A 230,686-nucleotide genomic window follows, 5' to 3' on the forward strand; every position below is an offset into this window, starting at 1 on the left:
CCTGGAGAAATTGTGGGTCTTCTTGGCCTAAATGGTGCTGGAAAAACCACTACGATCCGCATGCTCTCTACTCTACTTGAACCGACTTCAGGTAATATAGAAGTAGATGGAATGGCCATGACGAAGAATAGACAAGTGATTCAACAAAAAGTAAATATGATTGCTGGTGGGGAACGAATGTTATATTGGCGGCTCACCGGTAGAGAAAATTTACAGTACTTCGGAAAACTATATGGGATGAGCACCTCTCACATCGAACGAGAATCGAATCGTTTACTAGAAGAAGTTGGACTAACTGAAGCGGCTGACCAGCCCGTTGAGCAATATTCTAAAGGGATGAAACAACGTCTGCAAATCGCCAGAGGACTTATTAACGATCCACAATATTTATTCCTTGATGAGCCTACACTCGGTCTAGATGCACCAATCGCTAGGCAGCTTCGCAGTACTGTGAGGAAACTTGCATCTGACAGTGGTAAAGGCATCCTACTCACCAGCCATTATTTGCAGGAGGTCGAAGAGCTGTGTGACCGTGTCTATGTACTAAATCGTGGAGAACTGCTGCTCTGTGACAAGCCGGAACATATTGTCCGTCAAGTCGCTGGTTCACAAACTGCACATTTGGATGTAACGGGTTGGAGTGAATCACTACGTCCCAAGCTTTTGAAGCATCTAAGAACGCTTGTACACCCTGCAGAGCTTATCAAAGCTGAAGCTGAAGGAGTAATAGCTCTACGTACAGATGAGCCACATCGAATCTCAGTAATGACTCCCTCCGCAGATCGCATGATTACTGAACTACTACCATGGACTACTGAGCACGGCTTAAGCATTACTGGATTCGCTACTGAGAAGCCTACATTGGAAGATGCTATCATCCTTCTTTCGGAAGGAAGGGTCTCATGAACTTAAGCAGTTTATGGCTAACTCTTAGCGCCGAGGTCACGAAGCAGCATCGAAACCGAGTTAAGGGGCATGCAGTATTTTTTTCACTCCTTCTCTGGCCGGCGCTTACCTTTCTGACCTCCTACTTTACGATGCAGCCCTTTAGAAACGGAGCAGGCTCCACGCTCTCCAGGGTAATTCCAGACGGGCGAATTCCGTTATTTCTGCTTAGTGGTTATCTCGTCTTCCAATTATATTGGACGGTTGTTCAGGCAGCCTGGCTATTCGAACAGGAACGCAAAGGCGGCACATTGGAGATGATATTCTTAACGCCTGCTTCCAAAATGGCATTTCTGTACGGGCGTTCCTTATACTCTCTTTTTCACGGTATATGGATGTTTGCAGCCTTCTCCTGCCTAACCTTCCTTTTTATAACGGATGTATCATCTATTCATTGGGGGGTCTTACTGCCTATATTAGCATTGATTATGATTTCTGCGGTCATTTGGGGAGCTTTGCTCTGTGCGATATCGCTATTTTCACGAGATTCGGGTCTGTTATATTACATCTTTCAAGCGCCTATGGAGTTGTTCGGCGGGGTTCGGATTCCTCCAGCGGTATTTCCAATATGGGCGACCGGTTTATCACTTCTCTTTCCGGTTACCTATAGCCTAGTTCTCGTGCGGGGAGCTTTGTACGATAATATAGGGTTCACCTGGTGGTTGGCTCTAGGAGCATTAATTGTGGGTAGTGTAGGGCTTGTTATTTGTACCCGCTATCTTTTGCTTAGGGCAGAACAACATGCTAGGGTTAAAGGAAACTGGAATTTGTTCTAACCTATCAAGTGACAGGAGAGTATGGATTATTCCAATCTCACAGCCTTTTTTGTTGTTTTCCATGCTAATAACTAAGTGCTCTGGAGTCCGATAACCACTTTGTACGCGCAAATACCCATTCATTAGACGTAATTTAGTGAAAAACCTCCATTTTTAAATGATCAAGGGATTTGTGGGTTATTTGTTTTCAACCGATCAAACTCAAAAATCTTCCGTAAATAGTAAGGACTAGTCGTATTCTCTCTTTCAAAAACACCCATGTATCCAACCTCATTAAAAACAACATATTCAAGAGTAACCAATGGATCGGGACGATTAATTTGCCAATAATAATTTAATTCTAAAGGAGCTTTATACCATAACCAATCTAAATCTTTAAGAGCTACATTTCTATGCTGGAGAACCCATATACTGAAGGCTACATGAGGGTCGTCTACAGGAATTTCTGAGTTTGGATTTTTATCTTTTAAATGATTTGCTGACGTCGAGAGTACATCATTAATATCTGATTCGACGGAAAATTGTGAGACGGATTTAATCTTATTAAATTGCTCAGTATATTTATTAGCCTTCGTTAGCTCATGGATTTCATTCAAACTAATCTTAGGGCCATAAAAAATAACACAAACACTAATCAAACCAAATAGTAGTGCTTTTGAGTAAAGAAATGTTTTCTTTTTATTCATAACAATCAATCCAATGATAAAACCAACAGGAATCAGTAACCCAAATAAATTGACGTAGAACTCACAAAGTAAAAACGCCCCTATTATGATCATCCAGTCTTTTAGCTTCAATGTCTTTCGCTGATCAACATAAGACAATAGTAATGAAACAAAAAAGCATATCCATAGAATCCAGCTCAATAGAATCATCCCTCCCTACTACCATTATATACAAATAACCCGGCAGACGAATCTGCCGGGTTATTTATCATTATCTCTTACAAATCAGGATGCTCATGTTTTGCTTTCAGACGATTCCAGCGACGCTCCACTTCTGCCTCAAAGCTGCGTAAAGCTGGTTCATTCTCAGGCTTCAGTAAATGACGGGTTTTACCCATTGTCTTCAACCAAGCTGAGAGCTCAACGCGTTTGCCTTTATCCTCTGGATTGTACGTAATATTCGTAGAACCGTGCTCCACTTCATATAGAGGGAAGAAACAAGATTCAACAGCCAACGAAACGATGTTGGTGCCTTCTTTATCTTCAGACATCCAGTTCAGCGGGCATGCGATCAATATTTTACCGTACACAAGTCCTTCGTTCTGAGCATACCATTGTGCTTTTGCCGCTTTCTTCACAAGATCCTGCGGGTAAGCTTCAGAACCTGTAAAGACATATGGAATGTTAGTAGCTGCCATGATTTGTGCAGTATCCTTATGCTGCGTAACTTTACCTTGCTGATTCTTACCTATGCTGGATGTAGAGGTACGGTGACCCAGTGGTGTGGAATAGGACTGCTGAGCACCTGTGTTCATGTAACCTTCGTTATCGTACTCTACGATAATCATTTTGTGACCGCGTAGTGCAGCCCCAATCGCCGGCCCCATTCCGATGTCCATACCGCCATCACCAGTTACCATTACAAAGGTAAAGTCGTCTTGAAGCCCCAGTCCGTCCAATTCACCACGGCGTTTGCGTTCCCAGAACATTTCTACGACACCGGATAAGGTAGCTGCACCGTTTTGGAACAGGTTATGAATAAAGGTAGATTTATGAGAAGAATATGGATAGCCCGTAGTCGTTACCATCGCACAACCTGTGTGATAAAGCGCTACGATATCCCCTTCAATGCCTTTGAAGAACGTCTCCAGACCTGAGAAAATCCCACAGCCCGGACATGCGCCATGACCTGGTGCCAGCCGCTTAGGTTTCTTCGTCAAGCTCCGCAGTGGGGGTATCCGCACACTTAATTTTCCTGTTGCTTCATCCTGTTTTACCGTAATTAATCCTGACTTCAGCGAATCAAAGTCCATCGGCTTCAATAGACGCTGTGGCGCTTTGTCCGGAGTACCTGGATTGTGACCATAGTAGTCAAACGGAACTTCAACACGGTCTGCAGCAACGGCATCCAAAGCCAATTGGAAGAACGCATGACCATCTTCTGCATAGAAGTCCTTACCGCCCAACCCGTAAATACGGCTAATAACCTTTGTAGTAGTGTTACCGTAGGTGAACAAGGCTGCCTTAATCTCATTTACCATATTACCGCCGTGACCGCCAACCGAATCCGCGCGATCGCCTACAGTGATTGCCTTAACATGCTTCAGCGCTTCAGCCATTTGCTTCTGGGGGAAAGGTCGAATCATATTCGGTGAGATTGCACCTGCTTTGATCCCTTGCAAGCGAAGCTGGTCTACCACATCTTTAATGATCTCTGACGCTGAGTTCATCAAGAACACGGCTACTTCTGCATCTTCCATCCGATACTCTTCGATCATTGGATAGTGGCGTCCGGTCAATTCAGCGAATTCTTTAGCAATTTCTTCGAAGACTTCACCCGCATTGTACATCGCTACCGACTGCTGATAACGGTTGTTGATATAATCAGGTTCGTTCATGTAAGGACCTACGGTAACCGGATTATTGCGGTCCAGTGTATCCGTAAAGCCTGCCGGAGGTTGTGGTCCGACAAATTTGTGAACATCCTCACGGTGAGTAAATGCTTGTACGCGGCGTTTCTGGTGAGAAGTAAAATATCCGTCTGATGCTACCATTACTGGAAGCCTCACTTTGGCGTGCTCAGCTAGCTTTAATGCCATCAGGTTCATATCATAAACAGATTGTGGATCACGGCACATTAGAATCGGCCAGCCCGTATTTAGCGCAAAATACAAATCAGAATGGTCACCGTGAATATTAAGCGGACCGGAAATCGAGCGGCAGATCAAATTCATAACCATAGGCATCCGTGTACCAGCTTGTACCGGCAATTGCTCTAGCATGAACATATAGCCTTGGGCGCTGGTTGCATTAAATACACGTCCACCAGCCGTCGAAGCTCCATAACAGATTCCTGCAGAGCTATGTTCACCATCTGATGGAATGAGCATAATATCATGCTGACCGTTCGCTTTCATCGTATCTAGAAATTGAGCCACTTCTGTCGATGGGGAGATCGGAAAATAACCCATGACATGATAATTTATTTGATGGGCAGCATAAGCCGCCATTTCATTGCCGGATTCATATAGGAATTTCTGCTCTACTTTCTTTGAGCCTACTTCTTTTTCATAATCTATAGCCACGTGTGTTCCACCTTTCCATCGTTAATTAGGCCTCGGTAACGAGATCAAAAATATGCCGGACAGTATGACTTTCTGCATAGCCATCTTCCTCGCGTTCGCCAGACAAAGCCGTTGTAGGACAAGCTTCTACGCATTTTAAACAGCCTTTACAGTATTGATAATCAATGCCTTGCAGGAACATTTGCGGACGCCCCTTCTTATCAGGCTGCTCCTCCCAAACAAAACATAAATCAGGGCATACCGTATCGCACTGTGCACAATGAATACAATCATCTAATTTAAAATGAGGTAATAAACCGGATCTTGAAATGCTGAGATTCTTTAAAAAGCTGCTGCCAGGATTCGTAATGGTACCGCCAATAGGCTGTGTCTCATAACCTAAGGCCGAAATATCGGACCGGACGAACTCAGGCATAACCGCACCTTCAGGCAAAGGGAAATGCATGAAAGTAACTTCATTAAATCCACGTTCGAAAGTAGTTAGTGCGGATTGAACAGCCTGCGGATATTTTTTGCCAAGAGATTTCTCGATAACACCCTTCATAATTTCAGGATCCAAGAAATCACACATCCGGAATAATGCGCCTAACATTGCCATGTTTACACGGTTCTTCTCATCTAATGCGATCGTTGTGGCATCAACAACAGCTATGGTTCCTGCCATCATATTTAAAGAAGCCTTCAAATCCTCCGGTGACTTGGCTGAGTTCACTAGCACTGTGCTATGATCATAAATTCCGCTAGTTACGTTGACGGTCTTTGCCAACGCTTCGTGGAATATACCTACGACATGAGGTCGTTCTACCGGTGAAGTGTCACGAATATGCGTATTCAAATCACAAAAACGGATATGCGCTTTTACCGCTGATCCCTTTTTCTCAGAACCATAGGATGAAAAGCTCACTCCATTCATTCCAGCACCGACAACGCCTGCTTCTGCAAGCATTTTACCAGCTAAGTTCGCGCCTAGCCCTCCAATTGATTCCAGACGAATCTCAAAAAAACCGAGTTCGTTCACTTTTGGTAACTGTACCACCGACATAGCCCCTTTCAGAATGTCATCAGTATAATATCCTTTTGACTTTTTCAACGATTGTATCTTGATTTTGCAAGTTGCGAAGTGACAAATCTTGCATTTTCCATGTGTTACCTAAGCATATTTAGCAATAAAATTAAAAATTAAGATGTTAAATTCATCACATTCCACATTTGAAACTATCAATAACCTCTTCCCGTTTATGGTAAAGGAAGTTTTCCTGAGTATCAAAAGAGCCGTTCAGAATTACAGGAAATATTCTAATGAAAAGATTCTCTCCCTTAAAACGGTGGATGGGATATAGTTTCCGGGTTAGGGTAAGTACATTCTTAAATAAGAAAAAGCCTCAGGATTACCCTGAGGCTTTACTATGTAAAAGCTCCTATAACATCAACTATTTCAACCCATTCCCAACCATCATCACTTGTTCTCAATTTAATCTGCTGTAATTTTTGATCTACTCGCATTACAATACCACGTATTTCTTTATCTTTAACTTGGTCAAATAGTGTGAGTGTTATCGGACTATGATCCTCCATTGATTGAGCTAGTACCTGAGATATCTCAGCTAACACTTGAGGATCTAGATTAAGTTCGCTACGAATCTCATTCCGCGAATCAGAAAGAATACACTGTTTATGCTCTGGTATAATCATTCGGCTCCCCTCCCTTAGTCCATTATCTTCGAGTTTTCCAGCCATGAAACTCCCCTATTTCATCGTCCAGTAATCAGTGCTACTGCCGTCCATGCCTCACTGTATCTAATATGTCACTGTCTGGACCCTTTTGAATCACGGGTTCAGCCTTTCCCTACCTTCAACTATAATCGCTGTCTCAGGAGTCTTCCGTGCCGTGTTACTGAGCATATTCAGCCTCCAGAATAAGAACATTCGTTTTCATTATAACCAAACATACGTTCTTAAATCAATGTAAAAAAAATCCGTCAGCAGTTTGGGCTGACGGATTAAACACCTCAGACTTCCGCTAACATCTTATAGCAGGATTGTCTTAGAAATAATTACAAGGAGGATAAACAATACTAAGATTGCACCAGTAGATGTAAAGGCACCTCCGATACCGCCTCCATATCCAACACCAGCAACATTTTCGCTCATTATAATTCCTCCTCTGCATTTGAGTACATCTTAGGATATGCAATCCCCCTATAGCGCTTGGGTAAATGGGTAACTAGATGTCTATCCACCAAAGGATCTAAATCAGACCTTTCATGCACCTCCTCCTTCTAAGGTTGACAGGACGCTTCTATCTCAGTCAACTCGGACGATTCTGGACTATCTCTCTATTGCTCACAAGATTTTCATCACCTACTTAATGCGTCTGTGGTTGATTTTTTAACAGCTCTTCCTCTGGTTCAACATGTATTAACACCTGAGCATGTTTGAAAGCTATTTTAATGGCATGTTCAATTTCATCGCATATTTTATGAGCCGTACTGATATCCATCGAGGAAGGGATGACAAGGTGGAAATCCACATATTCTTCCGGACCAGATCGACGGGTACGAAAATCATGAATTTCGATAAATCTTTCTTTAAATACTTCAATGATACGTAAGATCTCGATTTCCTCTTCATCAGTTAGTCGTGCGTCCAGCAAAGGCGGAAAGGATTCCTTGAGGAGCTTGTAGGCTTCACTCATAATATAACAAGCTAAAATAATTCCGATAATTGGGTCCAATATTGTCCATCCAGTAATGGTGACCAATAATAAACTAGCCGCTACGCCCAAAGATGTGAAAACATCAGTCAGGAGATGCAGGGCATTAGATTTCATTGCAACAGAATGGAGTTCATCTGCCTTCTTCTTAACCTTTCGGGAAACGACATAATTGAGTCCTGCCCCGACCACCATCACAATGATTCCCAAATAGGGAAGCTCGATGTCGGTTGGATTCAATATTTTATGGATGCACTCATAAATAATCCATATTCCTGCTACAAAAATAAGTAAGGTTTCAATCGTCCCTGAAATATTCTCCACCTTGCCGTGCCCATAAGGGTGTGTTTTATCCGCAGAACGGCTCGATATTCGGACCGAAAAGAATGCTATTAACGAGGCTACTAAATCTAAGGTAGAATGGATCGCTTCCGAAATAACTGCCACAGAACCTGTAACAATGCCTACAATGAGTTTTAGAAGAACGACAAATGTGTTGCTAAGTACAGATAGGAAAGCAACTTTCGAACCATTCAAGAGCTTCACAACCTTTTTTCTGATATAAATAATAACTTAGTAGACGGATATCGTGTGGGTCTACAGCAACCTTATTGCAAATCTACAAGATAGTATATCCTGCTTTAAAGTCTTTCCATAGTGCAAGAAAAAAACACTACCATCTACGAAATCTAAATTACGGAGTTCAATGTATAAACAAGAAGAAACCCGTCAGGCAAAAGCCCAGCGGGTTATTTTATGTATGCTTTATTTCAAACTAATTCCTGACGAACGAATCAGGTATGGTCACAGTTTTCATAAGTATAATTTACGGTCTCAAATAATTCATGGTAGTAATCAAAATATGGGTGATTCCAAAAATAGCACAAGGAACGAGGAGAACATAGTTTTTCATCCAAAGTCCGACGAAAAAGAAATACAAAGGCGGCATGCATGCAATTCCTAATATCAGTAACCATGGAGCAACCACCCCATTATAATAGAAAACCCAAGAAATATAATAAGCTGCCAAAAACATTATTGCCAGTCCGATGTAAAGGTTGCTGTTACTTCCTTCGCCTTTGTTTATCAGAACAATCATAAGAATAACCGTCAAGACTCCAAACATTCCTTCTATAATATTCAATATTTTATAGACGGAACTGTTTTCAGTAAGCACATTATTTGCTGGAGGCATTAACATCCAGATTATATTAGGAAGCAGCTGTAATGCGTACAATAAAAGGCCTTTCAACGAAAATTGAAATCCATAACTCATCATAATACCCTCCCAAATTATTAATTGGTTAAGTATATTTCAAGGTGAACAAGCACACCTCCGACACTAGTCTGGTTACTCATTGTATGTTCTCTATCATTCTCCAATACTTTGAATAACTACTCATGACTTCTCATTTTCTCTTCTTTCGATATTTCTGAATCAAATAAAGCAAAACAAATCCTAGTAGCAACAAGCCCAGTATTGTGATCCATAGAATTGCTGGATTCCCCACAGAAAAGTATGTATTTCTGTACTGATAGTTTTCATTATTCATGTGAATAGATTAATTCATTTGGAACATTATGTATATGTATTCTATAGCACACACGTTTCTCTATTAGCAGAAATCGGAGTTGACATAGAAATGATTCATAAACGTTTTGGACATAGCAATGCATTAGTAAAAAGGCTTATTTACACGTGACCATGAAAGGAAGAAAAGAAGCTTCAGAAAAAATCGATTTATTCATGAATGGATTAAATATGGGGTAAAGAGTGTAAAACTTAAAATTTCTTCTTATTTTATAACGAATATTTATCATATTCTACATGTTAAATATCACACTCGAGTGAAAAGTCACCCTTATGCAAAAAAATATGTGTTATTTTTACTTTTCAACTAGTCCGTTTCAGGATAAACTGATGCTTGGTGTAATTTTTCGAAGACAGCTTAGGAGGCATTAATTGTGAAGTCAAACGAAGCATCATTACAGAAGAAATTGCTTCCTCGGCATATCAGCTTTATGGCGATGGGCGGAGTAATCGGTACGGGGATTTTTAAAGGAAGTTCTGAGACCATAAGTATTGCTGGACCTGCGGTTATTCTTACTTATGTTTTAGCAGGTTTGCTACTTTTAGTGGTCATGGGGGCCATAGCGGAAATGGCTACGGTTTACCCGAATAGGAACATGAAGGACTTCATTCGTGAGGCTTTTGGAGAACGGCTCTCCTTTATCGTGGGCTGGTTATATTGCTTCATGTGGTTGACCGTCTGTGTGATTGAAGTGCTGGCAGCAGGCAGCTTCTTGCAATACTGGTTACCAGATGTTCCATTATGGCTGCTTAGTCTTGCAAGTGGAGCTTTGATTATCGGCATCAACATGATGAGTGTAGGTGGTTATGGAGAGACGGAGTTTTGGTTAGCCGGAATCAAAATCGCTATGATCATCATCTTCATTATCTTAGGAAGCTCATTAATTTTCGGACTGTTACCAATGTCTGAGGCTACTCCTTACTTACACAACTTTACGGATTATGGTGGATTTCTCCCAAGAGGCTGGGCCCCCATCTTCTCTGCCCTTCTTGTCGTTATGTTCTCATACGGCGGGTCTGAGTTAATCGGACTTACCCTGACGGAGACACAGGATGCAGAAAAGGTCTTACCTAAGGTTGTTAAAAGCTTCATTCTACGCGTTATTCTGTTCTATACATTACCGATTTTAGTCATCTGTGGCTTAATACCCTGGAATCAACTGAATGAGCATACAAGCCCGTTTGTTCAAGTGTTAGCCGCTACAGGACTTAAGGGTGCCGATCACGTCATGAACTTCATTCTGATTACAGCAGTGCTCTCTGCTGCCAATTCTGGTATCTATGGCGCCACCCGGATGCTACACTCTATGGCATCACAGGGCGAAGCACCACGCAGCTTAGCTAAAACCTCTGCAAAAGGTGTACCGATCAACAGTCTGAAGCTCTGTGCTGTTGTTCTTGTTATTGGATCCATGCTAGCGTACTTCGCGCAAGATGGCCTGTTCCGTTTACTAATGGCTGTTCCAGGCTTTGTGGTTATTCTCGTATGGATCAGCATTTGTATGTCACAACTTAAACTGAGAAAGTCCTATCCGAAAGAACCCACCTTTAAGGTATGGGGATTCCCTTATATAACCGTTCTAACACTTGCTTGTTTAGCGGTAATCGCGGTTTCCTTCCTCTTCGATGCTCAGAACCGTATCAGTATAGGTACGTGTCTGGCAGTCGTGTTGATGCTTACGATTTGGTCGTTCTTAAAATTCAAGAAAAAGAACTAAAATTTTTAACTCGGACTGATTTATCACAAAAAGGTGTATCCCTTCTCTTCACTAATGTGAAGATCAAGGGATACACCTTTTTATTGATGCCACTCTAGGGCAGTTATCCTTAATCATGGAAGATTAATTACTATTGCTGGGCGCACACCGTCACGAGCTACACTTACATTTGCATAGCTGCGAATACTGCAGCCAGGTCCGATAAAAAACGCACGTGAAGGTTTGTTTCCTTGTGTACGCAGCCACCACCAAGAACAGCCAACCTCCTCGCCGTCTTTGATTATATAGTTCTCTTTATCCGTTTTATCATACACGTATAAGCTGCATCCATCAGTTTTTTTCATTTTGGCAAAGTCCGTTCCAACGGCACGGCGCAGCTCTTTGCCGTGTATCTCAGAGTATGCCTTTATCTCATCCACACTAAGCAAAAAAACGTTATCCTCTGTATCCGGGGCACCCTCTCCATTGTCTGTACAACAGGTCGTCTTTATTAATTCCTTCTCAGCAGCATTGAATGCAGTGTGATAGAATTCATCATTCAGCCACTCACGCAAATCACAGTCGTGCCACGTAATATCCACGCAATCACGCCATTTAATATCTGCGCTCTTGCCTTGATATCTCTTGCAGTCCAAAATATATTCACTCAAAACAATCAGTTCACTACCAGAGTTATGGAGAACACGCCATTCAATCGGCAGTGCTTTACCATCCTTTGATTGTGAATACGTGCCGAAAGTAATGATTTGGCCTAGTTTAACGTTTCTGTTCAGCGCTAAAGCAAGCTTCCCCTTTTCCATTAAGTTCTCCTCCTTATTTACAAGCCTCTGAAAAAACAAAAAAAACGCGGGTATATCACTCTCCCGCGTTAACATTGTTGACAGAATTAATCCTGCAAAATCTATTCAATATCCGGTCGTATATGCTCAGCGATTAATTGCTGCTTGCTAGTCCAGACCTTTTCACTCAAATTGACCCGGTACACCTCAGGATTCAGCTTACGTTGATACTCCGGCCAGAATAGGTCCTTTTGCTCCCGATGATAACGTCGAACCTCATTCAAATCCGGCAAAGTATACACTTGGAATCCGTTAACGTATATCGGTTCTAGCATAGGCAATGCCTCGTAACGCTCGACATACTTATGCATGTATGGATGCAGCGGATTAAACAGCTTCAACCGCGCACCGTTACGTGGAGCTTCCTCTTCTGGAAAGCAGATATAATCCGCAAGCGCTTTGCCATTTTTACCGATAATCCGGAATACGTCCTTCTTGCCAGGCGTAGATACTTTCTCAGGATTGGAAGAAATCTTGATCGTCGGGATCATTTCTCCAGTAGCGGACTCAATTTCCACCAGCTTATAGACGCCACCCAGAGAGGGCTGGTCAGAGGCGGTGATTAGTTGTGTACCCACACCCCACGTATCAATCGCTGCGCCTTGCAGCTTCAGATCCATGATCGTGTTCTCATCCAAATCGTTGGAAGCGACTATCTTCACATAATCCAGGCCAGCATCATCCAACATCTTACGCGCTTGACGGGATAGATATGCCAAGTCACCGCTATCCAAACGGATACCGACCATCTTCTTACCTTGTGCCTCCAGCTTCTTGGCTGTATTGATTGCATTAGGCACCCCACTACGGAGTGTATCGAAGGTGTCGACCAATAGCGTAACTTCGTCCGGCATCACCTTAGCATAGGCATCAAAAGCCTCCTGCTCGCTGCCAAAGCTCTGAACCCAGGAATGTGCATGTGTTCCCTTAGTCGGAATACTAAACATTTTGCCTGCCAGCATGTTGGAAGTAGCATCAAAGCCGCCAATATAGGCCGCTCTAGCCCCCCACACCGCTGCATCGGCTTCTTGCGCACGCCGGGTACCGAACTCCAGCAAGATGTCATTCGGAGCCACCTGCTTAATTCGTGAAGCCTTAGTAGCGATCAACGTCTGGTAGTTCATGAAGTTCAGAATGGCTGTCTCCACCAGCTGAGCCTCCATAATTGTCCCTTCCACACGGATTAATGGCTCATCTGGAAAAATCAAAGCGCCTTCTTTCATCGAATGAACGGTTCCCTGAAAATGAAACTGCAACAGTTCCTCCAAAAAAGCGGGAGCATAGTTCTCTTCTTGCTCAGACAAATAACGGATATCATCTTCGGTAAACCGCAAGCCGCCGATATAACCAACAATACGCTCTAAACCTGCGAACACAGCATAGCCGTTACCGAAAGGTAGCTTACGGAAATAAGCCTCAAATACAGCCTTCCGTTTATGAGTTCCATTCACCCAGTGAGCGTACATCATATTGATCTGATATTTATCCGTATGTAGCGCAAGTTCTCTTCTCAAGTCCTCATCTCCTAATATCTACGCTGCTATATGTGTATGTTCTGTTCTAGTATTATGCCTTAACAACGTCTGCTCCTAAACTTCCCCGGAAATGTTCTAATGCCCAAGTATGTCCACCGGGATTAAAGCTGGCTACCGCATCCTCGTGCACTGTAATAGCAAACCCTTTGTTATAGGCATCCACTGCTGTGTGCAGTACACAAATATCTGTGCAGACCCCAATTAAATGAAGTTCAGTAATGCCTCGTTCCCGCAGCTTGATCTCCAGATCTGTTCCACTAAAGGCGCTATAGCGCGTTTTGTCCATCCAATAGATGGATTCGCGATTCTGCTCATATACCGACTTCAAGCTTCCGAACAACTCTCGTCCGTCACTCCCGCGTACATTATGAGGAGGGAATAGCTTGCTCTCCGGATGGTAAGTGTCATTCTCTTCATGCAAATCCACGGCCATAACAACATAATCGCCACTGTGTACAAACGCTGAAGTTAACTGGCTGATCCTAGGCTCGATATCTACGGCTGGCTGACCAACAGGTAGATTTCCATTAACAAAATCATTAGTAAAGTCGATCACTATTAGTGCTCTCATGAGATTAATCCCCTCTCCTGATTTAAGCCACTACGTATAAATGGATAACAAAGGCTCATGATCTGTGAACATATAGAGCTGAGCTGGACGCTGGGAGTATTGATTTGAACTAAGCGCATTTCCCTCTTCGTCTCTTACTTCTTTTAATATACCCTGACGACTACGTGTTGAAGTGATTTTACGGATAAAATTCGGTTCCTTAAATTCCGGCACTACCGTTTGTATCACCTGATAGAGCTCACTAAGGGTAAAATGCCTAGGTAAAAACTGTCTTGCAATCGTAGTTTGCAGCATTTGTTGTTGAATACGCAAATATGCATCCTTGATGATATCATGGTGGTCAAAAGCGAGCTCCAGCTCTTCAAGCGCTTCCTGCAACGTAAATAACCCTACCTCGCCAGCATCATCCGAAGCTTGTCTTTGCTCCAGCATCCATTCCTCCACCAAGGCGAAAAAGGCATGACTGATAATCCAACCGCGAGGGTCGCGACCAGGTGTACTGTAAACGCCCAGATATTCCAAATGACCGCCATCTACACCAGTCTCTTCTTTGAGCTCACGAGTAGCGGCAGCATAAATGGACTCATCCTCCTGACAGAAACCGCCAGGGAGAGCCCACATTCCAGCACATGGCCATTTCTTCCGTCGAATTAACATGACTTTAAGCTCACGTAAGGGAAGTGTCTTTGTGACCGTCTTACGTTCGCGTTTGGTCAGTGTAAACATTACGATGTCAGCCGGAACTCCGTCCGGTGTACGATATTTTTTGGCGTTATAGGTTTGTTCCCCATTTTCGCTCATATTTGCCCCATCCTTTTCCGAAGCTATAATTTTACTGATTCGTATCTTTAAATGTACCAAACCTTAACTTCTAAAATCAACAGCTGGACATAGAAAGATAAGGATTATGTATAGTGTGAAACTTAAGGGGGCGGATCTGCATCCGCCCCCTTAACTGAGTGTGGGTTATCCGCATGTGGTCGGAGGCGCTTCGGTGCCGGCTTCCACATTAATTTTTTCCGAAACAGTATCTCTAATCACGGAAATTACAAGCTGGAGTAGATAATTGATGTCACTCTGGCTCTGCTGAAATTCGTTCACGACTGGAATGCCGTCAATTTCATCCTGCAACACTTCAATTTCACGCTCGATCTTAGCTACCATATCTTTATTATTAAAGCTTTCGAAGGCAACAATCTCCTTCTGCTTTTTCTTAATCGTGGCGATCAGGCTTTGTACCCGCTCGTGGTTCAAGATTTTTTGTTCTGCCTGTTGAAAATGCTTTACCTCTTCACTAGTTGAAATTAATGTAGCAAGTTCTTTAGCTTTGCCCATAATATCCTCGCGTACAATTAAGTCACGGGTATTATAAGTCTTCATTCCATATTTATTCAAACGTTGTTCCTCTGTACTCACAAGCCATCTCCCCATTCGTATGTGATGATTAATGAACAGCTGCAGCTTCTGCCACAATATCCCCTTTAATGTACCATGTTTTGGTATCTGTAATTCTCACTTTTACAAATGTGCCAATAAGCTCCTTCGGACCTTCAAAATGAACCAGCTTGTTCGCACGGGAACGGCCGGAAAGGACTTCAGAGTTATTCTTACTCTCCCCTTCAACCAGCACCTCAACGAATTCACCTAACATACGGTCATTAATAATCCGGCTGTTCTCTTTAATGAGATCATTGAGTCTTTGTAGACGTTCGCTCTTCACCGACATAGGTACATTATCCTCCATAGCAGCTGCAGGAGTACCCTCACGAGGTGAATAAATGAACGTATATGCCATATCATACCCAACCTCGCGCACTAGCGAAAGAGTATCTTCAAATTGCTCATCCGTCTCTCCAGGGAAACCAACGATAATATCGGTACTCAACACTGCATTAGGCACACTTATCTTGATCTTGCGAACTAACTCCAGATAAGCTTCACGAGTATATTTGCGACTCATTTTCTTAAGTACAGCAGTGCTTCCCGATTGAACCGGTAGATGGATATGTTCCACCAGATTGCCGCCTTTGCCTAGTACTTCAATTAATTTATCGTCAAAATCACGCGGATGCGATGTCATAAAGCGAATGCGCGGAATATCAATCAAACGCATGTCATCCATCAGGTCACCGAAGGTGTAATCAATGTCTGTAAAATCCTTACCGTATGCGTTTACGTTCTGCCCCAGTAAAGTGACTTCCTTAAAGCCTTGACGCGCAAGCTCTCTTACTTCAGCAATGACGTCTTCCGGACGGCGACTGCGTTCTTTTCCCCGTGTAAAGGGTACGATACAGTACGTACAGAACTTATCACAGCCATACATAATATTTACCCAAGCCCGCATACCCTCGCGTTTCTTCGGTAAATTCTCAATAATATCGCCTTCCTTAGACCATACCTCCACCACAAGCTCTTTGCTGAATACAGCTTCTTTAATGAGGTGTGGCAGTCGGTGAATATTATGCGTACCGAAGATCATATCCACGAATCCATGCTTAGACATAATTCGATTGACTACGCCTTCCTCCTGCGACATGCAGCCACACACGCCCAGCAAAAGACCTGGCTTCTCAATCTTCAAGTTCTTAAGATGACCAAGCTCTCCAAATACCTTATCCTCGGCGTTCTCGCGAATCGCACAAGTATTTAAGAGAATGATATCCGCATCATTCCGGTCATCGACGCTTTTGTAGCCCATCTGTTCCAAAAGGCCCTTCATCGTTTCCGTGTCATGCTCATTCATTTGGCAGCCGTAAGTCGTTATATGATAATATTTGTCTACTCCGAAATTGTGCATTTCTTCTGGAATCTCGAAATCATAATGCACTTCTATTTCTTCCTTGCCACGCCGTTTTCCTTCTTTGTAATCAGGCTGACTATTAATTTGTACATTTCTTCCTTTAATCCGGTAAGTAATCTTACCTTCTTCTTCACTAATTACCTTCGCGTCACTAAAATCAAAATATTTCGAATAATCCTTCGAACCCTTGCCGGATTTTAAGTCCGGTGAGTTGTGGTTCCCCTTAGTCATGCTGTTTTCACGTCCTCTATTTAAAATGTAGCTCATTGATGTTTTAACCCAATATAAAATTATAGCACATCCTGTAACATTACTTCCATCTTAGATGTCAATCCCTATACGCACTGATCTAGGTTTATCAAGCAAAAACGCCTTTGGCCTCCCAAAAGAGACGGTACCGTTTATGCAAGAAATATAAGGATAATGTAAGCGTGAAGCTTAACTTTCCTATATTTTTGAAAAATCAGGTCTATTTTACCACAGGGAGAGTGCAGAGCATACTCTAAAAGAAAATTTCAAATAGGTCAAGTAATAGCTATCCTTATGACTCCCATAAAAAAATACCCTGCCGGCGAGCGACAGGGCCAAATTCTATTGTATAAAGGGGGGTATGATTCTATATACGCCACAAAAGCTGTAATGAAACACAGTTCTTGTCTGAAGAACACTTTTTATGAACTTGTAAAATGATATCTCCAGTTAAATTCCTTTCGTTCCAAGTTTCTTGGCTAATTCAGAAAGATCTTGTCCTTTTAGCGCACCTTCTACTAACTGTGGCAGCAATGCAGGTGTACACGCAAAACAAGGCGTTCCATCGCGAGTCAAGGATCTAGCCACATGCTCATCGTAGAAAGGCTTGCCTTCATCAGATAAAGCGAGTAAACACATCGTTCTGACACCTGATTCCTTCAGATGACGCATACGACGGATTAAACCCGCTTGGTTCCCGCCTTCGTACAGATCAGAGATGATAATAAATAAGGTCTTCTTCGGCTGCTCAATAAATTGTTCACAATAAGCAACAGATTTTTGTATATCTGTACCACCGCCTAGCTGAATCCCAAACAACATGTCAACAGGATCATTCGCACATTGCTCAGTCAGATCAACGACCTCTGTATCAAATACAACTACTCGAGTACTTAATGAAGGGATGCTTGCAAAGATCGAACCCACAACTGAAGCCCAAATAATAGATTCTGCCATAGAACCACTCTGATCGATATCCACAATGACTGTCCATTCCTTGTTGCGTCTAGCCCGATCATAATAGTAGAATTTCTCAGGGATAATCTGCCGCCGTTTTGCATCATAATGCTTCAGATTGCGTTTTATCGTCCGTGTCCAATCTATGCCACTAAGTGAAGGCAATGGAGAATGCTGTCTGCGATTCAGTGCACCCGTCACCGCCCGACGAAGGTCCTCCTTCATTCGCTTAACAAGATCATCTACAACTGCCTTCACTAACAGGCGAGCAGTGTCTTTTGTCTTCTCAGGAATCTTTCCTTTAAGGGAGAGGAGTGTACCTACTAACTGTATATCCGGTTTCACTGTTGCAAGAACTTCCGGTTCAAACAATAGCTGCTTCCAGCCCTTCCGTTCCATTGCATCATGTTGAATAACCGAGACGATATCCTCAGGGAAAAAATTGCGAACATCTCCTAACCATTTCGCCAACCGAGGTGCAGATTTACCTGATCCTGCTCCTCTTTGTCCGGAGGCAGCAGTGTTAGCAGTGCCGCTATTTCCAATCTCACTCGTCTCATCATATATAGCGGCCAGCGCCTGATCCATGATGAGTTCATCTTCGGACAGGTGAATACTTGTGTTTCCGCTAGAAACGGTCAACTGTTCTTCTGCGGATTGGCCAAGAATAAGCCGCCAGCGAGCTACAACACTTGAATCTACTGAAGTACTCATTGTCATATATCTCCAAAGTCAAAATCATTCAAATCCTCAATCATTTTTGCTTCGGCCTCCTTCAGCTCGCCCGTCAGAATCTCAGCAGCTTGCTCAGTGTTCACGCCCCACAATTCACCTAGCAACTCAGCGATCATAGTCTTTTCTCTTGGCTCAAAGGTACTGAAGGCTCGCCGCAAAAACACTAAAGCACGCACAAATTCATCATCATCCAAAGAATTAATATACTCGTTCAATTGTTCCCACAGACTTAATCGGGATAAAAGTACATATCGATTACGCATAGACATGCCTTCGAACCAGCCTGCTCCAAGATCTGCAGGAATACCCGGTGACAGTCGTCTCGATACTTCTTCTGAACATTGCTGTGCAGTTATCGCATTACGTTCTAACAGTATGGAACATGCTACTCCAGACAAGCGCGGATTGCAGTCATCTCTTTCCGATAAATGCTTCAGCTCTTGTATCCACAACAGCTCATCGACTTCCTCACTATGCTCCATAGCTGTCTGATTCAGTATGTTCATAGCTTTTAGCATCTCACCCGATGCTTCATCATTACATTGACTCGCATCCAGCAAGAACAGACACGCTCGTCTGTACAATTGTTCTAGCAGCGGAATAAGCGGCTTGGTATCTATCCGGCGAACGTCGCCATACTGAATCAGAAGGGATAACTCATGAATGGACGCAGCGATTTGCACTACATCTCTGGTATCAACAGCTAAGCGCTGAAGTGTTTGCCGTCCTGCTTCCATCTGGTTCAGCATCCCGCACTCATAAGCCGTTCGAATAAGTGCCGACGCTTCCGCAATTGTACTGCTGTGATCTAATTTTTGCTGCAATACATAGGCTGAAGCAATCTCAATCGTTTCTCCAAGCAGCGTAGATTCAACGACTTGAATCTCGACTTCAGGAGACCACCTCATGACCCAATGCTCTGCCCATGTTGCGCCAGTCTGACCACTTGCTCTTATGTTCACTAGATCGATTCCAAGTGTTCTGAGCCTATGAAAAAGAAAAGAACGGTTTAAATCCAGATAAGCCGCTTCCTCAGAAGACACTCTTCGATTCTCCCGGAGATCTAATTCAAGATCATTTGCTACAGGGGACTTATACTTCTCAAGCTTCAAGCGTTTTAATTGCCGATTCAGATCATCCTGAATTGGCGTCTGACTAATCCCCTCTGCCAGCTCACCAATAGCAGTACCGATATCTGTACGAGCAAGTGCTTCAGCGATTACGCTAAGCTCTCCACGCCCCAGCAAGGTCAGTGCCGCATCTCGCAAATCTCTTAACGTCGGCGCACTTCCACCGTGAAGGGCAGCTAATGACTCTGCTAAGCGCACAGCTTCAATAATTTCTGCTGTAGAGCGATGTGTCCCGCTATTGCGCAAGTATCTAGCTACAGTAGACAGATAGTGATGCGGTAAGTCATCAAGTGAACCGTTCATCATACGTTCCCACATCATTTGATAATAATGAGGTGCCAGGTTCCCTGCTCCATAGCCTGACAAGGAAGATAGTTTATAATACGTATAGGGCATAAGAGTTAGCTTGGTATTTAGTGAAGGAAGATCATCTATCTCCTCATCTGTCATACCGGTGCCCAGATCAGAAAGTGCCGCTGTATGGTAAGCTCCACATACAACAACGATCTTATGTGGTTGATGACCAGCTGTGATTGTATCCTGAATCTGACGACGCATATAAGCTTCACGAATCGTGTTGTGCGCATATTCTATTACGTTGTTATGTCTTTCATTCTCTTCTGACATCTGGCGCATTTGGGATGAGAAAGAAATGATCGCTTCCTGATATGCACCCTTGTTGGTGTTGTGTTCGAAATTGCGCTCCCAATACATATCATAATCTAGCTCGCCAGCCAGCTCTGCTATTCTTTCATAGAGAGAAACCTCCTCCGGAGCCTTCTCTTCTGAATCGTTAACTTCGGATCCCTCGCTCTGTTTAGCAGAAGCTCTGTTGCGGGTTCGTATATCCTGCAACGCGATAACTACTGAAGAGGGTAAATCTATAAAAGCTGTATGAGCTCCCTGCTGCTCCGCCCATTTCATCGCTTGATATTCGGGGGAATATACCGCAAGCGGCCATAAGGCTGTACGAACAGGAACTTCTTCCGTAAATGCTAAAATAGCTATCGGAGGTTTGGTTGTCGTGTTGAGGATATGGCGAATCTCAGTAGTAGCATCTGCTGGCCCTTCAATTAAAACAGCTGTGGGCTCTATCTCATCAAGGTAGCTTAATAGATGCTGCGCACCACCAGGAGACAAATGCCGCACCCCAAAAAAATGTACGCCAGCTCCAGTAGTTTCGCTCTCCACTAGTTCATCTCCTTACAAGCCGTATATAACCCCCGCCAATCTGCGCCACGTTTCTTCATTATATTGTCGAGATACTCTCTCCAGACAAGCTGATCCTTATCATCATCCTTCACAATGGCACCTTGCAGTCCGGCGGCCAGATCCTCGTCTGTCAGTTCTCCATTACCGAAGCTTGCGGCCAGCGCCATACTATTCGTTAAGAGTGAGATCGCTTCAGCTGTGGAAATTACCCCTGCTGGAGACTTCACCTTCTCCTTCTTATCCAAGGTCATCCCGCTGCGCAGCTCACGGAAGATCGTCACGACCTTATGTAAAGCCTCATCTGCAGGAAGTGCAGCTTGTAAATCGTAGGAGGAAGCAATTTCACGGACCCGTTTCTTCACAATCTCTACTTCAGTATACAAATCCGCAGGCGCTGGAAGGACAATAATATTAAACCGCCTCTTCAAGGCAGTTGACATATCATTGACACCACGGTCTCGTGTGTTAGCTGTTGCAATAATTGAGAAGCCTTTACGAGCGCTCATCTCCTTGCCTAGCTCAGGCACTGAAATCGTCTTCTCTGATAAGATAGAGATCAACGCATCTTGTACCTCCGATGCACACCGAGAAATTTCCTCGAAACGTGCGATGCCCCCATCCTCCATTGCTCGCATGATGGGACTTTTTACTAACGCTTCCGGAGTTGGGCCTTGTGCAAGCAGCATCGCGTAGTTCCAAGAATAACGGACCTGCTCTTCACTCGTACCCGCAGTACCTTGCACGACCAGTCCTGATTGTCCATAGATAGCTGCTGATAAATTCTCAGATAACCATGACTTGGCTGTACCCGGCTCACCAATTAATAACAATGCACGATCGGTTACCAGTGTTGCTATCGCCATCTCTATTAATCGCTTGTTACCAATGTACTTAGGTGTAATCTCGGTACTCCCTGCTTTACCGCCAACGATAAACTTCAGTACAGATTGGGGCGATATCTGCCATCCTGCTGGAACCTTACCTGTGTCCGCTTTACGAAGTGCTTCCAACTCATGCTCATACAATCTTTCTGCTGGAAGCCTCATAATATCTTGAAATAGTTCTTGACTCATCGGTAGCTACACCTCTTCTATTGGGTTTGATGGTCCTTGCATGAGACGAATGACATACTCAAGTTGTTCTTCTGCAACCTCACTAAATCGAGGTAGAACAGTTATTATTCGACTCGCAAAACTTGCTGGAAGCTGACATAGCTGCTCAAACGTATACGGTTCAATTAATCGACATTCTGTATTTCTGTCATCTTCCAAAGCTACTAGGAGAGCCTCTTGCAGGCGTTGTTTACTTATCCCCGAACGCTCTAAACCCATCAAGAGAATATTGGCAAACCGATGGCGAAATTCAGGATTATCAGTCAATTTACGAAGCAAATACTGCATTGCTTTAGGATGTCCCGGCCGTGCAAAGGCACTTACCAGCTCGTATTGATCCAGCTCTATAAAAAGATCAAGCCAGCGTGAATCCCATTGAATAGCCAGTACCTCAGACGACTGCATTTCGATCTTATACATATATTGAATCTGGTCTGCAGGTGAGTTCCAAACTGCATCATAGGTTCCATGATATCGCTGAACTGCAATTTCAGATATTGTGCGCAGCAATTGCTGCGCCATAGAAGAAGCATGGTTAGTTGAAGATGGCGCATAATGCTTTAAAACATCAACGTATTGTTCATACACTCGTTCCGGTGGAAAAAAGAGATAAGCGTCTTTGAAAACATCATTTACGTAACGTCTGTTGTTTTTAAAGTAGATAAGATTCCGCTCAAGTGTTCGTTGTAATGCACCTTTAGCTTCCTCAGAGTCAATCTGTCTTAAATAGGAGGTCGCCTCTTCGATCAATGCATTCCAGCTCAACTGGTTCATATATAATGGATACTGCTCAAGTACATTTAAATATAATTTTTCTAGTTCAGGACTATGTTTATAAGATAGTACCCTAATATAATGGACTACCCTGTTCCATAATCCATCTATTTTTTTCTTATCGTCCTTCATTTCCGGGACAGTTTGAAGCATATCTGAGACCTCTTCAACAAGTCGGTTCGTGAGCTCTTGGGCTTGACACTGCCTCAGTGCAGGGACGACCAGTTCACTATCTTTTCCGGTAAATGCCTCATATAGCCGATTAAGCACACTCGCCGAGTCACTCTTAGCCAGCGCATTATAGGCAGCTTCACGAATCTTTTTCTTCTTATCTTTACTCCAAGCTAGCAAATCTTCCTCGTATCGTTCCTTGCCCGCAAGCAGAGAAATAGCCATGGCCCGAACATCCTCTGATCCTGAATCTGCAGCTTGATAGACCAGATCCTGAACGCTATCACCACCTAATGTAGCAATTACGTACAGCTTTCTCGTCTCTACTATTCCTCCTGTTAGATCAAATTGATCCCTGAGGATAGGAATAATCTGAGGTCCATAGGCTGGCAGTATTTGCTTCATCACAAGCTCTGCAATCTCAACATATGGATCTTGGAGAGCTGCTATCGCGGGATGAATCATGCGGAGATCTTGAAATAGTCCAGCCTCATAAGCTTCCTTTATAATCTCATATCGTCCTCCGCCACGAGTACTTAGTGCCAACTGTACGGCTGACAACTTGCGATATGAGAACTGGGTAGGTAATCTTAATGGATGAACTTGTACTTCCAACAATTCGCCGTCAGGAGAAGTTACTCCCTGAGTATGCAGCACCGAGCTGAGTAGCACACTTAGGTCTTGCAGCTGCTGAGCCGATGAAGATCCTTCGGAAGGTTCCGATGCAATGACCAAAGCGATTCCCTCACCTAATCTTTTGAATATGGGAGCACGTTCGCCTAACTGTTGAAACTGTGGCAATAGCCGCTTTAAGCGGAAATCCTCAGCAGCGAGCTCACTTCCAGCGATATAAAGCCGCTTTACTTCTTGATAAAGCTCTTGTAGTAATGCTGTACTCATGGACATTCCCCCCATTATGTATAGCGCTAACCCTATTTTTTAATATAAGAGTCGAATCATTTCCTTCCCTTTGATAAGTGTTAAAGGCTGCGCTTTCAATCGTCCTGTATCCAGTTGGTGTTCAAACATAAGTAACATCGTCGTGTCCGATAATTGATCAGATGCAAAGTATTGAAGCAGCGGCAGTGTGTCCTGATCGAGTGCTGCTACTTGATCTAACACTAGATGCTGACCCGCTACGTCCGTAATAACGAACTGATCTTGCTGAGACTTACTTATTTTATTCACATGTAGCAACAACACTGGGTTCTTGTCTGCTAGCGGATTCTTTAACTGATTCTTAATTTGTTTGAAGCTTTCAGAAAAAGAACGAGATGCCGTAGCGGCAATCCATTCCAAATCCTGATTGCTTAACGGGCGCGTTGACATATTCTCAAATCGGACCCGTCGATTACGGTCACCGGGGTAATAATATAAGGAAGGAATGACTGCAACTTCGGTAAAACTATCCTCTTCATGAATATACTTAGCTGCTTTATAAGGACGATATTGGAGGGTACGATGTATATCACCCGTTGACTTTTCTATCCAAAAGCCTAAGTCTACATATTCCTGTCTGGCTGCATCATCATAGCTGACAAATGAAAGCTGGATCAACTCCGCATCCTGACTCATTAGACCAAATTCCTTAAGCTCTGTTAACTGCCAAGCATGTCCAAGCCATTCTTCTATCGTAGAGTCATAATTCAAAGCCATATCCGTGTCCTCAAGCTTCATCGTTAGATGTGCGCGACCTTTCTTGATAAACGCATGAATTCTTGTTAGTTGCTCAATAGCTAATGTATAGGTCTTCTCACGGTTGTCAGGAGAGGATAGTAATAAGGCTAATCGTCTTAACTCAATCTGTGCTCCGGTTAAGTAAAAGTTGCCCATCATCTTCACATGCTCCTGAATTTCTTTAACACGTTTAGTGTCTAGTGTTCCGAGACCTGCGCGTATAAGCGATAGAGTCAGTTTCTCAAGTACAGCTAAGCCCTCCAGTTGAGCTCCAATCTTCTTTTTGAGTGCGGACTTATTCACTTTCTTAGGCTTAGGAGTAGCTCCTTCTGCAACAAGTTCAGACTTACGTTCTTCACGCTTACTCATCTTCTCCCGTTTAGCGGCAAGCTCCTCAGGAATCATTGCAGATACGAAGGTCTCCTTGCCTACATAGGCATACAGCAATCCGAGAACATGCTTACATGGGATCTGCCTACTTGGACAAGTACAGCGCATTACCGGTTTGTCAGAAACAACAAAATCAGCAGATGGGAAATAGTTGCTGCTACCGCTGCCTCCGCATTCACCAAACAGAACCACTCCGTCTTCCGACTGATTCAATTGGACGAATCGTTTCTTTTTAACTAGCCCTTGCCCGTTCTTAATCGCAGCACTGTTAGGTGCTAGAGTATCAATGAAGACTTCTGTGATATCTATCAACCTATATCCTCCTAACCTATAATGCTTTTTAATATCTATGATCATATTAAGCCTTAATGAAAATTATTCTATAAAAAGGGCTGTACATAACAAGCATTATTCCGAACCTTTAAAAAGGATTATATTTTATTATTAGGCCGCCTCTTTTGCAATGTTTGTGTGACTCTAGTGATTTTATCAAAAGGGCGGCCTTTCTCCACTAACCATAATTAAAGGAAACCAATGTTTGTTAAATTTCTATCTTTAGAATAAAGTTTTTGTCGATTCTGCCGTAAATGGTATGATCTCATCTATAGCACCGCTTTGAACTTTGGCAAGCCAAGCTGGATCGCTTATCAGCGCCCTACCAACAGCAACTAAATCAAACTCTTCACGTCCCATTCTTTCCAGCAGTTCGTCTATATTATCTTCAGACTGCTGAGCTTTGTCTTCTGCGAAAAAATCACTATGAAGACCGATAGAACCCACCGTAATACACGGTTTTCCTGTGATCTTCTTAGTCCAGCCAGCAAGATTAAGCTCAGATCCTTCAAATTCAGGTTGGCTGAAGCGTCGAGTGGAGCAATGAAAGATATCTACACCTGCGTTACTTAGCGGTGTTAAGAAGCTTTCAAGCTCATCTGCATTCTTTGCCAGCTTCTCATCATATGCGCCCAATTTCCATTGAGAGAAGCGTAGCACGATCGGAAAATCTGGTCCAACCGCTTTACGGCACGCTTCAATAATCTCTACAGCAAATGTAGTTCTGCCTACCAAATCGCCACCGTAACGATCCGTCCGTTTGTTAGTTTTTTCCCAGAAGAACTGGTCAATCAGATAACCATGGGCGCCGTGAATCTCGATCCCGTCAAAACCCACTTTTTTGGCGTTCGTAGCCGCTTGTGCGAATGCTGAGACTAAGCTTTCTACTTCAGCTGTAGTCAGTGGCTCTGTTACAGGTTCTCCTGCTAAATCCAGACCTGAAGGACCTACAGGAAGGGCTTCAACATTTGGTCCTTCCCCTTTCGTACGTGTCATTCCCACATGCCATAATTGGGGAATGATCTTACCTCCAGCTGCATGAACCTCTTCTACAACCTGCTTCCAGCCCTCTAACGCTGCTTCTTCATGTAGATTGGGGATATTGGCGTGGCTGACTGCCGAAGGATGATTAATGGCTGTACCCTCGGTAACGATCAATCCTACTCCACCCTCTGCCCGTCTGCGGTAATATGCAGCAACATTACTTCCCGGTACACCATCCGGTGAGTACACGCGTGTCATTGGTGCCATGACGATTCGGTTCGCTAATGAAAGATTCCCCACTTGCAAAGATGTGAATAAAAGTTCAGTATTCATAAATTACCTCCATTTGATTAATTGATTACTTAAAGTAAGTTTAATTATGTACCCAAAAGATGGAAAACACAAATTTTAAAGTTCCTTATTTTCGTATAATCTGATAACTTTGTTCTGATATAACAGCAACTTCGCTTCAAACTCATATCGATTATTTTCAAAATCCTGTGTCCATTGATACATCTTTTTTAACATCCTAATATCCGGTTTATAATGACACTTCTCAATGCCCATTTTCTGCTTAAGAAACCGAACGAAAATTCTAATTTTACGCTTCCACAGCGGTGTATCAAGAAAAATTATTGTATCTGCCATTTCATATAGACATTGATAGGATTCCCGATCCGTGCCTTCAAAAATCCAAGCTCCATCCTGATCAATCTCCATAATCACCGCAACCTGTTCTTCTGGTGAGCGTTTTCTCCTTCCTTCCGGTGTCTGATGATGAACAATGGCATCCAATTCATACCAAGGAATATTTATTTGGTTAGATAATCGCTTTGCCAATGTGGTTTTACCACTAGCTACAATACCAATGATAAGAACTTTGTTCATATGATCTCCTTATTAAGCCTTGTGACAATTTGTACGATTAACGCTACTAAATTCTGTTCATAAATTCAATGCGTAATTTTAAGAAAAAATCATAAAAAACCGGACCTCGCAAAATCTGCGAATGCCCGGTTCTTATATCTATGAAATGCTTAAACCTCAAGAATACCAGCTTTAGGTGTTACTCCAAACGCCTTAGCTAAATCCCACAGCTGTTGGTCCGTGATCTTTTGTTTAATTTCTCTCCCGCCAATCAGGTTGTAGATCGTTGCGGCCTTTTCAACAGTCTCCACAAGACCGAAGGTAGCATCCATAGTGGAGCCAGTGCCGAAAATCCCGTGCTGCGGCCAGATCACTAAGCGGTGATCCTTCATTTTCTTAGCGGTTTCGCGGCCGATTTCACTGCTTCCAGGAACGATCCACGGAATAACACTGATGCCATCAGGGAAAACAACAAGGCACTCTGTACACATTTCCCACAGCGTCTTTGTAAACTTTAATTCGTCCAGATCATGGGTGAAAGTCATTGCGATAACATTCGTAGCATGTGTGTGCAATACGATGCGATGTGTAGGGTCCACCTTTAGTCGTTCAATATGACTCATGAAATGAGATGCCAATTCACTAGTAGGTACAGCTCCGTTCCGTAATCCCCATAACACTTCTACGCTTTCCCCATTAGCGCTAACACGAAGCACACCAAGATTCGCTTCCGGGTCTTTGATCACATTTCTGAAATATTTGCCTGAACCCGTCACAATGAAGTATTTGCCCGCTAATTCCTTTACCGGAAAAGTAAGCTTAATGGTACGAAGCGGCTCCAGCACGTTAATATATTTTGCAACCTCATTCTCATCCAGCAGATAGCTGACATTACCACCATTTAGCTCATCCCAGCCTAGCTCCCACATATGACGTGTAATCTCTGACATTTCCTGAATAAACGGAGCCTCACTGCTTGCAATATACCCTTTGGATTCTAATACGGATGTACTCATGTCAATCTCTCCTTTGTATATGTTGCTCTCATATCCACTCTAACGCTCTATCTTGTAAACAGAACTTCCTGTTCATAACTCTTCACTTCAGCCAGCCATTGCTCCCGAACGGGTGTATCTTGGGAAGCACAGTAGTAATCCCACACGGCTCCAAACGGATACGATTTGAATTCTTCCACCAAAGCTAGTCGTGAAGTGTAATCGCCAGACCACTCGATTCGCTTCAGTTCTTCCACAGGTTCGAGCATTGCGCGAAGTAACGCCTTAATGGTATTGCGTGTTCCAATCACCCAAGCAGCGATATGATTAATGCTCCCATCAAAGAAATCCAATCCTATATTCGTTCGGGAGAGTAAATCTCCTCGTACCAACTCACGGGCGATTTCCATCAACTCGTCGTCCATAGTTACAACGTGGTCACTGTCCCAACGGACGGGTCTGCTTACATGCAGCAGCAGCTGCTCACTAAACATAAGAATCGAAGATAGCTTATTTGAGATCATCTCAGTAGGATGGAAATGTCCGGCATCCAAACAGATAGCTTTGCCGCGAGTTAATCCATAGCCCATATAGAACTCATGTGATCCAACTACATAACTCTCAGATCCAATTCCGAACAATTTACTTTCTAAAGCATCGATATTATAAAGAGGATCTATTTCCTCACTAAAAATCTCATCCAGCGATTCCTTTAAACGCACTCTCGGAGCTAAACGATCGACTGGTGTATCTTTATATCCGTCTGGTACCCAAAAGTTAGTCACGCAAGGTTGACCCAGTTCCTTACCAAAATGCTCGGCAATCGTGCGAGAAGCCTTACAATGCTTAATCCAGAAGTTACGAATCTCATCGTCCGAGTGACTTAGCGTAAAACCATCTGCTGCTTTCGGATGCGAGAAACAAGTAGGATTAAAATCAAGACCCAGCCCCTGCTCCTTCGCCCAGTCTACCCAAGATTGAAAGTGGCGTGGTTCTAATTCGTCCAGGTCCACTTCTTCATCTGTATCCGCATAGATAGCGTGTAAATTCACTTTGTGCTTGCCAGGAATAAGAGTTAATGCCTTCTCTAAATCTTGACGAAGTTGATCTGGCGTGCCAGCACGGCCGGGATAACTACCCGTTACCGCTATTCCCCCGCCTAGTTCTTTATCTTTAAAAAGAAACCCTTGTACATCATCGCCCTGCCAGCAATGTATGGAAATCTTAATTTGCGCGAGCTGCTCCAGCACTTTCTCCACATCAATACCGTGGGCTGCGTATAGTTTTTTGGCTTCGTTATAACTAGTGATAATACTCTGGTCCATGCTGTAGTTCCTCCTAAAATCATATAACGTATGTTTAATTTAATTAGATTTGATATTGTATTGTGGACAACTGAAGCTCTTTCCACCGACTTAGAATGTCTTCAAGATGAGCGGTCGGGCGCGGTGTATACGACTTTATCTCAAAGGATTGACCGATAATTTCTCTTGCTTCATGAATATCCGAAATGCTTCCCGTGCTAATCATCTGCACCACTATATTTCCAAGCGCTGTGGATTCCGTTGGGCCAGCCTTCACTTCTCTGCCTATAACATCAGCAGTCAGTTGGCATAACAGACTGTTGTTAGCACCTCCCCCAACAATCTGCAGAACCTCGATACGGCTTTCTATCAGCTCTTCTAATCCTTCCAAGGAAGTAAAGTACGATAATGCTAAGCTATCAAAAATGCAGCGGGCCAACTGGGCCGGTGTTTCTGGAACTCGCTGCCCACTCTCTGAGCAAGCACTACGGATTTCATCTATCATATTTACCGGATTGAGAAATCTTGGATCATTACAAGAGATCAGGCTTTGGAAGCCTTCCTCTCCTTGTGCAAGTTCTGCTAGCTCCGCAAAACTGTAACGTCCGTCCATCAGCCTGCGAACCTCTTGGATGAGCCAAAGGCCCATAATATTTTTGAGGAAACGGTAGGAGCCGTAGGCGCCCCATTCATTGGTGTAGTTAGCCTGCATGGCCTTCATAGAATTAAGAGGCAGAGTTCGTTCTACTCCCAGTAAAGACCATGTACCGCTGCTAATATACGCGGAGTCCTTTTGGAGAGGCGCACCCAGCACTGCAGACGCTGTATCATGTGTGGCTACACAGATCAGTTGGCAATCTGGAAGATCATAAGTCTGTACTAGAGCTTCGTCGAGAGGACCAAGAACCACTCCCGGTTCAGTCAATGTAGCAAACTGTTCTCTCTTAATATTTAGAAATTTCAACAGATCATCGTCGAAATCTCGACTGTCCAGATTCAACAGCTGTGTTGTAGATGCATTAGTAACCTCATTGATTTTGCGACCGGTTAGTCTGTAATACAGATAATCAGGCACGAGTAGAATTTGATCTGCCTCAGCTAATTCTTCTTTACTATGAACATATAGCTGGTACAACGTATTGATAGATAATTTCTGGATTCCAGTCTTTTCATATATGGCTTGTGCTGAAATGTACTTTTCCACCTCATCCATAGCCAGATCGGTTCTACGATCACGATAAGCGAAAACTTCCTGAACACGGTTTCCCTCTGCATCCACAAGTACATAATCTACAGCCCAAGTATCTATACCCAGCGTACACGCTGTGATGCCTTGAGCCTTGGCTTTCTGAAGCCCTATAATGATCTGCTCGAATAAATAATCGATGTCCCAGAAACAGGAATCCTCCTGTTCTGTAAAACGATTGCTAAACCGATGAATTTCCTCTAAGGTGAGAACACCCTCTTGAAGTATTCCGCGTACTAGCCGCCCACTAGAGGCTCCAATATCGACGGCGATATGATTATTCATGAAAGAATCTCCTATAGTAAGGGATGATTTATAGTATTTTTTTGAAAAGTGCAATGACTTCTTCTTTCGTAGGAATAAAAGGATTACCTGGTGCACAAGCATCCTTCATGGAGTTCTCTGCTAAAAGATCAAGATCGACCTCTTCCACTCCAAGCTCGGATAGTTTAGATGGAATTCCAACTTCTGTAGACAACGCTTTGATCGACTCGATGACAAAGTCAGCGCACTGCTTATCGGTTTGATCCTCAACGTTTAATCCAATCGCTTTTGCAATAGCTCTGAATTTCTCGGGTACATATTTGGCATTCTCTTCTTCCACATAAGGAAGCAACATTGCGTTACATACGCCATGTGGCAGATCATATACACCGCCAAGCTGATGCGCCATCGCATGTACATATCCAAGACCTGCATTATTGAAAGCAAGACCGCCTAAGAAAATCGCATACACCATTTGCTCACGAGCCTTAATATCATGGCCATTCTTCACGGTACGGGCCAAGTTAGCGAAAATAATCTCCACTGCGGCTAGTGCCGTAGCGTCAGTTACCGGATATGCTCCTGGCGTTACTAATGCCTCAATTGCATGCGTCAAAGCGTCCATTCCTGTTGCTGCCGTAAGTGCAGCGGGTTTATCTACCATAAGCTCTGGATCATTAACTGAGATGGTAGCAATGCTGTTCTTATCTACCATTACCATCTTCACTTTACGTTCTTCGTCTGTAATTACATAGTTAATCGTTACTTCTGCTGAAGTGCCAGCGGTAGTATTAACTGCAACGATCGGCAACGACTTATGCTTCGACTTGTGTACGCCCTCATATTCTTTGATGTGACCGCCATTCGTGGCAATAATCCCAATCGCCTTGGCCGTATCCTGTGGCGAACCACCGCCGATGGAGATCAGATAGTCACAATTCTGTGCTTGGAGATAATCCACCCCGTTATGAACATTATTACAGGTCGGATTAGGTTTCACTTCATCATAGACGGCATATTCAATCCCCGCTTCATCCAATACTGCCAGCAACTTACCGGCAATGCCGCTCTTCATTAGGAATTTGTCTGTGACTACAAGTGCCTTCTTCAAATTCAGTTCTTGAATGTAAGGACCAATTTCCTGCAAGCATCCCTTGCCCATAATATTGATCGATGGAACGTAAAACACATGTGTGCTCATTTCATGACCAGCCTCCTAATGTGAATTCATCAACACCAAAGTGATTCACTTGCTCTGCAAGCTAGAGTATATTTTTTCGTCTTTAGCGCCTCTGGCTGACCCCTGAATCGTAACCCGGCCGGCTTTGGAATCTCCCTAACTCGACTACTCTTAAAGGATTTCTTTTCCTCTTTCATCGTATGCTCAGAAATCTTTGTTGTCAACAAATTAAATATTATTTATGTTGTTTTTGTTTGTTTTATATCTGTTTTGTGAATATTTTTGGCAAATACAGATATATATACGTTGTTTTTATTGCAAAACACAGATATTTAACGTTATGATTGTTAAATATAGCTTTGGAAAGGTGATTCCTATGCTTGCAGCCGAAAGACGTAAAAAAATAATCGATCTTGTCCATCAAGATAAACGAGTACTAGTCTCCGATCTAAGCAAAATGTTTGAGGTCACAGAAGAGACGATTCGCAGAGATTTAGAGAAGCTTGAGAAGGATGGCATCCTTAGTCGTACCTATGGCGGTGCTATGCTGAATCGTCATACGAATGAGGACTTACCTTTTGTGACACGTAATGCGCTGAATACAGATATTAAACGTGGGATTGCCCTGAAAGCGCTCGACTTAATCAATGATGGAGATACACTTATGGTAGATCCAAGCTCAACAGCTTTTGAATTTCTAAAATTACTCGGCAACAAAAACAATCTAACCATCATCACAAACTCCATTAATATTTTGCATGAGTTCTCGAATTCAGGGATGGATATTATCTCTACTGGCGGTTCACTTCGTTACCGTTCGTTGTCACTGGTAGGACCGGTAGCCCATGACACCATTCAAAGATACAATGTGGATACTGCGGTGATCAGTTGCAAAGGAATTGATATGGAGCGAGGGATCACAGATTCCAACGAACCTGAGTGCGAGCTCAAGAAGTACATGCTGCGGCAAGCCAATAAGGTCGTTCTCCTGGCGGATCACACCAAATTCGATAAGACGGCTTTTACAAAGCTGGTTGAGCTTGGCCATATTGATTTTTTAATCACAGACCGTAAGCCTTCTGAAGCTTGGCTGAAACGTCTGAACGAGGAAAATATTGAGGTTCTCTATTAACTGAGGGTAAGAACATACTTAGCCTAATTTAAAAATGCCGTTCCCTAGCGATTTATAGGTAACGGCATTTGTCGAATTCTCATCCTTATCTTTCTGTATAAACCTGGGGAACTGAAATTACATCCCTTGAAGAAGTAGTATGATCAGCCTGCTTTACTTGTGTAGAAGCCTTTTTCCTACAAATATATACAAGAGCCGGCGGGAAATTCAGCATCACCCATTTAACACTCACAATTTCAAAATGCTGCATTAATTCCTTCTTCATTTGAGGAAAATATTCAAACGTGATAAACCACCCGCCCTCTTTTAAAGAGGATGTAATTTGTTCAATGTAAAGCGTCCGATCTGAGGCTGAAAAATTTCGAAAAGACAAACTGCTTACAATGCAGTCTAACTTCTCCAACCTGCTATTATGAAGCGCAAGCCTTAATCGCAAACAATCATTATGGAAAATTCGGTCAGGGTAATCAAGTCGTAGTTGTTGACGAAAATCCGTATCCTTTTCAAACAGAAGCACGTTCATCTCGGTCTTTTCCCCGTTTGGAATAAACCTAGTGATCGCTCCAGTACCCGCACCCAGCTCAGCTATATTACTCATCTGTTGCCATGGAATGGCGTTGAGCATCGTTTTTGCCAGCCAGCGCGAACTGGGAGTAACGCTTCCTAATTGTCGGGGCGCATGCAGAAATTTATACAGAAAATGAAGTCTCTCATGAATTCCGCTTCGCATGTTCATTCCCCCTTGTATCATTAAATTCCCCATCTAATTCTAAAATATGTTATTAACATTAAAGTCGTACTCGATCTATTCTCTCCATTTATTAATTTTCGCAAAACAAAAGCCCAAATCTCACCGCAAAATCAATTGCGAGAAAATTCGGGCTAATGATTAACATTAGTTACTTCGTTTCAACGGCATGTCCGCCAAATTCATTCCGAAGAGCAGCCACTACTTTGCCAGTAAAGGTATCCGTCTCAAGAGAACGGTAGCGCATTAATAACGCCATCGCGATTACGGGCGTTGCAGCTTGCAAATCAAATGCAGTTTCGAGCGTCCATCTGCCTTCACCGGAGGAGTGCATAATCCCTTTGATCTCATCCAATTTAGCATCTTTCGAGAACGCACGTTCAACCAGTTCCATCAGCCAAGACCGGATGACGGAGCCATGATTCCATACCCGAGCGACTTCCTCAAAGTTGTAATCAAACTCACTCTTCTCCAATACCTCAAAGCCTTCACCTATGGCAGCCATCATGCCGTATTCGATACCGTTATGCACCATTTTTAGGAAATGGCCGCTACCAGCCTTACCGGCATATAAAAAGCCGCTTTCTACAGCCGTATCACGGAAAATGGGCTCCACAACCTCCCAAGCTTCTGGATCTCCGCCAACCATGTAACAAGCTCCGTTACGCGCACCTTCCATCCCTCCGGATGTACCTGCATCCATAAAGCTGATTCCGTATTCCTTCAATTGCTCATATCGGCGAATTGACTCTTTATAATGTGAATTCCCCGCTTCAATGACAATATCCCCTTTAGATAACAAAGGTGTAAGCTCAGCAATGACTGAATCCACAACCTGATGTGGAACCATGATCCAAATAATCCTAGGTGTTTCCAATTGTTGTACTAACTCAGGAAGCGTTACTGCCCCTTTAGCACCTTTAGCTTTCATTTCCTCCACAGCAGGTGCATTCAAATCAAATGCGACAACCTCATGTCCATGATCCAGCAAATTCTGGCCCAAATTGAAGCCCATTTTTCCTAATCCAACTAATCCTACTTTCATATAATTCCCCTCCGATATATAGATTCTTGTGATGTAAATTAGCTATTTTTCTCAAAAAAAACAGGCAGGGGCTTACGCCCCTGGCCGTATAGATTCCTGCGTTGCTGCAACTTCAGCCTGAGCTGTGAGTTCTTCTGACTGCTCAGCTGCCTCATCGAACCACCAGCGATCTTCACCTAATAGCTCCATAGCCGCATCTGGACCATAAGAACCTGAAGCATATGTGTGAAGTGGCATAAGCCCCTCTTCCATTGCCTCTTGGATAGGTGTAACCCATTGCCAAGACAGTTCAACTTCTCTCCAGTGCGCAAAGAAGGTAGCATCTCCACGAAGCGCATCGAAGATTAGATTCTCGTAGGCTTCCGGAACATCAGAGGTACCCGCTTCATAAGTAGCGCGGACAGGCTCAAGCTTTCCTTTTTGCAGCTGATCTTTCGTGTTAAGTTGTAGCGTAATGGCTTCATTCGGTCCAATCTCGATAATCAGTAAATTCGGTACGTCATTTCCTTTATTCAAGTTATTACTATCATTAAACGGTTCTTTAAACTCAATAACAATTCGTGTGGATTTCTCCTTCATTCTCTTCCCAGTACGAACGTAGAAGGGTACATCATTCCATAGCGGATCATCTATAAATAGACGCGCTGCGATAAATGTTTCATTTTGCGAGGATTGATTAATTCCCGGCTCATTCAGATAACCTGCCACAGCATTCCCTTTAATTTCACCTTCTGTATATTGTCCACGGACAACATGTTTATTAACCTCATCTTTGCTAATTGGAATGAGATGCTCCATGACGTAAATTTTCTTCCCGCGGATTTCTTCAGGTGTACTGCCCTTAGGAAGCTGCATCGCCATCATCATCATCAACTGCAGCATATGATTCTGGAACATATCACGAAGTGCGCCAGCTTTATCATAATAGCCTGCCCGTTCTTCAACACCGACAGTCTCACTCGCCGTAATTTGAACATTCGCAATATATCTATTTTTCCACAGCGCTCTTAGCACTGGATTAGAATACTTCAGGACTTCCAAGTTCTGAACCATCGGTTTACCTAGGAAGTGGTCAATCCGGAAGATTTCTTCTTCAGTAAATACAGCATTCAAGCTATCATTCAGCTCTCTAGCTGATTTCAAATCTGTACCAAAAGGCTTCTCAATGATCAGACGTTTCCAGCCTTTCGTAGAACCCAGACCACTTGAGTGAATATTAGCTGCGATTTCCTTGAAAAACTCAGGACCCACTGACAAATAGAACATCCGGTTCTCCGGAATATTGAATAGCCGCTCACGACGTTGTACATGCTCCAGCAGCTTCAAGTAATCTTCTGTATTCCCTACATCTAGAACGCTATATTCAAAAGCCTCCAAGAACACCTGCAATTGCGGTGAATCAACCGCTGGTTGTCTAGAAAACGTCTGTAAGGATTGCAGTACTTGCTTACGGAAGGCTTCGTTTGAAACTTCTCTTCTTCCTAATCCAATCACGGAAAGAGGACCTGAAATTTGACCATCTAAAAAGAGGTTATATAGTGCAGGATAGATTTTACGTTTTGCCAAATCTCCTGTAGCGCCGAATAGCACAAATGTTGATGATTCCACTTTCATTCCTCCTGTTGTTATATATTATTTATATACTTACTTTTAATTACTAACATACTCAGTAGAATCAATCATACGACTGATATTTTCATACGTCAACCTCATTTTGACATTTACGAAAAGTTATTATTTTCACAAAGCTAAGAAATGGTAATTATGATTTATGTCACAAAGAAAATCTTATTGGATTATTCGTATTAAATTACTCGGGTATTCTCATTCATTAAAGGAAAATCTTAAGCCCAACGCGGCTTTAGCGAATCTGAACTCACGCTTTACAATTTCAAAAACCATCACCACAGCCGCTTTGTAACAAGAATAAAATTTCCAGTCGCTACATTTACTCAATCTCCCTCGTATTTCCAAACTAACTTAAAGTATTTAATCATTTTGGGATGAATGACATCGTGAAAGGGAATTGCTATTTGTTCTCGATTTTGGGAAATGAGCATAAAAAGAGAACGTTTCGAGGAACATTATCAGAGAATGCTTCGAAGAGACTAGTGGATTAATGCAGATCGAAGTTTACCACGTTGGCGTCATCACATTTTCGAGTATCTGCTACTTTGTAAGCACTCTGAATGACCTTGGCGTAACATTATATTCCTTCATAGCCAACCCGAGATTGGATCGGACTCAGATGACCTTATTTCTATGATTGAGTCCAGCTCAAGTTAGAAGGTAACCACGCTGGCTCACTCGCCTCTTGTTTAGGGCCAGTATTTTAGGTGTTATAATTAAAAAGCATATGAATATCCATTCAGTTCACGAAAGGAAGGAGATTTTTTCATGAATATGAAGCAATGGGATCGAATTCGGACGGGACAGGGATTTATAGCTGCCTTGGACCAAAGTGGTGGAAGTACACCTAAAGCGCTGCTGCAATATGGCATTAAAGAGGACAGCTACTCCAATGAAGATCAAATGTATGCAATGGTTCACGAGATGCGAACGCGCATTATCAAGAGCCCAGCATTTGATTCAAAGTATATACTGGGTGCCATCTTATTTGAGAACACTATGGATCGTCTCATTGACGGGAAATATACTGCTGATTATCTGTGGGAGGAAAAAGGCATTGTTCCCTTTCTAAAAATCGATAAAGGACTTGCCGATCCAGAAAACGGGGTACAGCTCATGAAGCCAATTCCCGGCTTAAATGATCTTCTGAAGCGGGCCAACGAACGGAATATCTTTGGAACGAAAATGCGCTCGGTGATTAAAGAAGCCAATCCTTCCGGCATCAAAAAAGTGGTTGAACAGCAGTTTGAAGTCGCCAAGCAAATTTTAGAAGCGGGACTGGTTCCGATCATCGAGCCTGAGGTTGATATCCATTCTTCTGATAAAACAGCGTCGGAAAAGCTGTTAAAAGAAGAACTTTCAGCTCAATTGTCTAAACTGGGCAAAGACATAAAGGTCATGCTTAAGCTCTCTATACCCACAGAGAATAACTTTTACCGCGAGTTAATGGACGATCCTCACGTTTTAAGAATTGTCGCTTTGTCCGGCGGTTACACACAAGCTGAGGCCAACAATAAACTCGCTCACAATCAAGGATTAATCGCCAGCTTTTCGCGTGCTTTATCGCAAGGACTAACTGCCGGGCAGTCAGACGAAGAGTTTAACGCACTCCTCTCCAAATCTGTAGAAGCAATTTATGCTGCCTCTATTCAATAAGCAGCTCTTTCCCTCGTGAAGGCCTAAGACATAAAAAGGGCTGTTTCCCTGACAGGTAAATTACCTGCCGGGAAACAGCCTTTTTTTTAATTTGATTTACTTTTTTGAAGGGTATTTCTCGCAAATAGTTAGTTGCCCCTTCTGCTTAAGTCACAAGAAATAAAATGAACCGCATAATTACTGATTACATCATTTTATCTCACGTAAAAAAGGGCTTCACCACGCCTGCACGTGAGGTAAAACCCTAAATCCACTAACTTTTAGGTTATCTTAAGCCGAAACTACTAGTATTAAAGCGATGAATGCTGGAAGGCCTTGCATAAACAAGATAGATTTTTTCACTGTCAGTGCACCATAAATCGCAGCCACTATAACAGTGCAGAGGAAAAAGATTACAACTTGGTGGCCGAAATTCACATTCGGATGAACCAGTCCCCAAATTAGACCAGCAGCTAAAAATCCATTATACAACCCTTGATTCGCTGCTAGAGTTTTAGAAGCATCTGCAACTTCCTGCGTCATTCCAAAAACTCGAAGCCCTTTGGGCTTTGACCAAGCGAACATTTCCAAATAGACAATATAAATATGCATTAACGCAACGAGACCGACCATGATATTACCTGCTAGGATCATTTGATTAACTCCTCTTACTTTAGTTTGTACACAATTTAATTGTATCACATATTAATTAAAAATGTACATTCCATCATCATTTTCATATTAAAGGCACTCAAATCCCCTTCCTAGTAATGAACAAAAGAATGCAGAAATCAAGCTACTGATTTATGGAGTTTTTAAAGTCCTATTCGTCTGGTCAACTTATAGAATCTTAACTATAATTAAGTGTACGAGACGAAGAACGTCCCGATTCATTCCTTTTTGAATGGATCGGGACGTTCTTTCGTTGATTAAGGGGGAATGATTAAAGATGAACTTCGAAACGGCGCATGATTCATTTATTCAATACCATTTACAAAAAAGATCAGGGGAACGCAAAGGTCGCTTGGAACGTGGACACCGGGAAGCGGAGAAGCTATTTTGCCGCAACGTTTGGTGGTCTCTACGATTGAATTTTGACGGTCTACATCCAGAATTCGAAGTGCTCGATTGGCGGGGTCAATCCTATTTCTGTGACTTTGCATACATCACTCGGTATGTGAAGCTAGTCATCGAAATCAAAGGTTTTGGTCCACATGTTCGAGATATGGATAGAAATAAATACTGTAATGAACTGAACAGAGAAACCTTCTTATCTGCAATGGGATTTCAAGTTATTTCATTTGCATACGACGACGTCGCTAATCGTCCCGAGATTTGCATGACACTGTTGCGAATGCTGCTTAGCCGATATCAGTCAGAATCTTCTCCAGTTAGTCTGGAGAGTGTGGCGGAACGGGAAATCATCCGACTTGCCTATACGCTTGCTCGCCCATTACGCCCAATTGATGTAGAGATTCATTTAAATATCAATCATCGATCAGCCGTTCGAATGCTGCATTCCCTCTGCACCAAAGGGGTGCTCTCACCTGTAACCGGACCAGAAGGAAAACATGTTGTAAAGTATGAACTCCAGCCCAACACGATGAACCGCTTGTAGAAATCCTGCAATTTTACATCTTTTAAGTCCTTTATTCATCCACGGAGGAGTTTTCCTGCATACATACAGTTTTTCACTAATTTTATGATAACCAAGGTTAATTTAGAGTCATATTCCTGTATATTTGCAGCAATATCCCTAACCAACACCTAATTAACTGATAAAAATTGTACTTTTGCAGTTTTTTAGTCGAGTTCAGTTATAGATTTTGAATTTTGGATTCTGGGCTTCTGTTTATGTAATCTAACATGGCAACTTGTCTCCCGATAGCATCACTCAGTTCATTTTTATTGTATCGCTTCATCACCCTTAAAGTTATAAAGGAACATAAGAAAATGTTTGTATTTTGTCATCTTGGAGGGCTTATGAAGCAGCTATTCGAACCCGTTGTTTTTGAAGAACATCAGACCTTAGTGTGGGATTACATAATATATACAGACGACTATTACAAAGGTTATTATCACTGGCATCAATGCTGTGAAATCATGTTCTTGCATGGCGGTCAGGGAAATGTTGTTGTCAATCAGCAGATGTACGATATCCGCAGGGGGATGTTATTCTTTTTCCAGCCCTATCAGCTGCACCGGATCTATTCTGAGGTCTCTCCCGCTTGTCCCTTTGAAAGATCCATCTTCTATATTGATCCATATGTTGCGGAGAACCTGCTTGAAGGCTTTTCAAAAAGAAAAGCTACTATTATATTGAAGCTGTCGCAAAATTGAATGGCTGGAAACATCGGATCTTCTAACAGATAAACGATTAATTTAAAATAACAAAAAAGAAGCCTCTCTTTATTAAATGGAAGATCAATGCACCATTTAAAAAGAGATGCTTCTTTATACGCCTATAAGTTACTCCTCCATGATTGCCGCTGCACCCTCCAGCAGCATCAAGCCGCTGAGTTGAATGCTCAGTTGAACTGGAAGCCCCGGTTTCACTTCCCATGATGGACTACACAGACCCCGCTGTTTATCCAGACCTTTTTCCCACAACTGCAAAGCATTGGCCATGATTACCTCACGAATCCGGATTGCCTCAGGAACCACTCTACAAAGCTGAACCAGATAACGAACTAGAATACCTTTGAATAATCCAGTATCATCAATACCTTCATCAGGTAACATCAGATTAATCGGATTGCATAGACGATCGATACATGTATTAGCTGTCCGATTTGCATCTTCCAAGTAATGGACTTCACCCGTATTCTTATACAGCTCTAACCCCGCACCTAAAAAAACACCCTGACAATACGTAAATTCCCAATCGTAATCGATCTGGCCATCTCCAAGCCTGTTTATTCCATCCCATACAAAACCAGTCGCCGGATCTACTAGATACGTCTTGTTCCAATCATAGATACGGATTGCCCACTCCAGGTCCTCCTGCTTTTGAAACTGTTCATATAACCGAGCTGCTAGTATGGCAGCGGGTGCATTGGCAGGTGTGTTTTTATAATCGAGCTGATCCTTCTTCCAGGCCAAACCGCCTCCAAAATGATCATTCCAAGCCGATTTTATATCCTCCCATAGATCTAGCACAGCGTCTAAGTAACCTTCATATCCAGTAACCCGATAAGCACGTAGCAGCGCCAATGCCGTCCATTCCATATCATCATAGTAATTATGCCTGAAAGTCCCACCGTTATAAGCTTGGAGATGTTCACTCAATTCCTTGATTCTCAGTGAATATGCAGGATCTCCGCTACGCTCGTAGCCATCCACTAGAATATCAATGACATGAGCCTGCCACCAGTAATAAAAATTCTCACCAGCAACATTATACTCCCTGGGATACCATTGATTCATGATCCCCGTCTCCACATTATAATAATTACGTTCTAGACATTGTTGGAACCACTCCGACCTTTCCTGCCAGTTAAGCGCTTCTAGGGCTTCTTTTGCTTGTGTCATTAAAAGTTCACCTCAAATCTGATCCTTAGTTAATTCAGCCATCTTCTCCAATAACTTCATTGCACTAAGTTGGGAGCTGAGCTGAATTACACCAGTAGATGACAAAGTCCAATCTGTGCCAAACAAAGCTGCGTCCTCTGACTTTCCTTGCTCCCAGAGAGATTCAGCATTCCTACGCAGAAAATCGACAGCTTCAACAGCTGCGGCATCAGCTTTGACCCATTCTGCCGTATACCGAATCAGGATTCCTTTGAACAATCCAGCATCTCCATTTCCTTCGTCTGGAAGTACACCGCCCTTAGCCTCAGCAAGCTCATGAGCAGCAGCGGAAAAAGTTAATCGAGCATCCTCTAAATAGGATTGATTCTTAGTGATACGATAGAGTTCTACAGCTGCGCCAATATAGACACCTTGGTTATAGGAGTATTTCCATTCCTTATCAATCTGACCATCGCCAGTACGATTCATGCCATCCCATACAAAACCCGTCGTCGGGTCTACCAGATGTTCTTTTTGCCATCTATAAATTTTTTGTGCCCATTCTAGATTTTCAGCTTCTCCGAAGGCTTGATACAAACGAGCTGCCAGAATAGCCGCCGGTGCATTGGCAGGTGTATTTTTATAATCCAACTGTGACTTCTGCCAAGCGATCCCACCACCCATATGCTCGTTCCAGCCTGTCTGAATGTCTTCCCATAAAAGAAGGGCTGTATCTTTATAAACTTCCTCTCCTGTTGCTTGATAGGCACGGAGCCACGCGAGAGCCATCCATTCCATATCATCATACAACTCGTTGGGCCACACTCCCCCATTTCGTCGCAAAAGACCTTCATGAAGCGCGGAAAGCCTTTCGGCATACCATTCCTCTCTAGTTCGCTGTAATCCATCTACCAATACATCCACAGCATGAGCCATCCACCAATAATGAAAAATGGTATTACATTCTCCGTTCGGACAAGGTGTTTCTATATTGTACATTTTGATCGCGTCATTCCAGAATAATGAATCCAGCGCGGCTTGTGCTTGATTCGCCCGTTCCTCCCAAATTCCGATCTCCAATTGGTTCATATAAACTCTCTCCCTGATTCGATTTTTATAGAATTAACCTTTAATGCCACTGAATGCAATCCCCTGCACAAAATAACGCTGAAGCGCCAGAAAGAGCACCAATATTGGCAAAATCGCAACAAGCGCACCAGCCATCATTGGACCGTAATCCGTTTGGAAATTATAGGAGAAAGCTTGAAGTCCCATCTGGATCGTCGCTTTATCCGGGTCATTCAATACAATCATGGGCCATAGGAAGCTGTTCCAGCCCGCTTGAAAAGTAAAGATGCTTAAAGTCGCCAGCGCTGGTTTGGTCAGCGGCAAATAAATACGCCAAAATATCTTAAACTCTCCACAGCCTTCGATCCGGGCCATTTCCATCATGTCACTAGGTAGAGTAAGAAAGAATTGCCGCATAAAGAACACAGCAAAAGTTCCTGAAGCTCCCGGAAGAATAATCCCCCAGAAGGAGTTCATCAACCCGTTCCCCCCACTGCCAAAAATATCGTTGCCTCCGAAAAATGGAATATGACGCATGACATAAACTGTAGGGATCATCGTCACTATGCCCGGTATCATCATCGCCGCTAGCAGCACGCGGAATATTGGCTTATTGAGCTTAAAATTCAACTTTGCGAATGCGTAGCCACTGATCGAACCAAAAAACAGATTCGCCAGTACACCCGCTACAGCAAGCACAAGTGAATTCCAGAAAAAGAGGGCAAATGGAACCGTTGTAAATGCCTTACGATAATGCTCTAAGGTCAAATGTGAAGGAAACCACCGAATGGGCATGGCGAATATCTCTTCGTCAGGCTTCAAAGATGTAAGAACACTCCAATAGAAAGGTAGAAACATTACGATTGCAATAACAATGCACACTATATAATAAATAGATTTACTTAAGCTTCTTTTTAATAACGAACTTCCACTAGTATCCATACCTCTATCCCCTTTCTGCATGACAAGCCCGGCTTATACAATGGACTCCTCCGCCTTTGTGATCCGCATGTTTATAAGTGAGAATATGAGAATCGCCACAGCAAGCACAAAAGCTTGTGCAGACGCATACCCCATTTGCAATTGATTAAAGCCCTGCTGATAGATCAGATAGACCGGAGTTTTCGTCATATTCGCCGGACCACCCTGCGTCAGCACAAAAGCTTGGTCGAACAACTGTAGCGCGCCAATGATTGCCATCGTGCTGACTAGAAAGGTAGTTGGACGTAGTTGCGGCCAAGTAATATACCGGAAACAATCCAGTTTATTGGCACCATCCAGCCGTGCGGATTCATACAAATAATCAGGCACGCCTTGCAGACCTGCCAAGTAGATAATCATATTAGAACCTACCGATTGCCAGAGGGTAAGCATAATAATGGACAACATCGCCGTTCGGGTCTCGGATAACCAAGCTGGACCTGTAATCCCAACATAGGACAACAATCCATTAACCAAACCAAATTCAGGATGCAAAAGCCAGATCCATACGGTAGCAGCAGCAACGGCGGATGTAAGGGTTGGCAGATAATTCAGAGTGCGGAACAGCTTCACCCCACGCCAGCTTCGACTAAGTAAAATCGCGAGGAGCAGCGAAATCAGGATATTTAGCGGAACGAAAATGATCGAATAAAAAAATACATTTCGGAATGTTTTCCAAAGCAAACTGTCCTCTATCAAACGGCGATAGTTATCAAAACCGATCCAATCATTTCTACTAAGTACATCGTAATTGGTAAAGCTTAAATATAGCGCCATTACCACGGGGATGACCGTGAATACTGTAAATAGCAACACCGTGGGTGTAATAAACAGATAAGCCGTCCGCGCCTGATGTTTCTCTAGCTTTCTGATGGAAGCCATTTCAGCTACCCCCTCCTAAGCAAAAGGGAGGCAAAACCTCCCCTTTACTTCAAATGTCTTACTTATTACTTCACAACTTCATTATCCTTAAGCATTTTATCGCCTTCTTCTTGCGATTTCTTCAAGGTCTCATCAATACTCATCTTGTTTTGCTGGTTAAGCTGTAAATTAGGTGCCAAGGCGTCGGTTTCCATCACGGAATAACCAGGGTGGTTTGGACGAACCTTAGCGAACTCCAACGTTTCTAGAAACGGCTGCCACTTTGGATCATCCTTGAAGAATGGATCTTCCATTGATGGCTTATAACCTGGCAGATTAAGACTAGTCTTGGCCCAGAGCAAAGCGTTATCCTTGTTCGCCGTCCACCATTTGATGAACTCCCACGCCTCTTCCTTATGTTTGGAGCCTTCTGGAATCACTAGACCAAATCCACCCATTACACTGCCTTTATCCCCGCTTGGACCAGCTGGAGGAGGAACGATTCCATAATCCAGATCTTTACCATATTTGTTATAGGTGCTGAGCATCCACGGGCCGGAATACAGCATAGCAACTTTACCAGTAACAAAAGCATCTTGCCCTTCCCCAAGTCCAAGCTCGAACCCTACTTTATACACTTTATCCTTGTTCATCAGGCGATCCCAGAATTCTAGCACTTGCTTGCCTTGCTCATTATTAAAATTGGTCTTTCCATCCTCTGTAAGCATGGAGCCACCAGCTTGTTGGAGATACATATTAAAAAGCCCCAAGTCTCCCATTGAAAAACCTGCGATTTCTAATTTATTACCGTTCCATTTGGTTAGCTTAGTAGCTGCGGCCTCTAGCTCATCCCATGTTGTCGGAGGCTGAAGTCCCGCATCTGCGAGAAGCTTCTTATTATAGAAAAGAGCTCGGGCATCTACCGTAAGCGGCAGCCCATATAATTTATCATCATACGAAAGCTCCCTAAGGGACTCGCTGTAGAAATCATCTTTGGAAATGCCGTCACGCGTTAAGTATTCGTCAACCGGATGCAGTACGTTCTTCGGGGCATACAGTGAAGTTCTCCAACGATCCCAAAACAGTACATCTGGAGTACCGCCATTGGTCGCGGAAGTCAGGAATTTCGTGATCATATCCTGCTGCAGCACATACTTTACATGAATCTTATCCTGAGATTTATTAAAGGCATCGACCATGGTCTCAAATTGCTTCTGTCCCTCACCTCCCCAATCTCCCCAGAAGGTAAGCTCCGTCTTCTTCCCATCACCGCTTCCAGGTTTACTTGCAGTTCCGGACTCTTTACCGGCAGACCCATTATCGCCACCGCAGCCCGTAGCAAGTGAAGCTGTCATAACCAAAGCAAGTGTGGTAACCAGCCATTTTTTCATGTTCTCTATCCCCTTTAGAGTCGATTTATAAACCTTTTAGACGTCAGCTTCGCTTAACTTGCATCCCACAGTGCATAAGCAGCAGCTCACAGAACATCATATTTGCCCAAGAGAACCACGGACGTGTAAATTCATTCGGGTTATCCACATGGAACCCTTCATGCATAAATCCGGTGCCCGCATCCGTCTTCTCCAGCAGATTAAGCAAGGATTCCTGTTCTGCATTGCTAGTAGATGTCATTCCCTGAATCGCTAAAGCAATAGGCCAGATATAACGACTAGGCGTATGTGGACTTCCAATGCCAGCAGCCGCCTTTCCTGAGAAGAAATAAGGATTATCGCTGCTTAAAATAAGCGCACGGGTATTTTTGTAGATAGGATCATCGGCACTCACATAACCCAAATACGGGATAGAAAGCAGACTCGGCACATTTGCATCATCCATCAAATTCACCTGTCCACGGCCATCTACTTCATATGCATAGACTGGCCCAAACTCTGGGTGGTCTACGATTCCATATTGGCTTATCCCCTCATTAATCTGTTCAGAAAGTTTCCTGGCTTTCAATTCCAGTTCCTGATCCCTTAGTATCTCTCGGGCAATTTCACACACATACTCTAAAACAACCACAGCGAACATATTGGCAGGAACCAAATACCCGTATTCACAAGCATCATCACTAGGACGAAATCCAGACCATGTCATTCCGGTATAAGCCGTCAATGTCCCTTTGCCTCCGCGTGTTAATGTATCCGTAGGTGGACAGTTCATCCGCTGAAAAAGATACTTGGAATCGCTCTCATGATTCTGTTCGGTAGTCCATAATGCAATGATTCTTTCTACACCCTTTACAAATGAATTATTAAACTGACTAGTTCGGCCCGAATTCTTCCAGAGCAGATAACTCAGTTGGATCGGATAGCATAACGAATCAATTTCATATTTTCTTTCCCATACACCCGGGCTCATCTCCGTAAGATCCTCCTGATGGCCATTCCCATTCCCTTCTTCATTGAACGCGTTCGCATAAGGGTCAAGCTGAATGCAGGCGAATTGTCTTTGCACAAGTCCCTCAATCATGTCCGCAATTTCTTCATCCTCGGAGGCAAGGATCAGGAAAGGTCTAACCTGAGCAGCGGAGTCCCGCAGCCACATCGCTGGAATATCTCCGGTAATGACAAATGTGGTGCCGTTCGCCATTTGTTTTAAGGTTGTATTCCAGGTATTAGCCATACATTTCTCGAACATTTCGGCTAATTTTGGACGATCGTTCAGTTCTGCTTTTACATTAGATGCCAGTTTCTTCATCGACTCAGGGATTTCTCTGGTTGCTTTCAGTTATAATACCCCCTTTTTCTTTTTCCTTTGAAGCGCTTTCACAAATTAGTATATTGTCATGCGGTTAGTATGTCAATATGTTTATTTATCAATAATGATATATCAATATTTCTATAATGATAAACATCTATCTAAAACAAACAAAAAAACCCATCCCAAAAGATAGGTTTTTATATCAACTAATTTATGGATAATCGTTTTAAACTAATTGTTGAAAGCAAATAAAGTATTAGACTGGGGTCGTTGATTTGATGCGGTTTCAGAGTTAAAAAACTTCAGGTGTTTAAAAATAAGTTTTAGCTGATCGAGAAATTAAAGTCTTAGACTGCCGCTGCTTTGTTGAACTAACGTTCCCGTTAGTTCAATCGTGTTAGACTCCGTAGAACTCTTTTATCTTCAGCCAAGACTCATACCAAAATGTTTTCGATTTATATGGTATGGCAAACTCTATTTGTTTATCATTTTTTATTATAAAAACTGCATGATCTGTGGCTTTCAAACTATCTCCAAAACCAAAATATGCCCTTCCTATTTTCAGCCGAATTTTCCTGTTCACGATTGAGATATATGATGCATAATAGCACTGTGTAGAAAATCTGCTAAATCCTCATTGCTATATTGATTAAAGTAGTTATTGAATCGTGCATCGAATTTGTAAGTATCGGCAATGCAAGCCAGTAGCTCTGTATCACATGGCATGAATCGCATTAGATTTTTTTCCACTCCTCGATTAATCGCTGAACTTCATCGGAGGAAGGATGCTGATCGACACAAGACGCAATTTGCTTGAATACTTCCTCCTTCGATTGAAAACGTTCATCTTTTTCATCTTGTGATAGTTTATCCAACGTTTCATTAAACACATTATACGCTTCTGTTTCACCATAGATGAATCTCGCCTCATTTGCATATTGTTCTTTAATGGCAAAACGGAAGAATTGTTGAAAATTTGCAAATTACTAATATTATTCCCCGAAACGTATTCTTCGAGAGCAACCATGATGGTTTCTAGTCTTTGTTTTCTTGAAAATAAGGTTTGTCTCTGCTTCTTTAATATTTGATTCTGTTCTTACCTGGTCAGCTTTAAAATGTCCGCAATTTCTTTCAAGGAAAAATCCAATTCCTTTAAGAACAAAATCGTTTGAAGTTTTTCCAAACTGCTTCGATCATATAAGCGATACCCTTTTTCCGTCAGATGTGTCGGTTTAAATAAATCAATCCTATCGTAATAATGCAAGGTCCGGCTTGTAATACCTGTAATCTGAACAATATCTTTAACAGCTAATAATGGTTTCTTCATCCCAAAATCCTTTTACTTCGTCTAGTATTTAAGCAGCAGGTGTTATTGTGGCCTCAAAGATCGTTCTTCCTGTTTTTCTTAAATAATATTGGATTAAATAATATCCGCAAGCGTAGCCAGCACTATAAGGCATATTGACCGGTTCAAAGTTTTGAAGTTTGGCGATCTCGTCACCGTAAAGATACGGAGCAAATTTATCAAACCCTGTTAATTGCAATTGCTCTCTAAGGACAGGCTTTATGCGCCTGTTAAGTGTGTCTGCGTTTGTTTTCGTTACCCAAGGGACGAGCAATTCTTCGCCAAACATGAACGTAGCATAGTTTTCAGCTAATCCTTCACTTACAATGAGCTCGCCCAAATTAACGGTGAAAACACTAGCCCTCAACAGCGCGGTTTCTCTTAGGCCGCGTCTTTTGCATTTAATCCCTCCATAACAAACAACATAATATATTTTACCCGGGTAGAATTGACTTTTTATTTTTACCCGGGTAAAATTAGCGGAGCATTCAGAGGAGGATCTACAGGATGAGAAATGATCAAACGCGCTTTTGCTACACGGCATTTTTGGGTGCGGGAGTCGTCGCCAGTGGTTCGTTACAGCACGTTGTTTCTACAGTGAAGGATACTCTGGATGACAGAAACCTCACACAGTTGCTTATATTTGACGATACCACAGGGAAGCAAATAGATGTTGATTTTCGTGGGAAGACAGATGACGTGCTTAAACGATTAGGGGAGCAGTTTGGCGACTTGCCCGGTACGGAAATGAATCACCAGCCTTCACGGCGGGTCGGTCGACCCAAGCTGGGGGTTGTATCCGGTGAGGTTACATTATTGCCAAAAGATTGGGAATGGCTGAAGAGTCAACCTGGAGGAGCGTCGGTAACATTACGAGAACTCGTTGGTGATGCTCGCCGTGTTGGAGGAAAACAGAGCAAGATACGAGAGGCACAAGAAGTAACATATCACTTTATGACAGCTATGGCCGGGAACTTCCATCAATACGAAGAAGCTCTGCGGGCACTGTATGCTGGTGATTTGGATCGTTTTTACCACTGCATCGATGACTGGGCACCTGATATCAGAAACCATATCAAAAGATTAGCCGCTAATGCATTCCCTGAAGGGAACTAATGAACGAAAGAATGTGTATGCGTAAAGAATTTAGAATAAAAAAAGGAACAACGAAAGGAGCCACACTATGACAGAATTTGAATTTAATCGTTACATCGAACCATCGCAACGTGCTGGCATGAGGTTCATACAGCGTGGCATTGAGGGCAGCATCGTCATGTTGAACCTCATGCGTTTTCGTGATGTTGCCGATTACACAGCCAATCCTGAACTAACACCGGAGGTCCCAATCAGCGGTGCCGAAGCTTTCAACCGCTATATCGAGCACACCCTCCCATTTCTCCGTGAAAGCGGAGGTGAAATCATGTTTCTTGGCGATGGCGGAGAGTTCCTTATCGGACCCGAAGACGAAAGATGGGATCTTGTCATGATGATCCGCCAGAGCAGCGCGCAGTCGTTTCTTGCTTTTTCAAGTCATCAAGACTACATGGCCGGTATCGGGCATCGGACTGCAGCGATCGAAGATTCACGCCTTCTGCCTATGACAGAACTTACAATACCGAATTAATTGGAGGAGAACATAATCATGAACATTCTGAAAGTCAAAAGCGTCGAATTGGCCTATGACAGTTTTGGTAACGAAAATGACGAGGCTATTATCCTAATCGCCGGGCTTGGAACCCAGATGATCCGATGGACGGATTCGTTTTGTCGGATATTAGCAGCGCGGGGCTTTCGCGTAATCCGCTTTGACAATCGCGACGTAGGTTGCTCGACGCATTTTAGCCATTATCCGACGCTGGATTTTGACGCACTGGCGACTGCTCTCATGTCGGGAAAGCGACCGGACATCCCTTACACTCTCGATGACTTGTCCAACGACGCTATCGGACTACTCGATGCCCTTTCAATTGACCAGGCACATTTCGTTGGCAGGTCGATGGGCGGAATGATTGCCCAGATTGCTGCCAGTGAGTACCCTGAACGGGTTTTATCACTCACCTCCATTATGTCTAGTTCCGGTAATCCCACACTTCCGCAAACTTCCCCGGATGTGATGGCGATGATGACTAAACCAGCGCCGAACCCATTTGAGGATGAAGCAGGATTTTTGGCGCACAGCGTCTCTTTTGCCAAACGTATCGCCGGCACCGGCTATCCGTTTGAAGAGGATGCATATCGGGCGCTCATTCTGGAGGAAGTCCAGCGAGCCTACGACCCAGGCAGTGTTGGACGACAAATTGCTGCGATCGCTGTCTCCGGTGATCGTCGTCCGCTGCTGGCGACCATAAAAGTACCAACACTTGTCATTCATGGGGTGGACGATCCCCTGTTCGTCCCGGCGTGTGGCGAGGACACGACCTCTGCCATTCCGGGCGCTGAGCTAATGTTGGTTAAAGGCATGGGACACGACTTACCGCACCAACTGTACAAAGTAATCGCTGATGGCATAGAGCGAACGGCCCGTCGCAATTGACACGTGCTTCCTGAATAGCAACCAACTGGAGTCCCGCAGTGCCCAATAGAGCTGAGTAGGCCCAGGGGCGCAGCGCTTATTCATTGAACTAAACGGGACACGATAGTTAAAAATAAAGGGTTCTACATATTAGTTATGCATAATATGTAGAACCCTTTATTTTATTTGATTTCCTTAAGTTTAGGTTTTGATAATTTTCAGTCTAACACTTTATTTTCTTCTGACACTAATTAGATTTGGATGGTTTAGCAGGACCCGTAGATTCACCAGAAATCAACTCAGCTTCCAGCATTATCTTGTTCGATACAGTCTGGCCATTCATTATTTTCAATACATTTTCAACTGCGAGTCGCCCCATTTCTTCTTCATTCTGCCGCAAATGAGTGAACGCATAACCCGATCCGAGTGGAGTTGGTGGACTATCAAAGCAAATGATCGAAATATCCTCTGGAATCTGCAGCCCAAGTCGTTCAACCGCAGTTCTAGCCAGCAGCGCAATATTATATTCCACGGCAAAAAGCGCCGTTATTGTTGGATTCTCTTGTAAATGAGAAACTAGCCGTGAGATATCATGTTCAATATTCTCATCATTAAAGGAGTTAGGTAAAGTTGAGGTTAAATCACTAACCCACAACCCCTTGTCCACAGCTATCCCCCGCTCCGCATGCGCTTGTATAAATCCCTCCACCCGCTCCTCAAGAGCCGTCGTATCCGCTGGAGGTGGAGAGAGAAAAGAGATATGAGTATGCCCGAGATCAAATAAGTACTCCGTCCCTTTAAGCGCTGCCTGTATATTATCAGTGCCGATCGAAGCGGCTGCGACACCTTTCAAATGGCGATCTACCAGAACTAAAGGAAAACGCCCGATCACCAATTTCAGAATCTCAGCATTAAAAAATTCACCTTGAGCCGGAAAAACAATCAGACCATCCACACCCAAGCTGAGCAGCTTTTGAATAGACTTTTCTTCGTTCTCCGGTATGCCAAATGTTCTTCGTAGAACGAGAAAACAATCATTATCACGGGAAGCCTGTTCCATTCCATAAATCAACCCAGTGCCATAACTGTTGCCAAAGTCGGTAATAATCAGCCCTATTGTTTTTTCCTCGTGGTTAAAGGAGTTAAAAGCAATCCCATCGGAGGCTGTCTCAGAAGACATAGCTGATCCTATATAGTCAACTGCCGGATCTGCCACAAACGAACCTCTTCCCGGTTTTCTTACAATCAAATGCTCGGCGGCGAGCATTTCCAGAGCTTTTTTACTCGTAATCCGACTTACATTATAGGTTTCAGCCAGCTCTTTTTCTGAAGGAACCCGTTCCCCTTGCCCATAGGATTTATTAATAATAAGTTGCTTCACTTCATCAAATATTTTTTCATACATCGGTTTGGATGACATCGTCTCATTCATAACTTTCGTTATCTCCTGACTCTAATTATTTCATCTCTATACATAATAATATATCATGATATATTAAGTTTGTCGACATTTGTACTGGAGCAGTTGAAAAAAGAGGGAGGAAGGGTGCAGAGTGTAAAGCGAAAAAATTCTAATACTCGTATAGAAACAGAGATAAACCGTATTCTGAGAATACGGTTTAAGAGAGGCTAAGTAACAACGCTCTGAATAGACTCCTTTAATTCTCGAGCTCCCATTCTGGATTCCATGCGACTTCCCACAAATGCCCATCGGGGTCCATAAAGTGACCGGAATACCCTCCCCAAAAGGTATCATGTAAAGGATCAACGATCTTCGCACCAGCCTTTTGAGCTAGCTCCATAACCTGATCTGCTTCCTTTTTACTTCCTACATTGTGGCCAATCGTTATTTCTGTTGAACTGGCTGGGGATAATGGAACCTTTGCCTCATAGGCCATATCTTTCCGATTCCAAAGTGCCAGCTTCAAGCCTGCCTGCAAATCAAAAAAGGCAACCGCTCCATGTTCAAATTCTTTGCCAATGATCCCTTCGGTCGGGAATCCTAATCCATCCCTGTAAAAAACCAAAGCTCTCTCCAAATCATCCACGCCTAGTGTTATTACTGTAATTCGGGGTTTCATCTATATCAAGCCTCCTATTTTCGCTTCGTTAAATTGTACGAGTGCGCTCATTAATTGTGTTTAGTACTTCTTCCCAATACATCTTCATCTGCTCTCGAATATCTGGATGGACCATCTTCTCTTGATGAGATCTATTATATTCATAGATAATATCAAACCACATTTCACTTAACAAGTTTTTACACTTTTGTTCATTTGTTCTTTTTTCGACCATAAAAAGCTTACACAGGCCTATCGTAAATGGCTGTTCAGATTATATAATAGAGACTATCTGGTATAGAAAGGAAGTTGATTTTTTATGAAATTTGATGATTACCGCTATGAGCGACCGGATGTAGAGAAATTCAAGCAAGACTTTAACGCCCTGCTGAAAGATCTCAACGACACATCACCACTAGAGGTGCAAAAAGCTTCCGTCACTGCCATTAACAAGCTTCGCAATGAGTTTGACACGATGCAGACATTGGTTAGCGTTCGCCATTCTATCAACACGACGGATGAATTTTACAAAGCCGAACAAGAATTCATGGACGAAATCGGGCCTGTCGTTCAGGAATACATAACCGACTACTACAAAGCACTCGTACATTCCAAATATAGAGCCGAGTTTGAAAAGGAATGGGGTGCGCAGTTACTTCAGCTTGCTGAAGTTTCGCTGCGGACATTTAGTCCGGAAATCATTGAAGATTTACAATTGGAGAACAAACTTTCAACAGAATACTCCCAGCTTATCGCATCTGCCAAGATTCTTTTCGAAGGTGAAGAGCGTACACTGCCTCAACTCGCACCTTTCGAATTGTCTACAGACCGTGATATGCGTAAAAGTGCTTCTGAAGCTCGTTTTGGTTTTATGTCCGAACACGAGACTGAATTTGACCGCATCTATGATGAGCTCGTAAAGGTCCGTGACCGCATAGCTAATAAGCTTGGGTACAGTAACTTTGTTCAGCTAGGTTATGACCGTATGATGCGTACCGACTATAATGCTGAAATGGTTGCTAATTTCCGCAAACAAGTTCTTGAATATATCGTACCTGTCTCCCAGCAGTTAAAGAAGCGTCAGACTGAACGACTGGGTCTAGATGAATTGAAATATTACGACGAGAACTTTAGCTTTAAGACCGGGAACGCTACCCCTAAAGGGGATCCAGACTGGATTGTAGCTAACGGTAAGAAGATGTACAAAGAGCTCTCCCCTGAAACGGATGAATTCTTCACCTTCATGCTGGACAATAATCTGGTGGATTTAGTAAGCAAAAAAGGAAAACAAGGCGGCGGATATTGCACCTATTTCAGCCAATACCAAGCCCCATTTATTTTCTCGAATTTTAACGGAACCTCTGGGGATATTGATGTCTTAACTCACGAAGTGGGTCATGCGTTCCAGGTTTATGAAAGCCGCAATATTAATGTACCAGAGTATGCTTTTCCAACCTATGAAGCATGTGAGATTCATTCCATGAGTATGGAATTTTTCGCTTGGCCTTGGATGAATCTGTTCTTTGAAGAAGATGCAGATAAATACCGCTTCAATCACTTATCTGACAGCCTTCAGTTTATTCCTTACGGGGTATCTGTCGATGAATTCCAACATTTTGTTTATAGCAACCCTGAAGCAACCCCTGCTGAACGCAAGCAAGCTTGGAGAGACATCGAGAAGAAATACTTGCCACATCGTAATTATGAAGGTAACACTTATCTGGAACAAGGGGGCTTCTGGCATAAACAAGGCCACATCTTTGCCTCACCGTTCTACTACATTGACTACACACTAGCACAGCTATGTGCCTTCCAATTCTGGAAACGTTCGAACGAAGATTTCAAATCTGCTTGGAGCGATTATTTGGAGCTATGCCAAGCTGGTGGAAGCAAGTCCTTTATTAAACTGGTTGAACTAGCGGGTCTGACTTCACCATTTGAAGATGGCTGCATTAGCTCCGTTATTGGGGATATTGAAGGTTGGCTGAACAGCATTAATGATAAAGAGCTTTAATCCATTCTCTGATAAGCTCATCACAAAAAAAGCAATCCTTGCCTTATGGCTTGGATTGCTTTTTAAAATGGAATGATCTAACTTCACCCAGTTTACCGATAGCGAATCAACAAATCTATTGGATAACGTCCCGCATTGCGGCCATACAAGGCTAAGCCTCCACCCTCTGCTTGAAGTTCCAACCGGAACGTACGATTGCGATCTAGTTTAGCTGCTAACTGCCCCGGTACACTTACCTTACATAGATAGCCGTAAGAGCCAGCCTCATCCAACTTATTCGCTAATGGCTGATAATGCCAGGACAATACACCTCGGCTGTCGGCCGGATCATCCGGCAAATAGAAGGAGCCAATCCGTTGACCTTCTACCAGAACTTTCACACGTGAAGGATGACGTTCTTCGTCGGTCATATAGTACGTATTCGGATTATACTCCACCCTAGCGTCTGCACCATGCATGAGATCAAGTCCCATTTCATTTTGCTTTGCCCCTTCAAGATTCCGGGCCAACACTCGCTTTGCGCTAGCTTCAAACATAATTTCGATCTCGCCAATCATTTTTTTCTCCAAAGCATCTGGAAGAGCTACATCAAATGCATATTGGCCTTGACCGGCCCCATTGATTTTTGCGCATTGAATAGCTTCCCATTGTAGTTCAAAGCTGTGTTCTTTATAAGCATCCACAGGGATACTAATACAATCCGCTTCCCCCTCACACCTTACTTCCTGATCACCGCTTCTTACATCAAACGTAATGAAGTTGCGAGTGAGCGTCTCTCCCTTATTAGTTATCAAGGAAAGCGCCAGCACTGCAACTGCGTCCTGTTTAGGCATAGTAACATGCAGAGCGGGTAGAGCTGCTACTCCATATCCATCCCAATTCACTGACATATGATCACTTTGTGCAACAACTCGTGTTCCCAAATCGTCGTACCAAAGTTCCCACTTCACCTGTAAATGCTGTCCATGATATTTATCTGAGAAACTGGAACGAAGAAGCGGAACTTTAACTTCATCCTTTGCGTTTACTGTCTGGCATGGCGGTGCATCGATCACGATGAAGTCCGGAGAATGCAGATCAGAAATCGTCATCCCTGGAACAAAGGCATCATAACCAAAATCTTTATCGCTGCCGTCTAACCGATAATAACCATTGAACTCATTCGTAACATCGCGAAATTCGGTAAATACGAAACCACATAACTTATCATGCCGCCGGAATTCATTCATCATATAGCGGTAATGCCATGCTAAATCACTATCCCCTGCCCCGCCTTCGATCCCCCATACGTTTCCACATTCACTGTTCATCAGGGGAGCATCAGATTGTACATTACCTCCGATACAGTTAAAGTCTGAACCTGGGAAAGTTTTGTCTACAACCTCATTCAAATGAGCTCTAAGCTGATCATAACCATTAATGTAGAAATGCCACGTATTAATATCAGATTCCACATGATCATAGTTACAAGGTGAGTTGTCTTCAATGATTCTAGTTGGGTCAAGTCGTTTAGCCCAGCGATATTTTTCCCGAACCCATTCCTGTGTCTCCTTAAGATAACTAGACTGTTGTCCTACATCACTCGTTAGACTAGTGTCCTGAGCGTTCGTCTTCAACCCCCACGTCTCGTTAAACATCACCCATGAGAAAATAGATGGATGATTATAGTCTCTTTCGATAACCTCTAGGGCTTCAAGTTCATACGCAGCACGGGCTTTTTCATCCGGATTCCCCCAAAAGCAAGGCATGTCTTCCATCACCAGAATACCCAGTTTATCCGCCCAATATAGTTTGCGGGGTTCCTCTGGCTTGATATGAATACGCACAAAGTTCAGTCCCAAACGTTTCATTAGATAGATTTCATCCCGCATGTCTTCATCAGACGGATAAGTGAAATAGCCCGTTTTGTGATACGACTGGTCAAGGGTACCGTTTAAATAAATTGGCTTGCCATTAAGAGTAATCCATCGATAACCACGCTCATCGAAGCGAACAGTTTGGATTTCTCGAATTCCGAAATAAGTGCTGACAATGTCTGTGCCAACAGATCCGCTAAGCTGTAGTTCGCCTTCGTACAAATAAGGTGATTCTGGACTCCATAATTTCGGATCTGATATTTGAATAGAGAGCTTAAATTCATTCTCCCCTGCGATAAGATCTAATTTCTCAGTATGCAGTATGGAATCCTCTGCGAATTGCAGCGTGAAATCTGCTGAACCAGATTCTTGTGCAATGATTCTTGTAGTCACGTTCACTTGCCCATCCATAGTGGTCACAAACTTAGTATCACTCATATAAGTCTGGGGCCGAGATTCTAGCCATACTGGCTGCCAAATTCCGCGAATTTCTCCATAACCTTGTTTGCCACGTGCTTGGTAATCATGATCGAAGTCCTCTACTCTAACGACAATTATATTGTCCAAATCTTCAACCCAGTACGGAGTAACTTCAAACTCAAATGAACCGTATCCACCTTGGTGTGAACCAACATGTACTCCGTTTATCCAAACGTCACATGAATAATCCACTGCCCCGAATCGCAAAAATAGTCGTGTCTGTGAGTCGATAGGCTGCCATTTCAAAATCCGCCGATACCAACCTATCCCTTTACGATCGCTGCCAATACCGGATAATGGACTTACCCAAGAAAAAGGGACGGTAATCTTCGAACTGTAAGCGATTTCGGAATTCGAAAACCATTGATTGCTTATTCCTTCATTGCTCAGATCAAAGCTAAATGACCATTCCCCATTCAAATTCATCCATTCCTTGCGCTGCCAATGTGGATGCGGATGTTCGGGACGAGGAATCGGAAGACTCTCAACATTCAGTACGGAAGTTGTCATGATATGAGCACAGCCTTTCAAAATAAGAAGTTGAGCTCATTTTAGCACCAGTATATAAATTTCGCAATGTATATTATAATTTTACAATATACAATCTTCAGTGTACAATATCCTCAAACTATCTTAACGAAAAGGAATACAATCAATGAATGATATTTCGCAAGAAACGATCCGGTACCCTGCATCGCGTATCTTAGACGTTGCTAAAGCACTTTCTGGAGATGTCAGAGTCCGCATTCTTGAAGCCCTTGGTGACAAGCCCATGAGTGTCAGTCAATTGGCCGAGACACTTGGCGTAGCTCAACCTACAATCTCAATCAATGTGCAGACCCTTGAGCAAGTTAACTTAATCTCATCTACACAAGGAGCAAATCGTGAGAAAATATGCGCGGTGACCTGCCGATCCATCCATCTCGATCTTCCGTCGAAGCTAGGCGATGGTCTGCATCAAACGGAAGAAATACATATGCCCATCGGAATGTTCTCCCACTGTTCTGTACAACCATCCTGTGGTATGGCTGGAAAAGACGGCGGAGTCATCGGTTCTCAGGATGATCCGCGGGTATTCTACATGCCTGAACGAGTTGAAGCATCTCTCTTATGGTTCGCTGATTCTGGCTATGTCGAATACTATTTTGCCAATCCACTCCCCCCTGGTGTCGAGCTAGATGAGATTCGGATTTCGGCTGAGGTTTGTTCTGAAGCACCTGCATTCCGTGAAGATTGGGCAAGTGACATCACATTAACTATAAATGACCTACATGTCGGTACTTGGACTTGTCCATCAGATTTCGGTAACCGGAAAGGAAAGTTAACACCCGAACGTTGGAAGAGTGGTACAGAATATGGAATGCTGACAGAGTGGAGTATCTCAGAACAGGGTAGCAAAATAAATGGTGCTGCTTCTTCCCCTACTACAATTAGCTCACTGAAGCTGGCATTTAATGAGCCTATTCGAGTACGCTTTGAGATTCGCGAGGATGCCCTCAATAGACGAGGACTTAATCTATTCGGAAGTGGTTTCGGAGACTACTCACAGGATATTATCCTGTCGTTTGTGCGTCGATCAGTATCGAGTACACGATAACTTGTAAGAATTGCACACCTGAAACCAGAGTAGATCGAAAGCTTCAGGTGTGCCAGTGGACAAAGTTTTCTTTACACACCAATTACTTACGCTTATCTTCAGCTTTTTTGATATCCTCAGCCACTCTAAATTTCACGATCTTACTAATTAATTCATAGGGCATCGGCTGATTAAGAGGGAATTGAATGGAACCTTTTGCTCCTTTATAGACTGATAATTCTTCTCTAAAAGCATCAATCCCATTAGGCGTTGGATAAAATCCAATATGATTTTTGAAAGCCGCAAAATGCACCAGATTTCCATGCAGGGCAAAAGTAGGCATCTGATAACTAATCTTTTCTTTTGCATCAGGTGCCGCTTCTTTTATCACTTTTCTTATTTTACTAAGGATTTCCTGAATATCAGGTGAAAACGTAGAAATATAGTCATCGATTGTTTCATACGTGATTTTAGCCTCCACAATAATTCCCCTCTCTGTTTCAAGTTCACATTTAACTTTGATGAAGTGCTGCCAATGCCTCGTCTTCTGTACTCTTGAACAATATTTTATTCCCCTGATTACATTCGTAAATAAAATCATTCAGACTTTTACTATTATAGCCAGTAAATTCTCCTACAATCGCAACACGCATCTGATAGTTTGTATACTTTTGAAGAATCTCTCCGGCAAGCCCCGTCTTTAACTCAAAAAAATCATCCGTGATTTGCTCTTTTCTTAGAATCATTTTATCGCATTCTTGATATCTAACGTTTGCCATTAGATCCAAAGCATCATTTACATTATTAATTACAATACCCTCGCTGGAAATCAAAGCTACTGTTGAATTGTCTTTACGGTTTAATGTGATTTGCATTCTAAATTGCTCCTTTTTCAATAAGAAATTCTTTTACGTTGTGGTTTCCTTGTTGGATGGCCATAGCTAATACTGATTCACCACCTTCAATTTTAGCATGGATGTCAGCTCCGTGTTCGATTAATAAGCGTATCAGCTCCACATTATCCGAATGAAAAGCTGCAGAATGCAAGGCAGTATGCCCGTCGCTATCTAAAATATGTGTCTGAGCACCCTTGTTCAATAACAGTCGGATAACACCCATATCCCGCTCCCCAGCAATGGCAGCATGAAGTGCAGTATTAGAAGGAATAAAACTAATCTTAGAATGGGATACTGCATCAACTTCAGCACCATAGTCTATCAATACCTGCACCGCTGCTTCTTTACCGAAATGTGCCGCATATCCCAAAGGTATAAGACCCTCGTTATTTTCCGTATTTGCTAAAGCCGGATGGAATTCTAGAATTTCTTTTAGCCGTGCAGCATCACCTTGTTGTGCCGACTGAAAGACTTCATTAATGCTTTGCCGTAATTCCATTTAGATATCGCCTCTTTTCGATTGATCTTATAAACGATCTACTTTACTTTTTCTGGATAGTTAAACCATTCTCCTGCTTACAAGAAGAAGTGACGTTGTCGTCTCTCAAAGACGATAACCATTTCTCGTAAAATAACAAACATTAAAAACAATACAAATTTATAGTAAAACAATAAATTAAATACTAAAATCATGAAGTCCTGAAATTTCTCAAAATTATCCCTTAAATCTTTGAAGATCATAAAGAAATGCGCTTTCACAATTATGTTCCTCATTTTGTTAGGAATAGTAAGCTTAAGGGTGCTTGCTAAAGTTACAGCTAGTGATGATGCAGCGGGTCCTACATCATTATGTCTAATGGGTCTTTTAGTAACAAGTATCTTCGCAGCCATTGTGGACGCACTTCAAAAGCCATTAAAAAATGCCCCAGATATTAATCCAAAAAATGTATGATTAACAGTCAAATATCAACATTAGAATTTAATATAACCAAAAGAAAAGAGTATTCATTCGAAGGTTATCGAATGAATACTCTTTCTTTTCAACGTATCATATGAGTCAAGGTTTTAAATTAAATCTGACTTTTGAAGTAGCCGCTTAACGATCGCCGCAACCTCAGCTCTGGTCATATCATTTTTGGGAGCAAGCACATTACTGCTTCGTCCCATGATTACGCCTGCCTGTAAGCAGTCAGCAATTGCGCTAATCGCCCAGTCAGATGCTTTGCCGGCATCGGTATATAGTTTCAAGTATCCTTCAGCGGATTGATTTGGAAGTTTAGCCTTTAGTGCTGTGATTTTCATCGCTTTTGCGATAATTTGCATTGCTTGTTCACGGGTAATTTGGTCATCAGGGCGGAACATGCCGTCTTCAAAACCATTGATTAATTGATAAGCATATGCAGTATTAATCGCACTGTTATACCAATCCGTAGTTTTAACATCCGAAAATGGTGTTGCCGCTTGATCCAATTCAAGTCCAAGACCGCGAACGACAATCGCTGCAAACTCTGCACGGGTAATGGCTTGATCAGGAGAAAATTGACTATTACCTGTTCCTTCGACGACTAAACGGGAGCCCATATCATTCACTGCGTCTTTTGCCCAGTGGTTAGCAACATCGCTAAATTCAAGCGGATGCCAGATTACAGAGTAAGTACCGCCACTAAGACTGTTGATGGTAGCAAAATACTCGCCGCCAATTACAACTACTTTAGTGGGTACATGATGAACTGTTCCATCAGCATCAACATATACTCCAGTTGTAATCTTGTTCGGGTCCATCCCCTCAGGAATAGCAATGGTACGCTTCACATACGTATTGAATTGTGAAAGTTCAATGCTCTTATCTCCGTAAATCCCTCTAACCGTAAAAGTTACTGGCGCAGAGATTAATGAAAATGATCCTTTTTGTGCAGCAGCCTCTAAAGCACTTACAGCATCGGCTGTTGGTTTACTAACTTCAATCTGTATCTTAATATCCTGTAAAGCCACAGACTGTCCCACCTGCTTGGATAGGGCGTCCAAGTTAATCTGCCCTGCAAGCAAAGTAATAGTCGCATTACCAGTTTTGATTTCAAGTACGGCTTGATTACCCTGCATATTTTTAACCATTTGTCCGTTTAGCTCTCCTACCAGAACATCTGATTTGCTAGTAGCAGAGATAGAAATCACTGCACCTTTACCTTCCGCGGCGAGCTTGTCTTCCAGCTTCTTCTGGTCTAAAGCAATAGTGGTTAGCGTTTGATCATTCCGTTTACCATTCGTCGCGGTTCCCACGGTTTCCGCTTTACCATTGATTAGAATGGAAGCATCATTTGCTACAGGTGTCGGTGTAGCTGATGGAGTCGGTTGGGAAGGAACACTGGATGGAGCGCTAGGGATGACTGTATTGGATTCAGCAGATAACTCGCTAATACCAGCCTTATTGATGGCCTGTACCGTGAAGGTGTAGCTTGTACCATTCGTCAGACCACTGATTGTAAGCGGACTTCCATTACCTGTAACTGTCAACCCGCCCGGAGTAGCCGTTACAAGATAACCTGTAATTTCGCTTCCCCCATCAGACTCTGGCGCTGTAAAGGTGATGGTCGCTTGACCATTCTCTGCAGTTGCAGTTACAGCTGTTGGAATACCCGGTGCTGTAATTGGCTTAACAGGAGCCTTCACAGTAACGGTGGTTGAAGCCTTATAACTTCCATCTTTCGTAGTAACCGTAATGATGGCTGTTCCCTCACCGACTGGAGTTACTTCTCCATTCACAACCTTGGCTACAGTCTCATCGCTGGAGCTCCAGATCAGGCCTGGATCCGTTGCATTTGCAGGCTCTATTGTCGCTTTTAGGTTTACCTCAGTTTCACCAGCTGTTAAATCGAGCGTCTCCTGATCTAGTCTCACCCCAGTTACATTCACAACTGGTGGAATTGGTTCACTTACATGTACTGTCGTTGAAGCGGTATAACTTCCATCTTTGGTCGTAACCGTAATGGTGGCTGTTCCAACACCAACCGGGGTTACTACTCCATAAACAACCTTGGCTACAGTCTCATCGCTAGAGCTCCAGATGACACCCTTATTCGTTGCATCAGCAGGTGCCACTGTCGCTTGTAGCGTTTCGTCGCCTTCGCCCACTGTTAAATTAAGCGTAGTCTGGTCTAACGTTACTCCCGTTACGAGAACAATTGGTGGCTTAGGTGCTGCCACATTTACAGTCGTTGAAGCCGTAAAGCTTCCATCCTTAGTCGTTACAGTAATAATTGCTGTACCCTCACCAACTGGAGTCACAACTCCATTCACGACTGTTGCGATAGTGTCATCGCTGGAGCTCCAGATCACGTCTGTGTCCGTTGCATTTGCAGGTTCTATTGTTGCCTTTAGTAAGGCGTCCGCTTCACCAGCGGTTAAATCGAGGGTCTCCTGATCAAGCTTAACTCCGGTTACTTTCACAACTGGTGCACTAACTGTAACGGTTGATGACGCCGTATAACTTCCATCCGTTGTTGTTGCTGTGATCGTTGCCGTTCCAACGCCAACTGGTGTTACCACTCCATTAACAACTGTCGCGACAGTTACATCACTGGAGCTCCAAGTTACTGTTTTGTTCGTGGCATTGGCAGGTTCTATTACAGCATTTAGTGTATCTCCAGCTTCTCCCTCAGTTAAACTAAGTGATGTTTTATTCAAAGTCACTCCAGTTACTAGGATATCTCCCACATCGTTTACCTGCACATTGAAGGTGTATATACTACTTATAGTGCCATCATTTACAGTAACAGTAATCACACTGTTTCCGAAGGCATTCTTCGCTGGTGTTATTTCTATCGTCCGCACTTCTCCACTTCCACTTACTTTCAGTCCATTATTCGGAATTAGGGAAGTATTAGAAGAAGTAGCTGATACATTTAGGTCATCCCCATCCACATCAATGACCTTAAAAGAGCGTGATACAGATTTATTTTTTTCCGTTGTAGTACTTCCCATAAAGCCTGTGTCCTGCTTCCAGCTTGCTCCCGTAATGCTACCGTTCTTACCTGAACCAGCCGGTGTATTGACAGCAATATTACCATCATTGCTATTCGAAAATTTATAGTTCAAAGCCAGATTAGGCTCAGATCCATTCAAATCGACGTTCATTTCGCGAACAATTTCGCTCTGAGTTTTAGCTATACTCCAAAACCTAACGTCTCTCATCCCACCGCTATAATCTCCGTCCTGTCTCCAGGTGCTTTTACCAAGCCAGTTGTTCGGACGTGCCACATTTCCAACTGTACTTAAATCCATAGCTCCTTCTGCCTTAAGAACTCCATCCCAATAAATACGTCCTTTCTTCTGACTGTGATCGTAAACAATCGAGACATGTACCCACTTGGAGATCGGGAAATCGTCTGTGACATTAATATCTCCTTTATTGGTGTAAGCGATGAAATGCATTTTTTTGCCGTTAAAGCCCACAAAAATATTGTGGTTCTGCTCTGCGATCGAAGATTCGAAGAATCTCATCCAGGTATTAAAACCATTGACTTTTAAATTCCCTTCAATTGTAAAAGAATTCTTGTATAACAGTTGATCTGGGAACGTCACATAATCCCCATTCCCGTCAAAGCTAAGATAATCCCCACCATTCAATTCCGTTAGATACGGAGCATCGTTCACTGGGTTTACAGTCACAGTAGCTTTGCCCGAAACTGTGGTGAACGCGCCCGATGCTGTGGTATTCGCATTTTTTTGATAGTTTTGATAACCAACTGCTGTCGTATCCCATAGCTTATATTCAATTGAAGCTGTTCCGTTCCAGTCTTTAGCGGGTACAAAACGAATTTTCTCCGATTTCAGCAACAGGAAAGCATTAGTGTTCGACACCGGCTCGATGTTGTACCAGATGTTTCCTTGCGTATTGTAATATTGCCAGGCACCGTTGGTATTATCTAACGCTACCACAGCAATTCCCGTTGTCGCCGGTTCAGTAACCTTTCCTGACAAAAGATTAGAGACAACAACACCTGCATTAGAATAATCATCTTCATTGATAGACGGTATCACAGCTGGGCTATTCTCTAACCAATCGAAGCTCGATTTCGCACTAACGATTTGAGTCTGGATTGGGCCTACACCTTGCACCACAAGTCCAGTGGCTAACGAAATACTAATGCCTATTTTCATAAATGATGGCTTCAAACTCTTTTTCCCCCTCTAGCATAAATCATGTCATCATTTCGACAATAATCGAGAGTATTATACAAAATTATGATAAACGAAAAATAAACAAAAAAAGAGAACCTACGAAATCTAATCGATTCGTCGGTTCTCTTTTTCTTTATACTAGTTCATCATCTTCATAATCAACGCTTTGAGCTTAGGATCAGGTGAAGTTCCAAGCTCCTGTTGAAGGGTCTCTTCCAATTGCCCATATCGTCGATAAGCTTCATTCATTCGCCCTAGTTCAATATACAAATGGATGATTTCCTGATGGATATCTTCTCTCAAGGGATCCAATTTCAATATTCGCTCAAAGTAATGCAGCGATTGTTGACGCTCGTTCTGATCCATGTGCAATCTAGCCGCTAGTTCCAGCAGTCCAATAAAATCTTGTTCAAGTCGGCCTGTCTTCCCACTAGCCCAATCGTATGCTTTTCCTTTAAGAAAGGCCCCCGAATACAGTGTTTCTACTTGATTGAACCATTCTGAATGTTTTTTAGAGCCTTGTCTAATTTGCTTCAGTAAACGCTCAAACTCATACAAATCACAATAAATGCTTCGTTCCTCTATACTAATTTCGTTTCTACTGGTCTTAATAAAGCTAGTACCGATTGCTTTTCGAATATAATACAGGGTAGAGTTCAGATTCTTAAGTGCTTTTTCAGGCTCTAACCCACTCCATAAGGTGTCGATAATTTCTTCTCGGCTAACCGTTCCTTTACTAATCAAAAAGGCAAACAATTCCTCCGTTTTTGGGCTTCTTAGCTTGATAGGCACTCTGTCTTGTGTACGGCGGTATATCTTAAGTCCATTAAATAAAAGAACTTCTATGACAGGTTGAACCGTCACACCTTTATTCATTTTTTTGATCTTATCCACAGTTTTTGATAAACGCTGCGCAGTAACAGGCTTCAGCAGATAATCCACAGCGCTCAGTTCAAAGGCTTGCAGTGCGTATTCGTCATACCCTGTAACAAAAACTACATCTATCGATTCATCTAATGCATGCAAAAGGGCGGAGAGCTTCATCCCATTCGTGTCAGGCATAGAAATGTCCAAAAATGCTACATCTATCGAATTCCCCTTCACAAATTCATAAGCTTCCGTCGGATCCAGAAAAGTATCGTATACTTCAATCTCTCCACTCTGAGACAATATCCTTTTTAAACGCTTTAGTGATAATTCTTCATCATCTACGATAATGGCTCGCAGCATGCTTCAACCTCCTAGCCGGTTCAATTGCTGTTTGGGGATGTCAAAAGAAATCCTTGTACCTTTTCCTTCATCACTTTGAATACGAATGCTCTTTCCATAAAGAAGTTTGATGCGCTGACTAATATTCCACAGCCCCACACCTCTTTTATCTACATCAGATTTCATGATCTCTTCCAGCTTGTGTTCGCTCATTCCGCATCCATCATCTTCTACAACAAAGCTGACCATTGAAGGGTCTGACTCTTTGACAGATATAGTTACCTTTCCTCCCCGTAAATTGGACATCAGGCCATGTCTTATGGCATTTTCCACCAGAGGTTGAAGAATAAGCGGAGGAATCCGGCTATCCGTATTTGCGGTTATATCATACTGGACTTGCAATCTAGCACCAAAGCGCACTTTTTCAATATTAATATAAGCATTAACCAGTTCCAGCTCACTCTCCAGGGTCGTTAATGAATCCAATTGTTTGAAATCAAAGCTGCTTCTCAAATACTGCGACAGCTCCAGCGTTAATTCCTCTGCTTGCTCAGGCTCTTCCACACATAATGCAGCAATTGAATTCAGGGCATTGTACAAGAAATGAGGTTTAATCTGAGAACGTAAAAAGGCTATCTCAGCATCTTTAGCCTGCTTCACGGAAGCTCTTAATCGGGTCAGACTCTTCACTCTCGCCATTAGCTCCTCCGCTTCGAACGGCTTCCCCACATAATCATTTGCCCCATTATCCATGGACATTTTCATATCTGTAACTCTATTCTTCGCCGTCAGCATTAACACCGGGAGCTCAAAGGGGGTAAATCTTTCTCTGATCTTTTGCAGAACCTCATAACCAGAAATGTCCGGCATTGTAATGTCCAGCACAACGAGGAAGAAGTCTGAATTCTTCGATAACTCATCGAGTGCTAATTGCCCTCGGTTCACAACAACAATGGAATACCCCTCCAGCTTGAACAGGTTGATCATGGATTGAAGGTTGGCATAATCATCGTCCACGACCAAAATTGGCTCATTGATTTTACCTTTGATATAAACAGGATACTCCTGGCGCGGGAAGAGAACCTCTTTAAACGGAAGTGTCTTTTCCACAATTGGACCCGTAATTTGATTAGATATTCGATCCCACCGTGGAAGGGTGAAAATAAAAACCGAACCTTTGCCCGTAACAGATTCCACTCTAATGTTCCCGCCATGCAGCTCCACTAACTTCTTCGTAATGCTTAGACCGAGACCTGTGCCACCGTGACTATGAATTTCAGCTTCATCCACCTGCTCATAAGCCATAAAAATACGTTTCTGCATATCCGGTGCAATTCCGATTCCCGTGTCTGCTACACGAACTTCAACCCATTCATGAAGGATAGTTTTAGCACTAATATGTATTTCACCTTGCTCCGTAAATTTAATCGCATTATCTACCAAGTTGTGCAAAATTTGAATCAGACGATTGCCATCTGCATGTACAGGAGGGAAATCTGAAGCGACATTATTTATGAGAAAAATCGACTTTTCTCCGAGCAGGAACGAATGAATACCGATGACAGAATCAATAACAGCTTTCAGATCTAGGGTGCTTTTGTATAACGTGATATCCCCATGCTTCATTTTGGAATAATCGAGCAGTTCGTTCACCATATAAGTTAGTCTTCTTCCACTGCCCAATACGATTGCTAGGTTCTGCGCTTGCCTTTCGGTAACTGGACCCTCTACCCCATTAAGAAGTGTAGCGGTAATGTTCACTATGGCATTTAGCGGAGTTTTCAGCTCATGAGAGGTATTGGAAAGAAACTCATCTTTAATTTTGTCCAGCCCGATCAGCTGGTTTTTCATTTCGTCTATCGTATGATATGCCTCGAAAAAACGAAGAACAATCAGAACGATCATAATGATATTAAAGGCTACGATGTAAAACTGTCCGAGCCATAGATTTTCTTTCATCGAAAGTGCAAACAGGATTACGTCTATGGAGTACAGATTGATCGCAAGAATCGCTAAGAACAGCAGCAATGATTTGATCCGATTTACTTCTGCGCTTCTAATATACAGGATAGCCACTCTACACAGCATCCAAATTAACATCAATTCATATACAATGATCACGTACGGTGAGAAGACCGTGTAAGTACGAATAGGTAGAATCGCTACCAGAAATATAAAGCTGCCTAGTATGATCGTTACAACTTGCGTAAGCTTTAAAGAGATAATGCTTTTGTGCATTTGGTAGAAAAATATAGCCAGAACAATAAAACACGAGATGGAGCTAATGTCCTTCACTTTGTATAACACATTGAACGAGAGACTGGGAAAAAACAGTAACAGCGAACGTTCTCCAATCAAGCCATGATAGATCGCGAGCAGTAAACAAATAATTGCAAACACAAGCAGGGAGTAATCCTTCTTACGGTATAATGCAGCCGCCACAAAGCAGATGACAAAAATAAGGGATAATGTTCCCAAAATTGCAACGGTGCTAAATTCACGAGCCATACTCTTCTGCTGGGTCTCCATCATCGCGGCTTCCTCGCCAAAGGTCAGAGATACCGGAATGCCTGCATTTACATATTCATAGTTAGAAACTTGAATAATGATCTCTACGTCACCTTTTTCAGCTGAAAAAAGCCCGATTTGCGGAATATTCCCCGACTGGTAATCGGCTGTACTGATAGAAGGCTTACCGTCTTTAATGAGTAGATGTCCATTCACATATATCGCACTTGAAAAGCGTATATTCGTCTTTTTCAATGCAAATACACCGTCTACAGGTAAGTTTTTCAGCACCATGCGATAGGTAGCAGAACCAAATGCAGGTAATGGCTGACCATCAATCACTTTACCGTTCCATCGTGAGGGGACCACCATCCATGCTGTAGGGGCTGGTTTGTCAATGCTTGGATCTATAAAATGCTCAGGTGTGAGTAGCTGGTTCCAATAAAATTCCCACTCCCCGTCTAGCTTGATGATCTTTTGTTGCTTATAATTCCATGTCGAAAGATCCATGCTACCCTTCTGAACTTGCGGATGATTCTCATGCTGATCGTTATTTATAACAATGGATAGTGGAATTGTAGCTAACGAAAGGAAAGCTATTAAATAGATAAATAATGTCCTTTTGAGCATCGTAGGCCCCTTTTCTATGGAGTAGTAAAGCTGCAGCATACGCTTGGGGCATTGTGCAACACTTGAATTACATGAGATAGATGACGATAGATAATTCTATAAAATTTTCCGTTTTCCTTCATGATTCGACAAATTAATAAAACGACAGCTTAATCCAAGCTTGACCTTAGGTCAGACCTAAGGTTTATAGTTATTGCATTCAACAAATACCCAACAGATAGGAGCGACACCCTTGAATCAACACATAACGATTGGTGAACTTTCAAAACTTATGAATGTATCTGTGCACCAAATCCGATATTTTGAAGAAAAAGAGATTTTATTTCCAGCCTATACCGATAGCAATCAATACCGGATGTATGGGATTAATGAGATTTATCAGCTGGCCCAGATCTTATTGCTTCGCAAATTAGACATACCAGTCAGCACAATTAACAAAAGTATGAATAACTTCTCCACAACTGACTACCATCAGCTTTTGAAGCAATCTCAAAGTAAAATAAACTCTGAAATAAACCAGCTAATGTTGTTGCAGCAGTTTTTACAAAAGATACTTAACGAATACGAGCAATCCGACATTCTAGAAGACAAATATAGTATTAAGCAATTGGATACTCGTCATTTAAAAAAATGGATAGAACTTGACCAAGATAAGTCACTCACCGCTCGAAGTTTGTATGAAAAAAAGCCGCACCTATCACATTTATTCGAAACAGATCTGCATTATTTATACGAAAATGAACAAGTAACCTTATGTTATGAAAGCAATCAATCACCGGACATCATTCTAGAAAAAGGTAGCTACCTCTATAAAGCTTTTTTCGTGACGGATGATCAAGATATTGAACGTGAGATTGCGCAACTGGAACACTATTTAACACAGCATCATTATACAATTCAGGGACAACTGATCATTTTGGAAAAATCCTATTTATCCATGTTCAACAATGACAAGCTTCATTATGAAATTCAAATAAAAATCAAATATGATTCTGACGGTGTAGCATGATAAATCTGAACAAGATTGTAATAGCTGAATATCAAGAACAAGATCGTAGAGCAGTGTGCAGTCTTTTAGTGGACGCGTTCCATGGGAAGTTCCACTCCCTCATCCCACTGGACGACGATGATATTACTGACCTACTCTTCGGACTCTGGGCGCTTGAGCAACAATCCACATCATCACAACAAATCGTCGCCCAAGAAAATGGAGAAGTTGTCGGTACGCTCAGCATAAAGTGGAAGGACTGCCGGGCCCCAAAGAGAAGTAACCTTAAAACGCCACAACGTAATTCCCATTCACAAGTATTCAAGCAGTTTGGATATATAAATGTATGTAAGTTAATGGTCGGATTACGTTTTTTGAATTATCAGCCTCGGGCAAAAGAATGTTACATCGAGCATTTGGCCGTTCGATCTAGTCACCGCAATAAAGGAATCGGCAAGCAGCTGCTTAGTTGGGCTATAGAATTTGTAAACAGTCATTCAGACATGGACAAATTAACGCTACATGTTGCTGAAAATAATAAACAAGCTATTCAAATGTACCAACAGATGAACTTTGGTATCGTTCAATCTAACTATAGCGGGATTAAACACCTACTTTTTAAAGAGGCAAATTGGCTTTACATGACAAGGAGTTCACCACTACACCCTAGGAGTGCAGTAAATGAGATTAAATATTAAATTAACCGCATGGATAATTACTGGTTTATTGTTAGCTTTAGGCTTATTCGTGTTAAAACAGCATTCATATGAAATGATTGAGAAAAAGATAGAAATCGAAACCCCTCAGGGTAAACTAACAGGAACTTTAATTCTGCCCCAGAACTATTCTGGAAACGTAGGGCTGGTGGTTTTTGTACATGGTGATGGTCCCATAAATGACTCATACGATGATGGGTATAAACCCTTGTGGGAGAAATTCGCATCTGTAGGATATGCTTCGTTGTCTCTTAACAAGCCTGGTATTGGTGGTTCCTCCGGCAACTGGTTGGAGCAAAGTATGGAAGATCGTGCTCAGGAAACAATCGCAGCAATTAACTGGGCGAAAGCCTTGCCGATGATTGATACACAATCTATTGGTTTGTGGGGGGCAAGTCAAGCCGGATGGGTAATTCCTAAGATCGTAAGAGAAGTACCTGATCTCGCGTTCAGTATTCTTGTATCGCCTGCCGTGAACTGGATTTCTCAAGGTAAATACAATACAAGATTAGAAATGAAAAACGAAGGATTCTCGGAATATGAGATCCAAGCGAAAGAACACTATAACGCTCAAGTCTTACAACTACTTAACGAACGTGCCTCTTATGAAGATTACTTGCGAATTGCAAAATCCGAGAACTTGATTTCTAAGGAACGCTGGGGATTTATCGCCAAAAACTATCAGTCTGATGCCACCAAAGAACTTAGTTACTTCAATGCTCCTGTCCATCTAGTACTCGGCGGTCAAGATATCAATGTAGATATTGAGGAAACCGAACGTATTTACCGTGAAAAAATACCTGTTAGCTTGCTCTCTGTCTCTTATTTTCCCAACGCTGACCACTCTATGCTGTCAAAAAAGAATGCCGCATCCCCATTAAGGACTTATTTAACAGCTGTCTTCTTTCCTCGACAATTGGTGGATGATCAATATTTAAATGATCTTAGCCGATTTGTGAATACACAACTGTAAACCTATTTCCAGATAAGAAGTCTGGCTATTGACTTTATCCTTAGGGGAAGGTGCATAGTGGAAATGAACAAACCAACGAAATCAAAGTTTATTTATCATTTAATATCGAAGAAAGGGAGATGAGATAGTTGCTGTCCATAGGTGAATTCTCGAAGATATGCGAAGTGTCAACTAAAACACTACGGTATTATGATGAAATTGGGCTAATTCATCCTGATGAGATTAACCCTGAGAACGGTTATAGGTATTACTCCATCAAACAACTAACTAAAATGCTCTTTATTAACCGTTTGAAATCTTATCAGTTCTCTTTGGAAGAGATCAAAGACATTCTGGAATGGGAGCAGGATCAATTTGAAGAAAAGCTATGTGCAGCCCTAAATCTCAAAAAAAGAGAAATACAAGAGAAATTACGAGCTTATGAATACACCTTAAAGCAAATGAACAGTGATGTTTTAAATTTAGAGAAAGGGATATCTCTGATGTCCTACCTAAACAAGATAGAAGTACAGCTTATTGAAACCAAGCCTATGAATATCCTTTATTTACGTCAGATGTTGAGCAGTGATGATTATGCTCTTGGATATGGAAAGTATTTTAGCAAACTGTATGAAATCATTGCCACTGAAAAGCTGACCTTGCTTGGTACGCCAATAACAATTTATCACAGTGAGGAATTTAATCCTGCCGGGAATGATACAGAGTTTGCCCTACCTATTGAGGAGATCGTAAAGGAAACAAGAGAATTACCTGATGGGCTGTGTGCGAAGTCGGTTTATAGAGGCCCCTATTCAGAATTGACATCCGTTTATGCGAAGCTCACAGAATGGATTGAAAACGAAGGTTACGAATTGATTAACTCTCCCTATGAAATATACCTTACGGACCCCACACAAACTGCTGATCCTGAGGATCTTGTTACTGAGGTGTATTTTCCAGTTAAGAAAAGATCGCAGCCACACTGATATTCATAAAAAAATTTGAATATAAGGAGTTACCTAGATGCACAGAAACTACTGGCCTACAAAAGACTGGCAAACTTCAGATTCGGCTGCCTTAGGGATGGATACAGAAAAACTTTCAGAAATAGAAGCTAAGATTAAATCCGACTATAGTAATATAAACGGAATCGTAGTGGCGAGAAATGGATATATTGCCTATGAACAATACTATAATGGTTATGGTCCAGAAGATCTGCATCATGTGGCTTCTGTAACGAAAAGTATCGTATCCGCCCTCATTGGTATTGCCATTGATGCAGGATATATCAAGCATGTTGATCAGAAGGTGCTGGATTTTTTCCCCGAATATGATCCAGACGATGCTGCTGCCAATCTACAAAAACGACAAATCACTATACGCCATTTGCTCACCATGACAGCTCCCTATGCTTTTGAAGACTGGCACGAGCCACTGGAGCAACTCTGTAAATCGTCCGACTGGGTCAAATACACACTGGATATCCTTGGCCACAAAGGGAATGTTGGTGATTTTAAATATTCCACCGCAGGAGCTCACTTACTGTCAGCTATCATCACTCGTTGCACAGGAAAAAGTGCCCGTGAGTTCGCTAACGAGCATTTATTCAGTCGTATCGGAATGAAAGAAATTCCGGATTATGAGATGAAATCATTTGAGTTCGACGATTTGTTTGGGGTAAATGTGAAGGGCTGGGTGGAAGACCCCAATCGCATCACCACAGGAGGATGGGGACTTACGTTGTCTCCACGAGATATGGCGCGTTTTGGTTTATTATATTTGAACCGTGGAAAATGGGAGAATAATCAGATTATTTCGGAGACATGGATTGAGGAATCTATAGCGATGAACGCTAATCATTACGGTTATTTGTGGTGGCTACGCGAAGAAGACGGGGTTTACTCCTACTCAGCTTTAGGTGATGGTGGTAATGTCATTTGCTGCATTCCAAAAAAGAAACTTATCGTAGCCATCACCTCAGAGTTCACACTTCAACCTCGTGACCGGTGGCCTCTGATTAAGGATTATATAATTCCGTCCGTATTAGTGTAAAAAGGCAGAAACATGCTGGTTGCCACTACGTTAACATCTAGAAGAGCAACCAGCTGACACTCTAAATCATCTTGCTTCAAGGGAAAATGATCTCGCCTTCGTTACTGCTCACATCAAAAAATCCTACTTTGTGTTTTATAGCCAACTCTCGCATCGCCGTATATGCTTCCTCAGCTACGGAATAAGCGAAGGCTGCATAGATAACGGAGGAACCAAGCGAGTAGTCAGTTAGCCGGTTATCTGTTCCGGCTTCCTCCATCGCCTCAAAAATCTCATCCTCAACATTCATATTAGGAAATTGCTCGGACAACTCACTATAAAAGCGTTGCAGCGCGTCCGATAAAACTGAAGGATCATTATAGGCATGGTCTTCTGACCATTTCACTTGCTGCTCGTACCAATCCATAAACCCCGCTCTTTCTTGCGGTGCCTTAGACGTCTCAAACGCCATCAAATCATAACTCATTAGCAATCCTCCTCCTAACCACTTCCTACAAACCAACCAAATTCTCGATTTCACTTCAAGTGGTAATTTTATGAATCGACTATTGTCTTGATTATATATTAAAAATCATCAGATCAATACTACAGAATGATGGTCCCTACCCACACTTTAAATATCACATGAGCTCCGGTGCATCTACAAAAGTAACCACAGGCTCCATTACGCCATGTAGTTCAAACAAGATTAGTTCGTTTTCACCTTGGCGCAGGAGTGGAGCTGGTAAATACATCGTTTTTGTCGGCCCCTTCTCCCAGTAGCGACCTAAATTAAAACCATTTATAAAAGCTTGGCCTTTGGTCCATCCGTCCAGTCGCAAAAAAGTATCCTCCGGCTTATTGACTTGAAAGTTCCCCTGGTAGAAAGACGGCTGCTGACGTTGTTCGGAATCTATCGGAGTGAATGATAATCCTTTAAGGTCGTTTAACGGTAATGAACGAATAGTCCAATCATGCAGGAATTGATAGCCGAGTCTAACACCGCATGTGATACCTTTCGAATCACGAAGCAGCGGGCCATAATTTACGCGTCCCATATTCTCCACAAGAATATCGATTTGCAGTCCCTCCGTTGGAACCTCTAATGGAATGCCTCTCGGATCCCAGCGTTCAACTGTACCTACAAAAGCACCGTTCGCAAATACAAGCGCACGATCGCGTACTTCTTGCAGAACGAGCTCCATACCACTGCGCGGCCCACTGATCTTCGTAGAATATAAGATAAATCCATAATCCTGACCGAATTTCTCCATTGGTACAGGACATGCTCTACGTTCAGGGTGAGACAATACATCTAACTGAGTGAACAAAGGTACAGATTCTGTCATCAGCACTTTACCGTATGCTCGTGATTGAATTACGGGCGGTAATTCTAGTGGGGGCAACGCTACGTATTTCTCAATTATTTTTCGAGCTGCGTAGAATTTTGCAGTTGGCCTACCTGATTCGTCCAGTAACGTATCATAATCGTAGCTGGTTACGAGTGGTTCATATTTTTCAAAAAGATTTGCCCCGTTCATAAATCCCAAATTAGTCCCCCCATGGAACATATAAAAGTTTACAGAGGCATCTAAAGAAAGCATCTCGTCTAAAGCCTCCGCTACTTCAGACTCGGGGCGTGTATTATGCGGTTTCATCCAGTGGTCAAACCATCCATTCCAGAATTCCATACACATCAATGGCCCCGTAGGCTGATATTCACGTAGTTTAGCAAAGGCTTCCTTAGCCCGTGAACCGAAATTTACGGTGGCGAACACTCCGTCGATCATACCGCCTTGGAGCATATGATCTTCAGCTCCATCCGAAGTGAACAGCAGAACATCCATACCGCGGGCGATCATGCCTTCTTTTAGATAGTTCAGGTAAGTCTTGTCACTTCCAAAGCTTCCATATTCGTTTTCTACCTGAAGGGCGAGCACAGGCCCACCGTTAGTGCTTAACAAAGGTCGAAGACGCGGAAGCAACTCATCGAAGTAAGCATCCACCTTAGCTAAATAGACCTTATCATTACAACGCAGTCGTATGTTATCGTCCGCAAGTAACCAAGCTGGCAATCCACCGAATTCCCATTCCGCACAAATATAAGGACTTGGCCGCAAAATGACGTGCAAACCGAGCTCTCCAGCTAGCTTAACGAAAGCCTCGATGTCAGCAAAGCCTACGAAATTGAAGCAACCTTCCTCTGGTTCGTGTAAATTCCAAGGAATATAAGTTTCAACAGTATTCAATCCGCAAGCCTTCAGCTTCAGCAAACGATCCTGCCAATATTCCGGAATGATCCGGAAATAATGAAGCGCACCAGAAAGCAGCCGGACGGGTTGTTCGTCTAATATAAAATGATCCCCTGATATGGATAACTTTCGCATAAAATTTCTCCTCCAACATTGTGATAGACTATTCAATTATAGGTAATAAAAACATCACCCCATATGGACGATTCTAATGAATTATTATGGAGAATTCATTGGTTGCTAGAGGCTTTTGTGATGCTATACACTATATTCATAGGAGGTTTTTACGGATGTCAAAGAGAACTCATATTTGGTTAATTACCACAGATCAAATGCGTGCGGATGCGCTTGGAATCGAAAATGCTTCCGTATTAACACCTGAGCTTGATAGGCTTGCTTCGGAAGGCACGCTCTTCACTGGAGCTTACTGTGCTAGTCCTGTTTGCACACCCTCACGTTCCTCCATTTTTACAGGAAGGTACCCGCATGTTCACGGTGCTTGGAACATCGGTACCGCACTAAAAGAAGATGAACTTACTTTATGCGATCATCTCAAGCAAGCGAATTATAAAACCATCGGTGTAGGAAAGATGCATTTCCGTCCACAAATGAAGGGGGACTTTTCTCAGGAGTATGAAGAGCCTGCTTATCGTGATCGCGGAAGAGCCTCCGATGGAACATACTATGGTTTTGATGAGCATCATATTACTGAAGACAATTGCATCGGTGAATACATAGAGTGGCTTAAGGCGCGCAATCCTGAAGTAGCTGAACGTATCAGCAAGGACCATTACAAAGCCTCTGATGCTCAAAACGACGTGTGGGAGAGTGAAATTCCTCCGGAGCTGCATCAGACATACTGGATTGCTGAACGGAGCATCGAAGCTATCCTCTCCCACAAAACCGAGCAACCGCTATTCTTATGGTCCAGCTTCGTCGATCCACATCATCCCTTTGATCCTCCTAAGGCTTACGCAGATATGTACGCGGACACAGACATCTCAATACGAACCAGAGAAGCTGATAATGTGCATCTTCGTCCTCAACATCTACTGCGTCAGGGTCAGGGTGGCTATTGGCCAGGCGGCGGTGAGGAGCATTCTCTTGATGATGCGCTTATAAAACGGCTCACTCGAAATTATTATGCGATGATTACCTTCATTGATGAACAGATCGGACGAATTATAAAGGCTTGGCGTCAAAAAGAAATGTACGATGATGTAGTCGTCCTATTCACCAGCGACCATGGAGAGCTGCTCGGTGACCACGGACTAATTTACAAGGGACCGTGGTTTTATGAGGGTCTAACGCGGATCCCAATGATCGTACGCGGTCCTGGAATTGTTTCCGGGCAACGGGTTTCTGCTTTGATGGAGCATGTGGATATTGTACCCACACTGCTTGAAGCCGCAGGTCTTAATTGTCCCTACGGAGTTCAAGGCTTGTCACAGATGGAGGTGCTGGCTGGAAGGGAGCCTCATGTCCGTAATTCTGCCCTAACCGCTTATATTGCTCATGATCGAGGCATTAACGCTAAGTGTTTGCGTACAACACGTTATAAGCTGGTTATCTTTGCAGGAGAGACTTACGGTGAGTTATATGATCTGGAAGAGGATCCTCAAGAGAACTTCAATCGTTATGAAGATCCCGATTATAGTGAAATTCGCCTTTGGATGGTAGAATTGCTTGTTCATCGGATGATTCAGGATCAGGACCCTTTGCCAGAACGCCGGAGTAGCTGGTAAATCAAAACACATGCTAACACCTTAATATTTCCGTAACAGGTGAAGGGCAACCTGAATGTTCAGGTTGCCCTTCGTTTAGATCATTTCCCTATTCCGGAAGCCTTTAAAATATGAGAAATCGGACGTCCGGCAATCAATTCGCCGTTGTTTACAAACCCTTCCTCTCGTCCCTCCAGCTCGTGAATAAGACGCTCTCTCCATTCACGAATACGCTCGAAATTATCGGTGCATCCGATTGCATTAACCTTCTCTGAGGGGTCGGTCACTAGATTGAAGAACTGCTCTTCATCTGTCTGAGAATACCAAATGTATTTCTCTCTTCCGTCCGTTAAGAAGTGGTGGGACTTTTCGCCATAGGCATGCTCCCCATGAATATAAGAGCGCCACACTGTCTGATCTCCCCTACACAGTGGCAACACACTTTGCCCTTCAACTGTAACTGGGATTTGGATGCCAGCAACCTCAAAAAATGTTGGCATAATATCGCGAAGCTCTACGACGGAATCGAGCCGGGAACCTGCAAGAAGTCCCAGCGTTTCTCCCGGGTCATACACTAAGAAAGGAATCTTAGCACTCCCTTCATATGGAAGAGACTTACGGAAGTAATGGTGATCCCCCATCATCTCACCATGGTCAGAAGTGAATAAAATCAAAGTATCATTTAATACTCCATATTCCTGCAGCCCATTGATCAACCTCCCAATCTGGTCGTCAAGATGCGTAATTAGCGCATAATATGCGGCACGGGCATGATCCAATCTGCGCTTTGGCAAATGAGTGAACGAAGATGTTGGATCCTTAGCTCTGTTTAAAGCTGCATTCTCGTCCACCCAATCTCCAACTGGAGGATCGGGAAATCCCAAGTCCTTGTACATATCTAGATAACATTGCGGCGGATCCAAGGGGGAATGTGGACGAACGAAGGAGGACCATAGGAAAAATGGTTTTCCTGGGTCTCTTCTCCGTAAGAAGTCTAGCGACTCGGTTACGCACCAATTCGTTGGATGCATCGCTTCCGGTAAGTGCCAGGGACGAGCAACTGTTGAGGCATTGCAATCAAGTCCTAAGTCCGTGATATCCGAATTGGCATTGGTTTGTCTTCGCAGCCATTGTAAATAATCATCCACTTGATCATAGTGTTCATTATATATGGCTTGGCTCTTGTCCCGATTGTAGTGAAGATATCCATCATGAAGCACTACATTATGGAATCCACATAGATTACGTGCAGGATATACATGCATCTTGCCAACACACTGCGTATGATAACCCGCTTGAGCAAGCTCTCCGGCAATCGTATGGGCGTAATTCCATTCAACCTTATCCTGATACCCCACCCGCCCATGTGATCTTTGGCCCATTCCTGTCATGATAGCAGCCCTCGCGGGAATACAACTCGGGGTAGCTGAGTAAGCGTGTTCAAATAATATCCCTCTTGATGCAAGAGAATCCAGGTTAGGTGTCTCAACGACGGGATGTCCCATGATGCTCAGGCAATCAAAACGCATCTGATCCACTGTGATAAGCAAAAGGTTAGGCCGCTTTGTGCCATTATGATGGTCCAGATTAGTGTCAATCATAACCTCACTCCTTTCCTATACTCCTGCGATGACGGACGGTGTTGCGATCGTGTGCCACAAATTCGCACTTATCGCCCTTGGACCGTCATCGTCAACGAGACCGTCGAACGTCAGCAGTTCCTCTTCTAATTCAGCTATCTGTTCCACTTTCCCTTCAACATAACTATTGATTCGATGAATAGCCGTCTTAATCCTCTGAAGCATTCCTCCCATACGAAGATCAAAAACATCAAAACCAAACACCTTATTTTCCAGCTCCCATTGTACCCGATAGTCATCCATAAATCGCCCGGTCAAAATTGATAGCTCTGGCAAAATTACATTGGCAAAGTGAGCTAGTTCCTGTAAATTTCCCCGATGATAAGCATCGCGAATAGAAATCCCGATTTCACTCTTTATTTCTAGCAAGCGACAAAAACTGGCTTGTACAGAGAATAAGGATTGCCAAGGCGAATTACGCGTGATCGCCTGTTCGAGCATTTCCGCACTTTGCTGATAATGCTTCGAATACACGTTAGGAACAACATGTCGATCAAACAAGCCACACAACACATCTTGATAAAGCAAGTATTTAGCGGGATTGATGGAGCATCCCCCCGGTGCCGAATTGCCTGGAACCAGATTGGCCGCATCAAGCGCCATAAAGTCATCATAATTGCCTTGCACGCAGCTACTGAATCTTTCTTTGACATGGTTCTCCACGAAATGTCCTGTATAACACAGCTCGGCCCAAAGTTGAAGGGTAGGAAGAACCGAGATAACCGAAGCCTCAGCACCGTTATCTCCCCATGCAGTTATGAGCACTTCTTGAATTCCATGCTTAACACAGCTGTCATGTGCCAACAGACTGACTTGGCGACTGAATTCATTGTTCGGAGCGAACCCCATCCATTTCCACGCTCCACCTGCAAATCCGATATGATCATTCAGTTGCTTATGTTTGCGTAACATTCCGTCGTATTTCTCCTGCGTCTCCGAATAGTAATCCCAATAGATCAAGGTAGCATCTTCAGGGATCAGCTTAACAATATCGGGGCTGATTGGACTTTCAGCATCGTAATATTCCCCGGCACTGGCCAGACGGAAAAACATGTCACTCCACATCATCGTACGGAAACCATATTTTCTGGCGATTTCCATAACAGTGTTAAAGTGTTTTAACATAAGGGAGGATCGATCCTGGTACCCATGCTTATCAAGGTATTTACCAAGTCCCATCATATGAGCTTCATCCATCCCAATATTTATGCGGCGACTACTTACATGAGCAGACATAAAAGCGAACATTCGATCAATTAACTCGTAAGTTCTGGGATCATCAATAAGGAGAATATCCTGGAAATCCACAAGCGGTGCATGCGCCTGCCATTTCAAAGCTTGGCCGAGATGGGCCAGCGTCTGAATACAGGGAACCAGTTCTATACCAAATAACGCGGCATACTGGTCCATCTCCCGAATCTGATCCCCAGTATATCGGCCTCTCAAATAACCGAAATAAGGGTATCCCTCTAGTTCGTACGTGTCTTCCGTATACAATTGAACCGTTGAATATCCCATAAGTGCTAAACGCCGGATTAATTCCTTATATCCTTCATGATTAAGAACAGCATTTCGCGAACAGTCTACCATGAAGCCTAGCTGTTCATAAACCGGCGGTTCATTAATTTCAACTCTTTCTCCTCGGCGTATGTTCTCGAGGAATCGGCTGAGCGCCCGGATCAATTGATGCTCCTTTTCATATTCAATGATAACCTGAACCTCATCGAAAGATATTCGAATCCCCTTACCTTGGTGCTTACAATTCACCGGAATCCCTGACGGTTCCATTCGGATTCCCAATATTCCAGTTACTTCCGAAACGGATGAAAGCTGTTTCTCATTTAACCCTGTCAAGTGAACGCTAAAGTTCATAGACTATCCCCTCCCAATCTTTTAAGTATACGATCAGTAGCTCCGCACATTCCTGGTTCTGTACTAGTCATTAAACGGAAGATCCGAGCTACTTCAGCCCGGATCTTCTCTATCAACTAATTATTCAATACCTTGTTCCTTAGCCTTCGCATTTACTTCCTCTATCATTTTATCAAGGCCTTTAGCCTTATAATCGTTCACGATACTATTCCAGTAACTCTCCACCGGTTCTTTGGAAAGCATGATCTTGAGCAGATCATCATGGTCAAGCACAGTGAACTTATCCTTCGTCGGTGTGGACATATAAGTTAACCGAATGTCGTAATCCGGAACCTTCGTATTCTTCTGAATCCAATCAATATAATCGACAGCTTCTTTGCGGATTCCTTCGTTAGAAATTGTCGGGTTATCCATGGTGTAGCTGTCCGAAGTTTCATATGCCACCAAATTCTTAAGAAATCTGCTAGCCGGATACTTCTCATTTAAAGAACCCTTTTCAATGACAACTTTCTTCCCATTTTCAATCTTGTAATCCACACCCTCGATACCATAAGTCAACAAGTCCTTGCCTTCCGATGACAACACATAATCATAGAGTGCCATGATACGATCCATTTTTTTATCGTCAACCGTATTGCTGAAATAACTTTCCGACCAGTATGTTTTAAAAATGGCATGTGAACGTTCACCATCAGGGCCAATAAGCGGCTTGAGTGCCTTCACACTCTCCATGATATCCTTATCCGGATAAGCTGTTTTCCAGCGTTTTTCATACATATCGCTATTTAAATTTATAAAACCGCCACCGCTCAGGAGAGCCGCTGCTTTGCCTGCTACGAAATTGTCATAAGACTCTGCAGGCTTGACAAGCGCGATATCTGGATCGATTAATCCTTTTTCATACATATTCTTCATGTTTTGAAGCGCTGGCAGCGCATTTTTCGAAAATACAGCAGGGATAAACTTTCCGTCCTCTTTGATCCATTTAAAGTCACTGCCGCTTCCATCACTCGTGGCGACCGGGTTACCGTACAACCAGAAGAATCCGCCCAGCATCTTGGTAGTTGTCGTTGTAAGACCTGTAATATGTTTCCCTTCCGGATCCGACTTCACGATTGCCTCAAGCATGGCTTCAAACTCTTCCCATGTCTCTGGTTCTTTTGTAATTCCAGCTTTTTTAGCAAGATCCCATCGATAGAACACCATACGATCCAGTGCGCTCCAATCGACACTTGGGAACATCCGGCGAGGAACCGTATAATACTTTCCGTCTACACCCAAGCCTTTAATATCCGGAGATTCGAAGTATTTTGCAAGGTTAGGAAACTTAGAAAGGTCCGGAAGCGCTTTGACAACACCTTGTTCTACCCATTTGCGTTGATATTGCGTGCCGACGGCGTCGATTGCGAAGATATCAGGCAATTGGCCGGAAGCAGCCCACATTTGAATCTTCTGGGTATAGTCATCCCAAGTCATATTGACAGGCTTCAATGTAATATTGAATTTTTCCAATACTTGTTTGGCGATCGGGTCTTTTTCGATGTTAGCAATTTCAGCATCTGCATCCCAAAAACCAAGCGAAATCGTCATCGGATCCTTGTAAGGATTGTCAGTGGAATTAGAAGAATCCGTAGTCGCTTCACCGTTTGATCCCGCCTGCCCCTTTTCGTTATTGCCTCCACCGCAAGCCGTGAGCACCGAAGCTAATAAAGTTATACATAATGCCAGTGTCATCATTTTCTTTCTAAGCATGCTATAAACCTCCCTTTATACTATTTTAGGATAGAATCAATCTATTTAAAATCTTTCTTATCCTTTTATCGAACCAACCATAATGCCTTTATTAAAATGCTTCTGAAGGAACGGATAAACAACAATAATCGGAATACTCGAAACCACAATAGCTGCCATCTGAAGTGCCGGGGTGTAGACCTTCCCGGTCTGCTCTTGCTCGGCCATCGTCTGTGCCATTTGACTTAGCAAGGAATTCGAAGTGATGAGTGTCTCTCGTAAATAAATCTGAAGCGGAGCCTTAGAAGCGTCACTGATAAAGATCAACGCGTACCACCATTCATTCCATCTTTCCACAGCATAGAACAAAGCAAAGGTCGCCATGAATGGAGCAGAGATTGGAATAATGATTTTATAAAGGATGTACAGATCATTTGCCCCATCCAGCTTAGCTGATTCTTCCAGACTTTCTGGAATCGTGTTGAAATAGTTTTTCATAATGATTAGATAAAACGTATTGAGACCGGCGGGTATGATCATAACGAGTATATTGTTTACGAATCCTAGATCCTTTACGACTAGGTAAAAGGGAATTAAACCGCCATTGAAAAACATAGTGAACAAGATCAAGCTAAGCATTATGTTTCTTCCGGGCATTCCCCGCTTGGATAATGCGTATGCGCCCGCAACAGAGATCGTCATGCTGAACAACACGCCAACCACCGTTACGATGACAGAATTTAAAATTGAAGACCAAAACTTCATATCCTGTAGCAACAGCTTATAGGCCGACAAGTCAAACGAAAGTGGAAAAATATAAAAGTCGCTTTTACTAATCGCCTCGAACCTTGCAACAGAGATAATAAGAACATTATAGAAGGGAAAAAATGTTACTAGTGCTAGAAGCCCCAGAACCACGAATGCGACGATATCGAAGACACTCCACTTTTTTCTCTTTTTAACCGTTGTGTCGGTCACTTGCTTCTCCCCTTTTCATGCAAATTAATACAGTCCTTCCTCGCCCATCTTCTTAGCAAACGTGTTGGCCGCCCATAAGAGAATCAGACTGATAATGGACTTGACGACACCCACAGCGGTCATATAGCCAAAGTCGCTTCCTATCGTGAAAGAAGTCCGATAAATGTATGTATCGATCGTGTCGGCAACCGAATATACCGGTGAACTATACAGGTTAAAAATTTGCTCGAAGCTCGAACCTTGGGTTAGTAGTTGTCCAACTTGAAGGATTAGCAGGACTGCGACTGTACTCTTCAAGCCCGGCCATGCGATGTTAAGCAAACGGCGAAACCGGTTCGCTCCGTCCACTTCTGCCGCTTCAAACAACTCTGGATTGATCCCAGCAAGCGCCGCCAGGTAAATGATTGAATCCCAACCGATCTCTCGCCATACATGTGTGAGATACAGAACTGGCCTGAATGCACTTTCATCCACAAGCGGAGAATTCGGATCCCCGCCAAACAACATGATGATCTGGTTATAAATCCCGTCTTTGCTTAAAATATTGATGATAATCCCCGACAACACAACCCACGAAATAAAATGCGGGAACGTTAGGATCGTCTGAAAAAATCGCTTCATTTTGGTCCTGGAAAACTCATATAAAACAATCGCCAGGATAATGGGCATTGGAAAATGAATGATCAACTTCATCAAGCTGATAATGACCGTATTCCAAAATGCCCTGCGGAAATCGGGGTCGGTCAACAACGTTTGAAAATTCTCCAAGCCGATCCAGGGACTTCCCAGAATCCCCTTACTGTAATTAAATGACTTGAATGCTAACGTTACACCGTACATGGGAGCATAGCTGAAGAGGGCGTACCAGATTAACACCGGTAGAACCATGAGGTAAAAATACTTGTACTGTAAAATCGTTTTTCCTAAGCTCTGCTTAGGCGTACGAGTTTTTAAGCTTCGCTTAGGCGTACGAGCGGTTACAGAATCAGCCAATCTTCTCCCCACCTTTCTGTATGAGATTGTTTATGCGTGTAAGCGATTTATATGGTAAATTATATCGGGAGTGTAAATTCTCTTGTATAGAGAATACAACTCCGATCATGTGGATTTTTCACACTTTAGCGAGTGGCCTTCCGGTGACGCTTAATATCCGACATAGTGAGCGTAAGATAATCCATACCCCCCTTGGTCCACAATCGCTAGGATGAATTTAGGAGCACCATAGAGAAAGGGGGATTCACTTATGCGTTCAGTGATTATTGCAGATGATGAGAAGTGGATTGTAGAAGGAATTAAAGCAGGAGTGAATTGGAAGAAATACGGCTTTGAAGTGATCGACGATGCCGAAAACGGGCAAGAAGCCCTTCAATTAATTCAATCGCTTCGCCCCACCCTTGTTCTAACAGATATTAAGATGCCTGTAATGAATGGATTAGAGCTCATACAACGTGGCAAGGCTGTTGCGCCCGATACCATCTTTATCGTACTCAGCGGACATGCAGAGTTCGCTTATGCTCAGAAAGCGATGAATTATGGCACTTTCGGATACTGCCTGAAACCTTTTGAAATCGAAGAAATTGAAGGCATGCTTAACCGAATAGCCCAGCAACACGAATCGAAGGCAGTTAAAGAAAATCCTGTCCACGTCTTCGAACTGTATGAAGCGGTTTGTTCCGGAGATCTTGAACGGATTAGCTTATGGTTGGATGAGAAGAGAATACCTTTGTCAATCGATACGCCTCATATCCCTATTGTTATCCAAGGATTAAGTTCACCAGTAGAAGTCGGGCAGTTCTCTTCCCTGGTCTTCCCGATGAGCCGCCGTCGGTATGGCTATTTGTTAGAAGAGGGCCAATACGAAGTTTTCCTCCGGGGTCTTGAACAAACTGAGGTTGTACAAGAGTGCGGAGTCGGGATCGGTCCTCCTATTTCGGATATACACCAATTGGATGCGGCTTTAGAATCCGCTTCTCACGCTGCATTCAGTATGTTCGCGACGGGAATGCCTGGATGTTATCATGTGAATCAGCAACAAGAATGGCTGATCGACGAGAAGCTTAAAGAGATTTCCCGGATTATTCATAGTAAAGACCGGCTCGGATTTATAGCAGCCATGGAATCGATAAAGAAGTTATTCAAAGAGGGAACGTTCACCATTAAAGAAGCCTATTTGCTCTACACCTCGATCCTGTACTTATTTCCTCGGGAAGGGACTCGGGTTAACGGTCGTTTTTTTGAGGGGTATGAACAGCTCTATTATCGCTACGGCACGGCTGAAGCCATGATCGATGATCTGATTCTTATGACGCTTGATATTTTTATGAACAGAAACGAAACTGATATTTCACGAATTTCCAATAGCAAAGTCAAAGAAATTATGTTATATATCCGCAACCATTTTAATCAAGAAATTTCCATCCAGCATTTAGCCAATCAGTTTTTTTTAAGTCCAAATTACTTATGCCAATTATTCAAAAAAGAGGTCGGCGAGACCATCATCGAACATATTAGTCGTTTACGGATTGAATACGCTTGTAAAATGCTGGTTGAAACCGATCTTTCCATATACCAAATCGGTGAGAAATGCGGTTTCCAGGATTATTTCTACTTCACACGGATTTTTAAGCGGCATATCAAAATGACACCAACGCAATATAGGGAAGAAAACAATGAAGACATTTAAGCGACTCTCCATCCGTACTCAGGTTCTGTTATTCGGGCTGTTTATCGTTGCCATTATCCCAATCATCGTCTCAAAGGTTTATCAATTATCAAGCGAGACTATCATCAATCAGAATACGCAATATAATACAGAACTAGTTTCCCTCCTTAAGCAACGGATTTCTGCCAACTATGCCAACGTTTCATCTATGATGATGAATGTAGGGTACGACTCCACCGTCCAAAAGTTTCTCGTTGAGAATGATAAGCTCCGGGAGTACGACCTCTCACAAAAGGTAGAGGGACTATTGAGTATCGCCCGAAATATGAATACGGATATCCTGGATATTATTGTTATCGGACCTTCAAACACTCGTATTTCATTAGCGGGAAGAACGAAATATGCTGTTGATCTTATGAAGACTGCCGGGGAGGATGGAATCGTACATTATCGCGGATACAGTCCTCCTGACAAGGTTATCGACAAGAGAAAGTTACTATTCGGGATGAACATCTTCGCTTCAGGTGACACGTCTTTATATGGAGAAAAAATCGGCTATATCGCAGTTATTGTAGATATGAAAGCCATCCAAACAGAAATTTCAGAGTACCCTCGTTTGGTTGGAACCAGTTTTTTTATGATGGATGATAAAGGGATGATCTACTCTAATAGTGATGAGCCGGAAGATATGCTCCAGCAGTTTCAAAATCGGGCAACGGGAAGTGACGGAGAGTCCATCGTAGAAACAGTCAACGGAAAAAAATATGCTATTCAATCCTTTCGCCTGCCTGAGATCTCTGGAAAAATCATTACCGCCGTTCCTGTCCATAATTTAATGAAGGAACTGGAGAAATTAAAGAAGGTCAGCTACGCTTTTCTGGCATTAATCTTGTTGGTCGTTTCTATTCCCTACTCTGTGCTCATGATGAATCTCTTAAGACCATTATCTAGGCTTATGCGTTATATGAATCAATTAAAGGGCGGAAGTCTGGGAATATTAAACAATAAGGTGGATTTAAAGGGCTACGCTGAGATTGAAATCATCTCTAGACAGTTCAACGATATGACAACACGGATTCATGATTTGACGGACCAATTAATCGATGCGTCCACTCAGCTTTACCAGACTGATCTGGAAAAGCAACGAGCCGAATACTCGTATTTGCAAAGTCAAATTAATCCCCATTTCTTAAGCAATACTTTAGATACAATCAAAGGCGTTGCAATCGTAAAAGGAAATCGGGATATCTTCGAGATGACTACCGCCCTAAGCACAATGCTCAAGTACAGTATCAAAGGTAAAGCGGAGGTAACTCTTGGAGAGGAACTGAAGATCGCAGAATCTTGTGTAAGGATATATCAAGGCCGTTTCCCGGACAAATTCACATACAAGCTGTTCTGTCCACAGGAATGGTTACATATTCCCGTACCAAAAATGATCCTTCAACCCATTGTCGAAAATGCACTTGGTCATGGGCTTGAGGCTCAAGGTCAGGGCATCTTGCTGATCACAGTAGAGAAAAGTGCAGCGGGACTGCTTGAAATCGCTGTAGAAGATAATGGTGTAGGCATCGACCCTGCAAGATTGGAACAACTAACCGAGTTGCTGGCTGGTAAGAACATAGAATCCGGTGATCATATCGGGCTCCTAAACGTCAACAACCGTCTAAATCTAAAGTACGGTGATCCTTGTGGAGTTCTGCTGTTCAGTAAGGCAGGCAGTGGGACGAAGACCGTTTTGAGGCTTCCCGGATCTTTGATAGATCAACAAGAAGCCAGAACATAAATATGGAGGTTGCCCCTAGATGGGCAACCTCCATTTCATATGTTTTTAGTTCGCCGCTTTCACTAGGTTATCGCTAAGCATCCTGTGAAGATATGTTCACATACTCTTTCGCATGATAGGGTCCGCCTTCTTTAAGTACCGTCCATAATGGATCAATATCACAATCCATGGAACCCATCATGTTGTCATGCCATTCATTCAATAGATAGACGGCATTCATACAGATGTCTTTACGCACTTCAGCGAGATTATGTTGTTCGTAAGGATCGTCCTTCAAATCAAACAACATTTCTTTCGGGAATCCATGGTGTCCGTCATGATAGGTTCGTATATATAACCAATCCGCAAATCGGACGCTGCGTTGGCACACATGTGCACATTGTGAGATTACGAGATAGTCACGCCCTCCCAAATGTCCCTCCAGAATGGCACCTGCATAACTTTCTCCATCCCATGAAGGAGCCTTTTTCAAATTCAAAAGGCTTGCTAATGTGGGTCCAAGATCAAGGTGATAATGTAGCCCATCCTCCACGATTCCCTTCTTGCCCCCTGGCCAGCGAACTATCATCGGAATGCGGCAAGTCGCCTGATCTGCCGTGCCGTGCTCAGAGTAAATCCCTAACTCACCCAGGCTCTCACCGTGATCCGCAGAGATTATGATAGCCGTATCTTCCATCACGCCAAGTGCGCTCAGCTTGGAGAAGACTTTTCCGAGATGCTCATCCAGATACTTGACTCCAGCATCATAGTTGTCGAAGATAACACGGAGGTCCTCATGATTCACTATTTCCTGATTATGCCTGAAATGCTGATAATAATGCGATTTAGCGAGCGCATTCATATCTTCTATACTGTGCTGCCCTTTCTTATTTCGGTGAAGCTCAAACACATCTTCAGTGATCCAATCGGGTAAGGGCTCCTTCTCAAACGGATTACCGTAGCTCTCAGGTGTACGATAAGGCGTATGAGGATCCCAGAAATTCAGGTGCAGAAACCAATTTTCGGACTCCCCGTTATCCTCAAGCCATTTAAGTGCCACTGGAAGCACCTGCTCTGCCGTCTCATGCCCCCTTCCACCAACATTGAACACTTCTTGAAATCCGGCATTAAAGGTCCAGGCCGAGTGCCGTTCGGCGAAGGTGCTGATCGATGCGGTTTTCATGGCCGCTTGCCTTAATATAGCGGGAAGACTCTCCATTCCTAGTCGATCATTGAATTCACGTTTGGGCCCTTCTCTACGCATATCAGCAGCGGTTCCCCCATGTCCTACAATTCCATTATGAATGCCAAATCTCCCTGACATTAAAGCGGACCGAGACGGCAGACACGGAGCATCTGAACAATAATAGTTGGTAAAGGTAACCCCTTCTTTAGCGATTAAATCGATATTCGGGGAGGTATTCCGAGGATAGCCATAACATCCCAGATGGTCCGGGCGAAGCGAATCCAAATCCAAATATAAGATTCTCATGAGTATTTTCCCTACCTTTCCTGTTGCTCGAATGATTACGTTCGATTCGGGCAGCTTAGAATGATCTGCTCATGCTTATAAGAGTAAATGAATATGGAACACTCCGCTATGGAGTGGCGATGTTTGTTTTTGTAAATTCGATACTTTTTCGGTGCTCAGCCGGACCCTTGCCGTATTCGCCACGAAATACCTTGCTGAAGTGCGAGGCATCATAATAACCACATCTTTGGGAGATATGCTCGATGGTATAATTTGTATATTCCAACATTTGTTTAGCTTGCTGCAGCCGCAATTTTCGAAGCATTTGCATAGGTGTCAGTTTATATATTTTCTGAAATGCCCGGCTAAAATAAACCGGATTCATATGATAGAGCTTGGAAAGCTCCTCTCTACTAATCTCCTGATCAAGTCTCTCCTCCATATATTGCAACGCCTCGTTAAAGCGGTCCGTGACATAGGGGTCTCGAGATGAGCGGCGCCCGCCAAGCTTGGTGCTCTCCATAACTTCATAAAGGAGAAAAAATGCCAATGAACCGACCTGAACATTTCTGAAATCCTCTTCCTCCTGCAGCCACAAGCTTCGCAGCTCGTCAAACCTTCGCTCATATTCGCTTCGATCCCGGACCCGAATCACCTTGCCTAGAGGGAATAACTTAAAGAAATCATCTCCGTCTTTAACTTTAGCGTTAATATTAAACAGATAATGTACACCATCCGTTTTGGAGATCACATTAAAAGGTTCATTAGGACGGTGGATCATCACGTCTCCAGCAGAAGCAACATAATCACCCTCGGAGGATGTCGTCAATACCTCACCTTTTTGGATATAAGAGACGGTATAACAAGACTGGACGTAATCGAATAAGACCCGCTTCTGATATTGAATTTTTATGACGTCCAGCACGGTGATCTCAAACTGACTATGAATGATAGAGGACAAAGAAGTTCCTCCTTCTAATGTAGTAGTCTTTATGTATTCTCAACCTGTAAAATCAGCCGCACATCGAAAGCCAATATTCCCTGCTGAGCTGTCTGGTGTATTTTTGCTTCTGGCTGCCACCCGATAACGGTTACAATAAGATTTATGGCACAAATACGATCCTCCTCGCATCGACCTTGCTACACCGCTTACCGGGCCTCTCGGATTCACAGATTCGGAAGACAAATGATAGTCCGGCGTAAACCAATCCTCGCACCATTCCCACGCATTTCCTGACATATTATAAAGACCATATCCGTTAGGTTGATAGGACTTCACCGGTGCCGTACCTGCATAACCGTCGCTGGCATGATTTTTATCGGGGAACTTTCCTTGCCAAATATTGCAGCGATGCTCTCCACCCGGTTTTAATTCGTCACCCCAAGGATAACGTTTCTGAACCAGACCTCCTCTTGCGGCATACTCCCACTCCGCTTCCGTAGGAAGACGTTTGCCGGCCCAGCGACAATACGCATCCGCATCATTCCATGATATATGAATTGCAGGATGATCAAGGCGTTCGTCTACATGCGAATCCGGGCCTTCCGGATGGCTCCAATCCGCTCCGTCTACCACCCACCACCAGGGGGTTTGAGTCGCCACTTGGGTTACCTTTTCCCCTGTCTCTTTGGAAACAAAAGAATGAAACACGTAAGACCATCCAAAACGTTCCGCATCTGTAACGTAGTTTGTTTCCTTGATAAATAAAGCAAACTGTTTATTCGTAACTGCCGTTGCATCGATCAAAAAGGTAGATAAGGTAACATTCCTTGCTGGCCCTTCTCCATCTGCCGGAAAACCTTCTTTGTCATCCGTCCCCATAAGAAAAGTACCTCCTGGAATAAGGATCATGTCCGATAAATCTTTATCCTCTTCTAGTCCTTGGACCGTTGTGTACTCCTTACAAATATCGACGGACCCTTGTTTCTCAATTTGATTTCTACTAGCTGAACAGCAAGCCCGTATATTCTCTGACATGTACTTACCTCCAATCTGGGATTGTCGCGGCTCTATCTAAAAAAAGGCTACACCAACAATACCAGAGGCAACAATAATGGTGAGCGGATGCAGCTTATATTTCATTAAACCATAAAGTGCAGCGAATACAATGATCAACGTACCAATGGTCTGCCAACTAATAAAAGCATGTTCCACGCTATTTAAGCCAAACCGAATCGCAGCATAAGCAATCAAGCCTGTAATCACTGGACGTAAACCATAGAATAACGTTTTAATCCATTGACTGTCTCTCACCCGATAAAAGAAGATGGAAATAACAATGATGATGATTAATGAATGTAGAACCATGCCTAATGTGGATACAATCGCTCCTTCAATTCCAGCTACACGATATCCAATCAAGGTGGCACTGTTAGTTGCAACAGGGCCTGGTGACATCCCTGCGATGGAAACTACCTCTTGAAATTCCCTTTCGGATAACCAGCCGCCAGCCATAGCTTCATGCTGAATCATCGGAATGATGGCGTACCCTCCACCAAAGGAGAGCAGTCCAATTTTAATAAAAATAAAAAATAAATTCCAAATCACATCGCATCCCCCTAGATGTAATACTCCGGATAATTCGACTCTTCATCAGAATCATTCAAGGACTCCTTCTCCGTCCGAACCTGCAGCCCTAAGAGCTGTTTGATTGGTAAATAGACAAACCCGATAATTAATCCAATTGCGATCACGTAAATGGGATTGATTCCGAAAACTAATAAAACGACCGGTATAACTATCGCTGTAACAGCTGTAGTCTTGTCAAATATAGCGTTCTTGGCCATTCGATATGCAGCTACTAGGATCAAGGCAATAACAGCACCATGAATCCCCTTCATAGCGGCAATAACTTTTGGTTGATCGGCCAGTTGTGAGTATACAGCACTAAGCAAACAAACAATGATAAAGGTTGGAATCGTAATCCCTGCGATTGCAGCAATTGCACCTTTCACACCAGCAAGACGATAACCAATGAATGCCGCTGCATTTACACCTACACCACCTGGCGCAGCGCCAGCTAGAGATAGAATTTCATCCATCTCCTCTTCACCCAACCATTTCCGTTTAGCGGAAATTTCCCGTTCGATCATGGGGATCATTGCATAACCGCCCCCAAAAGTTACGGGACCGATTCGAACAAATACCCAAAACAACTGGAACAGTAAACTTACCCTGAGGTCTGTATTCGTCATCACATTTGTTTTCATAGTTGTTCTCATGAACTCCACCCTTATATATTCTGTAGTAATTTCATTATAACACTTTTTCCCAAAATGGAATTAAGTTTTTTGAACGGTAAAATACAATCTATGGTTTATGAGTTATACTATATTAATGTTAATAAATACAAACTTTATTAAAAACGATCTTACTAGTTCATCCTATATATAGCTTGGAGGTATATCGTGGAAAAGCGCTCGACACACATTCCATCCCCAAAGAAACTCCTATATGACCGAATCGCCGAACAAGGTACTGTTTCCAAGTTGGACCTTCTACAAACATTTTCACTGACCAAAAGCACAATGACTCGAATATTGGATGAAATGACGGAGGAAGGCTTGCTGATAGAATGCGGATTTGGGGAATCTAGCGGAGGAAGAAGACCTATTTTATACCAGATCAATCCTTCCTACGGTTACATTATCGGTTTAGAGATTTCCAGATTGTATTCTTCGCTTGGTTTATTTGATATGCAAATGAACCCAAAATCAATTGTTCATTGGAGAATGGATCAGGCATTCACACCTGAAAGATTTTTGGATCATGTAAGTAATCAAATACGCGCTTTCCTCAGGGATCATCAGTTAGTGGACAGTCAAATCATAGGGATAGGAATAGGGGCTGTGGGGCCACTTGACCGCGAAAATGGCTTGATCCTAAAACCGCTACACTTCCCTTCTCCAGGCTGGAACAATCTTCCGATTTGCAAGCTGGTAAAGGAACGGACAGGCTTCAAAGCTTTCTTGGACAACGGTGCCAATTCCGCACTGCTTGGGGAACGATGGTCAATTCGTCATACTAATATTCAACATATGCTTTATGTACATGCTGGAGCAGGACTCCGCTATGCGATGATGTCGCATGGAAGTATTGTTCATGGCACAATGGATATGGAAGATGCAATTGGTCAAATGATCATTCAGACTGACGGCCCCCGATTAAATAATGATGGGAACTACGGAGCTCTGGAAGCATTTGTATCCGTCCAGGCGCTGGAACAAAGTGCACGCTCGGAGGCGAGCATGGACAATGACCTGATCCTCCAAAGATATAAAGTTTCGCCAGAGAAGCTGACTTATGATGTTCTTGTACAAGCCTTTAGAGATGGTAATCCACACGCACGTGAATTATTTACGCAAGCCGCCATTCACTTCGGTATTGGCCTCGCTAATGTCATCAATTTATTTCATCCTGAGACCATCATTCTAGGTGGTGCGCTCATCCACTCTCACGATTTGTTCTTCCAAACGGCAGTGGAGGTAGCCCAGAGAAACACTTATCGTTATCCTGAATACCAACCTCAATTTTCTCTAGGTACATTAAAAGAAGAAGCTGTGGTGACCGGTGCGGCTATAATGGTGAGAAATCACATGGTTCTCTAGCAACATAAAAAGGCCGTCCCACAACCATTTGCATGATTGTTGGGATGGCCTTTTTGAATCTGACCTATAATGGCTGACAGCAATTTTTGAATTTTTTCCCGCTTCCGCAGAGACATGGTTCATTTCGACCCGGAAGTGATTTTGCATTTTTCCTGAACTCCATCAGCTGCTCCGATCTAAGTCGGTTCGCAAGCATCATCATGCGTTCATAAGTATGTGAATAGAACATTTTGTAGCTGTGGCAAAAATAATCAACCTCATTACGATCCTTAACATCAAGCCAATTTCGGTTGCGCGGGCATCCCCCATTGCAAAAGCTAAGGTACTCACACTTATGACATGATTCTTTCATATCGGGCTTCATTAACAAAAAGTCATCATATACTGGGCTGGCAAGCAGCACTTCTAGATCGGTTTGGCTGATATTTCCTAACCTGTGCTCTTCATCGATAAAGAAATCGCAAGGGTAGGCATCCCCGTTCGTTTCAAGTACCATCATCTTCGGACAACATGAGTTGTGAACGCATAACTCCGGCTCACGATTCATGAGTACAAGAAGCATATTCTCGAAAATGCGAATGGGAAGCTCTGGATACCCCTCGTTGTACCACAAGTCAAATGTACGGCATAAAAACACTCCGTATTGTTCAGGTGTAATTCGGAAGCGTCCATGCATATCACTATTTTGTGAAACAAAATCCATGCAAGGGATAAACTGAATATAAGGAAATTTATGTTCTTGGTAAAATGACATCAACTCATCTGGTCTCGTCACGTTATCCTCATGAATCACCGTCAAAATGCTATACTCCACACCCTCATTCTGTAAATGACGAATTCCACGCATAACTAAATCATAACTTCCTTTTCCCGATCCCGTTATACGATGAGAATCATGAATAGGCTCAGGACCGTCCAGACTTATCCCGACCAAAAAGTTATACCGTTTAAAAAATTTCGCCCATTTCTCATTAATAAGCGTTCCGTTGGTCTGCAGCGCATTACTTATCATCGTATGAGGTGGAGCGTACTTCGCCTGCAGTGAAATCACTTGTTCAAAATACGGAAGTCCGGCTAATAGCGGCTCCCCTCCCTGCCAAGAAAAAGTCGCTATCCCTGAAGATCTACTCATGTACTGAGCGATAAACCGCTCTAAAAGATTCGTATCCATCACTCGGATCGGTTGATGAGGATGTCCTCCTGCTTTGCTGTAATAGCAATAATCACAGGCTAAATTACAATCCTCTGAGACGGTTTTCCACATGACATGAAGCGTCTCAGGCTTCGAGGTCTGTATGTATGTTGTCATACGATTTTGCCACTCCTATGTATTTTTTGTTAAAGCGCTTACTTATTGCTTCAATTAAATCATAGGTACGTATGTCAACGATGAGCAAAACATCATAGTTTGTCGAATATCCGGAGATAAAAAAACTGCACTCCCTATTGTCTGTTGAGACAAAGTAATGGAGGTGCAGTTTCTTTGAGGATGAGTCTAACGGTAGTTAGACACTACGTCTTATTAATTACGAACGTATTCTTTATTTGCTGTTTCCAACATTGATTTCCAATCCGCAAACTTCGTCTCCCTCACCACATGACGATCAAAAAGTTCATCAGGTATGTCATCAACATCTTCTTCTGACTTTACTTGAAAGTTCCCTTTGATTAGAAACTCATCGAAGCTCTTGCAATTGGAATACTTACTCATAAACGCTTCATTAAACAACTTCTCAAAAGAGATGTGATTGGGATCTTCTTGATTCATTTTCTGACCTTGTAGCTCATTCATCAATTCTTCCATGGTCATTGGTTTTTGTCTTCTCAAATTACCACTCCTAATTTTCCAATATGGTTTCAGACTATCATGTTAATCCATAAATCACACGAATCCTAAGCTTAACATAATTTTCACTATTTTACCTTTCGATTTTCAATTTAATACGTCGAAAAAAAGTCTCTAATCACAGAATGAGAATATCAATCCTAACAAAAAGCCTCCCTTATACATATAAGGAAGGCTTTTTCACACTATTTCCTCTAGGACAATTTCACCAAGCTGTAGTTTTTCTTCCCTTTACGGATAATGATAAACCGGCCACCGATAGCTTCGCTAGCTGTAACTTCAAGTCCAACATCGCTAACTTTCTCACCATTCATGGAGATTGCTCCTTTGGTGATATCCTCACGCGCTTGACGCTTGGATGGCTCAATACCGAGATCAACTAGCCATTCCACGATATTCTTGGATTCCAAAGTCGTTTCGTAAGTCGGCATTTCCTTGAAGCCTTGCTCGATCTCATCAGCTGTTAGGGACTTGATATCTCCACTGAACAAAGCAGCAGTAATGCGTTTAGCTTGCTCTAGTAATTCTTCACCATGCACGAATCTTGTCATTTCTTCGGCAAGTGTTTTTTGCGCTTCACGTTTATGAGGTTCGGTCTGTACTTTTTCCGCAAGCGCATCAATTTGCTCTTTAGACAGGAATGTAAAGTACTTCAAGTATTTCACAACATCACGGTCATCAGTGTTCGCCCAGAACTGGTAGAACTCAAATGCTGTCGTTTTGTTCGGATCCAGCCAAATGGCTCCCCCAGCTGATTTACCGAATTTCGTACCATCGGCTTTCAACATCAGTGGGATAGTAAGTCCAAATGCTACAGCCTCAGAGCCTTCTTTTCTACGGATTAAATCTAGACCGCTTGTAATGTTCCCCCACTGATCCGAGCCACCAATTTGCAGCTGCACATCTTCATGTTTGTATAGATGCAGGTAATCTAGAGATTGCAGGATTTGGTAGGAGAATTCCGTAAAGGAAATTCCGCTGTCCAATCTGCTCGCTACAACATCTTTGGCAAGCATCGAATTGATGCTGAAGTTCTTCCCGTAGTCACGTAAAAATTCGATAACATTGATTTTATGCGTCCAATCGTAGTTGTTGACCATGCGGATTTGATTGTCGCCATCGGTCACGAACAGTTTTTTCATCTGAGCAGTAAGTGCATCAACATTCGCTTGCACTTGCTCCAATGTTTGCAAAGAGCGTTCAGACTGGCGTCCACTTGGATCACCGATCGTACCAGTAGCACCACCAATTAGAATTACTGGGCGGTGTCCCGCAAGTTGGAATCTCTTGAGTACCATGAACGGAATCAAGTGGCCAATATGCATACTGTCACCCGTTGGATCTACACCGCAGTACACTGAAACGGATTTCTGGTTGGTCAATTCTTTAAGCCCTTCGGCATCGGTTTGTTGATTGATGGCATCGCGCCATTCTAGTTCGTCGATAATATTCATTGCCTAACACCCCTTAAATTAGTAGATAACCTATTGATGAAGTGAAACATATAAATCCTTATATTTAAAAAACAAAAAATCGCCCCTTGTCTATTGTAGACATAGGGACGATTGAATAACCGTGTTACCACCCAGATTGCATCAATGAAACACTAAGCTAAAGTACAGCATTGATGCCACTCGTGACGAGATATCGTTCGCCATTCCGCTCGGGGTTAGCCGAGATACTCCAAAGTGTAATTCGTACTCTTAGTGTGTACCGGGTTTCATCGACCCCCGGCTTTCTGGAACAGGGACTAAGCTACTACTGGGCTTCTTCAACGTATATCGTTTATAAGATTACAGCCAGTATAGAGAAATAATTCTTCAATGTCAACTATCTTAAGCTGATAATCCTAAGACTCACTCCTGCTGTGATGCACTACTAGGCATTTCCATCTTTTTTCTGTTACAATTACGAAAAAAGAGGTGAACGAATCCGCATGCTTGATCCTATCGATAATCATATTTTGCAGCGGCTGGCCCAAAACAGCAGAATATCCTATACTGATCTGGCTAAAGAAGTTAATTTATCCAGTGTAGCGGTAAAAGACCGTATTGATCGGCTCGTCAATCAAGGAATCATTGAGCAATTTTCTATTGTCATTAGCGCGGAGAAGCTTGGCAAGAAAATTTCCGCTTATCTGGAACTTGAAGTAGAGCCTGCTCATTTAAATCATATTGTCGAAGTCCTGAAAGAAAACGAACGCGTTGCAGTACTTTATGAAATGACTGGTCCTTGCATTCTTCACATCCATATTCTGGTTGAGAATCTTGAAGAGATGGAACGGTTTATGCATGAATCAATCTACTGTCTGGATGGTCTAGTACGTGTAGAAAACCAAATTTTATTAAAGCGCCACAAAAATCAGGATGGTCTAAATATATAAAAAAAAGAACCGGCTAAATAAGACGGTTCTTTTTCTTAAATGGATACTGAAGGATATAATCGAATAATTGCTAATTAATTCACTCTACTCTGTTTTAGATAGCTTAGCTTTATAAAAATTCGCAAAATATTCGCTGACCTCAATCTTCTCTTTTACAACTTCTATTGGAGCAACGAGCTTAACGATTTCACCATTGTACACTCCTGTCGTCGCCCCGACTTTCATCTCAAGCACATTGTTATTGTAGCTTATAGTAACTGTCTGAGTAGTCGGTTTCCAACTCACCTTCGCACCAAAACCTTCAAAGCTGCTACGTAATCCCACAGCCTTACGCTCCGAATCACCGAATTGACCTTTATCGATCAAAGCATGCACTCCCCAGTTTCCGTCCACTACTTGTGTGATTCCGAAATCCGTTGACACAGACATCAGGGAGTACGCTTCATCCTCGCTCAAATTCATTCCGTCCATTAAAAAATCTTTTGTTTTATGAGCAGCATCTTTCATCGCTTTGTCGATGGATGAGTTTTTGAAGATATCTTTTTGTGCACTAGCTCCAAGTGCCTCCAAATAATTCGCGTAACTGAACCCATGTACGACCCATTCATTCTCGTTCTCTAGTAATGGGAAACTTAATCCATTCAGTTTTTTATTAAGCGTTGCTTTTTTATGAAGAACGACTTGAATATCACCCGTCACGGATGTCTCGATAGCAGTTCCGTTAATTTCGGCATCCCCTTGCCCCGCATGCGGATCACCAATCGACAGTAGCGCCCCTGGTACAGATACAGGATAATACATCGTTGCACCTTCAGTAATACGCCAATCATCTACGTTGCCACCATTGTAAGAAGGGGGTACTGAATCTACGATATCCGCTTCTTTAGGTGCGACACCCATTGTACCGAAGTGTAGACGTACCGGAATTTTCACACCTTTCAATACATCAAAGTTCTTATCAATCGTATTATGGTCTACAATTACGCCTGGGTAGTCGATTGTCGGGTGCACTTGACCATCCGGATCAGTCTGAACAGTCCATTTATAATTATAAACAGCTGTTGCATAATCTGTTCCACCCTCTGTATCCATCTCATAGATGGTGACCACTTCACGTTTTTTCGGCTCCTCCACCATATCTCCGTACAGATAACCCCAGTTCGCCGCGGCATTCACGCCATAGGTTTTGCCAGCGTATTTGTCATTGCCATTAGGTCTTAGCTTCATGTCCAGAATTTTCACTTCCAGAACATCCCCTGGTTCAGCACCTTCTACAGCAATAGGTCCCGTCATAATATGTACACCTGGCCCGCGAAGTGCTTCGTTCTTCTCCCCCTTTATCCAGTGAAAAATTTCTTCGACTCCCGCATACCCCTTAATCATTCGATCGTAATCATCACCGGAATGATGAGTAATGGCTTCAACCGTTACAATATCACCAGATTGTACCGTTAAAGCTGGATCACCCTTACCGATATTCCCCCACCGAACAGTCTCAGAATTTGCCTTCAGCACATGCGTTTTCGGTGTATTCTGACCTTTATTAGTGTCAGCATACATAACATTAAATGATGTTCCCGCTAGTAAAACCGCTGATAAAATAACACTTGATTTGCGAAAAGTTTGTTTTTTCATAATTTTATCCTCCTCAGCTTATTTTAATGTTAGTTTATATAACATTTTGTGTTTTTGAGTATAACAGATGAATTAAGGATTAACAATATAAATATTTTCTTTATTTTTACTTTAAATAATAAATCACAATGATTATGTACCTTTAATAATCCAAGCCAACACCTTTGCGACAGCTCGTTTGATATTCCTTCCATCCCCTTTTTTAGCAATAAAAAACACCTTCACTTATGAACAAAGTGTCGGCGTTTTATCTCAATTGAAAGTGAACCTTTTTTCCATTATTAATTAGTAATACTTCTTGTAGCCCGGGTTACGATCCGTTTCGTTGCCTTTGTATCTGAGGACATCAACCAATTCTCACTAAGCTGCAGCACCCAATCCGGATTGCTTTTACTCGCATCGTTCAACCAATTACTTACAGAATCCTGAACGTATTTCACTGAATCTGACTTCAGTGGTTCTAATAGCGGAAGTGCAATTACCGGGTTTTCTTTAAGCGCAGTAATATGCTTCGCCCACACACCATGCGGCCGCGTCAATTCGATCGCATATCTCCTTATATTCGGATCTTGATCATGAACCCAGCGCTCTAATAACTTAATAGATTCGTGCAACTCTGTAATTACTGATTCTCTTAAAGCCATCCATGAAATCTCGCGTACCCCAAAATGATCATCCGCTGCAAAAGGACGGATAGCCGTTAGCTTTTGCGATAAACTTAAAGATTGATTTAAACCGATCATATAGGCAGCCCAACAGCGGACACTATCAGAAAGATGCTGCGCTAAAGCTGTGAATAAACGGGATTGTTCTCGCTCAGATTTACTCTCTAATACCTGTTGTAACTCACGCGCAATGGCTGGTATCAGCTTCATGATTCTCTTTTCGGATAAATCGCTCAGCCTTTGCAAAATAGGGTTGGATTCCTGCCCAAAACCTAGCTCGTCCATCACATTTTCCAGCAGCACAAGATGATCCACAGCAAGCCATTCCGTTAAATTCACAGTCTGTAATTGTCCTTTATGTAACAGTTCAACAACCTCAGTCGGAATATCGCTAACTTTTCGAGCTCCCTTCCTACGCTCCATAGAAATCGTCCCTTCATCTATGATTTGAAAGCTTAAATCACCTTCATGTCATATTTAGGATACCGTTGTTTCTAAAAATAAAGCTGTAATCTCGTTTACAACTCGATTGCTATGTTATATTTCTTTCCAAAATCTTGTCTCGATGAACATAGATAGTTCTGAACCCTGTCTGAATCACCTCAGCTTTCACCAATTCTTGCAGCGCTACCGTAACCGCTTCTCTGCTCGCACCAATCAAATTAGCGATTTCTTGATGTGACAGCGGAACATCAATTCTGAATAAATTATCCTCATTCTTAACTCCTAACTGATCAGAAAGCTTTAAGAGAACGCACAATATTTTATCATGGAGATTTCCGATGGCTAGATTTTGCGATAACTGACTCATACTTTTTATTCGATCACTCAACACTTGCATTAAAGACATCAAGAATCTAGGTCGAGTAGCTACGAATTCTTCAAATCTTACAGAATCAATTGTACAGATATGACACTCTTCCATTGCTTCAATGTAATGATCTCTGGTTCCAAACGAAATCACATTCATTTCACCAAAAACATTACCCTCACTCAGAATATCCGACGTAAACTGCTTCCCATCTGAATTCAAGCGGTATAAGCGAACCTTTCCTTTTTTAACAAAAAATAATCCTTCAGAGAAGGTTGTCGGTGTTTGAATATATGTATTTTTCGGGACCACTGTTATGCGAGTTAACTCTTCCATTTCCATTAGATCTTCGAGCGCTAACGATTGAAGCAAATTAAATTGAGATAAATAATGAATAGTCTCCATTGCCCCTCCTGTGTCTTAAAACGTTATTCATTTCTTTAGTATACCTTACAAAAAAAGCCGCGTCCTAAGGACGCAGCTTACTCATTAACGATTACTTGCTTCCCAGCGCGCGATTTCTTCACGAACACGAGGGGCTACTTCCGTTCCCAACAGTCTAATGGCTTGCATAACATCCTCATGAGGCATCGTACCGTGGGGCACATGTAAAAAGAATCGCGTAATCCCCACCTCCTTGCGAAGATGAATGATTTTGTTAGCAACAGTTTCTGGATCACCTACGTACAGAGCACCGTCAAAGCTGCAAGCTGCATCATAATCGGAACGATGGTATGGAGGTGTCCCTTTTTCCTTCGCCCGCACATTGGTCCGAGCATGCGTTGAAGGGAAAAACTTCTCCAACGCTAATTCATTAGTTTCTGCAATAAACCCGTGAGAGTGTGAGGCAATAGGCAAGCTTGAGATATCGTACCCGGCTTCAGCCGCAGCTGTCTTGTAAAGCCGCACATGTGACGCGTAATCAAGCGGTTTAACATTCCCAATAATCGCTAAAACAAAAGGTAATCCTAAGGCTCCTGTGCGGATTGCAGACTCTGGACTTCCGGCACTCCCAATCCAAATCGGCAACGGATCTTGAACCGGTCGCGGGTAAATTCCCAGATTGTTTATGGCTGCGCGATGTTTGCCGCTCCAGGTTACTTTTTCTGACTTTTGAATAGCTAGTAACAATTCCAGCTTCTCATTGAACAGCTCTTCATAATCCTTCAGATCGTAACCGAATAAAGGAAAGGACTCTGTAAACGAACCACGGCCGATCATAATTTCCGCACGTCCGTTTGATATCCCGTCCAGCGTTGCAAAGTCTTGAAATACACGAACAGGATCTGCTGAAGACAATATCATTACCGCACTGGTCAATCGAATTTTCGAAGTCATCGATGCAGCCGCAGCTAACACAACTGCAGGTGATGAAGCCGCATAATCAGAACGATGATGCTCTCCCACTCCATATACATCTAGCCCCACCTCTTCAGCAAGTACAATTTCCTCCACTACTTCACGTAGTCGCTCTGCATGACTTATTGTCTCACCCGTATGGGCATCGGGGGTTGTCTCAACAAATGTGCTAACTCCAAGTTCCACTTTTCATTTCCTCCTAATGTCTGCGCGCCCGCATTTTTCTCTGGATGTAATTGGTTAAATATTCATGATTACTGTGAATCAAGAAACCCATTATAATAGGATTCCCCAATAATTCCAACTATTTTAGATCCCCTCGATTATAGATCGGACAGTGGAGCACTTATTTTAATGATTTTGTCCATCATCCGAAGTGGCAAGGCAATACTCGATCTGGATGCAACACATAATTAAACTGGGACTACGCTACTAATTTGATGCATCGGCGATTTACCAAGAAAAAATAAAAGACCACTAAGCACCTGAAAACGGCATGTAGTGGTCAATTTTTAAGCTAGTTTATGTTTCCAATACTCGTGCTTATGGGCTTATCCAGCGGTTTCGGAGGTTTTCTTTGATTGATTCCAATCCCGATTCGACCGAATACAAAGGCTCCGCCAGGAATGCGATTCGCTAGGTTCATGATGAGCGCTGAGCCAACCACGCACCCGATAAATTGCAACAGAACACTGAATAGACCCAGATTTTGCAACCCGAATGAAGAAGGAAGCTTAACAAACAAAGCCAACAGCAACGGGTGAAGCAAATATATACCAAAGGAGTATCTACTGCTCCACTCTAACACGCGCGGCACTTTTTTCAATGAAGAAGCTACTGTAAAGAGTAGTAAAATCATACTCATAGCGAAAAGTAACATATCAATTCTCTTGGAACTATGCGCCGTAATCCAACCTTGTCCGTTCACAAACAGCACAAGTGCCCCAGTTATAACCGGAAGCATGAAGACAGCTACTCGAAACTGTTTTAATTTTTCCCGGAACCAACTCTCATTTCGCCCCAAGTAATAAGCCACAGTAAAGTAGAATATCCACCCCGGAGAGAAAATCCAATACAATTTATCCCAAATATATTGAGCAGCTACCGTATCTGCGGGTTTGGTAAAATTGAAGATTCCTAAGTACACTACGTTTATAACGAATGAGGCAATCAGTATGGAGCGTGGAGTAAACTTTTTGGCATGCTTTTGAAATAAGAGGAACAAGGCGTAAAACTGAAATATAATGAGGATAAAGTAGCCATGAAAATCACCAAGCAACAAATGACGCCAAAGGAAATACCAAAAAGCTTGAAGAAGCGGAATCCCCTCACTGCTTGCCATATCCACTCCTTTTAACCCGGCGTACAAAGCCCCGAAAAAAAAGTAGGGAAGTAATATATACTTGATTCGTTTCTCCCAAAATCTCGCGGGTATTCCCTCAGGGTAAGCAAAAGACAATACGAATTGAGAGATAAATACGAATACCGGTGTGCCAAACGTAAGCAACAGACCCACCGACTCCACCCAAGGTGTATTTCCATCATCATAGACACGATATAAAGCATGTAGTAGCGCAATACTCAAGCAGGCTATACTACGCAGAACAAACATTTCAGAATTCAATTTTCGTTCCATGGGGATGACCCCTTTCAATATTTGCGTTTAATGGTCCACAGCACTGCCTACAGTCAATCGGGCTGCAATCGTCTTTTTGAGTCCTTGGTGAAGGTCATGGTTAGGAGACCAGGACATCAACTCATTTGCTTTCCTATTGTTCAAGTAGCTATGAAGAATATCTCCCGGCCGTGCCTGTTCATAAATCGTTTGGGATTCGCGACCTGTAATGCCGCCTATCATCTCCACAATCGTATTAATAGAGGTAGCCACTCCACAGCTAATATTTATGATTTGATTATCCACTCTGTCATTTGAACGAGCTGCATCTACAAACGCCTGTGCCACATCCTCAACAAAGACAAAATCTCTGGTTTGTTCCCCATCCCCATAGATCACAAGCTCCTTGCCTTGCTTCATGCGATCCAGAAAAATTGAAACGACGCCCGCTTCCCCATGTGAGCTTTGCCGGGGTCCATAAACATTCGCAAGACGGAGAATGGTATACTTCAGCCCATGCATGCTGGCAAACATTCGAATGTAGGACTCAGGGACACTTTTGGATACGCCATAGCAGGACTCAGGATTTAAGGGATGGCTCTCATCAATGCTCAAATATTCAGGGTTACCATATACAGCAGCCGAGGAAGCGTACACGATCTTTTCAACCTGATGGGCCTCACACATCCGCAGGACATTTAGTGTTCCAACAATATTCACATTCGCATCAAACAAAGGATTGCGCTGTGATTCTCTTACGTCGATCTGTGCAGCCAGATGAATGACCGCATCCGGTTTCTCTCGGCTAAAAACTTCACCCAATGTCTCATCTCGAATATCGTACGGATACAGAAGTGCAGAAGGGTTTCTATAGAACGAGCCGGACGCACCCGATAAATTATCCACTATTACAGTTTCAACACCCTCACTTATGAGCCGATCAACAACATGTGACCCAATAAAACCAAGCCCCCCGGTTACTAAAACCTTCAAATAAAAAACTCCTTTCGCCCTGTAAGGTGCTCTTTGTACCGTGCATCAGTAGAAAAGTTCACATAAAATACTTAAGAAGAAACGATGTTGTCATCCAATATGGACGACAACCGTTACTCGTAGAAATATAAGGATGTATATAACGAGGACTTTCTTATATTTCAAATCAAAAAATAAAGGAGTGAAGTATATGGCAACTGCACCTATTCCAGACAATTCTGTAACAACGTCCGTGATTGCGGACGGCGCGGTCACTTCTATTAAATTAGACCCTGAAACTAACGGTTATGTGAATGTTCGATCCTATGGCGCTACAGGGAATGGTACTAAAGATGACACCATCGCGATTCAAAATGCAATCAATGCCGGAAATGCCAAACGCAAGGTTATTATTTTCCCGCCTGGTGTATATAAAGTATCTTCAGGCCGCATGCGTAATCCTTCCAGCCTTGAATGGTGGTGTCTTCGTATACCAACCGGAACTAACCTAAGCTTTGAACCAGGATCTAAGCTGTCACTGGCTTCGAACCCTCCTTCAGATACTAGAGTACTTGTCATCCTAAACGCCTCTGATATCACGATAACAGGCGATCTCGAAATTGATGGAAGTGCTTCGACTGTGAAAACAAACGTCAACGATCAGCTTCACGGCTTGTTCATTTCTTCTTCGCAAAATATATCCATCGAATCGGTATACTCCCATGATTGCTACGGTGACAATATTTTCATTGGAGGCACAGAAGCGATTCCATCCGTTAACGTGCAGATCGGGTATGCGCGCTGTGAAACGGCTGGACGCAAGAACTTCGTCATCCATTTTGTAGACCAACTTCATGTCAACAGTGCTGTCCTGAACAACAGTCGCGGCGGAGCTCCTAGCTTCACTGGAGCCAACTCACTAGACTTGGAGCCCGATGAGTTCAAAGGTACTCGCAGCTTTTATCAACGCTTCGATTCCTTGACTACCACTGGTTTCGGTAATGATCTGTCAGCAGGACTTACAGATGAAATCGCTAGACTCTGGACCCTCGACATCGGTTCACTTGATATGCGTGTTAGTGGATCAGCGAGTCCTGCTATACTCTCTTATGGACTGACGTTAAAAATCAGTAACTTATTTATTCGTTCTACCGATCATAAAGCTAGTTACGGTCTACAGACGATCTATTCACAATTTATTGATATCGCTAGTGCAAGCTTCGATGGCATCGGTGGTCCTGCGATCTTTGCTGCGTTTAATGCTGCTGGAGGTAAACCAAGATTGCATATCGGATCGTTAGGAGTGTACGGCTCAGGCTCCAGCTTAGCTAGCGGAGTCCGAATCGACGGAGGAGATCTTTATGTGGGGACTATGGATGCACAGGATCTAGTAGGAAGTTCTTTATACTTGTTCGCTACACAATCAGACACCATGGTTACTGTTGACAATATGATCGTTCGTAACAGCGGGACCAATCAGGTAGTACTAGTCTCTTCTTATGGTTCGGCTAAGCCTTTCTTGCGTTTGAACAATGTAGCGGTATTTGATACCCGTTCTGTGAAGGTAAAACGCATTCTAGAATTTGAAACATTGGTTGCCATGCAAGGCACTTCCCTTGGCACCGTGTATAATCCGTATGCCATTACTGAATGGTTCTCTACCTATGGCAACTTCAAACGGGCAGTCCGACTCGTTGGTGGAACACTGCTTCCAGCAGTATTTATCGTGGAAGGTTCGCCAGAGGGAACGATAACCGCTCCGATTGGCAGTCTGGCTATGCGAACAGATGGTGTAGCTAAAGCTGCTTTTTATGTGAAGGAAAGCGGAACCGGTGCTAACGGTTGGGTTGCCAAGTAAATATTCAGCGGTTCTGAATGCATGACTCTATTGCATCCATTATACGAACCAGATCATCATCCGATAAGGAGCTTCCAGAGGGTAGACATACACCTTTTGTGAACAATTGATCAGATACACTATGTCCCTCCATGTATGGATAATAGAAGGCATTCTCGAACAGCGGCTGCAAATGCAGTGGTTTCCATACCGGTCTAGCTTCTATATTGTTAAATTCCAGGCACTTTAAGAGTTGATTAGAGGAGAAGCCCGCGATCTCTTCATCAATCGTTAGCGCACTTAACCAGCGTGTACTGCGACAATTAGGCGCTTCCGGCATAAAATGAAGACCTGGAACGGATCCCAATCGTTCTGAATACACTCGAGAAATATGTCTACGCCGCTCAACTCTTTCCTCTAGTAACTCCAACTGACCGCGGCCTATTGCTGCCAACAGATTGCTGAGACGGTAGTTGTAACCCATTTCGGAATGCTGATAATGTGGTGCAGTGTCACGCGCTTGCGTAGACCAGAAACGAGCCTGTTCCAACGCTTCGGTATCATCCGATACAAGCATACCTCCACCTGAGGTTGTAATGATTTTATTACCGTTAAAAGAATAAATTCCGAAGCGGCCCCAAGTACCGCTAGCCTTTCCATGATAAAAGGCACCTAGAGATTCAGCCGCATCTTCTATCAATGTAATACCATAACGATTCGCGATTTCTACAATCGGCTCCATGTCTGCACTCTGCCCGTACAAATTGACAACAACGGCTGCTTTCGGCAGTAGCCCTCTGTCATTCAAATCCTGGCAGGCCCGTTGAAAGGCTAGTGGACACATATTCCATGTCTCCGGCTCTGAGTCTACGAATACAGGTGTAGCCCCCAAATATAGAATAGGATTGGCACTAGCTACGAACGTGAGCGTCGAACAAATCACGTAATCTCCTTGAGAAACGCCGGCAAGACGCAGTGCAAGATGAATTGCCGCTGTTCCAGAGCTTAATGCAAGTGCACCCTTTGAACCTGTATAGTCGGCCATCTCCCGTTCGAAAGCATCGACTTGTGGTCCTATGGGAGCGATCCAGCCAGAGTGAATGGCATCCTCCAAATAAGCCTGTTCACGTCCACTCACATGGGGTGGAGATAACAAGATTCGTGGTAGAATGCTTGGTTGACGAATACTCATGCCTTGCTCCTTTCTCCATTTGGATGCTTTAATCCAAATGGATTACATATCTTATTGAATTACTTCAGAGCATGGTCCATGATATTTTGATTCAAAAAAGAGGGATGCCGGTAGAGTGGAAAGTAATTCCCCGCCCCCCCGGTGTCATAGAGCGACATTATTCGTTCATACACCTCGGGGAAAAATATTCGCTTACCTAGGTAATAGTCCAGTGGTTCTAGTTGAGTCGCAAATTTTTGTTTGAACTGAAATAGTTCGTCGTTACCTGTATATCCTCCACCGAGATGGAATTTTTCGTATCCATTCTCCATCCCCCACACCGCTGCTGAGTGGATGAGAAGTTTAGTGGGTGACCACTGCAGATAAGCTCGATCCCAACCACATAAGTGATAATGCATCCAGGGCCGATCAAGGAGCACAATACTTGCGGCTACCGCCTTGTCCCCATCCATCGCCTCGAACAGCGCTACCCGTCCCTCTGGCAAAAGGCTTGTATCTTCTATAAATTTTTGAGGAAAATAATAAAAGGGATCCGCTTGTAAATCATCTAACGTGCCGTAATATAATTCGGTGAAAGGCTCAATCCGATCCTTAAGCTCCGACTTTCGAATGGTAAATGGCGCTGACTTTAGTTTACGAATATTTCTTTTATGATTGCCGCCATAGTTCTGAATTAGTGCTGACTCTGAGCCAACGGTCAAATCTATATATGCTGTATTCCGATTCAACTCCGCAATAAGCCCGTTTTGGGCTTCGGTAGCATTGCCTATGAAAGGATGAAATCTTACGAACTCGGTCATAATTCTTTTCTCTCTGCAATAATCTGTGAACGTTTCACTGAATTGTCGATAGAGCTCCGATCGTTCCGCTCCTCTAGGCACATTAGATATCGGTCCCCCGTATCCATAAGGTGTGCTGATGTCGTACCATTCCCCTTCAAGTCCCAGTTGGATGAGTGCTGGAAGATGACTAATGGAACGTAGTAAATAAGGATAAATGATGAGCTTCTCACCCTGCTTAAAAACAAACAACTCTGCCTGTTGAAAATCATCCTCGAACATTCGAAAAAACTCTGCTGAGAAATAGATATCCTTCTTATCCATCTGAATCAAATAAGCATCCCATTCTTCAGAAAGCGAGCTGTTAAGTATAATGAAATTACTCATACGTCACCTCCTAAAAGTTAAGTTAGCGTATCCTTCCTTGAGGTACTTCGAAAAAACTTACTTCGGAAGCGTTCGCTGCTAATCCAATATTTTGATCATACGTATGCTTTCAGTGCTTAAGCTTAGCGCAGGATCTCTCTCACGTAGGAATGCATCGGATGAGAGCAATAACAACTTTCTCTCACGATCTAGGTCGAGTAACACATCGGTTAGTGATTCCCCGCCGTCCCACTCTCCACTTTGCAGTTGGATGCGAAAATACCGCTCGCCGAGCCGCCCCACAACTGAAGTCTTCTGTTTCGTTCTAATCCTAAAAGAAGAGAATCCGTATTTTAGATGATGCGCCTCTGCCATCGGGTAATCATCAATGATGTACGCCACTTCCTCATCATCTATATGTGATCCAGCAGCAATAAAATCTGCACTACCCACGAATGAACGATCCAAATCCCTCACATACCAATAAGTACGTCCTTCTTCAACAAAACCCAGACGAAGATACCAAGCATGAGCCTGTTCATTCCATGAGAACACATCCAGCACCAACTTCTTAATGTCATCCCTTTTTGCTAATTTCTCTCCGTATGCCATGAGCATGCCGCCAATACCATCCTTACGATAAGGCGCATCCACATTTAAATTATTCAGAACCAACATTTGTTCCATTCTTCGCCATTCAGCGAATCCAATGAGCGCTTCTCCAATATAAGCTCCAATCAATAATGTGGCTGAATGTCCTCCACACTTACAAGCTGCTTGTAGATATGCCGGATAACCAGCACAAGCAAATATCGTTTGATTGTAAACATGCTCCGGTAAGTTGCTCTTTAAGAGCCGGCATGCATGATGTATATCGTCTTCATGCAGCGGTCTAAACTGCACATTCATGCCTGGCCCTCCTTTTTATTCAGCCTATACTCATCCAGAGGAAGGCTATGCCGACCTGGATTGGCTACAACATCATCTTGGCGAATCACCTTCAAGACGGTCTTACATAATATCAGCGCATCCAGTCTGAAGCTTAAATTCTCGACATAAGTGACATCATACGAAAGTCGATCTTTCCATGACGAAGTATTGCGTCCTGACACCTGTGCTAATCCCGTAATTCCCGGTCTTACTGAGAAACGCAGCCTCTCCTGTTCGGAGTAGTAAGGGCTGTACCGCATGAGCAAAGGTCTTGGACCAATCAGGCTCATTTCTCCCTTAACAACATTCACCAATTGCGGTAATTCATCCAGACTTAGCTTCCGGATGATTCCGCCAAACTTGATGTATCGTCGGTCATCAGGTAACGGTTGACCCTGCGTGTCATATAGTTCAGCCATGGTCCGGAATTTGTAGATGAAGAAGGGTTTCTCTCCCAGTCCAGGTCGCTGCTGCTTGAATAAGATTGGGCTTCCAAGCTTTATTCGAATCAACACCGCCACCACAGCCATGACTGGACTAAATATACATAACATAACGATCGCTCCCACAAGATCGAAGCCTCGTTTCATATGGCGATACATGTTAGTACTCCTCCCGCCTTTCTCTTAATCCGTAAAAAGACGTTCCTTAAGTGAATTCACCTGTTTTAAATCAGCACTCCAGTAGTACACCTTGGTTCCAACTAGCGGATCAGGACCAAAACTGTTGTTACCTGGTATCTGCTCGTATTGAAAGTCATCGGAAGTTATCCCCTTGAATAACCAAGCTAAGCTGAGCAAATCACTGTCGCTAAAGCTTGTATCGATAATGTCTTTCTTTTCATGGAGTAGTAATCCCGCCAGATCCGGAAGATGCTCAGGACTGAGTAGCTTATTGGCCACAGCTCTAACGATATTGAATTGCTCTTCTTGACGACTAAAGTCACCGTTCGGAGTAGAATACCGCTCCCTTGCAAGATAGAGTGCATGAACGCCATCTAGATGCTGTTCACCTTTTTTGATTGTAATCTCTGGCGTTATGGTCACGTCCTGATCGATCACCATATCAATCCCACCGATCGAATCGATGAAATCACGAACACCTGAGAAGTTCGTCTTGATGTAATGATGAATGGGGATATTCATAAAGTCGCTCACCGCTTGAATAAGCGTCAGTGTTCCTTGCTCATTCCCACCTTTGGATTCCCCAACAATATGAGCGTGGTTAATTTTGGTATATCCGACATTTTGTACATAAACCCTTGTATCACGCGGCACAGAGACGATGTTCACCTTCCGCTGTTCCGGCATCACATGTACAACCATGATGGTATCTGCACGCGAAATCTCCCCGCCCCACGTATCAGTTCCAATGAGTACAACATTGAAGGATGAAGTTTTTTTATCGGATGCAGATGTTGTCGCTGTTGGTTCAGATGATGGAGGTACCGTAATCTCCGTATTTACTGGGCTTTTCGAAGTCTCTTCCGAGTGCGTTTTCCCCACAGGAACCACAGAAATTTTAGAGCTAGGTATCGTCAATGGATTAAGGACCGCCTTTTGAAAACGCTGTTCAGGATTTAACACCCCTCTAATCCAAATCCCACCAACAACAATCACAATTAGAAAACCAATCAGGGCGAATCTTCCAATTCGCCTCATGACTATTTGCTTTCTTGTGAATTTCCTGTCGCTCTTGCCACGCAAATGCAATCTCTTTTTCCAACTGCTCATAAACGACTTCATCACTTAGATCCCCGCATGAACTTCGGATTTGATCCGTTCAAGCTCATGAGTAACAACCTGTGGTTCTTCTTGAAAGCCCGAATAGCTCGGAATAAGCTGCTTTAATAATTTCTTAATTTGATAACTGCTCGGCACAAATTCGTACCGTTTGCACAAATTCTCCAGAACTCCAAGAACCAAATTCAATTCAGATCTGGATACACTTTGAGGACGACTGATCATGATGCGATAGTTATTGGTAACCATCAATCCTTCCTCTTCCGTCAGGAGTTCCTCATATAATTTCTCTCCAGGACGAATACCTGTGATCACAATGGGGATATCTTTATCGGGTTCTAAGCCGGACAGACGTATTAAATCTCTTGCTAGATCGTATATCCGAACTGGCTTACCCATATCAAGCACGAACACCTCGCCGCCTTGTGCCAGTACACTCGCTTGAATAACCAATTGCACCGCTTCAGGAATCGTCATGAAATACCGCACCATATCCATGTGGGTGACTGTAACCGGGCCACCACTCTCGATCTGTCTTTTGAATAACGGAATAACACTTCCCCGGCTACCAAGTACATTTCCAAAACGGACAGCGGCAAAAACCGTCTTGCTGGATGAATTCTGATCATTAATAATCATTTCTGCAGCCCGCTTCGTAGCTCCCATGACACTGGTTGGATTAACCGCTTTGTCTGAAGAGATGAGAATGAACCGCTTTGCACCATATTTGGCGCTCGCCTCCGCAACATTCCTTGTTCCGATAACGTTGTTCTTAACCGCCTCGACTGGGTTCATCTCCATAAGTGGAACATGTTTATGCGCTGCGGCGTGATACACGATCGTAGGTCGGAAATTTTGAAATACACTATCGATCCGCGACACATCTTGAATATCCGCTATGATGGGTTGAATCTTCTGATCGGGATATAGCTGACGCAGCTCTTGTTCAATCAGGTAAATGCTGTTCTCACCATGCCCAAGAAGCAGCATTTCCTTCGGACGATATGCAGCTAGCTGCCGGCACAGTTCCGAACCGATGGAGCCTCCAGCACCCGTGATGAGGATACACTCACTCCCTAAATTCTCGCGAATCTCCTCAGTGTTAATCTCAACAGGAGTTCTTCCCAGCAAATCATTTACGGACACTTCACGGATTCGATTAACTGCCATTTTCCCGTCCAAAATTTCTGTCATACTAGGCATTAGCTTAACCTGTGCTTTGGTTGACTTGCAGATTTCGATAATCTCCATTAAGTCGTTTTGTGGTGCTGTCGGAAGGGCAATAATAATGAATGCAATATCCAGCTGATCCACGGCTTCTGGAATGAAATTTCGGTTACCCACAATCGGGAGCCCCATTACTTCCAGCTTTTGTTTGGATATATCATCATCAATGAAGGCGACCGGATTCATAAATTTGAACCTTGAATGCTTGATATCTTTCGTAACGAGGATTCCTGCCTTACCAGCCCCTACGATTAGAAGATTACCTTCGAAGGCCTCCTTCGTACCCGTTGTCTCAAAACCATCATTAAGAAGACGTTTAACCATTCGTAACCCAACAATGCCGAGGAACACATAACCTGCTGCAAAATAAATAGAAATCGGTAGTCGATAGGAAGGAACTACTGCGTGTGCGGATACGTTGACAACAATCACGCCAACAAGTGTTAATACACTCACTTTCAGCAGCTGCAATAACTCTCTCATTCCCGTGTATCGCCAGATATTGTTATACACTTTGAATCCAAATGAGAAGGCCGCATATACCGCAATGTGAATCAATATAGCCCACGGAAGCATCCACACGTACATCTCAGGGATTTGAAAATCAAACCGAAGTAAAAACACAAGCCACACTGAAGCCGCAATAATCCCCGCATCCAACATGACCAAACGGACGATCCGCATTCTCATCACTTCTTTCTCCCTAATTAACTAAAAGTTCATTTACTCGACTTTTATGTGTGAGTGAATGATCAATCTCCCGACAGGCTAGGTTGCATTTCAGACGGAACTCTCTTTCTTTCCTCCTTATTCAATGCTTCTATATAGATCGAGTCCATTTCACGGAGCACTGCAGGCAATCCGTAGCGAATGATACTCTCCTTATTTGTTTCTCCCATCACTGTGGTTAATGCTGAATCATCTCGTAGTTGAATAAATGCCTTAGCGGTAGCGACAATATCATCAACGGGAACTAACATGCCTGTTGACTCATGTTCGATCAAATCACGAATTCCCCGAATATGTGTACCGATAACAGGTTTTCCTACTGCCATCGCCTCCATAATCGCCCGAGGTAATCCCTCCCGATAGGACACAAGTGCAGCAACATCACAAGCTCTAAGCAGTTCGGGAATATCTCTGCGATATCCAAGCATATGCACGCGATCGCTGACACCTAGCCGATTAGCAAGTTCCAATAGTGTCTGCTCAAGCGGCCCCGTACCTGCAAAAGCCAGATGAATATTAGCAGCTCGAGCCCCTAACTGACCCAGCGCTTCAATCAACTGCTTCTGATTCTTGTTGGCGTTTAGCTCAGCAACGCATAGGATGACAAAGGGCGGTTCATCATGCTCGATTTTTGGAAGATCAAATAGTTGGCGCCGCCTATCTGCCTTCTCTGCCTCAACTTCAGGATGATTACGTACGCTGCTGTAAACCTGGAGATCGAGTCCTACACCACTCACATAGATCACTTTTTTCCGTACAGAAAATCTCTGGGCACGTGTATAATCTTCACTATTTATGGTGATCAGCACATCTGTCCAGCGCGCCATTAACCGCTCCAGCGGATAATAAAGCATCCAATTCACTAAAGGGGCTCCCTTGAAAAAATGAAAGCCGTGAGCTGTATACAATGTGCAAGGTATACCTGCTCTATAGGCTGCAACCCGTCCGAGAATCGAAGCAACTGGCGTATGTACATGGACGAACTGAAATCCCTCCTTCTTGAAGCTTTCCGTTAACATCCTTAGAGCCGCCCAGTTCTGCATCTGCAAAGGACTGCGCTGGATGGGCACATCATGGCAGACGATTCCCTTCTCTTCTAACCGTAATCTCGCTTCACCAGGTTGTGCGTAAGCATGCACTTCACATCCCTTTTGCTGCAATAACTCCATATAAGGTAGATGGAAACTCTCAAAATGCCCAAAAATGGAGGCTACAAAAGCGACTCTTACCGGCCCACAGTCTTCAGCAGGTATGCTCCCGAACCTCTTGTTATTGCGCTTGTTCTGCTTGTTGTCGTAGCTTTCGACCGGTTGACTTTTCGATGCCTTTGGTTCGATACCGCATCACTCCTTTCCACCCCGTATTCGTTAATCGGATGCAAGCCGCGTTCATAGCCATCATGAACCACCAGTACCGCTGGAATAAGGCTTCAATGCCCATCGAAAGTCCAATCATCGCTGCGTGAGATAGCAGTAATGCCATAATGATCGGTCTGTTCACCTTATCTGCCGCGCGATAAGAACGGAGCCCGACGATGAAAAACCAGATCATGAATCCGCCATAGACGATCAAGCCTAGTAAGCCAAATTCCGTCATAAACCAAATCGGAGTATTATGGATAATAATCCGCAATTCATAGTTATAGCTACCAAGTCCAATCCCTAATAATGGACTTTGGACGATCCAATCTACTGCCTTCCCAATGATGTCAAGCCGTGATTGAATCTGCGAGGGTCTACTAGCCATATTCCCAAGTACATCCAGATAAGCAGTACCTTTATACAACAGCAGTGCTGCAAACGCGACACTAAACCCCATGCCGATCTTTAGAAGTCGAGAAGGATTCGTCAGGAGAAGCGTAAGTAGAACAAGGAACAGACCAATCCATGACGATCGCGAAAAGGTCATCATGATTCCCCCGGCTAAGGTAATCGTCGCTAGCGTACTCACCCATCCCCTAAGTAGCTTCACTCCGTTCCCACTCGTCATGATATGAATGGCAAAAGCCGTTACTAGTAACCCGCCGTATGCATTCGGATCAATTAACATCCCGGAGAGACGACCATCTTGCACCATATATGGAACCTTAACTCCACTAAAGAAGTCGAACAAAGCCAGACTATTGAAGATCAGCACGCTAATAAGAAAAGCACGTATCATTTTATATAACCGATCCCAGCTATCTACAGCTTGAACAAGCATGATATACGTCAGCAGCAGGAGTATAAACCCAAAATCTTTTTGCAATAGAGCGTATTGCGTAATGAATCCATTGCGCCAAATGGATACAAATGAAGCAAGGACGAAAATTAACAACATTCCCCAATGCCATGAACTAAACTGCCTTCGGTCCAATTTGAGGTGTATACCTGCCGTAAACAAACCAAGCATCAAGAAAAGATCAGAGGGTGCGATTCGAAAGGCGCCACCGAAGTCAATTTGAGCCGGAAGACAGATGATGTAACCCATAACCGCAAACAGAAATAAATTACGCATGGTGTAGGGTTTCCCTACAACGGATACTGATGTCATACAAGCCCCTACTTTCGTATGAGAAATTGCCTCACTCTATGCGGCCAATTCCTGTTGTAGCTGTTTCCTTGCCTGACGAATTACCAAGTAAAGCACGATCACACTGCCAATCATCTGAACGAATAAAGCCAAACTAGCTCCTATCGCAGCACCTATCACCCCGAAAATGGGTACGAAGATCAGACAAGTAAGCCCATTTGTGATTACTGAACATAGAAACAACGGAATCTGCGCTTTGTACTTGCCCGTAGCCGTTATGGCATACCATAGGTAAGACGATACAAACACCAACAAGGTAGAAACGAGCAACCAATGAAATAAACCTATCTCTGCAGCCACATCTGGACTGAATAAAAGGGTTAGCACCTGAGACCCAAATATCCACCCGATCAAACAAGCAACCGCACTAATACCAGCCCCCATTGCAATCATTCGACTGAGCAAAGTAACAAACTCCTTATGACGTCCAGCAGCATGCCAACGGGCAAGACGTGGCGTTATCGCTTCTCCGAGCGCAGTAACAATAACATTGCAGGCCACAATCATGTATGAGAGCGTAGCGTATATACCTAAATCATGTTCCCCTCTAAAGTAAGAGATTGTGTATAGTGGAATATTGGTATTTAGCGACATTAACGCGAGCACAATGCCTAGGGGTGAACTGATGATCAGCAAGCCCCACAATCGTCTTTTGTTAAAAAGTGGCTTGAGCGATGTGTAGACTCTCGCTTTACGAGCATCGTATGCAACCGTTATTGCTAACCATCCGATGATCATGACTAACAACGCTAGAATGAGATTCTGAGTAGGGATAAATACGAGGGCGAAGGCAAGTATGGAGAATAATCCTTTAGCGGTTCTCGAGAAAGATATTTGATCTAACTTCTCTTGCTTCTGAACGATGCCCAACAAAATATCGCTGACCGACTCAACAATTCTATACAATCCGATGAAAAATATGACTATAGCTGTATTCCAATCAAAACCACCGACGATGCAACAACCCGCTGTAATCGTGAATGCAACAGCGGTTGTCACGAGTCGAAGGCCAAAAAAATCTCCGAAAATATATTTCCCAGAGGCATCAACTATCAACACCGAGCGCAGGTGCAGATGTGACAACATGAAGATGGGAGCCGTCACAGCAAGACCTAACGAATATTGCCCAACAATTCCGGATGATCCAAACTTATTAAGCAGAATTACAATCACGAACTGAGCACCTGCATAAGTGATATTCCCGAATAAATATCGAAGAGAAGCAAGGGTCATAACCGTTAGACCATTCCAGAAGATGAAGCCCAATCGGCAAAATCTTCACCGCGAATCTTGTAACGCTTGCTACTTTTCCGATAATTCAGAACTGCTCCCAATACATGTGCACCTTGCTGCTCAAGCATCTGTTTGGCAGAGTTCGTATGCTTCAAGAGCACTTTCCCAGATTTAACTACTAACAGTACACCCTCAGTCATCTTTGCCAAGATAAGCGCATCCGAGAAGGGCATTAACACCGATGAAGAATCGATGACAATCGTATCAAATCGCTCACTAAGCTCTGCAAATAACCTCTTCATTCCTGTTGATCCTAGTAAGTCCGCCGGATTCGGTGAGATTGGACCAGAGGTCAGTACTGAAAGCCCCTCTGAATCCTCAATAGAAAAAATACAATCCTCCAATCGGGTTTGATCTACTAGGATGCTACTTAATCCGACCCAATTGGGTAAATCGAATGCCTTATGCACAGTTGGTGTGCGCAAGTCTCCATCGATCAGCAGCACGGTTCTGCCCGTTTCCGCCATAGCTATGGCCAAGTTCATCGCTACTGTCGACTTCCCTTCATTTGGAAGAGAGCTTGTGACTAATAAAGATCGGATTTCTCCACCTACTCGGGTATAGCGAATATTGGAGCGAATCGTTCGGAATTGATCTCCATTAGATGATTTCGGTTGTTCCAGGCAATACAATTTTGGCGTTTTGTTCTTCATGTCTGGTGGCTCCTTCTACTGAATTGGATTTCGACTTCGCCCGCCGTTTCCGTGGCTTCAATTTTCCCACCGTTCCTAGCAGAGGAAGCTGCAAATCCAACTGAATGTTTTTGGCGCTCCTCACAGGTTTTTCTGCCAATTCCCGTAGAATGGAAAACGCGACCCCAGCAATCAATGCAAGTCCGAAAGCAACGACCATATTAAAGACAGGCTTGGGTGAGATCGCCTCAAAAGGAACTTTCGCTCGGTCGAGAAACACTACATTTTCTACCCCCATAATGGCTTGAATGTTCTCGTTGAAGGCCTCCCCAAAACCGTTTGCGATATCCGTAGCCCGCTGAGCATTAGAATCCGTAACAATTACCGTCGTCACTAATGACTCACTACTAGTTCTTGTCTTAACTTTTTCTAATAGTTTTTCAGGGGTCATATTTAATTGCAGCCTTCTAACGACCTCCTCAGCAATTCTGCTGCTTCGGATAATTTCCCCGTAAGTGGTTACTAGTTTTTGCCCAGCCATAATGTCATTGATTGCCTTCTGCTGCCTGTCCCCTTGAATAAGAATAGAAGCTGTCGCCTCATATTTCGGCTTCAAAACATAGTAGCTAACGAAGCTAGCGAGACCGACCGCAACAATACATAACACAATGATGAACAGCAGCTTACGTTTTACTAGCTTCAAAATGCTGCCCAGTTCAAATTCCATCGCTCATTTCTCCTAACCGTTAATGTATTTTCGTCTTCTTCAACAAGAGTATTATTGTATATTCATATTCTCGTCCGCCCAATATATGTCCAATATAAGCTGAAAATTTATTAGTCTACTGTTTTAATAGATCCACGAAAGCGCTCTATTAAACTTCAACACAAATAGGCAGCCTACCAGTTAGTTGATACTGGTAAACTGCCTATTTTATTCCTTGCGTTACTCTCCTATTTATTTAAATCATGATTGTTGAGAACCTCTTAGGAGACATTTTTACGTTTCGTAATATGATAGATATTGCTGAACATGCCAGAGAGAATGCCGGCAATCGGGAATACGGCCCAATTGACATCCCAGCGCTGATAGACAAATCCTGTGAACAAGAAGATCACTGTCGCCAAAGGCCACAATATCGCCCCCACAGCTCCTATAAATCGGTCCTCTTCCTTCTTTTGTGCAGTAATTATCGGCTCCTCCAGCAGCTTCGTATATGCACCTTGGATATTACCGTAATAGATGAACAGAAACACCGCCACTGCCGCGATCGGTAAAAAGGCAACAACTCCATATGGAGTATAGTCATCGTTAACAAATGAAGTTGCGAAGATAAAAGCCGGTGATAACACGCACAGGCAAACGCCTGTAATCAATGAAAGGCGATAGGTCGGAGCATAAAGGGCTTGGCTGCGTTGAAGTGCCGCTTTGAGCGCATAAGGTAATTGAAAGCCCTGCTCCAGACGTTTGAATCGCTCAAGCTTCATTCCGCTATAGATGAACATTCCCACCGCAACAGCAACCAGCATGAACATTCCTACAAGCCCTAACATCGAGCCTTTATCAGCCACTATAGCATTTTTATGTTCAAACAGTGTATCAAGACCAATCAAAAACGCCACTCCACATGCACATAGAAAAACGCCGATACCAGTCCACATCCCTGCACTACGTCTGGCAGCCACATAAGCGTAAGCCTCTTCTTCTGTTAGCACAGGAACATTCACAACCTGCACCGATTCGACAGGCTGGATACCGAGCTCAGCGGTCAACTTTCAATATTACCGAATTCCGAAATAACGACACCGATCGCTTCATTTTCCGACTTGCCATCATGTTTCAACTCCTGATACTTCTCCTCCATACCATACAGCAGTTCTCGCTTCAAACGCTCCAGTTCCGGAGTTTTTGGAAGGTTAGCGAACATATTATCCAGATATACTACAATCGTCTCCATGCTCTATCACCACTCTCTGATAAATTGGTTAACAACTTCCTGAGTAACCTTCCACTCCTCACATTTCTCCTTATAATAGGCGAGACCTAGCGAAGTAATCCGATAATACGTACGCCGCTTACCGAGACTCTCATCCTGGAAAAAGGATTCAATGTAACCGTTCTTCTCTAACCTGGTAAAAGCGGAATACAAGGTTGTCTCCTTCATAATGTACTTCTCCTGCGTCAACTGCCTGATGTTTTTAGAAATTTCATACCCATAGGATTCTCCATCCAGCAGCATGAAGAGGATCAGCGTATCATTGTAACCGCGTATAACATCACTGCTGATCAATAATGGTAGACCTCCTCGATTACTTCATCTGTCGTAGTAGTTGCAGTATAACATAATTACTACGACAGATGAAGTAGTTTAGGGAAAAATAGGCAAAAAAAACCTAACTGGTTCTATGCTATAAATGAGCATGCTTTTTATGACCCTAATAGAAATCCTATACAGCCTTATACCACAGCAAAAAGCCGCTATCATAGAGTAATCCATAGATAGCGGCTTTTGTAAAATTATGAACAGGGCAACTAAGATTTATTATGCATTCAAATCAGACATTGCAGGAATTTGAATTTCTTTGACACAGGAAGCGCTAGAGAGGTTAACGACACATTTCACAATGGAGACAATGTCCTGAACAGGAATTCTTGTGCCGCTATATTCTGCAATTGCTTTTTCCACGCCATCTTCATAAGGAATTTCTGCTGCCAACTCACCCGGATTCACACAAGTAACAGCAATGCCATCCTTGCGAACATGCTCTCGTAATGCATGAGTAATGCCACGCAGACCGAACTTGGAAGCTACAAAGGATACCTGGGCGTTATTGGTATGATCCAGACCTGCTGTGGAGCCAATTAGAATAATTTTCCCTGCCTCCGATTGGCGAAGATTAGGCAGTACAGCCTGTATGCAGGTAATTGTTGAGGTTATATTCACATTTATAATGTTGGCAATGTCACTTGCCTCATCTTTGTCAAACGTATAGTGAGACTCAAACCCTTCTTTTTCCCAAATGCCTACGTTATAAACTAGAACATCCAGTTTCTCCGTTTGAATGCCCTTTGATAAGACTTGTGCGGCATCTGGCTGTGATAAATCTACTGCAATCCAGATTCGTTTTATGCCATCATTAAGATCGAGACTGCCTGGCCTGCTTCTGGAAACGATCCAAACTTGATCGCCAGACTCAGGTAACCCTTTCACAAATGCATCTCCCAAACCTTTACTTGCCCCCAAAATCAGATAGTTTCTCATACTGTCTCCCTTTCCCATGTTTATCATTTTATTTTCATATCATATTACCATCGATGAACATGAAGATGTAGGGTTAGTAGTAGAAATTAGACAATTAACTTTTAAAAAAGCCGCTATCATGGAAGAATCCATAGATAACGGCTTTTGTTCAACAATATCCGGTGCATATGGTAGTGAAATCCCAACCTACGGTTCCAAAGTTAATAAGTTCTCGTACAGCTGAAACGAGGTTTTATGTGAAGCTGTCTCATTTGGGTTAAGCGACAAACCCTGCGTTACTTCATTCATCTGCATTTGAGGGGACATATTCAAAATGAAGAAACTGGCTAAAACATTGTATTTCAAATTATGTCCGACGCATATAAGCACGTACCGTAATAGGTGCAAATATTGCGACGATAACAGCTGCTCCAATCAAAGAGATAGTGAAATCCCAACCTACGGTTCCAAAGTTAGTAAGTTGTCGTACGGCAGAAACGAGATGTGAGATTGGATTGACTTTAACAAACCATTGTAACCAGTTAGGCAGCGTATCGACAGGCACGAAGGCATTAGATAGAAATGTAAGTGGGAACAACACAATCATTGATATCCCCTGCACACTAGAAGCAGTCCGTGCAATCACACCGAAAAAAGCGAAAATCCAGCTAATCGACCAAGCACAAACAATAACAAGAAGCGCAGCGAATGCGACATGTTCCAGACCACCATCAGGACGGTAACCCATAATGTAGCCCATGGTAAATGTAAGCACAGTAGCAATCGTGTATCTAATCGTGTCCGCCAACAAAGCTCCCGCTAACGGGGCTATTCGAGCTATTGGTAGTGATTTGAATCGGTCGAACACGCCTTTATCCATGTCCTCACGTAATTGGACACCAGTAACGATGGAGGTAGTGATTACGGTCTGCACAAGAATGCCGGGTATAATAACAGGCAAATAACTTACCACGTCACCAGATATAGCCCCTCCAAAGATATAGGTAAACATCAGCGTGAAAATAATTGGCTGAAGTGTAACGTCGAACAATTGTTCAGGGGTACGTCGAATTTTCAATATCCCACGATAAGCCATCGTTAACGAGTTGCGTACAGCTTGCCGAAAACTCGTATGGTTTTTCAATGGGCGGTTAATACCCGAATTTAGTGTAGTGGTTCTCATACTCTCGCTGCCTCCTTAACATTTGACTCTTGGGACGCTGTTGACGTTTCATCCGTAGCACCATGACCTGTAATCGTTAGGAATACTTCATCAAGCGTCGGTTTCTGCACACTCATCTCAGCCAAGTGAATCCCTTCCTCACGAAGCGCAATAAGCAGGTCTGTAACTAAATCAGCGTCCGCCATCGGTGCCGTTATTTTCCCGGCTTCGTACGATACCACGGACTGAATTTGGAGCACATGTTCCACACGCTGACGTGCTAGTTCAATATCTTTTAGATGTTGAACCTTCAGGTGTAGTGATGTGGTACCCACAGACGCTTTCAAATCATCCGCCGTCCCCTCTGCAACGACTTGCCCACGATCGATAACTGCGATCCGATCAGCCAGTTGATCTGCTTCTTCAAGGTACTGTGTAGTCAGAAGAACCGTTGATCCCGTATTCACCAATCGACGAATGGTATCCCACATCTGTGAACGAGTGCGAGGATCAAGCCCTGTAGTCGGTTCATCCAGGAAAATTAAAGGTGGTTGTGCAATAAGGCTAGCTGCCAAATCCAGACGGCGACGCATACCGCCAGAGAAATTTCGAAGAGGCCGTTTAGCCGCCTCAGTCAGACCAAACTCTTCCAGTAATTCTGTTGCTTTTTTCCGCGACTCTGCGCGCCCAAGCCCTAAGAGCCGAGAGAAGATAATAAGGTTCTCTGTAGCACTTAATGACTCATCGACTGAGGCATACTGTCCTGTCACACCAATTAATTGCCTAACAATCTGCGACTCCTTCACCACATCATGCCCGAAGATTCGCCCAGTACCTGCATCGGGACGAAGTAAGGTTGCCAGCATCCGAATGACGGTAGTCTTTCCTGCCCCATTCGGACCAAGTACGCCATAGATCGTACCTGCTTTCACGTTCAAATTCACGCCATCCACCGCGCGATTGTCTCCAAATGTTTTGACCAGTCCCCGCGCTTCGACGGCCCACTCGTTATGGTCTGGTGTTAGAATCTTCTTCTGTACTTGCACCATAGTAATTCCCCCAACGTTTCAGATTATATGGTGATAGTAAACCCCATTTATAAACTGAATTTAAACGATGGTTTAAACGGAGTTAAACTTATCCATTTATTTAGTTTCTAGAAGAACAAACAAAAAAAGCCGGGCAGCGCGATCCACGCTTCCCGGCTTTATCACTTTTCGTCTGAGTCTGCTTCAACATATTCTTTAAGCGCAATCAATTTATTAGCCCAGTATTGTTCAAAAAAGGTAAGCCAATCTTGAAGCTCCAGTAGAGGCTCTGGCTGAAGCTTGTAGCGAGTCTCCCGGCCGACTTTCTGACTGCTAACAAGCTGCGCATCGGACAATACTTGTAAATGCTTGTTAACTGCGGTTCGGCTGATCGGGTAGCAGTCCGAGATAGATGCTATGGACATTTCCTTATTAGCAAGCAGCTTTAGCAGACTGCGACGGGTAGGATCTGCTATCGCTTGAAAGACATCATGTCCAGATTCAGCGACTGGCATCTTAAGCCTCGATATAAGCAGGAAGTTTTTCTTGGACGATTTTCTCCCAGCCGCCGTTCATAAAGCCACGAACGATAGGATGAGGTTGACCAAATTCAGTTACCTTTTCAGGGTCCCATCCAGAGTGGATCACGGTGAACTCCGTTTTCCCATCCATTTCTTTCAATTCAAAGGCAAGATGCCAATCCTTCCCCCAATTGAAACCGACACGGTTCGGCTCATCAATCTCTGTAACTTTACAAGGGGAATCCCCGAATTGTCCAGCATGTAGAATGAACTCATGGCCTACCACTGGCTCGAATGTACTTGGCATCCACCAGGCAGCTATTCCTTCAGCAGTGGAAATGGCTTTCCATACTTTTTCAATGGGCGCATTGAGTGTAATTGTTTGGCGAATGTCTTGTAGTGGTCCTTGAGTGTGCATAAATGGCCTCCAAAATTCATTTTAATGTAACACCTTTCGGTTTCATTTTTATTATAACACCATTTGGTGTTATGTCAATTTACAGATTTTGTTAGATGGTTGGTAGTACAATACAGCTTCCATTGTATGGTTCTTTTATATTTGGATCGCAATTTGAATAACATACTTATCTGGATCCCCTACAGCTAAATAACTAAGCAATTCATACTCATAAGCATTTCCGGTTATGTGTAAATCATTTTCAGCAGTATAAGACTTTAGCTTCTCATATGACGCAGGTAAGCTTTCATAAGATCCCTTGTGATTCATGATCAAATATTTACCCTTTGGCTTAATATAAAGTAATTCACCGTTATGCTTTTCATTGATTTTATTACAATAATAATCCGGGTCATAGTCGCCTTCTTCCAAACTGCTTTTACAAATAATCGAACCTATCGGAAAGTCATATTCAAGATGATGTTCATCGCAATAATCGAAGATTCGATATACTTTTCGTACATGATCTTTCTCACCCTTCTCCTTCGAGAGTCTAACCGTAATAAAGTACTCTTCATCACATTCCTCGACCCAGGGTTCTCCACAATTAACGTAGAGCGCACGATTCGTATTATCTATAGCCCCTTGTAAAAGCCTTTGCATACGCTCTAACTTTTTTTGTTCTTCAACCAACTGCTTCTGTTTTTGCTTAAGCATGGATAAAAAATGCAATGTGTTTTGATCTTGTATATATTCTTTGATCTCATTCAACGGTGTTCCTGTCCCTTTCAATACGGCAATAATATCGAAGGTATAAAACTGCTTATAGGAATAATAACGATATCCGTTTTCCTTCACGATCTCCGGTTTTAATATACCAATGTCATCATAATGGAATAACGTATGCTTTGTTACCCCGCATACCTTTGCGAACTCGCTCGTCGTAAAGTATTGATCATAATCAATAGACATTCAAATCACTCCTCTTGACTATCGGGTTACCCTATACCTCAAAGTACAATAACGGAACACCATTACCTTGTCAAGGTAACGTTATTAGCTACTATCATCTTAGGAGGATTACCCATGTTTTCATCAAATCTATCTAAATTCCAACGCTGGATCGTGCTGGCGATTGTGTCCAGCGCACTCTTTATGATCGTCATCGACATGACCGTGCTTTATTCGGTTCTACCCCGACTTACGCATGATCTTGCTGCTTCTGCATCGGAAAAGCTATGGATCGTAAATATTTATCCACTCGTAATGGCAGGATTATTACTCGGTCTTGGCACACTAGGCGATCGTCTTGGGCATAAAAAACTCTTCGTTATGGGACTTACTATCTTTGGGTTGGCTTCATTAATCGCTGCCTACGCGCCGACACCTCTCGTGCTTATTGCTGCGCGTACCCTACTAGCTATTGGTGCAGCCATGATGATGCCCGCAACACTCTCCATTATTCGAACTACCTTTTCGGATGAGCGTGAGCGTTCACTAGCCGTAGGTATTTGGGCATCAGTCTCCTCTGTAGGAGCAGGAATGGGTCCACTCGTTGGTGGTTTTTTACTGGAACATTTCTGGTGGGGATCGGTGTTCCTCATCAATATTCCTATAGTTATTCTTGCACTGATCTTGGCCATCTTACTAATTCCAAATCTTAAAGGGAATAAGAATAAGAAATGGGATTTCATTGGTTCTGTTCAAATTATGATTGGTCTGGTTGCCCTTGTTTATGCAGTTAAGGAGATCAGCAGACGTGAAGGTTCAATTGCCATCGCTGTGTTATCTGCCGTGATTGGTGTCGTAGCTATGATCATATTTATGCGCCATCAACGTAAGAGCCAGAATCCATTAATAGATTTTGCACTATTCAGAGACTCCCACTTTTCTACAGGAGTGGCTACAGCGCTATTGTCTTGTTTTGCACTTATTGGAATGGAATTGATCGTGACTCAACGGCTCCAGCTTGTTCTTGGATATACACCATTGGAAGCGGGCTTGTACGTTGTATTCACTTCAATAGCGTCCTTCATCTCAGGGATACTCATCGGACTAGTGTTGCATCGAGTGGACAAAGTAAAAGTACAGTGGATCTGCTTGTTAGTGTCAGGTATAGGAATGGGCACCCTTCTACTCTTCCATGACGGGAATATCTTCTTACAGTTCGCAGCTTTAATGATCCTGGGCGCTGGTCTTGGGGGAGCGATGACTGCCGCTTCAAATTCAATCATGCTAAATGTTCCTGTTGAACAAGCCGGCATGGCCGCATCTATAGAGGAAGTATCGTTCGAACTCGGCAGCGCCCTAAGTATTACGCTTCTAGGCAGTCTTTCATCATTCATCTATACAGCATCATTAGTTGTCCCAGATGGATTAACAGTCCCGCCGATCGTTCGCGACAGCCTTGACGAGGCTCTTCTAGCTGCAGAAAATATGCCTACTGATGCTGGATCCGCACTCGTTGAAGCCGCACAATCAGCTTTTGATCAGTCATTTATTGTTGTCCTTGCCACTGCCACAATCCTTCTTTTAGCTTCTGCGTTTATCATCCGTACGATGTCAAAACGCAAATCTTTGATCCTAGAACAATAATGTTAGAAAGACGAAGCTACTTGCTTCACCGAAAGAGGGTGTCTCAATAGCCATAAAAATGGCTGTTGAGACACCCTCGCTTATTTTCCATAAATCATATTATGTTCTTTTTCGTTCCCTTGTTGAATATTTCCGTATCCACGTACTCCATTCAAATCTGTGCGTATAGACAAGGATCAAAAAGCTCCCAAGCCAAACCCACAAAATAGGAGCAGGCCACTTACTGATATACAGATAAACGGAAAGCAGCAGCATTCCGCTTACCACTTGTAAACCATCCGTTACAGGAGTTTTGACTCTGCGATTGTACCAACTACCGATCACTTTCAGCACTGCTAAAATAACAGCTAGCGCTAAAGAAGCTTTGAATCCTGTCAACGCACTCCATACCCCAAAGGTCACGGCGATCGCCTTCCCACCTTTTCCTTTAAGAAAGGGAGAAAAGGCATGACCCGCAATGGGAGCTAAAGCTAACGAAACAATGAGATAACTTTCACTATAATGACTTTCCATTACCCATAAAAGAGGCAAATATCCTTTTAGAAAATCCAAAATAATACCTAAAATGCCGAATTTATAACCGGACGACTTCCATAGATTCAAAGCCCCCGGATTACCGTCGCCTATGAATTTTAGATTCTTTTTACGCGCCAGCCCAAGCCAATAGGAAAACATAAGAGATCCCGACAAAAATAAACCCGCGATCCACAATATGATCATTAGTCCCTATGGCCTCCCACCTGGATATGCCTTCCTTTCCAGCTTACATGCCTTAGAAAAACGACCTGATAAATCGAATAAAGCATGATCAAGATAAAGAAAAGAGTAGCCACCACGTGAAATACAGGAATAACGATGCCGAATACCCCTACATATTTAATAAAATAAAAGAATTGAAACATATAAAGAAGATAACCTATCAATAAAGGCACAAACCATGAAGTATTCGCAAAAACAAATACGGTTTCTGAAACAATAAGTCCAACAACCCAAAGTGCAATTGGAACAATTGTCAGTGGACTTAACGTTGAGGTGCTTAAGACAGCCCCTTTACTGAAGCCTTCTATTTCACTTTTGATCCCCTTCGGATACATGCGAAACGATACTAAGCCATAACCGATAAAATTTCGAATCGGAACACCGGCCGAGATAAACTTCTCTCCTAAAGACAAATCATCCAGCACTTCAGATCTAATACTTTGATGACCATTAACTTTTTCATAATCCTGCCTTAAAGCTAGAATACATGAGCCGTACAGTCCTTTTTTGGCGTTATTCCGTTCAAAAACCGAAGTGAAGGTGAAGATCCCCAGCATATTCATGATTAAGGCGAGCTTCTCAAACAGCTTTTCTGTATGATGAAAAGGAACTACCGAAATGACACCTTTCGATAGCTCCCTTGCTGTTAATAATGACGCCAAAGCGTTAGGCTTTAATCGGATATCCGCATCCAAAAAAGCAAAGATATCGCCCGAGGCTTGTAAATATCCATTCCAGACTGCCCAGCTCTTACCCGTCCATCCCTCAGGGAGACTGCTGTTCACAATAACCTTAACCCCATAGCTTTCGGCAATTTCTTTGGTCCGATCCTCTGAGAAGTCATCCACCACAATAATTTCATAGGGTGTAAGGGTCTGAGACTGAAGTGAATCGAGCAGATAACGCAAATTATATTCTTCATTCCTTGCAGGAATGATAATGGACAATTTCTCCGGTCCTTGATTAGGCTCGTGATAAGTGCTCAAGGTATTTTTTCTGAACAAAATAAAACCGGAGAGACATCCAACGCCTATAACCATTAACAACCACATTACGGTTCCCCCCCTTCTACATCTATATATATGAGGGGTTAGTCCGTAATATATTCATTTCAAATTTAACCTACATTTACTTTAGCTGAGTATTTATTAAGCTTTTCTGTACATAAAAGCATGACGATAGCGAAAAAAACGATCATCGCAGGAAAAATACCCAACGTAAAATTCGAGGCCAGTAAACCGATAAATGGCGGTACCAGCGTGGTACCAGTATAAGCTGTTGCCATCTGAAAGCCCATAATTGACTGAGCATGCTTCTTCCCGAATCGTACAGGAGTTTCATGTAGCATACATGGGAAAATAGGGGCTAATCCCAGACCGACAATCATAAATCCTACTAGTGAAACTATCGTTGGAAGCGGCAGTACTAACAATATTGTACCGATTAAAGCAATAAGTTGACCGTATCGAATTAGCTGTTTATTACTCATTCTAAAAGTAATGAAGCCCGTCACCATTCTACCAAAAGTAATCCCTAGGTAAAAAAACGACACCCATGTAGCAGCAGTCGATGCAGGGACATCTTTGATATTCACAAGAAAACTACTCCCCCATAACCCCATACTCGTTTCAATGGCAGAATAAAATAAGAAGGTTAACATCGCTAGTTTTACCCCTCTTAGTTTCCAAGGCTTTATGTTCTCAGCTGCATGTTCTAGCTCAGACTGATTGAAGTCATGATCACTTTCAACATTTGGGTTGCTATTGTTCCCAGCCACTTTTTTCCATAAAGGCAGCGTGACGAATAGAATAACCACTAAACTCAATTGAATATAAGCAACCGTAAGATAACCTTGTCGCCATAGACCTTCTCCAGAGATAAAAGATCCCATAATAATAGGACCCAGTGTAGCGCCTACACCCCAGAAACAATGCAACCAACTCATATGATGCGCTTTATAGTGCGTAGCAACATAACTGTTTAATCCGGCATCTACAGATCCTGCACCTAAACCTAGTGGAATCGCAGCAACAATTAACCAGACTAATGAAGGTGACCATGCAAAACCAAGCAACGCTACAGCAGTCATGATACAGCTTACAAGGGTCACTTTCCCCGTACCAAAACGTTTAAGAATTACACCGCTCATCAAACTCGATACAATTGTGCCTACTGCAATAACCATCGAGAGGATTCCAGCAGTACCTAATGAAGCATTTAAATCCATTCTCATCACCGGCCATGCGGATCCAAGCAATGAATCTGGCAGTCCTAAACTAATAAATGCTAAATAAATAATAATTAGAAAAAAAGTTGCCATCGTTATCTCCTTAAGGGTTCTAATCTATTTGTTGTGAAACTAATAAACCTAATCCAAGACTCTGTAATCCATTCAGATAATCACGCTTCAAGTCACTTACCGCTAATTCCGGAAGATGTTCCTTAGGAACATATGTAGCAGTTCGCTCAGCAATTTGATTAACCATAGCTGGAGTTAACTCATCCTCACAAAAAATAATATAATGCGGATTCAAAATAGAGGTCATAGTAGCCACTAACCGACTAATCGCATCTACTTTATGTTCCGCCTGCATGCTTGATCCACCTTGATCTCCAGTTAATGCTTCTATGAAATTCCGATTGTCATACTGGGGCATATATTGAACTTCCCCTGAAAAAAACGTCTTTCCCCGAACAATTTCACCATTAACCGCTATTCCGGCTCCCGGACCATTTTTCCCTAAATACAGATACATCAGAGAAATATTCTCCTTCAAATTTCTTTGCGCCATATAACCGATTACAGCGGCATTCATATCATTTTCCACAATGGTCGGGATCGAGAGTTGATCTTCTATATAGCTTTTTAAATCTAGATTCTGATATTTCGCATAACCTGGGATCAGAAAAATCTTCCCGTGTTTCACCGCGCCTGGAACACCAATCGCCACAGATTGAATCTTGGGATTGGCCTTTTTTTCACCTTCGATAAGCGAGACCAGTGTACTAACGTCTTCCTCAAGAATACTAGGTAAATTCCCTTCTTTTACAACATCGCCAATGCAATTATAGATCGTATAGTTTGTTTCATTTTTTTCCAAAAAAATAGCCATCCCTAATCGGTAATTCGGATTATAGGCGTATCTTATTGCCCTTCTTCCGCCACTAGACTCATCAAGGCCGATGATCGTTACTTCCCCAGTCTCTTCCATCTGCATTAGAAATTTACTGATCGTTGGAAAACTGTATTGTAATCTTTGACTTAACTCCGCCTTCGTAGCCCTTCCTAATTCTAATAATGCTGTTCGAATATTCCGAATAATTTCGGATTTGAGTTGCTGTGAAGGAAGTCTTTTATCACTTGACATGGCTCTCCCACCTATAGTCATACTGACTTATTAAATGCATTTAATAAGTCAGTATGACTATAGCAGGAATACTTCCTAACGACAACATAATTTTTGGATGCGGCCCTTCTGAAGCTCCAACATGAATAAGGGGGCATGAAGCCCCCCTAATTATCAACATATTCAAAGCCTTTGCAGGATTCGTTCCCATCTTCCAGGATGGCTTTCATCCAAGTACACAGGCTGAAATCCTAATTTCAAATAAATACGGATGGCGGGCAGTCTGAAATCATCGGTTTCTAAACATGCCGCCGTTCCCCCTGAATCTCTTATTTTGTGTAAGACAGCTAGACTCACAGCATAGCCGAGACCTTTACCAGAATATTCTGGAAGCACTCCAACCATATGCAAGTACCAGTTCTTATGGTCCTCACTACCCGACTCCCAGGCCGTAGCAGTAGCTACAGGTTGATCCCCGCGGCAAATGAACAGCAAGCGCTCAGAATAAAGCGGTACATGATCACTGATTTTATGTGCAAATTTAACTTCCCTCATAAAAGAATGGCGGATAAGCTCCTCCCAGTTCCGTTCATCATCCGGCTCGAAATGACGAATTAGATACCCGGTAGGACAGTGAAAAACAGGCAAGTCGGACAGCATTTCTTTTTTCATCACAAGTTTGGAAAGGGCCTGATCCACCATCAATTCCTCACTCTCGTTCTAAAATCAGGAAAGGCTATTGCTTTTCCACCATTCTCTACAGATTCCATTGACAATGTAAACACAGAGCTCCAAGTAACGGCATCATATACGTCCACCGAAGGGGTTCGATCCTCCTGAATGGCAGAAATAAATTCTTCAAGCACCATAAAATCGCCTCCGCCATGTTTCGTCCCAGCGGCATATTCGCCCCATTTCATCCATGTCGGGTGATCATAGAGTGGTTGATAACTGCTTAAAGGCTCCCACATTTCCTCTCCATCCGCTATATTTTTGGGCGAGAGATTCTTGAACCAGATCAAATCCTCTTCGTACTGATGGCGGCCCGTAATATACGCTCCCTCAGTTCCTTGCAGTAAATAATGAGTTTTATTATGCGGTCTAACGGAGGACCAGTCTATACGCAGTTCAATCAGTACACCCTTTTCCGTTTGAATGACCGCAACCGCGCTATCCCCTTGCCGCCAGAATCCCTCCCGTGCTGCTGGATGATCTTTTCCATAATGCTCTCCGAAATAATATTGTAAGGATCTAGATTTGGAAACAAAAGACGAGACGCTTTTTAAGCGATCACCCTCAGGCTTATTGAGGTTAATCCATTGCGCAACTGGACCAATAGAATGTGTCGGATAATTGATCCCGTTATACTGCTGATGTAATTGCCCCCGCCAAGTCAGAGAACCATCCGGATGATGAGTCAAATGACGTAAATCATGGATATATCCGCCTTCCAGATAAGTAATTTCACCGAACATGCCTTGATCCGCCATATGTTTAATCGTCAGATTTGAGCGCGAGAAGCAGTAATTTTCAGACATCATATATTTAAGTCCAGTTTGTTCAACAGTTTCGATAAGCTCCCAAGCTTCCTCTAAAGATTGGATCGAAATCACTTCACTTAGGACATGCTTACCCGCTTTTAAAGCATCAATAGATTGTCTGGCATGCAAATGCATGGGGCTTAAGATAAACACCGCATCTATCGCCGAATCTTTTAACATTTCATGATAATCCCGATACGTTCGGATTTCCGGGAATTTCTCTTTCCATTGGTTGAGCACCCACTCATTCAAGTCACAAGTGGCGGTCAGATGTATCCGATCCGATAGAGAGTACAGTGCATTCATAAAACTGGCTCCGCGATTTCCACCTACGATCGCTAATCTTACTGGCTGACGATTCATTGCTGGTCCACCTGCTTTCTATCCATTTGAAGTCGATTGATGATTAGCTCCTGATCTCTTGTCTCCCCTTCAGCCTGCGGATATTTTTCATAATCAAAAATGCTGAAGGTAAATAATGAAGACCATTTACTCAATTGCTCGCTTGCCAGATTCACCATCTCTAACCTGATTTCATCTTCAAGCACTGTAAGGATTCGAGCAGCAGGAATATCCAGGATGGAGGCTGTTTGAATGAAATGCCAGTTTTCTTTTCTAACGATAGAATGCACATGATTATGCCCGTTGAAATAGAAACCCACACCTTGCCATTGCTTCAATATCGGCCAAATGTCCAAGCTGGGATCCAGTGACATCATTGGCTCAGTTGATCTAGCCGTCGTATTATACAAGGGATGATGACCGAAGACGAATAAAGGCTTTTCCGATTTCCGCTTCATTTGTGCTTCGAGCCAAGTCAGCTGTTCATCATCAAGTGTTCCGCTCCAATCGTCACGATTTTCCCGTGCGGTATCCAGCAAAATAATGATTGCATTCGTCTCTTCAATAACACTGTATCGCTGCTGCCGGGTGACGGAAAGGATTTCTTCCTTAGGATAAGTGTACGTATCATGATTACCAAGAACATGTAGAAAACGTCTAGAATGCTTGCTGTCCTTAATCTTACCCATGATATAATTAAATTCGCTAAATTCTCCTGCATGCACCATATCTCCCACGGAAATATGATAATCGGCTGGGATGGACAAAAATAGATTCATAAATTGCTCATAAAAAGCATCTCGTGCCTCTTTAATCAAAACCTTGTTGTTTAACAATTCGTCCGGGTAGTGTAAGTCCCCAATAATCGCCAGCCTCATAAATGCCTCCTCCTAACCTTTAATGCCAGAGCTCATAAAACTACCTATCACTTGCCGCTGGAACAATAAAAATCCAATCATTAAGGGCGCAGACACAATCAATGTAGCCGCACAAACATCGGACCATTGCGCACCAGATTCCGTGGCTTTTGCGAACATCGCCAAGCCTACAGTTAATAAGCGATTCTCCTCCGAATTTGTTACAATTAGAGGCCACAAGAAATCATTCCAATGAAAGCTGACCGACACGATCGCAAAGGACACATAAATCGGGCGTGACAGTGGGACATAGATTCTTGAAAGAATATGCAGGCGTGAGGCGCCCTCCACCCGGGCAGCTTCATCCAGCTCATAGGGTAATTGCTTGAAGGATTGCCTTAACAGAAACACTCCAAAGGAGGAGGCAAAGTAAGGTAGCATAATCCCCAGCTTGGTATCCAGCAGACCCATTTCGTTCAACACCTGATAGTTGGAAAAGATAAGAACATCTGGCGGCACCATAATTTGTACCAAAAATAACATGAATAACAGATCTTTCAAGGCGAATCGTACCCGTGCGAACGCATAAGCAGCCATCGTCATTGTAACGAGTTGCACAGCAAGCACAACACCGCACACAAGCAATGTATTCATAAAAAATCGTACAAAAGGCGCTCCATTCCAGACATGAATCAAATTCTCAAACGTGAAGTCCCAAGACCATCCCGCATCGATAGCGACGTCTTTGGGCAGAAAAGCCGTTCTTACCACCCATAGGAAAGGAATGATCCAGACCGCTGCAAAAGCAAATCCAACCGCATGCCACAGGATCTGCTGGATTCGGCGCTTCGTTCTACCGGAGTTTAGAATGCGCTCCTCTTCTAAAGCTTTACTGCTATTCTGCCTTAATACTAAGGGCAGCTTTAGTGGATTATCCTCCATGGATTCCACCTCCTATTCATAATGGATTTTCCGATCCCAACCAAAAAACTGCAGGGAGGAAATAAGGAGCAGCAGTACGATCATGATCACCGTCATTGATGCGGCCATCCCTTGATCGTAGAAATTAAAGGTCGACTCATAGATATAATAAAGCAGCAGGTTACTCGCATTATTCGGACCGCCCTTTGTCATAATCCAGAGATGGTCTACCAGCTTAAAAGAATTGGTTATCGCCACAACAGCCACGAACAACGTAGTCGGCATCGTGAGCGGAATTGTGATTCTGCGGATGGAAGTGAATGTACCGACTCCACTTACTGCAGCCGCTTCATATAAATCCTTGGGAATCTGCTGCATTCCTGCTAAATAAAAAATCATAAAATATCCGGCTTCTTTCCAAATCATCATGATGACTAGTGCGCCCATCACCGTATCAGGTGTTCCCAGCAAATTCACAGGCTGATCCGCGATCCATGAAGCCAGTCTGGCAAAGAGCCCAAAATGAGGGGTATACAGAAACAACCAGATGTTCGCCACAGCGATCATCGGGATCATATTCGGATAGAAAAATGAAAGACGTGCCAGTCCCCGCCCTTTTATCGCCTTGTCGGCAAACAGTGCCATCAAGAAAGCCAAAGCTAATGAAGTGGGTACTGTGCCAATGGCGAACCATATATTGTTACTGAACACCTTCATAAAGACATTGTCATGCAATAGATTAGCGTAATTGTCAAAACCGACGAACAAAGGCTCAGGAGTCGCCAAATTTTTCTCATAAAAGCTAAGCCAGAACGATTTAAACATAGGGTAATAAGTAAACAAGCAAAGAAAGAGCAGCGAAGGCAACACTAGTCCCCAGCCGAATCCGTTTCGTCTAAGCCTCTCACTCCATCCGGCATTCATACCATTCAATCCTTCCATGATTAAGGTTTCTACGATTAACGAATAAAGTAATGACGCCAGAACAAGCTATCGAGCCGTCCTGGCGTATCCCATACCTCAAAGACTACTTATTGAAGGGAGCAAGTGCCTGTTCTGCTTCTGCTTGCGCTTTTTTGAGCGCACCTGCTGCATCAATCTCTCCTGCCAAGGCCGCTTGAATCTGATTCGTAATTGCCGTCGATACTTTACCATGATTATGAGTGGACAATTCTCGGAACGCGTATTCCAATTGATCTCTCGCCACCAAAGCTTGCGGGAAATCCGCCGTATATTTCTTCATTGCATCTGTATCGTATGCGGATTTTCTTACACCAACATAACCGGATGAGCTGCTAAAGAGGGCAGCCTGTTCTGAAGCCGTCATGTATTTGGCGAATTCCCAAGCTGCGGCTTGTTTCTCTGGAGATGTTCCCTTGAAAATATACAAGTTACCACCGCCTGTAGGTGATCCAAATTGCTTTTGTGCGGGTGGGAACGCTACCCCGAATTCGAACTTCGCGTTATTTTTAACGTTGGTTAAGTTGCCGCTTGTATGCATCATCATGGCTGTTTTGCCTTGAATGAAATCTGTCGGAACCGTGGCCCAATCAATAACACCTTCCGGCATCGCCTTATATTTATGGGACAAATCTAACCAGAATTGCAATGCCTCCACATTCTCCGGCGTATCGAACATCGCTTTTTTGCCATCGGAGGACATTATGTTTTGCTTCGGATCCGTAGCATTTTGCCGAGCAAGCATTTGGAACATCCAATACGAATCATCATTACCCGGAATTTCCAGCCCCACGTGACCGTCTTTGTTCAGCTTCTTAGCATAAGTTACAAGCTCATCCCATGTAGTGGGTGGTTTCTCTGGATCAAGTCCTGCGGCTTTGAACATTTCTTTGTTGTAATACATAACAATCGTGCTCCGCTGAAAAGGCAGGCTGTACGTCTTCCCTTCAGACTGTGTATCCTCTACAAAGGCGGGATAAAAATCAGCCATCTGAATATCCGTGTCCTTCGCAATAAAATCATCCAGCGGAATGATTGCATTCATATCGAGCATACTGTACAGCTCCGTTGACATCATGACCGCGACATCAGGTGGTTGTTTGGCTTGCACACCCGCTTGAATTTTTACGGTATTGTCACCGTAATTTCCTGTGTACACGGGATTAACCTTAATTTCCGGGTGCTGCTCCATGAATGCACTAGCCATCCCATCGATTACTTTAGTAAGAGGACCACCAACATTAACCGGATAATAAAATGTAATCTCCACCGGCTTATCGGCTGGGGTCTCTGTGGATTCCGGAGTTGCAGCGATTGCTGTGGGTTGAGCGGTATTTTCTTTGGCTTCAGCCGTACTGTTATTTGATTGACCGCAGCCTGCTACTGCCAGCATAGAAACAGATAGTAGTGTTAGAATGGTTTTAGTTTGCTTTTGCATTACTGTTAGCCCCTTTTTCGCTTGGATTTGAATTAGAATGCATAATGGCGAAAGTTCACACTAATACGATTCGAGCCGACATCAAGAATATGGAGCTGAGCTCCATCAGCGGTGGGCAATACAGCAATGCCTTGAGCTTCGGTACCGCTAGGCAGATTGCGATCAAAGGCTACAGATACATTTCCGGTCTCTGGATCAATCTGATAAACCGTTTGGGTTGCGTTATCCGTTGAGGCATACAGAACGCCGTTGTACACTTCGGCACCTTGGATTCGATCTATGCTTTGGGAAAGCGGAACGGTTGTGATCACATGCATATCGTCGAGACTAAGTACATTCAAGACGCTAGCATTACTCCACTGAGCTGTGTAGACCTGACCGCGAGCGGCATCAACCGCTACCCAAGGCACACCGCCAATATGCAGATTCAACGGTAAAGCATAGGATGTACCCGTATATTTCAAAGTGTTCACATCATAGAGGGCGATGTAAGGATGCTGATAGTTTTTGCCGTCTTCAATAGGAGCGTATATTTTACCGTTATAGTAGGAAATATCACCGATATGGTCTCCACCTTGGAAGGCAATCTCCTGTGGAATAGCCAATTCATTCCGCGCTTTTACGGATTTTCCATCGAGTCCAGTCCGTAAGAGTCCGTACGAGGAACTAAAGATCCATGAGTTCCCGTCTGTAGCCACCCCTTGTCCACGTTCCAGGGCATCAAGTAACCAGAAGGTTTGCTTAGATACTTCATGCCAAGTTCCAGCAGTTGTAGCTGAAGTCGAAGTTGACTCTGCACTGATTTCTACCTCAGTGTTTACTAGGTTATCCGGTCCGACTGGTGTGGCAGATGCTACTAAAGATAAAGAACTGGTCGTAAGTGCCCCCGCGCAAATCAGACTGAATAATCTCTTTAATTTCATGTTTTCTCTCCTCCTAATAAGGTTGTAGTTTGGCATTTGTACGCCTTACTTCAACCTTATTATAGGAGCTGGCATCAGCCTTCTAATTGAACAAAATACTTCTTTCCTTGAATAAAACTCTCATTTGCATCAATAAATTCAATAAATCATATGATTAGGTTTGGAGGAGCTTTGATTAGCATACAGTTTTGGGGTTAGGCCGGTTTCTCGTTTGAATAATCTAGTAAAATGACCTTGATCGGCAAAACCAACCTGAGATGCAATTTCCTTCAAACCAATTTTTCCGGAACGAATAAGGAATTTAGAGCGTTCGACTCTCAGCCGAATTAAATAATTATGGGGTGTATACCCTGTTTGTTGTTTAAAAATCCGAATAAAATGTGATTGGCTCATATTAGCCATGGCTGCGAGATCAGTCAGTTGAATTTCATCTTCCAAGCGCTCACGCATAAATTGAATGACCTGAAATATCTCTTGATTAGCTGGCGTTTTACTGTTTGAATGTTGGGGGATCACAGAAGAATAGTGTTGTAATAAATGAATAATCAACATATTGGATAAAGAGTCGCTATATATTTTCCCTTTGGCACCGCCATTCTGTAATTCCTCCAGCATCCAAAGCCCTAATTGCAATAGCTTAGAATCCTTGACATGAAATTTGCGGTCCAACTGAATATGGCCCTCCTTCAGATAACCAGATTCACGGGCAATCTCTTCGAGGACTGATGGCGTAATTTCAATTTTCAAAAAATAGAGCGAGGTTCTGCCCCATGGGCACAGAAGGCTCTCATTACAAGGGGTAATATGAATGGTGTAATAATTTTCGTAGTAGGCTGTGCAGTGAATTCCTATTAAATATTTAGACTCCGAGGATGGGGTGAAGGCTTGCTGCGGGCTATACCATTGCGAAACTTGAAGCTTATCCCAACCAAAAGCATCGCTTGCAAGAACAGGCTGGGAAGCTGTAAAGGACGATTCTTCCATTTCTTTCATATTCATCCCCCCTTTTCCCTTCAATATAGCAAGGCTGTATACGCTCCACGTCAATGAACTGTAAAAGCTATATTAACTTCCAAATAGAATCAGAAGGTGTACGTCAAAACAGCAAAAAAAGAGGGGGAGTCCCCTCTTTTAGTAATTTGCATATTCTGTTACTGCAACTTTATGTATGAATATCTATTCCAATTTAAACTGATTTACTAAAACACGCATCTCATTCGAACCCTCTTGCAGCTTGCGAGCAGATGCGGCAATTTCCTCCATAGAAGCAAGCTGCTCTTCGACGGCAGCAGATACAGTCTGTGCAGCGGAAGCTGAGTGCAATGAAACCTGTTCGACCTCCATCACCGAAGCAGATATTTGTTCAGAACCAGTGTACATCAGCTGTGCAGCGGTCGAGGATTGTTCCACCTGATCAACGATGGTCCGGGTGGCCTGCAAAATGCGTTCAAATGCTTTACCCGTATCATCAATCGCTTGAACCCCTGCTGCGACTTCATTTTTCCCCTTACTCATCGAATGATGGGCATGGCCAATACTCGCAATAATTTCTTCTACCATAACTGAAACCCGCTCGGCTGCTTCACTTGTTTGTCCTGCCAGCTTACGGACTTCACTAGCTACCACTGCAAATCCTCTGCCTTGTTCCCCTGATCGGGCAGCTTCAATTGCCGCATTAAGCGCTAATAAGTTCGTTTGCTCAGATATTCCTTTAATGGTGCTAACGATAGAACCGATTTGTTGTGACTGCTCATTTAGACTAGTAACAGTGATCCCTAAATCATCAACAGTGTTACTTACAGCGTTCATTTGTGCGGAAGAGTTAATGATTAGGTTGTTTCCTCTATCCGCCTCTTCCAGTGTTTGCATGGACAGCTGATAGGCATGGGTAGAAGCTTCAGCTACTCGATGAATCTCTTTTACCATCTCCTCCATCGACTGAGAAGTCTCTTGTGTTGAAACAGCTTGTTTCTCACTATTATTCGCCACTTCAGTCATTGAGGATGAAGTCTGAACAAGTGCTGCATGGGTTTCACCTAACGTCAAAGACAACTGTTTGGAGGAAGAAGCTAATAACTCCGAACTTACGGTTAGATTCCCAACTAATTGCCGAATATTTCCTGATAACTGATTGAAGCTGGTTCCCAGTTGTCCGATCTCATCCCGATTGCGCACAGTCAATGCTTTACCACTTAGATCCCCTTGAGCGATTCGTTCAGCTTCACGGGCTATGCGGACAATTGGCTTAGAAATATGTTGCGCAAAGATAAGAATGACCGCTATCCCAAGAACTAGACATAGGATTAATGTGATGATAATTCCCTTGAGTATGTTCTGTTGTCCGATGTTATAGTCTTGCATATAAGAACCTGCCGCAACCACCCAACCCCAAGAGGGTGAGAGCTTGGCATATGATATTTTCAGCGCTTCGCCATCCTCATGCTTGGACGAATCGTCCGGCTTAGGTAAGGGCCATTTGTAGTATGTAGCCCCGCCGCCGTTCTGTGCAGCTTTAATCAAATCTTGTATGTAAAAGAAGCCGTTAGAGGTTTGTTTGTCCCAAATATTATCTCCCTCTAGTCTGGGATGAGCAAGTAATTCTCCTTTCTGATCTAAGATGAAAAAGTAACCATTAGGCCCCAAATCGATGGCTGGATTAATCGGGCGTGTCCCATCTTCAATTTTGGATCCAAGTAGTAAAGTTCTTACCTGCTCCTGTGCTTCCAGTTCTGACAACATCCCTGCTTGAACCGAGCTTTCCAAATTCTCAATCATAGCAACTGCTAGATTTACACTGGAACTTAGTTTACTCTCAATAAGCTGATTCGTTTCTTTCATAGAGATCTGATAGGCAACCACTCCTAATATTCCGATAGGAAGAATTAGTAAGGTCAGTGACATCAACAGCAGTTTCTTCCGAATCGTCAGTCGCAACCCTTTTTCTGCAGATTTTAGCATCTGTTCCTCCATATCCCAATAATATAAATTACAAATTAATACTATAGTACTAGTTTTGGGAATATAAATCAAAAAAAGATATTCGTGTTTTTACATAAAAAAGCAAACGGTCCCTGCATCTGAAGTGCTCCCTGTCAAGTAGACAGTCTAAAAAACAAAAAAATGATTAAATTATCCCCCAGGTTCAGTTTATGAGAGATTGGGGGATTTTTTTTTGTTCATCGTTAAGCAGCTTGTCTATATTCGTTTGGAGATAAGCCGTTTAACCGTTCCGTGTATCGGTAATTATTGTAATAACGGATATAATTGCTCACAACTTCAAAGAGTTCCTCATAAGTGTCGTGTTTTTTCAGATAATAACTTTCTGCCTTTAAAGTGCCCCAAAATCGTTCTATGGGTTGGTTATCTAAACAACGACTTACTCGAGACATACTTTTAGTAAATCCATACTTCACTTGAAGGCGATTATACTCTTGTGATGTGTATTGAAAGCCTCTGTCGCTGTGAAGAAGCGGATTCACTTTGGGGTTGCTTCTGTAAGCTTTCTTCACCGTATCCATGACGAGCATATTGTTGTTGGAATGGCTCATTACCCATGAAACAATGGAGTTGTCATACACATCAATAATAGCGCTCAGATAGGCTTTACGACCGTTTCCATACTTTAATTCTGTGACGTCTGTGCACCACTTCTTATTAGGAGCTTCTGCATTGAATTTACGATTCATTACATTTTCAGCGATATGAATTTCAGTGGCCTTTACGTAATTTGGTCGTTTTCTTCGGATTACAGCCTTTAATCCAAGAGCACGCATAATTCGATAATATTTTTTCTTGTTATAATTCCCCTTAAGTTTACGGTTTAGTTGAATGCGCATTTGACGATATCCAAGAATTCCACCGCGTTTTTCATAGCGAAGCTTCACTTCCTGAGCGAGCGAAAAAATCTCGAGTTCTTGGGTCGATGGCTTCCACTTTAACCATTTATAATAGGCAGATCGGGCGACTCTAGCTAGCTTACATAACGCCGTGATGGGGTAGCCTTTTTCTACGTGCAGTTCCTTGATGGCTGGATACAAATCTGCATGTCGAACTAAAGTTAGCGTGTATTTCTTCGCCGGATCTCTGCCAACTTTTTTGCGAAGGCATTCTCCATTTCTAGGAATTCATTTCGAGCTTCTAGCTCCTTAATTCGAAGTTTAAGGCGTTCATGATCGTCGAGTTCTTCTACTGACTTGATACGGCCACGGTTGTCTCTAAGGGCTTCCTCGCCGCCAGTATTATATTTACGTACCCATGCGTATACCTGTTGATATGAAACTTTATATTTCACGATAGATTTTTGATAGTCTAAGTGATTAGCGATTGTGTATTGTACGATTTCAATGCGTTCTTGAAAAGTTGTTTTCCGTCCGTTATTCATACGAGAGTGTCCATTTCCTTTACGAGTAGGTTTAGTTTCTTTCCTACAAGTATACTTGGAAATCCATCTTCTCAAAACACTACTACTCGAAATATTATACTTCTTGGTAGTTCCCCATAAAGATTCTCCAGATAGAACATCTCTGATAGCAGCAAACTTCAATTCATCAGCGTATTCTTTCCAACCCTTAGATTCTCTTAATCCCTCATAGCCTTCCGCCTTATATTTCCTTATCCAATCTGTAACTGTAGTTTTGGCAACCCCTAATTGCTTTGCTTCATGATTAGGATTTGATACATGCTGAATACATCGCTGTACTACGTGTAATTTTACGTCTAAAGAGATTGAACTCCTTTTGGACATCGCAAAAACTCCCATCATTGTTGAAGTAGAAGTTTTTGTTTTTTCTACTGTCTACTATGATGGGAGCATATCAATCGAAGGACCGTTTGCTTTTTATTTCTATATAAAACTGTCTTCCTTATTTCTCATCCAGCCACAAAATCGCCGTTACTCCACGTGGATAATATTTACTGCCCGTAATTTCACCGGAAATAATCTGATCACTCCAGCTGAAGATCGATAACTCTGGATGGGTAAGCCAAGCCACGTGAGCGCGATCTGCTGCCGCTCCGCGTTCATCCCATTTCAGTCCCAAAATGTTACGGGCGATGAACTGCGAGAGATAGATTTTGCTAAGCCAGCTGTTGTTGCTAGTGGAGGAGATTTTCCAACCACCATCCTCAAATAAGCAAACGCCCGGCTTCAACACCGCCTGTAAGTGCTTATCAAGAGCACCGATATATGCGGCGAACCGTCCATTGCGATCAAGCGCTTCCTTACAACCCGTATAGTAAGGGAATACAAGGCCTTCTATAGCCGGAATGATTTTGGAGTCATTCCCCTCTCCTATGACAGCCGGAATATATCCGTCTGCTGTAACACTTTCCACCATCGTTGCAGCGCATTTCTCTGCTTGAATCCCTGCTGTTGTGGACAACTCCGCACGCCCATACGCTGCAAATATTTTCTCCATGGCCAAGTAAGAAGCCCAGCATTTTCCTGCTAAATAAATATTATTGCGAGCCTGACCTAAGGAGACATCCAGACTGTCATACGTAGTAATCTCTGCGCCACCCATCGTACGAGAACTATCGAGCCCCATAACGCCATTTCTTTGTTCAGGATCTGGATGATCCCGATTTAACATACTATCCAGACACTTCTCCAGGATAGTCAGATTGCGCTCCATCCAGCTCCGGTCGCCAGTATGCTCCAGATAAGTTGCCGCACTCAGCACCCAGTTTACCAATTGTTCATGTGTCATATGTGAGAAGCAACCATCAATGCCATATAACTCATAAGCGGAATAGCCCGGACGTGAAACTACGTTGGCCACACCCATATCATGCGTGAAGCTGATTCCGCCCGGATACACTGTATCATCCCCAGGGAAACGCACCGTATCTTCATAGCTGAATCTTTCCACGAACATATCCAGCTCATTACGTACAGTCCAAGGATTCAGACGCAGCTCGTAGAATAACTGATCGACGGTAAGATCAAAGGTATTCATCATCCGGTATTCGCCTTCGTTGACGATCCAAAATGGCTTATTCTTATAATCCAGCAGTTGCGTGGAACCATAATAACTACGAATTGCATGCGCTAGCATAAAGGTTTGATCTTCGGATAGGTTTGCATGATTAAACATCTCGTTAGCCTTCTCCGCTTCTTGTTTAAGAACATCGAATTTAGCTAATGCATATTCGGCCACTGCCTCAACATTGTTGAAATAGCGATTATAGTAATAAGTAGCATCCATACCAGAGGTAACATAACCCGAACGATGAAAACAAATTGCAAACCGGTACGTTTCTTTTACTCCGGCTGGAACATCCATGATCAAAGCACCCACGCGCCCCAGACCAAAGGTCCAATTCTCCTGTAGCTCCTCACTTAGAATATCCTCCATCGTGAAATGAAGTGCGGACTTTGTAGTTCCTTTCTCCGCAGCAATCGCAATAAATCTTCCTTGTCCAACGCCTGTAATTTCAGATGATACATCATCCAGTCTTCTCATTCCGCTATAAACATCTGTTCCCTGAAAACCAAAGAACGCGCGACGTGAGGTAGCTGATGAGGTGTTATCCACTTCGAGCTCAACCAGTACTGCCGGCAGCAACACTTCCTTCATTTCTTCCACAGACGCAGTTTCAGGATCCGGTACTGATCGAACTGGCGAGAGAATTCGGAAGGTCAGATCCCCCGCACTCCAGCTGTCAGTAGCTATTCGGAAATCTCGAGAGATCTCATTCTCTTGAAAAGGGAACAGAATATTCTCCTTATCTGGATTAGGGTCTGGATTCTCGATGTCATAGCGTTTGCTCTCGTCATCTCCGCCTATCTCATGAAATGGTAGTGTGTCATACCCTTTCCCATCCGTGCGTTCTAATCCTATGAATATATTCTGTCTAGGAGGTTTGGCCATCTCCAAATCGAAACCACCACTAGCTCCTTTAAATCCTAAAGTAAAACTCGCAAATGCACCGATCGGTGAATGATGAGCATTAAAAAATTTATTATGTGACATAAATAAATGCACTCCCTCCAACATGATCCCGGATACCTCCGGGCTATATTTCCATGTTATCGATATTTTTAGAAGTGCAACAGGGTTAAAGCCTTCTATTATTTGGGCAAATCAAACATCGCTAACAACCTATGGTATAATAATTAAGCCAAATTATATTGTAAAAGAGGATTGAAATGATTTCGAATGATCCCGCCTTCCATAATTCAATTGACGGACAGATGTCACCAGACATTCAAGCAGCCTTCCATATCTTCGCCGCGCATTGGAGAAAAGTAAATTCGGATTGGCAATATCCTGTGCACACTCATCCGATGTTTGAGATTAATATTGTCCTTCAAGGTGAGCAGCAGATGACGGTCGGCAATAAGTGTTTTGTCCAACAAAGCGGCGATATTTTATTCATTCGTCCCGGTGTTGAGCATAGTAGTATGGGCTCAAATGCTGACTGTGACATGACTTATTACTGCCTGCATTTTGATATCGATGATCTGATTTTGCGGCGTGCCTTACTAACAGCAGATGCTGTTAGTCTCAGCGGGAACACCCCCGAACTGCTGGCCATCCGTTCCGCTCTAGATGTAATTATTAACTCTTCCATCTTGTCCGAGTCTAAAGACACACATAGAAATCGCTTGATCACACTCCATGCTTCACTGCAGCTTCTGACCGCGCTCAGCGGTTGGGTGCTTTCGGAAATGTCTCTCCCAGCAGATACAGAAGCTACAGAAAATACAGTTGCCCTAGCTAACGCTATTGAAGGACTATTGCAAGAATCCGTCTCCACCGCTGACAGCACAGGCGAAAGAGGTGGCGGTATTGAGAATATTGCGGCAAAGCTTGGATACAGTACAACGCATTGCAATCGTGCTTTTCACCAAATCTATGGGATGTCACCAAGGCAATATTTATCCCGCTTAATCATTAGACACGCCAAACTGCTGCTGATGGATAATGGTCTGTCTGTCGAATCTATCGCCCACCGACTGGGGTACCGGGATGTTTCCCATTTCAGTAAGCAATTCAAACGTTGGACAGGTCTTCCACCCATGGGATACCGCCGGTTAACAGCAAATCCGAGCACGCATTAAAGATCTTTACGAAAAAAAGGATATATCCCGCAGCCCACCAAGTGGTTACAGGATATATCCTTTTTAAACGAACTTCATTTCTACCTCTATACGCCCTAACCTTTCGTCGCACCTGATGCAATTCCCTTAACAAAATACTTCTGCAAGGCGATAAACACAATCAACACAGGTACAACCGACATCGCTGTTCCCGCAAAAATCATATCCCAACGTGAAGAGAATTCTCCGATATAACGGTAAATTTCAACAACCATAGTCTTAGCCTGTCCAGAGGGTAATACCAGCATCGGCATCAAGAAATCATTCCAGATTCCAAGCCCATTCAGAACAACCATACTTGCCGTAACAGGCCCTAATAAAGGAAAAACTATTCGCCAGAATATCCCGTAACGCGAGCAGCCATCAATCTCTGCCGCCTCTTCAATTTCTTTAGGGATTCCTTTGACAAAACTGGTATACAGCAGACATCCGAAACCTACCGCTCCGGCTACATAAATAAGAATGGGTCCCGCAAGGCTACCGTACAATCCTAGCATTCTAAGCTCTTTGAACAAAGGAATCATCATTCCTGCCAAAAAATATACGAACATAAATCGAGTCCATCTAGTATTTCTACGTTCAATGGCATGCCCTGCCATCGGAATGATCAAGACCTGCGCGGCGATAGACACCGCTGTCAGAATTAGACTGTTCAGAATCGCTCGTGGAAACTCTGTTTCTGTTAACAGGTATTTAAAGCTGTCCAGATAAAAGGTTTTCGGAAAAGCAATGGCATCCTTCATGATCTCTGCATTGCTCTTGAAGGCTGACATCAAATTAAAGAAAATAGGAAAGAAAAATAGAATAGCCACTAATAATGTAACTATAAAAAGTGCGATTTGCCCAACTCTTCTGCGTGTCTGCATCGTCATTTTAGAGCTGCACCTCCCGCTTCTGGAGCACCTTCACTTGGAAGCTGTAATGATCAATATAATTAAGAACAGAACCATCGCCAGCGCAGTACCAAAGCCTTGTCTTAATTCACCAAACCCAACTTTATAAATGATATACGTTTATGTCTCCGTCTCAAAGCCCGGGCGTCATCGGTCATAACCGCAATTTGATCAAAAATCTTCAGAGCGCTAATCATAGAAAGCACCATACACACTGTCATCGACCCTGCAAGCAGCGGGAAGGTGATATGCCGAAACTCTGCCACCCCCCTGCCCCATCAATGCTGGCTGCTTCATTCAATTCCTGCGGAATCCCCTGCAATCCAGCCAGATAAATAATTATATAATAGCCCGCACCTTTCCAAACAGTGGACAATATAATCGACAGCATCGCATATTTAGGATTACCCAGCCAATCTACAATCCAGCTTCCGAGACGGGCAGACTCCAGAATCTGATTAAGTACACCAAAGTTGTAATTCAGAATCATCGCCCACACAAATCCCATTACGATCCCACTAAGCAATGTAGGGAAATAAAACACACTTCTGAATAAATTCCGGAAACATCGTACCTTATCGACCATCATAGCCAGTGCAATAGCTGCAATATTCTCTAGAACAACTAGCGAAAGGGTCATGATCATCGTATTTTTCAGTGCATTATGCACCTTGGACTATTCCAAATTTCCACGAAGTTAGCAAAGCCAGCCGCTGGTTTATTGAGCTATCGTTCCCCGTTAGTTGAACGTGCTCGTGACTGATGAGTTACTTTCAATTCGTTTCAGATCCGAAAAATATACTGGTGTATTCGAATATCGCCTCTATTCGCTTATGGGACCGAAATTTCTTTTTCCATAATAAAATCATCCATAACGAATCCATTCCCGATATCCGCAATTTGTTCTTGTACGGTCCGGAAGCCTTTTTCTCATATACCGCAATACTGGATTCGTTGTGCCGATTGACCGTCAGCCAAATATGGCTTAGGTTTCGGTCCTTGCACAGCTTCTCCAGGAATGCCAACGCTTGGCTGGCATAGCTACGTCCCCTGTACTCCTTGCCTATGTAAAACTTGCTCAAGAAGAGCTTCCCCTCTTCTTGTCTGGCCGAAATATATCCGACTGTGGAGCCATCATTATGGATCAAGTAATATTCGTAGCCCTGCTGATGGATCTGATCCGTAATCGCTGGTACCGATTGGAACTTGCCAATCATGTAATCAATCTGCTCGATTGTAATAATGGATACATAATGTTCGCGCCATATTTCTGCAGCCAATCGAGCAACTTCAGCGGTTTCTTCCGCTGTATTCACGTGTGGAAACATAAGCCTCATGACATGTGCCTCCCTTTCCTGCATCTCTCACTTCATCCTATCAATAGAATATCATTAATTATAATAGAAGCTTAGTCGCATGTTTAACTGCCTGTTAATTGAACAAATAAAAAACGGGTACCGAAGCAACCGATATTCCACTATCGTTTCCTTTTAGCTTAATTCCGAAATCCCTCGGGCAAACCGAGAGGCAATAGCCTCAATGCTGGAATATGGTGTTATCTGATGGATACGCCTACTAGGAAACACTAACATTTTTTTTACTTAATTTCTTAAATACCGAGTATTCTTTATTGGACTTAATAAAACTTAATATCTTTTCGGCACATTCTTTTGGATTCATCTCTTCAGTATTTACTTCGAGGTCATATTCATCAAAGCAATATACTTTGCTAAACTGTGAAGCTGCCAGTCCAATTTTTCTATCTCCTCTTGCTTGCTCTCGTCTTATGAGTTCTTCTTTCGAGCATATTACACCTATAAATAACGTAGACTGATCGAAAAATTGATCAAGAAACTCATTAAACCTCTTGTCATTGTCGATTACGGTATCTACTATTACATTAAAACCCATTTCTGATAACAATTTAATTGTCGAATGGTACACTGAGAATATGGAATCATCAAGTATTTGTGAGACAACTTGATGATCTATTTCTCTCGGAGGTTCATCTGGAAATTTATTATTAATAAAATCATTGTAATTATTAAAAAAATCATCAATTGATAAATGATAAAAAGGAATCTCTTTCTGATTTATCAGTTCAGTCGATATGGAGGTCTTTCCAGAACTTGAAGTTCCATTTAGATAAACTAATATCCCTTGTTTCAATTTAATCATCCCTTCAAAAACGTATTTTTCAGATAACGTTATAATCACAAAGTTCATAAAATTATCCAACTCATAAAATATTCGAGAAACGATTGAACTATCCTGCCCGTTAGCTCAATCACTAATCGGATTCATTTACTTTAAAAGAAGTGATTCAATAAATACCTCTATGTCAAATGGTTCAGTCGTAGTTTCGTATCTACCATATATATGGCCGTTTCGATCGATTAAAAACTTTGAGAAATTCCACTTGATCCCGTCACCGGCATATATGTCCGGATACTTTTCCCGCAGAAAATCCTGCATCCATTGACCACCTGATGTCTCAGTATCGAATCCTTGAAATGGTGCTTGCTGTGTTAAATATTGAAATAACGGATGAGCAGACGGTCCCCTAACCTCAACTTTCTCGAATAAAGGAAACTTAACTCCAAAGTTGCTCTCACAATATTCATGTACTTCCAAGTTGCTCTCTGGCTCTTTCTCGTTGAATTGGTTACAAGGAAAACCTAATATTTCAAACCCTTGCTCATGATGAATTTCGTAAAGCCTTTGAAGATCAGGTAATTGGCGTGAATAGCTGCATCTACTGGCAGTGTTCAGAATAAGCAGAACTTTTCCACGATAAATTGACAATTCAACAGGCTCACCATTAATTGACTTCGCTTGAAAATCATAAATAGACATCAGACCATTCCTCCGCGTTATTATTATAAATAACATAATATCGCGACAGGCTTTTATTGGTCTAATATATAAAAGAAATAATCTTTATAGAATGAACCTATAATCCAATATTACCTTAGTATATTGCCCGTTTAATTTACTAGAAAAGAGGAGCTACCATATAGGAAGCTCCTCTACTTATTTTCCCCCAACAAAATCCGTTTCTAAACTCATCATGAAAATAGTACATCCTCTCAGCTCTGGGGCTTATCCTAACTTGCTGGAGAACTTTTTTTATTACCTATAACCAATTGAACGATAATCTGAAGCACGATGATTACAGCCAAACCATAGAATGCTTGGACGAAGCTGCCCGTTGCATCGTGGAGCCAGCCAATGGCTAGCGGCCCAAGCGCTCCGAGAACGTAACCACCTGATTGGGTCATTGCGGACCAGCTACTGGCTTCCTGAGCATTGCGTGTTTCATCAATGGGCAACATCAGTGCAATCGGGAACAGTCCGCCCGCTCCAATACCGAGTGGAATCGTCGCTAGCCAGGGGCTAACGGATATGTTCAGCATCAGGACACCCATCAACTCTAATAACGCACACCCGACAAGCCAGAATACACGTCTTCGGTAACGGTGTACAAGCATGGGAATGAACAACGTAGAGGGCAGAGATATCAATGTAAATAAGGTTTGGATGTTGCCAGCCGTCTCTTGACTATACCCCTGGCTTTGGATTGCTGGCGCAAGCCAAGCGGTCAACGAGTAAAAGATCGCTGCCATCAGCCCGAAGAATAATGTCAGCATCCAGGCACGCTTGTTGTTCACCGGAAGTGGTGCATTAAGTACACTCGAGATTTTACCGGATTGTCGATCTATGCGCGCAGACCAGGCTAATCTCAACCAGATCGGCAATGCAATGGCTGCGAGAAATGCCCATACAGCTAACGAGCCCCTCCACGAACCACCCAGCGTATGCTGAAGCGGAACCGATAATCCCACACTAATGCTAGCCCCCATCACCATCGCTGTAGAGTAGATACCAACCATAGCTGCTACTCGGTCAGGGAAGTACTGCTTAATGAAGCTGGATAATAGCGGCCCTGCCAATGCTATTCCTACTCCGGACAGAAAAGAAGTGAACATCATCAATGGAGTTGTACCAACAAACCATCGTAATCCCGTACCTAACCCAATGAGGATTAAAGCCAGAACAATTGCGCCCTCATTTCCCCACTTTCTGCTTAATCTTACGGAGAACGGAGCAAATATGCCCATACATAATACCGGAAGTGTGGTTAACAGACTGGCGGTAATCCCGCTTATACCCAGATCATTCTGTACGGTGCTCATTAGAGGTGAAATGGATGTAATGGGTGGTCGTAAATTCAGTGAAGCCAGGATAAGCGCCAGGACGATATAAAAAAGTTTCATTATGAATCACCTCATGGTAGTAGTCGTTACATCCACCCATCATCCTATTTGTTAACGACAGATCGTTGGGTGGTGCACGATTAAGTATAGAATCATTAGAATGATTGAACAATACTATAGTTTCTATTAAAATGATTACTAAAACCAATGATTAGAGGGTATTCATATGGAGATTCGTCAGATGGAAAACTTCATTGCGGTGTGTGAGGAGCTTCATTTTACACGAGCAGCTGAGAAACTCGGCATATCTCAACCTACGTTGAGTCAACAAATACGCGCGCTCGAGGATGAACTCGGTGTTCCCTTATTTGACCGAGTCGGCAAAAAGATTGTGATGACCCAGGCAGGAAATCTGTTTCTGGAGTACTGTGTACAGATGATTCGGCATTTACAGAATACCCAGGATGCGTTAGCTGAATTCCGCAATGATCAACGAGGTCGGTTGGTAATCGGTGTTCTCCCTTCCGATCTGGACTATCGGCTCACCTCATTGCTAGTGAATTTTCATGCACGATTCCCCAAGGTACAACTGAAGGTTATCTCTTCGATCTATGTCTTGAATCAAGTGCTGGATAATGAAGTAGACATCGGCATCGAGATCACATCTGCTCCTGATGATCGGCTTGTACGCATTCCTTTGTGCAGTGAAGAATATGTACTCGTCGTTTCCGAGAATCATGATTGGGCTGAACGAAGCACGATTGGAATCCAGGAACTGCGAAATATCCAAACTGTGATGTTCCCCGAAGGATTTACAGGCAGAGAACTGGTTGATGGCTATTGCCGTAAATATGGATTCAGTTTAAATACGATCATGGAGACCAGTTCGGCTACTTCCATTATTGGCTTGGTTAAAGCCAACGTCGGAGGAACATTGTTGCCTTATCGCTTGATCCAAGCGATGAATGAACCAACACTACGCTGCATCCGAATTACAGACGATCCGCCATACCGTCACTTTGAGATCATTCATAGGTCCGACCGTTTTCTGACAAAATCGGCCAAGGCATTTATTGAGAAAACTATCGAGTATTTCAATTAAGAGTGAGTTGCGATATAGAGAAGAGAAGTTACTAAGGAAACCGCATAATGCATGACAGAAATGTCTTTGTGGATTCTTTTTTAAGATTCGCTTCTGCTGCCAGAACTAGAGTATAGTAGGAGTTGTTAAAAAATTATTCCAGGAGGCTATAGCCATGCCACAGGAGATCTGGATTAACCTGCCGGTCAAAGATGTTGAGAGGTCAACTGCCTTTTTCAATGAGATTGGATTCCATGCAGTGAGCGTTGGTAACGAGAGAGCCAAGCTTGACATAGGCCAAACAACGATTCTGCTGTTCCCGGATGCGGCGTTTGAGAAATTCACAGGTTCTAAAACCGCAGATACTTCCCATAGCGCAGAAGTAATATTCTCCATTGGCGCTGAAAGCAGAGAAGAAGTAGATGCCTTTATTCAAAAAGCAGAGTCTGCCGGAGGAAACATCTTTGGTAAGCCGAGTGAAATTGACGGCTGGATGTACGGCGCAGGATTTGCCGACCTGGACGGTCACCGCTGGAACCTGCTGTACATGGATGAGAGCAAAATGCCTAAAAGCTAATATGAAAACGCCGGTCACCTGCTTAAGGTGACCGGCATTTTTTCACACCCGCTATAATCTCATATCTGTAATTCAAATCAAAATCGTTGCTTAGAAGAAAAATTCGAGGGTGAAACCTATACAAATCACCTGGGTTAGCCTATCGTTTCCCATTACTTCAATAAGGATGTGCTTTAAAAGTAATCGGGGATATCAAGTACTATGGAGTCGATATCATTTTCTTTTGAGTAATACATACAAACACTGTCTTTATATTTTTGAAACTCATTAGGTAGTACAATAAAAGCTAATTCTTTGTAAAATTCTATTCCAATATCACTATAAAGGAAAAAGTTGTTACACTTTTCTTCCTGTTCAAGTTTATTTATCGTTTCTTTGACTAATAAAGAAGCATATCCTTTTTTTCTTAAATATAAAGGGGTAGCAATTGAACCAATCCCTTTTACAATTTGGTCAACAGAAAGATTTAGTTCATATACGATGAGGGAGCTTAATAGTTGCTTTGTGTCTGTTTCTTCAAGAACGTACCACTTTCCCTTTTTATACTTTTTGGAAGCCTGGCACATAGTTATATATTCTTCATATGGCAGATTATCTCCCCAAACATCATAGCCCATCTTATAAATTTCGATCATTTCCTCTTTTGTTGCTTCCCTAATTTTTTTCAAAGTACCTCTCCTTTTGTTTTATGCGGTTATAGATTCTTTTCGACAATAAGCTTATCATGATCTCTATTCTTCTGAAGCAAAACTGCTCCCAAAATATCTGGGCTAACGTTCTCCGTTCGTTGAACAAACTACTCCCAGTAAGGAGTACCACTAAAGAGAAATTCTTCTTTATTTACATATCGCTTAAATTCCCGACTTGCTAATTTACTAATGTGACTGGGTAACCACTCATTAGATTCAGGCAGCCCAAGCCAAAAATTCATTGTTTCGAGTTGTGCTGCTACAAAAATAATATCCGAACCCACAAGCTCCAAAATCAATAGCTCTAGCTTCTTGTTCATGAAACACAAAATTACTTGGAATCAAATCTGCGTGAATTATCCCCCAATTGCCAGGTGTTCTTTCTATGTTGTTCATCATTAAAATTGCACACTCTCCGGCCAATTGCAGAATTTCCACATCATTTTTATCGAGCTCACCACCGTTAACAAGCTGTTTGAGCTTTTCTAATGATTGTGAAATTCTAGAATTATCAAAGGACGGTCGAGTAAATGATGACGGAATTTTCCAAAAAGATGATTGTTTATGAAGCTTTCCGATCAATTCGCCTACGCACTCGGCATCATTGACTGTTGGAACAAATTGTTTTTGCTCACCATCTACCCATTTTACCAATGTACAGTTTATGTCAGCTATCTTAGTAACATATTCACCAATGTTATTTTTTATAGGTGATGGCAACACCAGATCCGTATCATTAGTTAATGATTCCAGCCAAAGCATTTCTGAATGGATGACTTTTTCCTCAGACCAAATACTTTCCATCGAATCATTTTTTGATAGATGTATTCGTAAACTATAGCAGTTACTTTCCTTATCTGTCACTTTATAGATGGTGTTCGCATTTTGGCCAATATGAGCTATTGATTGATAAGTAATTGAATAACAAGTTAATGCTTCTATAGCAATATCCTGAGTATTTAGCACGGTATCTTCCCTCCCCTTGAAACAACCGAATAAGGACATCGTACCATGACTTTTTCTAATAGTTTGGGAGAGAACTCTTATATTCATATTTTATCCATCACTTAGTTTATTAAGGTAACCTGCTCATCCATTTGTATTGTTCAACTATCATGTCCTTTTAGATCAACGATGATTGGTAATTAATTCATTATGTAAGAATAGTTTTTTCTCGCGGAACTGTCGTTTCTATAAATTCCTCTTTTATCTTGTCCTTCATAAATGTCTTTATCTTCTCACGCCCGATTTTATCGAACCAAGCCTGCACTCGCTTTACATGTTCTTCATCACTTTTCACTTGCGATTCAATCTTCTCATAATCTTCATAACTGTCATATTCCCAAATAGCAAATACCTCCACCACACCGTCTATTTCCTCCGTTGACCATCTGCCAACTAATCTTGAACCATATTTCAACTGTGCAGGTAAGAGTGTTTGATTAAAATGTTCATTAAAATCAAGTAATATCTGAGGGTCAATTTTGTATGTCTTTCTACGATAAATCACGCATCCATCATCCCCATAAATCAAGTATTATTACGCTTCTACTATAATAATCGTAATCCACAAATTACATAATTTTCCTTTTTATTACCCATTACTTCAATGACACAAACAGGCTATTGTAGCGCCTTCACATTAATGCGTATCATTCAATTAAAGTCTCCCGTTAGCTTAACGGAACTTCGATATTATTGTTATTATCTGATTTAGGATGAAGACGATTTTCTATTACAAAAAAATGATTAAAAATACCTACTACTCGTATTTTATTATCTGCCTCTCCAAAATTTTTTGTTTCTGCTGTCATAAAAATAATCTGATGTGTGAGACTTGATGATTTCAAGTCATTAATAGTATGAAAGCAATTTGAGCCTTCAGAACTGTCACATTTAAGACCGTGAACCTAATGGAGGTAATTATCATAATCTTGACTACTTGGTTTTGTATAAGCCATCACAAATAATAATATGGAAACTATTAGGAAAGCATATTTCTTCTTGATAAAGGCACCTCATCTCTTATGGATAATCGTACCATATAATACCGCATTTAACTGCCTAATAGTTCAACAAGGCAACACCACGCTCTACTGCACGTTAGTTGTACAAATAAAAAACGGCTGCCGAAGCAACCGCTATTCCACTAACGTTCCCCGTTAGTTCAATAGAATTAACAGTTTTAGTCCGATGGTATCCTCTTGTCTATGATTCAAGCCACCACTTTCAATCCTATGAGATAAAATACTTATAAATCCAACTATAGCCAAACGGCCAAATGCCGATATAATCTTACTCTAAATTACTGGAGGTAGCGCTCCGTACTCGGCCCACTGCTCTTTTGTCGGGCCGTAAAGATCCGGCACACGAAGGCCTGCCTGACGCATCAGGACTGTCATCTGACCACGATGATGAATCTCATGCTTTACGAGAATATCCAGCATTAAGCCGTTTGGCCATTGATCACCATACATATCGCTCATGATAAGCAGATTCTCATCTTTCCAACTGGACTGTATAGCATCAAGGAGCGCTTGTGAGGTCCTCTTATAGACTGACGCGATGTCTGCTGCCGAAGCTAGCACCGGCATATCTTCGCTCGGTCCTTCGAAAGATAGTCCCGTCCGAGATGGCATTTCGTGCAACGTCTGTACAAGGTGCCATGCAACACGTCCAAGCGTTCTATGATCGCTTGTTATCTGTTGGCCAAGAGACTCGTCGGTCAGCATCTCCAGTGTCCGCATTGTTGCTTCCGTTTCATTCTGCCAAGTTGCGGCAAAATCTTTAATGTGTTTATACATATCCAACATCTCCTTTTTGTAATGGAATCAAGTTAATCATACCGAACATTAGTTCGCAAGTAAATATTTACATTTGCTTAAACTACCCCCGTTAACCAAACGAAGCTGCCGAAAATCATTGCGCTAATCCCGAAATGTAATTAACTACGTATGGTTAATACTTTTGATCATTTTGTTTACGCTAGCCTGCCCGTTAGCTTAATGAAAAGAGCAGGATACCAAAGCACCTGCTCATCAATCCCGTTACATTAAAACCTAAATCGAACTGAATGCAAACATTATTTCACATTCGCATACCAATTCATTATTTACCGTGGCGACTCCCTTTCCCTTGACGATTTGTCCCTTGATTCGAATTACATCAAATACAAGAAGGAGTTGGTCTCCTGGTTTTACTTGTCGTTTGAAACGACAATTATCAATACCAGTCAGTAAGCCTATTTTATGATTGTTGCTTTCAACGTTAGACATAGCGACTCCACCGACCTGTGCCAGTGCTTCTACAATTAAGACTCCAGGCATTACGGGATAGTCAGGGAAATGACCGAGAAAATATGGTTCATTAATGGTTACATTTTTAATTCCAACAGCTCTCTTCCCTTCATTAATCTCCAATATTCTATCGACCAAGAGAAATGGATTCCGATGAGGAATAATCTCTTTAATTCTTTCAATATCAAACATGGATTTACCTCCCTAATCGGTTTTTACCATTTTATCGCCTTTGGGTTAAACCGGCCCGAATAAAACTCAACATAACACTTGTTAAACTATCCTATCCGTTAGCGTAATAACTGCTCGAAATCAATAACCAAAGGGTATATATTCTCCATTGTAATGATAATGGTAGCCGTTATCTATTCGGACATATCCGAGTATACAATGATCTCTATCCCTGTATGAGACACTAGAGTAGTTTTTATTGTCTTTATTACCTTCAGCAATCAAAATTTCATTGTCTTCACAAGTTAAAACAATTCCGATATGATCGTGAGAATTATCGGAGAGAAGCTTATCGAAAATAACAATATCACCACGTGCCGCATTAAATTTTTCTTGTTTAGCGTCATAGAAAAATCTAGTTTCGGGCAGCTGAGCCCAATCCAACCACGCACCAACCCCAGCTAGACGATACATTCGGTTAGGATATCGAATTGGAAGAAGTATTCCAACCTGCATACAGCAGTAGTATACAAATGCAGCACACCAGTTACCTTCTAGTACTTTATAGATATCAGAGTCCGGCCAATACTTGCAAATTTCTCGATAACGTTCATCTTCCGGTACCCCGATTATGTTTTGCTCTGCGAGCTTTTCCGCAAAATCAGCCAGCATAAGTCGTCTGTCTTTAGTTTCTCTATTTAATGCTTCCACATCTACGTTAAATTCTGTATTTACATTTCCCTCTGGAATCCCTAATTCAATAAATACATTTTGTAGTCTATGTATATCCGTCTTAAGCAAATGATTTCCTGTATTTTGAAAGTACATCTGCAATAAAATAGCGTCTTTAATAACTTCCTCATCTGGTCTATGAGCTCGATTTCTATCTTCTTGATAAAAGATTGATCTAAGAATTACTGAGATCTCTTCGTCGGTAAAGATTTGAGTGCTACGTATTATAGGTCTTACCGCGTCTGCGCTATTGTGACCAGGAAAGGTATTTATTCCAGTTTTATAGAAATAAAAATCGTGTAGCACCCCCGCGATCGCAGCTATTTCCGAATCTTGTCCTCTTCTCATATCGAGCATCGAAGCGAAAGTGGACACTCCTGAAAGATGAGCCCAAGCTTTCTGATTCTTGAAGCTGCTCTGCATTTCATAAACAAGGGATCGAACAATTTCAAGACGTTTAGATTTCTTCTCACATATCATTATTAATTCCCCAATCCCCAAACTAACACAGACTTATCTCCGTAGCCTCTCTGTATTCATAAAACTAACGTTTCCCATTAGTTCAAGTAAGTTCTTTTAAAATGTTTGTATAGATCCATGTGTGTCTTGCTGTACTAGTTAATCCCTATCCGTGCAATCCAGTACAGACTTGTGACATCTATGATTCCGTTACCAACTCCTTTACTTTAGATGCGAAGGTCTCCCAGCTTGTATCATATCCTATATTAAACGTCCAACCGTTAGATCGAGCTATACTTATTCCACTAACATTACCTGTTAGCTCAACGCGTCAATTGAGGATATATCTCGTTAGGTGGTCTGCTCAATCGAGTGTCACGATTTCCCCACCCCTTCGCACAATTTCATTTACAAGAAATGAAATAAAAGCTCTTCCGTATCCTCGTGATTGAAGCATCTTCCCTTTCGGGTTTATAGCGTTCAATTATTAGTTGTCCCATCGGCATTCACCTTTGATCATAAGTTTAGTTTTGCTGCAATTTTCATAAATCCTCCTTAATCCTTAGGACTGGAACTAATAAGTACTCTATAATAATTAGACCATAATTTACAAAAACAGGTTTCTCTATACCACCCGATTAGTTGAACAAATAAAAAACGGCTGCCGAAGCAACCACTATTCCACTATCGTTCTGCGTTAGCTTAGTTTCTAAAATACAAATTCTGTCTCGTTGTTTTCTTTATCAAGATATATAACCCTACAGGAATCTTTCCAACTATCCCAATTTAATACGCTATCAACATCCACACGGGATAACTCATTATATGGTACATTCATAGGATTAGAAAAATCATAAAAAACAAGTTCATAGGGGCATGCCCAATAGCATCCATCAAACACTATTAGTTTTTTTGTTGAAAATATATTATTTCCCCCCAGCAAAATCCATGCCCTTTATAAGCCTCTTCGGGAACATAGTGATTGGTTTCTTTATTTGATAAATTAACAATTGAATACCCCTGATAATCTAACCCACACAACAGATATTCTGTGCCATTTACCCCCACCCAACTGAATAAGAATGGGTCATAATTTCTATATATTATGTCGATGATTTTATGCTCACTATCCGTAACAATCCCTTTTGTGTAATTATATCTGTAAATACCTTCTACATGATTATAGTGACGGATCTCTAGTTTGAACTTTCCTGAAGTTGAATAAATAATTTCAGTTTTCTCAGAGATGTAAAATTCATCTTGAAAATAGTACATCATCTCAGCTCTTTCACTGAGAAACTGTGAGTCCTCAACAATATTTCTCAAATTCTCTCACCTCGCTTTAGTGTTACAAATTGCACCATATTTTCACACAGGCTATTACGCTATCTTGCCGTCTTGTTGAATAAAGTCGGACTTTAAATGGGAATCTGCTTAGGATTACCAAAACTCCCCTCGACCTGAGGGGAGTTTTCCTATTGCAATGTATTACGTCTCTCCTAACATTTCCTACAGACGCTAATAATAGATGAAGATGACGGCGAGAACGGCGTTTTATCCCAGTCAGCATATTGATGTTCGACGCGAAAGCCGTGACGGATTAATAAAGATTGCAGCGTAACCTGATCTGTGAACCGACAAGCAATTCGGGAAGTCGTTCGTTTATCTCCCCAATCACGAATCGTGACCCAATGCATGATATGCTGGCTAGCATCGTAACATTGTGTGCCTGATACCTTGACGTTTTGCCCATCCTTATCAATAAATGATCCCCATTCTGTCTCCTCTAGATCGGATAAATCCGTTCCCTCCGGATTACGGGTCTCGAATGCAAAGATTCCATGGGGTTGTAAATGTTTGTGAACGGTAGTAAGCAAATCGATTTGATCTTGATCACTTAAGAATGCCTGAAATGCATTGCCAGTCAAATAGATCATCGAAAATCGCTTGTCCGATTCGAAGGTACGGGCATCGCCTTCCATAAAAGTAACAGTCAACCCTTTCGCCTTCAGCCGCGCATATGCGAGCATCGCCGAAGAGATATCTACACCGGTCATCGTTATGCCGGCTTTCGACAGGGGTATCGTTGTTAAACCTGTACCACAAGCAAGTTCTAACACTTCACCAGGACTCGATCTAGCAAGCTCAAGATAGAACTGATATTTGTCCATTTCACCATCAAATTCAAGATCATAATTTACCGGATCCAAATATTCTTCAAGATTGCTATGTTCAATCAACGTCATTCCCCTCTTTCATTTCAATGTTACATTTGAGAAAAAATAATTTTCATTAGGAAAAACATGTACTTATATAGACCCAAAAAGGATAATCAAAATAAAAGCCCTCTCGGATAACCCTCGTACTTAACAGTATTATTTTACTATTTATTCGATAAACCATTTGGTAATTCATAGTTATAATCAATTTTTATCAAACCTTACATAACTACTCTTTAAGTCGATAATCACTACTTTATCCTGACACGCGGAGCTCGACGACTGGCTCAGCGATTCGGACTGGAGCTATACTGTCGGGAAGATCTCGTCGGCGGCCGAGAAGCTGATTGACTTCGGTATCATGCAGGCGCAGCCCGAAAAAGGCATCCGCATCAAGGAAGGCATGGTGTTCACGATCGAGCCTATGAACACCAAGCATACGATCGCCACCACGGCTGAAGGTCCATAAATCCTGACCGCGATAGAATAATTAGAGGCCACCCAACAAAATGGTCATTTTTTTTCGTATTCGGCATAGCATCTTTCTTTATTCGATACAGGTGATCGAGTAAACGATATCTCGTTCCCATCTTCAAGCCGAAACTGGTTCGCAGACACCGTGTCGGAACAATAACTGGGCCAGATGACGCAAATTTTTTTCGACTGCGGTCCCATTCCGTTAACCTGCTGTTAGCTTAAATGAAAAAGAAGAGCTACCATATAGGAAGCTCCTCCACTAACGTTCTCTTTAAGCTCAATGACTTATCTTAAATCGGGATAAAATACTGCTAACTACACAAATATCAGAATAGGTGGACTCCGCCTCTACCGGAAATTTTCTGCACGCTCATATAGAAAGGCGTCTAGTGTGCGTGGCTCTCTGCCGAGCAAGCGCTTCACAGTGTCATTTGGACTTTCTGGTACCATCCTAGACATGGTTTGAATTTCCACAACGTGGTTCGCGAGCCAAGGAGGCATATTCCCGTGCTCGATAAGATTACGGAGTAGTACTTGAGGTTCCATGTTGATGTAACTTATCGGCCGATTAAGCAGAGTAGATAGTCGACTCGCGATCTGGGGATAACTGAAAATCTCCGAACCAGTAAGCGTATATATATCGCCTGATACCTCGTGGTTGGTCAGAACTTCTGCGGCAACGTCTGCAATATCGCGACAGTCAATGAAGTTACACGGTGAATCGCCCATAGAGCCGAAGAAAACATTTTGAGTTGTGATCGTTGGTACAAAGTTCATTAAATTTTGCATGAACGCATAAGGGCGCAACACGGTGTGGGTGAGACCCGATTCCCTGAGTGTTTTCTCAATTTCTTGATGCCAGCCCGCCACTGCTACTGGAGAGCTCTGCACAAAGGCTGGACTGGATATTTTTACGATGTGTTTGATTCCAGATTCGGCGGCAATCTGAATGATTGAGGTTTCTAATTCGATTTGTCTTGGACTGTTGGACATGGCAAGGAAGAGCTGGCTAGCACCTGTAAACACGCGGCGCAGTGATTCGGGATCAGAAGCATCCACCCTTGCGACCTCGGTGGTCGATCGGCCTTTTTCTCCAATCTGAACACGCAATTTCTCTGGCTCTCTGCTCAGCGCCCTGAAAGGTACGCCGAGATCAACCAAACGTTCCAAAAGCGCACTTCCAATCGTACCTGTTGCTCCCATAATAACTATCATTTTATCTTCTCCTTTTAGATGAAAAATTAGTTGTGACGGGAAGTCGCCACCGCCATGTCACTATCGTGCTTGCTATGAATCCAGACAACGGGAAATCAATCCAGACACGATCTACCCAGGCCAAGTGAATACTCGGAATCATAATTTCTACTACAACAGATGCCACCCATGCGGCGTATAGTCCAAACAAGGACCCGGCCATTGCAAATACCCCTACCACAACCAAGTGAGGTGCACCGATGACCCATCTCAAATGGCCCACTCGGCTGCGCAACAAAAGGCCAATCATCAAGGCCATCAAGGCCGATGCACCGCCGATTGTGGTCAATGCCGCTATTTGAAGCCCCCTATCTGCAGAACCCCCCCCCCCGATACCTGCCATAATGGCAGGAGCAGCATAGGCCATTACAACTTCACGCCATAGTACAAAAGTCTTTTTCTTGGAATCAACAGACTTGATGCCGTAAACATCATCTGTCTGATTCGAGTATTTCATCTGGTTCATTTAGTTGCTCCTTTCTTCTTTAAAGTAGTTCAGCGAGATATAATTAGGCACCTAACTATATAAGAGTAAAAATAGGCTAGCTTCACTAGCCCATTCTACTCATTACTGATGTTTCCCTTTGGTTTCGAGCCTAGTTCGCCCGTAAGTGCTGAAATGCCTTGTGTAACTCGACCTAGCAAGTCGAGAAATACGCTGCGTTCTTCGATGTTGAGCAAGCCCACCATTGCTTCCAGCCGAGCGAAATGCTCAGGAGCCATTTCACGGAGCTTCTTCGCTCCTTCTTCCGTTAAAACGACCGATTTCTGACGGCCATCGTCTGAGCTTGATCGCCGAGATACTAACCCATCTCGTTCAAGAATGTCGATAAGACCAGTCACTGTAGCACGTGTAACGCCTAGATGCTCCGCTAATTGCGAAGGCAACTCTTCTCCCTCGTTATCTTCAAGATCTGCCAACAAACGATAACGCCCTGTTGATAAACCGAATCTAGAGAAATGAATCTCCGAGGCGTGTCCAAGCATGGCTCCCGCTGCCATTAGCCTAGACGCGACGAGTATAGCCTGTGCGTCTATGTCTAGGTTATAGCGATCAATCTGACGCTTGGATTGTACAAGCGAGGGAATAGCCTCAATGTCATTTATTTTTTTATTATTGTTGTTCATATATGTAGTATGGTCCCTAACTACTTTTGTGTCAACTCATTTTTATTACACAACTCTTTATTTCTCCCAAAGCTCGATCAGTCGACCTTCAGGATCTTCAATCCAAACAAACTTTCCAAATTCACTAATTTCTTCTTTCTTTGCAAGTGGTATACCAATATGCTCAAGATGTTTAATAGTCTCGTCTAGATTATGTACTTGAAAATTTAACATCACTTGTTGTTCTGTTGGAAAATAACTGTCATCCTCGGTAAAGAAAGAAAAGATAGTCTCATTTCCTGATTGGGGCTTTATCACAGTCCCATTCCAATGATCTATTTCAATCTTCAAGACCTCACTGTACCATTTTTTTATAACTTCAAGATTCTTAGTTCTCCAAAAGATTCCTCCGAAACCTTTTATCATCGTATATATCTCCTGTCTGTCATAAATTTTTCAGCTATCCGTTCTCAATAAATATTCGAGATTTAAATTTAAGTTCCTTTTTCAACTATCTTGCCCATTAATTGAACAAATAAAAAACTACTGCCGTAGCAACCGCTATTCCACTATCGTGTCCCGTTAGCGCAATGAGTCTATTAGATCAAATGGATACTATGGAAGATTTTAGGTATATGTAATCATAGAAAAATGGTACATTATTTTGGAATCAATAGCGCGCAAGTCAGGATATACATTTTGACTAATATTTTTATATTGGGGGGATGGTACTGGCATGGACAAGAATTCTGTTTATAGAACAAATATTATAGGTGCTGGCGAGGTTGGTAGCGCTATCTCGGTCGATATGAACAAGAATGTTATACATGAAACCAACAGCTTATTTTGGGATACAAAAGGAAATGATATTTTAGGAGCAACCGCACTTCCTTTATATGGAGCATTCGTCTCAGAAGAAAAATGCCAGCTTTTTGGCGATATTTCAGGAAAAAAGGTGTTGGAGATAGGCTGTGGAAGCGGTCAATCATTGCAATATCTCGGGGAACGTAAAGCATCTGAACTATGGGGTATGGATATATCAGAGAACCAAATCGAAAAAACAAGAGAATACTTATCAGATCACGGACTTTCAGCAAAATTAATCTGTTCACCCATGGAAGAAAAATGTGGACTACCTGAGGATTATTTTGACTTTGTTTATTCGATTTATGCTATAGGCTGGACAACCGACCTTGTGGGTACTTTTAGCAGGATTGCTTCTTACCTAAAAAAAGACGGCGTATTTATTTTCAGTTGGTCTCACCCTATACACAAATGTGTTGTTGCAGAAAATGATATGCTTGTTTTTAAAAAATGTTACTTCGATGAATCTTGGTATTCGGTAACTCTTGACGAAAGTACGCTAACATTAGCTGACCGTAAACTATCAACCTATGTAAATGCCCTCTCAAAAACGGGATTTGTTATTGAGCAAATGATTGAGGAATCTGATGATGAAATCATTCAATCGCGGGACGATAACGACGATTTTGCAAAAAAAGCAAAGATGCTTCCTGTAACTTTTGTAATCAAAGCTAGAAAACTATAATTAGTAGTTGAAGATAAATGCCCGTTAATTGAACAAAGGCAGCTGATCATGTTGACTGATTGGCTGCCTTATCATGTTTATTGAATTATCCTCACCTGTTAGCTTAGTTATGATTTCCGAAAGTCCATACATTCATCAAGTACGTCTCGATTCCTTCATTCCTCTAATATTTGCACATTTTTAGCTGTCCTACGCTGAGAATCAACTATATTCGGAAACTCGAATAGGTCGAATTCAACTTTTTGACCTTCTTTAAGAAACCGAAAGCCGTTCGGTGACCTAAAAGGATCTGGTATTATTTCGCTAAAGTGTACAAAAACATGGTTACCTTCCTGCCCGTCTAACATTATCCGTCCGTAGCCTTTATCTTCTTTGTACCATTTGACAATACCACATCTTCTTTCCGCCATCTAAGCACCTCCTAAGTTTGCCTGTAACTTGTTCCCTCAATATGTCAATGGTTGGCTTATGTTCGATGGTAACGAAGCGTAAAAGCCCACCCTTACCCTTGATTCGAATCATTAGCTTGCCGTTCTTATGGAACGTAAGGTCTTGTTTACGCATGGACATAGCCTCGGTAATTCGTGCTCCAACGTAGCGTTGCACCTGATGAATACTAGCAATAACAGCAGCGTTCGGTGATTTTGACCTTTGTAATTGCTTTTGTACCTTCATGTAGTCGCCATGCAATGCTATCCAATGCTTTCGCATTGGAACGAATCAAGTGCTGCACGTTTAGATTAACGTCCGAGGCAGTGGTCGGACGACTGCATAGGGGAATAGCTTGACGAGTAACCTTGCGATAAAAGCAATGGGAGCATTTGCTCCCATCGGTCTAGTGTAAATCCATTAAATCTTGCTCTTTCATGCTGTGATAAGCATCATGCGTTACGACAACATGATCCAAGCATTCGATGCCGATGATTTCAGCCGCTTTCATCAAGCGCTGTGTAAGCTGAATATCCTCAGGCGAAAAGGTAGGGTCATTTGAAGGATGATTATGCATAATCACGAAACTGGCGGCATTCGCCAGAATACATACTTTGAATACCTCGCGCGGGTGCACAATGGACGAATTCAGATTTCCGATGGATAGCGTATGGATAGCGGTCACATGATTTTTCGTTGATAACGCCAATACCACTCAATGCTCACGGTCTTCATCCGTCAGTAGTATCTCTTTCGCGAGATTGTAAATATCCTGTGGGCTACGGATGATACTGAAGTGATACGGCAACGTCCGCTCCCGAACCATCTTCAAGCTCACCACGTTGAGCCGCTTCATACGAAGTTTTACGAGGCAGATGTGAGACCGAACTTCGTGAAGGAGCTTTTGCAGGAGGGATTCGTTGAAATGCCAATATATCGTAATGAGCTGATTGCCCCACTCGGCAGAGGAGGGAAATTCTGTGACTATACTGTTCAAACATATGGCATCGGCAACTTGGTCGAAATTACGCAAAGCTACGGCAAACTGGAATTTAACACACAGGACATACGGTGTGTAAAGCGTGCGAGCTCGCATGAAGTACGGCTGTTTCGTTTCTACTATAACGATGAGGCAAAACGATATAAGCAGGAGAATAACGATCAGCGGTGGGAGCAACGAGTAAGAGAAGCGAATGAACTGCTGTACCAAGAGGAAGTAGAGAAGTCGTTGCGTGGCTTCCTTCAGTTCTATGAGGACTTTTGGCTAGATCGTGGTACGTTTCAATATCAGAACAAGCTAACTCCATTGGTTTTCGTATCTGATTTGCAAGCCTTTCTCCATTTACTTTGGTATCGATGCGAGGATATGGCAAACTTCTTTACGGTGCTTCATGTATCCGGTGAAATTCCTGCACAGGAGAAAGACGTAATAGTCGAAAGCCTTAATCGCCTCAAAGCCGAAATAGATGATCTGCGATTGTATTTGAATGGACAAGTGTTTATTCATGGGAAAGCGCTGAATGGAGTTTACCACGATCATGAGCATGACTATCGACTGCGGAAGCTGGAGGATTCGATAAAGCGTATGTTTCAGCCAGCATTTTATGTTGATGTGACGCAGGAACAATTGTATCGAAACGTAGGACAGTATTATGCATCACTAAAGCCTACGAAGCACTTCTGCAACGCCGATATGATGAAGGAATTGAAAGAACAGCTAATTGAGCAAGTGAGAAAGGCAATGACGATTAAGGGCAAGCAGACTGTCACTTCATTTAATGATTTGGAGATTGCTTTCGTTGAGTTATGACGAAAAGAATAAACCGCCCAAAGTCCAATAAGGATTTTGGGCGGTTTATTGTTCTGCCTATTTCGCTTGAACTGCCTGACTGTTCACGGTCTGCCTGTCTACAGGCTGTTCTAAAATACTTTGTAATTGTTCTCGACAATGCTTTCATAATATCTCTGTCTTACAAATGCTTATTGGCCTTACTTATTGAGATGCTTGGTTAAGAGCATTTATAAATACCTCTGTTGGTTGTGCCCCGGATATCGCAAATTTTCTATCAATGACAAAGAAAGGTGCTCCTGTTATCCCTAATTGCTTTGCTGTGGCTTCATCTGAATGCACTTCGTTAGCATATTTGGATGGATCATGGAGAACTGCCATTGACTCGTCCCTATTCATTCCAACTGATTCGGCAATATCTGCTAATGTATCATGATCGCTAATTAGCTTGGCGTCCGTGTAATAAGAATAGAACAGCTTCTCTGCTAATTCCTTATCTTTACCAACAGATTTGGCATATTGGGTTAAACGATGAGCATCAAACGTATTGGTGGGCTTCACTTGGTCGATATTATACACGAGACCAATCAACGCAGCTTGTTGTTCAAGTTCAGCATGTGCCTTTTTCGCTTGCTCGATACTCATACCATGTTTCTCAGAAAGTATTTGATGCATATTTTTACCTGAGTACATTGATGCTTGCGGATTAAGTTCAAAGCTTTTATATTCAATAACCACTTCATTCTGATGAGCGAATTGATCTAGTACAGACTCTAATCGTCTTTTACCAATATAACAAAATGGACAAACATAATCCGACCAAATTTCAATTTTCAATTTGGATGCTCCTTCACTACAAATTATCAAAAACCCTGGAATTCAGAAATGTCAGAAAACGTGAACACATATGATATGATTCCCAATAATACGATTGAGGATGTTTGTTTAAACGGTTTTTTCACTTGGGACTTATTTATTATAAATAATAGGCATTTTTCTAATCACTTGTTTATCACGAGCGAGAGAGTACATGAATTTTGCAACATTTTCTCTTGAAACACCTAATTTAGCCGGTTTATCACCGAATGAATAATCATAAGATTGTCCTTTGTGCTTAACATTTGGATTAATAATTCGAACAACTGTCCAATCAAGGCTCGATTGTTTAATAATCCCTTCCATTTTTTTCATTTCTGCATGACCGTTCGGAAGGAACATTTTAGCTAATACTCCCGGAAGTATCGTTGAAATGTTTTTCTTATCGTCATCTGATTGCAACGCTGGCGTCGCAAGTGTAATTAACCTTTTTTTGTCAAGCTTTTTCATCGCTCTAACAATCAGTTCGTGTCCAACGGCAATCGGCGTGCCTTTAAGCTTTCGTGACATGTCAGATGCTGGTCCCAGTGTGCTGATTACTACATCCGCTTCAGCGACTGCCCTCTCGATGGTTGAAGTATTTGAAAGTTCCCCTTGTACAAGGGTCAAATTGGGATGTTTGAGGCTATATTTTTTTGGGTTTCTAATATATGCCGTTACGAAATCTCCGTTTTCTAAAGCTAATTGTGTTACAAGTTGTCCAATTGCACCACTTGCACCAAAAATAGTGATATTCACATTTTTACCTCGATTAATTATATTTTGTCTTCTGTTATAAACTCTTCAACGCGATCTCTCTTGGAATACATGTCGTACCAAATATCAGCGAGTTTATCCTGAACTCCTGAATTAGGTTGCATCCAAATTCCAATCGATAGATGACCTGCATAAATCCCTTTATCCGCTAATTCGCTGTTCAAATTAAAGATATAATTACGAAGTCCTGAGATTGCAATTCCGACATTACCCATCCTTGGAACTGGGTGGACTGATGCACCTCCAGTTGTAAATAACAGGGCACCGCTTTGCTTATCCAACATTTCCGGCAGCACTTGCCGGACACTCGATAAAGCACCTAAAACATTGAATTGAAATTGGTATAAGGCATTTTCTTCGGTTACATCTAATGCTGGTGCTACTGTATTGATGCTCGGCGTTGGACTGTATTCAAGAACATCAATAAATCCGTATTTCTCTTTAATAGCGGTAAATGCCATCTCAATTTGTTCTTTATTTAATATGTCTGCTTGAAATGGAGCAGCTTCGATTCCCAATTGTTCTAATTCACTAACCAGCTGGTTCAGCTTTTCTTCATTTCGGGCAATAAGAGCTACGCGAAAGCCATTTTGTCCGAATTTCTTTGCAATGGACATTCCTAATCCTTCTCCTGCTCCAACGATCGCTATAGTTTTCATTTAAAATCTCTCCTTTAGTTAGAGTTAATTATCAATAGGATAATTAACGGTCAATGTGTTGTATATTTATCTTGTGTTTATTATGATTAATAAAAGGTCAGCATTCAATATTTAATATTTCTGATTTTGAGAGATAAAATGCAGTTTCAGCTCAAATGTCGTATATCTAACAAAAAAAATTAAGGGAATGAGTCATAATGAACAAAAAAACCGATTTGCGTATCATTCGCTCCAAACATTCGATTAAAAAGGCGTTTATAGAGCTTCTTAATGAGAAGGGATATGAAGGGATTACGATCCAAGATATTGCCGATAAGGCGATGATTAACCGGAATACATTTTACCTTCATTATCAGAACAAACCCGATTTGTTAAATGCGTCTATGGATGAATTATTAGAAGAACTAAATAGTACACTCAATCTTTGTTCGAGCAGCAAATCTCCTGTAAGTGGCTCTATGCTTGAACAACTAATGCAAACAATACTGGAGAAAATTAAGGACAATATTCCTTTTTACAAACCATTGTTACTTGATGAGAATAGAATTTATGGTTTTCAATCAAAAATGGAGGAAATTATAAAAAATACAGTGGAAGATGGCTTGGATAATACTCCCCTGAAGATTTCAAAGGAATTATTACTCCAATATATCGCATCTACTTTTATGGGCATTGTAATATGGTGGGTTAAAAATGATTTTTCTTATACTCCAAAGGAACTCGCTTCTCAATTCGGAAAAATTCTAACTCATGGACACTTAAAAGCCGCAGGTATTTCAATCGATGATTAAAGTGATAAATGCTTACGAACAGTAGCTGGGGAGATAGAAAAGAAAAGGAGCCCTCGAATGACTCGAATGATGGCTCCTTTTCTGTTACTACACCGATTGGTTATAACGAAGGAAGATATGTTCTATCCAAAGAAACCACTCCATTGTCAGGAGTGGTTTTGCTTTATATAATTTGGTTTTTCTTTATATAATAATGTATATTTTATGGTCAAATTGCACTTTGTGCTTAGATACATTACGGTGAACCGTTTCATAAATTCAAAGTATATTAGTTACGTTAAACCGCCCGTTAGTTGAACATAGGGCTACCCCTCGGCAGCCCTATCATTTATTGAACTATAGTTACCCGTTAGGTTAATGCACCTTTAGAAGAAGTATTGCTTCATGCTTATAATTCTCGAGATCATTTTCTTCATTCAACCAGGCAACTTCCTCCGGTCTTAGCTGATAAAAACGAGCAACAGCTTCTTTACCATCAGGTTCACAAGTAACTACAATATTAAATTCTTCCCCTGCGAAGTTACGACGGAGTGTCTTTTCCCATACTTCAATTAATTCTAATGCTATAGAGAGGTTCTCCAAGTGCAAGTGGTTTATCGATGTCTCGCACTCTGTACGGTCTGAGTAAGTTGTTTTATCGAAACTACTCGGTAAATCTCTTGCAAAACAACTAATTAAAATACAGCCATCCCATTCAACAAAATGGGCGTATTCATCGTTATTACTAGCCCCTGAAGGTTTGGTTTTAAGCAATAGTGTAGACATCGCTTCATTAGTTATCATGGTAACCTCCAAGATAATTGAATGAATAAATGTATTGAACAAACGTTCCCCGTTAGTTCAATCGTTGGATATGCCAAGGTTCTGTCCCCCATACGGATTTTTTGGCAACATACATTACCTTTTCATCCTTATAAATAAAAATATCTTCTGGAAAATCCTTATATAAATCAAACAGGTGCACAGGTAAAATAGCAGCATCAAATGCCCAAAGTCCCTCTTTATTGCCTGACACTATAGCCTCCCAAGGAACTCCATCCATAACTTCATTTGTGAAAAACACTCCAGTTTGTTTAAACTCCTCAGAGAACTTTGTCATAATCCTCCAAATCAAGGATTGATGCTGGCTTCGTAATAGTCCTGTTCTCCAATCGAGCTCTATCTCTTCCGTCCAAAGTAAGATACTAATTTCCAGATATGATTCTTTTAATTCCTCAATAACTTCAGGTGTTAAACCAACTACATATGGCCGTAAATGGAGTTGGAACCCGTTATTGTCATACAATTGAGGCGCAGCACCGCCACCAACGTACATAAAACCATTTTCCGAGACTTTCCATTCCAGCTCATCATTGAAGTATTTAGAATCAAGTTCTAGCGAGTTTATTACTTCTGAAAAGAGCCTGATAACATCTCAGAAATTGAGATGATCACACTTTATATAAGTTTGGATATAAGAATATTCGGGCATGAGAACACACCTTTTGGGCTCAATTTTTAATCCTATTATACTCTTTTTCGTTTGGCTTGCCTTCGCGCTAATCTGCCCGTTAATTGAACAAATAAAAAACGGCTGCCGAAGCAACCGCTATTCCACTAACGTTTCCCGTTAGTTCAATGAACCCTGTCATTAGGTGCTTTGCGTTTCTGACTCAAGCCTTAAGCAATCTGTGCACAAATAGAAATAGATGAACGATTCACCTATATGGAACGAAAATCCATCATGTATCAAACCCTCCGAATTATAATCTTCGCTACCGATGGTTGCTATGTACTGCATTTGCTTGCCACAAGAGGAACACTGCTTTTGAATCTTATCAGTTGCGAACACAGGCGGACCGAGTAAGCGGCATATGTATTCTGAGCCAAATAAGGTAAAGGGTTCATCGTTGCCCGTATCATCTAATAGGATATCTATCTTTAATAGAGGTATCAGTTTTACGCTGTTCAAAGGGAGAGGAAACGGTAATTTGTCATCATCTTCCATGATCCAATGATCTGAATCAGTTTGTTTAATAACAGTTATAGCTTTAGCTACAGGGTCAAGTTGAAAAATCTGGGGTTTCCAATAACCCGAACAATTTAGACAAGTGACAAGAGGTAAGCTATTCAACGTAGCTTTGCGATGTACATATAGTCGAGGATCTGTAAGGTCAAAGCAAAAGATTAAGTGCATTGGAGTAAGACAATTCATACAAATAGGTGTTTTCCAACCAGTCCCCCCAAAACTGTGATTAAACTGTTCTTTCCCTTAACTGCCCGTTAGCCATACATGCAGCGCAAGATCGGCACTGCACCACAGAAGATGAAAATGGATACCTATGACTATACTATTGGGACGGCTTGGCGAAGAAGGTCGATAAGCTATGATGCCATAGAGCCCAACCGTTAGTCTGACTCCGACCACCACGGTGCATCACAGAATGTCGCACCCTATATGGGTAGAACTCATGGGAGATTAATCCTTTTTTGGTTGTTGCACCAGCCTTGCCTTTATGTTTGTTGTCAGTGTGATTAAAGATCTACAATCTCTATATGATTTCTCACGAGGCTCAGCCTTTTATTAAAGCGTTATTCTGGGTCTGCTTTAATATGCTTTTTTTCGAGTTTGGAGCTAATTTTATTTTCATGGGAACTTAATAAAAAGAGCAGGTACCGAAGAACCTACTCATTAATGTGTACTATTCAACTATCGTTCTCCGTTAGTTCAACAACTTTTTCATTTGAGCATATACAAATGCGTCAATCGATCTTCTATCTGGGTCATAAACCCTGGATGCTTTTAATTCATCATCGCTCAAAGTTTTTATGTATTCGTTCAGTTGATATTGTTCTTCAAAATCTAAGGAACCGCTCTGAGTTACCAGAGACCATATCCACATTATTTTCACCTCTGTCTCGTACCCGTTAGTTAAATACAGGCTTTTTGCGATGTTTCGTTATTTGTTCTAAAGAATAAGCTATACCAATTAAAGTAGGTTCGGTAAATGCTTTTCCGGCAAAAGTAACGCCGAATGGTCTGCCATCCGCCCCATACCCCGCGGGGATAGTAATCGATGGATAACCAGCTTTGGCACATATATCCGCTCCAATATAAGCAGGAAACATGATCGCATCTAACTGATGACTATCTATCGCATAATCAATTCCTTCGTTCTGGGCTAGATATAAATCCATAAGTGATTCCAAGATATAGTCCATATTTTTCAACGGCTCGGTTAAGCCCTCCCGGAATTTCAACATATCTTGACCGTATTTTAGAGCTTCGTCAGCATGCTTTTCATTCCAATCGATAAGCTCGGACAATGAATGAATCGGCATGTGTGCCGGAAGGCGCTGCAAATAATTTTCCACCCCATGTTTGAATTCAAAATTCATCTTGTTCCACTGCCATGGCCCATGGAACGAAGGAATCTCGATATTTTCTACCACTGTGGCTCCTGCTTTTTTCAATTCGGAGACTGCTTGATCAAATAACTCCTTATTATATTCACCAGACTCACGTACGTAATCCGGTACTTCACAAAAGACCCCAATCCTCGCTACTTGTAGTCTTTCCTTGTCCAAAAATGCAGTGTAATCTTGTATACCATGGTCATTACGCCAGGTTGCTGGATCGTGCTCATCCCTCCCAACCAATGCACTAAGCAGAACTGCCGCATCTGAAACCGTCCTTGCCATCGGCTCTGCTGTATCTTGTGAATAAGAGAAAGGAATAATTCCTGAGCGGCTGATTAAGCCGACGGTCGGTTTAATGCCGACGATAGACATTTGTATGGCCGGACTTAGAATTGAAGCAGAGGTTTCTGTGCCTATCGCCGCCGCCGCAAAGCTCATGGCAGCTGCAGCTGCCGACCCAGTACTGGATCCGCCTACGAAAAAATCACCATACGGGTGCGCGACCTGCCCTCCCTTTGAACTATAACCCGCCCACATCGTCGAGGAAATACCATTGGCCCATTCTGTCATGTTCGTCTTTCCTAATATGATGGCCCCGGATTCTCTAAGTCGGCTAATCAGGAAAGCATCCTTCGCACTTACATGCTGCGCCAGTGCCAAGGCCCCCGCACTAGTGCGCATCTTGTCACTGGTCTCGATATTATCCTTCACGAGAATTGGAATGCCATGAAGAGGTCCTCTACTCCCCTTGCGCTGACGTTCTATGTCGAGTGCTTCTGCAATGAAAATGGCATCGGGGTTAATTTCCATAATGGAATTTATGTGGGGACCATCCTGATCATATTTTGCGATACGTGATAAATAGCAGAACACTAATTCTTTTGAAGTCAATCTACCTTGCTCCATCGCGTTTTGTAATTCGTATATACTAGCTTCTTCTACGTCAAAGTGATTTAGCTTAAAGGGATCTTTCATATTCATGTACACGACCCATCACAAGTTTTATATTGTTTATTACGTTCAATAGTATCACGTTGTGAAGACATCACTACCAGGATAGAACAAATATAATTAAACTATCCTGCCCGTTAGCTTAACAACAGAAGGAGCAGCTGCCGCATAGGCAAACTGCTCCAGGGTATTTGGACTAACGTGTCCGTTTTTTCAACCTTTGTACGCTATTCCGTCAATCATCATAAGACAATCAGAGTCAATAAACTCTGTTGTAGATGTCATCCTAGCAGGGAACTTATCCTTTTCAAAATACTCGTAAAATACCTGTTCCATTTCAGGTAAGTCCTTAATGTGTTTTAGGTATACATTCACCTTAACAAGATTATCTAGTGAAACATCAAGTTGATTAAGAGTCCCTTTTAAGTGTGAGAAAGTATTGTGGATTTGTTCTGTAAAATTCTGTCCAAAACCCCGATGTAATCCGAGAAACACACAATCACCGACCGCAACAGCAGAGGAATAACTAAATGGTGTTGAAAGTCGTTTTATCATATACACGAACCTCCTATGTAATAAAATCCCAATTATATTCTAGAACTCATGTTCGCAAATGTAAATATATTTTCTCACTCTCTAACCTATCCTGCCCGTTATTTGAACAAAGGCAGCCGATCATGGATCGGCTGCCTTTGTGTCGTTATTGAGCTATCTATTTCTCCGTTAGCTCAATAAAAAACTCACTCAAATCCTCGAAATGCTATGGGAGAATCCAATGAACAGAAACGTGAATATGGTGTTATACGATGTTGTACACTCCTTGAAATACGGTCAATGCTTCTTAATATGATAACTCTTGTTAGAATAAAAATAGTAAGTGTTTGTTTTCTTTCATCTTCTTTATAAATTTAACGATTCCTCGAATAATAATGATTGATAAAATGATAATAATGATTGGAGCAATTTCTATAATAAAAACAGGAACTAATGCTGATAATGAGACGAAAATCTCGTAAATAAAAAAATAATCAACTATTCCAACAACTAAAAAAGACATTACAATCAATTGAAATTTTTGATAATAATAACTAAGCCTATAATAGGCTCTTCTTAAGTAATCAAAAGCTTTCATAACTTCACCTCCATCTATAAGCTCCAGCGTCCTGTGAGATTCATGTATTATCCGAATGATGAGATTACGTGCTTTGTTTTTACTTCCATAGGTAAAGTTTTTATTCTTCCCCAATAAAAATTAACTCTTCAGGCATGAACCCATACCTTTTTGCTGCTTCAACTACAATCTTATCCGTAAAAAAGGCTTCAATTGTTGGATTCATATTACACCTCATTATTTTTAATTCAAAGTGTTATCTCCATTTCTAGTTCATTCTCTATTAGCACTTCTTTCCTCGAAGATTTTTCACAATAGTATGTTACCTCTTTCCATATATGCATAAAAAGAAGATACACAATGGGTTCTATTTCTAAATAACTCCTATGTAACCTGCCCGTTAGTCTAAATATTAATTACTAGTATTCAATGAGTTTCTTGTCAATTCCTGCAATTTCGCCGATCTTTGATATACCATCCCATAGATTATTGGCTTAACATCAGTAGGTACTTTTTTTTCTACTCCACTACGATTTGGAGAAAAGTAAGAATTGATTATTTTTCCAAAATAGGTTATTTTATAGACAGCTTAGCGATAAGCAAGTTCCTGACACGAAGGGAGATGTGTTTTAGTGGCAACTACTTATATGGTGGTTTGGTCTTAAAACTGAATAGTTGGCACACGAAAAAAGCGGGGAACCCCCCCTATTATTTGGTATGCCATCCAAAGTAACCTTTCGTGAATATTGCTGTTTGCAGGATACGATGAAGGTCGTGTCTTTTTTGCGTCCTGATGCCGCGTGACAGCAGCTTCTTTAGAGGCTGCTTGTCCGTGGCATTTTTGCGTCCAAAAACAATATTAAAGGAGCTAACAAAAAACTATGATGAATTTGAAAACCTATGGCTACACAGAAATAGAAGCAATCCCCCACGGATTATTGCCCGGCAGGGTGACGGAGCTTCGGCGCGAGCGCTTCACGGTCATGACCGAGCGCGGCGAAGTAACGGCGGTGCTCAAAGGAGCATTCTATCACAGCGTGGAAACACACGTAGATTTTCCGTGCGTCGGTGATTTCGTCTTGCTGCACTTCAACGAGAGCGGAGATTCTCTCATCGTTACGGTATTGCCCCGTCGCTCCAAGTTCTCACGCGCGGATTACTAAGGGCATGCCGTAGGCTATGCCAAAACCATACGGGAACAGGTAGTCGCGACTAATTTTGACTATGTATTTATCCTTACTTCTCTGAATTGGGATTTCAACATTACACGCATCATGCGGTACCTGACACAAGCTAGGCAGAGCGGCGGTCAGCCGGTCATCATTCTAACCAAGTCTGATCTCGTTGAAGATTATAATCTCACGCTCGCAGAAGTCACACAAAGCATCTTCGATGTTCCTGTTCACGCGATCTGCAGCCATACCGGCCAGGGGCTAAACGAGCTCGATCCCTACTTGATGCCTGGTAAAACAGTCGTTTTTCTCGGCATGTCCGGCGTCGGTAAATCGTCTCTGCTCAATGCATTGATAGAACAGGAAGTAATGAAAGTTCAGGTGATTCGGGAGGTTGACAGCCGGGGGCGTCATACGACAACACACCGTCAGCTGTTCATGCTCCCCTCCGGTACGATGGTCATCGACACGCCGGGAATGCGTGAGCTCGGGCTTTTTGATGCCGGCGAAGGCATACGCGCAAGCTTTACCGATGTGGAGGATTGGTTCCCGCAATGCCGGTTTGCAGATTGCCGCCATCAGAGCGAGCCGGGCTGTGCCGTTCTCGCCGCGCTTGCCGAGTTCGTTACGCGTGAACGGTGGGAGCATTATGTTGCCCAGCAGCATGAACAAAAGTATGTCCAGGATAAAACAAGCTACCTCATCGACAAGAGGGCTCGAAACAAAACGATGGCTATGTCAAGCAAGAAAACGAAGAAAAATGGAGGATGGAAGAAATGAATATTAAAATTGAAACGCTGATCAATGCCTTGAGCCGACAGTTCAAGAAGGATATTATCTCGGCTGACTACCAAACCATGCCGTTACAGGGCGGAACTGTGGGAAATGTGTATCTGGTAAACGGGATCGCCGAAACCGCGGATGGTGATAAAACGTCTTACCGTATCGTGCTGAAAATTCAAAAGAAATGGGAACGTTACAACGATCCGGATTCCTGGCGCCGGGAATATGATCTCTATATGTCTGACTTGGGAACGAAGTTCTCGGATACCTTCCGCTGGCCAACATGTTACCATGCGGAGATGAATGACGAAGAAAATGAATTCCAGCTGTGGCTGGAGTATATCGATGGCGTAACCGGTTTAGACTTAACCGGTGACATGTATGAACAGGCCGCGCTAGAGTTAGGACGCTATCAAGGCAAGCTGTATGCGGAGAAGCCCGCTGTGCTGCAGAACTTGACCAACCTGAGCCATGTGGATTTCATGAAAAATACGTATCTGCATTACCGGTCGTGGCCAGTCGTTTACGATTATATACGCTCGGAGGACTGTAATTTCCCGCACCACATACGGCAAATGCTCATCGACATCGATGAGCACGCAGATGAGATACTCGCCCGCATCGAGCAATTGCCCCTAGTGCTATGCCACAGGGACTTCTGGGTGACCAACCTGATCTATGCCGACGGGAAAATCGCACTCATCGACTGGGATACATGCGGTTGGGGCTACCTGGGCGAGGATCTCGCAAGCTTGATTGCGGATGAAGCGGATATCGATCACATGGTCGAATACTACCATCGATGTGTCCCTGCGTATTACAAAGGTTTTTCTGAGTATGCAGATGCATCCCCTATCGCCGATAATTGCGTCCTCGAATTGATCCTTCTCATATTCGGGTACAGGCTTGTAGAGTGGTATCTCCACACAGAGGGCGATGACGAGAAAACAAAGTGTCTTCATACGCTCCAAAAAATCCATGAAATGAAGACCAGCCCTACGCAGGGTTGACTCTAAAAAAGAACTCCGAAACCCCTTGAATATAGTGGGTTTTCGGAGTTTCCTTCATTACTCTCATTCGGTGAATCGACAATGGAAATAAAGTCCTAGACTGTCACTACTCCACTTAACTAACGTGTTCTGTTAGCGAAAAAGTTATTGTTAACAGTCTTTTTTATAGGACTAAAAAGATTCTAGTTTAATGAATTGTTGTTTCGAGAACTCTGTCCAGATCATGAGATGCTTCAATAATGGCTGGCTCCAAATTACTCAACCATTCGGAATACTCTAAACGTGTTACCATGGATGGATCGTTTCTTAGCTCCTTGCATCTCTTCAAATTCTCTTTCCATCCGCTACTAAGATATAAAAGCCCCCAGTCTGCTGCCTGGCTTTTAGACAAGATGACACCTTCCTGCCACCAAGCTATAAATTTAGAAGCTAATAGGAGCCAATCGACGGAATGTAGACTATTTCCCTTGCCAAACTTCCGCATACACTTGGCATATTCTTTAAAAAAACTAATGAACTCTTCTTTTGAATACGATGGAATATTGTCTAGACGGGACTCACCATATAACAAGATACTCTGCTCCTTGATCGTGTACAGGGTGAACAGGTCTAATTGATTTTCCGTCCAGACGGATTCGCGCTTTGTTCCCCACCATAAGCCACTGCCCTTTTCACCATTCAGCATATTAATCGTAAGAAAGGCACCCTCAAGCATATCGGTGTAGAGGTTGGGTATTTGTCTATCGACGGATCTTTTAAGAAGGGATGATCTATAATTGGATCTCTGTTTGTTTAAAAGTTCGATTTCATTTTGGCTTAGGTCCTCTCCAATTACGACGAGAAAATCCAAATCCCCGTATCCCGGGGATAAATCATTGTGTATGGCCGAACCGTAAAGGTAAATGCTTTGCAACTTTCTATTAAGTATGACACGGATATCTTCCACAAATATGGACAAAGATAGCTCAAGTGTTTCGTCTTCAAAGGATTGGATAAACAATTCAATCGCTCCATTTTGAATTTCTATTTTCAGTAGCGTTCACGTAGTTATATAGCTGCGATCACTCACAATAACCCAGTAATGATTATGGGTTGGTATCCGTTAAACTTTCGCCTTCTTTAGATTGTAACAGCATGATATCAGCCTCTGCTACGGCATTACGAAACAATTCGTCTGTCAATTCGATGCGATCTACTATATCTTCTATGGTTTTTACACCATATAACTTTTCCAAGGTTAGTACCACTTCGACAGGAAAATCCCGAGACGCATGAATCAAGAAGCTGTCAGCTTGAAATGGTGTATAGATGATCCGAAGTACATCTACAAGTGGATTCACAACATACTTATGATAGTAAATCAACGACTCTAAAAAAAGCCCGCGTTTTGTATATTTGACAGCCCGGTTCCTTTGACTGTAAATACCCTGAGCACGTATCAATTGTGATTGAAGTTGTGAATGGTGAGTCATGTGATCAACGTTTTGATATTTCACGATACCTATCTTATCTATCAATATAACTGGTACGACGGTTTTGTCTTCGTTAATGAATAAAACAGGGACACTCTCACTTTGGATCGTCACGTCGATTAAAAGACTATCTGATGACTCCTGTAGGTGGTAAACCTTGTAGCGGTTATTTGTGGGTCGGCCAGTTTCTTCATAGGCAATATCTACTTTTCCTAATCGATGCATACAGGCATCCAACCGGGTAAATGCAGCATCTATGCAGCCTTCCTTCGTATAGCACACCAAATCGATATCAGAATACTCGTCCAAAGTTTTAGTACCATCTGAACCCTCTAGCCAAATAGCTAAAATATAATCTTCAATTCCAAGGTCTGATACAATTGCGTTTAGAATGGTCTCACGGTTAATCGTCATAGCTAAACCTCCCATGTATTTTCATCTAATAATAGTTTTATCACCGGTTTACTCCTGTCATTTTGGAAAGTTTCCGTTTTAAACTCTCTTTTTTAATAATTGAATCTTTTCAAATAATCACTAATTATACTCTGATCCTGATGCCACCATAACATTGGAAAATCATATTTTTTTGCAAATCCTAACTTTTTCGCTAGCTGTATCGATCGTTCATTGCCAGCGTCACAATTATAATTCGGCACTAGATTATGGTTCAGACAATGTTCGATAAATGCTACACCCGTGAGTGTTGCTAGCCCTTTATTCTGGTATTCATCAACGGTTACGATATCGATATCCGCATACCCTCCACCTACAAAATAAGAATTGCAAACACTTGCAAAATCATCATCCATCACAAGACAGTAACCAAACCCTCGATCCGAAAAGTGTTGTGCCGAACTCCATAGCGAATCATAAGAAGCGTCCATTTCATTTTTGTATTTATCGAAAAGCGCTTTATCCATCCTTTTCATAACAAATTGTTCTGGCAATGCGTTAGTTTTTTTTTAGATGTTGGAATTTGGATAACTCGAATGTAAAAGAAGAACGGTGCAATAATACAGTCTTTCCCGCTAAACTTTCGCTAATTTGAAACAGTAGCTCCGGTGTTGAAGCATAAAGATCGTAGTATTTTGAATGATTTTGATCATTTCGCAAAAATTCAACTACATCGCTCATAAAGCATTCGTTGTCGCCCCTCTTAACCAAAAAATACTGTCCATATGAATTGATAATAAGACTGCAGGTAGGATTTTCGTTGTGATCAACAAACACTTTTCCAGATTGATTTCGCTCAATTACGGAATATGCAAACACAGGTTCATATACTAGATTTTTCAACAGTGGCAGAACGTGAGCGTAGTTTTCTTTAGATAATTCTATCATTTCATCTCTCCCTTCAAATTTCATCTTTAAATAAGTTCCTTGTTAAATTAACCTGAACGACAGTTGAACAAATAAAAACGGCTGCCGAAGCAACCGCTATTATACAAACCTTCCCCTTTACCGGAACGTATCATCTCGAGCATAGTAATTCAAACTTCATCTTCAAATATACTTTTTAAAATCAAATCTGCGCATTCTTCGGAAGTGTTTAAATGTGTGTTGACTTTACAATTATACCGGATACCTTTTGCCATGATTTTGTGTTGCCAATCAGATTGGTCCTCGGTTCTATTTTCTCGTGCAATATTTCTCTGACGGCAAATGTCTAAAGGGCAAAACACTTCAACAATGTATAATGGGTAACCAGAAAATATATTGTTCACTTTTTCATAATGCGGTTTCAACTCAGGCCTTTCTACCATAATGCCATCAATAAGTACATTTTTACCATGGTCAGAAAATAATTTGGCTGTATGATACATCATGACAATTGCTTCACTTAAATACTTCCAATAATCTTCACGAAGATAACGTTCACCTATCATTTCTTCAAAAAGGTCATTGGCAACAACATAAAAAAATTCATGCGATTTTAACTGTAAAGCATCTACTATTGATGTTTTTCCAGAACTCGTCACACCGTTTAAAAATACGATTCTACCCTTGTTCATCCTGTTAATACTCCTTATCAATTCAATTAATTTCATTTTAATATTTAAACTGTATGTCTGGAAATAAAAAACAACTATAATTGAACTATACTACCGTAAGTGAACAAATAAAAAACGGCTGCCGAAGCAACCGCTATTCCTCTATCGAGTCCCGTTAGCACAGCGAAGTGTTGTTACTGCACTAAACTGAACAATTATTAAACATTGCGAAAAAATACTAAGCACCAAATTGTCTTAAATGATGGTCTAGATGTTTATAAATCCCTTTACCCCATTGCTCAGGAGTAAACTTTCCAAAAAAAGGATGCGGGTAGGATGAACATTTCTCCGGACCGTTACTTTGGAAAGTTAAAATCTTGTGTTTCAGTTTTTCTTTTTCTGTCATAAAGTCTCTTTCATCTACAATAAGTATGGTCGGAATTGTTGACATATTATGTGGTACCGGCTTGTCATTATAGAAAATAGAATTCACAAACCTTCCTATTAACCTTCCTAGCCAATATCTAGGGGGAAAGGCATTTCCCAAAGCGATATCTTGAAATGCTGAGCAGTGAGCCAACATTTGAGCAACATTCATTGTTCCCCATTGTGGTTTTGAATTTGGACTTAAATTCTCGATACGGTTCAATATTTCTGCTGTATGCAATTCGTTGTATATATTTTCCATTAGCACGCTCCATTAAATTTAGTCCTTCATAATCTAGATTCTTCTAGCTTGTCTATTATATTCATGATTGCATCCGCATAACTCGACAATATGCTCTCAATCTAATATTTACCATTTTCCATCATACACAATAAGAAAGGACCAAAGAATGGTCCTTTTGAAATACTATCCATCTGTCACTCGGTTATATTCTTAATAACTGCCATTTCCTTACCGAACCTATCACCATTATCAATAAATCCCAAACTCGAGTATAAATTATGTGCTCCCAAATTTTCAGGATGATAACCCACAACAATTTTTTTTGAATTCGGTAATTTAACCATCTCTGAAATCATTAACTTAGTTGCAGCTTTACCTATACCCTTGCCTTGGAATTCCTTATCCACCATTATTCTATAAACCCAATAACCATCAAGTTCTTCTTGAACAGAATTGTACATTAAAAAACCAACCACTATCTCTTTAAAATAAATAGCGTATGGCTTTAAAGTAGGCTCAAACTTTGACTGAGCTATTGATATGGCATTGGGTTCCATGTATTCTTTTTGTTCTCTTGATACCTATAATTTACAACAGTCGTACCAGTTTTCTGCATTTAATTCTACGATTTTTACATTTTCTTTAATCATAATTTTCCCCTTTCAAAATTCGGGGAAACACTAAACAACTTTGTTAATTAGTTGTTATCCCCTTGAAGTCATTAATAATATAAATTCTTTTATCTTTCATAATGAACGCCTCCTCTAACAACTATTGCCAAAAATTACATCAATGAATTTTAGACTTTTTTATTATACCATTTTCCCTATTAAATTCCTTCTTAAAATAAATTGTGCATTCTTCAACTATCGCATTCCGTTAGTTCAATCAATTCCTACTTTCCTCTTCAAACACCTTAATTAACTCTTGAGACCTTTTCATTGCTTCTTGCCTATCATTCGCTGGTGCTGTAATCATATGTCCGTTTGATGGGGACCACTGGTCATTATCATCCATAACTTTAATTGTAAATTCAGAAAATTTATCATCAGTATATACCCAACCGTAAGTGAAAATATTAGGCTCTATTCTACCTTTATCATCTAAGATTCGAAAACCGGAGAAAATGGTTGTGAAATTATGACCATCGTAATGCAATTTTAATTCTGTTCTATCTTTAGGAATTTGAGGAACCTTACTTCCTTCAAAATTAATAACGCCTGTAAAGGTTTTTTTGCCATTTATATGATTTTGCAATTTCCCATCAAGATGTACTTTTATACGCTCGATTATGCCTTCCGTCCCTAGTTGATAATAAACACCATTTACTGTCTCTGAGTACCGCTTAGGTGTGAAGTACCAAATAGAAAAGATACTTACGATCATTGAAATCATCATAAGTAAAATAGCGATTTTCCGCTTCATTACACGCCTCCTTTATCTCCCCAGTACCTTCCTTTAATAAACGTAATCCGACTAACTAAGTTGCACTATCCTGACCTTTAGCTTAATGCCGTTCCCTATCTTGTTCTAGATTAGACTTCTCATCAAATAAAAAAAGACCGTTTCGGTCTTTTGAACAACTTCGAACACCCCAACTCATGTTACAATACAACCTGAACTCATACTTTACGAAGGCGGTTGATACTGTTGATTTACATCATCAAATTTGTATACAGCTTTGTGCTTCCTCCAGGACTTTTCATCTTACTACTGCTCGGTATTGTCATTTGGTTATGGAAAAAGAACCGTCGTCCTGCGCTTGTCCTGCTTGGCGTTACACTGCTTATGTATTTCTCCATGACTTCCTTAGTCAGCGATGCGTTAATCGGAGGGTTAGAACGAAAATATCCTCAACCGGATACATTGCAAGGAGATGTCATCGTTGTGCTTGGTGGAGGTGCAAGCTCGGGGACACCGGATATTGATGGCGAGGGCAACTTATATGGATCAGCAGCGAATCGGCTAATTACAGCTGTACGACTACATAATGCGAGTGGTTTACCCATCCTATTCTCTGGTGGACAAGTCTTCTCCGACAGCGGCAATGAAGCGGATATCGCCAAAAGACAACTCCTCGGACTCGGTGTCTCCGAAGAGGATATCCTGACCGACAATCAATCTCTCAACACGGAGCAGAATGCTGTAAATACCGCCGCAATCTTACAAGAGAAGGGACTTAAGCGTCCTGTACTAGTCACATCAGGGTTTCATATGCCCCGCTCAATGCAGCACTTCAAGAATGTAGGGCTAACAGCGCAAGCTTTTCCTACAGATTATATCGCCAGCGCTGAATTTTCGTTGCAACCCTCAAAGTTCACTCCTTCGCCAGGAGCCATCTCCACTACAGGCACAGCCTTGAAGGAGTATTTAGGTCTTCTTGTTGCTCATCTATTTCATTAGATCTGTGAATTTTGCATTGGTTACCCCTGCAAGTAGCTGCGGTGATACATCCATTTGTTGACCAATTTTTCCGGCGCTAACGGCTATCGTTTCCTGACTTTCTGCGCTGCTATCAATGAACGTTGGATATAGCTTTTTCATACCGACTGGTGAACATCCACCACGGATATAACCCGTCCACTTCTGCAAATCCTTGACTGGCAGCATCTCAATCTTTTTCTCTCCGGCGGCCTTGGCCGCCTTTTTGAGATCCAGCTCCTCAGCAACCGGTATAACAAATACATAAAGATTGGCTCCGCTATGAGCGACCAAAGTTTTAAAAACCGTCTCTGCCGCCTTTCCAATCTTCTCCGCAACTGCCGTACCATGGATTAGTCCATCCTCATTGTCATACTCAAACACTTCATATCCAATTTTCTTCGCATCTAGCATTCGCATCGCGTTGGTTTTGGTTACTGCCATATCTGATCTACCTCTCTTTAATCTATTCGATACTATATGGTCAAAGAGGCCCCAAAGCCAACATGGCTCACAGGACCTCTTATTGCTGCGTTCCCATTAATCTCTGGGATAATTAATTTGCATAATATCCATAAACGGAACTTTTTCGATACCTTCGTTTTTACTGACGTGTACTTTTCCAGTCCGCGAATCCATTTCTACAATCGTTCCGCGCACCTGTTCTTCTTTTCCCCATACGGTCAATAAGATCTCAGAACCTTCTTGCTTGGCTTCAACTAACTGATTGCCTAGCTCCTCAAGTACAAACTCATCTCTCGTGGGCCGTTTGGCCACTTTTGCTTTTGCCACTCTACTCCTCCAATAAGCGATTACAGGTATTAAGTATTTTAAAATACTAAGTATGAATGCTCTCGTTTATTATATCATGTTTCAGTTTAAGGCTCGAACCCCTTCTGGCTCAAGAACAGCTCATCTTCTGAAAAAACACTCCGGAGTCCATCGTACACCCTACGATATGCCGCTGGATCATACCAATCTTCCAGTTGCAGCTCTTCATAAAGGGAATATATACCTAATCTTCGTGTACGTTTTCCCCCACTGCCATCTCCCATAAAATAATCGTCAATACAGACTCTATCCACGAGTTCCCTAAGAATCTCAGGAAAAGAAGTGCTGCTTGGCAATACCGGAGCGATGGTTGCTTGAACAGGAATGCCCGCATTACGCAGTAATTTCAGTGTCTTTAATCTCGCAGAAATGGGCGGAGCACTTGGTGTGAATTTTTTGCGAATATCTTCACGATCCGTCTCTACAGTCATACTCACACGAACCTTATCTCCTAAGCGTATTAGCAAATCCATATCTCTGCTTACGAGCGGACTACGCGTCTGCACGAATAAAAAATCAGGCAGATTCTCTACCATAACCTCCAATAAAGCTCTTGTTACTTGTTCCTTGTACTCTATCGGTTGGTAAGGATCTGTACTAGAGGACATAAAGATGGAGACCGGTCCTTTGGACTTTGCTTTTTGGAGTTCTTTGCGTAGGATAGCTGCAGCTTCTTGTTTGACATCTACCCACATCCCCCATTCCTCTTTACGGAACATTGAAACGGGCATTTGACGCACATAACAATATGAACAGCCATAAGTACATCCGGTATATGGATTCAAAGAATGACTGTATCCATTCAGATAACCCGTCCCTTTATTAAGTAAGGTCTTTGGGGTTTTGTACTGGATCTCATTCTTCATAGTTCTTGAGCAAGCTTCCCGCTCTCCAAATGAAGCAGCCTCGTCTTCATCTCTAATCCCCCGCGGTATCCGGTTAATGTCCCATTCTTGCCAATGACTCGGTGACAGGGCACCGTAATTAAAATTGGATTCGCACCAATCGCCGTCCCTACCGCTCGTACTGCAGCCGGTTTTTGAATATATGTGGCAATGTCCGAATAAGACCACGTTTGTCCATATGGAATTTCACATAACGCTTTCCAAACCGCAAGTTGAAATGGAGTCCCACGATAGTCAAAAGGAATGCTGAATGCCTGCCGTTCCCCTTGCAAATATTCGATCAGTTCCCGTACAAATGGAACCATTTTCTCATCGTCCTGCACCAGTTCACTTCCAGGAAATCTTCGGCTGATCCAGTCACTCATTTCTTCGAATGGCTTCTGCTGCGACCCCACATAACTTAATCCTTTCACCGATGCTGCGATATAGAAGCTCCATTCCTTATAAGCTAGCAATGTCCAGTATATGATTGCATTTGGTCTACTCTCCATTTTTCTGTACCTCCATGAATAATTCAGAATGATTCGTTAATTCTACTTTGTTAAGCTGTCGATACTGCGTTGGGGTGTGCCCCGTCTTTTTCTTAAATAAGGTAATAAAATACGACGTATTTGGCAGACCCACATGTGTTCCAATATCAGCTACAGCCCGATCCGTGGTAACCAAATATTCAGATGCCTGATCGATTCTCTTTTGCTGTATATAATCCACAGGAGTGATTCCCGTTACTTTCTTGAAGGTTCGATGCAGATGATAAGGGCTTCCATGACAGACTTCTGCCAGCATTTCAAGAGTAAGAGGTTCCTGATAATGTTTGTCGATATATTCAGTCATTACAGCCACCCATTCCTTATCCGGCAGCCGCTCACCCGTCGGTTTGCATCTTTTACAGGGACGAAATCCAGATTCTATCGCTTGTTCTGCATTTTGAAAGATACGTGTATTCTCTCGATTAGGTGCTTTGGACTTACAGGAAGGTCGGCAAAAGATTCCCGTAGTCTTCACAGCATAAAAGAATTTATCGTTATAAGCTGCATCATTTTGCAAAATCGCCTGCCATTGCTCCTCGGTCATCTTTTCCACATCTCCACTCCTATCCATACGCTTTACCTCTAAACCAAGTATACCCTGCTTCAGGGTTATCTGTACTCATTCTAGAATGTAAAAGCAAGATAGTGAAATACAAAAGTGGTGAGATTGCTCGTAATAACACTTTGTTTATCGAATCCGCACTTCCTTTGTCAACCGTGCAGGGAGCAGCAATTGAACAACGAATTATTCATAACAAGTCTACCTGAACTGGAGGAATCGAAATGGAAATTCTGAAAACAAAGGATGCCGCAGAGCTGTTGTCTGTTAGCCAAACAACGATCAAACGTTGGGCTGCTATGTTCCCTGACTTTTTTCCAAAGGACCGATTTGGCCACTATACATTCTCAGAGCAGCAAATTAGCTTGCTCAATCATATTAAAGATTGCATTAATCACGGAGAAGCACTAGAGGGTATTCAGTTAACTGTCGCGAATGAGCATCAATTGTCGTCGTCACCGCAAGACCCACCTCATCCCACTGACGCTGAGCCTATGCAAGATATATTGTCCCGGATTCATTATATTGAACGTACACTCGATCAAAAAGCCGACGAAGTAGTCATGATACAGCTGCTTCAGCAGCGTGAAGAGCTTGAGGATCTGCGGATAATGATTAAACAATTAGCGGCATCCCTTGAACCCATGCAAGTTACAAAAGGAAAATCCTTCACACCAAATGAAGCATCCTATCCCGTTACCACTTCAAGATTACCCTCTCCGCCAAGAAAGCGCGGGCTATTACGCTCATTCTTTTTCCTATAAGCCTGAAACGCAACGCAAAAGAACCTACTTCTAACCATCGTTGAAGTAGGTTCTTATTAAATAACGTAGAATACGGATGACAAAGGCAGTGACTAATGGTTAGGCAATCCCCTACTGTTTCTGCAATAAAGCTGAGCCTGCGATTCCCGGATGTGTCATTTCGTATGGGTCTAGAATCAGATTTAGCTCTTCCTCGGATAACACATTATACTTAAGGCACAATTCACGAACAGATTCTCCTGTCAAAATCGCCTCACGAGCAATACGAGAAACCACTTCGTAGCCCAAATGTGGGTTAACCGCAGTAATGATTCCGACACTCCGTTCCACATCCCGCTCTAGCTTCTCTTTATTGGCTTCAATACCAGCCAGACAGAAGTCTGTGAACACTTGGAAGGAGTTGTTCATGATGCTGATGGACTGAATGAGATTAAATACTAGAACTGGCTCCATAACATTCAGTTCCAGTTGACCCGCTTGGGAAGCCAGACAGATCGTATGATCATTCCCTATGACTTGAAAAGCTACCTGATTGATGACCTCTGCCATAACCGGATTGACTTTACCTGGCATAATGGAGGAACCAGGCTGGCGAGCAGGTAGTGAAATTTCATTAAACCCTGTCCGCGGGCCAGAGGCCATGAGTCGAAGATCATTAGCAATCTTGGACATGTTCATCATGCAGACCTTTAGGGCAGCAGATACTTCTGTGTATGCATCTGTATTTTGCGTAGCATCCACAAGATGATCTGCAGTAACTAGCGGCAATCCACTTATTTCAGCCAAATGCTCTACAACCACTTCGATATATCGAGGGTCAGCATTTAATCCAGTTCCTACAGCCGTTGCCCCCATATTCACTTCATACAAATGATGACGTGTATGTTCAATACGTTTGATATCTCTCTCAAGTACTCTGCGATAAGCCTCGAACTCTTGGCCCAGACGAATCGGCACTGCATCTTGTAGATGCGTGCGTCCCATTTTTATAACCGGATCGAATTCCTTGGCTTTAACTGCAAACACCTCATGCATTCTGCGCATAGTTACAAGTAGTTGTTCCAAAAGAGAAAGCGTCGCAATATGAATAGCCGTCGGGAATGCATCATTTGTAGACTGTGCCATGTTCACATGAGAGTTGGGACTTAAATGACGATAGTCTCCTTTTTCATGACCAAGCAGCTCTAAGGCTCGATTAGCAATGACTTCATTGGCATTCATATTTAACGAGGTACCTGCACCACCCTGTATAGGGTCTACAATAAATTGTTCGTGCCATTGACCTTCGATAATCTCATCTGCTGCTTTCACAACCACTTCTCCAAGCCCACGATAGAGCCTGCCGATTTCCATATTTGCAAGCGCAGCGGCTTTCTTTACGATCCCCATCGCTTTGATTAATTCATTGTGCACTCTATAACCCGTAATTGGAAAATTCTCTACTGCGCGTAATGTCTGAATCCCATAGTATGCGTTCTTATCTACTTGTTTGCTGCCTAGAAAATCATTCTCAACACGAAATTCAGTTCCTGTCACAGTAAATCCCTCGCATTCTTTGAGTTAGGTTTGATCGGATTTAAGAAAGCGCATTCATTCATATGTCTCACTTAGATATTAACCTTTATTGTGACAAATGTCTCTCATAAAATTAGAGATTAATGTAATTAATTTCAAATAAGTTTACGAAAGCCTTGCCCTTAAAGGAAAGGTGGTTTTTATTAGGAGTAAATTTCCAAATGAAGCTATAGCATAGTATGTACACTAATTAAATTCTATTGCACTTCATGCCATCAAATCTCATCACATATTTACAAATTAAAAAGAGCCGACCTTAAGGTCGACTCCATCCAAACTTTACTCACAACTATGTTGAGTTATTATTAAACCGTATAGTTCTCCAAGGAAATCTTCACATTATTCAATAAAGCTCGCGGTCGCTCTAACTCACTCTCGATACTCAATTGCAATCTATCGCCATTACTGGTCGTATAATGAGCCGCCAAACCGTCTTCCATCTCGAACTGCGGTTCATTGTGGGCCATAGCTATAACGAAAGCATCTAGTCCGATGATTCCAAGCTCTGCGGACTCCTTAACACCTATCGCTTCAACGATCACCCCACCCGGCTTTCCTTGAACGGTTACCTCAATATATCCCGAACGTTCCTGCAGTTGGTATGAATGTGATAAATAAATTGCGAAAAAGACCTCCCCAACCTGACCAAACAAGGCGTTCGGGTCTTGCATCCACTCCCCATGAGGGAGAACACCGATGATCGTATTCTTATCACCCTGAGGAATGGGGAATAATGAAATCACAACATTCTTATGATAGAGGACCTCCATATAACGACTCTGATGGCGTGGATCTCCCTCATTGTAGCCTTCACCTGGATGGAAGAAATATAGCTGGTTGGACCCTTCTTCTCCACTCACAGGCAGGGAGAAAGCCCAACGGAGCTGCTCATTATCGAATTCCTCTACTCGCTCCCACATCCCGCCTGCGGCAAATTCCTCTGAAATATAGGCATAGGAATGAAGCAGCGGTTGAACGTTCGGATCTGCAGGAACTACTTTCCGTGTAAGCTTGGTAGCTTCCACTGGCGTCTGGTGATTCATTGCAGCTGTTAAAGCCTCTTCGGGTGCTTTATAGAAAAGGAGCCCAGCATATTCCGTGCGTGGCATTGCCTCTGGAAGCTTGAAGTCCCCGAACTGAACATAGTCATGCAGCACATTAGCGTCACCTGGTACGTCATGAGGCCAACCTCTTGAATGTGCCCCTACCCAAGCTCCACGCAAATAAAATGCTGCTCTGACATTCCAAAGATGATCAAGCATTTCTTTAAGAGTAATTATTAAATCCGTATCCTCTGCTGAGACAAGCTCCAAAGCACAGGTAAACGCTTGCACCCAATGCCAGAACCACGGAAGACTGCCGTATTCAGGCATACCTTTGGAGCGAATATACGCTAGCGTACTCTTCAGACTTTGCCGACCATCTTCAAGCAATATTTCGTCTGCGAACATCGTACCAAAAATCAGCTTTGCTGCTGTATATTTCGCTTCATGATGTCCAAAGGTTACTATCGGCTTACGGAAGAAATCACTCCGATAAATGTGCCCAAATGCTGTATTCAGGACAATACGGAGTTGCGCATTTAGTGATCCGCCATATTTTTTGCAAAAGTAAGCCATCAGACTCCCCATAATTTCCACAGGTAACTCATGCGGTGATGCTTCACGAGGAATAGGATTCAAACCAAGCGGCCAGTGCCCGTAGAGCTCCGTACCGGCTTGTCGACTCTGAAGCAATAAAGTCTCCAGCAGCACATCCTGTGCCTTCTGCTTCGCTAGTTCACGATCGAAAGGTAACACCAGAGAATCATCTACTGCAGCTGCAAAAAGATACGAGCCATAATAAAAGTTATTTCGCACATCATCGTGGAACCAGAGTCCACTCTCCAGGAGAGGTCGCCGCTCCGCTTCCAATGCGATTTTAAAAATAATTTCTTGCTGACGCTCCTTATAACTACTCTGAATATCATTTGACTCCAGCATTCAAGTTCGACCTCCCATATCTCAATTCTCAATAGTATGACAATAACCCTACGAATGAGAACAAAGCATTTTAGCTCTATTGTGCACACTTTTGGTTCATTTTGCAATTACAAAAACCTAATAATAAACTCATATGAACATCAAAAATAAAAATTACACTTGTAAAATGAACTTAAATGGAGTAAATTGTACCTATACGAACGAAAAATATGCTTGTTAAGGAGATTGAATATTCCATGGAAAGACGTTTCGCATCCCATCCTAATGAAGTTAAGCAGTTTGATACTGAGCGCCTCCGTAAGGAATTCCACATTCCTGTCATTTTTGCACCTGATGAGCTAAAGCTTGTGCTTACACATGAAGATCGTATGATCGTTGGTGGTGCTAATCCTGTTAAAGAAGAAGTAGTTCTTACTACAGACCTTAAAGAGCTTGGGGTTACTTACTTCCTCGAACGCCGTGAGCTGGGGATCATCAACGTTGGCGGTAAAGGGACGGTTGTTGTCGATGGTACAGAATATGAAGTAGATTTCAAAGAATGTCTGTATGTCGGTCAAGGATCTAAAGATGTCATCTTCAAAAGTGAGGACGCTTCCAAGCCCGCTAAATTCTATTTGAATTCTGCACCTGCTCACCAGTCCTATCCAACTACCAAAACCACACTGGCCGAATCCGAATCCGGTGCGATGGGCGGTTTAGAGAACTCCAACGAGCGTACCATTCACCGTTTCATTCATACAAATGGCGTACAAAGTGCTCAGCTAGTTATGGGTATGACTCAACTGAAGCCAGGTAGCATGTGGAATACGATGCCAGCACATACACATCCACGCCGGATGGAAGCTTATTTCTATTTCGATCTACCAGACGATTCCGTTGTGTTCCACTTGATGGGAGAGCCTAATGAAACTCGCCATATCGTAATGCAAAACGAACAAGCCGTTATTTCTCCAAGCTGGTCCATCCATAGTGGTGTCGGCACTCATAACTATACTTTTATCTGGAGTATGGCTGGCGATAATAAAAGATATGATGATATGGACCCCGTATCCATGAAAGAACTACAATAGAGACAAGCTAAAACGCCTTCGGCGTCCTTTTAAGGACGATAAGCGTTTGTGCGAGAATTATAAGGAAGAGTCTAGCGTGAATCTTAAACTTTCTTATAATTTTAATCAATTACGGAAAGCTGAGGCAAGCGGATGAACCCGATAAGACGACACGAGATGATTATGGAAGTTATGCTGAACCAAAAAGATGTAACGGTGAATGAACTGAGCGATAAGCTGCAGGTTACCGGGAAAACAATTCGTGAGGATCTAAGCAAGCTGGAGGAACAAGGACTGATCGTTCGTGTTCATGGCGGAGCTGTGCTGGCACAAAGTGACCAGTTTGGTATTTTACCCTCCAAGGATCCCCTGGATAAGTATTCCGACGAGAAAACGGAAATCGCCTTGCGTGCACTTGCTCATATTGAACAGGACGATATTATAGCTCTTGACGGTGGGAGCACAACGCTTGAAATTGCTCGACGCCTGGACAATATGCCTCTGACGGTAGTCACCAATGATGTATACATCATCAGCGAGCTGGTTCCCAAAGATCATATTCGCCTGGTCGTTCCCGGGGGTTACCGTGTCCGTAATATGTTGGCCGGCCCTGAAGCCGTCTCCTATGTGCAACAGCTTAATATTCAAAAAGCATTTGTGTCCTCTACAGCTGTTCATATTGAACATGGACTTTCCATATATACAGGAGATTTAATTGAGTTTAAGCAAGCCCTTGTGTCTACAGCCCGTAAGGTGTTCGCGGTTGTCGATCACCATAAATTTGGTCAAACTGCGCTACGTACATTTGCTTCTCTGCAGGAGGTTGACGTTATCTTGACAGATAATGGACTCTCCCCCGAGACGACAAAACAGTTCCGCAATGCCGGCGTTATCATTGAATGTGAGTAATAACGGAATCATATCCATTTAAATCAAAGGGGCGTAATTATATGTCATCATCATTATTCAGCTTGGCAGGTAAAACAGCACTCGTAACCGGTGCAGCGCAAGGTCTTGGACAAGGGATTGCCCTTGCCTTCGCAGAAGCAGGTGCAGATATCGCATCCGTATCTCTTAATACAAGTGAAGAAACCGTAAACGCTGCAAAAGCTTTTGGCGTAAAAGCGGTTAGCATCGAATCTGACCTAAGTGATCATAGCAACCTGCAAAACACATTTGACCAAGCCCTTGAACTGACCGGTCATGTTGACATTCTCGTGAACTGTGCAGGAATGATCCGCCGTACTCCGGCAAAAGACCATAGTGAAAAAGACTGGTTCGATGTAATCAACTTGAACCTGAACACAGTGTTCCTTCTGTCTCAGATCGCGGGTCGCCACTTCCTTGAAAGAGGATCCGGCAAAATCATTAACATCGCCTCCATGCTCTCCTATCAAGGCGGTATCAATGTTCCTGGTTACACCGCAAGTAAGCACGGGGTTGCTGGTCTTACTAAAGCTTTTGCCAACGAATGGGCAGGCTCCGGACTGAACATCAATGCGATTGCACCAGGCTACATGGCTACTGAAAATACAGCTCCAATCCGTGCCGACCAAAGTCGTTCGGATGCCATCTTAGATCGTATCCCTGCTGCACGTTGGGGAACGCCTGATGATCTTAAAGGTCCTGCTGTATTCTTGGCTTCCGCGGCTTCTGACTACTTGAACGGCCACATTCTTAATGTTGACGGCGGATGGATGGCTAGATAAATAACCTGAAATATTTAACCCGCTGCCTGTGGCAGCGGGTTATTTTTACTTAAACAAGCTTGTAATAGATTCCCCATCAAACTTACTTGTAATTTTAAAACCCCCGGAGTGATACTTATTGTTACTAGCAAGATCAATGATATGCAGAAAATTAGTGTCTGTGAGAGTCATTCCAAAACGCAAAGCTTTATTTACACGTATACTTATCCAATAGGTTTCCGTAGGTTTATCAGCAGTATTACTTCTTCTCAGTTTCACATCAGAGAACTCATGTATTATCTTTTCAATTTCTTTCGGATCCTCAACTTCTACTTGTTCATCATTTGACGATTTAAGAATCTCGATGGACGTGATTTCGGCTGTATCGATTCGATCTAAAATAATATTTTTAAATGAATTATAACTGTGATATAACGTAATGCTCCAAAAGCCAATAATGAATACTACAAGAAACACGATGTACGGATTAGTTTTTTTCATTAATCTGAGCCCTCTATCTGCACAAATTCTCCAGGATGTGCCCGAATATACTCGCCAATCAGTCTGTGGCTATCTTCGGCTATGTTCTTAAATCGTTCAAATAAACCACTCATCTCTCTCAACAACTCAGGGTCACGATCGAGATCCGTGATGGTAGCATCAACCCACTGTATTCCAAGACGATTGTTTCTTTCTTCGAGAAATGCCTTTGTTTCCTGAAGCAAAAGAATCATCGGATCATCGCCAAAAAATGGTATGCCTCCCATCACCCCTGTCCAATACCCCGGCAGGTCTTGCATGTAAGAAATCCAAGCATAATATTCCCCTTCGGAATTACGGCTGTGATCATGCATTACTCTGAACATACAAAGAGCTTTCTGTCCATCTGTGAGCTTGGAGATCACTTCGGATTTGATCGATGGTGATTTTGCGCGAATCTGCTGAAAGGTAGGCTCCATACAGGCCCATCCTAGTCTTTCATCACTTAAAGTGTCCAAATCCTTCTGCTTCATGGTTACTAAATTCATTTAACTCCTCCTTTGATTAACATCCAAAAATATACATATCATTCTAACTGTTGTCAATAAGAACCACCTTAACATTTAGGGTAATTCGAACGGTTTTATGATAGGCTTTAGAAAGAAGAAATCATCACAAAGGAGCTTTTCTATGCATAAAGAGATACTTACCATTTTTGATGAAGCAGGCAACCGAACAGGTACGGCTCCACGTGAAGAGGTACATCGCTTAGGTCATTGGCATGAGACTTTCCACTGCTGGTTCATAAGCAAAGATCAGGAAATACCCTATATCTATTTACAACTTCGGAGTGAACAGAAACAAGATTATGCAGGACTACTGGACATCACGGCCGCCGGACATTTGCTAGCAAATGAAACTGTAGAAGATGGAATACGCGAGGTTCAAGAAGAACTGGGACTGGAGATTTCTTTTGAAGAACTGATCCCGCTAGGAACAATTCCTTACAGTATGAAAAAAGAAAACCTTATCGATAATGAACGAGCGCATGCCTTTATTTATATCAATTCCTATCGACTAAAAGATTTTCAGTTACAACAAGAAGAGGTCGCCGGCATTGTCAAAGCTAAGTTCTCTGATTTCCGCAGATTTTGGCAGGGAGAAATACATAGTCTACAAGTCAACGGTTTTCAAATCGATCCGCATGGACATAGAATTGCCATTGAGCAGGATGTAGACAAGACCCATTTTGTACCCCACGATACGGATTATTATTCTCGTATTATTGAGGGCATCGAGGCAATATTTCTAAAATCATCAGAAGTAACGGAGGACAAATGATTATTGATCAACAAATATTTAGTGTGAGAGGAATCCAATACATCATTCGATCTGCAACCCCAACAGATGCCGAAGCTTTGTCTAAATTAAGAGTACAAATCGATGGTGAGACCGAGAATTTAGACAGAGAACCAGGTGAAGCGTTCATTGACGAATTAGGCTTCAAGGTACTTATTCAATCTGATTCGAAGGAACCCAGAAAATTGTTTCTTGTAGCGGTAGTTGAAGATCAAATCGTTGGGTTCTCCCGATGTGAAGGTCCTACTTTAAAAAGATTCGCTCATAAAGTAGAGTTTGGAGTATGTGTGTTGCAGGATTATTGGGGTTATGGAATTGGAAAGAATCTTTTAGCAGAATCTATTGCTTGGGCCGACGCTAACGGTATCCAGAAAATCGCTTTAAATGTCCTGGAAACGAACGACAAAGCAATTAAACTTTATCAAAAGCTCGGCTTTGAGATCGAAGGCACATTAAAGAACGACAAGGTCCTTTCGGATGGCAAATTCTATAACACGATTATGATGGGACGACTTATGAATTGATAGTAAAAAGGCAGAACCTGAATCCCCCAGGTCCTGCCTTCTTTTTATACTAACGATTTACGCTTCAATATTGCGAGATCATTTACCGCTAAATTCAACACAGCCGGAGCTGCAGTACCTGAAGTCAAATCTGTATAATCCGCTCCATCTAATTTGACCGCTTGCGGACTACCGCTGTAGTTTTGCACAAAGATATAATCGCTTTCTCCATCGGTACGAAGCTGCGCTGTCACACCAGTTGGAAGGTCACTGTCAAGAGCACGGGTAATTCCCGCCTTTGAAGTGATTGCAACATACAGTTCGACGTAGAAAGAGGCGTCTCTCACACGAGTAGCGAGGTGATATGCATTTCCTTCACCGAAACGATTTACCGTAAGCGCTGGACGGCCAGCATAGAAATCACTGCGATAAGTGCCTAATGCTTCCGCACCTTCCAAGTGGATCAGCTCAGCAATTTCATGCGCATCATAATCTCCACTAAGATTAAGTGCATTGCTCGCCTGCATTACAACACCATTCAAATCACGGCTATGCAGTCCTTCTGTCTCCTCCGCCCAAATACCGAGCGTTCTGCGCAGTGGTCCAGGGAATCCACCCAAATGGCATAAATCCGTTTCGTTAACGACACCAGACCAATAGGTTGCCAGGAAATTTCCGCCCTGCTCCACAAACTTCTCGATGCGCTTTCCATTCTCTTCGCTGATCAGATATAACATAGGTGCAATGACCAGCTTGTAGGAGGACAGATCATCTCCCGATCCGATCATATCAACCGGAATGCCCAGCTCCCAAAGTGCACGATAATGCTGGAGAACAGTCTCCTCATAACGTAATCCGGAATTACGAATACCTTGTGCATCTTTGATCGCCCAGCGGTTGTCCCAATCAAAAATAATCGCTGTTTTCACTGGAGTTGATGTACCTACTACTTCTGTCATTCCCGCCAGCGTCTTTCCTACCTCTGTAACGTCTTTAAACACACGAGTCTCGGAGTGGCCGCTATGGTCAACAACTGCACCGTGGAACTTCTCACTAGAGCCCCGGCTTTTACGCCATTGGAAATATTGTACAGAATCCGAACCATGCGCTACCGCTTGAAGTGAAGACAGCTTGTGCATACCAGGACGCTTCAGCTTACTGACCGATTGCCAGTTCGTAAGTGATGGTGTGCTCTCCATGAGCAGGAACGGTTTCTTTTTAAAAGAACGCATTAAATCGTAGTGCATCGCCGTCCATGCCGCCAGTCTAGCATCGTCACCGTCTTCAGTATAATGCCATTCTGGATAAGCGTCCCATGAGACAACATCCAGAATTTTGGCTAGTTCGCGATAATCAATGCCATCGATCATATGCATATTCGTTGTAATTGGCAACGCTGGATTGTAAGGGCGTACAACATTAATCTCATGCTGACAGAAATCTATCGTCCGTTCGCTGACAAAACGCCGCCAGTCGAGGTTCAAGCCGTGTACTTGTGTTTCTCCATGTGGCGCTGGGGATTCAATCTGTGTCCATGAAGTGTAGGTATGACTCCAAAAAGTAGCCCACCAAGCATGATTTACCTCATCCAAACTGTTATTGTATTTGACCTTTAACCAATCTCTAAAAGCATTCTGACAAAGATCACAGTGGCATTCACCACCGAACTCATTCGAAATATGCCAACCGATAACAGCCGGATGCTGGCTATAACGTTCCGCAAGCTTCGCATTTAAAATCGCAGTTTTCTCCCGATATACAGGTGAGGTGAAGCAATGATTATGACGGAAGCCATGTAAATTGTGAACACGATTACGTTCCACTCTTAGAACTTCAGGGTACTTCTCAGACATCCAAGCAGGCCGTGCTCCACTTGGTGTTGCTAGAAATGCGTAAATCCCATTCTCAGCAAAAGAATCCAATACACTATCTAGCCAATCAAAAGTGAATACACCTTCTTCAGGCTCTAGGGATACCCAAGAAAAAATTCCGACAGACATCACATTACAGTTTGCAAGCTTCATCAGACGAATATCTTCACGCAAAATTTCTGGATACTTCAGCCATTGTTCAGGATTATAATCAGCACCGTGCAGCATCACTGGAGCTTTGCTACTAATCGGGGAATGTTTTTTACTCATTGTGTAAGATCATCCTCTCAATTCTGCCCATTTTTGGAATGGGACTATTCTCTGATGAGACGTTAGATGCCGAAGCTATCTAAATCAAGAATCATCATTTATACTATTTATAATAAAAGAAAACTCACCTAGAACAGTAGGAATATACTCTCGAAGTGATAGTACAAAATGAATATGAGGTGAATCATCCTGCTTCCATTTTCTCTGATAGAGCTACCGCGCGACGCTGAGACGCTTCCCTTATATCCTTACTCTGTCGGACGTCATATCCAATTTCATCATGTGCGGCCTGCCGGCTTCCCTGTGCACCAGATTTTTCTGATTCGTACCGGAACTGGGTTGTTTCGTGATCTGGAGAGTGGCGCTGAAATAACGTTATCGCCTGGAATGGCCTTCGCCTTCCCCCCAGATCGCGGGCATGAATATTTCCCAACTTCTCATGAACCGTGGCATGTGGGTTTCATAGGAATCGAAGGAATTCAGTCGCAAGGTTTACTAGAGGGGATTGGGCTTCTCCCTTCTATACCCTTTCACCCTGCTCGTTTTGAACAATGTTGGGAGGAAATCGGAAAGATCTGGCATACGGTGAACACTCAGACGGCTAGTCGACAAGACGCGCATGGGATGGAAGATCTATCTATAACCCTATATCGATTACTTCTGATGTTGCGTCGTTCTGAATCCACTCATACCTCAGGCAGTCGTTTAGAACTTGAGTCTGTGCGTAATGGAGCGTTGGCTAAAGCGGTTGGTCTTATTAACGAGCATTATACTGAGCCGCTCCTTATCTCCAATCTAGCAGCTGCTGTAGGTTATTCCGTCCAGCACTTCCAGCGCCTATTCGTACATGAATACGGCATAACTCCGCATAAGTATCTTCAGAATCTGCGACTAGAACGTGCGGTACAGTTAATGACGGAGAATGATGAGATTCTCGTTCAAGATATTGCGCTTCAGCTTGGCATGGAAACGAATTATTTTATAAGGATTTTTCGAAATACTTATGGCTGTACGCCTGGGGTGATGAAGGAGAGACTTTTAGAGGGGAACAAATAAGATCACGTACCCTACGCGACTTCACTGCTTCGTTTGGCAAACCATCATTTTCTTAGCATCAGTAGTACTCTGCAAATTCAAGAACTCCCCACATGCATTGTCTTTATCACAAAACCCACAGTCATCACTGTGGGTTTTGTGTTCTTCATACAAATCCATTTTTGCATACATGAGGTTGATATGCCGTTACTCTATCCTAACTTGGACATATCGTATTATGAGACTTTTCCCAAATAAAAAGCATCTAAGGGGTTGGTTAAATGAACGGTGTTTCCATTATTACCTGTACAAATCGTCCAAATTATTTAAACAACCTACTTCAAAATTACAACAGACAACGATATGCCCAAAAAGAACTCATCATTATTATCAATAACAATGCAATTCCACTATTCCCCTACCAACAATTAGCTAAAAAACACAAAAACATAAAGATATTTCGTAAACCAGAACATCAAACTCTGGGTTCATGCTTAAACTATGCCGTAACGAAATGTAAATATCATACCATTGCCAAATTCGACGACGACGATTATTATGCCCCTCATTATTTAACAGAAAGTATTCAGACATTAAATAGAACAAATGCTGATATTCTTGGAAAACGAGCTCATTACATGTATTTAAGTGGTTCTAAGACTTTGATCCTTCGTTTCGCACATGATGAACATCGAACAGTTACTCATCTACCAGGCGCTACACTCGTCTTCAAACGTAAAGTATTCGATCATGTGAAATTTCCTGATAGAAACGTGGGTGAGGATGATCTTTTTTGCAGCAGAAGTAGAAAGAAAGGTTATAAGGTGTATTCTGCGAGTAAGAATAACTTCGTAGCCATACGAAGAAAAAACTCTTCTAAGCACACATGGATTATCAGCGACAGCACTCTAATAGCAAACCATAAGATCATCCGTAATATTAAAAACTACAAGGCCTTTGTTGGACGCAGTCCAAAGATCAAGTTATGAAATGGGCTGCTGATTCTAATGGATCTGCTGTATCTATCCTGACCTGTACAAAACGAGCTGACTGTATAAATACACTATTTGATAACTATCGACGACAGAATTTCAATCCTAAAGAACTTATCGTGATCATAAATAATAATGATTTGAAGATCAATGACTATATAACTGCTGCAAAAAAACATAAGAATGTGCGGGTTTATAAAATACCGGAACATCGTTCTCTCGGATTTTGTTTGAATTTTGGTGTGCAATTAGCGAAATATAGTTATATCGCTAAATTTGATGATGACGACTACTACGCTACCAACTATTTAACCGATAGTATGCAAACCCTTCATAAGAGTAAGGCGGATATCGTTGGAAAACGGGCTCACTTCATGTATCTAAATGACAAGAAATTACTCTTGGTACGCTACTCTCATATGGAAAATAAATATGTAACCAATCTTCAAGGTGCGACCCTGCTCATTAAACGTAATGTATTCCAGCAAATTTCTTTTCCAGATCGGAACCGAGGGGAATGCGTCAAGTTCTGTTCTGATTGTGCTGCACATGGCTTTAAGATTTACGCAGGAAACAAGTATAACTTCGCTGCAATTCGTAGAAAAAACTCCAAAGATCACACCTGGATTGTCAGCGATAAGAAGCTTTTATCCAAAAGTGTTAAAGTTATAAAAGTAAAAAACTTCAAAAAATACGTCACACGAAGCTGAATTAATCCAACGAAGTAATAATTTATAATTATATCTATTCTTTAAATTGTGCAGGAAACATGTATTGGGTAGAGTAAACGTGAGGACTTCAGAATCTCTAAATGAGGTGTTAATGTGCTAAATACTCTATTACAATATCTGATCAGACCCGTCATCTACACGCCAAGCACAACCGAATTTTGGAATCATCCACATATATCAAAAGGAATGCTAGAGGCGCATCTGGATAAAAATTGGGACGCGGCTAGTCGTAAAGAAGAATTCATTAATGAATCCGTGAACTGGATTTCAACAATGCTTCCCTCAAACCGCTATCCAGATCTACTTGATATAGGCTGTGGCCCTGGGTTATACGCAGAGAAATTTCATAGTGCTGGATATTCTGTAACAGGAATAGATTTTTCACAGAGATCAATAGCCTATGCACAAGAGCAATCTATTCTTAATCGTTCCAATATTCAATATCTTTATCAAAACTACTTAGATATGAATTACTCTGAAAGCTTTGATATAGTTACTCTTATTTATTGCGATTATGGTGTATTATCCACTAGAGACAGATCTCTATTATTAGACAAGATTTATAAAGCGCTGAAACCGAATGGAAAACTTATTTTAGATGTATTTACACCCAGACAGCATGAAGGGAAGAATGAACAGAAAGAATGGGAAAATAATATTTCCGGCGGTTTTTGGGATGAGAATCCACATTTATGCCTGAACTCTTTTTATCGTTATGACGAAGATCTGACAGTTCTAAATCAAACCATTGTTGTTAGTGAACACTCGACTCAATGCTATAACATATGGGAGCATTGTTTCACAGAACATACCTTAATTAATGAAATACGAAATGCAGGCTTTGGCCAGATCGAATTGTTTGCTGATGTAGCAGGAAAACCTTTCAATAATGAGGGGACTACCCTTTGTACGGTAATAACCAAATAAAAAGGACTGGATAAAAACATAGCTTCGTGGCTATGAGCATCCAGTCTCTTTTTTAAAACGTATAATCATAAAATCTCTCTGCATTACTTAGGCTAGTCCATATATCAGAGCTTTCCCCACCTATATACCAATAGGCAACCCCAGCTAAATTGTTCTTAACGCTTAAATTGTATTTGGCTATTAGTGAACGTCCATCCTCAATCCAGATGGTGTGCTTTATGGACTGCTTCGTATAATTGGCAACATATTGTCCCAAAGACTCATTCCATACGGGCTTCATCCCATAGTTACTAATAATCTGATTTTGCTCCGAAAGCGACATGTACTTTGATGATGAAACCGTACCATTCTGATTCAACGTCCAGTCCCGATTATATAAAGGCAATGCCAATATAACTTTCTGGCTGGGTACTACTTTTAATACAGTATTCACAGCCTGTTGATCAAAAGGAATTGAGGCATTCGGCCCAGGAAGCTTACTCCCATCATAATGCTCGTCATAACCCATCATCACCATATAGTTCACTTGCTTACCTAATGCAGCATAGTCAAAAGCATCTGTCCAATCTGTTCCAAGATCAGGAGAAACGTCAATCGACAGCTTAGCGTTAAGTGAATGCATTTTCTCCGCTAATAAAGTAATAAATGAGGTCAAATACGCACGATCATCAGGCCCCACATTCTCAAAATCAATATTTAGTCCATCTAATCCATATTTACTCACTACAGCAGCTAATTGATTTACTGCCGTAGTCCTTGTGCTTACACTCGACAACATTTGATGCGTTGCTTCTTGATCTGAACGATTGCCAACCATCGCCCATATTTTCTTATTATTCTTCTTTGCCCATGTGATCAGCGAAGCATCCGTTGAATCCGTTACTGCACCTGTTTTTCCTACATAATACCATCGTGGCGATAAGATATTCACGTTGGACTTCAGAACCGTATTCTCATATTGTGCCGTCGTCTGACCATATTGCCAGCCTATAACGATCTGATCCTCTGGCTTCTCCTCAAGCTCTGCTGCCCAGCTGTCATTTTGCAGAACCCGGTCAATGAGGACAGCTGTTTCCTGTCTAGTTATAGGATCAGATGGACGGAAATTCCTGCTATTGTCCCCCTTCATTAAACCTAGATCATTTACTGTAGTAACAGCTGATCTTGCCCAACTAGCAATTTCATTTCGATCATTAAACGAAGTTAGAGCGGAAGTATGGTTTGTTTGCTTTAAAGCTTTGGCTATCCATACAGCCGCTTCCTGCCTAGTAACTGCTTTTGATGGCGCGAAAGTAGTTGCCGATGTGCCGTTAGCCAGCTCAAGCTGAACAGCTGCCTGTATCCAGCCGTAATACCAAGCTTTTTTAGCTACATCTGTATAAGGAGATACTGGACTAACTGCCGGATCTAGCTTTAGCAGACGATCAAGTACCGTTATGAATTCTGCTCTAGTAATCGATTTAGTAGGTGAAAAGCTTGTCTCCGATGTGCCAGTTAATATGTTTCGATGATATAAATCTATGATTTCTTTTTTAGCATAACTGTTACTTATATCTTTAAAAGGGGCTCCATCATCAGCCCATATATGTTGAATAAATACCCCAGCTACAAGCAATACTACAAGTATAGTAATAACAAACCTACCAAATCTATTGTTCACCAGATAATCCTCCTCGGATATAATCTTCGAATTATACCAAGGATAGAGTCAATAAACATTGCTAAAATATTGGTAGAGTGCGAAAAGATGTACTTTGTGAATCTCATCCATTTTCGAAATTATCTGTTACATTACAGCATAGAATCTCTTATTCCCCTTCAATATTAGGATCTTTTGGAGGGCTATTGTCCCCTTTTAATTCTTCAATAGCTGCGGCTACCTCTGGGTGCGCTGTAGCCCATTGCTCACCTAGCTCAATTAGCTGTTTGCCTAGTTTACTTTCTTCCCAATCATCCCCTATACGCTCGGAATAACGGGTAATGGCATGGATCAAGAGCTCCGAGCTCTTATCGGCCAATTTCATTATGCTTTTCAAATGGTTATCTGAAGATTTTTCGAGCTCGGCACTGATAAAGTCATCTAAAGCATCTTCAAACCTACCCATGGAGTTATTAAGACCACCTCTATTAGAGTACAACACCCATTTTTGGGAAGTTTTAAGAATGATTGATTGAGTATAGTCCTCTAGTGCTCTTTTATAATACCCATCCTTTTTTTTAGAATCCTCGCAATATATTCCTAAAGTATACTGGGCGATACCGCGCAGATTATAATCTTCATGCGTCAACTCCGTGCCACCGTAGTCAACAATGTAATTCGAAGTGTCCAGCATATTTTCTAACATAGGAATTCTTTCTTTTCCTTCCAACTCGAGGATGCATTTGTAATTTGCAGAGATTAGCTTTCTACGGTAAACAATATTTAACTGATTGCTCAGTTGAATTCCGTCTTGATAATACTCCACCGATTTAAAATAATCTTCATGCTCAAACCACGCATCACCCAAATGATACAAATAATCATCATCTATATCGACAGCACCTCGAGCTTGCTGCAAGCGTTCTTCGTAATCCTTCACTTTATTTTCCGTTGTGTTACCTTTCTCCGTCTCTTTTATGTAATCTACATATTCTTTGACGATCTGCCGTACCGTTCTATCAGTAATAGGCTCAGGAATCAGGTTCACCATCCCGTCTTCGGAAATGATAGCGATCACACAGGGTGCTTTATCTATTTTTAGCTTTTCCAGATACTTGTAAGCCGAATTGAACCTAGCCCCACGACTGGCATCACCCAAATGCTCTTGGGAAAGTCCATCCAGAATCACACCGATCGCATGGCAATTAGCGTCTGTATCACAATATAAGGCTCCATCGATGGCGGTCAAATGCTTAATGAACATAGGGTTAAGCTGGGTCTTAAGGATAGGTGTGGATTGCTTCTTCAGTCGCCTTACCTCATCCTTAGCCGTATCCGGTTCCGTAATGACAACCATGGTCCCGCTCTGCTGCTTAGTAGCCTCTTTGATCATTTTTCCCAGTTTGTCCAGGTTCTCCCCCAGAACAGTTATATCTTTGAACGTTGCTAAAGTAATGCGTTTGAATAGATCGAGATCGAACCTCTCCTGCCCAATTTCCGGATTCTTAAAAGAGACTCCTAGTAGTTTATCAGAGACAATACAAAGATTGGTGGTCATTTTGAAAATCTTCTTATCTTCATCCGACTCTACTCGCTTATCAGTGGGTTCCTCTTCTTTCATTCTGATCAGCATCAGATCGTATCGGGACAACCCTTTGAATTCCAGCTTAAATACGCTATCCGTCCCCAATAAGCTCCAATCGACTTCTCCGATTCCATAGATGATATGCTCATCGGCAATCAGGAACAAATCATTTTCATTGTTAGTCATCTCCAGTAATTTGCGGATCCGTCGACCGTCATCCAGAGATATCCCGTTTTCTCCTTCGAATTGAATAGCATACTTCACTAGTCCGGTCCGATCGTTCAGCAGCTTAGGGCTCATAAGCAGCATGCAGCCAAATGGGCTTTCTCCTTCGTACGTCTTGGTGGCAATACCTTCAATTTTCTCCATTAACATATTGATATAATATTGCTGGTTCATCTCTCTTTCTACTCCAGAAAAGGCTTGAGCTCCTTCTCCACCGTCGTCATTAATACACTGCTGAATCTTCCCCATGAACATGCGTGCCATACGCTGTAAAAAACCGGATACGTTCTCCTTATATTTGGATTCAAGCTCCTCGTTGATTCTATTATCCTTATCTTCTTTATAGTAATCAGAAAAATAGTAATCCAGTGTCATTCGTAAAAAGGATATTTGTGGCATTTCATAGAACATCTGGCTGACCTGAAGACTTGCGTAATCGATCGCTAGAATATAGATCAGTTCAAATTTTTCCCCCTTCAGCACCAGGTTTAACCTGTTCGGATATAAGATACTGGTTGTTGTATGCACCTGAGTAACCGTCAAATCCGCTTGATCTGTAGAACTTTCCCCTGTAGAAACCACTAGTGATTTCGCTGATGCAACTTCAGCAGATGTGCCATGGTCGCTCACCCTATTCCGAATATATCTATCCAGGTATTCTACATTGCCATCCCACTGCCAACCAGACAAACCAAGCTTAGAAAGCGCATCCTTAGGATCTTTCAGGTTCTCTAGTTTAACCTCTGTCTCTTCTCCTCGTTGCCTAGTTAGAACCCGCTTGATTCTTGATGTCGCCAAACAGCTATGATCTTCTTGCATTACGATAGCATACAGCTTGAGTTCCAGCCGTTCATCCAGCTTACGCACCATTTCCTCCAGTTGAGGATAAACGACTTTGTGGATATTCTCGATAAGTTTCAATGACATTTAGAAGGTCCATCTCCCGCTTGAATTATTTCCCATAATATTCTTAGCTTATCATATATTTCTTATGATCATAGTGACATTACTGCAAACTCTCACGTTCTTTAAGCGAAGCAATTTGTACGGTATGATGGCGACCATGCCAAGCGTATCTTTGGGTAGCAACATCAAGATTCATTTCACCGTGAGTGAGACTCATGAATTTCTTTTGAAAATCTGATAGATGTAGTGAACGAAGTAAGGCAACAAACCGACTGTGAATCGAATCTATGAGAACCAAAGAAGGTTCTATAGGTGTTCTATAATCACTTAATTCTGCCCACAAATCTTCACGGTAGGAACTTGCTATTGGATTATCCTCTGTTAGCGCTCTCTTAAATCGAATATATGCATTCATATCGTTATCTGCCATATGGTGAACTACCTGACATACAGTCCAACCACCAGGACGATAAGGTCTATTTAGTTGCTCCTCCGATAGATCGTGCACTGTCCGGCGTAGAATTTGAGGCAAGTCCCGGATTTCCCCTATCCATCTGTTTCGATCTTCTGGTGTTGGATGCTCGATGCGTTGAAATTGCCCTATAGGATATCGAATCTGGTCCATTCCTTCACACTCCAAAGCGTATTTTTATCAAATTGAATTCGTTAGCTATCAGTTTATATCCTTCCATCGGTGTTGTAATATTGATGTTTTCAAAATATAAGTCCCCACTTATAACAAAAGACACCCCTAAAGGAGTGTCTGACAACAGTTATGATATTCGAAATTCATATTTATGAAGTTACGTTCTGATTGAATCAGAAGATAGTACTTTACTTATTTAAAGCGCCCGAAATAAAAGCTCACCTTTGGACTGAATATATTTATACATCGCACCACACACCACTAATATTAGTAACCCAATACCTAACAATACAAGATTACCATTCAGATCAGATAGCAGCAGACTCAAACCAAATGGGATCAGTAAGCTTATTAAGCCTATCAACATCGTCACTAAGACGGATGCGCTTTGTTTGATTACCGATACTTCATTTGTCCACTCCAGTTTAGGTAGCTTCAAGTTAACGATTACACCAGTCATTGCTGTAAGACAAGCATATAAGACGGGAATAACCAGTAATAGCAAGCTTTCGATCCACCCTGTGCCAAGAGATATCATGAGGAGCACACTACTGACAACTACAATCGGCACGGTAATCGTAAGATTCACTGCGATTTTACTTAGCAATATCGTTAATGTCGGCACAGGTGCGCTTTTTAAAATCCAAATATTATTACCTTCGAGCGAAATGGAACTGGATGTTGTGCAGCTTAACGTTACAAAAACAGAAACAAACAGCGGTGCCAATCGGCTTAAATAATTTGAAAGCTCTGGGACCTCAAGAATTTGTCCTAGTTGCTCTGCATTAACGAATAGCAAGGTGACAGCCATCACAAGTAACATCACCATACCAATACTAGTATTGAGCACATATAAAGTAGAACTGAAATAGCGGCGAAGCTCTTTTTTATACAGTGTATACAAGGGTGACGATACTTCAAGCGACTTCATTTGATACTTATTACTGGAAAAAGAGGTCGTCAGACCCGTGTGTATCGCTTTATATTTATTGCCAAGCAATATGGTAAACAGCACAAAAGAAATCAGTGAAATCGCAACAAACAATACTAGGGAATCCATCTGAAACGAGCAAACCGCATTTACATACATAAGCGTCAGAGGATACAGGTTGTATATTTGATCAGCGATTTGTGTGCTCATATCCGCAAGTAATTGTGGATTGTTCCCATTGATTTGACCGGAACCAACAATTATCCCGATAATCACAATAAAAGTTAGAATGAGAGTTATTATACGGCTTCCTTTAAATCTTGAGGAAAACCAGCTGATCAGCGCACCAATAATCGTTGCAGCAATGATCGGCACTAATGGAATAAATAACAATGTGATCAAGAAATACAAATAATATAATGCTCCTGGATTCACTTTTATAGCATAAACTATGCCTGCTGGTACCATCACCATCAATGAGAAAAACAGGTTTAACACATAGAGCTGAGCCACTCGACTTGCAACAATATGACTCGTTTTGATGGGTAAGGACATTACGAGATCATAGTCTTTGGAGCCAAATAATACACCACTTGCCTTATAGATCGTTGTAAAAAATCCGATTAAGCAAGTAACAGCCATCATAATCGCTAGCAACAGCTCAGGCCGGCCTATCTGTTCAAGGGTCTCTGCAATAATAAAGCTATATCCAAATGAAACGACTGCCATCATGACTATGCCTATTAAGATACCGAAGCTAAGCCAAAGCATTTTGCGTCTTTCTTTCACACCACGTGTGTGCAACGCTTTATTTAACCCAAAGGATGAGATCAGCTGAATCTTTGTCAATCTCCAGATATTAATCATGTTTAATCAACTCCAAAAACACATCTTCAAGGCTGCTGTCACCCTTCACCTCTTCTGTTTTCCCATGCGTAATCAATTCCCCAGCTTTGATAATGGCAATCTTGTTGCAAAGTTTCTCGGCTACATCCAGTACATGCGTCGAAAAAAAGATCGCACTGCCTTGACTGCAAATCTCCGTCATGATTCTTTTAAGCGTATGTGCCGCTTTTGGATCTAGTCCCACAAAGGGCTCATCCAGCACTAACAGCTTCGGTTTATGTATGAGTGCTGAGATGATCGCGAGTTTCTGTTTCATCCCATGAGAATACGAGGAGATTAAATCCCCCAAATGAGTGGTAATCTCAAATTCATCGCCATATTTCTTAATCAGTAATTCACGATCCGCTTTCGATACGCTAAAAAGATCACCAATAAAATTCAAGTACTGAATGCCTGTCAGATGATCGTATAGATCCGGATTATCCGGTATATACGCAGTAATTGCTTTGCAGGCTAATGGATCTTTTTTAATTGAATATCCACCAATCTCGATGTCCCCCTCCTCAAAATCAAGAACACCCACCACTGCCCGAATCGTCGTTGTTTTTCCCGCACCGTTATGTCCGATAAAGCCGTAAATATCGCCCTTCTCTACCACTAAATTCAAATCATTTACTGCCTTCTTACCACCCTTATAGCTCTTCGTAAAATGCTTTATTGTCAACATCTTGGCACTTCCCTTCCGTTCCTATAAGTAATTTCCATCTTGTCGTGCGTACCGATTCATACGTTGTTAGGATAGTTTTACTATAGTACGTTTATCCTGTCCATTTAGTTCATTCCTTCATAGAAATTAGTCAATTTAAAAAAACTCGCCCCGATCTAAATCAGTTTCACTTCGAATGACTCTCTGATTCTTTCAAAATTCTGTGTCCATTTAAACATCATCTTTAGCATCCTCCACCGGGCTTATTCGAACAATGTTCGATGCCAAGCCTTTGTTTCAGGAGGCATTGCGATCTATTATTAAATTCGATGCAAGAGAAAAAGGACCTGTCCCCCGCGGGGAATCAGGTCCTTCCTCATCTATTTACCTCAGCCGGCTTACATAAACTGAAGCGTGCTAAGCGAAGCCTTACCGTTAAGTACAATGTACACGTCCTGACATCCGCTAACGCCGCTCAATTCAGCAGTGAAATCATGCCATATATGAGCACCGGTGCCTGCCAGCGTAAGCTGTGCTGCCAGTGGGCCTTCCGGGCTTTGCAGTCGGATTTCTGCTGTAGCAGCACCCGGACCTGCTGCACGCAGTTTGATGCTGTGCGCACCTGCTCCGAACTCGGCATCCTTGAAGGATATCCAGCCGGACTGCTCCTTCACTTCTACGGCGCTGCCGCCTTCACGGCACTCGCCAATCAATACGCCTTCATATCCGTCATAGTTGATTGCCTTCACCAATTGCTTCAGGTCACGAGGTGGAATGACTTCGCCTTGCACCTCAAGTGCTGCGCTTACTGGCAGATTGGATGATGAAGCCCCTGCCATAAAGGTGAACACGCCGTTTTCAATACAGAAGCGCTCACGGGTGACATCCCAGATTGCCAACTCGGAGAGTGGCAATGTGAAGCTTACGTCAACCGACTCGCCTGGCTGCACATGCACCCGGCGGAACGCAAGCAGTTGCTTCAGTGGACGTTTCACTCGTGATTCTTCCGCGTGTCCGTACAATTGTACCACTTCATCTCCTGCAAGATGACTCGTATTGGTGACACGAACCGTCAAGCTGATCTCATTATCCTTCGCTGCAGAAACCAGCTGCTGGTCGAGGGTCAGGCCATCAAATCGGAATGTGCTATAGGATAGGCCATGTCCGAATGGATAGAGCGGTTCGCCAGTGAAATACTGATACGTTCTACCACTCTGGATCACGTCATAGTCCATAAATTCCGGCAATTGATCAACCGACTTGTACCAGGTCATATTCAGGCGTCCTGCTGGATTCACGTCACCGAACAATACATCGGCAACAGCATTTCCTAGCTCCTGACCGGCATGCGTAGTGTACACGATAGCCGGCACATGTGCATCTGTCCAGTTCAGGGCAAAAGGATAACTCCCCACAACTACTACGACCGTGTTCGGATTCACCGACATAACTTCCTTAATTAGTTGCTCCTGCGATTCCGGCAAAGTGATGTCTGGGCGGTCCATCGTTTCCTTGCCGTTGATTAACGGATGATTACCGACGAAGACAACCGCCAGATCCGCATCGCTGGCAATTTCCTTCGCAGCCTGGAATTTTTCCGTAACCGTCTCTACTTCAAATACATCGGCAGCAATCGCTTTTGCTTCCCCACCAGTGACCGATGCAGCCCCACTCACATTAATCTCATTGGCCGTCTCTTCAGCACTACCAGTACCGACAAGCAGCTCACCATTTTCGCTTCCCACTGTTACCGGTGTATCATTCCACGTCGAGAAAGTCACCTGATCTTCGCCTTCTTCGGATGGGCGAACTAGGAATACTTCTTTCGTAAACCATTCCCAAATTTGGTCCGCTGAAGCTTTCACAACGCGGTCATCTGTCGTCAGGTAACGACCATTGTCTTCGGCGATCAGGGTCTTGTTGTGCCAGCCCCAGTCCGTTGATTCAAACACTGCTGCATCCTCCGCAGCTTCGCCGATTGCAGCCAGCGCAGCTTGTTCGCCTTCAAGCAGCTGCACATAGCGGCCTGTGCGTTTGGACTTCAGTTTAATCCGGTCTGTGCCGCCGGCTAACATAGTTTTACCACCATGTGCATCAAGCTTCTCTTGAATCCCCTGAAGAGGTGTAATCGTATAAGGCATTGAACCACTGTACCAGTCGCGATATACCGTTCCGCCCAGCGGTCCGATAACAGCAACCTTCTTCAGCTTGTCCGCTTGCAGCGGAAGCATGTTGTCTTCATTCTTCAGCAGGACAATAGCTTTACCCGCCGCTTCACGTGACAGCTTCGCATGCTCTGGATGTAGAATCGCTGACTCGTCAATCGCAGCATATGGATTTTCGGAATCGGGATCGAACTCGCCAAGACGAAAACGGACACGGAACGTATTGCAAAGTGCCACATCCAAGTCACTTTCAGTTAGCATGCCTTCTTCCAGCGCTTCGCGCAGTGACTGCTTCATCAGCTCATTATCGTCGGTAAGGCTGTCAATTCCGCCCTCACGTACAGAGCGAGCGACAGCTTCCTTATGTGTTTCCAAATAGCCATGATCACGCACCGTGCCGGATACGTCAAACGCATCGCTGACAACAAAGCCGTCCATCCCCCACTCCTGCTTAACGATGGCATTAACATCTGGGCTCAGGTTAGCCGGTACGCCGTTAATGGCGTTATACGCCGTCATCATCGACTGGGCGCCGCCTTCCTTAAACGGAATTTCAAATGCTTTCAAATAATACTCTCGCATATTGCGGGGATCGATACTGACCGATTGATCACCGCGGCCTACCTCATTGTTGTTGCCAATAAAATGCTTCAGTGTAGCAACCGCTTTCAAATACTTTGGATGATCACCTTGGATTCCTTTAACAAGAGCAGCTGAAAGTTTGCCCGTCAGTACTGGATCTTCGCCATAGGCTTCCTCAGTACGCCCCCAACGTGGATCACGCTCCATATCAACGGTTGGTGCCCATAACGTTAATCCGTTTATCTCTGGATTGCGTTTATAAAATCCTCTGGCCTCGTCGCCAATAGCATCGCCAATTCGCTGCATCAGTTCAGTGTCCCAAGTACAACCAAGACCGATTGGCTGCGGATAACCTGTGGCTTCACCAAGCCAAGCCATACCATGTGCGGCTTCTGTGCCATGTTTATATGATTTTACCCCAAGCCGTTCAACGGCTGCCTGATATTGCACCATTTGTTGAACCTTTTCCTCTAGTGTGAAGCGAGATACGAGATCATTGACCCGTTCATCAAGCGGAAGCTGTGTATTCTGGAATGGATAGTTAGTAGATGACATGTAAGAACCTCCTTGTAAACGTTTTCTCTGGCTTATTATAATGTAGATTGTCTTTGCCCGATACCCGTAAAATTAGAGGTATTTTCATATATAATTTGCACTTTCATTTGACTTAATTAAACATTTCAACCAGAAACAGCGTTCGTATGTCCTACCAAGCAGTCAAGCTGCCAGCGAATACAGCTTGTAAGCGTCCGGTAAAATGCTTGCAAATCCGCTTCGAAGAGTGCTCCGTTGTTTCCACTTCCATCTTCATATCGTTCAACTCTTTCAAGTAACTTGTCTTAACGAATGCATAAACGTCATCAACCTGCTGATCTACAACGCCCCCCCCTGAATTCAGACGCCACCACTGATCGTATCATCTGCATTCACAACATCTTAATGGAGCATGAGATCTACCTTGGCCGCTCCAATTCCAGCACTCGCGATCATTCGTTTAAACGAGGGGAGCAATCTGAGATTTCATTTTGGAACAGTAAATGCCTTGCTACGGACAACAAAAAAAGAAGCATCCTCACCCAAAATGGGATCGATTGCTTCTTTTTTACTCACTAAGTCTACGCTGTCGCGAACTGACTATTATACAATCTGGCGTAATATCCACCACTAGCTAGAAGTTGATCATGCGTACCGCTTTCCACAATATCGCCATCCTTCATGAATAGAATGAGATCCGATTCACGAATCGTCGACAATCGATGGGCAATCACAAAGCTGGTTCGACCCGCGATCATAGTCAGGAAAGCTTTCTGAATCCGCACCTCTGTTAGCGTGTCAATACTGCTCGTAGCTTCGTCTAAGATGAGCATAGGTGGATCTACGAGCATGACTCTTGCTATGGTAAGAAGCTGCTTTTGTCCTTGCGAAAGATTATCTCCTGAACCACTGATCTTCGTGTCATATCCATCAGGCAGACGTTTAATGAAGCTATGTGCATTAGCAGCTTTAGCAGCAGCTATGACCTCTTCATCTGTAGCATCAGGCTTGCCGTAAGCAATATTTTCTCTAATCGTGCCACCAAAAAGCCAAGTATCCTGCAGCACCATCCCAAAATTACGTCGCAAGCTATCGCGAGTAATGGTCTTAATGTCCACACCATCAATCTTAATGGATCCACTGTCTACGTCATAGAAACGCATGAGCAGATTAACCAGCGTCGTCTTCCCCGCTCCGGTCTGCCCAACAATCGCAACTCGAGTCCCTGGCTTCACTTCCAAGCTGAAATCATTTATCAGAGGCCGTTCTGGATTATATGCAAAGAATACCTTCTCGAAGATAATAGTTCCTTGACTTGTATTCATGATTTTGGCATCCTTTAAATCAGCCGGTTCTGGAGTCAAATCAAGAATGGCGAAGATCCGCTGTGCAGAGGCAGTTGCCGATTGTAGCTGCGTAATTACACCTGTAATTTCATTGAAAGGTTTAGCGAACAAGTTGGAGAAAATCAAGAAACTAGACAGATCCCCTACCGTGAAATGACCCCGAATGACCATAACACTACCGATCATTGCAATGACTGAGAACGTAACATTATTGACCAGCCGTGTTGTCGGGTTGGACAAGGAACCATAGAATTGTGACTTCACACCGGTCTGATATAATGTCTCGTTTTGTTTTTCAAACTGTGTCATTGCACGTTCTTCATAATGATAAGCAGTGACCACTTTTTGTCCGCCTATCATTTCCTCCACATACCCATTGAGACCACCCAGAATCTTCGCTTGCTCTTTGAACATCTTCTGAGACCGCATCGTAATAAATCTTGCTACAAAAAAGGTAACAGGTGCTGACAGAAGAACTACCAAGGTCATCACAGGACTTATGTACAGCATTAGCACAATTGCCCCAACAATGGTGATGATCCCTGTAAGCAGTGTGGAGAAACCTTGCAGCAGTCCATCAGAAACGGCATCCATATCGTTAACAAACCGGCTGATACTGTCTCCCTGCGGGTGGTTGTCATGAAACTTTAAAGGCAAAACATTTAATTTATCAAAAAGCTCTCTCCGTAAGTCGTATACCGTTCGGTATGCAATTCGGTTAGTTAAATAAGTAAGAAGCCATCCAAAAAAGCTGCCGACAATATATACCGCTGCCAGAATCAAAAGCAATCTAAGTACAGCGTCAAAATCAACCTTTCCAGGTCCGATCATAAAATCAATGGCTTTACCAATAAGTAGTGGTCCGATTAAACTGGCGATCACACTGAGTAATGCGCATATAACCGCCCCTATAGCTATTTTTCTATAATGTCCTGTATATACAATTAGTCTTTTCCAAATGTTGTTTTTGTTCATTGGCCCGACTCCTCACTCGATAGCTGGGACAGGCAGATTTCTTTATACTCTTCACAACCACGCATCAGCTCCTCATGGGTTCCGACACCGGCAATCCGCCCTTCCTCAAATACCATAATTTTATCTGCTTGCCTTACAGTGCTTACCCTCTGCGAGACAACGAGTACGGTCATTTCCTGACTGCTATTTTTGAGCGCCTTACGAAGTGCCGCATCAGTAGCAAAATCCAGCGCGCTGGAGGAGTCATCCAGAATAAGAATCGACGGCTTACCTACCACTGCACGAGCTATGGTCAAACGCTGCTTCTGTCCCCCGGATAAATTAAGTCCACCACGGGATACCTGCGTATTCAACCCTTCCGGCAATTTACGAATAAACTCTTCTGCTTGAGCAACAGAGGCAGCTTGCATGATTTCTTCCTCGGTGGCGTCTTCCTTCCCCCAACGAATATTCTCAGCGATTGTTCCTGTGAACAGCACTGCTTTTTGCGGGACAATCCCTATTTTCTCACGAAGCTGATGCAGCTTATAATCTCTGACATTCACTCCATCCACTTTAACTTCACCTTGCACCGCATCATAAAAACGTGGAATCAGGTTCACAAAAGTAGATTTACCAGAACCCGTACTGCCAATCAGCCCTACAGTCTCTCCGCGGTTAATGACTACCGATATATCCTCTAATGCCAATTCACCAGTTGTATTATAACCAAACGATACACGTTCGAATGAAATAGCAGGAGCGGTATGATTAGGTTCAGCCATCATAACATTTCCTTCCTCGGACACGGATGCTTTGACACTCAGCACTTCATTCACGCGATTGGCAGAGGATGAGGCTTTTGTAAAAATAATAACCAGGTTAGAGACCACTATAAGTGCCAGCAAGATTTGAGTGACATAATTGATGAAGGCAATGATCTCACCCTGAGACAACCGGCCCCCGTCAATATGAATTCCACCTACCCATAAAATAGCTATAATCGCCGCGTTTACTACAAGTGTCGTCATCGGTCCAAGTAAAGCGGAAATCCGCGAGACTCTGATCGCTGTAGTGGTTAAATCCTCAGACGAGGCATCAAAACGTTCTTTTTCCGTACGTCTCTTGGCAAAAGCACGAATGACCCGAATTCCTGACAAATTCTCACTAAGTACGAGTGCAAGTGCATCCAGCTTCTGTTGATACAATCGATACAAAGGAGCGCTTCGAGTGATAATGAAATATAAAATAATCCCAAAAATCGGCGTTGCCGCTATTAGGATCAGCGATAACCTAAAATCCAAGATCATCGACATTATGATAGCTCCGATGCAGATAAACGGCGCACGAATAACCAGGCGAATCAGCATGGCAACAGCAATCTGCAGCTGGTTTACATCATTAGTAATCCGGTTAATCAGCGTAGGCGTACCGAACGTATCCAGCTCAGCGTACGATAAGGATGTAATATGATTGAACATTTTATTACGAAGCGTCGTGCCGAATCCCTGAGATGCTCGTGCCGCATAGTATTGACATACCATAGAGCAGCCGAAGCCAAGTAGAGACATCAGCACCATCAAGCCACCCATGCGGTATACATAAGCACTGTCATGATTTCCTACCCCATTATTGATGATTAATGCGACAATGGTTGGCAGAATCAGCTCCAGAATCGCTTCCATCAGCTTAAAGATTGGACCGATGATGGCTTCTTTTTTGTACGGTTTTAAATAAACTGCAATTTTGAACAACGTCATCCACACCCAACATAAGAAGTATTTAAGCATTTGAAATATGTATAATAACAGTTATGATTATGGCATATCTACTCACATATTAATAATATTTGATTCGTATCGCTCCCATACGATAAACATATCTCAAGTTCGGAGGATTCTTTTATGGATATTAGACAACTTAAATATTTTATAGCTATCGCTGAGGAAGGACAGATTACGTCTGCAGCTAGAAGACTGCAAATGGCCCAGCCTCCGCTCAGTCAACAGCTTAAGCTGCTTGAAGAAGAGCTGGGGGTCAAACTCGTCGATCGAGGTCCGCGCAGCGTGCAGCTAACCGAAGCTGGTGCCATTTTACGTGACCGCGCCCAACAAATTCTTGAGCTGGCCGATTCCACTGCGCGGGAGCTCAATGATTTTGTCAAAGGCTTGAAAGGAACTCTCGCCATAGGTACTGTATCTTCTTCCGGAGCTACCTTGCTCCAAGATCGACTTTGTGAGTTCCACAAAACGTATAAAGGCGTTAAATTTGAAATCCATGAAGGGAATACCTTCAGAATCATCGACCTTTTGAACAAGGGTATTGTCGAGATTGGCATTGTCCGGACACCCTTTAATGCTACAAATTTAGAATGTCTTTACACACAGGCTGAGCCTATGATTGCCGTAATGACTCCAGAGTATGACTGGAAAACAGATGAAAACTTCGTTGAGATCGGTGAGTTAAAAGATAAGCCGCTCATTATCTACCGCCGTTTTGAGCAGCTTATCCGGGAAACCTGTCTTGAGAACGGCTTTGATCCGCTAATTTTCTGCATGAATGATGATGCACGAACAACACTGCTCTGGGCAAACGCTGGTCTTGGCATTGGAATCATCCCCAAATCCGCTTTCGAATTAACGAGTAATCGTAATTTGATCTATAAAGAAATCAGTAGTGAATCGCTTCGCACGCGGGTCGCCGCCGTCTGGATCAAGGATAAATACTTATCATCATTGGCTTCTAAGTTTATTGAGAGCTTCAAGAATGGTTAATTCACTTGTTGTTGAATGAGTCTATCCTCTTCTTCTTTAATACGACTTATATCAATTCGTTCAAACAACAATTGTAAATCAGTTATTTGTTGATAAGGGGGAACTGCGCAGGGCTGCCAATTCGGTTGTTCAAGCGATAAGAACCCCCTGATCTTCTCACAAGAAAAAGGTAGAAACGGATGCAGCAAACTTGCCAAATTAGCGATAATCTGAACGCAAGTAAATATTGTAGAATCACAGGCTTTCCGATCCTCTTTTACCTGAATCCAAGGCTTTTGCCGATCAAAATACTGATTTGCCTTACGTACATAAGAAAAAATATACTCCAGCGCATCCTTTAAATCTCCCGCTTCAATTAGGCGCCCTGACTCCAGATACAAGAGGTCAATATTGTCCCTCCACCCCTTATCTAATTCTCCCTTCGGCACTTTCCCTTCATAAAACTTATCCGCAAAAGCCAATGAACGATTCACAAAGTTACCAAATGCTCCAAGCAGCTCACCATTATGACTATAAATAAACTCTCTCCAGGAAAAATCCGTATCCCGCTTCTCAGGCCCGTTGGCAATTAAAAAATAACGAATAGAGTCAGGATGATACCGTTCTAGAATATCAGGTACCCAGACCGCCCAATTACGGCTAGTGGAGAACTTCTGCCCTTCAAGGGTTAAATATTCGCTAGATATAATCCGGTCCGGTAAATGTAACTCTTTTGCTCCTAATAAGACGGCTGGCCATATCAAGGTATGAAAAGGAATATTGTCTTTACCATGCACATAATAAGCGGTAATACCATCATTTTTCTCTGACCAAAATTCCTCCCAGCTCCCTCCAGATTGTGTAGCCCACTGCTTGCTGGCTGATAAATAACCACTTACCGCCTCAATCCAGACATAAATCTTCTTATCTTCAAATCCAGCTACAGGAACATTTACACCCCAAGATAAGTCTCTGGTTACTGCCCGATCCTGAAGCTCCTCCTTTAAATATCGTTTGGTCAGTTTTATTGCATTTTCTCTCCAGTGTACTGCTTCGTCTACATAATCAGTTAATTCAGATTGAAATTTAGATAAGCTAAGATAAAAATGTTCTGTCGGCCGTTCTGTCGGTGTATTCCCACATAATTTACAGACTCTGTCCAATAAATCGGCAGGGTCTAGAATCGTAGAACAATAATCGCATTGATCTCCACGCGCCCGCTGTCCACATACCGGACAAGTGCCTTCCACATATCTGTCTGGCAAAAATCGCTGGTCTACCTCGCAGTAACATTGCCCAATGGTTTTTTTATATAAATGACCATTCTCTAGCAGCTTCGCAAACAACTCTTGCACGACCTTATGATGCTGCTGTTGATCCGTTCGAGTATATAGATCATAACTAAATCCCAGCTGTTCAAAACACTTCAGAAACTCTTCGTGGTATCGACTTGCAAAAGCTTCGGGTGTGATCCCTTCATTAGCAGCCTGAACCGCTACAGGTGTGCCATGACAATCGCTGCCTGACACATATAAAACGTTATCCCCTTTGGAGCGAAAATATCGTGCCAGCACATCCCCAGGCAACACACTTGATAATCTCCCAAGATGTAAAGATCCATTCGCATACGGCCAAGCTCCGCCTATAAACACATTACTCATTAACCTTCTCCTCCTTTTTTTAGACAACAAAAAAACTCCCATCCACAAAGGACGAGAGTTCTACTCACGTGTTACCACCTAATTTTATAAATGCCTCATGACATTTACCTCTTCAGGTACGACGTTAATAAACGTTTATACCCTAGCACTATAACGGATGCAGGTTCCGGCGCAGCCTACAACCCAAAAGGTTTCGATGCGCAGCTCTGAGACCATATTCCCAAGGTTTTTCTTTACTCCTTTTCAGCGAACGGAGCTCTCTGTAGAAAGAATTGCCGTGGTACTCTTTCTCTTCTTTGCTTTTACATATTCAAGTTACAGGAAATAATACTCAATTTGTTGTTTATTGTCAATGCGAAACATCAAGCTCACTGTAACTTTTCCAGTTAATTTCCGTCTTTTATATAAATAAGTTACAAGGAGGTCCCTCAGTGAAAAAAGTAAATTTACTTGTACTCTCTGTTCTTTTACTAGCAGGAGTATGGGGTTGTTCCGATAATAAAGTTAATTCTGTTCCCAAAAGTGAACCCTATACTTCCAAAGAAGCCATCAGTAGGGGAGATATTGTTTCATTTAAAAAAGTGTACAACCTAGATAAATTCGAGCAATTTATAACTAATCTCTCCAGGAAAAAAGCAGACAATATACGCGTTACAAGTTACACAGATGAGGGTGATCCCATATTTAAGGATTTGAAGTTTGATGGCAGTATAATTAATTATAGCTATGATACTTCTAATGATGAATTTGGTGGGAGCAACAAAGATGTCAGAACCGATACTTGCTCCGAAGTGACGAGTAAAAAAAGCACACAAGGTGAAGTTATCTATTCGATCAGCGGTTGCACAAATAATGACTCTGAAATTGATTACTACCTTTTTCGCACAACAGAATGAAATACTGAAATAAAAAAGACCACCCAATCATAATACAATTGGATGGTCTCTGTACTTCATATTATTTCATGATTTTGCAAATATCATTGGTGAATTGAACAGGATCACTAACCTGTAGACCTTCGATCAACAGGGCTTGGTTGTACAGCAGGTTCGTGTATAAACCGAGCTTTTCTTTGTCGTTCTCTGCTGCCGCCTTCAAGGACTGGAATACTTCGTGATGGATGTTGATTTCGAGTACCTTGTCCGCTTGAACTTCTTGGCCATTCGGCATCGATTTCAAGATTTTTTCCATCTCGATGGTCAGTTCGCCTTCAGCAGAGAGACATACCGGATGAGTCTTCAAACGTTTGGAGGCTTTAACATTTTTCACTTTGCCGGACAGGATGTCCTTCATCGCTTCAAAAAGCTCCTTGTTTTCGTTCTCTTCCGCTTCCGTTGGCTTGTCCGCTTCGTCAGCTTCAATGCCAAGATCTCCGCTGGATACAGACTTAAATTCTTTTTCCTTATAAGACATGATCATCTTGATTGCAAATTCATCAATATCATCAGTGAAGTAGAGAATTTCATATCCTTTATCCGAAACAAGCTCAGTTTGCGGGAGTTTTTCGATTCTGTCGATCGACTCTCCGGAAGCATAGTAGATGTACTTCTGATCTTCTGGCATTCTAGACACGTATTCGTCCAGCGTTACCAGCTTTTTCTCCTTGGAGGAGTAGAACATCAGCAGATCTTGAAGAGTATCTTTGTGCATACCATAATCGTTGTACACACCAAACTTAAGCTGTCTGCCAAAAGCATTATAGAACTGCTCGTACTTCTCTCTTTCATCCTTCAGCAAGCTTTGCAGTTGGCTCTTCACTTTGTTCTTAATGTTCTTAGCAATCAGAGTCAGCTGACGGTCATGCTGGAGCATCTCTCTGGAGATGTTCAAGGAAAGATCCTCAGAATCCACCATACCTTTTACAAAGCTGAAGTAATCAGGCAAGAGATCCGCGCATTTGTTCATGATTAACACACCGTTGGAATACAGCTCAAGACCTTTTTCATATTCCTTTGTGTAATAGTCAAACGGTGTATTTTCTGGGATGAACAAAATCGCATTGTACACTACAGCACCATCGGCACTGATATGAATATGTTTAAGCGGCTTGTCGAAGCCGTAACGCTTCTCTGCATAGAAGTTATCGTAATCTTCCGTAGTCAGCTCGCTTTTGTTCTTACGCCAGATTGGCACCATGCTGTTCACGGTTTGTTCTTGAATAACTTCTTCGAACTCGTTCTCCGTGCCTTCTTTTGGCTTTGACTCCTTCACGTCCATTTTGATTGGGAAACGGATGAAGTCGGAGTATTTTTTAATGATGGATTTCAGGCGGTATTCTTCCAAATATTCATCATATTGATCTTCTTCGGTATTGTCTTTAATTTTCAAAATTACATCAGTACCCACAGAATCCTTCTCGACAGACTCGATAGTATAGCCGTCAGCGCCCTTAGACTCCCATTTAAAGGCTTCCTCGCTGCCTAGAGCCTTACTGATCACCGTTACATCATCTGCCACCATAAAAGCAGCATAGAAGCCAACACCGAACTGTCCGATGATATTATGACCATCTTTAGCTTCATTCTCTTTCTTAAAAGCAAGAGATCCGCTCTTCGCGATCGTTCCCAGGTTATTCTCCAGTTCCTCTTGCGTCATACCGATACCAGTATCGGAGATCGTCAGAGTTCTGTTCGCCTTATCGGCAGTCACTTTAATATAATAATCTTCTTTATTGAAGACCAGGCTTTCGTCAGATAATGCTTTGTAATAGATCTTATCAATCGCATCACTTGCATTGGAAATTAGCTCGCGCAGGAAAATTTCCCGTTGTGTATAAATGGAGTTAATCATCATTTCCAGCAATCTTTTCGATTCGGCTTTAAACTCTTTTTTGGCCATGAATAAATAGATCTCCTTTCAAAATAAACATCTTGTCCAACATTTCGTGATTAGCACTCTTGTTAGATGAGTGCTAATTCTTCTTTTTATATAACATAAACTGATTTTGAATGTCAATATTTACAGTGACTTTCATTAAATAAAACTGTCTTTCTGCTAATGATTTGCAAGTAGCATTTGGGTTAGAAATTGCAAAGGCTGAGACTTCCATTTCTTAGGGTGCATCAGCAGCTGCAGATCGAAGTGAATTTCTGGATGCGCGAAGGACAGCTCGGCCAAGTTACCCCGCTCAATTTCTTCCTCTGCAACAATTTTCGGGAGTAATGCAATCCCAAGACCATTCATAACACAACGTTTAATCGCCTCTAGATTCGAAAGCTCAAAACCGATGCGGAATATAATTCCATGCTCTTTTAACAAATTCTCGAACAGACTCCGGTAAATACAGCTCTCTTCAGAAACAATTAATTCGCAGTTATTTAGATCCTGTAAGGTTACTATATCCATCTGGGCAAGGGGATGGTTAATGGGGGCTATCAACACGAGTGGTTCATCTCTAATGATCGTACGATCAAGTAAAGAATCCGTAGTGGTACGATCGAGCATCAAACCGATGTCTACTTCCCCATCTTTTATTTTGGCCAAGAGGTTAGCTTCCTGCATCGTTTGTAGATGGATATCAAGCTTCGGGAATTTCGTCCTCAACTGCTGTAGGTAGGGAGGCAAGTAGAATGCAGCTAAAGAATCAATCGTACCAATCGTTAGCGTACCTCCTATTTGCTGGGCGATGGTTTCTTTAGAACGGTCATACAGATCCAAAATCTCCACGAATAACTTCAACAACTCTTCTCCAGGCGGGGTTAGTCGCAGCTGTCGACCATGCCTTTCTATTAAAGGCACTCCGTATTCCTTCTCTATCTTCTGTATTTGCATCGTAACACTCGACTGCGCGTAACCTAGCTCTTCAGCAGCCCGTGTAAAGCTCTGACGTTTAGCCACCTCGCGAAATGTTCGTAAATAGGTTAAATCCATAACCTCACCCTAACATCAATAATTTTGATGATACACATCATTTATTATAGCTAACGACGATGCAACATTCCATGGTAAAGTATATGTAGAGGAATTAAAATATTTTGGAGGCCGATAATTTATGCTTACAGAACAACAGATTTATGGAATTTATGTCCCCGTGGTCACCCCGTTCAATGCTGCTGGTGAAGTTGATCTGGATTCGTATCAGCGTTATGTAAAGAACATTATTAACAACAGCATACAAGGTCTGGTCGTTAATGGAACCACCGGTGAATCGCCAACTGTAACCGTAAATGAAATGCAGCTTCTAGTAAACACTTCTCGTGAGCTTTTACAATCTACATCTATCCCCTTAGTAGTCGGTACAGGAACCAATGACACAGCTTCTACGGTAGCACGCACAGAGATCGCAGCTAACCTTGGTGCGGATTGCGCGCTAGTAGTCGTCCCTTATTATAGTCGTCCTTCGCAAGAGGGCATCATTGCCCATTTCCGCAAAGCAGCAGAAGTAGGCATTCCAATCATGGCTTATGACATCCCAAGTCGTACGGGTACTGCTATGACCGTAGATACTGCACGTACAATCCTAGAAATGAATAATGTTGTCGGATTAAAAGATTGCTCGGGCAGCACCAAATTGGTTACTGAGCTAGTCCGTACGGGTACCAAACCGGTGCTCGGCGGCGACGATTCACTCTTTTACGAAATGCTTAGCTGCGGAGCAACTGGCGGTATGCTTGCTACTGCGAACGTTTATCCAGCAGAATGTATCCGTATATACGAAGCCTTCAAATCCGGTCAATTAGACTTGGCTAAAGAAAACTTTGAACAACTCCTGCCGATCATCCGCCTCTTGTTCAAGGAATCTAATCCCGCTCCAATCAAATGGATGCTTAGCCAGAATGGACTAATCGATTCGGATACGCTTCGCCTCCCAATGACTTCCATCAGCACAGCGCTTCAGCAAGAGCTTGGTTCTTATGTTCAGGACAACGCGATTGAAGCCACCGCATAAGAGAATATAACAGCCGTTATACAGTGAGGAACTGTTTAGCGGCTGTTTTTTTACCACTCTCCATTTTTTAAAGTGATGATTTCAGCTGTATTTGTGTCAAAAACTATACCATATTTTGAATTCACTCTATCATCAACTAACAAAAAAACCATCAGATTTCTCTGACGGTTTTGAGATCTTACTATAAAAAACGTACAGCGTTCAAAATAACTTATCTACTGCTCGTTTGTCTTCCTTTAGTGAACCACTCCGACTTTGGCTTTAATGGAGGGTTAGACTTTGGCTTTGCTTTGGCAGGTTTAGATGCTGCTGGTTTTGAAGCTGCTGGTTTAGCTGATGACGGTTTACCAGATGACGGTCTGGAATTCGCTGGTCTTGAACCTGACGGTTTCGAAGATCGTTCTGTTTTCATCTGCGTTTTACGAGACATCGGATACGGGTGATCCTTCACTTCTGGAATCGATTTCCCGATCAATTTTTCGATATCTTTAAGGAACGGAAGCTCTTCAGATTCGCAAAAAGAAATTGCAGTTCCACTCAGCCCCGCTCTACCCGTACGACCGATTCGGTGCACATAAGTTTCCGGAATATTCGGCAAGTTGAAGTTGATTACATGAGATAACTCATCAATATCAATTCCTCGCGCGGCAATATCCGTAGCGACTAGAACGCGGGTTGCACCACTTTTAAAATTCCGCAATGCATTCTGACGATCATTCTGTGATTTATTGCCGTGAATGGCTTGTGCAGAAATGTTCACCTTCGCTAGGTCACGTGTAACACGGTCAGCACCACGTTTGGTCCGAGTAAACACCAGAGCAGAGACAATCGATTTATCCTGTAACAAAAGATTCAATTGATTCTGTTTATTTCCGTTTTCTAATAAATAGATCGATTGTTCGATTCTATCCGCAGTAGAAGATACGGGAGTGATTTCAACTTTCACTGGGTTCACAAGCAAGGTTTTGATCAATTTTGAGATCTCAGTAGGCATCGTTGCAGAGAAGAATAATGTTTGTTTCTTCGTAGGCATTTTAGCGATGATTCGTTTCACATCATGGATAAAGCCCATATCTAGCATACGGTCAGCTTCATCCAAGACAAGAATTTGGACATACTGCAAATCCACACGTTTTTGATTGATCAGGTCGATAAGTCTACCTGGTGTAGCTATTAGAATATCAGCACCTTGATTCAGGGCACGCTCTTGCACTTTCTGTGATACACCGCCAACGATGGCAGCAGAGCGGATATCTGTATATTGGCTATACGCTTTTATGTTATCAGCAATTTGGATCGCTAGTTCTCTTGTCGGTGTTAAGATCAGCGAGCGAATGCGTCGCACATTGTTTGTTTTGTTGGAATTGGTTTGTTCGCTTAATAATTGAATAATAGGTACAGAAAATGCAGCTGTCTTTCCTGTTCCCGTTTGAGCACATCCAAGTAAATCTCTGCCTGCTAATACAGCTGGGATCGATTGTTCCTGTATAGGTGTAGGTGATGTATAGTTTTCTTTGGTTAAAGCCTTTAAAATCGCAGGCATAATATTCAGTTCGTTAAATGTCATTCTAGTCTCCTTAATTTCTAATACATATATTCTTAACATTAAATCCATTTGTCACGTCATAAACAATAATCATAACACAATTAGTCACATAATAATAGATATTCTTTATCATCACACCAATTTTCATTAAAAATCCATTTCAGGATACGATCCGCCTTACTATTCAAACAGTTTAAACATCTGCCAGTTTATCGGGCGTACATTTTGATGAGTGATCGAACTCAGCCGCCTTTATTTTGAAGATTCGTAAATTTATTCCGCACTATCCAATCAGTTGCATTTATTCATGAAAATTAAGCCAAAATCAGTACAATTAATAGTCAATAAGAGCTATGCAGTCCGAAAGATGTTCAAACGGCGGCGTATCAGCCACATAACGGTTCTACGCACACAACAAAAAAGCGGAGGATTTCTCCCCCGCTCTTTATGATTGTTATAAAGACTAGTCTACGATTTCAGCAGTGTCGCCATTGTTGGCACCAGCAGCATTAGCTTCGTCAGTATCAATATGCATATCAAGTTTGAAGCTGTCGGATACACGAGCAATTACGTTCTCCAATACAAGACCGCGGTCGCCACCGAGACGAACTTTAAGCAATTGCTTATCCGCAATGCCCCAAGCTTCAGCTTCGGAAGTGTGGAAGTGAATGTGACGAGCTGCGATAATAACACCTTGTTCTAATTCAACTTCACCAGCAGGTCCTTTAAGCGTAATGCCAGGTGTTCCTTCAATATTTCCAGATTCGCGAACTGGAGCTTTCACGCCAAGTGCGAAGGAGTCAGTACGGGAAATTTCCAATTGGGAAGCCGGACGAGCAGGTCCCAAGATTCTTACTTTGTCAAATTTACCTTTGCTACCGATAACTGCTACTTGTTCATTTGCTGCAAATTGTCCTGGTTGGGAAAGTGGTTTGAACTCAGTTAATTGATATCCTGGGCCAAACAGAGCCTCCACGTGCTCTTGCGTAAGGTGAATATGTCTAGCCGACACACCTACGGGTACAGTCTTACTCATTGTAAAGTCACTCCTTGTATTTTCTCTAGTATCTGTACAAGCCATTAACCATTATACATCTTATTTCACCAAAATAAAAAGGGCTGCATCATAACGAAGGCCCTTTTTTCGACAATTTATGTTTTTTGGACAAGATTGTCATGGTTTAGACACCTGAGAGGGCAAGTTTACGCTTAAAAAAGATGTCGCATTCTCATACATCCAGCCTTTTACAGTATCCTCAGGATAATAACGAAGCAGTTGTTCTATAAGATCAGGGTATTTTCCCGGATGCTCCAACTTCTCAACCCAAGTATCAATGCCATCAAAATCTGAGCCAAACATCAGATGCTTCTCTCCGCCGAGACTGCATACCTGTTCAATATGCTTTAACAAATCATCCATACGAGCCTTTCCATGATCACATACAAACCACGGATAAAAGGTCAGCCCCATTCTCCCGTCCATCGCAATTAGAGCTTTTATCTGTTCATCTTTCAAATTTCTAACGTGACCGCAAATGGCTGCGGCATTCGAATGAGAAGCTATAAACGGACGAGAGCTTAAATCTGCCAGTTCCCAAAACCCTGCTTGCGACAAATGCGACACATCCAGCAGCATTCCACTGTGGTTGCACCATTCTACCAGCTTTCTCCCTTTCTCCGTAAATCCACCATTACGCTTCTCTAGCACACCATCTG

209 protein-coding genes, 5 pseudogenes and 2 other annotated features (2 of these 216 running past the window's edge) are annotated in these 230,686 nt (G+C 42.5%); of the genes and pseudogenes, 50 read left to right on the forward strand and 164 right to left on the reverse strand.

From position 1 onward, the window contains the following. Together NSU15_RS16955 and NSU15_RS16960 are read left to right on the forward strand one after the other, a co-directional pair. A protein-coding gene (locus NSU15_RS16955) for an ABC transporter ATP-binding protein (RefSeq protein WP_339286852.1) crosses the window boundary here: on the forward strand, nucleotides 1–906 show its 3' portion. Its footprint begins 114 nt before the window's first position; only the last 906 of its 1,020 coding nucleotides appear in the window; the start codon falls outside the window, past its left edge; it ends in the stop codon at nucleotides 904–906. Next, on the forward strand, nucleotides 903–1,721 hold the full coding sequence (locus NSU15_RS16960; protein WP_339286854.1) for an ABC transporter permease: 819 nt from the start codon (nucleotides 903–905) through the stop codon (nucleotides 1,719–1,721). The genes NSU15_RS16955 and NSU15_RS16960 overlap by 4 nt, the downstream gene beginning before the upstream one ends. Before the next feature lie 161 nt (nucleotides 1,722–1,882). Here NSU15_RS16960 and NSU15_RS16965 read toward each other — a convergent pair whose 3' ends face one another. The 7 genes from NSU15_RS16965 to NSU15_RS16995 form a co-directional block, all read right to left on the reverse strand. After that, the gene (locus tag NSU15_RS16965) at nucleotides 1,883–2,587 is read right to left on the reverse strand and encodes a hypothetical protein (RefSeq protein WP_042128434.1); all 705 of its coding nucleotides are present in this window, start codon (nucleotides 2,585–2,587) and stop codon (nucleotides 1,883–1,885) included. Nucleotides 2,588–2,664: 77 nt separating this feature from the next. After that, on the reverse strand, nucleotides 2,665–4,971 hold the full coding sequence (locus NSU15_RS16970; RefSeq protein WP_042128436.1) for a thiamine pyrophosphate-dependent enzyme: 2,307 nt from the start codon (nucleotides 4,969–4,971) through the stop codon (nucleotides 2,665–2,667). A gap of 25 nt (nucleotides 4,972–4,996) precedes the next feature. Next, complete coding sequence (locus NSU15_RS16975; protein ID WP_042128438.1) at nucleotides 4,997–6,007, reverse strand: 2-oxoacid:acceptor oxidoreductase family protein; 1,011 nt, start codon at nucleotides 6,005–6,007, stop codon at nucleotides 4,997–4,999. Nucleotides 6,008–6,375: 368 nt separating this feature from the next. After that, nucleotides 6,376–6,663, reverse strand: coding sequence for a YolD-like family protein (locus tag NSU15_RS16980; RefSeq protein WP_170880276.1), 288 nt, complete (start codon nucleotides 6,661–6,663; stop codon nucleotides 6,376–6,378). Between the two features lie 336 nt (nucleotides 6,664–6,999). Continuing rightward, complete coding sequence (locus tag NSU15_RS16985) at nucleotides 7,000–7,122, reverse strand: YjcZ family sporulation protein (protein ID WP_212567867.1); 123 nt, start codon at nucleotides 7,120–7,122, stop codon at nucleotides 7,000–7,002. A gap of 214 nt (nucleotides 7,123–7,336) precedes the next feature. Beyond that, a complete protein-coding gene (locus tag NSU15_RS16990; protein ID WP_042128442.1) occupies nucleotides 7,337–8,221 on the reverse strand; it encodes a cation diffusion facilitator family transporter in 885 nt (294 codons plus the stop codon). Between the two features lie 289 nt (nucleotides 8,222–8,510). After that, nucleotides 8,511–8,963, reverse strand: coding sequence for a hypothetical protein (locus tag NSU15_RS16995; protein ID WP_042128444.1), 453 nt, complete (start codon nucleotides 8,961–8,963; stop codon nucleotides 8,511–8,513). A 686-nt stretch (nucleotides 8,964–9,649) separates the two neighbouring features. On the opposite strand from NSU15_RS16995, the gene NSU15_RS17000 reads away from it, so the two are divergent. Next, on the forward strand, nucleotides 9,650–10,993 hold the full coding sequence (locus tag NSU15_RS17000; RefSeq protein WP_042128446.1) for an amino acid permease: 1,344 nt from the start codon (nucleotides 9,650–9,652) through the stop codon (nucleotides 10,991–10,993). 113 nt (nucleotides 10,994–11,106) lie between these two features. Here NSU15_RS17000 and NSU15_RS17005 read toward each other — a convergent pair whose 3' ends face one another. The 17 genes from NSU15_RS17005 to NSU15_RS17085 form a co-directional block, all read right to left on the reverse strand. Then, the gene (locus NSU15_RS17005; protein WP_339286856.1) at nucleotides 11,107–11,793 is read right to left on the reverse strand and encodes a DUF6273 domain-containing protein; all 687 of its coding nucleotides are present in this window, start codon (nucleotides 11,791–11,793) and stop codon (nucleotides 11,107–11,109) included. Between the two features lie 101 nt (nucleotides 11,794–11,894). Continuing rightward, nucleotides 11,895–13,346, reverse strand: coding sequence for a nicotinate phosphoribosyltransferase (locus tag NSU15_RS17010; RefSeq protein WP_076283476.1), 1,452 nt, complete (start codon nucleotides 13,344–13,346; stop codon nucleotides 11,895–11,897). A gap of 52 nt (nucleotides 13,347–13,398) precedes the next feature. Continuing rightward, complete coding sequence (locus NSU15_RS17015) at nucleotides 13,399–13,938, reverse strand: isochorismatase family cysteine hydrolase (RefSeq protein WP_042128448.1); 540 nt, start codon at nucleotides 13,936–13,938, stop codon at nucleotides 13,399–13,401. 30 nt (nucleotides 13,939–13,968) lie between these two features. Continuing rightward, entirely contained in the window at nucleotides 13,969–14,739 is a 771-nt protein-coding gene (locus NSU15_RS17020; protein ID WP_042128449.1) for an NUDIX domain-containing protein, read from the reverse strand. Nucleotides 14,740–14,904: 165 nt separating this feature from the next. Beyond that, nucleotides 14,905–15,354, reverse strand: coding sequence for a YlbF family regulator (locus NSU15_RS17025; RefSeq protein ID WP_042128451.1), 450 nt, complete (start codon nucleotides 15,352–15,354; stop codon nucleotides 14,905–14,907). Nucleotides 15,355–15,382: 28 nt separating this feature from the next. Then, on the reverse strand, nucleotides 15,383–16,969 hold the full coding sequence (gene miaB / locus NSU15_RS17030) for a tRNA (N6-isopentenyl adenosine(37)-C2)-methylthiotransferase MiaB (protein WP_042128454.1): 1,587 nt from the start codon (nucleotides 16,967–16,969) through the stop codon (nucleotides 15,383–15,385). Nucleotides 16,970–17,437: 468 nt separating this feature from the next. Beyond that, on the reverse strand, nucleotides 17,438–18,658 hold the full coding sequence (locus NSU15_RS17035) for a VWA domain-containing protein (RefSeq protein WP_339286859.1): 1,221 nt from the start codon (nucleotides 18,656–18,658) through the stop codon (nucleotides 17,438–17,440). A gap of 2 nt (nucleotides 18,659–18,660) precedes the next feature. After that, complete coding sequence (locus NSU15_RS17040; RefSeq protein WP_339286860.1) at nucleotides 18,661–21,000, reverse strand: DUF5682 family protein; 2,340 nt, start codon at nucleotides 20,998–21,000, stop codon at nucleotides 18,661–18,663. Further along, a complete protein-coding gene (locus NSU15_RS17045; RefSeq protein ID WP_339286862.1) occupies nucleotides 21,000–22,094 on the reverse strand; it encodes an AAA family ATPase in 1,095 nt (364 codons plus the stop codon). The genes NSU15_RS17040 and NSU15_RS17045 overlap by 1 nt, the downstream gene beginning before the upstream one ends. 6 nt (nucleotides 22,095–22,100) lie before the next feature. Then, nucleotides 22,101–23,978, reverse strand: coding sequence for a HEAT repeat domain-containing protein (locus NSU15_RS17050; protein WP_339286864.1), 1,878 nt, complete (start codon nucleotides 23,976–23,978; stop codon nucleotides 22,101–22,103). 39 nt (nucleotides 23,979–24,017) lie between these two features. After that, complete coding sequence (locus tag NSU15_RS17055) at nucleotides 24,018–25,457, reverse strand: SWIM zinc finger family protein (protein ID WP_339286865.1); 1,440 nt, start codon at nucleotides 25,455–25,457, stop codon at nucleotides 24,018–24,020. Nucleotides 25,458–25,700: 243 nt separating this feature from the next. Beyond that, complete coding sequence (locus NSU15_RS17060; RefSeq protein WP_339286866.1) at nucleotides 25,701–26,795, reverse strand: NADH:flavin oxidoreductase; 1,095 nt, start codon at nucleotides 26,793–26,795, stop codon at nucleotides 25,701–25,703. A 75-nt stretch (nucleotides 26,796–26,870) separates the two neighbouring features. After that, a complete protein-coding gene (locus NSU15_RS17065) occupies nucleotides 26,871–27,350 on the reverse strand; it encodes a hypothetical protein (RefSeq protein ID WP_339286868.1) in 480 nt (159 codons plus the stop codon). Nucleotides 27,351–27,499: 149 nt separating this feature from the next. Continuing rightward, nucleotides 27,500–28,345 (reverse strand): rhamnulose-1-phosphate aldolase, encoded by an 846-nt coding sequence (rhaD, locus tag NSU15_RS17070; protein WP_339286870.1) that lies wholly within the window; start codon nucleotides 28,343–28,345, stop codon nucleotides 27,500–27,502. 47 nt (nucleotides 28,346–28,392) lie between these two features. Then, complete coding sequence (rhaA, locus tag NSU15_RS17075; RefSeq protein WP_339286872.1) at nucleotides 28,393–29,649, reverse strand: L-rhamnose isomerase; 1,257 nt, start codon at nucleotides 29,647–29,649, stop codon at nucleotides 28,393–28,395. Between the two features lie 43 nt (nucleotides 29,650–29,692). Then, nucleotides 29,693–31,159, reverse strand: coding sequence for a rhamnulokinase (gene rhaB, locus NSU15_RS17080; protein WP_339286873.1), 1,467 nt, complete (start codon nucleotides 31,157–31,159; stop codon nucleotides 29,693–29,695). 28 nt (nucleotides 31,160–31,187) lie between these two features. Further along, a complete protein-coding gene (locus tag NSU15_RS17085; protein ID WP_339286875.1) occupies nucleotides 31,188–32,339 on the reverse strand; it encodes an iron-containing alcohol dehydrogenase in 1,152 nt (383 codons plus the stop codon). A 355-nt stretch (nucleotides 32,340–32,694) separates the two neighbouring features. On the opposite strand from NSU15_RS17085, the gene NSU15_RS17090 reads away from it, so the two are divergent. Then, nucleotides 32,695–33,450 (forward strand): DeoR/GlpR family DNA-binding transcription regulator, encoded by a 756-nt coding sequence (locus NSU15_RS17090; RefSeq protein ID WP_339286876.1) that lies wholly within the window; start codon nucleotides 32,695–32,697, stop codon nucleotides 33,448–33,450. 85 nt (nucleotides 33,451–33,535) lie between these two features. Here the strand turns inward: NSU15_RS17090 and NSU15_RS17095 are convergent, their stop codons facing one another. The 3 genes from NSU15_RS17095 to zwf all read right to left on the reverse strand — a co-directional run bounded on the left by NSU15_RS17095 (nucleotide 33,536) and on the right by zwf (nucleotide 36,851). After that, nucleotides 33,536–34,180, reverse strand: coding sequence for a phospholipid methyltransferase (locus NSU15_RS17095; protein WP_339286878.1), 645 nt, complete (start codon nucleotides 34,178–34,180; stop codon nucleotides 33,536–33,538). Nucleotides 34,181–34,349: 169 nt separating this feature from the next. Continuing rightward, nucleotides 34,350–35,243 (reverse strand): phosphogluconate dehydrogenase (NAD(+)-dependent, decarboxylating), encoded by an 894-nt coding sequence (gnd, locus tag NSU15_RS17100; protein ID WP_042128478.1) that lies wholly within the window; start codon nucleotides 35,241–35,243, stop codon nucleotides 34,350–34,352. A gap of 72 nt (nucleotides 35,244–35,315) precedes the next feature. Beyond that, nucleotides 35,316–36,851, reverse strand: a complete 1,536-nt coding sequence (zwf, locus tag NSU15_RS17105; RefSeq protein ID WP_339286881.1) for a glucose-6-phosphate dehydrogenase — start codon at nucleotides 36,849–36,851, stop codon at nucleotides 35,316–35,318. 789 nt (nucleotides 36,852–37,640) lie between these two features. On the opposite strand from zwf, the gene NSU15_RS17110 reads away from it, so the two are divergent. After that, on the forward strand, nucleotides 37,641–38,528 hold the full coding sequence (locus NSU15_RS17110) for a fructose bisphosphate aldolase (protein ID WP_339286883.1): 888 nt from the start codon (nucleotides 37,641–37,643) through the stop codon (nucleotides 38,526–38,528). Between the two features lie 270 nt (nucleotides 38,529–38,798). Here NSU15_RS17110 and NSU15_RS17115 read toward each other — a convergent pair whose 3' ends face one another. Further along, nucleotides 38,799–39,161 carry a DUF1304 domain-containing protein gene (locus NSU15_RS17115; protein WP_339286884.1) on the reverse strand — a complete coding sequence of 121 codons (363 nt, stop codon included), beginning with the start codon at nucleotides 39,159–39,161 and terminating at the stop codon, nucleotides 38,799–38,801. Nucleotides 39,162–39,456: 295 nt separating this feature from the next. Between NSU15_RS17115 and NSU15_RS17120 the strand changes: the two genes are divergently transcribed. Then, entirely contained in the window at nucleotides 39,457–40,125 is a 669-nt protein-coding gene (locus tag NSU15_RS17120) for a DUF559 domain-containing protein (protein WP_339286885.1), read from the forward strand. A gap of 365 nt (nucleotides 40,126–40,490) precedes the next feature. Next, on the forward strand, nucleotides 40,491–40,847 hold the full coding sequence (locus tag NSU15_RS17125) for an AraC family ligand binding domain-containing protein (RefSeq protein WP_339286886.1): 357 nt from the start codon (nucleotides 40,491–40,493) through the stop codon (nucleotides 40,845–40,847). A 129-nt stretch (nucleotides 40,848–40,976) separates the two neighbouring features. On the opposite strand, the gene NSU15_RS17130 is transcribed toward NSU15_RS17125, so the two are convergent. The 8 genes and pseudogenes from NSU15_RS17130 to NSU15_RS17165 all read right to left on the reverse strand — a co-directional run. Beyond that, nucleotides 40,977–42,038, reverse strand: coding sequence for a glycoside hydrolase family 76 protein (locus NSU15_RS17130; RefSeq protein ID WP_249923512.1), 1,062 nt, complete (start codon nucleotides 42,036–42,038; stop codon nucleotides 40,977–40,979). A gap of 12 nt (nucleotides 42,039–42,050) precedes the next feature. After that, on the reverse strand, nucleotides 42,051–43,106 hold the full coding sequence (locus NSU15_RS17135; protein WP_249923513.1) for a glycoside hydrolase family 76 protein: 1,056 nt from the start codon (nucleotides 43,104–43,106) through the stop codon (nucleotides 42,051–42,053). Nucleotides 43,107–43,139: 33 nt separating this feature from the next. Then, entirely contained in the window at nucleotides 43,140–44,027 is an 888-nt protein-coding gene (locus tag NSU15_RS17140) for a carbohydrate ABC transporter permease (RefSeq protein ID WP_076118832.1), read from the reverse strand. Nucleotides 44,028–44,060: 33 nt separating this feature from the next. After that, nucleotides 44,061–44,948 carry a sugar ABC transporter permease gene (locus tag NSU15_RS17145; RefSeq protein WP_042188999.1) on the reverse strand — a complete coding sequence of 296 codons (888 nt, stop codon included), beginning with the start codon at nucleotides 44,946–44,948 and terminating at the stop codon, nucleotides 44,061–44,063. Nucleotides 44,949–45,013: 65 nt separating this feature from the next. Beyond that, the gene (locus NSU15_RS17150) at nucleotides 45,014–46,318 is read right to left on the reverse strand and encodes an ABC transporter substrate-binding protein (protein WP_076118834.1); all 1,305 of its coding nucleotides are present in this window, start codon (nucleotides 46,316–46,318) and stop codon (nucleotides 45,014–45,016) included. 43 nt (nucleotides 46,319–46,361) lie between these two features. Continuing rightward, nucleotides 46,362–47,627: a glycoside hydrolase family 125 protein gene (locus NSU15_RS17155; RefSeq protein ID WP_339286887.1), complete on the reverse strand. Its 1,266-nt coding sequence runs from the start codon at nucleotides 47,625–47,627 to the stop codon at nucleotides 46,362–46,364. A gap of 582 nt (nucleotides 47,628–48,209) precedes the next feature. Then, nucleotides 48,210–48,957 (reverse strand): annotated as a pseudogene (locus NSU15_RS17160) (MerR family transcriptional regulator). Nucleotides 48,958–48,985: 28 nt separating this feature from the next. Further along, nucleotides 48,986–49,324 (reverse strand): annotated as a pseudogene (locus tag NSU15_RS17165) (DUF2268 domain-containing putative Zn-dependent protease); the annotation flags it as partial. Between the two features lie 158 nt (nucleotides 49,325–49,482). Here NSU15_RS17165 and NSU15_RS17170 point away from each other — a divergent pair. The 3 genes from NSU15_RS17170 (at nucleotide 49,483) to NSU15_RS17180 (ending at nucleotide 51,508) form a co-directional block, all read left to right on the forward strand. Next, nucleotides 49,483–50,091 carry a DUF2239 family protein gene (locus NSU15_RS17170; protein WP_060624160.1) on the forward strand — a complete coding sequence of 203 codons (609 nt, stop codon included), beginning with the start codon at nucleotides 49,483–49,485 and terminating at the stop codon, nucleotides 50,089–50,091. 67 nt (nucleotides 50,092–50,158) lie between these two features. After that, nucleotides 50,159–50,599 carry a hypothetical protein gene (locus NSU15_RS17175; protein WP_044876899.1) on the forward strand — a complete coding sequence of 147 codons (441 nt, stop codon included), beginning with the start codon at nucleotides 50,159–50,161 and terminating at the stop codon, nucleotides 50,597–50,599. 18 nt (nucleotides 50,600–50,617) lie between these two features. Then, nucleotides 50,618–51,508 carry an alpha/beta hydrolase gene (locus NSU15_RS17180; RefSeq protein WP_076118840.1) on the forward strand — a complete coding sequence of 297 codons (891 nt, stop codon included), beginning with the start codon at nucleotides 50,618–50,620 and terminating at the stop codon, nucleotides 51,506–51,508. Nucleotides 51,509–51,734: 226 nt separating this feature from the next. On the opposite strand, the gene NSU15_RS17185 is transcribed toward NSU15_RS17180, so the two are convergent. Together NSU15_RS17185 and NSU15_RS17190 are read right to left on the reverse strand one after the other, a co-directional pair. Next, entirely contained in the window at nucleotides 51,735–52,919 is a 1,185-nt protein-coding gene (locus NSU15_RS17185; protein WP_076118842.1) for a GntR family transcriptional regulator, read from the reverse strand. Nucleotides 52,920–53,145: 226 nt separating this feature from the next. Then, nucleotides 53,146–53,568: a VOC family protein gene (locus tag NSU15_RS17190; RefSeq protein ID WP_076298804.1), complete on the reverse strand. Its 423-nt coding sequence runs from the start codon at nucleotides 53,566–53,568 to the stop codon at nucleotides 53,146–53,148. Between the two features lie 298 nt (nucleotides 53,569–53,866). Here NSU15_RS17190 and NSU15_RS17195 point away from each other — a divergent pair, with 298 nt between their 5' ends. Then, nucleotides 53,867–55,561 carry a M3 family oligoendopeptidase gene (locus tag NSU15_RS17195; RefSeq protein ID WP_076118845.1) on the forward strand — a complete coding sequence of 565 codons (1,695 nt, stop codon included), beginning with the start codon at nucleotides 53,867–53,869 and terminating at the stop codon, nucleotides 55,559–55,561. Nucleotides 55,562–55,653: 92 nt separating this feature from the next. Here the strand turns inward: NSU15_RS17195 and NSU15_RS17200 are convergent, their stop codons facing one another. Beyond that, a complete protein-coding gene (locus NSU15_RS17200) occupies nucleotides 55,654–58,407 on the reverse strand; it encodes a sugar-binding domain-containing protein (RefSeq protein ID WP_339286891.1) in 2,754 nt (917 codons plus the stop codon). Between the two features lie 145 nt (nucleotides 58,408–58,552). On the opposite strand from NSU15_RS17200, the gene NSU15_RS17205 reads away from it, so the two are divergent. Continuing rightward, entirely contained in the window at nucleotides 58,553–59,494 is a 942-nt protein-coding gene (locus NSU15_RS17205) for a helix-turn-helix domain-containing protein (protein WP_042128504.1), read from the forward strand. 82 nt (nucleotides 59,495–59,576) lie between these two features. Here NSU15_RS17205 and NSU15_RS17210 read toward each other — a convergent pair whose 3' ends face one another. Genes NSU15_RS17210 through NSU15_RS17220 form a run of 3 tightly spaced genes read right to left on the reverse strand, consistent with a single transcriptional unit; the run spans nucleotide 59,577 to nucleotide 60,868 of the window. Further along, the gene (locus tag NSU15_RS17210; RefSeq protein ID WP_339291374.1) at nucleotides 59,577–59,957 is read right to left on the reverse strand and encodes a DUF1801 domain-containing protein; all 381 of its coding nucleotides are present in this window, start codon (nucleotides 59,955–59,957) and stop codon (nucleotides 59,577–59,579) included. 28 nt (nucleotides 59,958–59,985) lie between these two features. Then, complete coding sequence (locus NSU15_RS17215) at nucleotides 59,986–60,348, reverse strand: DUF4180 domain-containing protein (RefSeq protein WP_076283444.1); 363 nt, start codon at nucleotides 60,346–60,348, stop codon at nucleotides 59,986–59,988. 1 nt (nucleotide 60,349) lies between these two features. Beyond that, a complete protein-coding gene (locus NSU15_RS17220; RefSeq protein WP_042128510.1) occupies nucleotides 60,350–60,868 on the reverse strand; it encodes an ankyrin repeat domain-containing protein in 519 nt (172 codons plus the stop codon). A gap of 174 nt (nucleotides 60,869–61,042) precedes the next feature. Here NSU15_RS17220 and NSU15_RS17225 point away from each other — a divergent pair. Next, a pseudogene (locus NSU15_RS17225) lies at nucleotides 61,043–61,321 on the forward strand (DUF2975 domain-containing protein); the annotation flags it as partial. 113 nt (nucleotides 61,322–61,434) lie between these two features. Here the strand turns inward: NSU15_RS17225 and NSU15_RS17230 are convergent. From NSU15_RS17230 to NSU15_RS17240, 3 genes are all read right to left on the reverse strand, one after another. Next, nucleotides 61,435–65,541 (reverse strand): S-layer homology domain-containing protein, encoded by a 4,107-nt coding sequence (locus NSU15_RS17230; protein ID WP_339286893.1) that lies wholly within the window; start codon nucleotides 65,539–65,541, stop codon nucleotides 61,435–61,437. A gap of 144 nt (nucleotides 65,542–65,685) precedes the next feature. Continuing rightward, nucleotides 65,686–66,777 carry a response regulator gene (locus NSU15_RS17235; RefSeq protein ID WP_042128514.1) on the reverse strand — a complete coding sequence of 364 codons (1,092 nt, stop codon included), beginning with the start codon at nucleotides 66,775–66,777 and terminating at the stop codon, nucleotides 65,686–65,688. A gap of 3 nt (nucleotides 66,778–66,780) precedes the next feature. Further along, complete coding sequence (locus NSU15_RS17240; protein WP_339286895.1) at nucleotides 66,781–69,894, reverse strand: ATP-binding protein; 3,114 nt, start codon at nucleotides 69,892–69,894, stop codon at nucleotides 66,781–66,783. 232 nt (nucleotides 69,895–70,126) lie between these two features. Here NSU15_RS17240 and NSU15_RS17245 point away from each other — a divergent pair, with 232 nt between their 5' ends. The 5 genes from NSU15_RS17245 to NSU15_RS17265 all read left to right on the forward strand — a co-directional run bounded on the left by NSU15_RS17245 (nucleotide 70,127) and on the right by NSU15_RS17265 (nucleotide 74,602). Then, nucleotides 70,127–70,903, forward strand: coding sequence for a MerR family transcriptional regulator (locus tag NSU15_RS17245; protein ID WP_339286897.1), 777 nt, complete (start codon nucleotides 70,127–70,129; stop codon nucleotides 70,901–70,903). Continuing rightward, the gene (locus tag NSU15_RS17250) at nucleotides 70,900–71,580 is read left to right on the forward strand and encodes a GNAT family N-acetyltransferase (protein ID WP_042128520.1); all 681 of its coding nucleotides are present in this window, start codon (nucleotides 70,900–70,902) and stop codon (nucleotides 71,578–71,580) included. Before NSU15_RS17245 ends, NSU15_RS17250 begins: the two co-directional genes overlap by 4 nt. Beyond that, nucleotides 71,564–72,571 (forward strand): CocE/NonD family hydrolase, encoded by a 1,008-nt coding sequence (locus NSU15_RS17255; protein WP_339286899.1) that lies wholly within the window; start codon nucleotides 71,564–71,566, stop codon nucleotides 72,569–72,571. Before NSU15_RS17250 ends, NSU15_RS17255 begins: the two co-directional genes overlap by 17 nt. Before the next feature lie 128 nt (nucleotides 72,572–72,699). Beyond that, nucleotides 72,700–73,536: a GyrI-like domain-containing protein gene (locus NSU15_RS17260; RefSeq protein WP_076118868.1), complete on the forward strand. Its 837-nt coding sequence runs from the start codon at nucleotides 72,700–72,702 to the stop codon at nucleotides 73,534–73,536. Nucleotides 73,537–73,573: 37 nt separating this feature from the next. Further along, nucleotides 73,574–74,602, forward strand: a complete 1,029-nt coding sequence (locus NSU15_RS17265; RefSeq protein WP_339286900.1) for a serine hydrolase — start codon at nucleotides 73,574–73,576, stop codon at nucleotides 74,600–74,602. Between the two features lie 76 nt (nucleotides 74,603–74,678). Here NSU15_RS17265 and NSU15_RS17270 read toward each other — a convergent pair whose 3' ends face one another. Continuing rightward, nucleotides 74,679–75,068: a hypothetical protein gene (locus NSU15_RS17270; protein WP_339286901.1), complete on the reverse strand. Its 390-nt coding sequence runs from the start codon at nucleotides 75,066–75,068 to the stop codon at nucleotides 74,679–74,681. Nucleotides 75,069–75,222: 154 nt separating this feature from the next. Continuing rightward, nucleotides 75,223–76,968 (reverse strand): beta-galactosidase family protein, encoded by a 1,746-nt coding sequence (locus NSU15_RS17275; protein WP_339286903.1) that lies wholly within the window; start codon nucleotides 76,966–76,968, stop codon nucleotides 75,223–75,225. 155 nt (nucleotides 76,969–77,123) lie between these two features. Between NSU15_RS17275 and NSU15_RS17280 the strand changes: the two genes are divergently transcribed. Continuing rightward, nucleotides 77,124–78,578 (forward strand): sulfatase-like hydrolase/transferase, encoded by a 1,455-nt coding sequence (locus NSU15_RS17280; RefSeq protein WP_339286905.1) that lies wholly within the window; start codon nucleotides 77,124–77,126, stop codon nucleotides 78,576–78,578. A gap of 80 nt (nucleotides 78,579–78,658) precedes the next feature. Here the strand turns inward: NSU15_RS17280 and NSU15_RS17285 are convergent, their stop codons facing one another. The 5 genes from NSU15_RS17285 to NSU15_RS17305 all read right to left on the reverse strand — a co-directional run bounded on the left by NSU15_RS17285 (nucleotide 78,659) and on the right by NSU15_RS17305 (nucleotide 85,771). Beyond that, on the reverse strand, nucleotides 78,659–80,158 hold the full coding sequence (locus tag NSU15_RS17285) for an arylsulfatase (protein WP_339286907.1): 1,500 nt from the start codon (nucleotides 80,156–80,158) through the stop codon (nucleotides 78,659–78,661). Between the two features lie 15 nt (nucleotides 80,159–80,173). Next, the gene (locus tag NSU15_RS17290; RefSeq protein WP_339286909.1) at nucleotides 80,174–82,069 is read right to left on the reverse strand and encodes a family 20 glycosylhydrolase; all 1,896 of its coding nucleotides are present in this window, start codon (nucleotides 82,067–82,069) and stop codon (nucleotides 80,174–80,176) included. A gap of 120 nt (nucleotides 82,070–82,189) precedes the next feature. Then, nucleotides 82,190–83,821 carry an extracellular solute-binding protein gene (locus NSU15_RS17295; RefSeq protein ID WP_339286910.1) on the reverse strand — a complete coding sequence of 544 codons (1,632 nt, stop codon included), beginning with the start codon at nucleotides 83,819–83,821 and terminating at the stop codon, nucleotides 82,190–82,192. Between the two features lie 57 nt (nucleotides 83,822–83,878). Next, entirely contained in the window at nucleotides 83,879–84,778 is a 900-nt protein-coding gene (locus tag NSU15_RS17300) for a carbohydrate ABC transporter permease (RefSeq protein ID WP_042128541.1), read from the reverse strand. 24 nt (nucleotides 84,779–84,802) lie between these two features. Continuing rightward, nucleotides 84,803–85,771 carry an ABC transporter permease subunit gene (locus tag NSU15_RS17305; RefSeq protein WP_042128542.1) on the reverse strand — a complete coding sequence of 323 codons (969 nt, stop codon included), beginning with the start codon at nucleotides 85,769–85,771 and terminating at the stop codon, nucleotides 84,803–84,805. Nucleotides 85,772–86,021: 250 nt separating this feature from the next. Here NSU15_RS17305 and NSU15_RS17310 point away from each other — a divergent pair, with 250 nt between their 5' ends. Together NSU15_RS17310 and NSU15_RS17315 are read left to right on the forward strand one after the other, a co-directional pair. Continuing rightward, complete coding sequence (locus NSU15_RS17310) at nucleotides 86,022–87,461, forward strand: response regulator (RefSeq protein WP_042128543.1); 1,440 nt, start codon at nucleotides 86,022–86,024, stop codon at nucleotides 87,459–87,461. Next, nucleotides 87,448–89,226: a histidine kinase gene (locus NSU15_RS17315; protein WP_042128544.1), complete on the forward strand. Its 1,779-nt coding sequence runs from the start codon at nucleotides 87,448–87,450 to the stop codon at nucleotides 89,224–89,226. Before NSU15_RS17310 ends, NSU15_RS17315 begins: the two co-directional genes overlap by 14 nt. A gap of 73 nt (nucleotides 89,227–89,299) precedes the next feature. Here the strand turns inward: NSU15_RS17315 and NSU15_RS17320 are convergent, their stop codons facing one another. The 5 genes from NSU15_RS17320 to NSU15_RS17340 all read right to left on the reverse strand — a co-directional run bounded on the left by NSU15_RS17320 (nucleotide 89,300) and on the right by NSU15_RS17340 (nucleotide 93,898). Beyond that, complete coding sequence (locus NSU15_RS17320) at nucleotides 89,300–90,697, reverse strand: sulfatase (RefSeq protein ID WP_076118883.1); 1,398 nt, start codon at nucleotides 90,695–90,697, stop codon at nucleotides 89,300–89,302. A gap of 106 nt (nucleotides 90,698–90,803) precedes the next feature. Next, entirely contained in the window at nucleotides 90,804–91,637 is an 834-nt protein-coding gene (locus NSU15_RS17325; protein WP_042128548.1) for an AraC family transcriptional regulator, read from the reverse strand. Between the two features lie 39 nt (nucleotides 91,638–91,676). Then, nucleotides 91,677–92,654: a formylglycine-generating enzyme family protein gene (locus NSU15_RS17330; RefSeq protein WP_081389819.1), complete on the reverse strand. Its 978-nt coding sequence runs from the start codon at nucleotides 92,652–92,654 to the stop codon at nucleotides 91,677–91,679. A 36-nt stretch (nucleotides 92,655–92,690) separates the two neighbouring features. Further along, the gene (locus NSU15_RS17335) at nucleotides 92,691–93,224 is read right to left on the reverse strand and encodes a chromate transporter (RefSeq protein ID WP_339286913.1); all 534 of its coding nucleotides are present in this window, start codon (nucleotides 93,222–93,224) and stop codon (nucleotides 92,691–92,693) included. A gap of 11 nt (nucleotides 93,225–93,235) precedes the next feature. After that, complete coding sequence (locus NSU15_RS17340; RefSeq protein WP_231573797.1) at nucleotides 93,236–93,898, reverse strand: chromate transporter; 663 nt, start codon at nucleotides 93,896–93,898, stop codon at nucleotides 93,236–93,238. A 186-nt stretch (nucleotides 93,899–94,084) separates the two neighbouring features. Between NSU15_RS17340 and NSU15_RS17345 the strand changes: the two genes are divergently transcribed. Further along, nucleotides 94,085–95,284: an ROK family protein gene (locus NSU15_RS17345; protein WP_042128551.1), complete on the forward strand. Its 1,200-nt coding sequence runs from the start codon at nucleotides 94,085–94,087 to the stop codon at nucleotides 95,282–95,284. Nucleotides 95,285–95,348: 64 nt separating this feature from the next. Here the strand turns inward: NSU15_RS17345 and NSU15_RS17350 are convergent, their stop codons facing one another. From NSU15_RS17350 to tyrS, 3 genes are all read right to left on the reverse strand, one after another. Continuing rightward, nucleotides 95,349–96,593 (reverse strand): anaerobic sulfatase maturase, encoded by a 1,245-nt coding sequence (locus tag NSU15_RS17350; protein WP_042128553.1) that lies wholly within the window; start codon nucleotides 96,591–96,593, stop codon nucleotides 95,349–95,351. Nucleotides 96,594–96,806: 213 nt separating this feature from the next. Further along, nucleotides 96,807–97,094, reverse strand: a complete 288-nt coding sequence (locus NSU15_RS17355) for a hypothetical protein (RefSeq protein ID WP_042128555.1) — start codon at nucleotides 97,092–97,094, stop codon at nucleotides 96,807–96,809. Nucleotides 97,095–97,324: 230 nt separating this feature from the next. Beyond that, a complete protein-coding gene (tyrS, locus tag NSU15_RS17360; protein WP_042128557.1) occupies nucleotides 97,325–98,584 on the reverse strand; it encodes a tyrosine--tRNA ligase in 1,260 nt (419 codons plus the stop codon). A gap of 100 nt (nucleotides 98,585–98,684) precedes the next feature. Next, nucleotides 98,685–98,914: a binding site (T-box leader), on the reverse strand. Nucleotides 98,915–99,066: 152 nt separating this feature from the next. Between tyrS and NSU15_RS17365 the strand changes: the two genes are divergently transcribed. Next, nucleotides 99,067–99,513, forward strand: coding sequence for an Lrp/AsnC family transcriptional regulator (locus tag NSU15_RS17365; RefSeq protein WP_042128559.1), 447 nt, complete (start codon nucleotides 99,067–99,069; stop codon nucleotides 99,511–99,513). Nucleotides 99,514–99,597: 84 nt separating this feature from the next. Here the strand turns inward: NSU15_RS17365 and NSU15_RS17370 are convergent, their stop codons facing one another. From NSU15_RS17370 to NSU15_RS17395, 6 genes are all read right to left on the reverse strand, one after another. Continuing rightward, nucleotides 99,598–101,148 carry an acetamidase/formamidase family protein gene (locus NSU15_RS17370; RefSeq protein ID WP_339286917.1) on the reverse strand — a complete coding sequence of 517 codons (1,551 nt, stop codon included), beginning with the start codon at nucleotides 101,146–101,148 and terminating at the stop codon, nucleotides 99,598–99,600. A 281-nt stretch (nucleotides 101,149–101,429) separates the two neighbouring features. After that, nucleotides 101,430–102,236: a DNA alkylation repair protein gene (locus tag NSU15_RS17375; RefSeq protein WP_339286919.1), complete on the reverse strand. Its 807-nt coding sequence runs from the start codon at nucleotides 102,234–102,236 to the stop codon at nucleotides 101,430–101,432. 109 nt (nucleotides 102,237–102,345) lie between these two features. Next, a complete protein-coding gene (locus NSU15_RS17380) occupies nucleotides 102,346–103,029 on the reverse strand; it encodes a Crp/Fnr family transcriptional regulator (protein ID WP_339286920.1) in 684 nt (227 codons plus the stop codon). An 84-nt stretch (nucleotides 103,030–103,113) separates the two neighbouring features. Next, complete coding sequence (locus NSU15_RS17385; protein WP_339286922.1) at nucleotides 103,114–104,169, reverse strand: LLM class flavin-dependent oxidoreductase; 1,056 nt, start codon at nucleotides 104,167–104,169, stop codon at nucleotides 103,114–103,116. 331 nt (nucleotides 104,170–104,500) lie between these two features. Beyond that, nucleotides 104,501–105,619, reverse strand: coding sequence for an acyltransferase family protein (locus tag NSU15_RS17390; RefSeq protein ID WP_339286924.1), 1,119 nt, complete (start codon nucleotides 105,617–105,619; stop codon nucleotides 104,501–104,503). Between the two features lie 27 nt (nucleotides 105,620–105,646). Continuing rightward, on the reverse strand, nucleotides 105,647–106,591 hold the full coding sequence (locus NSU15_RS17395; RefSeq protein WP_339286926.1) for an NAD-dependent epimerase/dehydratase family protein: 945 nt from the start codon (nucleotides 106,589–106,591) through the stop codon (nucleotides 105,647–105,649). 190 nt (nucleotides 106,592–106,781) lie between these two features. Between NSU15_RS17395 and NSU15_RS17400 the strand changes: the two genes are divergently transcribed. Further along, on the forward strand, nucleotides 106,782–108,428 hold the full coding sequence (locus tag NSU15_RS17400) for a glycosyl hydrolase family 28-related protein (protein ID WP_339286928.1): 1,647 nt from the start codon (nucleotides 106,782–106,784) through the stop codon (nucleotides 108,426–108,428). 4 nt (nucleotides 108,429–108,432) lie between these two features. Here the strand turns inward: NSU15_RS17400 and NSU15_RS17405 are convergent, their stop codons facing one another. The 20 genes from NSU15_RS17405 to NSU15_RS17500 form a co-directional block, all read right to left on the reverse strand. Beyond that, nucleotides 108,433–109,599, reverse strand: coding sequence for an aminotransferase class I/II-fold pyridoxal phosphate-dependent enzyme (locus NSU15_RS17405; protein WP_339286930.1), 1,167 nt, complete (start codon nucleotides 109,597–109,599; stop codon nucleotides 108,433–108,435). Between the two features lie 59 nt (nucleotides 109,600–109,658). Then, nucleotides 109,659–110,765, reverse strand: coding sequence for a GNAT family N-acetyltransferase (locus NSU15_RS17410; protein ID WP_042128574.1), 1,107 nt, complete (start codon nucleotides 110,763–110,765; stop codon nucleotides 109,659–109,661). Between the two features lie 78 nt (nucleotides 110,766–110,843). Further along, nucleotides 110,844–111,653 carry a GNAT family N-acetyltransferase gene (locus NSU15_RS17415; protein WP_042128575.1) on the reverse strand — a complete coding sequence of 270 codons (810 nt, stop codon included), beginning with the start codon at nucleotides 111,651–111,653 and terminating at the stop codon, nucleotides 110,844–110,846. Next, nucleotides 111,650–112,264: a sugar transferase gene (locus NSU15_RS17420; protein ID WP_076118970.1), complete on the reverse strand. Its 615-nt coding sequence runs from the start codon at nucleotides 112,262–112,264 to the stop codon at nucleotides 111,650–111,652. The genes NSU15_RS17415 and NSU15_RS17420 overlap by 4 nt, the downstream gene beginning before the upstream one ends. 36 nt (nucleotides 112,265–112,300) lie before the next feature. Continuing rightward, nucleotides 112,301–113,335, reverse strand: coding sequence for an LCP family protein (locus tag NSU15_RS17425; RefSeq protein ID WP_339286932.1), 1,035 nt, complete (start codon nucleotides 113,333–113,335; stop codon nucleotides 112,301–112,303). A gap of 87 nt (nucleotides 113,336–113,422) precedes the next feature. Next, nucleotides 113,423–115,333, reverse strand: a complete 1,911-nt coding sequence (locus NSU15_RS17430) for a nucleoside-diphosphate sugar epimerase/dehydratase (protein ID WP_042128579.1) — start codon at nucleotides 115,331–115,333, stop codon at nucleotides 113,423–113,425. Between the two features lie 62 nt (nucleotides 115,334–115,395). After that, the gene (locus NSU15_RS17435) at nucleotides 115,396–116,709 is read right to left on the reverse strand and encodes a glycosyltransferase family 4 protein (RefSeq protein ID WP_339291375.1); all 1,314 of its coding nucleotides are present in this window, start codon (nucleotides 116,707–116,709) and stop codon (nucleotides 115,396–115,398) included. Then, the gene (locus NSU15_RS17440) at nucleotides 116,642–117,904 is read right to left on the reverse strand and encodes an O-antigen ligase family protein (protein WP_339286934.1); all 1,263 of its coding nucleotides are present in this window, start codon (nucleotides 117,902–117,904) and stop codon (nucleotides 116,642–116,644) included. Before NSU15_RS17440 ends, NSU15_RS17435 begins: the two co-directional genes overlap by 68 nt. A 36-nt stretch (nucleotides 117,905–117,940) precedes the next feature. Further along, nucleotides 117,941–119,209: an oligosaccharide flippase family protein gene (locus NSU15_RS17445; RefSeq protein WP_339286936.1), complete on the reverse strand. Its 1,269-nt coding sequence runs from the start codon at nucleotides 119,207–119,209 to the stop codon at nucleotides 117,941–117,943. Next, complete coding sequence (locus NSU15_RS17450; protein WP_339286938.1) at nucleotides 119,182–119,889, reverse strand: CpsD/CapB family tyrosine-protein kinase; 708 nt, start codon at nucleotides 119,887–119,889, stop codon at nucleotides 119,182–119,184. Before NSU15_RS17450 ends, NSU15_RS17445 begins: the two co-directional genes overlap by 28 nt. Next, nucleotides 119,837–120,595, reverse strand: coding sequence for a Wzz/FepE/Etk N-terminal domain-containing protein (locus NSU15_RS17455; protein ID WP_339286940.1), 759 nt, complete (start codon nucleotides 120,593–120,595; stop codon nucleotides 119,837–119,839). Before NSU15_RS17455 ends, NSU15_RS17450 begins: the two co-directional genes overlap by 53 nt. A gap of 260 nt (nucleotides 120,596–120,855) precedes the next feature. After that, nucleotides 120,856–121,605, reverse strand: a complete 750-nt coding sequence (locus NSU15_RS17460; RefSeq protein ID WP_339286942.1) for a hypothetical protein — start codon at nucleotides 121,603–121,605, stop codon at nucleotides 120,856–120,858. Nucleotides 121,606–121,637: 32 nt separating this feature from the next. Next, nucleotides 121,638–121,826 carry a permease prefix domain 1-containing protein gene (locus NSU15_RS17465; protein WP_339286944.1) on the reverse strand — a complete coding sequence of 63 codons (189 nt, stop codon included), beginning with the start codon at nucleotides 121,824–121,826 and terminating at the stop codon, nucleotides 121,638–121,640. Between the two features lie 6 nt (nucleotides 121,827–121,832). Then, nucleotides 121,833–122,159: a PadR family transcriptional regulator gene (locus tag NSU15_RS17470; RefSeq protein WP_042128594.1), complete on the reverse strand. Its 327-nt coding sequence runs from the start codon at nucleotides 122,157–122,159 to the stop codon at nucleotides 121,833–121,835. A gap of 252 nt (nucleotides 122,160–122,411) precedes the next feature. After that, nucleotides 122,412–123,131 carry an SDR family NAD(P)-dependent oxidoreductase gene (locus tag NSU15_RS17475; protein WP_339286945.1) on the reverse strand — a complete coding sequence of 240 codons (720 nt, stop codon included), beginning with the start codon at nucleotides 123,129–123,131 and terminating at the stop codon, nucleotides 122,412–122,414. A 346-nt stretch (nucleotides 123,132–123,477) separates the two neighbouring features. Further along, nucleotides 123,478–124,293 carry an ABC transporter permease gene (locus NSU15_RS17480; RefSeq protein WP_339286946.1) on the reverse strand — a complete coding sequence of 272 codons (816 nt, stop codon included), beginning with the start codon at nucleotides 124,291–124,293 and terminating at the stop codon, nucleotides 123,478–123,480. Next, on the reverse strand, nucleotides 124,290–125,321 hold the full coding sequence (locus NSU15_RS17485) for an ATP-binding cassette domain-containing protein (protein WP_339286948.1): 1,032 nt from the start codon (nucleotides 125,319–125,321) through the stop codon (nucleotides 124,290–124,292). Before NSU15_RS17485 ends, NSU15_RS17480 begins: the two co-directional genes overlap by 4 nt. A 161-nt stretch (nucleotides 125,322–125,482) precedes the next feature. After that, on the reverse strand, nucleotides 125,483–125,815 hold the full coding sequence (locus NSU15_RS17490; RefSeq protein WP_076118921.1) for a metalloregulator ArsR/SmtB family transcription factor: 333 nt from the start codon (nucleotides 125,813–125,815) through the stop codon (nucleotides 125,483–125,485). A gap of 1 nt (nucleotide 125,816) precedes the next feature. Then, nucleotides 125,817–126,239, reverse strand: a complete 423-nt coding sequence (locus NSU15_RS17495) for an SRPBCC domain-containing protein (protein ID WP_339286949.1) — start codon at nucleotides 126,237–126,239, stop codon at nucleotides 125,817–125,819. Between the two features lie 135 nt (nucleotides 126,240–126,374). Then, entirely contained in the window at nucleotides 126,375–127,190 is an 816-nt protein-coding gene (locus tag NSU15_RS17500; RefSeq protein WP_339286951.1) for a MerR family transcriptional regulator, read from the reverse strand. Between the two features lie 114 nt (nucleotides 127,191–127,304). Between NSU15_RS17500 and NSU15_RS17505 the strand changes: the two genes are divergently transcribed. Further along, entirely contained in the window at nucleotides 127,305–128,813 is a 1,509-nt protein-coding gene (locus tag NSU15_RS17505) for an MFS transporter (protein ID WP_339286952.1), read from the forward strand. 99 nt (nucleotides 128,814–128,912) lie between these two features. Here NSU15_RS17505 and NSU15_RS17510 read toward each other — a convergent pair whose 3' ends face one another. The 16 genes from NSU15_RS17510 to NSU15_RS17585 form a co-directional block, all read right to left on the reverse strand. After that, entirely contained in the window at nucleotides 128,913–129,533 is a 621-nt protein-coding gene (locus NSU15_RS17510; RefSeq protein ID WP_339286953.1) for a glycerol-3-phosphate acyltransferase, read from the reverse strand. Next, nucleotides 129,533–130,624 (reverse strand): glycosyltransferase, encoded by a 1,092-nt coding sequence (locus NSU15_RS17515; protein ID WP_339286955.1) that lies wholly within the window; start codon nucleotides 130,622–130,624, stop codon nucleotides 129,533–129,535. Before NSU15_RS17515 ends, NSU15_RS17510 begins: the two co-directional genes overlap by 1 nt. Nucleotides 130,625–130,689: 65 nt before the next feature. Beyond that, nucleotides 130,690–131,892: an MFS transporter gene (locus tag NSU15_RS17520; RefSeq protein ID WP_042128620.1), complete on the reverse strand. Its 1,203-nt coding sequence runs from the start codon at nucleotides 131,890–131,892 to the stop codon at nucleotides 130,690–130,692. A 19-nt stretch (nucleotides 131,893–131,911) separates the two neighbouring features. Then, complete coding sequence (locus tag NSU15_RS17525) at nucleotides 131,912–132,940, reverse strand: ROK family protein (protein ID WP_339286956.1); 1,029 nt, start codon at nucleotides 132,938–132,940, stop codon at nucleotides 131,912–131,914. Between the two features lie 162 nt (nucleotides 132,941–133,102). Beyond that, nucleotides 133,103–133,591: a GNAT family N-acetyltransferase gene (locus tag NSU15_RS17530; RefSeq protein WP_339286957.1), complete on the reverse strand. Its 489-nt coding sequence runs from the start codon at nucleotides 133,589–133,591 to the stop codon at nucleotides 133,103–133,105. Between the two features lie 29 nt (nucleotides 133,592–133,620). Further along, a complete protein-coding gene (locus NSU15_RS17535; RefSeq protein WP_339286958.1) occupies nucleotides 133,621–134,823 on the reverse strand; it encodes a Gfo/Idh/MocA family oxidoreductase in 1,203 nt (400 codons plus the stop codon). Then, a complete protein-coding gene (locus NSU15_RS17540; RefSeq protein WP_339286959.1) occupies nucleotides 134,820–135,680 on the reverse strand; it encodes a metallophosphoesterase family protein in 861 nt (286 codons plus the stop codon). Before NSU15_RS17540 ends, NSU15_RS17535 begins: the two co-directional genes overlap by 4 nt. 12 nt (nucleotides 135,681–135,692) lie before the next feature. After that, entirely contained in the window at nucleotides 135,693–136,601 is a 909-nt protein-coding gene (locus NSU15_RS17545; RefSeq protein WP_339286961.1) for a carbohydrate ABC transporter permease, read from the reverse strand. 12 nt (nucleotides 136,602–136,613) lie between these two features. Further along, a complete protein-coding gene (locus NSU15_RS17550; RefSeq protein ID WP_339291377.1) occupies nucleotides 136,614–137,504 on the reverse strand; it encodes a sugar ABC transporter permease in 891 nt (296 codons plus the stop codon). 103 nt (nucleotides 137,505–137,607) lie between these two features. Further along, on the reverse strand, nucleotides 137,608–138,978 hold the full coding sequence (locus NSU15_RS17555) for an ABC transporter substrate-binding protein (RefSeq protein ID WP_339286963.1): 1,371 nt from the start codon (nucleotides 138,976–138,978) through the stop codon (nucleotides 137,608–137,610). A gap of 32 nt (nucleotides 138,979–139,010) precedes the next feature. Beyond that, complete coding sequence (locus NSU15_RS17560; RefSeq protein WP_339286965.1) at nucleotides 139,011–139,901, reverse strand: hypothetical protein; 891 nt, start codon at nucleotides 139,899–139,901, stop codon at nucleotides 139,011–139,013. Nucleotides 139,902–140,039: 138 nt separating this feature from the next. Further along, nucleotides 140,040–140,894: an AraC family transcriptional regulator gene (locus NSU15_RS17565; protein ID WP_170880279.1), complete on the reverse strand. Its 855-nt coding sequence runs from the start codon at nucleotides 140,892–140,894 to the stop codon at nucleotides 140,040–140,042. A gap of 183 nt (nucleotides 140,895–141,077) precedes the next feature. Further along, the gene (locus NSU15_RS17570; RefSeq protein WP_339286967.1) at nucleotides 141,078–142,859 is read right to left on the reverse strand and encodes a methyl-accepting chemotaxis protein; all 1,782 of its coding nucleotides are present in this window, start codon (nucleotides 142,857–142,859) and stop codon (nucleotides 141,078–141,080) included. Nucleotides 142,860–143,083: 224 nt separating this feature from the next. Next, the gene (locus tag NSU15_RS17575; RefSeq protein ID WP_081390105.1) at nucleotides 143,084–143,938 is read right to left on the reverse strand and encodes an IS3 family transposase; all 855 of its coding nucleotides are present in this window, start codon (nucleotides 143,936–143,938) and stop codon (nucleotides 143,084–143,086) included. A 20-nt stretch (nucleotides 143,939–143,958) separates the two neighbouring features. Continuing rightward, a complete protein-coding gene (locus tag NSU15_RS17580) occupies nucleotides 143,959–144,645 on the reverse strand; it encodes a helix-turn-helix domain-containing protein (RefSeq protein ID WP_076121956.1) in 687 nt (228 codons plus the stop codon). Between the two features lie 118 nt (nucleotides 144,646–144,763). Further along, on the reverse strand, nucleotides 144,764–146,875 hold the full coding sequence (locus tag NSU15_RS17585; protein ID WP_339286970.1) for a glycoside hydrolase family 52 protein: 2,112 nt from the start codon (nucleotides 146,873–146,875) through the stop codon (nucleotides 144,764–144,766). 176 nt (nucleotides 146,876–147,051) lie between these two features. On the opposite strand from NSU15_RS17585, the gene NSU15_RS17590 reads away from it, so the two are divergent. Continuing rightward, nucleotides 147,052–147,966: a helix-turn-helix transcriptional regulator gene (locus tag NSU15_RS17590; protein ID WP_339286972.1), complete on the forward strand. Its 915-nt coding sequence runs from the start codon at nucleotides 147,052–147,054 to the stop codon at nucleotides 147,964–147,966. A 95-nt stretch (nucleotides 147,967–148,061) separates the two neighbouring features. Here the strand turns inward: NSU15_RS17590 and NSU15_RS17595 are convergent, their stop codons facing one another. The 6 genes from NSU15_RS17595 to NSU15_RS17620 form a co-directional block, all read right to left on the reverse strand. After that, complete coding sequence (locus NSU15_RS17595) at nucleotides 148,062–148,877, reverse strand: carbohydrate ABC transporter permease (RefSeq protein WP_170880388.1); 816 nt, start codon at nucleotides 148,875–148,877, stop codon at nucleotides 148,062–148,064. 238 nt (nucleotides 148,878–149,115) lie between these two features. Further along, nucleotides 149,116–149,568 (reverse strand): sugar ABC transporter permease, encoded by a 453-nt coding sequence (locus NSU15_RS17600; RefSeq protein WP_339286974.1) that lies wholly within the window; start codon nucleotides 149,566–149,568, stop codon nucleotides 149,116–149,118. Nucleotides 149,569–149,671: 103 nt separating this feature from the next. Continuing rightward, nucleotides 149,672–150,235, reverse strand: coding sequence for a GNAT family N-acetyltransferase (locus NSU15_RS17605; protein ID WP_249923682.1), 564 nt, complete (start codon nucleotides 150,233–150,235; stop codon nucleotides 149,672–149,674). Nucleotides 150,236–150,473: 238 nt separating this feature from the next. Further along, on the reverse strand, nucleotides 150,474–151,067 hold the full coding sequence (locus NSU15_RS17610) for an AAA family ATPase (RefSeq protein WP_339291379.1): 594 nt from the start codon (nucleotides 151,065–151,067) through the stop codon (nucleotides 150,474–150,476). A 135-nt stretch (nucleotides 151,068–151,202) separates the two neighbouring features. Further along, entirely contained in the window at nucleotides 151,203–151,754 is a 552-nt protein-coding gene (locus tag NSU15_RS17615) for a glutathione peroxidase (RefSeq protein WP_339286977.1), read from the reverse strand. 251 nt (nucleotides 151,755–152,005) lie between these two features. Beyond that, nucleotides 152,006–153,175 (reverse strand): MFS transporter, encoded by a 1,170-nt coding sequence (locus NSU15_RS17620; protein ID WP_339286979.1) that lies wholly within the window; start codon nucleotides 153,173–153,175, stop codon nucleotides 152,006–152,008. Nucleotides 153,176–153,356: 181 nt separating this feature from the next. Here NSU15_RS17620 and NSU15_RS17625 point away from each other — a divergent pair, with 181 nt between their 5' ends. Further along, complete coding sequence (locus NSU15_RS17625; protein WP_339286981.1) at nucleotides 153,357–154,217, forward strand: LysR family transcriptional regulator; 861 nt, start codon at nucleotides 153,357–153,359, stop codon at nucleotides 154,215–154,217. A 154-nt stretch (nucleotides 154,218–154,371) separates the two neighbouring features. Next, complete coding sequence (locus tag NSU15_RS17630) at nucleotides 154,372–154,773, forward strand: VOC family protein (protein WP_339286983.1); 402 nt, start codon at nucleotides 154,372–154,374, stop codon at nucleotides 154,771–154,773. A 173-nt stretch (nucleotides 154,774–154,946) separates the two neighbouring features. Here NSU15_RS17630 and NSU15_RS17635 read toward each other — a convergent pair whose 3' ends face one another. The 8 genes from NSU15_RS17635 to NSU15_RS17670 all read right to left on the reverse strand — a co-directional run bounded on the left by NSU15_RS17635 (nucleotide 154,947) and on the right by NSU15_RS17670 (nucleotide 162,366). Continuing rightward, on the reverse strand, nucleotides 154,947–155,441 hold the full coding sequence (locus tag NSU15_RS17635) for a GNAT family N-acetyltransferase (protein WP_339286985.1): 495 nt from the start codon (nucleotides 155,439–155,441) through the stop codon (nucleotides 154,947–154,949). A gap of 237 nt (nucleotides 155,442–155,678) precedes the next feature. After that, nucleotides 155,679–156,428: a phosphotransferase gene (locus NSU15_RS17640; protein WP_339286987.1), complete on the reverse strand. Its 750-nt coding sequence runs from the start codon at nucleotides 156,426–156,428 to the stop codon at nucleotides 155,679–155,681. Nucleotides 156,429–156,615: 187 nt separating this feature from the next. Next, a complete protein-coding gene (locus NSU15_RS17645) occupies nucleotides 156,616–156,972 on the reverse strand; it encodes an NIPSNAP family protein (RefSeq protein WP_339286989.1) in 357 nt (118 codons plus the stop codon). Nucleotides 156,973–157,762: 790 nt separating this feature from the next. Next, entirely contained in the window at nucleotides 157,763–158,266 is a 504-nt protein-coding gene (locus NSU15_RS17650; protein WP_339286991.1) for a DinB family protein, read from the reverse strand. A gap of 255 nt (nucleotides 158,267–158,521) precedes the next feature. Further along, the gene (gene fabZ / locus NSU15_RS17655; protein WP_339286992.1) at nucleotides 158,522–158,950 is read right to left on the reverse strand and encodes a 3-hydroxyacyl-ACP dehydratase FabZ; all 429 of its coding nucleotides are present in this window, start codon (nucleotides 158,948–158,950) and stop codon (nucleotides 158,522–158,524) included. Between the two features lie 120 nt (nucleotides 158,951–159,070). Further along, complete coding sequence (locus NSU15_RS17660) at nucleotides 159,071–160,162, reverse strand: CHAP domain-containing protein (protein ID WP_339286994.1); 1,092 nt, start codon at nucleotides 160,160–160,162, stop codon at nucleotides 159,071–159,073. Nucleotides 160,163–161,023: 861 nt separating this feature from the next. Then, the gene (locus NSU15_RS17665) at nucleotides 161,024–161,446 is read right to left on the reverse strand and encodes a hypothetical protein (RefSeq protein WP_339286997.1); all 423 of its coding nucleotides are present in this window, start codon (nucleotides 161,444–161,446) and stop codon (nucleotides 161,024–161,026) included. A 173-nt stretch (nucleotides 161,447–161,619) separates the two neighbouring features. Next, the gene (locus NSU15_RS17670; protein WP_339286999.1) at nucleotides 161,620–162,366 is read right to left on the reverse strand and encodes a class I SAM-dependent methyltransferase; all 747 of its coding nucleotides are present in this window, start codon (nucleotides 162,364–162,366) and stop codon (nucleotides 161,620–161,622) included. Between the two features lie 241 nt (nucleotides 162,367–162,607). Here NSU15_RS17670 and NSU15_RS17675 point away from each other — a divergent pair. After that, nucleotides 162,608–162,808: pseudogene (locus tag NSU15_RS17675) on the forward strand (hypothetical protein); the annotation flags it as partial. Between the two features lie 356 nt (nucleotides 162,809–163,164). Here the strand turns inward: NSU15_RS17675 and NSU15_RS17680 are convergent. From NSU15_RS17680 to NSU15_RS17695, 4 genes are all read right to left on the reverse strand, one after another. Further along, the gene (locus NSU15_RS17680; RefSeq protein WP_339287001.1) at nucleotides 163,165–164,031 is read right to left on the reverse strand and encodes an SDR family oxidoreductase; all 867 of its coding nucleotides are present in this window, start codon (nucleotides 164,029–164,031) and stop codon (nucleotides 163,165–163,167) included. A gap of 1 nt (nucleotide 164,032) precedes the next feature. Then, nucleotides 164,033–164,536, reverse strand: a complete 504-nt coding sequence (locus NSU15_RS17685; RefSeq protein ID WP_339287003.1) for a hypothetical protein — start codon at nucleotides 164,534–164,536, stop codon at nucleotides 164,033–164,035. 95 nt (nucleotides 164,537–164,631) lie between these two features. Beyond that, nucleotides 164,632–165,198: a MarR family transcriptional regulator gene (locus NSU15_RS17690; RefSeq protein ID WP_042189233.1), complete on the reverse strand. Its 567-nt coding sequence runs from the start codon at nucleotides 165,196–165,198 to the stop codon at nucleotides 164,632–164,634. A gap of 57 nt (nucleotides 165,199–165,255) precedes the next feature. Next, nucleotides 165,256–165,603, reverse strand: coding sequence for a glyoxalase (locus NSU15_RS17695; RefSeq protein ID WP_339287005.1), 348 nt, complete (start codon nucleotides 165,601–165,603; stop codon nucleotides 165,256–165,258). Between the two features lie 310 nt (nucleotides 165,604–165,913). Here NSU15_RS17695 and NSU15_RS17700 point away from each other — a divergent pair, with 310 nt between their 5' ends. Beyond that, nucleotides 165,914–166,726, forward strand: coding sequence for a class I SAM-dependent methyltransferase (locus NSU15_RS17700; RefSeq protein WP_339287007.1), 813 nt, complete (start codon nucleotides 165,914–165,916; stop codon nucleotides 166,724–166,726). Between the two features lie 155 nt (nucleotides 166,727–166,881). Here the strand turns inward: NSU15_RS17700 and NSU15_RS17705 are convergent, their stop codons facing one another. The 4 genes from NSU15_RS17705 to NSU15_RS17720 form a co-directional block, all read right to left on the reverse strand. Beyond that, the gene (locus NSU15_RS17705) at nucleotides 166,882–167,136 is read right to left on the reverse strand and encodes a cold shock domain-containing protein (RefSeq protein WP_339287009.1); all 255 of its coding nucleotides are present in this window, start codon (nucleotides 167,134–167,136) and stop codon (nucleotides 166,882–166,884) included. Next, complete coding sequence (locus NSU15_RS17710; RefSeq protein WP_339287011.1) at nucleotides 167,090–167,437, reverse strand: hypothetical protein; 348 nt, start codon at nucleotides 167,435–167,437, stop codon at nucleotides 167,090–167,092. The genes NSU15_RS17705 and NSU15_RS17710 overlap by 47 nt, the downstream gene beginning before the upstream one ends. A 124-nt stretch (nucleotides 167,438–167,561) precedes the next feature. Next, on the reverse strand, nucleotides 167,562–167,864 hold the full coding sequence (locus tag NSU15_RS17715) for a JAB domain-containing protein (RefSeq protein ID WP_339287012.1): 303 nt from the start codon (nucleotides 167,862–167,864) through the stop codon (nucleotides 167,562–167,564). A 6-nt stretch (nucleotides 167,865–167,870) separates the two neighbouring features. Further along, nucleotides 167,871–168,011, reverse strand: a complete 141-nt coding sequence (locus tag NSU15_RS17720; RefSeq protein WP_339287014.1) for a hypothetical protein — start codon at nucleotides 168,009–168,011, stop codon at nucleotides 167,871–167,873. Between the two features lie 69 nt (nucleotides 168,012–168,080). Here NSU15_RS17720 and NSU15_RS17725 point away from each other — a divergent pair, with 69 nt between their 5' ends. After that, complete coding sequence (locus NSU15_RS17725) at nucleotides 168,081–168,965, forward strand: hypothetical protein (RefSeq protein WP_339287016.1); 885 nt, start codon at nucleotides 168,081–168,083, stop codon at nucleotides 168,963–168,965. A gap of 183 nt (nucleotides 168,966–169,148) precedes the next feature. Here the strand turns inward: NSU15_RS17725 and NSU15_RS17730 are convergent, their stop codons facing one another. The 3 genes from NSU15_RS17730 to NSU15_RS17740 all read right to left on the reverse strand — a co-directional run bounded on the left by NSU15_RS17730 (nucleotide 169,149) and on the right by NSU15_RS17740 (nucleotide 171,235). Beyond that, nucleotides 169,149–169,781 carry a DsbA family oxidoreductase gene (locus NSU15_RS17730; protein ID WP_339287018.1) on the reverse strand — a complete coding sequence of 211 codons (633 nt, stop codon included), beginning with the start codon at nucleotides 169,779–169,781 and terminating at the stop codon, nucleotides 169,149–169,151. Nucleotides 169,782–169,913: 132 nt separating this feature from the next. Further along, nucleotides 169,914–170,558 carry an NAD(P)H-binding protein gene (locus tag NSU15_RS17735; RefSeq protein WP_339287020.1) on the reverse strand — a complete coding sequence of 215 codons (645 nt, stop codon included), beginning with the start codon at nucleotides 170,556–170,558 and terminating at the stop codon, nucleotides 169,914–169,916. Nucleotides 170,559–170,575: 17 nt separating this feature from the next. Next, the gene (locus NSU15_RS17740; protein ID WP_339287022.1) at nucleotides 170,576–171,235 is read right to left on the reverse strand and encodes an SDR family oxidoreductase; all 660 of its coding nucleotides are present in this window, start codon (nucleotides 171,233–171,235) and stop codon (nucleotides 170,576–170,578) included. Nucleotides 171,236–171,432: 197 nt separating this feature from the next. On the opposite strand from NSU15_RS17740, the gene NSU15_RS17745 reads away from it, so the two are divergent. Further along, nucleotides 171,433–172,026, forward strand: a complete 594-nt coding sequence (locus NSU15_RS17745; RefSeq protein ID WP_339287024.1) for a TetR/AcrR family transcriptional regulator — start codon at nucleotides 171,433–171,435, stop codon at nucleotides 172,024–172,026. A 354-nt stretch (nucleotides 172,027–172,380) separates the two neighbouring features. Here NSU15_RS17745 and NSU15_RS17750 read toward each other — a convergent pair whose 3' ends face one another. From NSU15_RS17750 to NSU15_RS17770, 5 genes are all read right to left on the reverse strand, one after another. Further along, nucleotides 172,381–172,809: a hypothetical protein gene (locus tag NSU15_RS17750; protein ID WP_339287026.1), complete on the reverse strand. Its 429-nt coding sequence runs from the start codon at nucleotides 172,807–172,809 to the stop codon at nucleotides 172,381–172,383. 52 nt (nucleotides 172,810–172,861) lie between these two features. Next, nucleotides 172,862–173,341, reverse strand: coding sequence for a hypothetical protein (locus NSU15_RS17755; protein WP_339287028.1), 480 nt, complete (start codon nucleotides 173,339–173,341; stop codon nucleotides 172,862–172,864). 1,592 nt (nucleotides 173,342–174,933) lie between these two features. After that, the gene (locus tag NSU15_RS17760; RefSeq protein ID WP_339291381.1) at nucleotides 174,934–176,400 is read right to left on the reverse strand and encodes an amidase family protein; all 1,467 of its coding nucleotides are present in this window, start codon (nucleotides 176,398–176,400) and stop codon (nucleotides 174,934–174,936) included. A gap of 189 nt (nucleotides 176,401–176,589) precedes the next feature. Continuing rightward, nucleotides 176,590–176,931, reverse strand: a complete 342-nt coding sequence (locus NSU15_RS17765) for a RidA family protein (RefSeq protein WP_339287030.1) — start codon at nucleotides 176,929–176,931, stop codon at nucleotides 176,590–176,592. A gap of 304 nt (nucleotides 176,932–177,235) precedes the next feature. Further along, on the reverse strand, nucleotides 177,236–177,622 hold the full coding sequence (locus NSU15_RS17770; RefSeq protein WP_339287032.1) for a hypothetical protein: 387 nt from the start codon (nucleotides 177,620–177,622) through the stop codon (nucleotides 177,236–177,238). Between the two features lie 746 nt (nucleotides 177,623–178,368). On the opposite strand from NSU15_RS17770, the gene NSU15_RS17775 reads away from it, so the two are divergent. From NSU15_RS17775 to NSU15_RS17785, 3 genes are all read left to right on the forward strand, one after another. Beyond that, on the forward strand, nucleotides 178,369–178,650 hold the full coding sequence (locus NSU15_RS17775; RefSeq protein WP_339287034.1) for a hypothetical protein: 282 nt from the start codon (nucleotides 178,369–178,371) through the stop codon (nucleotides 178,648–178,650). An 81-nt stretch (nucleotides 178,651–178,731) separates the two neighbouring features. Then, entirely contained in the window at nucleotides 178,732–179,439 is a 708-nt protein-coding gene (rsgA, locus tag NSU15_RS17780; RefSeq protein ID WP_339291383.1) for a ribosome small subunit-dependent GTPase A, read from the forward strand. Then, the gene (locus NSU15_RS17785; protein WP_339287036.1) at nucleotides 179,436–180,452 is read left to right on the forward strand and encodes an aminoglycoside phosphotransferase family protein; all 1,017 of its coding nucleotides are present in this window, start codon (nucleotides 179,436–179,438) and stop codon (nucleotides 180,450–180,452) included. Before rsgA ends, NSU15_RS17785 begins: the two co-directional genes overlap by 4 nt. A gap of 187 nt (nucleotides 180,453–180,639) precedes the next feature. Here the strand turns inward: NSU15_RS17785 and NSU15_RS17790 are convergent, their stop codons facing one another. The 8 genes and pseudogenes from NSU15_RS17790 to NSU15_RS17825 form a co-directional block, all read right to left on the reverse strand. Next, nucleotides 180,640–181,452, reverse strand: coding sequence for an aminoglycoside adenylyltransferase domain-containing protein (locus NSU15_RS17790; RefSeq protein WP_339287038.1), 813 nt, complete (start codon nucleotides 181,450–181,452; stop codon nucleotides 180,640–180,642). Between the two features lie 85 nt (nucleotides 181,453–181,537). After that, the gene (locus NSU15_RS17795; RefSeq protein WP_339287040.1) at nucleotides 181,538–182,338 is read right to left on the reverse strand and encodes a hypothetical protein; all 801 of its coding nucleotides are present in this window, start codon (nucleotides 182,336–182,338) and stop codon (nucleotides 181,538–181,540) included. 92 nt (nucleotides 182,339–182,430) lie between these two features. Continuing rightward, nucleotides 182,431–182,844 (reverse strand): GNAT family N-acetyltransferase, encoded by a 414-nt coding sequence (locus NSU15_RS17800; protein ID WP_339287042.1) that lies wholly within the window; start codon nucleotides 182,842–182,844, stop codon nucleotides 182,431–182,433. Between the two features lie 31 nt (nucleotides 182,845–182,875). After that, complete coding sequence (locus NSU15_RS17805) at nucleotides 182,876–183,289, reverse strand: hypothetical protein (protein WP_339287044.1); 414 nt, start codon at nucleotides 183,287–183,289, stop codon at nucleotides 182,876–182,878. Nucleotides 183,290–183,414: 125 nt separating this feature from the next. Then, nucleotides 183,415–183,936 (reverse strand): AAA family ATPase, encoded by a 522-nt coding sequence (locus tag NSU15_RS17810; protein ID WP_339287045.1) that lies wholly within the window; start codon nucleotides 183,934–183,936, stop codon nucleotides 183,415–183,417. Nucleotides 183,937–184,153: 217 nt separating this feature from the next. Then, nucleotides 184,154–184,603, reverse strand: a complete 450-nt coding sequence (locus tag NSU15_RS17815; RefSeq protein WP_339287047.1) for a DUF1569 domain-containing protein — start codon at nucleotides 184,601–184,603, stop codon at nucleotides 184,154–184,156. 176 nt (nucleotides 184,604–184,779) lie between these two features. Continuing rightward, nucleotides 184,780–185,235: pseudogene (locus NSU15_RS17820) on the reverse strand (GNAT family N-acetyltransferase). Between the two features lie 238 nt (nucleotides 185,236–185,473). After that, nucleotides 185,474–186,010, reverse strand: coding sequence for a hypothetical protein (locus tag NSU15_RS17825; protein ID WP_339287049.1), 537 nt, complete (start codon nucleotides 186,008–186,010; stop codon nucleotides 185,474–185,476). A 225-nt stretch (nucleotides 186,011–186,235) separates the two neighbouring features. Here NSU15_RS17825 and NSU15_RS17830 point away from each other — a divergent pair, with 225 nt between their 5' ends. Next, the gene (locus tag NSU15_RS17830) at nucleotides 186,236–186,988 is read left to right on the forward strand and encodes a YdcF family protein (protein ID WP_339287051.1); all 753 of its coding nucleotides are present in this window, start codon (nucleotides 186,236–186,238) and stop codon (nucleotides 186,986–186,988) included. Here the strand turns inward: NSU15_RS17830 and ybaK are convergent. The 5 genes from ybaK to NSU15_RS17855 all read right to left on the reverse strand — a co-directional run bounded on the left by ybaK (nucleotide 186,977) and on the right by NSU15_RS17855 (nucleotide 189,816). Continuing rightward, nucleotides 186,977–187,450, reverse strand: a complete 474-nt coding sequence (gene ybaK, locus NSU15_RS17835; RefSeq protein ID WP_339287053.1) for a Cys-tRNA(Pro) deacylase — start codon at nucleotides 187,448–187,450, stop codon at nucleotides 186,977–186,979. The two genes, NSU15_RS17830 and ybaK, sit on opposite strands and share 12 nt — an antisense overlap. Nucleotides 187,451–187,546: 96 nt before the next feature. Then, a complete protein-coding gene (locus tag NSU15_RS17840) occupies nucleotides 187,547–187,798 on the reverse strand; it encodes a YolD-like family protein (RefSeq protein WP_042128738.1) in 252 nt (83 codons plus the stop codon). A gap of 86 nt (nucleotides 187,799–187,884) precedes the next feature. Then, nucleotides 187,885–188,703, reverse strand: a complete 819-nt coding sequence (locus NSU15_RS17845) for a radical SAM protein (RefSeq protein ID WP_339287054.1) — start codon at nucleotides 188,701–188,703, stop codon at nucleotides 187,885–187,887. Then, nucleotides 188,700–189,233 (reverse strand): methylated-DNA--[protein]-cysteine S-methyltransferase, encoded by a 534-nt coding sequence (locus NSU15_RS17850; protein WP_339287055.1) that lies wholly within the window; start codon nucleotides 189,231–189,233, stop codon nucleotides 188,700–188,702. The genes NSU15_RS17845 and NSU15_RS17850 overlap by 4 nt, the downstream gene beginning before the upstream one ends. Next, a complete protein-coding gene (locus NSU15_RS17855) occupies nucleotides 189,223–189,816 on the reverse strand; it encodes a bifunctional transcriptional activator/DNA repair enzyme AdaA (RefSeq protein WP_283936251.1) in 594 nt (197 codons plus the stop codon). The genes NSU15_RS17850 and NSU15_RS17855 overlap by 11 nt, the downstream gene beginning before the upstream one ends. 101 nt (nucleotides 189,817–189,917) lie before the next feature. On the opposite strand from NSU15_RS17855, the gene NSU15_RS17860 reads away from it, so the two are divergent. Then, on the forward strand, nucleotides 189,918–190,040 hold the full coding sequence (locus NSU15_RS17860) for a hypothetical protein (RefSeq protein WP_339287057.1): 123 nt from the start codon (nucleotides 189,918–189,920) through the stop codon (nucleotides 190,038–190,040). Nucleotides 190,041–190,055: 15 nt separating this feature from the next. Next, complete coding sequence (locus NSU15_RS17865; RefSeq protein ID WP_339287059.1) at nucleotides 190,056–190,595, forward strand: MerR family transcriptional regulator; 540 nt, start codon at nucleotides 190,056–190,058, stop codon at nucleotides 190,593–190,595. 111 nt (nucleotides 190,596–190,706) lie between these two features. Here the strand turns inward: NSU15_RS17865 and aspA are convergent, their stop codons facing one another. Both aspA and NSU15_RS17875 read right to left on the reverse strand, forming a co-directional pair. Next, entirely contained in the window at nucleotides 190,707–192,131 is a 1,425-nt protein-coding gene (gene aspA / locus NSU15_RS17870; protein WP_076119604.1) for an aspartate ammonia-lyase, read from the reverse strand. Between the two features lie 344 nt (nucleotides 192,132–192,475). After that, on the reverse strand, nucleotides 192,476–194,152 hold the full coding sequence (locus NSU15_RS17875; protein ID WP_339287062.1) for a hypothetical protein: 1,677 nt from the start codon (nucleotides 194,150–194,152) through the stop codon (nucleotides 192,476–192,478). A gap of 236 nt (nucleotides 194,153–194,388) precedes the next feature. Here NSU15_RS17875 and kduI point away from each other — a divergent pair, with 236 nt between their 5' ends. The 3 genes from kduI to kduD all read left to right on the forward strand — a co-directional run bounded on the left by kduI (nucleotide 194,389) and on the right by kduD (nucleotide 196,910). Next, nucleotides 194,389–195,222 (forward strand): 5-dehydro-4-deoxy-D-glucuronate isomerase, encoded by an 834-nt coding sequence (gene kduI, locus NSU15_RS17880; RefSeq protein WP_076119602.1) that lies wholly within the window; start codon nucleotides 194,389–194,391, stop codon nucleotides 195,220–195,222. Nucleotides 195,223–195,354: 132 nt separating this feature from the next. After that, nucleotides 195,355–196,110 carry a DeoR/GlpR family DNA-binding transcription regulator gene (locus NSU15_RS17885; protein ID WP_042128753.1) on the forward strand — a complete coding sequence of 252 codons (756 nt, stop codon included), beginning with the start codon at nucleotides 195,355–195,357 and terminating at the stop codon, nucleotides 196,108–196,110. A 41-nt stretch (nucleotides 196,111–196,151) separates the two neighbouring features. Then, nucleotides 196,152–196,910, forward strand: coding sequence for a 2-dehydro-3-deoxy-D-gluconate 5-dehydrogenase KduD (gene kduD / locus NSU15_RS17890; protein WP_042128755.1), 759 nt, complete (start codon nucleotides 196,152–196,154; stop codon nucleotides 196,908–196,910). A gap of 45 nt (nucleotides 196,911–196,955) precedes the next feature. Here kduD and NSU15_RS17895 read toward each other — a convergent pair whose 3' ends face one another. Further along, on the reverse strand, nucleotides 196,956–197,390 hold the full coding sequence (locus NSU15_RS17895) for a DUF5301 domain-containing protein (RefSeq protein ID WP_042128757.1): 435 nt from the start codon (nucleotides 197,388–197,390) through the stop codon (nucleotides 196,956–196,958). Then, a complete protein-coding gene (locus NSU15_RS17900) occupies nucleotides 197,390–197,917 on the reverse strand; it encodes a hypothetical protein (protein ID WP_339287066.1) in 528 nt (175 codons plus the stop codon). Before NSU15_RS17900 ends, NSU15_RS17895 begins: the two co-directional genes overlap by 1 nt. A 142-nt stretch (nucleotides 197,918–198,059) precedes the next feature. Between NSU15_RS17900 and NSU15_RS17905 the strand changes: the two genes are divergently transcribed. Together NSU15_RS17905 and NSU15_RS17910 are read left to right on the forward strand one after the other, a co-directional pair. Then, nucleotides 198,060–198,710, forward strand: coding sequence for an NUDIX domain-containing protein (locus tag NSU15_RS17905; protein WP_339287068.1), 651 nt, complete (start codon nucleotides 198,060–198,062; stop codon nucleotides 198,708–198,710). Continuing rightward, nucleotides 198,707–199,252, forward strand: a complete 546-nt coding sequence (locus NSU15_RS17910) for a GNAT family N-acetyltransferase (RefSeq protein WP_339287070.1) — start codon at nucleotides 198,707–198,709, stop codon at nucleotides 199,250–199,252. Before NSU15_RS17905 ends, NSU15_RS17910 begins: the two co-directional genes overlap by 4 nt. 44 nt (nucleotides 199,253–199,296) lie before the next feature. Here the strand turns inward: NSU15_RS17910 and NSU15_RS17915 are convergent, their stop codons facing one another. Next, the gene (locus NSU15_RS17915) at nucleotides 199,297–201,372 is read right to left on the reverse strand and encodes a beta-galactosidase (RefSeq protein ID WP_339287072.1); all 2,076 of its coding nucleotides are present in this window, start codon (nucleotides 201,370–201,372) and stop codon (nucleotides 199,297–199,299) included. A gap of 207 nt (nucleotides 201,373–201,579) precedes the next feature. On the opposite strand from NSU15_RS17915, the gene NSU15_RS17920 reads away from it, so the two are divergent. From NSU15_RS17920 to NSU15_RS17935, 4 genes are all read left to right on the forward strand, one after another. Continuing rightward, entirely contained in the window at nucleotides 201,580–202,428 is an 849-nt protein-coding gene (locus tag NSU15_RS17920) for an AraC family transcriptional regulator (protein WP_339291385.1), read from the forward strand. 260 nt (nucleotides 202,429–202,688) lie between these two features. Then, nucleotides 202,689–203,396, forward strand: coding sequence for a glycosyltransferase (locus tag NSU15_RS17925; protein ID WP_042128769.1), 708 nt, complete (start codon nucleotides 202,689–202,691; stop codon nucleotides 203,394–203,396). Beyond that, nucleotides 203,393–204,109, forward strand: a complete 717-nt coding sequence (locus NSU15_RS17930) for a glycosyltransferase family A protein (protein WP_042128771.1) — start codon at nucleotides 203,393–203,395, stop codon at nucleotides 204,107–204,109. Before NSU15_RS17925 ends, NSU15_RS17930 begins: the two co-directional genes overlap by 4 nt. 114 nt (nucleotides 204,110–204,223) lie before the next feature. Continuing rightward, nucleotides 204,224–205,057 carry a methyltransferase domain-containing protein gene (locus NSU15_RS17935; protein WP_339287075.1) on the forward strand — a complete coding sequence of 278 codons (834 nt, stop codon included), beginning with the start codon at nucleotides 204,224–204,226 and terminating at the stop codon, nucleotides 205,055–205,057. A gap of 52 nt (nucleotides 205,058–205,109) precedes the next feature. On the opposite strand, the gene NSU15_RS17940 is transcribed toward NSU15_RS17935, so the two are convergent. The 8 genes from NSU15_RS17940 to NSU15_RS17975 all read right to left on the reverse strand — a co-directional run bounded on the left by NSU15_RS17940 (nucleotide 205,110) and on the right by NSU15_RS17975 (nucleotide 219,876). Continuing rightward, on the reverse strand, nucleotides 205,110–206,717 hold the full coding sequence (locus NSU15_RS17940; RefSeq protein ID WP_339287077.1) for an S-layer homology domain-containing protein: 1,608 nt from the start codon (nucleotides 206,715–206,717) through the stop codon (nucleotides 205,110–205,112). A 148-nt stretch (nucleotides 206,718–206,865) separates the two neighbouring features. After that, a complete protein-coding gene (locus NSU15_RS17945) occupies nucleotides 206,866–209,433 on the reverse strand; it encodes a diadenylate cyclase (RefSeq protein WP_339287079.1) in 2,568 nt (855 codons plus the stop codon). A gap of 79 nt (nucleotides 209,434–209,512) precedes the next feature. Next, on the reverse strand, nucleotides 209,513–210,037 hold the full coding sequence (locus tag NSU15_RS17950; RefSeq protein ID WP_339287081.1) for a YfiT family bacillithiol transferase: 525 nt from the start codon (nucleotides 210,035–210,037) through the stop codon (nucleotides 209,513–209,515). Between the two features lie 217 nt (nucleotides 210,038–210,254). Continuing rightward, nucleotides 210,255–211,856, reverse strand: coding sequence for a hypothetical protein (locus tag NSU15_RS17955; RefSeq protein WP_339287083.1), 1,602 nt, complete (start codon nucleotides 211,854–211,856; stop codon nucleotides 210,255–210,257). Beyond that, nucleotides 211,849–212,562 carry an ABC transporter ATP-binding protein gene (locus tag NSU15_RS17960; protein WP_042128777.1) on the reverse strand — a complete coding sequence of 238 codons (714 nt, stop codon included), beginning with the start codon at nucleotides 212,560–212,562 and terminating at the stop codon, nucleotides 211,849–211,851. The genes NSU15_RS17955 and NSU15_RS17960 overlap by 8 nt, the downstream gene beginning before the upstream one ends. 377 nt (nucleotides 212,563–212,939) lie before the next feature. Further along, nucleotides 212,940–215,843, reverse strand: coding sequence for a glycoside hydrolase family 3 C-terminal domain-containing protein (locus NSU15_RS17965; RefSeq protein ID WP_339287085.1), 2,904 nt, complete (start codon nucleotides 215,841–215,843; stop codon nucleotides 212,940–212,942). Nucleotides 215,844–216,403: 560 nt separating this feature from the next. After that, nucleotides 216,404–218,143, reverse strand: coding sequence for an ABC transporter ATP-binding protein (locus tag NSU15_RS17970; RefSeq protein ID WP_042128781.1), 1,740 nt, complete (start codon nucleotides 218,141–218,143; stop codon nucleotides 216,404–216,406). Further along, nucleotides 218,140–219,876, reverse strand: a complete 1,737-nt coding sequence (locus tag NSU15_RS17975) for an ABC transporter ATP-binding protein (protein ID WP_339287087.1) — start codon at nucleotides 219,874–219,876, stop codon at nucleotides 218,140–218,142. Before NSU15_RS17975 ends, NSU15_RS17970 begins: the two co-directional genes overlap by 4 nt. Before the next feature lie 150 nt (nucleotides 219,877–220,026). On the opposite strand from NSU15_RS17975, the gene NSU15_RS17980 reads away from it, so the two are divergent. After that, the gene (locus NSU15_RS17980) at nucleotides 220,027–220,896 is read left to right on the forward strand and encodes a LysR family transcriptional regulator (protein ID WP_042128783.1); all 870 of its coding nucleotides are present in this window, start codon (nucleotides 220,027–220,029) and stop codon (nucleotides 220,894–220,896) included. On the opposite strand, the gene metG is transcribed toward NSU15_RS17980, so the two are convergent. Beyond that, nucleotides 220,893–222,536, reverse strand: a complete 1,644-nt coding sequence (metG, locus tag NSU15_RS17985) for a methionine--tRNA ligase (protein ID WP_339287091.1) — start codon at nucleotides 222,534–222,536, stop codon at nucleotides 220,893–220,895. The two genes, NSU15_RS17980 and metG, sit on opposite strands and share 4 nt — an antisense overlap. Before the next feature lie 44 nt (nucleotides 222,537–222,580). After that, nucleotides 222,581–222,842, reverse strand: a binding site (T-box leader). A gap of 125 nt (nucleotides 222,843–222,967) precedes the next feature. On the opposite strand from metG, the gene NSU15_RS17990 reads away from it, so the two are divergent. Further along, nucleotides 222,968–223,432, forward strand: coding sequence for a DUF4362 domain-containing protein (locus NSU15_RS17990; protein WP_339287093.1), 465 nt, complete (start codon nucleotides 222,968–222,970; stop codon nucleotides 223,430–223,432). Nucleotides 223,433–223,493: 61 nt separating this feature from the next. Here NSU15_RS17990 and htpG read toward each other — a convergent pair whose 3' ends face one another. Both htpG and NSU15_RS18000 read right to left on the reverse strand, forming a co-directional pair. Next, the gene (gene htpG / locus NSU15_RS17995) at nucleotides 223,494–225,374 is read right to left on the reverse strand and encodes a molecular chaperone HtpG (protein ID WP_076119584.1); all 1,881 of its coding nucleotides are present in this window, start codon (nucleotides 225,372–225,374) and stop codon (nucleotides 223,494–223,496) included. Between the two features lie 156 nt (nucleotides 225,375–225,530). Beyond that, nucleotides 225,531–226,406, reverse strand: coding sequence for a LysR family transcriptional regulator (locus tag NSU15_RS18000; RefSeq protein WP_339287095.1), 876 nt, complete (start codon nucleotides 226,404–226,406; stop codon nucleotides 225,531–225,533). A gap of 121 nt (nucleotides 226,407–226,527) precedes the next feature. On the opposite strand from NSU15_RS18000, the gene dapA reads away from it, so the two are divergent. Further along, nucleotides 226,528–227,424, forward strand: coding sequence for a 4-hydroxy-tetrahydrodipicolinate synthase (dapA, locus tag NSU15_RS18005; protein WP_076119581.1), 897 nt, complete (start codon nucleotides 226,528–226,530; stop codon nucleotides 227,422–227,424). 211 nt (nucleotides 227,425–227,635) lie between these two features. Here dapA and NSU15_RS18010 read toward each other — a convergent pair whose 3' ends face one another. From NSU15_RS18010 to NSU15_RS18020, 3 genes are all read right to left on the reverse strand, one after another. Next, the gene (locus NSU15_RS18010) at nucleotides 227,636–228,991 is read right to left on the reverse strand and encodes a DEAD/DEAH box helicase (protein ID WP_339287097.1); all 1,356 of its coding nucleotides are present in this window, start codon (nucleotides 228,989–228,991) and stop codon (nucleotides 227,636–227,638) included. A gap of 442 nt (nucleotides 228,992–229,433) precedes the next feature. After that, entirely contained in the window at nucleotides 229,434–230,006 is a 573-nt protein-coding gene (locus NSU15_RS18015) for a phosphate propanoyltransferase (protein ID WP_042128797.1), read from the reverse strand. 138 nt (nucleotides 230,007–230,144) lie between these two features. Continuing rightward, on the reverse strand, nucleotides 230,145–230,686 hold the 3' portion of the coding sequence (locus NSU15_RS18020; protein ID WP_339287099.1) for a dipeptidase. The gene runs 424 nt beyond the window's last position; the window shows 542 of its 966 coding nt (coding positions 425–966); its start codon lies off the right edge, out of view; its stop codon occupies nucleotides 230,145–230,147.

It is taken from the genome of Paenibacillus sp. FSL E2-0201 (genome assembly GCF_037963325.1).
GTDB lineage: Bacteria > Bacillota > Bacilli > Paenibacillales > Paenibacillaceae > Paenibacillus_AQ.

Excerpts from the sequence above, each read along its gene's own strand:
- NSU15_RS17590 (WP_339286972.1), top strand. The coding sequence starts at position 147,052 with ATGATTTCGAATGATCCCGCCTTCCATAATTCAATTGACGGACAGATG.
- NSU15_RS17825 (WP_339287049.1), bottom strand. The coding sequence starts at position 186,010 with ATGAAGCGGAAAATCGCTATTTTACTTATGATGATTTCAATGATCGTA.
- NSU15_RS17125 (WP_339286886.1), top strand. The coding sequence starts at position 40,491 with ATGAAGCAGCTATTCGAACCCGTTGTTTTTGAAGAACATCAGACCTTA.
- NSU15_RS17490 (WP_076118921.1), bottom strand. The coding sequence starts at position 125,815 with ATGCCAGTCGCTGAATCTGGACATGATGTCTTTCAAGCGATAGCAGAT.
- NSU15_RS18015 (WP_042128797.1), bottom strand. The coding sequence starts at position 230,006 with ATGAGTAAGACTGTACCCGTAGGTGTGTCGGCTAGACATATTCACCTT.
- NSU15_RS17355 (WP_042128555.1), bottom strand. The coding sequence starts at position 97,094 with ATGACCATGGAAGAATTGATGAATGAGCTACAAGGTCAGAAAATGAAT.
- NSU15_RS17740 (WP_339287022.1), bottom strand. The coding sequence starts at position 171,235 with ATGAAAACTATAGCGATCGTTGGAGCAGGAGAAGGATTAGGAATGTCC.
- NSU15_RS17695 (WP_339287005.1), bottom strand. The coding sequence starts at position 165,603 with ATGATAAAAGGTTTCGGAGGAATCTTTTGGAGAACTAAGAATCTTGAA.
- NSU15_RS17085 (WP_339286875.1), bottom strand. The coding sequence starts at position 32,339 with ATGAGCACACATGTGTTTTACGTTCCATCGATCAATATTATGGGCAAG.
- NSU15_RS17565 (WP_170880279.1), bottom strand. The coding sequence starts at position 140,894 with ATGAAAGAAATGGAAGAATCGTCCTTTACAGCTTCCCAGCCTGTTCTT.
- NSU15_RS17585 (WP_339286970.1), bottom strand. The coding sequence starts at position 146,875 with ATGTCACATAATAAATTTTTTAATGCTCATCATTCACCGATCGGTGCA.
- NSU15_RS17145 (WP_042188999.1), bottom strand. The coding sequence starts at position 44,948 with ATGGCTTCCATCAGAAAGCTAGAGAAACATCAGGCGCGGACGGCTTAT.
- NSU15_RS17950 (WP_339287081.1), bottom strand. The coding sequence starts at position 210,037 with ATGGACCAGATTCGATATCCTATAGGGCAATTTCAACGCATCGAGCAT.
- NSU15_RS17810 (WP_339287045.1), bottom strand. The coding sequence starts at position 183,936 with ATGAACAAGGGTAGAATCGTATTTTTAAACGGTGTGACGAGTTCTGGA.
- NSU15_RS17380 (WP_339286920.1), bottom strand. The coding sequence starts at position 103,029 with ATGGAGACTATTCATTATTTATCTCAATTTAATTTGCTTCAATCGTTA.
- NSU15_RS17095 (WP_339286878.1), bottom strand. The coding sequence starts at position 34,180 with ATGCGAAGCGGAATTCATGAGAGACTTCATTTTCTGTATAAATTTCTG.
- NSU15_RS17510 (WP_339286953.1), bottom strand. The coding sequence starts at position 129,533 with ATGATCATATTGTGGATCGCGGGTTTATTTTTGTCGGGATCTCTTATG.
- NSU15_RS18000 (WP_339287095.1), bottom strand. The coding sequence starts at position 226,406 with ATGGATTTAACCTATTTACGAACATTTCGCGAGGTGGCTAAACGTCAG.
- NSU15_RS17060 (WP_339286866.1), bottom strand. The coding sequence starts at position 26,795 with ATGAATACTGAACTTTTATTCACATCTTTGCAAGTGGGGAATCTTTCA.
- NSU15_RS17885 (WP_042128753.1), top strand. The coding sequence starts at position 195,355 with ATGAACCCGATAAGACGACACGAGATGATTATGGAAGTTATGCTGAAC.
- htpG (WP_076119584.1), bottom strand. The coding sequence starts at position 225,374 with ATGGCCAAAAAAGAGTTTAAAGCCGAATCGAAAAGATTGCTGGAAATG.
- NSU15_RS17215 (WP_076283444.1), bottom strand. The coding sequence starts at position 60,348 with ATGCAAATCACATTAAACCGTAAAGACAATTCAACAGTAGCTTTGATT.
- NSU15_RS17275 (WP_339286903.1), bottom strand. The coding sequence starts at position 76,968 with ATGCGAAAGTTATCCATATCAGGGGATCATTTTATATTAGACGAACAA.
- NSU15_RS17530 (WP_339286957.1), bottom strand. The coding sequence starts at position 133,591 with ATGAAAAAAGAAATGCTGTCCGACTTGCCTGTTTTTCACTGTCCTACC.
- NSU15_RS17015 (WP_042128448.1), bottom strand. The coding sequence starts at position 13,938 with ATGAGAGCACTAATAGTGATCGACTTTACTAATGATTTTGTTAATGGA.
- NSU15_RS17370 (WP_339286917.1), bottom strand. The coding sequence starts at position 101,148 with ATGAAAAAACAAACTTTTCGCAAATCAAGTGTTATTTTATCAGCGGTT.
- NSU15_RS17180 (WP_076118840.1), top strand. The coding sequence starts at position 50,618 with ATGAACATTCTGAAAGTCAAAAGCGTCGAATTGGCCTATGACAGTTTT.
- NSU15_RS17090 (WP_339286876.1), top strand. The coding sequence starts at position 32,695 with ATGCTTGCAGCCGAAAGACGTAAAAAAATAATCGATCTTGTCCATCAA.
- tyrS (WP_042128557.1), bottom strand. The coding sequence starts at position 98,584 with ATGAATATTATCGACGAACTAGAATGGCGCGATGCCATCAATCAACAA.
- gnd (WP_042128478.1), bottom strand. The coding sequence starts at position 35,243 with ATGAAAGTAGGATTAGTTGGATTAGGAAAAATGGGCTTCAATTTGGGC.
- NSU15_RS17495 (WP_339286949.1), bottom strand. The coding sequence starts at position 126,239 with ATGCACACTCAAGGACCACTACAAGACATTCGCCAAACAATTACACTC.
- rhaA (WP_339286872.1), bottom strand. The coding sequence starts at position 29,649 with ATGGACCAGAGTATTATCACTAGTTATAACGAAGCCAAAAAACTATAC.
- NSU15_RS17115 (WP_339286884.1), bottom strand. The coding sequence starts at position 39,161 with ATGATCCTAGCAGGTAATATCATGGTCGGTCTCGTTGCGTTAATGCAT.
- NSU15_RS17710 (WP_339287011.1), bottom strand. The coding sequence starts at position 167,437 with ATGCGAAAGCATTGGATAGCATTGCATGGCGACTACATGAAGGTACAA.
- NSU15_RS17035 (WP_339286859.1), bottom strand. The coding sequence starts at position 18,658 with ATGAGTACTTCAGTAGATTCAAGTGTTGTAGCTCGCTGGCGGCTTATT.
- NSU15_RS17855 (WP_283936251.1), bottom strand. The coding sequence starts at position 189,816 with ATGACCGAGGAGCAATGGCAGGCGATTTTGCAAAATGATGCAGCTTAT.
- NSU15_RS17775 (WP_339287034.1), top strand. The coding sequence starts at position 178,369 with ATGATGAATTTGAAAACCTATGGCTACACAGAAATAGAAGCAATCCCC.
- rhaD (WP_339286870.1), bottom strand. The coding sequence starts at position 28,345 with ATGAGTACATCCGTATTAGAATCCAAAGGGTATATTGCAAGCAGTGAG.
- NSU15_RS17670 (WP_339286999.1), bottom strand. The coding sequence starts at position 162,366 with ATGACGTTGATTGAACATAGCAATCTTGAAGAATATTTGGATCCGGTA.
- NSU15_RS17065 (WP_339286868.1), bottom strand. The coding sequence starts at position 27,350 with ATGAACAAAGTTCTTATCATTGGTATTGTAGCTAGTGGTAAAACCACA.
- NSU15_RS17365 (WP_042128559.1), top strand. The coding sequence starts at position 99,067 with ATGCTTGATCCTATCGATAATCATATTTTGCAGCGGCTGGCCCAAAAC.
- NSU15_RS17685 (WP_339287003.1), bottom strand. The coding sequence starts at position 164,536 with ATGAACCAGATGAAATACTCGAATCAGACAGATGATGTTTACGGCATC.
- NSU15_RS17570 (WP_339286967.1), bottom strand. The coding sequence starts at position 142,859 with ATGCTAAAATCTGCAGAAAAAGGGTTGCGACTGACGATTCGGAAGAAA.
- miaB (WP_042128454.1), bottom strand. The coding sequence starts at position 16,969 with ATGACTAAGGGGAACCACAACTCACCGGACTTAAAATCCGGCAAGGGT.
- NSU15_RS17120 (WP_339286885.1), top strand. The coding sequence starts at position 39,457 with ATGAACTTCGAAACGGCGCATGATTCATTTATTCAATACCATTTACAA.
- NSU15_RS17480 (WP_339286946.1), bottom strand. The coding sequence starts at position 124,293 with ATGAGAACCACTACACTAAATTCGGGTATTAACCGCCCATTGAAAAAC.
- NSU15_RS17350 (WP_042128553.1), bottom strand. The coding sequence starts at position 96,593 with ATGACAACATACATACAGACCTCGAAGCCTGAGACGCTTCATGTCATG.
- NSU15_RS17805 (WP_339287044.1), bottom strand. The coding sequence starts at position 183,289 with ATGAAATTTGAAGGGAGAGATGAAATGATAGAATTATCTAAAGAAAAC.
- NSU15_RS17915 (WP_339287072.1), bottom strand. The coding sequence starts at position 201,372 with ATGAGTAAAAAACATTCCCCGATTAGTAGCAAAGCTCCAGTGATGCTG.
- NSU15_RS17905 (WP_339287068.1), top strand. The coding sequence starts at position 198,060 with ATGCATAAAGAGATACTTACCATTTTTGATGAAGCAGGCAACCGAACA.
- NSU15_RS17295 (WP_339286910.1), bottom strand. The coding sequence starts at position 83,821 with ATGCTTAGAAAGAAAATGATGACACTGGCATTATGTATAACTTTATTA.
- NSU15_RS17440 (WP_339286934.1), bottom strand. The coding sequence starts at position 117,904 with ATGACATCAGTATCCGTTGTAGGGAAACCCTACACCATGCGTAATTTA.
- NSU15_RS17545 (WP_339286961.1), bottom strand. The coding sequence starts at position 136,601 with ATGGAGGATAATCCACTAAAGCTGCCCTTAGTATTAAGGCAGAATAGC.
- NSU15_RS16995 (WP_042128444.1), bottom strand. The coding sequence starts at position 8,963 with ATGATGAGTTATGGATTTCAATTTTCGTTGAAAGGCCTTTTATTGTAC.
- NSU15_RS17110 (WP_339286883.1), top strand. The coding sequence starts at position 37,641 with ATGAATATGAAGCAATGGGATCGAATTCGGACGGGACAGGGATTTATA.
- NSU15_RS17895 (WP_042128757.1), bottom strand. The coding sequence starts at position 197,390 with ATGAAAAAAACTAATCCGTACATCGTGTTTCTTGTAGTATTCATTATT.
- NSU15_RS17020 (WP_042128449.1), bottom strand. The coding sequence starts at position 14,739 with ATGAGCGAAAATGGGGAACAAACCTATAACGCCAAAAAATATCGTACA.
- NSU15_RS17410 (WP_042128574.1), bottom strand. The coding sequence starts at position 110,765 with ATGAGTAATTTCATTATACTTAACAGCTCGCTTTCTGAAGAATGGGAT.
- NSU15_RS17430 (WP_042128579.1), bottom strand. The coding sequence starts at position 115,333 with ATGAGAATGCGGATCGTCCGTTTGGTCATGTTGGATGCGGGGATTATT.
- NSU15_RS17850 (WP_339287055.1), bottom strand. The coding sequence starts at position 189,233 with ATGGAGAGTAGACCAAATGCAATCATATACTGGACATTGCTAGCTTAT.
- NSU15_RS17050 (WP_339286864.1), bottom strand. The coding sequence starts at position 23,978 with ATGAGTACAGCATTACTACAAGAGCTTTATCAAGAAGTAAAGCGGCTT.
- NSU15_RS17815 (WP_339287047.1), bottom strand. The coding sequence starts at position 184,603 with ATGGAAAATATATACAACGAATTGCATACAGCAGAAATATTGAACCGT.
- NSU15_RS17390 (WP_339286924.1), bottom strand. The coding sequence starts at position 105,619 with ATGGAACGAAAATTGAATTCTGAAATGTTTGTTCTGCGTAGTATAGCC.
- NSU15_RS17315 (WP_042128544.1), top strand. The coding sequence starts at position 87,448 with ATGAAGACATTTAAGCGACTCTCCATCCGTACTCAGGTTCTGTTATTC.
- NSU15_RS17005 (WP_339286856.1), bottom strand. The coding sequence starts at position 11,793 with ATGGAAAAGGGGAAGCTTGCTTTAGCGCTGAACAGAAACGTTAAACTA.
- dapA (WP_076119581.1), top strand. The coding sequence starts at position 226,528 with ATGCTTACAGAACAACAGATTTATGGAATTTATGTCCCCGTGGTCACC.
- NSU15_RS17795 (WP_339287040.1), bottom strand. The coding sequence starts at position 182,338 with ATGACGATTAACCGTGAGACCATTCTAAACGCAATTGTATCAGACCTT.
- NSU15_RS17595 (WP_170880388.1), bottom strand. The coding sequence starts at position 148,877 with ATGACGATGCAGACACGCAGAAGAGTTGGGCAAATCGCACTTTTTATA.
- NSU15_RS17320 (WP_076118883.1), bottom strand. The coding sequence starts at position 90,697 with ATGAGAATCTTATATTTGGATTTGGATTCGCTTCGCCCGGACCATCTG.
- NSU15_RS17755 (WP_339287028.1), bottom strand. The coding sequence starts at position 173,341 with ATGTACGTTGGTGGCGGTGCTGCGCCTCAATTGTATGACAATAACGGG.
- NSU15_RS17190 (WP_076298804.1), bottom strand. The coding sequence starts at position 53,568 with ATGAAACCCCGAATTACAGTAATAACACTAGGCGTGGATGATTTGGAG.
- NSU15_RS17845 (WP_339287054.1), bottom strand. The coding sequence starts at position 188,703 with ATGAAGAATGAGATCCAGTACAAAACCCCAAAGACCTTACTTAATAAA.
- NSU15_RS17450 (WP_339286938.1), bottom strand. The coding sequence starts at position 119,889 with ATGAAGAACAAAACGCCAAAATTGTATTGCCTGGAACAACCGAAATCA.
- NSU15_RS17955 (WP_339287083.1), bottom strand. The coding sequence starts at position 211,856 with ATGATTAATATCTGGAGATTGACAAAGATTCAGCTGATCTCATCCTTT.
- NSU15_RS17605 (WP_249923682.1), bottom strand. The coding sequence starts at position 150,235 with ATGAGGCTTATGTTTCCACACGTGAATACAGCGGAAGAAACCGCTGAA.
- NSU15_RS17705 (WP_339287009.1), bottom strand. The coding sequence starts at position 167,136 with ATGGCGGAAAGAAGATGTGGTATTGTCAAATGGTACAAAGAAGATAAA.
- NSU15_RS17865 (WP_339287059.1), top strand. The coding sequence starts at position 190,056 with ATGGAAATTCTGAAAACAAAGGATGCCGCAGAGCTGTTGTCTGTTAGC.
- NSU15_RS17980 (WP_042128783.1), top strand. The coding sequence starts at position 220,027 with ATGGATATTAGACAACTTAAATATTTTATAGCTATCGCTGAGGAAGGA.
- NSU15_RS17720 (WP_339287014.1), bottom strand. The coding sequence starts at position 168,011 with ATGAAGCGGCTCAACGTGGTGAGCTTGAAGATGGTTCGGGAGCGGACG.
- rhaB (WP_339286873.1), bottom strand. The coding sequence starts at position 31,159 with ATGAATAATCATATCGCCGTCGATATTGGAGCCTCTAGTGGGCGGCTA.
- NSU15_RS17205 (WP_042128504.1), top strand. The coding sequence starts at position 58,553 with ATGAATGATATTTCGCAAGAAACGATCCGGTACCCTGCATCGCGTATC.
- NSU15_RS17175 (WP_044876899.1), top strand. The coding sequence starts at position 50,159 with ATGACAGAATTTGAATTTAATCGTTACATCGAACCATCGCAACGTGCT.
- NSU15_RS17615 (WP_339286977.1), bottom strand. The coding sequence starts at position 151,754 with ATGTCTATTTATGATTTTCAAGCGAAGTCAATTAATGGTGAGCCTGTT.
- NSU15_RS17725 (WP_339287016.1), top strand. The coding sequence starts at position 168,081 with ATGCCAATATATCGTAATGAGCTGATTGCCCCACTCGGCAGAGGAGGG.
- NSU15_RS17800 (WP_339287042.1), bottom strand. The coding sequence starts at position 182,844 with ATGGATAAAGCGCTTTTCGATAAATACAAAAATGAAATGGACGCTTCT.
- NSU15_RS17195 (WP_076118845.1), top strand. The coding sequence starts at position 53,867 with ATGAAATTTGATGATTACCGCTATGAGCGACCGGATGTAGAGAAATTC.
- NSU15_RS18010 (WP_339287097.1), bottom strand. The coding sequence starts at position 228,991 with ATGACATTTAACGAACTGAATATTATGCCTGCGATTTTAAAGGCTTTA.
- metG (WP_339287091.1), bottom strand. The coding sequence starts at position 222,536 with ATGAGTAATGTGTTTATAGGCGGAGCTTGGCCGTATGCGAATGGATCT.
- NSU15_RS17540 (WP_339286959.1), bottom strand. The coding sequence starts at position 135,680 with ATGAGGCTGGCGATTATTGGGGACTTACACTACCCGGACGAATTGTTA.
- NSU15_RS17550 (WP_339291377.1), bottom strand. The coding sequence starts at position 137,504 with ATGAATGCCGGATGGAGTGAGAGGCTTAGACGAAACGGATTCGGCTGG.
- NSU15_RS17465 (WP_339286944.1), bottom strand. The coding sequence starts at position 121,826 with ATGGAGACGATTGTAGTATATCTGGATAATATGTTCGCTAACCTTCCA.
- ybaK (WP_339287053.1), bottom strand. The coding sequence starts at position 187,450 with ATGGCAGTAACCAAAACCAACGCGATGCGAATGCTAGATGCGAAGAAA.
- fabZ (WP_339286992.1), bottom strand. The coding sequence starts at position 158,950 with ATGTTTGATATTGAAAGAATTAAAGAGATTATTCCTCATCGGAATCCA.
- NSU15_RS17925 (WP_042128769.1), top strand. The coding sequence starts at position 202,689 with ATGAACGGTGTTTCCATTATTACCTGTACAAATCGTCCAAATTATTTA.
- NSU15_RS17580 (WP_076121956.1), bottom strand. The coding sequence starts at position 144,645 with ATGTCCAAAAGGAGTTCAATCTCTTTAGACGTAAAATTACACGTAGTA.
- NSU15_RS17400 (WP_339286928.1), top strand. The coding sequence starts at position 106,782 with ATGGCAACTGCACCTATTCCAGACAATTCTGTAACAACGTCCGTGATT.
- NSU15_RS17290 (WP_339286909.1), bottom strand. The coding sequence starts at position 82,069 with ATGAACTTTAGCGTTCACTTGACAGGGTTAAATGAGAAACAGCTTTCA.
- NSU15_RS17485 (WP_339286948.1), bottom strand. The coding sequence starts at position 125,321 with ATGGTGCAAGTACAGAAGAAGATTCTAACACCAGACCATAACGAGTGG.
- NSU15_RS17620 (WP_339286979.1), bottom strand. The coding sequence starts at position 153,175 with ATGAAACTTTTTTATATCGTCCTGGCGCTTATCCTGGCTTCACTGAAT.
- NSU15_RS17965 (WP_339287085.1), bottom strand. The coding sequence starts at position 215,843 with ATGTCATCTACTAACTATCCATTCCAGAATACACAGCTTCCGCTTGAT.
- NSU15_RS17625 (WP_339286981.1), top strand. The coding sequence starts at position 153,357 with ATGGAAAACTTCATTGCGGTGTGTGAGGAGCTTCATTTTACACGAGCA.
- NSU15_RS17970 (WP_042128781.1), bottom strand. The coding sequence starts at position 218,143 with ATGAACAAAAACAACATTTGGAAAAGACTAATTGTATATACAGGACAT.
- NSU15_RS17265 (WP_339286900.1), top strand. The coding sequence starts at position 73,574 with ATGCACAGAAACTACTGGCCTACAAAAGACTGGCAAACTTCAGATTCG.
- NSU15_RS17750 (WP_339287026.1), bottom strand. The coding sequence starts at position 172,809 with ATGATAACTAATGAAGCGATGTCTACACTATTGCTTAAAACCAAACCT.
- NSU15_RS17420 (WP_076118970.1), bottom strand. The coding sequence starts at position 112,264 with ATGAAACGAGGCTTCGATCTTGTGGGAGCGATCGTTATGTTATGTATA.
- NSU15_RS17330 (WP_081389819.1), bottom strand. The coding sequence starts at position 92,654 with ATGTCAGAGAATATACGGGCTTGCTGTTCAGCTAGTAGAAATCAAATT.
- NSU15_RS17910 (WP_339287070.1), top strand. The coding sequence starts at position 198,707 with ATGATTATTGATCAACAAATATTTAGTGTGAGAGGAATCCAATACATC.
- NSU15_RS17520 (WP_042128620.1), bottom strand. The coding sequence starts at position 131,892 with ATGGCAACTTTTTTTCTAATTATTATTTATTTAGCATTTATTAGTTTA.
- NSU15_RS17760 (WP_339291381.1), bottom strand. The coding sequence starts at position 176,400 with ATGAAAGATCCCTTTAAGCTAAATCACTTTGACGTAGAAGAAGCTAGT.
- NSU15_RS17240 (WP_339286895.1), bottom strand. The coding sequence starts at position 69,894 with ATGCTCAAAAGGACATTATTTATCTATTTAATAGCTTTCCTTTCGTTA.
- NSU15_RS17525 (WP_339286956.1), bottom strand. The coding sequence starts at position 132,940 with ATGTCAAGTGATAAAAGACTTCCTTCACAGCAACTCAAATCCGAAATT.
- NSU15_RS17745 (WP_339287024.1), top strand. The coding sequence starts at position 171,433 with ATGAACAAAAAAACCGATTTGCGTATCATTCGCTCCAAACATTCGATT.
- NSU15_RS17235 (WP_042128514.1), bottom strand. The coding sequence starts at position 66,777 with ATGCTGCGAGCCATTATCGTAGATGATGAAGAATTATCACTAAAGCGT.
- NSU15_RS17310 (WP_042128543.1), top strand. The coding sequence starts at position 86,022 with ATGCGTTCAGTGATTATTGCAGATGATGAGAAGTGGATTGTAGAAGGA.
- NSU15_RS17135 (WP_249923513.1), bottom strand. The coding sequence starts at position 43,106 with ATGAACCAATTGGAGATCGGAATTTGGGAGGAACGGGCGAATCAAGCA.
- NSU15_RS17515 (WP_339286955.1), bottom strand. The coding sequence starts at position 130,624 with ATGTGGTTGTTAATGGTTATAGGCGTTGGATGTCTCTCCGGTTTTATT.
- kduI (WP_076119602.1), top strand. The coding sequence starts at position 194,389 with ATGGAAAGACGTTTCGCATCCCATCCTAATGAAGTTAAGCAGTTTGAT.
- NSU15_RS17650 (WP_339286991.1), bottom strand. The coding sequence starts at position 158,266 with ATGTATAAACACATTAAAGATTTTGCCGCAACTTGGCAGAATGAAACG.
- NSU15_RS17560 (WP_339286965.1), bottom strand. The coding sequence starts at position 139,901 with ATGAAATTAAAGAGATTATTCAGTCTGATTTGCGCGGGGGCACTTACG.
- NSU15_RS17960 (WP_042128777.1), bottom strand. The coding sequence starts at position 212,562 with ATGTTGACAATAAAGCATTTTACGAAGAGCTATAAGGGTGGTAAGAAG.
- NSU15_RS17930 (WP_042128771.1), top strand. The coding sequence starts at position 203,393 with ATGAAATGGGCTGCTGATTCTAATGGATCTGCTGTATCTATCCTGACC.
- NSU15_RS17220 (WP_042128510.1), bottom strand. The coding sequence starts at position 60,868 with ATGGAATTACGGCAAAGCATTAATGAAGTCTTTCAGTCGGCACAACAA.
- NSU15_RS17185 (WP_076118842.1), bottom strand. The coding sequence starts at position 52,919 with ATGAATGAGACGATGTCATCCAAACCGATGTATGAAAAAATATTTGAT.
- NSU15_RS17875 (WP_339287062.1), bottom strand. The coding sequence starts at position 194,152 with ATGCTGGAGTCAAATGATATTCAGAGTAGTTATAAGGAGCGTCAGCAA.
- NSU15_RS17375 (WP_339286919.1), bottom strand. The coding sequence starts at position 102,236 with ATGGAGCGTAGGAAGGGAGCTCGAAAAGTTAGCGATATTCCGACTGAG.
- NSU15_RS17045 (WP_339286862.1), bottom strand. The coding sequence starts at position 22,094 with ATGAGTCAAGAACTATTTCAAGATATTATGAGGCTTCCAGCAGAAAGA.
- NSU15_RS17630 (WP_339286983.1), top strand. The coding sequence starts at position 154,372 with ATGCCACAGGAGATCTGGATTAACCTGCCGGTCAAAGATGTTGAGAGG.
- NSU15_RS17170 (WP_060624160.1), top strand. The coding sequence starts at position 49,483 with ATGAGAAATGATCAAACGCGCTTTTGCTACACGGCATTTTTGGGTGCG.
- NSU15_RS17555 (WP_339286963.1), bottom strand. The coding sequence starts at position 138,978 with ATGCAAAAGCAAACTAAAACCATTCTAACACTACTATCTGTTTCTATG.
- NSU15_RS17945 (WP_339287079.1), bottom strand. The coding sequence starts at position 209,433 with ATGTCATTGAAACTTATCGAGAATATCCACAAAGTCGTTTATCCTCAA.
- NSU15_RS17700 (WP_339287007.1), top strand. The coding sequence starts at position 165,914 with ATGGACAAGAATTCTGTTTATAGAACAAATATTATAGGTGCTGGCGAG.
- kduD (WP_042128755.1), top strand. The coding sequence starts at position 196,152 with ATGTCATCATCATTATTCAGCTTGGCAGGTAAAACAGCACTCGTAACC.
- NSU15_RS17340 (WP_231573797.1), bottom strand. The coding sequence starts at position 93,898 with ATGAGAACAACTATGAAAACAAATGTGATGACGAATACAGACCTCAGG.
- NSU15_RS17405 (WP_339286930.1), bottom strand. The coding sequence starts at position 109,599 with ATGAGTATTCGTCAACCAAGCATTCTACCACGAATCTTGTTATCTCCA.
- NSU15_RS17130 (WP_249923512.1), bottom strand. The coding sequence starts at position 42,038 with ATGACACAAGCAAAAGAAGCCCTAGAAGCGCTTAACTGGCAGGAAAGG.
- NSU15_RS17415 (WP_042128575.1), bottom strand. The coding sequence starts at position 111,653 with ATGAATGTGCAGTTTAGACCGCTGCATGAAGACGATATACATCATGCA.
- NSU15_RS17255 (WP_339286899.1), top strand. The coding sequence starts at position 71,564 with ATGAGATTAAATATTAAATTAACCGCATGGATAATTACTGGTTTATTG.
- NSU15_RS17250 (WP_042128520.1), top strand. The coding sequence starts at position 70,900 with ATGATAAATCTGAACAAGATTGTAATAGCTGAATATCAAGAACAAGAT.
- NSU15_RS17765 (WP_339287030.1), bottom strand. The coding sequence starts at position 176,931 with ATGATAAAACGACTTTCAACACCATTTAGTTATTCCTCTGCTGTTGCG.
- NSU15_RS16985 (WP_212567867.1), bottom strand. The coding sequence starts at position 7,122 with ATGAGCGAAAATGTTGCTGGTGTTGGATATGGAGGCGGTATCGGAGGT.
- NSU15_RS17285 (WP_339286907.1), bottom strand. The coding sequence starts at position 80,158 with ATGATTGACACTAATCTGGACCATCATAATGGCACAAAGCGGCCTAAC.
- NSU15_RS17505 (WP_339286952.1), top strand. The coding sequence starts at position 127,305 with ATGTTTTCATCAAATCTATCTAAATTCCAACGCTGGATCGTGCTGGCG.
- NSU15_RS17155 (WP_339286887.1), bottom strand. The coding sequence starts at position 47,627 with ATGAAGAAACTGGCATCTAATGTAAAAGCAGAACTGAACGATCGTCCA.
- NSU15_RS17425 (WP_339286932.1), bottom strand. The coding sequence starts at position 113,335 with ATGAGGCGAATTGGAAGATTCGCCCTGATTGGTTTTCTAATTGTGATT.
- NSU15_RS17140 (WP_076118832.1), bottom strand. The coding sequence starts at position 44,027 with ATGGATACTAGTGGAAGTTCGTTATTAAAAAGAAGCTTAAGTAAATCT.
- NSU15_RS17270 (WP_339286901.1), bottom strand. The coding sequence starts at position 75,068 with ATGAGTTATGATTTGATGGCGTTTGAGACGTCTAAGGCACCGCAAGAA.
- NSU15_RS17785 (WP_339287036.1), top strand. The coding sequence starts at position 179,436 with ATGAATATTAAAATTGAAACGCTGATCAATGCCTTGAGCCGACAGTTC.
- NSU15_RS17150 (WP_076118834.1), bottom strand. The coding sequence starts at position 46,318 with ATGAAAAAATGGCTGGTTACCACACTTGCTTTGGTTATGACAGCTTCA.
- NSU15_RS17500 (WP_339286951.1), bottom strand. The coding sequence starts at position 127,190 with ATGTCTATTGATTATGATCAATACTTTACGACGAGCGAGTTCGCAAAG.
- NSU15_RS16960 (WP_339286854.1), top strand. The coding sequence starts at position 903 with ATGAACTTAAGCAGTTTATGGCTAACTCTTAGCGCCGAGGTCACGAAG.
- NSU15_RS17455 (WP_339286940.1), bottom strand. The coding sequence starts at position 120,595 with ATGGAATTTGAACTGGGCAGCATTTTGAAGCTAGTAAAACGTAAGCTG.
- NSU15_RS17680 (WP_339287001.1), bottom strand. The coding sequence starts at position 164,031 with ATGATAGTTATTATGGGAGCAACAGGTACGATTGGAAGTGCGCTTTTG.
- NSU15_RS17200 (WP_339286891.1), bottom strand. The coding sequence starts at position 58,407 with ATGACAACTTCCGTACTGAATGTTGAGAGTCTTCCGATTCCTCGTCCC.
- NSU15_RS17280 (WP_339286905.1), top strand. The coding sequence starts at position 77,124 with ATGTCAAAGAGAACTCATATTTGGTTAATTACCACAGATCAAATGCGT.
- NSU15_RS17535 (WP_339286958.1), bottom strand. The coding sequence starts at position 134,823 with ATGAATCGTCAGCCAGTAAGATTAGCGATCGTAGGTGGAAATCGCGGA.
- NSU15_RS16980 (WP_170880276.1), bottom strand. The coding sequence starts at position 6,663 with ATGATTATACCAGAGCATAAACAGTGTATTCTTTCTGATTCGCGGAAT.
- NSU15_RS17690 (WP_042189233.1), bottom strand. The coding sequence starts at position 165,198 with ATGAACAACAATAATAAAAAAATAAATGACATTGAGGCTATTCCCTCG.
- NSU15_RS17475 (WP_339286945.1), bottom strand. The coding sequence starts at position 123,131 with ATGAGAAACTATCTGATTTTGGGGGCAAGTAAAGGTTTGGGAGATGCA.
- NSU15_RS17900 (WP_339287066.1), bottom strand. The coding sequence starts at position 197,917 with ATGAATTTAGTAACCATGAAGCAGAAGGATTTGGACACTTTAAGTGAT.